The 230,686-nt window shown below is 56.4% G+C and carries 202 protein-coding genes, 5 tRNA genes, 6 rRNA genes, 5 pseudogenes and 2 riboswitches (2 of these 220 cut by a window edge); of the genes and pseudogenes, 118 read left to right on the top strand and 100 right to left on the bottom strand.

Features of this window, described 5'->3' with window-relative positions:
- The 3 genes from rbsB to rbsR all read left to right on the top strand — a co-directional run.
- Positions 1 to 746 carry the 3' portion of a ribose ABC transporter substrate-binding protein RbsB gene (gene rbsB / locus ACX3P5_RS18665; protein ID WP_233988242.1) on the top strand. Its footprint begins 130 nt before the window's first position, so the window shows 746 of its 876 coding nt (coding positions 131-876); the start codon falls outside the window, past its left edge; the stop codon is at positions 744 to 746.
- Positions 747 to 808: 62 nt separating this feature from the next.
- Positions 809 to 1,738, top strand: a complete 930-nt coding sequence (gene rbsK, locus ACX3P5_RS18660) for a ribokinase (protein ID WP_233985807.1) — start codon at positions 809 to 811, stop codon at positions 1,736 to 1,738.
- Positions 1,739 to 1,751: 13 nt separating this feature from the next.
- Positions 1,752 to 2,735, top strand: a complete 984-nt coding sequence (rbsR, locus tag ACX3P5_RS18655) for a ribose operon transcriptional repressor RbsR (RefSeq protein WP_233988243.1) — start codon at positions 1,752 to 1,754, stop codon at positions 2,733 to 2,735.
- On the opposite strand, the gene mdtD is transcribed toward rbsR, so the two are convergent.
- On the bottom strand, positions 2,732 to 4,141 hold the full coding sequence (mdtD, locus tag ACX3P5_RS18650) for a multidrug transporter subunit MdtD (protein ID WP_233985808.1): 1,410 nt from the start codon (positions 4,139 to 4,141) through the stop codon (positions 2,732 to 2,734). The two genes, rbsR and mdtD, sit on opposite strands and share 4 nt — an antisense overlap.
- A gap of 534 nt (positions 4,142 to 4,675) precedes the next feature.
- On the opposite strand from mdtD, the gene ACX3P5_RS18645 reads away from it, so the two are divergent.
- The 5 genes from ACX3P5_RS18645 to rrf (ACX3P5_RS18625) all read left to right on the top strand — a co-directional run bounded on the left by ACX3P5_RS18645 (position 4,676) and on the right by rrf (ACX3P5_RS18625) (position 10,021).
- A 16S ribosomal RNA gene (locus ACX3P5_RS18645) occupies positions 4,676 to 6,217 on the top strand.
- Between the two features lie 74 nt (positions 6,218 to 6,291).
- Positions 6,292 to 6,368: transfer RNA gene (locus ACX3P5_RS18640), tRNA-Ile, on the top strand.
- Positions 6,369 to 6,510: 142 nt separating this feature from the next.
- A tRNA-Ala gene (locus tag ACX3P5_RS18635) sits at positions 6,511 to 6,586 on the top strand.
- Positions 6,587 to 6,798: 212 nt separating this feature from the next.
- Positions 6,799 to 9,705: ribosomal RNA gene (locus ACX3P5_RS18630) — 23S ribosomal RNA — on the top strand.
- Positions 9,706 to 9,905: 200 nt separating this feature from the next.
- Positions 9,906 to 10,021 (top strand): 5S ribosomal RNA (gene rrf, locus ACX3P5_RS18625).
- The 16S, 23S and 5S rRNA genes sit together here with 2 tRNA genes alongside, the layout of an rRNA operon.
- 83 nt (positions 10,022 to 10,104) lie before the next feature.
- Here the strand turns inward: rrf (ACX3P5_RS18625) and mobB are convergent.
- Both mobB and mobA read right to left on the bottom strand, forming a co-directional pair.
- Positions 10,105 to 10,611, bottom strand: a complete 507-nt coding sequence (mobB, locus tag ACX3P5_RS18620; protein ID WP_458969200.1) for a molybdopterin-guanine dinucleotide biosynthesis protein MobB — start codon at positions 10,609 to 10,611, stop codon at positions 10,105 to 10,107.
- Between the two features lies 1 nt (position 10,612).
- A complete protein-coding gene (gene mobA, locus ACX3P5_RS18615) occupies positions 10,613 to 11,179 on the bottom strand; it encodes a molybdenum cofactor guanylyltransferase MobA (protein ID WP_233985809.1) in 567 nt (188 codons plus the stop codon).
- A 46-nt stretch (positions 11,180 to 11,225) separates the two neighbouring features.
- Between mobA and ACX3P5_RS18610 the strand changes: the two genes are divergently transcribed.
- The 5 genes from ACX3P5_RS18610 (at position 11,226) to ACX3P5_RS18590 (ending at position 16,683) form a co-directional block, all read left to right on the top strand.
- Positions 11,226 to 11,501, top strand: a complete 276-nt coding sequence (locus ACX3P5_RS18610; RefSeq protein ID WP_233985810.1) for a YihD family protein — start codon at positions 11,226 to 11,228, stop codon at positions 11,499 to 11,501.
- A gap of 45 nt (positions 11,502 to 11,546) precedes the next feature.
- On the top strand, positions 11,547 to 12,533 hold the full coding sequence (locus tag ACX3P5_RS18605) for a serine/threonine protein kinase (protein WP_233988109.1): 987 nt from the start codon (positions 11,547 to 11,549) through the stop codon (positions 12,531 to 12,533).
- Positions 12,534 to 12,559: 26 nt separating this feature from the next.
- Positions 12,560 to 13,189: a thiol:disulfide interchange protein DsbA gene (gene dsbA, locus ACX3P5_RS18600; protein ID WP_233985811.1), complete on the top strand. Its 630-nt coding sequence runs from the start codon at positions 12,560 to 12,562 to the stop codon at positions 13,187 to 13,189.
- Positions 13,190 to 13,563: 374 nt separating this feature from the next.
- Positions 13,564 to 16,350 carry a DNA polymerase I gene (polA, locus tag ACX3P5_RS18595; protein ID WP_458969089.1) on the top strand — a complete coding sequence of 929 codons (2,787 nt, stop codon included), beginning with the start codon at positions 13,564 to 13,566 and terminating at the stop codon, positions 16,348 to 16,350.
- Between the two features lie 285 nt (positions 16,351 to 16,635).
- Positions 16,636 to 16,683 carry a spot 42 RNA, inhibition of DNA synthesis gene (locus ACX3P5_RS18590; protein WP_071892919.1) on the top strand — a complete coding sequence of 16 codons (48 nt, stop codon included), beginning with the start codon at positions 16,636 to 16,638 and terminating at the stop codon, positions 16,681 to 16,683.
- A gap of 84 nt (positions 16,684 to 16,767) precedes the next feature.
- Here ACX3P5_RS18590 and yihA read toward each other — a convergent pair whose 3' ends face one another.
- Positions 16,768 to 17,403, bottom strand: a complete 636-nt coding sequence (gene yihA / locus ACX3P5_RS18585; protein WP_458969088.1) for a ribosome biogenesis GTP-binding protein YihA/YsxC — start codon at positions 17,401 to 17,403, stop codon at positions 16,768 to 16,770.
- Between the two features lie 552 nt (positions 17,404 to 17,955).
- On the opposite strand from yihA, the gene yihI reads away from it, so the two are divergent.
- Both yihI and hemN read left to right on the top strand, forming a co-directional pair.
- Positions 17,956 to 18,480, top strand: a complete 525-nt coding sequence (gene yihI / locus ACX3P5_RS18580) for a Der GTPase-activating protein YihI (RefSeq protein WP_458969087.1) — start codon at positions 17,956 to 17,958, stop codon at positions 18,478 to 18,480.
- 236 nt (positions 18,481 to 18,716) lie between these two features.
- A complete protein-coding gene (hemN, locus tag ACX3P5_RS18575) occupies positions 18,717 to 20,090 on the top strand; it encodes an oxygen-independent coproporphyrinogen III oxidase (protein WP_233985815.1) in 1,374 nt (457 codons plus the stop codon).
- Between the two features lie 38 nt (positions 20,091 to 20,128).
- On the opposite strand, the gene glnG is transcribed toward hemN, so the two are convergent.
- The 3 genes from glnG to glnA all read right to left on the bottom strand — a co-directional run bounded on the left by glnG (position 20,129) and on the right by glnA (position 24,143).
- Positions 20,129 to 21,538 carry a nitrogen regulation protein NR(I) gene (gene glnG / locus ACX3P5_RS18570; RefSeq protein WP_031377264.1) on the bottom strand — a complete coding sequence of 470 codons (1,410 nt, stop codon included), beginning with the start codon at positions 21,536 to 21,538 and terminating at the stop codon, positions 20,129 to 20,131.
- 7 nt (positions 21,539 to 21,545) lie between these two features.
- Positions 21,546 to 22,595: a nitrogen regulation protein NR(II) gene (gene glnL, locus ACX3P5_RS18565; protein WP_233985816.1), complete on the bottom strand. Its 1,050-nt coding sequence runs from the start codon at positions 22,593 to 22,595 to the stop codon at positions 21,546 to 21,548.
- A gap of 138 nt (positions 22,596 to 22,733) precedes the next feature.
- Positions 22,734 to 24,143: a glutamate--ammonia ligase gene (gene glnA / locus ACX3P5_RS18560; protein WP_031377263.1), complete on the bottom strand. Its 1,410-nt coding sequence runs from the start codon at positions 24,141 to 24,143 to the stop codon at positions 22,734 to 22,736.
- A gap of 436 nt (positions 24,144 to 24,579) precedes the next feature.
- Here glnA and typA point away from each other — a divergent pair, with 436 nt between their 5' ends.
- From typA to fabY, 5 genes are all read left to right on the top strand, one after another.
- Positions 24,580 to 26,403 (top strand): ribosome-dependent GTPase TypA, encoded by a 1,824-nt coding sequence (gene typA / locus ACX3P5_RS18555; RefSeq protein WP_046289508.1) that lies wholly within the window; start codon positions 24,580 to 24,582, stop codon positions 26,401 to 26,403.
- A 211-nt stretch (positions 26,404 to 26,614) separates the two neighbouring features.
- On the top strand, positions 26,615 to 27,211 hold the full coding sequence (yihX, locus tag ACX3P5_RS18550; protein ID WP_233985817.1) for a glucose-1-phosphatase: 597 nt from the start codon (positions 26,615 to 26,617) through the stop codon (positions 27,209 to 27,211).
- Between the two features lie 3 nt (positions 27,212 to 27,214).
- Complete coding sequence (locus ACX3P5_RS18545) at positions 27,215 to 28,084, top strand: virulence factor BrkB family protein (protein WP_233985818.1); 870 nt, start codon at positions 27,215 to 27,217, stop codon at positions 28,082 to 28,084.
- The gene (gene dtd, locus ACX3P5_RS18540; RefSeq protein ID WP_336757213.1) at positions 28,081 to 28,518 is read left to right on the top strand and encodes a D-aminoacyl-tRNA deacylase; all 438 of its coding nucleotides are present in this window, start codon (positions 28,081 to 28,083) and stop codon (positions 28,516 to 28,518) included. Before ACX3P5_RS18545 ends, dtd begins: the two co-directional genes overlap by 4 nt.
- A 59-nt stretch (positions 28,519 to 28,577) precedes the next feature.
- Entirely contained in the window at positions 28,578 to 29,525 is a 948-nt protein-coding gene (gene fabY, locus ACX3P5_RS18535) for a fatty acid biosynthesis protein FabY (protein ID WP_046289509.1), read from the top strand.
- 32 nt (positions 29,526 to 29,557) lie between these two features.
- Here the strand turns inward: fabY and ACX3P5_RS18530 are convergent, their stop codons facing one another.
- The 7 genes from ACX3P5_RS18530 to gmk all read right to left on the bottom strand — a co-directional run bounded on the left by ACX3P5_RS18530 (position 29,558) and on the right by gmk (position 38,678).
- On the bottom strand, positions 29,558 to 31,237 hold the full coding sequence (locus ACX3P5_RS18530) for an AsmA family protein (protein WP_233985820.1): 1,680 nt from the start codon (positions 31,235 to 31,237) through the stop codon (positions 29,558 to 29,560).
- Between the two features lie 118 nt (positions 31,238 to 31,355).
- On the bottom strand, positions 31,356 to 32,729 hold the full coding sequence (locus ACX3P5_RS18525; RefSeq protein ID WP_458969086.1) for a nucleobase:cation symporter-2 family protein: 1,374 nt from the start codon (positions 32,727 to 32,729) through the stop codon (positions 31,356 to 31,358).
- 89 nt (positions 32,730 to 32,818) lie between these two features.
- Complete coding sequence (gene recG / locus ACX3P5_RS18520; protein ID WP_233985822.1) at positions 32,819 to 34,897, bottom strand: ATP-dependent DNA helicase RecG; 2,079 nt, start codon at positions 34,895 to 34,897, stop codon at positions 32,819 to 32,821.
- Positions 34,894 to 35,595 (bottom strand): tRNA (guanosine(18)-2'-O)-methyltransferase TrmH, encoded by a 702-nt coding sequence (gene trmH, locus ACX3P5_RS18515; protein WP_094121051.1) that lies wholly within the window; start codon positions 35,593 to 35,595, stop codon positions 34,894 to 34,896. The genes recG and trmH overlap by 4 nt, the downstream gene beginning before the upstream one ends.
- Positions 35,596 to 35,598: 3 nt before the next feature.
- The gene (gene spoT / locus ACX3P5_RS18510) at positions 35,599 to 37,704 is read right to left on the bottom strand and encodes a bifunctional GTP diphosphokinase/guanosine-3',5'-bis pyrophosphate 3'-pyrophosphohydrolase (protein WP_233985823.1); all 2,106 of its coding nucleotides are present in this window, start codon (positions 37,702 to 37,704) and stop codon (positions 35,599 to 35,601) included.
- A gap of 20 nt (positions 37,705 to 37,724) precedes the next feature.
- Entirely contained in the window at positions 37,725 to 38,000 is a 276-nt protein-coding gene (rpoZ, locus tag ACX3P5_RS18505) for a DNA-directed RNA polymerase subunit omega (protein ID WP_003851346.1), read from the bottom strand.
- Between the two features lie 54 nt (positions 38,001 to 38,054).
- Positions 38,055 to 38,678: a guanylate kinase gene (gmk, locus tag ACX3P5_RS18500; RefSeq protein WP_233985824.1), complete on the bottom strand. Its 624-nt coding sequence runs from the start codon at positions 38,676 to 38,678 to the stop codon at positions 38,055 to 38,057.
- A gap of 240 nt (positions 38,679 to 38,918) precedes the next feature.
- Between gmk and ligB the strand changes: the two genes are divergently transcribed.
- Positions 38,919 to 40,661 carry an NAD-dependent DNA ligase LigB gene (gene ligB / locus ACX3P5_RS18495; protein WP_458969085.1) on the top strand — a complete coding sequence of 581 codons (1,743 nt, stop codon included), beginning with the start codon at positions 38,919 to 38,921 and terminating at the stop codon, positions 40,659 to 40,661.
- Here ligB and ACX3P5_RS18490 read toward each other — a convergent pair.
- The 7 genes from ACX3P5_RS18490 to ACX3P5_RS18460 form a co-directional block, all read right to left on the bottom strand.
- Positions 40,599 to 41,216 (bottom strand): trimeric intracellular cation channel family protein, encoded by a 618-nt coding sequence (locus ACX3P5_RS18490; RefSeq protein WP_233985826.1) that lies wholly within the window; start codon positions 41,214 to 41,216, stop codon positions 40,599 to 40,601. The genes ligB and ACX3P5_RS18490 overlap by 63 nt on opposite strands.
- A 573-nt stretch (positions 41,217 to 41,789) precedes the next feature.
- Entirely contained in the window at positions 41,790 to 42,434 is a 645-nt protein-coding gene (locus ACX3P5_RS18485; RefSeq protein WP_233985827.1) for an oligosaccharide flippase family protein, read from the bottom strand.
- Positions 42,435 to 42,527: 93 nt separating this feature from the next.
- Positions 42,528 to 42,794 (bottom strand): hypothetical protein, encoded by a 267-nt coding sequence (locus ACX3P5_RS18480; protein ID WP_031375158.1) that lies wholly within the window; start codon positions 42,792 to 42,794, stop codon positions 42,528 to 42,530.
- A gap of 434 nt (positions 42,795 to 43,228) precedes the next feature.
- Positions 43,229 to 43,624 carry a polyketide cyclase gene (locus ACX3P5_RS18475; RefSeq protein ID WP_233985828.1) on the bottom strand — a complete coding sequence of 132 codons (396 nt, stop codon included), beginning with the start codon at positions 43,622 to 43,624 and terminating at the stop codon, positions 43,229 to 43,231.
- Between the two features lie 137 nt (positions 43,625 to 43,761).
- Positions 43,762 to 44,904, bottom strand: a complete 1,143-nt coding sequence (locus tag ACX3P5_RS18470; RefSeq protein WP_336757222.1) for an alanine racemase — start codon at positions 44,902 to 44,904, stop codon at positions 43,762 to 43,764.
- Positions 44,905 to 45,088: 184 nt separating this feature from the next.
- A complete protein-coding gene (gene lpxP, locus ACX3P5_RS18465) occupies positions 45,089 to 46,012 on the bottom strand; it encodes a kdo(2)-lipid IV(A) palmitoleoyltransferase (protein ID WP_094121043.1) in 924 nt (307 codons plus the stop codon).
- Between the two features lie 421 nt (positions 46,013 to 46,433).
- Positions 46,434 to 47,297 (bottom strand): YicC/YloC family endoribonuclease, encoded by an 864-nt coding sequence (locus ACX3P5_RS18460; protein WP_233985861.1) that lies wholly within the window; start codon positions 47,295 to 47,297, stop codon positions 46,434 to 46,436.
- A gap of 157 nt (positions 47,298 to 47,454) precedes the next feature.
- Here ACX3P5_RS18460 and ACX3P5_RS18455 point away from each other — a divergent pair, with 157 nt between their 5' ends.
- Positions 47,455 to 47,880, top strand: coding sequence for a DUF3574 domain-containing protein (locus tag ACX3P5_RS18455; RefSeq protein WP_233985863.1), 426 nt, complete (start codon positions 47,455 to 47,457; stop codon positions 47,878 to 47,880).
- A gap of 35 nt (positions 47,881 to 47,915) precedes the next feature.
- Here the strand turns inward: ACX3P5_RS18455 and ACX3P5_RS18450 are convergent, their stop codons facing one another.
- Positions 47,916 to 49,100, bottom strand: coding sequence for a NupC/NupG family nucleoside CNT transporter (locus tag ACX3P5_RS18450; RefSeq protein ID WP_233985865.1), 1,185 nt, complete (start codon positions 49,098 to 49,100; stop codon positions 47,916 to 47,918).
- 148 nt (positions 49,101 to 49,248) lie between these two features.
- Between ACX3P5_RS18450 and rph the strand changes: the two genes are divergently transcribed.
- Complete coding sequence (gene rph, locus ACX3P5_RS18445) at positions 49,249 to 49,965, top strand: ribonuclease PH (protein ID WP_031375152.1); 717 nt, start codon at positions 49,249 to 49,251, stop codon at positions 49,963 to 49,965.
- A 49-nt stretch (positions 49,966 to 50,014) separates the two neighbouring features.
- Positions 50,015 to 50,656 (top strand): orotate phosphoribosyltransferase, encoded by a 642-nt coding sequence (gene pyrE, locus ACX3P5_RS18440; protein ID WP_458969084.1) that lies wholly within the window; start codon positions 50,015 to 50,017, stop codon positions 50,654 to 50,656.
- Between the two features lie 32 nt (positions 50,657 to 50,688).
- On the opposite strand, the gene slmA is transcribed toward pyrE, so the two are convergent.
- The 3 genes from slmA to coaBC all read right to left on the bottom strand — a co-directional run bounded on the left by slmA (position 50,689) and on the right by coaBC (position 53,060).
- Positions 50,689 to 51,285 (bottom strand): nucleoid occlusion factor SlmA, encoded by a 597-nt coding sequence (gene slmA, locus ACX3P5_RS18435; protein ID WP_233985869.1) that lies wholly within the window; start codon positions 51,283 to 51,285, stop codon positions 50,689 to 50,691.
- A 118-nt stretch (positions 51,286 to 51,403) separates the two neighbouring features.
- Positions 51,404 to 51,862 (bottom strand): dUTP diphosphatase, encoded by a 459-nt coding sequence (gene dut / locus ACX3P5_RS18430; protein ID WP_031375149.1) that lies wholly within the window; start codon positions 51,860 to 51,862, stop codon positions 51,404 to 51,406.
- Entirely contained in the window at positions 51,840 to 53,060 is a 1,221-nt protein-coding gene (gene coaBC / locus ACX3P5_RS18425) for a bifunctional phosphopantothenoylcysteine decarboxylase/phosphopantothenate--cysteine ligase CoaBC (protein ID WP_233985871.1), read from the bottom strand. Before coaBC ends, dut begins: the two co-directional genes overlap by 23 nt.
- Positions 53,061 to 53,240: 180 nt before the next feature.
- Between coaBC and radC the strand changes: the two genes are divergently transcribed.
- The 4 genes from radC (at position 53,241) to mutM (ending at position 55,441) form a co-directional block, all read left to right on the top strand.
- Positions 53,241 to 53,897: a RadC family protein gene (radC, locus tag ACX3P5_RS18420; protein WP_458969083.1), complete on the top strand. Its 657-nt coding sequence runs from the start codon at positions 53,241 to 53,243 to the stop codon at positions 53,895 to 53,897.
- Between the two features lie 240 nt (positions 53,898 to 54,137).
- The gene (gene rpmB, locus ACX3P5_RS18415; protein WP_006121249.1) at positions 54,138 to 54,374 is read left to right on the top strand and encodes a 50S ribosomal protein L28; all 237 of its coding nucleotides are present in this window, start codon (positions 54,138 to 54,140) and stop codon (positions 54,372 to 54,374) included.
- Between the two features lie 20 nt (positions 54,375 to 54,394).
- Positions 54,395 to 54,562 (top strand): 50S ribosomal protein L33, encoded by a 168-nt coding sequence (gene rpmG / locus ACX3P5_RS18410; protein ID WP_001051798.1) that lies wholly within the window; start codon positions 54,395 to 54,397, stop codon positions 54,560 to 54,562.
- A 69-nt stretch (positions 54,563 to 54,631) separates the two neighbouring features.
- Positions 54,632 to 55,441, top strand: a complete 810-nt coding sequence (gene mutM, locus ACX3P5_RS18405) for a bifunctional DNA-formamidopyrimidine glycosylase/DNA-(apurinic or apyrimidinic site) lyase (protein WP_233985875.1) — start codon at positions 54,632 to 54,634, stop codon at positions 55,439 to 55,441.
- A 6-nt stretch (positions 55,442 to 55,447) separates the two neighbouring features.
- Here the strand turns inward: mutM and coaD are convergent, their stop codons facing one another.
- From coaD to rfaD, 11 genes are all read right to left on the bottom strand, one after another.
- On the bottom strand, positions 55,448 to 55,927 hold the full coding sequence (gene coaD / locus ACX3P5_RS18400) for a pantetheine-phosphate adenylyltransferase (protein ID WP_233985878.1): 480 nt from the start codon (positions 55,925 to 55,927) through the stop codon (positions 55,448 to 55,450).
- On the bottom strand, positions 55,924 to 56,700 hold the full coding sequence (locus tag ACX3P5_RS18395) for a glycosyltransferase family 2 protein (protein ID WP_458969082.1): 777 nt from the start codon (positions 56,698 to 56,700) through the stop codon (positions 55,924 to 55,926). Before ACX3P5_RS18395 ends, coaD begins: the two co-directional genes overlap by 4 nt.
- Positions 56,700 to 57,974: a lipid IV(A) 3-deoxy-D-manno-octulosonic acid transferase gene (gene waaA, locus ACX3P5_RS18390; RefSeq protein ID WP_094119903.1), complete on the bottom strand. Its 1,275-nt coding sequence runs from the start codon at positions 57,972 to 57,974 to the stop codon at positions 56,700 to 56,702. The genes ACX3P5_RS18395 and waaA overlap by 1 nt, the downstream gene beginning before the upstream one ends.
- A gap of 92 nt (positions 57,975 to 58,066) precedes the next feature.
- Positions 58,067 to 59,200 carry a glycosyltransferase family 4 protein gene (locus ACX3P5_RS18385; RefSeq protein WP_336757232.1) on the bottom strand — a complete coding sequence of 378 codons (1,134 nt, stop codon included), beginning with the start codon at positions 59,198 to 59,200 and terminating at the stop codon, positions 58,067 to 58,069.
- On the bottom strand, positions 59,193 to 60,269 hold the full coding sequence (rfaQ, locus tag ACX3P5_RS18380) for a putative lipopolysaccharide heptosyltransferase III (protein ID WP_458969081.1): 1,077 nt from the start codon (positions 60,267 to 60,269) through the stop codon (positions 59,193 to 59,195). The genes ACX3P5_RS18385 and rfaQ overlap by 8 nt, the downstream gene beginning before the upstream one ends.
- A 73-nt stretch (positions 60,270 to 60,342) precedes the next feature.
- Complete coding sequence (locus ACX3P5_RS18375) at positions 60,343 to 61,392, bottom strand: glycosyltransferase (RefSeq protein WP_458969199.1); 1,050 nt, start codon at positions 61,390 to 61,392, stop codon at positions 60,343 to 60,345.
- A 192-nt stretch (positions 61,393 to 61,584) separates the two neighbouring features.
- Complete coding sequence (locus tag ACX3P5_RS18370; protein ID WP_233985900.1) at positions 61,585 to 62,577, bottom strand: glycosyltransferase family 8 protein; 993 nt, start codon at positions 62,575 to 62,577, stop codon at positions 61,585 to 61,587.
- Positions 62,578 to 62,586: 9 nt separating this feature from the next.
- A complete protein-coding gene (locus ACX3P5_RS18365) occupies positions 62,587 to 63,663 on the bottom strand; it encodes a glycosyltransferase family 9 protein (RefSeq protein WP_233985909.1) in 1,077 nt (358 codons plus the stop codon).
- On the bottom strand, positions 63,660 to 64,637 hold the full coding sequence (gene rfaC, locus ACX3P5_RS18360) for a lipopolysaccharide heptosyltransferase RfaC (RefSeq protein WP_233985918.1): 978 nt from the start codon (positions 64,635 to 64,637) through the stop codon (positions 63,660 to 63,662). Before rfaC ends, ACX3P5_RS18365 begins: the two co-directional genes overlap by 4 nt.
- Positions 64,625 to 65,683, bottom strand: a complete 1,059-nt coding sequence (gene rfaF, locus ACX3P5_RS18355; RefSeq protein WP_233985920.1) for an ADP-heptose--LPS heptosyltransferase RfaF — start codon at positions 65,681 to 65,683, stop codon at positions 64,625 to 64,627. Before rfaF ends, rfaC begins: the two co-directional genes overlap by 13 nt.
- 17 nt (positions 65,684 to 65,700) lie before the next feature.
- The gene (gene rfaD, locus ACX3P5_RS18350; RefSeq protein ID WP_233985922.1) at positions 65,701 to 66,633 is read right to left on the bottom strand and encodes an ADP-glyceromanno-heptose 6-epimerase; all 933 of its coding nucleotides are present in this window, start codon (positions 66,631 to 66,633) and stop codon (positions 65,701 to 65,703) included.
- A 230-nt stretch (positions 66,634 to 66,863) separates the two neighbouring features.
- On the opposite strand from rfaD, the gene ACX3P5_RS18345 reads away from it, so the two are divergent.
- Both ACX3P5_RS18345 and tdh read left to right on the top strand, forming a co-directional pair.
- On the top strand, positions 66,864 to 68,060 hold the full coding sequence (locus tag ACX3P5_RS18345) for a glycine C-acetyltransferase (RefSeq protein WP_262287840.1): 1,197 nt from the start codon (positions 66,864 to 66,866) through the stop codon (positions 68,058 to 68,060).
- Positions 68,061 to 68,070: 10 nt separating this feature from the next.
- Positions 68,071 to 69,099 carry an L-threonine 3-dehydrogenase gene (gene tdh, locus ACX3P5_RS18340; RefSeq protein ID WP_233985926.1) on the top strand — a complete coding sequence of 343 codons (1,029 nt, stop codon included), beginning with the start codon at positions 68,071 to 68,073 and terminating at the stop codon, positions 69,097 to 69,099.
- A gap of 30 nt (positions 69,100 to 69,129) precedes the next feature.
- Here tdh and ACX3P5_RS18335 read toward each other — a convergent pair whose 3' ends face one another.
- The 4 genes from ACX3P5_RS18335 to envC all read right to left on the bottom strand — a co-directional run bounded on the left by ACX3P5_RS18335 (position 69,130) and on the right by envC (position 73,574).
- Positions 69,130 to 70,041, bottom strand: coding sequence for a glycosyltransferase family protein (locus ACX3P5_RS18335; protein WP_336757240.1), 912 nt, complete (start codon positions 70,039 to 70,041; stop codon positions 69,130 to 69,132).
- Positions 70,034 to 71,263: a glycosyltransferase gene (locus ACX3P5_RS18330; protein WP_233985930.1), complete on the bottom strand. Its 1,230-nt coding sequence runs from the start codon at positions 71,261 to 71,263 to the stop codon at positions 70,034 to 70,036. Before ACX3P5_RS18330 ends, ACX3P5_RS18335 begins: the two co-directional genes overlap by 8 nt.
- Before the next feature lie 103 nt (positions 71,264 to 71,366).
- Positions 71,367 to 72,269: a divergent polysaccharide deacetylase family protein gene (locus ACX3P5_RS18325; protein WP_233985931.1), complete on the bottom strand. Its 903-nt coding sequence runs from the start codon at positions 72,267 to 72,269 to the stop codon at positions 71,367 to 71,369.
- 3 nt (positions 72,270 to 72,272) lie between these two features.
- Entirely contained in the window at positions 72,273 to 73,574 is a 1,302-nt protein-coding gene (gene envC / locus ACX3P5_RS18320) for a murein hydrolase activator EnvC (RefSeq protein WP_233985939.1), read from the bottom strand.
- 253 nt (positions 73,575 to 73,827) lie between these two features.
- On the opposite strand from envC, the gene ACX3P5_RS18315 reads away from it, so the two are divergent.
- The 5 genes from ACX3P5_RS18315 (at position 73,828) to cysE (ending at position 76,948) form a co-directional block, all read left to right on the top strand.
- Positions 73,828 to 74,259 (top strand): rhodanese-like domain-containing protein, encoded by a 432-nt coding sequence (locus ACX3P5_RS18315; RefSeq protein ID WP_233985949.1) that lies wholly within the window; start codon positions 73,828 to 73,830, stop codon positions 74,257 to 74,259.
- A gap of 19 nt (positions 74,260 to 74,278) precedes the next feature.
- Entirely contained in the window at positions 74,279 to 74,533 is a 255-nt protein-coding gene (gene grxC, locus ACX3P5_RS18310; protein WP_008926942.1) for a glutaredoxin 3, read from the top strand.
- Positions 74,534 to 74,571: 38 nt separating this feature from the next.
- A complete protein-coding gene (gene secB / locus ACX3P5_RS18305) occupies positions 74,572 to 75,042 on the top strand; it encodes a protein-export chaperone SecB (RefSeq protein ID WP_031375597.1) in 471 nt (156 codons plus the stop codon).
- Positions 75,042 to 76,058 carry an NAD(P)H-dependent glycerol-3-phosphate dehydrogenase gene (gene gpsA, locus ACX3P5_RS18300; RefSeq protein ID WP_336757243.1) on the top strand — a complete coding sequence of 339 codons (1,017 nt, stop codon included), beginning with the start codon at positions 75,042 to 75,044 and terminating at the stop codon, positions 76,056 to 76,058. The genes secB and gpsA overlap by 1 nt, the downstream gene beginning before the upstream one ends.
- A 68-nt stretch (positions 76,059 to 76,126) precedes the next feature.
- Positions 76,127 to 76,948 (top strand): serine O-acetyltransferase, encoded by an 822-nt coding sequence (gene cysE, locus ACX3P5_RS18295; RefSeq protein WP_094119920.1) that lies wholly within the window; start codon positions 76,127 to 76,129, stop codon positions 76,946 to 76,948.
- Here the strand turns inward: cysE and trmL are convergent.
- Genes trmL through cpxR form a run of 3 tightly spaced genes read right to left on the bottom strand, consistent with a single transcriptional unit; the run spans position 76,945 to position 79,528 of the window.
- Positions 76,945 to 77,418 carry a tRNA (uridine(34)/cytosine(34)/5-carboxymethylaminomethyluridine(34)-2'-O)-methyltransferase TrmL gene (gene trmL, locus ACX3P5_RS18290; RefSeq protein WP_293001284.1) on the bottom strand — a complete coding sequence of 158 codons (474 nt, stop codon included), beginning with the start codon at positions 77,416 to 77,418 and terminating at the stop codon, positions 76,945 to 76,947. The two genes, cysE and trmL, sit on opposite strands and share 4 nt — an antisense overlap.
- 35 nt (positions 77,419 to 77,453) lie before the next feature.
- Positions 77,454 to 78,833 (bottom strand): envelope stress sensor histidine kinase CpxA, encoded by a 1,380-nt coding sequence (cpxA, locus tag ACX3P5_RS18285; protein WP_233985955.1) that lies wholly within the window; start codon positions 78,831 to 78,833, stop codon positions 77,454 to 77,456.
- Entirely contained in the window at positions 78,830 to 79,528 is a 699-nt protein-coding gene (cpxR, locus tag ACX3P5_RS18280) for an envelope stress response regulator transcription factor CpxR (protein WP_009088062.1), read from the bottom strand. Before cpxR ends, cpxA begins: the two co-directional genes overlap by 4 nt.
- A 148-nt stretch (positions 79,529 to 79,676) precedes the next feature.
- Here cpxR and cpxP point away from each other — a divergent pair, with 148 nt between their 5' ends.
- The 6 genes from cpxP to ACX3P5_RS18250 all read left to right on the top strand — a co-directional run bounded on the left by cpxP (position 79,677) and on the right by ACX3P5_RS18250 (position 85,154).
- On the top strand, positions 79,677 to 80,186 hold the full coding sequence (gene cpxP, locus ACX3P5_RS18275) for a cell-envelope stress modulator CpxP (RefSeq protein ID WP_233985962.1): 510 nt from the start codon (positions 79,677 to 79,679) through the stop codon (positions 80,184 to 80,186).
- Positions 80,187 to 80,638: 452 nt separating this feature from the next.
- Positions 80,639 to 80,794, top strand: a complete 156-nt coding sequence (locus ACX3P5_RS18270) for a con-10 family general stress protein (protein WP_031375603.1) — start codon at positions 80,639 to 80,641, stop codon at positions 80,792 to 80,794.
- 234 nt (positions 80,795 to 81,028) lie between these two features.
- Positions 81,029 to 81,931 (top strand): CDF family cation-efflux transporter FieF, encoded by a 903-nt coding sequence (gene fieF, locus ACX3P5_RS18265; protein ID WP_233985964.1) that lies wholly within the window; start codon positions 81,029 to 81,031, stop codon positions 81,929 to 81,931.
- A gap of 208 nt (positions 81,932 to 82,139) precedes the next feature.
- On the top strand, positions 82,140 to 83,102 hold the full coding sequence (gene pfkA, locus ACX3P5_RS18260) for a 6-phosphofructokinase (RefSeq protein WP_046289520.1): 963 nt from the start codon (positions 82,140 to 82,142) through the stop codon (positions 83,100 to 83,102).
- A 143-nt stretch (positions 83,103 to 83,245) separates the two neighbouring features.
- On the top strand, positions 83,246 to 84,235 hold the full coding sequence (locus ACX3P5_RS18255) for a sulfate ABC transporter substrate-binding protein (protein ID WP_233985967.1): 990 nt from the start codon (positions 83,246 to 83,248) through the stop codon (positions 84,233 to 84,235).
- A gap of 145 nt (positions 84,236 to 84,380) precedes the next feature.
- A complete protein-coding gene (locus ACX3P5_RS18250) occupies positions 84,381 to 85,154 on the top strand; it encodes a CDP-diacylglycerol diphosphatase (protein WP_233985969.1) in 774 nt (257 codons plus the stop codon).
- A gap of 31 nt (positions 85,155 to 85,185) precedes the next feature.
- On the opposite strand, the gene tpiA is transcribed toward ACX3P5_RS18250, so the two are convergent.
- Positions 85,186 to 85,953 (bottom strand): triose-phosphate isomerase, encoded by a 768-nt coding sequence (gene tpiA, locus ACX3P5_RS18245; protein ID WP_233985977.1) that lies wholly within the window; start codon positions 85,951 to 85,953, stop codon positions 85,186 to 85,188.
- A 120-nt stretch (positions 85,954 to 86,073) separates the two neighbouring features.
- Positions 86,074 to 86,664 (bottom strand): DUF1454 family protein, encoded by a 591-nt coding sequence (locus tag ACX3P5_RS18240; protein ID WP_233985980.1) that lies wholly within the window; start codon positions 86,662 to 86,664, stop codon positions 86,074 to 86,076.
- 99 nt (positions 86,665 to 86,763) lie between these two features.
- Between ACX3P5_RS18240 and ACX3P5_RS18235 the strand changes: the two genes are divergently transcribed.
- Positions 86,764 to 87,198, top strand: a complete 435-nt coding sequence (locus ACX3P5_RS18235; protein WP_458969080.1) for a DUF805 domain-containing protein — start codon at positions 86,764 to 86,766, stop codon at positions 87,196 to 87,198.
- Here ACX3P5_RS18235 and fpr read toward each other — a convergent pair.
- Complete coding sequence (gene fpr / locus ACX3P5_RS18230; protein WP_094119930.1) at positions 87,189 to 87,935, bottom strand: ferredoxin--NADP(+) reductase; 747 nt, start codon at positions 87,933 to 87,935, stop codon at positions 87,189 to 87,191. The two genes, ACX3P5_RS18235 and fpr, sit on opposite strands and share 10 nt — an antisense overlap.
- Positions 87,936 to 88,208: 273 nt before the next feature.
- Here fpr and emrD point away from each other — a divergent pair, with 273 nt between their 5' ends.
- Positions 88,209 to 89,402 (top strand): multidrug efflux MFS transporter EmrD, encoded by a 1,194-nt coding sequence (gene emrD, locus ACX3P5_RS18225; protein WP_233985992.1) that lies wholly within the window; start codon positions 88,209 to 88,211, stop codon positions 89,400 to 89,402.
- Here the strand turns inward: emrD and glpX are convergent.
- The 3 genes from glpX to ACX3P5_RS18210 all read right to left on the bottom strand — a co-directional run bounded on the left by glpX (position 89,392) and on the right by ACX3P5_RS18210 (position 92,895).
- Complete coding sequence (gene glpX, locus ACX3P5_RS18220) at positions 89,392 to 90,402, bottom strand: class II fructose-bisphosphatase (protein ID WP_233985995.1); 1,011 nt, start codon at positions 90,400 to 90,402, stop codon at positions 89,392 to 89,394. The genes emrD and glpX overlap by 11 nt on opposite strands.
- 96 nt (positions 90,403 to 90,498) lie before the next feature.
- Positions 90,499 to 92,010, bottom strand: coding sequence for a glycerol kinase GlpK (gene glpK, locus ACX3P5_RS18215; protein ID WP_233985997.1), 1,512 nt, complete (start codon positions 92,008 to 92,010; stop codon positions 90,499 to 90,501).
- Positions 92,011 to 92,040: 30 nt separating this feature from the next.
- Complete coding sequence (locus ACX3P5_RS18210) at positions 92,041 to 92,895, bottom strand: MIP/aquaporin family protein (protein ID WP_094119932.1); 855 nt, start codon at positions 92,893 to 92,895, stop codon at positions 92,041 to 92,043.
- A gap of 404 nt (positions 92,896 to 93,299) precedes the next feature.
- Here ACX3P5_RS18210 and zapB point away from each other — a divergent pair, with 404 nt between their 5' ends.
- Positions 93,300 to 93,539 (top strand): cell division protein ZapB, encoded by a 240-nt coding sequence (gene zapB, locus ACX3P5_RS18205; RefSeq protein WP_458969079.1) that lies wholly within the window; start codon positions 93,300 to 93,302, stop codon positions 93,537 to 93,539.
- A 55-nt stretch (positions 93,540 to 93,594) separates the two neighbouring features.
- Here zapB and rraA read toward each other — a convergent pair whose 3' ends face one another.
- The 6 genes from rraA to priA form a co-directional block, all read right to left on the bottom strand.
- Positions 93,595 to 94,080 (bottom strand): ribonuclease E activity regulator RraA, encoded by a 486-nt coding sequence (gene rraA, locus ACX3P5_RS18200; RefSeq protein WP_009088032.1) that lies wholly within the window; start codon positions 94,078 to 94,080, stop codon positions 93,595 to 93,597.
- 156 nt (positions 94,081 to 94,236) lie between these two features.
- Complete coding sequence (hslU, locus tag ACX3P5_RS18195; protein ID WP_233985999.1) at positions 94,237 to 95,574, bottom strand: HslU--HslV peptidase ATPase subunit; 1,338 nt, start codon at positions 95,572 to 95,574, stop codon at positions 94,237 to 94,239.
- A 10-nt stretch (positions 95,575 to 95,584) separates the two neighbouring features.
- A complete protein-coding gene (gene hslV / locus ACX3P5_RS18190; protein ID WP_031377651.1) occupies positions 95,585 to 96,115 on the bottom strand; it encodes an ATP-dependent protease subunit HslV in 531 nt (176 codons plus the stop codon).
- Positions 96,116 to 96,204: 89 nt separating this feature from the next.
- Positions 96,205 to 97,167: a cell division protein FtsN gene (gene ftsN, locus ACX3P5_RS18185; RefSeq protein WP_458969078.1), complete on the bottom strand. Its 963-nt coding sequence runs from the start codon at positions 97,165 to 97,167 to the stop codon at positions 96,205 to 96,207.
- A 153-nt stretch (positions 97,168 to 97,320) separates the two neighbouring features.
- The gene (cytR, locus tag ACX3P5_RS18180; protein WP_233986004.1) at positions 97,321 to 98,358 is read right to left on the bottom strand and encodes a DNA-binding transcriptional regulator CytR; all 1,038 of its coding nucleotides are present in this window, start codon (positions 98,356 to 98,358) and stop codon (positions 97,321 to 97,323) included.
- A gap of 162 nt (positions 98,359 to 98,520) precedes the next feature.
- On the bottom strand, positions 98,521 to 100,716 hold the full coding sequence (gene priA / locus ACX3P5_RS18175; protein ID WP_336757259.1) for a primosomal protein N': 2,196 nt from the start codon (positions 100,714 to 100,716) through the stop codon (positions 98,521 to 98,523).
- Positions 100,717 to 100,941: 225 nt separating this feature from the next.
- Here priA and rpmE point away from each other — a divergent pair, with 225 nt between their 5' ends.
- Positions 100,942 to 101,157, top strand: coding sequence for a 50S ribosomal protein L31 (gene rpmE / locus ACX3P5_RS18170; protein ID WP_003851227.1), 216 nt, complete (start codon positions 100,942 to 100,944; stop codon positions 101,155 to 101,157).
- 86 nt (positions 101,158 to 101,243) lie between these two features.
- On the opposite strand, the gene ACX3P5_RS18165 is transcribed toward rpmE, so the two are convergent.
- The 4 genes and pseudogenes from ACX3P5_RS18165 to metJ form a co-directional block, all read right to left on the bottom strand.
- A complete protein-coding gene (locus tag ACX3P5_RS18165; protein ID WP_458969077.1) occupies positions 101,244 to 102,848 on the bottom strand; it encodes a filamentous hemagglutinin N-terminal domain-containing protein in 1,605 nt (534 codons plus the stop codon).
- Between the two features lie 72 nt (positions 102,849 to 102,920).
- Positions 102,921 to 104,153 (bottom strand): ShlB/FhaC/HecB family hemolysin secretion/activation protein, encoded by a 1,233-nt coding sequence (locus ACX3P5_RS18160; RefSeq protein ID WP_458969198.1) that lies wholly within the window; start codon positions 104,151 to 104,153, stop codon positions 102,921 to 102,923.
- Between the two features lie 15 nt (positions 104,154 to 104,168).
- Positions 104,169 to 104,639, bottom strand: a pseudogene (locus ACX3P5_RS18155) (POTRA domain-containing protein); the annotation flags it as partial.
- Between the two features lie 302 nt (positions 104,640 to 104,941).
- Complete coding sequence (metJ, locus tag ACX3P5_RS18150) at positions 104,942 to 105,259, bottom strand: met regulon transcriptional regulator MetJ (protein ID WP_003851225.1); 318 nt, start codon at positions 105,257 to 105,259, stop codon at positions 104,942 to 104,944.
- A 270-nt stretch (positions 105,260 to 105,529) separates the two neighbouring features.
- On the opposite strand from metJ, the gene metB reads away from it, so the two are divergent.
- From metB to metF, 3 genes are all read left to right on the top strand, one after another.
- Positions 105,530 to 106,690 carry a cystathionine gamma-synthase gene (metB, locus tag ACX3P5_RS18145; protein WP_233986020.1) on the top strand — a complete coding sequence of 387 codons (1,161 nt, stop codon included), beginning with the start codon at positions 105,530 to 105,532 and terminating at the stop codon, positions 106,688 to 106,690.
- 2 nt (positions 106,691 to 106,692) lie between these two features.
- Complete coding sequence (locus ACX3P5_RS18140) at positions 106,693 to 109,128, top strand: bifunctional aspartate kinase/homoserine dehydrogenase II (RefSeq protein WP_233986022.1); 2,436 nt, start codon at positions 106,693 to 106,695, stop codon at positions 109,126 to 109,128.
- 220 nt (positions 109,129 to 109,348) lie between these two features.
- Positions 109,349 to 110,248: a methylenetetrahydrofolate reductase gene (gene metF, locus ACX3P5_RS18135; protein WP_233986219.1), complete on the top strand. Its 900-nt coding sequence runs from the start codon at positions 109,349 to 109,351 to the stop codon at positions 110,246 to 110,248.
- A gap of 88 nt (positions 110,249 to 110,336) precedes the next feature.
- Here metF and ppc read toward each other — a convergent pair whose 3' ends face one another.
- Together ppc and argE are read right to left on the bottom strand one after the other, a co-directional pair.
- Positions 110,337 to 112,988 (bottom strand): phosphoenolpyruvate carboxylase, encoded by a 2,652-nt coding sequence (ppc, locus tag ACX3P5_RS18130; protein WP_458969076.1) that lies wholly within the window; start codon positions 112,986 to 112,988, stop codon positions 110,337 to 110,339.
- 355 nt (positions 112,989 to 113,343) lie between these two features.
- Positions 113,344 to 114,492 (bottom strand): acetylornithine deacetylase, encoded by a 1,149-nt coding sequence (gene argE, locus ACX3P5_RS18125; RefSeq protein WP_233986237.1) that lies wholly within the window; start codon positions 114,490 to 114,492, stop codon positions 113,344 to 113,346.
- Between the two features lie 167 nt (positions 114,493 to 114,659).
- On the opposite strand from argE, the gene argC reads away from it, so the two are divergent.
- The 6 genes from argC to ACX3P5_RS18095 all read left to right on the top strand — a co-directional run bounded on the left by argC (position 114,660) and on the right by ACX3P5_RS18095 (position 120,192).
- Entirely contained in the window at positions 114,660 to 115,664 is a 1,005-nt protein-coding gene (gene argC / locus ACX3P5_RS18120; protein WP_458969075.1) for an N-acetyl-gamma-glutamyl-phosphate reductase, read from the top strand.
- A gap of 14 nt (positions 115,665 to 115,678) precedes the next feature.
- The gene (argB, locus tag ACX3P5_RS18115; RefSeq protein ID WP_031377641.1) at positions 115,679 to 116,455 is read left to right on the top strand and encodes an acetylglutamate kinase; all 777 of its coding nucleotides are present in this window, start codon (positions 115,679 to 115,681) and stop codon (positions 116,453 to 116,455) included.
- 24 nt (positions 116,456 to 116,479) lie between these two features.
- The gene (locus tag ACX3P5_RS18110) at positions 116,480 to 117,697 is read left to right on the top strand and encodes an argininosuccinate synthase (protein WP_031377640.1); all 1,218 of its coding nucleotides are present in this window, start codon (positions 116,480 to 116,482) and stop codon (positions 117,695 to 117,697) included.
- Between the two features lie 89 nt (positions 117,698 to 117,786).
- Positions 117,787 to 119,160 carry an argininosuccinate lyase gene (argH, locus tag ACX3P5_RS18105; RefSeq protein WP_233986266.1) on the top strand — a complete coding sequence of 458 codons (1,374 nt, stop codon included), beginning with the start codon at positions 117,787 to 117,789 and terminating at the stop codon, positions 119,158 to 119,160.
- A gap of 312 nt (positions 119,161 to 119,472) precedes the next feature.
- Positions 119,473 to 119,802 (top strand): colicin V synthesis protein, encoded by a 330-nt coding sequence (locus ACX3P5_RS18100; RefSeq protein ID WP_233986268.1) that lies wholly within the window; start codon positions 119,473 to 119,475, stop codon positions 119,800 to 119,802.
- A gap of 60 nt (positions 119,803 to 119,862) precedes the next feature.
- Positions 119,863 to 120,192, top strand: coding sequence for a hypothetical protein (locus ACX3P5_RS18095; RefSeq protein WP_233986277.1), 330 nt, complete (start codon positions 119,863 to 119,865; stop codon positions 120,190 to 120,192).
- Positions 120,193 to 120,311: 119 nt separating this feature from the next.
- Here the strand turns inward: ACX3P5_RS18095 and ACX3P5_RS18090 are convergent.
- A pseudogene (locus tag ACX3P5_RS18090) lies at positions 120,312 to 120,413 on the bottom strand (argininosuccinate synthase domain-containing protein); the annotation flags it as partial.
- Between the two features lie 24 nt (positions 120,414 to 120,437).
- Positions 120,438 to 120,749: pseudogene (locus ACX3P5_RS18085) on the bottom strand (amino acid kinase family protein); the annotation flags it as partial.
- Between the two features lie 33 nt (positions 120,750 to 120,782).
- On the opposite strand from ACX3P5_RS18085, the pseudogene ACX3P5_RS18080 reads away from it, so the two are divergent.
- Positions 120,783 to 121,118 (top strand): annotated as a pseudogene (locus ACX3P5_RS18080) (argininosuccinate lyase); the annotation flags it as partial.
- 204 nt (positions 121,119 to 121,322) lie between these two features.
- Here ACX3P5_RS18080 and ACX3P5_RS18075 read toward each other — a convergent pair.
- The 3 genes from ACX3P5_RS18075 to ACX3P5_RS18065 all read right to left on the bottom strand — a co-directional run bounded on the left by ACX3P5_RS18075 (position 121,323) and on the right by ACX3P5_RS18065 (position 123,400).
- On the bottom strand, positions 121,323 to 121,625 hold the full coding sequence (locus ACX3P5_RS18075; RefSeq protein ID WP_458969074.1) for a DUF5862 family protein: 303 nt from the start codon (positions 121,623 to 121,625) through the stop codon (positions 121,323 to 121,325).
- Positions 121,626 to 121,730: 105 nt separating this feature from the next.
- A complete protein-coding gene (locus ACX3P5_RS18070) occupies positions 121,731 to 122,018 on the bottom strand; it encodes a DUF5862 family protein (protein WP_336757271.1) in 288 nt (95 codons plus the stop codon).
- 647 nt (positions 122,019 to 122,665) lie between these two features.
- Positions 122,666 to 123,400, bottom strand: coding sequence for a glutathione peroxidase (locus tag ACX3P5_RS18065; protein WP_336757272.1), 735 nt, complete (start codon positions 123,398 to 123,400; stop codon positions 122,666 to 122,668).
- A 125-nt stretch (positions 123,401 to 123,525) separates the two neighbouring features.
- Between ACX3P5_RS18065 and oxyR the strand changes: the two genes are divergently transcribed.
- Positions 123,526 to 124,443, top strand: a complete 918-nt coding sequence (gene oxyR, locus ACX3P5_RS18060; RefSeq protein ID WP_031377635.1) for a DNA-binding transcriptional regulator OxyR — start codon at positions 123,526 to 123,528, stop codon at positions 124,441 to 124,443.
- On the opposite strand, the gene sthA is transcribed toward oxyR, so the two are convergent.
- On the bottom strand, positions 124,426 to 125,826 hold the full coding sequence (gene sthA, locus ACX3P5_RS18055; RefSeq protein WP_233986297.1) for a Si-specific NAD(P)(+) transhydrogenase: 1,401 nt from the start codon (positions 125,824 to 125,826) through the stop codon (positions 124,426 to 124,428). The two genes, oxyR and sthA, sit on opposite strands and share 18 nt — an antisense overlap.
- Positions 125,827 to 126,018: 192 nt before the next feature.
- Here sthA and fabR point away from each other — a divergent pair, with 192 nt between their 5' ends.
- Positions 126,019 to 126,669, top strand: a complete 651-nt coding sequence (gene fabR, locus ACX3P5_RS18050; protein WP_094119953.1) for an HTH-type transcriptional repressor FabR — start codon at positions 126,019 to 126,021, stop codon at positions 126,667 to 126,669.
- A gap of 10 nt (positions 126,670 to 126,679) precedes the next feature.
- Positions 126,680 to 127,033 carry a YijD family membrane protein gene (locus ACX3P5_RS18045; RefSeq protein WP_031377633.1) on the top strand — a complete coding sequence of 118 codons (354 nt, stop codon included), beginning with the start codon at positions 126,680 to 126,682 and terminating at the stop codon, positions 127,031 to 127,033.
- Positions 127,034 to 127,076: 43 nt separating this feature from the next.
- Here ACX3P5_RS18045 and trmA read toward each other — a convergent pair whose 3' ends face one another.
- Complete coding sequence (trmA, locus tag ACX3P5_RS18040) at positions 127,077 to 128,180, bottom strand: tRNA (uridine(54)-C5)-methyltransferase TrmA (protein ID WP_458969073.1); 1,104 nt, start codon at positions 128,178 to 128,180, stop codon at positions 127,077 to 127,079.
- A gap of 111 nt (positions 128,181 to 128,291) precedes the next feature.
- Positions 128,292 to 128,473: riboswitch (cobalamin riboswitch) on the top strand.
- A 70-nt stretch (positions 128,474 to 128,543) separates the two neighbouring features.
- On the opposite strand from trmA, the gene btuB reads away from it, so the two are divergent.
- The 8 genes from btuB to ACX3P5_RS18000 all read left to right on the top strand — a co-directional run bounded on the left by btuB (position 128,544) and on the right by ACX3P5_RS18000 (position 137,044).
- Positions 128,544 to 130,424 carry a TonB-dependent vitamin B12 receptor BtuB gene (gene btuB, locus ACX3P5_RS18035; protein WP_458969072.1) on the top strand — a complete coding sequence of 627 codons (1,881 nt, stop codon included), beginning with the start codon at positions 128,544 to 128,546 and terminating at the stop codon, positions 130,422 to 130,424.
- Complete coding sequence (gene murI, locus ACX3P5_RS18030; protein WP_336757275.1) at positions 130,369 to 131,220, top strand: glutamate racemase; 852 nt, start codon at positions 130,369 to 130,371, stop codon at positions 131,218 to 131,220. Before btuB ends, murI begins: the two co-directional genes overlap by 56 nt.
- 395 nt (positions 131,221 to 131,615) lie before the next feature.
- Positions 131,616 to 133,157 (top strand): 16S ribosomal RNA (locus tag ACX3P5_RS18025).
- Positions 133,158 to 133,246: 89 nt separating this feature from the next.
- Positions 133,247 to 133,321: transfer RNA gene (locus tag ACX3P5_RS18020), tRNA-Glu, on the top strand.
- Between the two features lie 230 nt (positions 133,322 to 133,551).
- A 23S ribosomal RNA gene (locus ACX3P5_RS18015) occupies positions 133,552 to 136,458 on the top strand.
- A gap of 210 nt (positions 136,459 to 136,668) precedes the next feature.
- A 5S ribosomal RNA gene (gene rrf / locus ACX3P5_RS18010) occupies positions 136,669 to 136,784 on the top strand.
- Between the two features lie 99 nt (positions 136,785 to 136,883).
- Positions 136,884 to 136,960, top strand: a tRNA-Asp gene (locus ACX3P5_RS18005).
- Positions 136,961 to 136,968: 8 nt separating this feature from the next.
- Positions 136,969 to 137,044, top strand: a tRNA-Trp gene (locus ACX3P5_RS18000).
- A gap of 129 nt (positions 137,045 to 137,173) precedes the next feature.
- Here ACX3P5_RS18000 and hdfR read toward each other — a convergent pair.
- A complete protein-coding gene (gene hdfR, locus ACX3P5_RS17995; RefSeq protein ID WP_031377324.1) occupies positions 137,174 to 138,007 on the bottom strand; it encodes an HTH-type transcriptional regulator HdfR in 834 nt (277 codons plus the stop codon).
- Positions 138,008 to 138,127: 120 nt separating this feature from the next.
- On the opposite strand from hdfR, the gene ACX3P5_RS17990 reads away from it, so the two are divergent.
- On the top strand, positions 138,128 to 138,466 hold the full coding sequence (locus tag ACX3P5_RS17990) for a MaoP family protein (protein WP_094121630.1): 339 nt from the start codon (positions 138,128 to 138,130) through the stop codon (positions 138,464 to 138,466).
- A gap of 25 nt (positions 138,467 to 138,491) precedes the next feature.
- Here the strand turns inward: ACX3P5_RS17990 and ACX3P5_RS17985 are convergent, their stop codons facing one another.
- Positions 138,492 to 140,012 carry a YifB family Mg chelatase-like AAA ATPase gene (locus tag ACX3P5_RS17985; protein ID WP_458969071.1) on the bottom strand — a complete coding sequence of 507 codons (1,521 nt, stop codon included), beginning with the start codon at positions 140,010 to 140,012 and terminating at the stop codon, positions 138,492 to 138,494.
- 330 nt (positions 140,013 to 140,342) lie between these two features.
- On the opposite strand from ACX3P5_RS17985, the gene ilvL reads away from it, so the two are divergent.
- From ilvL to ilvA, 6 genes are all read left to right on the top strand, one after another.
- Positions 140,343 to 140,441, top strand: coding sequence for an ilv operon leader peptide (gene ilvL, locus ACX3P5_RS17980; protein ID WP_082097622.1), 99 nt, complete (start codon positions 140,343 to 140,345; stop codon positions 140,439 to 140,441).
- A 150-nt stretch (positions 140,442 to 140,591) separates the two neighbouring features.
- Positions 140,592 to 142,238: an acetolactate synthase 2 catalytic subunit gene (ilvG, locus tag ACX3P5_RS17975; RefSeq protein ID WP_233986343.1), complete on the top strand. Its 1,647-nt coding sequence runs from the start codon at positions 140,592 to 140,594 to the stop codon at positions 142,236 to 142,238.
- Entirely contained in the window at positions 142,235 to 142,492 is a 258-nt protein-coding gene (gene ilvM / locus ACX3P5_RS17970; RefSeq protein WP_008926359.1) for an acetolactate synthase 2 small subunit, read from the top strand. The genes ilvG and ilvM overlap by 4 nt, the downstream gene beginning before the upstream one ends.
- A gap of 18 nt (positions 142,493 to 142,510) precedes the next feature.
- Positions 142,511 to 143,440 carry a branched-chain amino acid transaminase gene (locus tag ACX3P5_RS17965; RefSeq protein WP_094121627.1) on the top strand — a complete coding sequence of 310 codons (930 nt, stop codon included), beginning with the start codon at positions 142,511 to 142,513 and terminating at the stop codon, positions 143,438 to 143,440.
- A 61-nt stretch (positions 143,441 to 143,501) separates the two neighbouring features.
- Positions 143,502 to 145,352 carry a dihydroxy-acid dehydratase gene (gene ilvD, locus ACX3P5_RS17960; RefSeq protein ID WP_233986351.1) on the top strand — a complete coding sequence of 617 codons (1,851 nt, stop codon included), beginning with the start codon at positions 143,502 to 143,504 and terminating at the stop codon, positions 145,350 to 145,352.
- 1 nt (position 145,353) lies between these two features.
- On the top strand, positions 145,354 to 146,901 hold the full coding sequence (gene ilvA / locus ACX3P5_RS17955; protein WP_233986358.1) for a threonine ammonia-lyase, biosynthetic: 1,548 nt from the start codon (positions 145,354 to 145,356) through the stop codon (positions 146,899 to 146,901).
- Here ilvA and ilvY read toward each other — a convergent pair whose 3' ends face one another.
- Complete coding sequence (ilvY, locus tag ACX3P5_RS17950; RefSeq protein ID WP_233986366.1) at positions 146,902 to 147,783, bottom strand: HTH-type transcriptional activator IlvY; 882 nt, start codon at positions 147,781 to 147,783, stop codon at positions 146,902 to 146,904.
- Between the two features lie 162 nt (positions 147,784 to 147,945).
- On the opposite strand from ilvY, the gene ilvC reads away from it, so the two are divergent.
- Complete coding sequence (gene ilvC, locus ACX3P5_RS17945) at positions 147,946 to 149,421, top strand: ketol-acid reductoisomerase (protein WP_336756871.1); 1,476 nt, start codon at positions 147,946 to 147,948, stop codon at positions 149,419 to 149,421.
- A gap of 572 nt (positions 149,422 to 149,993) precedes the next feature.
- Here the strand turns inward: ilvC and ACX3P5_RS17940 are convergent.
- From ACX3P5_RS17940 to ACX3P5_RS17930, 3 genes are all read right to left on the bottom strand, one after another.
- Positions 149,994 to 151,325, bottom strand: coding sequence for an MFS transporter (locus ACX3P5_RS17940; RefSeq protein ID WP_233986377.1), 1,332 nt, complete (start codon positions 151,323 to 151,325; stop codon positions 149,994 to 149,996).
- A gap of 277 nt (positions 151,326 to 151,602) precedes the next feature.
- The gene (gene yhjD, locus ACX3P5_RS17935; RefSeq protein ID WP_233986384.1) at positions 151,603 to 152,616 is read right to left on the bottom strand and encodes an inner membrane protein YhjD; all 1,014 of its coding nucleotides are present in this window, start codon (positions 152,614 to 152,616) and stop codon (positions 151,603 to 151,605) included.
- Positions 152,617 to 152,661: 45 nt separating this feature from the next.
- The gene (locus tag ACX3P5_RS17930; RefSeq protein ID WP_094121622.1) at positions 152,662 to 153,561 is read right to left on the bottom strand and encodes a LysR family transcriptional regulator; all 900 of its coding nucleotides are present in this window, start codon (positions 153,559 to 153,561) and stop codon (positions 152,662 to 152,664) included.
- A 115-nt stretch (positions 153,562 to 153,676) separates the two neighbouring features.
- On the opposite strand from ACX3P5_RS17930, the gene ACX3P5_RS17925 reads away from it, so the two are divergent.
- The gene (locus ACX3P5_RS17925) at positions 153,677 to 154,435 is read left to right on the top strand and encodes an SDR family NAD(P)-dependent oxidoreductase (RefSeq protein ID WP_458969070.1); all 759 of its coding nucleotides are present in this window, start codon (positions 153,677 to 153,679) and stop codon (positions 154,433 to 154,435) included.
- Between the two features lie 39 nt (positions 154,436 to 154,474).
- Here ACX3P5_RS17925 and ACX3P5_RS17920 read toward each other — a convergent pair whose 3' ends face one another.
- Positions 154,475 to 155,323 carry a PhzF family phenazine biosynthesis protein gene (locus tag ACX3P5_RS17920; protein WP_233986388.1) on the bottom strand — a complete coding sequence of 283 codons (849 nt, stop codon included), beginning with the start codon at positions 155,321 to 155,323 and terminating at the stop codon, positions 154,475 to 154,477.
- Positions 155,324 to 155,431: 108 nt separating this feature from the next.
- Here ACX3P5_RS17920 and ACX3P5_RS17915 point away from each other — a divergent pair, with 108 nt between their 5' ends.
- Positions 155,432 to 156,055, top strand: a complete 624-nt coding sequence (locus ACX3P5_RS17915) for a glutathione S-transferase family protein (protein WP_233986390.1) — start codon at positions 155,432 to 155,434, stop codon at positions 156,053 to 156,055.
- Here the strand turns inward: ACX3P5_RS17915 and ACX3P5_RS17910 are convergent.
- Entirely contained in the window at positions 156,022 to 157,509 is a 1,488-nt protein-coding gene (locus ACX3P5_RS17910) for an aminotransferase-like domain-containing protein (protein ID WP_233986405.1), read from the bottom strand. The genes ACX3P5_RS17915 and ACX3P5_RS17910 overlap by 34 nt on opposite strands.
- A 134-nt stretch (positions 157,510 to 157,643) precedes the next feature.
- Here ACX3P5_RS17910 and ACX3P5_RS17905 point away from each other — a divergent pair, with 134 nt between their 5' ends.
- A complete protein-coding gene (locus ACX3P5_RS17905; RefSeq protein ID WP_233986407.1) occupies positions 157,644 to 158,231 on the top strand; it encodes a LysE family translocator in 588 nt (195 codons plus the stop codon).
- Here the strand turns inward: ACX3P5_RS17905 and ACX3P5_RS17900 are convergent.
- Positions 158,228 to 160,612, bottom strand: coding sequence for a phosphoketolase family protein (locus ACX3P5_RS17900; RefSeq protein WP_458969069.1), 2,385 nt, complete (start codon positions 160,610 to 160,612; stop codon positions 158,228 to 158,230). The two genes, ACX3P5_RS17905 and ACX3P5_RS17900, sit on opposite strands and share 4 nt — an antisense overlap.
- 475 nt (positions 160,613 to 161,087) lie before the next feature.
- Entirely contained in the window at positions 161,088 to 161,381 is a 294-nt protein-coding gene (locus ACX3P5_RS17895; protein ID WP_458969068.1) for a hypothetical protein, read from the bottom strand.
- Positions 161,382 to 161,666: 285 nt separating this feature from the next.
- Between ACX3P5_RS17895 and ACX3P5_RS17890 the strand changes: the two are divergent.
- Positions 161,667 to 161,738 (top strand): annotated as a pseudogene (locus ACX3P5_RS17890) (hypothetical protein); the annotation flags it as partial.
- Between the two features lie 62 nt (positions 161,739 to 161,800).
- Here ACX3P5_RS17890 and mqo read toward each other — a convergent pair.
- Positions 161,801 to 163,414, bottom strand: coding sequence for a malate dehydrogenase (quinone) (gene mqo, locus ACX3P5_RS17885; RefSeq protein WP_458969067.1), 1,614 nt, complete (start codon positions 163,412 to 163,414; stop codon positions 161,801 to 161,803).
- A gap of 576 nt (positions 163,415 to 163,990) precedes the next feature.
- On the bottom strand, positions 163,991 to 164,233 hold the full coding sequence (locus tag ACX3P5_RS17880; RefSeq protein WP_233986425.1) for a DUF1158 domain-containing protein: 243 nt from the start codon (positions 164,231 to 164,233) through the stop codon (positions 163,991 to 163,993).
- 317 nt (positions 164,234 to 164,550) lie between these two features.
- Here ACX3P5_RS17880 and mntP point away from each other — a divergent pair, with 317 nt between their 5' ends.
- The 11 genes from mntP (at position 164,551) to ACX3P5_RS17825 (ending at position 175,731) form a co-directional block, all read left to right on the top strand.
- Positions 164,551 to 165,126: a manganese efflux pump MntP gene (gene mntP / locus ACX3P5_RS17875; protein WP_233986434.1), complete on the top strand. Its 576-nt coding sequence runs from the start codon at positions 164,551 to 164,553 to the stop codon at positions 165,124 to 165,126.
- Positions 165,127 to 165,245: 119 nt separating this feature from the next.
- Positions 165,246 to 165,323, top strand: a complete 78-nt coding sequence (gene azuC / locus ACX3P5_RS17870; protein ID WP_122983632.1) for a stress response protein AzuC — start codon at positions 165,246 to 165,248, stop codon at positions 165,321 to 165,323.
- A gap of 252 nt (positions 165,324 to 165,575) precedes the next feature.
- Positions 165,576 to 166,583 (top strand): N-acetyltransferase DgcN, encoded by a 1,008-nt coding sequence (dgcN, locus tag ACX3P5_RS17865; RefSeq protein WP_336756860.1) that lies wholly within the window; start codon positions 165,576 to 165,578, stop codon positions 166,581 to 166,583.
- A 1-nt stretch (position 166,584) separates the two neighbouring features.
- On the top strand, positions 166,585 to 167,550 hold the full coding sequence (gene dgcA / locus ACX3P5_RS17860) for an N-acetyl-D-Glu racemase DgcA (protein ID WP_233986443.1): 966 nt from the start codon (positions 166,585 to 166,587) through the stop codon (positions 167,548 to 167,550).
- Between the two features lie 16 nt (positions 167,551 to 167,566).
- A complete protein-coding gene (locus ACX3P5_RS17855) occupies positions 167,567 to 169,429 on the top strand; it encodes an ABC transporter ATP-binding protein (protein WP_233986453.1) in 1,863 nt (620 codons plus the stop codon).
- Positions 169,430 to 169,452: 23 nt separating this feature from the next.
- Positions 169,453 to 170,994 (top strand): glutathione ABC transporter substrate-binding protein, encoded by a 1,542-nt coding sequence (locus tag ACX3P5_RS17850; protein ID WP_458969066.1) that lies wholly within the window; start codon positions 169,453 to 169,455, stop codon positions 170,992 to 170,994.
- A gap of 92 nt (positions 170,995 to 171,086) precedes the next feature.
- Entirely contained in the window at positions 171,087 to 172,007 is a 921-nt protein-coding gene (locus ACX3P5_RS17845; protein WP_233986465.1) for an ABC transporter permease, read from the top strand.
- A gap of 9 nt (positions 172,008 to 172,016) precedes the next feature.
- Entirely contained in the window at positions 172,017 to 172,898 is an 882-nt protein-coding gene (locus tag ACX3P5_RS17840; RefSeq protein WP_336756852.1) for an ABC transporter permease subunit, read from the top strand.
- Between the two features lie 2 nt (positions 172,899 to 172,900).
- Positions 172,901 to 173,962 carry a DmpA family aminopeptidase gene (locus tag ACX3P5_RS17835; protein ID WP_458969197.1) on the top strand — a complete coding sequence of 354 codons (1,062 nt, stop codon included), beginning with the start codon at positions 172,901 to 172,903 and terminating at the stop codon, positions 173,960 to 173,962.
- The gene (locus tag ACX3P5_RS17830) at positions 173,959 to 174,780 is read left to right on the top strand and encodes a M55 family metallopeptidase (protein ID WP_458969065.1); all 822 of its coding nucleotides are present in this window, start codon (positions 173,959 to 173,961) and stop codon (positions 174,778 to 174,780) included. Before ACX3P5_RS17835 ends, ACX3P5_RS17830 begins: the two co-directional genes overlap by 4 nt.
- A gap of 114 nt (positions 174,781 to 174,894) precedes the next feature.
- On the top strand, positions 174,895 to 175,731 hold the full coding sequence (locus ACX3P5_RS17825) for a fumarylacetoacetate hydrolase family protein (RefSeq protein WP_336756848.1): 837 nt from the start codon (positions 174,895 to 174,897) through the stop codon (positions 175,729 to 175,731).
- A gap of 20 nt (positions 175,732 to 175,751) precedes the next feature.
- On the opposite strand, the gene ACX3P5_RS17820 is transcribed toward ACX3P5_RS17825, so the two are convergent.
- From ACX3P5_RS17820 to ACX3P5_RS17795, 6 genes are read right to left on the bottom strand one after another with little or no spacing between them, the layout of a single operon-like run.
- Complete coding sequence (locus ACX3P5_RS17820; protein ID WP_233986481.1) at positions 175,752 to 177,275, bottom strand: serine hydrolase domain-containing protein; 1,524 nt, start codon at positions 177,273 to 177,275, stop codon at positions 175,752 to 175,754.
- Entirely contained in the window at positions 177,272 to 178,012 is a 741-nt protein-coding gene (locus ACX3P5_RS17815) for an ABC transporter ATP-binding protein (RefSeq protein ID WP_233986489.1), read from the bottom strand. The genes ACX3P5_RS17820 and ACX3P5_RS17815 overlap by 4 nt, the downstream gene beginning before the upstream one ends.
- On the bottom strand, positions 178,012 to 178,848 hold the full coding sequence (locus ACX3P5_RS17810) for an ABC transporter ATP-binding protein (RefSeq protein WP_458969064.1): 837 nt from the start codon (positions 178,846 to 178,848) through the stop codon (positions 178,012 to 178,014). The genes ACX3P5_RS17815 and ACX3P5_RS17810 overlap by 1 nt, the downstream gene beginning before the upstream one ends.
- Positions 178,849 to 179,748: an ABC transporter permease gene (locus ACX3P5_RS17805; protein WP_458969063.1), complete on the bottom strand. Its 900-nt coding sequence runs from the start codon at positions 179,746 to 179,748 to the stop codon at positions 178,849 to 178,851.
- Complete coding sequence (locus tag ACX3P5_RS17800; protein ID WP_458969062.1) at positions 179,745 to 180,755, bottom strand: ABC transporter permease; 1,011 nt, start codon at positions 180,753 to 180,755, stop codon at positions 179,745 to 179,747. The genes ACX3P5_RS17805 and ACX3P5_RS17800 overlap by 4 nt, the downstream gene beginning before the upstream one ends.
- Complete coding sequence (locus ACX3P5_RS17795) at positions 180,755 to 182,350, bottom strand: ABC transporter substrate-binding protein (RefSeq protein WP_458969061.1); 1,596 nt, start codon at positions 182,348 to 182,350, stop codon at positions 180,755 to 180,757. The genes ACX3P5_RS17800 and ACX3P5_RS17795 overlap by 1 nt, the downstream gene beginning before the upstream one ends.
- 191 nt (positions 182,351 to 182,541) lie before the next feature.
- Here ACX3P5_RS17795 and ACX3P5_RS17790 point away from each other — a divergent pair, with 191 nt between their 5' ends.
- The 4 genes from ACX3P5_RS17790 to ACX3P5_RS17775 are packed head-to-tail and all read left to right on the top strand — an operon-like array spanning position 182,542 to position 186,878.
- Positions 182,542 to 183,603 carry a dipeptidase gene (locus tag ACX3P5_RS17790; RefSeq protein ID WP_409520472.1) on the top strand — a complete coding sequence of 354 codons (1,062 nt, stop codon included), beginning with the start codon at positions 182,542 to 182,544 and terminating at the stop codon, positions 183,601 to 183,603.
- Positions 183,604 to 183,605: 2 nt separating this feature from the next.
- Positions 183,606 to 184,523 (top strand): LysR family transcriptional regulator, encoded by a 918-nt coding sequence (locus ACX3P5_RS17785; protein WP_233986539.1) that lies wholly within the window; start codon positions 183,606 to 183,608, stop codon positions 184,521 to 184,523.
- Positions 184,524 to 184,582: 59 nt separating this feature from the next.
- A complete protein-coding gene (locus ACX3P5_RS17780; protein WP_233986543.1) occupies positions 184,583 to 185,494 on the top strand; it encodes an alpha/beta fold hydrolase in 912 nt (303 codons plus the stop codon).
- Entirely contained in the window at positions 185,487 to 186,878 is a 1,392-nt protein-coding gene (locus ACX3P5_RS17775; protein ID WP_458969060.1) for a hypothetical protein, read from the top strand. The genes ACX3P5_RS17780 and ACX3P5_RS17775 overlap by 8 nt, the downstream gene beginning before the upstream one ends.
- A 21-nt stretch (positions 186,879 to 186,899) precedes the next feature.
- Here ACX3P5_RS17775 and ACX3P5_RS17770 read toward each other — a convergent pair whose 3' ends face one another.
- Positions 186,900 to 188,252 (bottom strand): MFS transporter, encoded by a 1,353-nt coding sequence (locus ACX3P5_RS17770; protein ID WP_233986553.1) that lies wholly within the window; start codon positions 188,250 to 188,252, stop codon positions 186,900 to 186,902.
- Positions 188,253 to 188,421: 169 nt separating this feature from the next.
- Positions 188,422 to 189,324, bottom strand: a complete 903-nt coding sequence (locus ACX3P5_RS17765; RefSeq protein ID WP_458969059.1) for a GntR family transcriptional regulator — start codon at positions 189,322 to 189,324, stop codon at positions 188,422 to 188,424.
- A gap of 138 nt (positions 189,325 to 189,462) precedes the next feature.
- Between ACX3P5_RS17765 and ACX3P5_RS17760 the strand changes: the two genes are divergently transcribed.
- A complete protein-coding gene (locus tag ACX3P5_RS17760) occupies positions 189,463 to 190,491 on the top strand; it encodes a zinc-binding alcohol dehydrogenase family protein (protein ID WP_233986568.1) in 1,029 nt (342 codons plus the stop codon).
- 6 nt (positions 190,492 to 190,497) lie between these two features.
- On the opposite strand, the gene ACX3P5_RS17755 is transcribed toward ACX3P5_RS17760, so the two are convergent.
- A complete protein-coding gene (locus tag ACX3P5_RS17755) occupies positions 190,498 to 191,418 on the bottom strand; it encodes a nucleoside hydrolase (RefSeq protein WP_458969058.1) in 921 nt (306 codons plus the stop codon).
- A 126-nt stretch (positions 191,419 to 191,544) separates the two neighbouring features.
- Positions 191,545 to 191,620: riboswitch (Fluoride riboswitch) on the top strand.
- 92 nt (positions 191,621 to 191,712) lie between these two features.
- Between ACX3P5_RS17755 and crcB the strand changes: the two genes are divergently transcribed.
- Positions 191,713 to 192,090, top strand: coding sequence for a fluoride efflux transporter CrcB (gene crcB, locus ACX3P5_RS17750; protein WP_233986593.1), 378 nt, complete (start codon positions 191,713 to 191,715; stop codon positions 192,088 to 192,090).
- Between the two features lie 138 nt (positions 192,091 to 192,228).
- On the top strand, positions 192,229 to 193,044 hold the full coding sequence (locus tag ACX3P5_RS17745) for a sugar phosphate isomerase/epimerase family protein (RefSeq protein ID WP_458969057.1): 816 nt from the start codon (positions 192,229 to 192,231) through the stop codon (positions 193,042 to 193,044).
- Between the two features lie 3 nt (positions 193,045 to 193,047).
- On the opposite strand, the gene ACX3P5_RS17740 is transcribed toward ACX3P5_RS17745, so the two are convergent.
- Positions 193,048 to 193,653: an alpha/beta hydrolase gene (locus ACX3P5_RS17740; RefSeq protein ID WP_458969056.1), complete on the bottom strand. Its 606-nt coding sequence runs from the start codon at positions 193,651 to 193,653 to the stop codon at positions 193,048 to 193,050.
- Between the two features lie 254 nt (positions 193,654 to 193,907).
- Here ACX3P5_RS17740 and ACX3P5_RS17735 point away from each other — a divergent pair, with 254 nt between their 5' ends.
- On the top strand, positions 193,908 to 195,032 hold the full coding sequence (locus tag ACX3P5_RS17735; protein WP_458969055.1) for a GNAT family N-acetyltransferase: 1,125 nt from the start codon (positions 193,908 to 193,910) through the stop codon (positions 195,030 to 195,032).
- On the opposite strand, the gene ACX3P5_RS17730 is transcribed toward ACX3P5_RS17735, so the two are convergent.
- Positions 195,029 to 196,861 (bottom strand): ABC transporter ATP-binding protein, encoded by a 1,833-nt coding sequence (locus ACX3P5_RS17730; RefSeq protein WP_336756834.1) that lies wholly within the window; start codon positions 196,859 to 196,861, stop codon positions 195,029 to 195,031. The genes ACX3P5_RS17735 and ACX3P5_RS17730 overlap by 4 nt on opposite strands.
- Positions 196,862 to 196,933: 72 nt before the next feature.
- On the opposite strand from ACX3P5_RS17730, the gene ACX3P5_RS17725 reads away from it, so the two are divergent.
- From ACX3P5_RS17725 to ACX3P5_RS17680, 10 genes are all read left to right on the top strand, one after another.
- Positions 196,934 to 197,434: a GNAT family N-acetyltransferase gene (locus ACX3P5_RS17725; RefSeq protein ID WP_233986628.1), complete on the top strand. Its 501-nt coding sequence runs from the start codon at positions 196,934 to 196,936 to the stop codon at positions 197,432 to 197,434.
- 870 nt (positions 197,435 to 198,304) lie between these two features.
- Positions 198,305 to 199,696, top strand: coding sequence for an MFS transporter (locus tag ACX3P5_RS17720; RefSeq protein ID WP_233986630.1), 1,392 nt, complete (start codon positions 198,305 to 198,307; stop codon positions 199,694 to 199,696).
- Entirely contained in the window at positions 199,677 to 200,633 is a 957-nt protein-coding gene (locus tag ACX3P5_RS17715; protein ID WP_336756831.1) for a 2-hydroxyacid dehydrogenase, read from the top strand. Before ACX3P5_RS17720 ends, ACX3P5_RS17715 begins: the two co-directional genes overlap by 20 nt.
- Before the next feature lie 180 nt (positions 200,634 to 200,813).
- Positions 200,814 to 201,980, top strand: a complete 1,167-nt coding sequence (locus tag ACX3P5_RS17710) for an HD-GYP domain-containing protein (RefSeq protein ID WP_458969054.1) — start codon at positions 200,814 to 200,816, stop codon at positions 201,978 to 201,980.
- A 108-nt stretch (positions 201,981 to 202,088) separates the two neighbouring features.
- On the top strand, positions 202,089 to 202,178 hold the full coding sequence (kdpF, locus tag ACX3P5_RS17705; protein ID WP_010253443.1) for a K(+)-transporting ATPase subunit F: 90 nt from the start codon (positions 202,089 to 202,091) through the stop codon (positions 202,176 to 202,178).
- Complete coding sequence (kdpA, locus tag ACX3P5_RS17700; protein ID WP_233986642.1) at positions 202,178 to 203,866, top strand: potassium-transporting ATPase subunit KdpA; 1,689 nt, start codon at positions 202,178 to 202,180, stop codon at positions 203,864 to 203,866. Before kdpF ends, kdpA begins: the two co-directional genes overlap by 1 nt.
- Positions 203,863 to 205,911: a potassium-transporting ATPase subunit KdpB gene (gene kdpB, locus ACX3P5_RS17695; RefSeq protein ID WP_233986650.1), complete on the top strand. Its 2,049-nt coding sequence runs from the start codon at positions 203,863 to 203,865 to the stop codon at positions 205,909 to 205,911. Before kdpA ends, kdpB begins: the two co-directional genes overlap by 4 nt.
- A 10-nt stretch (positions 205,912 to 205,921) precedes the next feature.
- Complete coding sequence (gene kdpC, locus ACX3P5_RS17690) at positions 205,922 to 206,488, top strand: potassium-transporting ATPase subunit KdpC (protein WP_336756824.1); 567 nt, start codon at positions 205,922 to 205,924, stop codon at positions 206,486 to 206,488.
- Positions 206,489 to 206,504: 16 nt separating this feature from the next.
- Complete coding sequence (gene kdpD / locus ACX3P5_RS17685) at positions 206,505 to 209,180, top strand: two-component system sensor histidine kinase KdpD (protein WP_233986669.1); 2,676 nt, start codon at positions 206,505 to 206,507, stop codon at positions 209,178 to 209,180.
- Between the two features lie 54 nt (positions 209,181 to 209,234).
- Entirely contained in the window at positions 209,235 to 209,738 is a 504-nt protein-coding gene (locus tag ACX3P5_RS17680; RefSeq protein ID WP_031377731.1) for a TIGR00645 family protein, read from the top strand.
- Between the two features lie 49 nt (positions 209,739 to 209,787).
- Here ACX3P5_RS17680 and ACX3P5_RS17675 read toward each other — a convergent pair whose 3' ends face one another.
- A complete protein-coding gene (locus ACX3P5_RS17675) occupies positions 209,788 to 210,747 on the bottom strand; it encodes a LysR family transcriptional regulator (RefSeq protein WP_233986671.1) in 960 nt (319 codons plus the stop codon).
- 93 nt (positions 210,748 to 210,840) lie between these two features.
- On the opposite strand from ACX3P5_RS17675, the gene ACX3P5_RS17670 reads away from it, so the two are divergent.
- The 4 genes from ACX3P5_RS17670 (at position 210,841) to ACX3P5_RS17655 (ending at position 214,880) form a co-directional block, all read left to right on the top strand.
- The gene (locus ACX3P5_RS17670; protein WP_233986673.1) at positions 210,841 to 212,046 is read left to right on the top strand and encodes an MFS transporter; all 1,206 of its coding nucleotides are present in this window, start codon (positions 210,841 to 210,843) and stop codon (positions 212,044 to 212,046) included.
- Between the two features lie 62 nt (positions 212,047 to 212,108).
- Positions 212,109 to 213,455 (top strand): cation:proton antiporter, encoded by a 1,347-nt coding sequence (locus tag ACX3P5_RS17665; protein WP_233986681.1) that lies wholly within the window; start codon positions 212,109 to 212,111, stop codon positions 213,453 to 213,455.
- A gap of 22 nt (positions 213,456 to 213,477) precedes the next feature.
- Positions 213,478 to 213,816, top strand: coding sequence for a hypothetical protein (locus tag ACX3P5_RS17660; RefSeq protein WP_233986683.1), 339 nt, complete (start codon positions 213,478 to 213,480; stop codon positions 213,814 to 213,816).
- 167 nt (positions 213,817 to 213,983) lie between these two features.
- Positions 213,984 to 214,880 carry an alpha/beta hydrolase gene (locus ACX3P5_RS17655; protein ID WP_233986685.1) on the top strand — a complete coding sequence of 299 codons (897 nt, stop codon included), beginning with the start codon at positions 213,984 to 213,986 and terminating at the stop codon, positions 214,878 to 214,880.
- 96 nt (positions 214,881 to 214,976) lie between these two features.
- On the opposite strand, the gene gorA is transcribed toward ACX3P5_RS17655, so the two are convergent.
- Positions 214,977 to 216,329 carry a glutathione-disulfide reductase gene (gene gorA, locus ACX3P5_RS17650; RefSeq protein ID WP_233986695.1) on the bottom strand — a complete coding sequence of 451 codons (1,353 nt, stop codon included), beginning with the start codon at positions 216,327 to 216,329 and terminating at the stop codon, positions 214,977 to 214,979.
- Positions 216,330 to 216,456: 127 nt separating this feature from the next.
- Between gorA and rnz the strand changes: the two genes are divergently transcribed.
- A complete protein-coding gene (rnz, locus tag ACX3P5_RS17645) occupies positions 216,457 to 217,368 on the top strand; it encodes a ribonuclease Z (protein ID WP_458969053.1) in 912 nt (303 codons plus the stop codon).
- On the opposite strand, the gene ACX3P5_RS17640 is transcribed toward rnz, so the two are convergent.
- Both ACX3P5_RS17640 and ACX3P5_RS17635 read right to left on the bottom strand, forming a co-directional pair.
- Entirely contained in the window at positions 217,365 to 218,183 is an 819-nt protein-coding gene (locus ACX3P5_RS17640; protein WP_233986699.1) for a CPBP family intramembrane glutamic endopeptidase, read from the bottom strand. The genes rnz and ACX3P5_RS17640 overlap by 4 nt on opposite strands.
- A gap of 59 nt (positions 218,184 to 218,242) precedes the next feature.
- Entirely contained in the window at positions 218,243 to 219,085 is an 843-nt protein-coding gene (locus ACX3P5_RS17635) for a 23S rRNA (adenine(2030)-N(6))-methyltransferase RlmJ (RefSeq protein ID WP_233986700.1), read from the bottom strand.
- Between the two features lie 465 nt (positions 219,086 to 219,550).
- Between ACX3P5_RS17635 and prlC the strand changes: the two genes are divergently transcribed.
- Positions 219,551 to 221,593 carry an oligopeptidase A gene (gene prlC / locus ACX3P5_RS17630; protein WP_233986702.1) on the top strand — a complete coding sequence of 681 codons (2,043 nt, stop codon included), beginning with the start codon at positions 219,551 to 219,553 and terminating at the stop codon, positions 221,591 to 221,593.
- 8 nt (positions 221,594 to 221,601) lie between these two features.
- A complete protein-coding gene (gene rsmJ / locus ACX3P5_RS17625) occupies positions 221,602 to 222,354 on the top strand; it encodes a 16S rRNA (guanine(1516)-N(2))-methyltransferase RsmJ (RefSeq protein ID WP_233986704.1) in 753 nt (250 codons plus the stop codon).
- A gap of 169 nt (positions 222,355 to 222,523) precedes the next feature.
- Here rsmJ and ACX3P5_RS17620 read toward each other — a convergent pair whose 3' ends face one another.
- Together ACX3P5_RS17620 and uspA are read right to left on the bottom strand one after the other, a co-directional pair.
- Positions 222,524 to 222,766, bottom strand: coding sequence for a hypothetical protein (locus tag ACX3P5_RS17620; protein ID WP_233986706.1), 243 nt, complete (start codon positions 222,764 to 222,766; stop codon positions 222,524 to 222,526).
- Between the two features lie 438 nt (positions 222,767 to 223,204).
- On the bottom strand, positions 223,205 to 223,642 hold the full coding sequence (gene uspA / locus ACX3P5_RS17615) for a universal stress protein UspA (protein WP_094121542.1): 438 nt from the start codon (positions 223,640 to 223,642) through the stop codon (positions 223,205 to 223,207).
- A gap of 417 nt (positions 223,643 to 224,059) precedes the next feature.
- Between uspA and uspB the strand changes: the two genes are divergently transcribed.
- Positions 224,060 to 224,395 carry a universal stress protein UspB gene (gene uspB, locus ACX3P5_RS17610; protein ID WP_031374844.1) on the top strand — a complete coding sequence of 112 codons (336 nt, stop codon included), beginning with the start codon at positions 224,060 to 224,062 and terminating at the stop codon, positions 224,393 to 224,395.
- A gap of 44 nt (positions 224,396 to 224,439) precedes the next feature.
- On the opposite strand, the gene pitA is transcribed toward uspB, so the two are convergent.
- Complete coding sequence (gene pitA, locus ACX3P5_RS17605; protein WP_233988113.1) at positions 224,440 to 225,942, bottom strand: inorganic phosphate transporter PitA; 1,503 nt, start codon at positions 225,940 to 225,942, stop codon at positions 224,440 to 224,442.
- Positions 225,943 to 226,185: 243 nt separating this feature from the next.
- On the opposite strand from pitA, the gene ACX3P5_RS17600 reads away from it, so the two are divergent.
- Positions 226,186 to 227,370 carry a BaiN/RdsA family NAD(P)/FAD-dependent oxidoreductase gene (locus ACX3P5_RS17600; protein WP_233986708.1) on the top strand — a complete coding sequence of 395 codons (1,185 nt, stop codon included), beginning with the start codon at positions 226,186 to 226,188 and terminating at the stop codon, positions 227,368 to 227,370.
- A 7-nt stretch (positions 227,371 to 227,377) separates the two neighbouring features.
- On the opposite strand, the gene ACX3P5_RS17595 is transcribed toward ACX3P5_RS17600, so the two are convergent.
- The gene (locus ACX3P5_RS17595) at positions 227,378 to 228,364 is read right to left on the bottom strand and encodes an aldo/keto reductase (RefSeq protein ID WP_458969052.1); all 987 of its coding nucleotides are present in this window, start codon (positions 228,362 to 228,364) and stop codon (positions 227,378 to 227,380) included.
- A 294-nt stretch (positions 228,365 to 228,658) separates the two neighbouring features.
- Here ACX3P5_RS17595 and ACX3P5_RS17590 point away from each other — a divergent pair, with 294 nt between their 5' ends.
- Both ACX3P5_RS17590 and ACX3P5_RS17585 read left to right on the top strand, forming a co-directional pair.
- A complete protein-coding gene (locus ACX3P5_RS17590) occupies positions 228,659 to 228,856 on the top strand; it encodes a hypothetical protein (RefSeq protein WP_233986713.1) in 198 nt (65 codons plus the stop codon).
- Between the two features lies 1 nt (position 228,857).
- Positions 228,858 to 229,685 (top strand): hypothetical protein, encoded by an 828-nt coding sequence (locus ACX3P5_RS17585; protein WP_233986715.1) that lies wholly within the window; start codon positions 228,858 to 228,860, stop codon positions 229,683 to 229,685.
- 35 nt (positions 229,686 to 229,720) lie between these two features.
- Here the strand turns inward: ACX3P5_RS17585 and ACX3P5_RS17580 are convergent, their stop codons facing one another.
- On the bottom strand, positions 229,721 to 230,686 hold the 3' portion of the coding sequence (locus ACX3P5_RS17580) for a type I restriction endonuclease (protein ID WP_233986724.1). The gene runs 120 nt beyond the window's last position; the window shows 966 of its 1,086 coding nt (coding positions 121-1,086); its start codon lies beyond the right edge, outside the window — the gene reads right to left on this strand; it ends in the stop codon at positions 229,721 to 229,723.

Raw genomic sequence — 230,686 nt, 5'->3', positions numbered from 1 at the left:
CACAAAAAGAAGCCGATAAACTGGGTTACAACCTGGTGGTGCTGGATTCGCAAAATAACCCGGCGAAAGAGCTGGCAAACGTGCAGGATCTGACGGTACGCGGCACCAAACTGCTGCTGATCAACCCAACCGATTCTGATGCGGTCGGCAACGCAGTGAAGATGGCCAATCAGGCAAATATCCCGGTTATCACCCTGGACCGTATGGCAGCGCAGGGTACCGTGGTCAGCCACGTCGCTTCTGATAACCGTTTCGGCGGTAAAATGGCCGGTGACTACATCGCGAAGAAAGTGGGCGAAAGCGCCAAAATTATTGAGCTGCAAGGCATTGCCGGAACCTCGGCCGCGCGTGAGCGTGGCGAAGGCTTCAAACAGGCTGCGGATGCGCACAAGTTCCAGATCCTCGCCAGCCAGCCGGCTGACTTTGACCGTACTAAAGGCCTGAACGTGATGCAGAACCTGCTGCAGGCGCATCCGGATGTGCAGGCGGTGTTTGCTCAGAACGATGAAATGGCGCTGGGTGCACTGCGTGCACTGCAGACTGCCGGTAAAACCGATGTGATCGTGGTGGGGTTTGACGGTACCGCTGATGGCGTGAAAGCGGTAGAAGGTGGCAAACTGTCTGCGACCGTGGCACAGATGCCAGACAAAATTGGCATGATTGGCGTTGATACCGCTGATAAAGTGCTGAAGGGTGAAAAAGTGAAGGCGATCAACCCGGTCGACCTGAAGCTGGTCACTCAATAAAACAAAGAAAAGCAGGGCACTGCGCCACCCTCCCGGTGGCGCACTTATTCCGGACTCCCCTAATGAGCAAAAACGCAAAACTGGCCGTTCTTGGCAGCATTAACGCTGACCACATCCTTAATCTGGCACACTTTCCTCGTCCCGGTGAAACGGTGATCGGGCAGAACTATCAGATTGCGTTTGGTGGTAAAGGTGCCAATCAGGCCGTGGCCGCCGGTCGCGCTGGTGCCGATATCGCATTTATCGCCTGTGTGGGTGCTGATGACATTGGCGAACGTATTCGCCAGCAGCTGGCACAGGACAATATAGATACCTCGCCGGTAGAAGTGGTGGCGGGCGAGTCGACCGGGGTGGCGATGATTTTCGTCAACGGTGACGGTGAGAACAACATCGGCATCTATTCCGGCGCAAACGCCGCACTGACACCAGACTGTGTGGCGCGCCATCAACAGGTGATTGCCGATGCCGACGCACTGCTGATGCAACTGGAGTCACCGCTGGAAAGCGTGCTGGCGGCAGCGCGTTTCGCCAGAGAGCAGCAGACCCAGGTGATTCTTAATCCGGCACCGGCGACCCGGCTTTCCGATGAGTTGCTGGCGCTGATCGATATCATTACCCCGAATGAAACTGAAGCGGAGATCCTGACCGGCATCGCCGTTCACAACGATCAGGATGCGGCCCGGGCGGCGGCGGCGCTGCATGACAAAGGCATTGGTACCGTACTGATTACGCTGGGCCGGCGCGGCGTCTGGCTGAGTGAACAGGGCCAGGGTCAGCGTATTCCGGGCTTTAGCGTCAACGCTATCGATACCATCGCGGCGGGCGATACGTTTAACGGCGCCTTTATTACCGCGCGACTGGAACAGAAAGCGATGCAGGAGGCGGTACGCTTTGCCCATGCCGCTGCGGCTATTGCCGTAACCCGATCCGGCGCACAGCCCTCCGTGCCGTGGCGTGCCGAGATCGACGACTTTTTGCAGCAGCAGGGTTAAGCGCTTGGCCACCATGAAAGATGTCGCCCGCCTGGCGGGCGTCTCCACCTCAACTGTCTCGCACGTTATCAACAATAACCGGTTTGTCAGCGAGAGCGTGCGGGCAAAAGTGGATCAGGCTATTCAGAGTCTGAACTATGCGCCCTCGGCGCTGGCGCGCAGCCTGAAGATCAACCAGACCCATACCATCGGGATGCTGCTGACCACCAGTAGCAACCCCTTTTATGCCGAAGTCGTCCGGGGCGTGGAGGATAGCTGTTACCAGCGCGGCTACAGTCTGATCCTGTGTAATACCGCCGGTGATGAGGAGCGGATGAACCGCAGCCTGGAGACGCTGATGCAAAAGCGCGTCGATGGACTGTTAATGATGTGTACTGAAAGTCATCTGCCGTCGGCGGATATTCTGAACCGTTATCCTTCTATACCGACCGTGATGATGGACTGGGCACCGTTTGAAGGCGGTGGCGACATCATTCAGGACAATGCGCTGCTGGGCGGAGAGCTGGCAACCCAGCATCTGATCGACAGCGGCTATACCCGCATCGCCTGTATCGCCGGCCCGCAGGACAAAACCACCGCGCGGATGCGCCTCGAAGGGTTTCACAACGCGATGGAGAAAAGCGGTCTTGACGTATTGCCGGGTTACGTGGTGCATGGCGATTTTGAGTTTCAGGGCGGATACAACGGGATGATTGAGCTGCTGGCACTGGAAACGCCACCGCAGGCGGTATTCACCAGTAATGATGCGATGGCGGTCGGGGTTTATCATGCGCTGTATCAGGCGGGTTTACAGATTCCGCAGGACGTTGCTGTGATGGGCTATGACGATATCGAGCTGGCACGCTATCTGTCGCCGCCGCTGAGTACCATCCATCAACCGAAAGATGAACTGGGCGAGCTGGCGATTGATACCTTAATCCATCGCCTGAGCGATCCCGACGCCAGCCAGCAAACGCTGGTGCTGACGCCGGAACTGGTGGCGCGAGGCTCAACTTAAGCCGCCTTCTTCTTTTTCTTCTTATCGCGATTAGTAATCAGATTGCGGCCATCGCCGTTTTTTAACAGCATAAAGGTCAGGGCTGACAGTACCGTCACCACGCCCATGGTCAGGAAGGTCGCGTGGAACTGCGCAACGGTGCCGGTTTCAAACTCCTGATAAAAGCGCAGGACGGCGGCACTGACCGCGACGCCAAAACTGATCGCTAACTGCTGGGTCACGGCCAGCACGCTGTTACCGCCGCTGGCGTTATCATCATTCAAATCAGCCAGCGTAATGGTATTCATGGCGGTGAACTGGGTTGACATCGCCATGCCCAGAATAAACAGCGGAAGCAGTAAGATGATCATGCTCTCAGCAGGTGACTGCAGAGAGAAGCTGGCGATCAGAATGCCGATGATTACCGTGATGCCTACCAGCAGGCGGCGATAGCCTAACCAGCGCAACAGCTGGGTTACCGTCGACTTCGCCAGTATCGATCCCACCGCCGTCGGTGCCATCATGCAACCGGCGATAATCGCCGAATAGCCAAAGCCCACCTGCAACATCAACGGCATCAGGAAGGGCACGCAGCCGGTGCCGAGACGCGACGCGATGTTACCGATGATGCCTACCGAAAAAGTGCGCGTTTTAAACATCGGCAGATTAATCAGCGGAGAAGGGTGACGACGCGCGTGTGCAATATAAAGAAGCAGCAGAACGATTCCGCCGAGCAACACCGCACCCGCCAGCCAGGCTGAAACAATACGCTCACCGAACAGTTCAATCCCGATTGAGATCATCACCAGGCCCAGGCCGAACAGCAGAAAGCCTAAGAAATCGAAGCGGCGCTTCGGTGTGGTGAAGTCCGGCATATATTTTCGCGCATAGAAAATGCCGAGAATGCCGATGGGAATATTAATCAGGAAGATCCAGTGCCAGGTGGCGTAGGTCACCATCACCCCGCCAAGCAGCGGTCCCAGTATCGGTCCGACTAATCCCGGCATGGTGACAAAGTTGAGCACCGGCAGCAGTTCACTGCGCGGATAAGCGCGTAACAGTGCCAGGCGCGCGACCGGCATCATCATGGCACCGCCGACGCCCTGTATGACGCGCGAAGTGACCAGTACAGAGAGCGTAGGTGACAGCGCGCACGCCAGCGAACCGAGCGTGAAGAGCGATACCGCAGCGATAAACACTTTGCGGGTGCCATAGCGATCGGCGAGCCAGCCGCTGACCGGGATCAGCATTGCGACGGTCAGGGTATAACTGATAACAGCGGATTGCATGGCCAGAGGAGAACGGTCAAGGCTGGTGGCGATAGCGGGCAGGGCGGTGTTAAGAATGGTGGCATCCAGTGCCTGCATGAAAAATGCCATGGCAGCAATCCATGGCAAACCGGCCATGCTGCGCGCGGATTTTATCATTGAGCGTCCTTCTTAGGGTTATCCAGCGAGAAGAATGAAAAAGAATAGCACCGTCAGCGCAGCGCGGCAGGCCTCTTTTTAACGTCTCAAGGGGATTTCTGTGCGTTATTCGGCCATGAAATGGCTGTTTTTAACCCGTTCGTTTAAAAAAAACGCGCTCGGTAAATTTATTTAAAGAAACACTTGTCAGCTTCTGAGAACTCCCTATAATGCGCCTCCACTGACACGGAACAACGGCTTACTGGCCGCCGGGTTGAGAGGCACAGGAGACTGCGCCGCCGGAGAAAACTTCTGAAAAAGAAGTTGACTCTGAAGGAGGAAAGCGTAATATACGCCACCTCGCGACAGGAAGCTAACGCACTGTTCGCACTGCTCTTTAACAATTTATCAGACAATCTGTGTGGGCACTCGCAGGATTGATATCAGCGTCTCCGGACGTAAAAAATATCAAGTCTCACGAGTGAACACATAATGAAATTCATTATGACGTTTTACAGATGAGCACCGCTTAACTTGTTTAAGCAAATCAAACTTAAATTGAAGAGTTTGATCATGGCTCAGATTGAACGCTGGCGGCAGGCCTAACACATGCAAGTCGGACGGTAGCACAGAGGAGCTTGCTCCTTGGGTGACGAGTGGCGGACGGGTGAGTAATGTCTGGGGATCTGCCCGATAGAGGGGGATAACCACTGGAAACGGTGGCTAATACCGCATAACGTCGCAAGACCAAAGAGGGGGACCTTCGGGCCTCTCACTATCGGATGAACCCAGATGGGATTAGCTAGTAGGCGGGGTAATGGCCCACCTAGGCGACGATCCCTAGCTGGTCTGAGAGGATGACCAGCCACACTGGAACTGAGACACGGTCCAGACTCCTACGGGAGGCAGCAGTGGGGAATATTGCACAATGGGCGCAAGCCTGATGCAGCCATGCCGCGTGTATGAAGAAGGCCTTCGGGTTGTAAAGTACTTTCAGCGGGGAGGAAGGCGATGTGGTTAATAACCGCGTCGATTGACGTTACCCGCAGAAGAAGCACCGGCTAACTCCGTGCCAGCAGCCGCGGTAATACGGAGGGTGCAAGCGTTAATCGGAATTACTGGGCGTAAAGCGCACGCAGGCGGTCTGTTAAGTCAGATGTGAAATCCCCGGGCTTAACCTGGGAACTGCATTTGAAACTGGCAGGCTTGAGTCTTGTAGAGGGGGGTAGAATTCCAGGTGTAGCGGTGAAATGCGTAGAGATCTGGAGGAATACCGGTGGCGAAGGCGGCCCCCTGGACAAAGACTGACGCTCAGGTGCGAAAGCGTGGGGAGCAAACAGGATTAGATACCCTGGTAGTCCACGCCGTAAACGATGTCGACTTGGAGGTTGTTCCCTTGAGGAGTGGCTTCCGGAGCTAACGCGTTAAGTCGACCGCCTGGGGAGTACGGCCGCAAGGTTAAAACTCAAATGAATTGACGGGGGCCCGCACAAGCGGTGGAGCATGTGGTTTAATTCGATGCAACGCGAAGAACCTTACCTACTCTTGACATCCAGCGAACTTTCCAGAGATGGATTGGTGCCTTCGGGAACGCTGAGACAGGTGCTGCATGGCTGTCGTCAGCTCGTGTTGTGAAATGTTGGGTTAAGTCCCGCAACGAGCGCAACCCTTATCCTTTGTTGCCAGCGATTCGGTCGGGAACTCAAAGGAGACTGCCGGTGATAAACCGGAGGAAGGTGGGGATGACGTCAAGTCATCATGGCCCTTACGAGTAGGGCTACACACGTGCTACAATGGCGCATACAAAGAGAAGCGACCTCGCGAGAGCAAGCGGACCTCACAAAGTGCGTCGTAGTCCGGATCGGAGTCTGCAACTCGACTCCGTGAAGTCGGAATCGCTAGTAATCGTGGATCAGAATGCCACGGTGAATACGTTCCCGGGCCTTGTACACACCGCCCGTCACACCATGGGAGTGGGTTGCAAAAGAAGTAGGTAGCTTAACCTTCGGGAGGGCGCTTACCACTTTGTGATTCATGACTGGGGTGAAGTCGTAACAAGGTAACCGTAGGGGAACCTGCGGTTGGATCACCTCCTTACCTGAAGATACCTTCCCGCGAAGTGCTCACACAGATTGTCTGATAGAAAAGTAACGAGCAGAAAAAACCTCTACAGGCTTGTAGCTCAGGTGGTTAGAGCGCACCCCTGATAAGGGTGAGGTCGGTGGTTCAAGTCCACTCAGGCCTACCAAATTCGCACTCACGCTGCGTTATGTCTCCGGCTCGCATAGTTCACTATGCTTCGCGGAAACATGCCTTGCCTGAGCACGAATTGCATTTCTTACGGAATGTACTCGGTTGAGTGGTAGTAGTGGTCTCTGCAGTAACTGTATGGGGCTATAGCTCAGCTGGGAGAGCGCCTGCCTTGCACGCAGGAGGTCAGCGGTTCGATCCCGCTTAGCTCCACCATACCGTCTTACTGTTTTTTCTGAAAAAAATACTTCAGAGCGTACCGGCAACGGTGTGCTGCGAAGTATTATGCTCTTTAACAATCCGGAACAAGCTGAAAATTGAAACGACATGTCGTTTTCATTCTCCGTAATAAGAATGAAAAACACGATATGTTCGAGTCTCTCAAATGCTTGCAGTCTGCAGCGTTGAAAAACGCCTGTGGGTTGTGAGGTTAAGCGACTAAGCGTACACGGTGGATGCCCTGGCAGTCAGAGGCGATGAAGGACGTGCTAATCTGCGTAAAGCGACGGTAAGGTGATATGAACCGCTACAGCCGTCGATGTCCGAATGGGGAAACCCGGTGCACTCAGTGCATCATTGCAGCATGAATACATAGTGCTGCAAGGCGAACCGGGGGAACTGAAACATCTAAGTACCCCGAGGAAAAGAAATCAACCGAGATTCCCCCAGTAGCGGCGAGCGAACGGGGAGCAGCCCAGAGCCTGAATCAGCTTGTGTGTTAGTGGAAGCGTCTGGAAAGTCGCAGGGTACAGGGTGATACTCCCGTACACAAAAACACACATGCTGTGAGCTCGATGAGTAAGGCGGGACACGTGGTATCCTGTCTGAATATGGGGGGACCATCCTCCAAGGCTAAATACTCCTGACTGACCGATAGTGAACCAGTACCGTGAGGGAAAGGCGAAAAGAACCCCGGCGAGGGGAGTGAAACAGAACCTGAAACCGTGTACGTACAAGCAGTGGGAGCCTTCTTTATGGGGGTGACTGCGTACCTTTTGTATAATGGGTCAGCGACTTATATTCTGTAGCAAGGTTAACCGTATAGGGGAGCCGCAGGGAAACCGAGTCTTAACTGGGCGTTAAGTTGCAGGGTATAGACCCGAAACCCGGTGATCTAGCCATGGGCAGGTTGAAGGTTGGGTAACACTAACTGGAGGACCGAACCGACTAATGTTGAAAAATTAGCGGATGACCTGTGGCTGGGGGTGAAAGGCCAATCAAACCGGGAGATAGCTGGTTCTCCCCGAAAGCTATTTAGGTAGCGCCTCGTGAACTCATCTTCGGGGGTAGAGCACTGTTTCGGCTAGGGGGCCATCCCGGCTTACCAACCCGATGCAAACTGCGAATACCGAAGAATGTTATCACGGGAGACACACGGCGGGTGCTAACGTCCGTCGTGAAGAGGGAAACAACCCAGACCGCCAGCTAAGGTCCCAAAGTCATGGTTAAGTGGGAAACGATGTGGGAAGGCACAGACAGCCAGGATGTTGGCTTAGAAGCAGCCATCATTTAAAGAAAGCGTAATAGCTCACTGGTCGAGTCGGCCTGCGCGGAAGATGTAACGGGGCTAAACCATGCACCGAAGCTGCGGCAGCGACGCTTAGGCGTTGTTGGGTAGGGGAGCGTTCTGTAAGCCGTCGAAGGTGTGCTGTGAGGCATGCTGGAGGTATCAGAAGTGCGAATGCTGACATAAGTAACGATAAAGCGGGTGAAAAGCCCGCTCGCCGGAAGACCAAGGGTTCCTGTTCAACGTTAATCGGAGCAGGGTGAGTCGACCCCTAAGGCGAGGCCGAAAGGCGTAGTCGATGGGAAACAGGTTAATATTCCTGTACTTGGTGTTACTGCGAAGGGGGGACGGAGAAGGCTATATCAGCCGGGCGACGGTTGTCCCGGTTTAAGCGTGTAGGTGTGTGTTCCAGGCAAATCCGGTTCACTTTACACTGAGGCGTGACGACGAGGCACTACGGTGCTGAAGTGATAAATGCCCTGCTTCCAGGAAAAGCCTCTAAGCATCAGGTAACACAAAATCGTACCCCAAACCGACACAGGTGGTCAGGTAGAGAATACCAAGGCGCTTGAGAGAACTCGGGTGAAGGAACTAGGCAAAATGGTGCCGTAACTTCGGGAGAAGGCACGCTGGCGCGTAGGTGGAGGGACTTGCTCCCCGAGCCGAAGCCAGTCGAAGATACCAGCTGGCTGCAACTGTTTATTAAAAACACAGCACTGTGCAAACACGAAAGTGGACGTATACGGTGTGACGCCTGCCCGGTGCCGGAAGGTTAATTGATGGGGTTATCCGCAAGGAGAAGCTCTTGATCGAAGCCCCGGTAAACGGCGGCCGTAACTATAACGGTCCTAAGGTAGCGAAATTCCTTGTCGGGTAAGTTCCGACCTGCACGAATGGCGTAATGATGGCCAGGCTGTCTCCACCCGAGACTCAGTGAAATTGAACTCGCTGTGAAGATGCAGTGTACCCGCGGCAAGACGGAAAGACCCCGTGAACCTTTACTACAGCTTGACACTGAACATTGAGCCTTGATGTGTAGGATAGGTGGGAGGCTTTGAAGCGCAGACGCCAGTCTGCGTGGAGCCAACCTTGAAATACCACCCTTTAATGTTTGATGTTCTAACGTGGCCCCGTGATCCGGGGTGCGGACAGTGTCTGGTGGGTAGTTTGACTGGGGCGGTCTCCTCCTAAAGCGTAACGGAGGAGCACGAAGGTCAGCTAATCACGGTCGGACATCGTGAGGTTAGTGCAATGGCATAAGCTGGCTTGACTGCGAGAGTGACGGCTCGAGCAGGTGCGAAAGCAGGTCATAGTGATCCGGTGGTTCTGAATGGAAGGGCCATCGCTCAACGGATAAAAGGTACTCCGGGGATAACAGGCTGATACCGCCCAAGAGTTCATATCGACGGCGGTGTTTGGCACCTCGATGTCGGCTCATCACATCCTGGGGCTGAAGTAGGTCCCAAGGGTACGGCTGTTCGCCGTTTAAAGTGGTACGCGAGCTGGGTTTAGAACGTCGTGAGACAGTTCGGTCCCTATCTGCCGTGGGCGCTGGAGAATTGAGGGGGGTTGCTCCTAGTACGAGAGGACCGGAGTGAACGCACCACTGGTGTTCGGGTTGTCATGCCAATGGCATTGCCCGGTAGCTAAGTGCGGAAAAGATAAGTGCTGAAAGCATCTAAGCACGAAACTTGCCCCGAGATGAGTTCTCCCTGACTCCTTGAGAGTCCTGAAGGGACGTTGAAGACGACGACGTTGATAGGCCGGGTGTGTAAGCGCAGCGATGCGTTGAGCTAACCGGTACTAATGACCCGTGAGGCTTAACCTTACAACGCCAGAGGCGTTTTTAAGAGACAGATTTTCAGCTTGTTTTCCGGATAATTATTTGCGGAAACGAAAGATTTTGCGGCGTGACAGGGCGCAGAGCGATGACGTCAGCGGGAGCATACGGAAGTATGTGACCGGTGCGGCTGAGCGATGGCAGCGCGGTCAGGGCGGAAAAGGTTCGTTTCATGCACAAAGAATTTGCCTGGCGGCTGTAGCGCGGTGGTCCCACCTGACCCCATGCCGAACTCAGAAGTGAAACGCCGTAGCGCCGATGGTAGTGTGGGGTCTCCCCATGCGAGAGTAGGGAACTGCCAGGCATTATATCAGTGAAGAAGCCCCGCACAGTAGTGCGGGGCTTTTTTACGTCTGAAGATCGCTGAAATCCTGTCAAAACATGGCATCAGCGGGCTTTCAGCCAGTCTGCAATGAACGTTGCAATCGCCACTGGCTGGTTTAAATCCAGCACCGGCACCGATAATCTAAGCGCCCGATCGCTGGCGACCGCAATGACCTGCTCATCCAGCAGATCCTCTACGCCCCCTTTGATACCGGCGCGCCACAACACAATTTTTGGTACTGCCTCGTTTTTGAATCCTTCCACCAATACCAGATCCAGTAATGAGTGATCCATTCTGCTCACCAGATAGGAAAGGTCGATGGGCTCTTCATCGAGTGTTTCACACATCAGTGCCCAACGCTGAGAACTGGCCACGATGACCTGATTGGCTCCCGCTTTTCTGAGCAGATAACTGTCCTTGCCAGGCGTATCTACATCCATCTGATGATGCGTATGTTTGATCAATCCACTGCGAATCCCATGACTGCTGAGAATCGGTATAACTTTCTGTAGAAGCGTGGTTTTTCCGGTACCGCTCCAGCCGACCACACCAAGTAACGGTAGCGACATATTAAAATCTCTCATCCAGATCATCCGGAGTATTAATGTTGTGAAAGGCGGATTCGTCATCCGCTAACAGCACCCCATGCCCGCCCTGATCGCGCAGAAACTGCATCAGACGCCGCTCACCCGCCTGCAGGTATTGATAGAGTGGTGCAGCAACGTCGCGGTGGATCAGCGCCAGCGTCGGATGATCGCGCTCCTGTGAGCGTACCCATACGGCGGATGCATCGTCCCGTTGTTGCACCAGCTGCTCAACAAAGTTAAGCGGGATAGCGGGCGTGTCACAGGAACTGAACACCGCCCACTCTCCTTCAATCGCGCGTAACGCACTGTAGATCCCCGCCAGCGGACCAGGAAAATCGTCATGTTCATCCTGCACAACCCGACATCCGCTTAACTGATAACGATCAATATTACGATTCGCGTTAATTATGACAATGTCGACTTGTGGCCGTAGCCGTTCGAGGACATGCTGATACAACGGCTTGCCATTCAGTGGCACTAATCCTTTGTCCTGACCACCCATACGGCGGCCCTGACCTCCGGCCAGAATGACGCCGGTTAACTTTGTCATGGCATTGTCCTCGCTAATGACGTACTGAAAAACAGGAGTAAGTGATATGAAATGCCATCGTCTGAATGAGTTGATTGAATTGCTGCAACCCGCCTGGCAAAAAGAACCCGATCTTAACCTCATTGCATTTTTACAGAAACTGGCAGAGGAAGCGGGTTTCCGTGGCCCATTAAGTGAATTAACCGACGATGTATTGATTTACCATCTCAAAATGCGTGATGCGGCCAGCCACGACGAAATACCTGGCCTGAAAAAAGATCACGAGATCGATTTCAAAACGGCGTTGCTGCGCGCACGGGGTGTCATTAAAGATGACGAGTAGTGTTATCCTTATCCGCTAAATACACGGGTAACTACAGGTAACATGATGAGCGACGCTGCGTTTAACTTTCAGACCCTGAATCCCGATGTGCTGCTGGATGCGCTTTGGGAAACAGGAATACGCGTCGAATCAGGCCTGACCGCACTGAATAGCTATGAGAACCGGGTCTATCAATTCAGTGATGATGACAAACGCCGTTACGTCGCTAAATTTTACCGTCCGCAACGCTGGCATGCAGAACAGATTGTTGAAGAGCATCAGTACGCGCTTGATCTGCTGGCTGACGAAGTGCCTATCGCCGCACCGCTGGTTTTACAGGGCAACACATTGCAGAGCCATGCCGGCTTCTATTTTGCGGTGTTTCCCAGCCTCGGCGGGCGCCAGTATGAAACGGATAACGAAGATCAGATGGAGTGGGTTGGACGCTTTCTCGGGCGGATCCATCAGACCGGCCGTAAAGCGCTGTTCAGCCAGCGTCCCACTATCGGGCTGGATGAATACCTCCATCAGCCGCGTGAGGTGCTGGAGCAGTGTCTGTTAGTCCCTGCATCATTGAAAGGAGCACTGCTTCAGGCTGTCGATAAGCTGGGTAACACTTTACAGCAGCGCTGGCATACTGCGTGGCAGCCGCTACGATTACACGGAGATTGTCATCCGGGTAATATTCTGTGGCGCGACGGACCTCTGTTTGTTGATCTGGATGATGCCCGCAATGGCCCGGCAGTGCAGGATCTCTGGATGCTGATCAGCGGTGATCGGCAGGAGCAGCGCATTCAGTGGGATATCCTGCTGGAGGCGTACGGTGAATTTAGTGATTTTGATATTAATGAATTGTCACTGATTGAACCTTTACGCGCGATGCGCATGGTTTATTATCTGGCCTGGGTGGTCCGGCGCTGGCAGGATCCCGCTTTTCCGCGCGCCTTCCCCTGGATGACAGATGAAGATTTCTGGCGCCGGCAGATTTCGCTTTTTACCGAGCAGGAGAAGCTGTTGCAGGAACCTCCTTTGCAGCTGACCCCGCAATTTTAATGAAGTAGTCAGGAGAGTTTTTCACGATGAAAAAGATTTGGTTTGCACTGATCGGTTTAGTGCTGGCGTTCAGCGCGTCTGCTGCACAATTCACCGAGGGGAAACAATTTGTCAGCCTGCAGAAGCCGGTTGCAGGCGAACCTCAGGTGTTGGAGTTTTTCTCCTTCTTCTGCCCGCACTGCTATCAGTTCGAACGTATTTATCACGTCAATGATGCGGTGAAAAAGAACCTGCCTGCTGAGACTAAGATGGTGAAATACCACGTTGATTTCCTTGGTGGTGACTTAGGTCCGGTCGTCACTCAGGCATGGGCAGTTGCCATGGCGTTAGGTGTGGAAGATAAAGTCACCGCACCACTCTTTGACGGGATTCAGAAAACCCAGACCATTACCGATCCTGCCAGTCTGAAACAGACCTTTATCACCGCGGCTGGCATCTCAGCAGCGGATTACGATGCAGCCTGGAACAGCTTTGCCGTGAAAGCACTGGTCGCTCAGCAGCAGAAAGCGGCGGCTGATGTCGATCTGCGTGGCGTGCCAGCGATTTTCGTTAATGGTAAATACATGATCAATAACGGCGGTCTGGATACCAGCTCTATGGATAATTTCGTTGCCGATTACGCCAACGTCGTGAAATTCCTGGTCAGCCAGAAGTAACCCGCGGCCTGACCCCTCAACGCCAGCGCTGCTGGCGTTTTTTTGCTCCTCGATCGGCGACAGCATTTTTATCCATCGCCTGGGCATAAATTTAATATCCACACAAGGGATCGCGCTATTAAAAATAGCGATCGGGTCACAGAAATTAGCTAACCTTATGAAAAACAATGGATTAAATCAGGTTTGATTTAGTTAAACGCCTAAAAAACAGCGCCTTATAATTTTTACGCACAAAGTTATCCACAGAACGATCGTTGCGATCTTCTGCTCAAAAGCGTTAAAAACTCCGGACGCAGCTCGCCTTATTTCACCATTCTTGCCAGGTTGTGGCATCCTTATAGACCAATCCATGGCAACGAAGAATAGACAGACTTATGGCGCAAATAGCAGAAAATCCCCTGATTCTGGTTGATGGCTCATCCTATCTTTACCGCGCGTATCACGCGTTCCCGCCGCTGACCAATAGTGCAGGTGAACCCACAGGCGCCATGTATGGCGTGCTTAATATGCTGAAAAGCCTGCTGGTGCAATATAGCCCAAGTCACGTTGCTGTGGTGTTTGATGCCAAAGGCAAAACGTTCAGGGACGAGCTGTTTGAGCATTACAAATCGCATCGGCCGCCAATGCCAGACGACCTGCGCGCGCAAATCGAACCGCTACATGAAATGGTACGCGCCATGGGATTACCGCTGCTGGCTGTCAGCGGCGTTGAGGCGGATGATGTTATTGGTACGCTGGCGCTTGAGGCCGAGAAAAAAGGCCGCGCAGTGCTGATCAGCACCGGTGATAAAGATATGGCGCAGCTGGTGACGCCGGGCATCACCCTGATTAATACCATGACCAACACCATTCTGGGACCGGAAGAGGTTGAGCAGAAATATGGTGTACCACCCGCTTTGATTATCGATTTCCTCGCCATGATGGGTGACAGCTCGGATAACATCCCTGGCGTTCCCGGCGTCGGGGAAAAAACGGCGCAGGCACTGTTACAGGGGCTGGGCGGGATGCGCTCTATTTACGACAATCTGGACAAAGTCGCCGAACTGTCGTTCCGCGGTGCCAAAACCATGGCAGCCAAACTTGAACAGAACCGTGATGTCGCGTTTCTCTCGTATCAGCTGGCGACCATTAAAACCGACGTTGAACTGGAATTACCCTGTGAAGAACTGACGGTCACTGAACCGGATGTTGCGGCATTACAGACGCTGTTCAGCCGTTATGAGTTCAAACGCTGGCTGAATGATCTGCAGGATGGCAAATGGCTTCAGGGCAAAAAGAGCAGCCCTCAGGCGCAAAAAGGGCTGTCTGATGAGCCGGTGGCTGTGGTTGAGGCCAGCAGTGTGCTCTCGGCCGATGGCTATGTCACTATCCTGGATCAGGCGACCTTTGATAGCTGGCTGGAGAAACTGAAGCACAGCGAGGTGTTCGCTTTTGATCTGGAAACCGATTCGCTGGATACCCTGAGTGCCAGTATTGTCGGTATCGGCTTTGCGGTGGCGCCAGGTGAAGCTGCCTATCTGCCGGTAGCACATGATTATCTCGATGCGCCAGAGCAACTCGATCGCACCGCCGTGCTGGCACAGCTCAAACCGCTGCTGGAAGATGCCAGCGCCTGGAAGGTTGGCCAGAACCTCAAATACGATCGCGGCGTACTGAAGAACTACGACATTGAACTGGCAGGTATCAAATTCGACACCATGCTGGAGTCCTACATTCTTAACAGCGTCGTGGGCAAACATGATATGGATAGCCTGTCGGCGCGCTGGCTGAACCATAAAACCGTCACTTTCCAGGAAATCGCCGGCAAAGGCAAAAACCAGCTCACCTTCAATCAAATCTCCCTGGAACAGGCGGCGCATTATGCGGCTGAAGACGCCGACGTGACCTTACAGCTGCATCTGAAGATGTGGCCGGAGCTGGAGAAAGAAGCGGGCCCGAAAAAAGTCTTTGAGCAAATTGAGATGCCGCTACTGACGGTGATTTCGCGTATTGAGCGTAATGGCGTATTGATTGATCAGTCTATTCTGGCGCAGCATTCGAAAGAACTCACCGCCCGTCTGGCTGAACTGGAGCTGAAAGCGCATGAACTGGCGGGCGAGCCGTTCAACCTCTCTTCGACCAAGCAGTTACAGGTTATTCTGTTTGAAAAGCAGGGCATCAAACCGACCAAAAAAACCCCTGGTGGGGCACCGTCAACCAGTGAAGAGGTGTTAGCTGAGCTGGCACTGGACTATCCGTTGCCTAAAGTGATTCTGGAACATCGCGGATTGTCCAAACTGAAGTCGACCTATACCGATAAATTACCGCTGATGATTAATCCGGTAAGTGGCCGGGTCCATACCTCTTATCATCAGGCGGTTACCGCGACCGGACGCTTATCCTCGACCGATCCTAACCTGCAGAACATTCCGGTACGCAACGACGAAGGTCGCCGTATCCGCCAGGCTTTCATCGCAGCCAAAGGTCATCGCATCGTCGCGGCTGACTATTCACAAATCGAACTGCGCATCATGGCGCATCTCTCGCAGGATAAAGGATTGCTGGATGCGTTCGCTCAGGGTGAAGATATCCACCGGGCAACCGCAGCTGAAGTCTTTGGCGTCGCGCTGGATAAGGTTAGTGGAGAACAGCGCCGCAGCGCCAAAGCGATCAACTTTGGTCTGATCTATGGGATGAGCGCATTTGGTCTGTCACGGCAGTTAAACATCGGTGCCGGCGAAGCGAAAAAGTATATGGATCTCTACTTTGAACGTTATCCTGGCGTACTGAGCTACATGGAAAATACCCGTCAGCTGGCAGCCAACAAAGGCTATGTCGAAACGCTGGAAGGACGTCGGCTGTGGTTGCCGGATATCAAATCCAGCAACGCAATACGGCGTAAAGCGGCGGAACGTGCGGCGATCAATGCGCCAATGCAGGGAACGGCGGCTGACATTATTAAGCGTGCCATGATTGCGGTCGATGGCTGGTTAGAGCAGGAAAAAGAGAGCGGCGTCCGGATGATTATGCAGGTTCATGATGAACTGGTATTTGAGGTCAGATCGGATGCGGTTGAGTCTGCCAGTAAAAAAATCCAGGCATTAATGGAAGGCAGCGTTCAGCTTGACGTACCGTTGCTGGTTGAAATCGGCGTCGGCGATAACTGGGATGAAGCCCACTAACCGGCCAATACCGGCTGGCACGGCGGCGTGGGTGCCAGCCTGAACTGAGGCATAAGTAAATCGTTTACTTAATCGCTTCAGCTGGCGCTCTGGCCGTCTGAGCCGTACGGCGAAGAGTAACTACTTATCGGCTAAGCACTTTTTACGTCATTAAACTACATCACAACGCTATTTTTGTGACGCGCACGGTAAAAAAAGGCCGGGTTGATGTAAGTAAGCAACAAAAAAGCCTTTGTGGCTCAGAAAAAATCAGGTAAAGTTCGAGGCGTAGGGTACAGAGGTAAGATGTTCTATCTTTCAGACCTTTTACTTCACGTAATCGGATTTGGCTGAATTTAGCCGCCCCAGTCATTCTGTGACTGGGGCGTTTTTTATTGGGCTTTTGCTGAACCTAACGGGCGGGCTGATGCGAGGGGCTTACTCTTCCTCATCCTGATCGTCGCGTGCAGGCTCCAGGTTACTAAACCAGCCATCCAGCTTCTGACGGACTTTATCCACGCCAATCTTCTTCAGCGACGAAAAGAGCTCGACCTGCACATCCCCCATAAAGGCCAGTGAGGCTTCACGTACCATCGTCAGTTGCGCTTTACGGGCACCCGATGCGAGCTTGTCTGCTTTGGTCAGCAGCAGCAGTACCGGGATGCTGCTTTCCACAGCCCATTGAATCATCTGCTGATCCAGGTCTTTAAGCGGATGGCGAATATCCATCAACACCACCAGACCCTTCAGCGCCTGCCGTTTTTGCAGATACTCACCTAATGCACGTTGCCATTTCAGCTTCATCTCTTCCGGGACTTCGGCATAGCCGTAACCGGGCAGGTCGACCAGGCGCTTACCTTCAGTCACTTCAAACAGGTTAATCAACTGGGTGCGGCCAGGCGTTTTACTGGTACGCGCCAGGCTTTTCTGGTTGGTTAAGGTATTCAGTGCGCTGGATTTACCGGCGTTAGAGCGGCCAGCAAAGGCGACTTCGATACCGGTATCGGCAGGAAGATGGCGGATATCCGGCGCGCTCAGGACAAAATGGGTTACGTGATAATTCAATTCAGACAAAGTGACACTCCAGAAAACGCATTAAGGCAATGGCGCCGATTATACGCGTTATGGCGCGAAAGTGCTCAACCGCTTGGCGATGGCGGCTTTTGTAAGAGATTTGCCATAGAGGTTGCCCGTTATGTCGTTTTTTACTTTAATTACTAAAAATAAAAAACAATATTATTCATTAGGTTATAAATAAGTGGTCTTTTTTTGCAGCAACTAATCTTGCCGCTGACTTGAGGCTTTTACCAGTTGGTCTACATTAGTGTGCAGTGCATGGCAGCACCCATCAGGATGATGCGCTCAGGGATGTCAGGAAGGCAAAGAGCGAGGGAGTGGAAATGGTCAGGGATATGGACCAGACAGGGATAAGGAAAAGCTCAGGGGAGATGAGCAGGCGCAGGATTGACCGGGATGTTGTGAGCCGAAAAGGATTTAAAACATGATTCCTTCTTATGAAGGTATGAAATAAGGCGACAGCTTGAGCTGTCGCCTTTTTTCTTTGGCTACTTTCTGCTAGATTTCGCCGCAATTCTATACTGAATAAAAAAGCCGGGACTGAACACTATGAAGCAACCTGCACGAGCTGCGCACGGCAAACCTGCCGTCAAAGCCAAACGTAAATCGCGTGACGATATTAATAACGAAGCACGCGATCGCAAACGTGATAAAAAGCACCGCGGCCATGCGTCAGGCAGCCGTGCAAATCCGGCCGCAACGGACAACAACGGCGGACGCCAGGCCAGCCAGGCTAAAGATCCCCGCATCGGCAGCAAAAAACCGGTCGCGCTGATTGCGGATGGGAAAACTACGGCCGCCCCAGTGAAGAAAAGCGTGGCGAAACCGGCAGCAGAGAAAAAACTACGTCTGACGCCGGAAGAAGAGCTGGCGAAGCTGGAAAATGACGAACGCCTGGACGCGCTGCTGGATCGGCTGGAAAATGGCGAAACCCTTTCGGCGGAAGATCAGGGCTGGCTGGACGCCGCACTCGATCGTATCGACGAACTGATGGAGCAGTTAGGCATCGCCATGGATGACGGCGATGACGAGCAGGCGGAAGAAGATATGTACCGTCTGCTGAAAGGCAACTAAGCCAATTTGATCGGCATGCGTTTTTCGCATGCCGCGCTTCTCAGGTAAACAACAATGTTTTGGCCTGGATCAATTTTCGCGCTGCTGGCGACATGTTATCTGCTGTGGTTATTGTTTAAACTACGTCGCCTGTCGCGCCTGAAGCAACGTTTACGTCGGGTTTCTTCTGCCCGCTCACCTTTCATCCCTTCTTCATCGCGACCTTCTCTTAGACGACGTCACCGGAAGGAGTGAGCATGCCATCGCTGCAGATTGATTGGGACCAGGCGCTGATTGAAAAATACAATTATGCCGGCCCGCGTTATACCTCCTATCCCACTGCGCTGGAGTTTAGCGAGCAATATGGTGAGGCCGATTTCCAGCGTGCGGTAGCGCGCTATCCGGAGCGCCCACTCTCGCTTTATGTTCATATCCCGTTCTGTCATCGTCTTTGTTACTTCTGTGGCTGCAATAAAATAGTGACGCGTCAGCGCCATAAAGCCGATCGCTATCTGGATGTACTGGAGCAGGAGATCATTCAGCGCGCGCCGCTGTTCCGCCAGCGTCAGGTGAGCCAGCTGCACTGGGGCGGCGGCACACCGACCTTTCTCGATAAGTCACAGATTAGCCGGCTGGTGGCACTGCTGAAGCAGCATTTTACGGTGGCAGACGATGCCGAAATGTCGATCGAGGTTGATCCACGTGAAATTGAGCTGGATGTGATCGATCATCTGCGCGCGCTGGGGTTTAATCGCCTGAGCATGGGCGTGCAGGACTTTAACAAAGCGGTACAGCAGCGGGTCAATCGGGTACAGGATGAAGCGGTCATCTTTGGTCTGATGGCGCGGGCGCGTGAACAGGGTTTCAGCTCAACCAGCATCGATCTGATCTACGGTTTGCCGCTACAAACGCCGGAAAGCTTTGCCTATACGCTGCAGCGGGTGCTGGCGCTTAATCCCGACCGGCTGAGCGTGTTCAATTATGCCCATCTGCCCGCACTGTTCGCCGCCCAGCGAAAAATCAAAGATGATGAACTGCCGTCGGCGCAGCAAAAGCTCGATATCCTGCAGCAGACCATCGCTACCCTGACGCAGCAGGGCTACCAGTTTATCGGGATGGATCATTTTGCGAAGCCACAGGATGAGCTGGCCATTGCGCAGCGTGAAGGGCAACTGCATCGTAACTTCCAGGGCTACACCACGCAGGGCGACAGCGATTTACTCGGCCTTGGCGTCTCCGCCATTAGCATGATTGGGGACAGCTACGCGCAGAACCAGAAAGTGCTCAATACGTGGTACAGCAGCGTGGAGCAGCAGGGCAATGGCCTGTGGCGCGGTGTGGCGTTAACTGACGATGATTGCCTGCGTCGTGAGGTTATTAAGAGCCTGATCTGCAACTTCTCGCTCGATTTTGCGGCGATTGAAAATCAGTGGGGCATTCGCTTTGGCGACTACTTTGCCGAAGATCTGGCGCTGCTGAAACCGTTAATCGCGGATGGGCTGGTGGAGCAAACGACGACGGGCTTGCAGGTGACGGGGGTGGGGCGCTTGCTGATCCGCAATATCTGTATGTGTTTTGATCGCTACCTGCGTCAGAAAGCGCGTCAGCAGCAATTCTCCCGGGTGATCTGAACAGACGGGCTGAGTCTCCCCAGCCCGTCTCAGCAACCTTATTCCATGCCCAGCTCTTTCAGCTTGCGCGTCAGCGTGTTGCGTCCCCAACCCAGTAACCGGGCGGCTTCCTGTTTATGCCCCTGCGTATGGCGCAGGGCGGTAGTCAGCAAGGTGCGCTCCATCTCTGGCTGTGCTTCTGACAACAGATTCTGATGACCGGAACGCAGCGCGCGATCGGCCCACTGCGCCAGCAGCGTGGCCCAGCTGTCCGGCAGCGACTGCACCGGATTTTCCGGCGTACTGGATTCAAACAGTTCGGCCGGCAGATCCTGAATCAAGACTTCCTGACCGGCCGCCATCACCGTCAGCCAGCGACAGGTATTCTCCAGCTGACGCACGTTACCAGACCAGTGCAGACGGGTAAGCGCCGCTTCGGTTTCCGGATGCAGAATTTTCGCCTCTACGCCCAGCTCACGGGCGGCTACCTGCAGGAAGTAACGCGCCAGCCGTGGAATATCCTCACGGCGCTCACGCAGCGGTGGCAGATGCACACGAATGACATTCAGGCGGTGAAACAGATCCTCACGGAACTTGCCTTCCTGCACCCGCAGTTCCAGATTCTGGTGGGTTGCAGCGATGATACGCACGTCGACTTTGACCGGCGCATAACCGCCGACACGATAAAACTGACCATCGGCCAGCACGCGTAACAGACGGGTCTGCACGTCGAGCGGCATATCGCCAATCTCATCTAAAAACAGTGTGCCGCCGTCAGCCTGCTCAAAACGGCCCTGACGAATCTGGTTAGCGCCGGTAAATGCCCCTTTTTCATGGCCGAACAGCTCAGACTCAATCAAATCTTTCGGGATAGCCGCCATGTTCAGCGCGATAAAGGGAGCTTTAGTACGGGGGCTGTGGCGGTGCAGCGCATGAGCCACCAGCTCTTTACCGGTACCGGATTCGCCGTTGATCAGCACGCTGATTGAGGATCGCGACAGGCGGCCAATGATGCGGAACACATCCTGCATCGCTGGCGCTTCACCAATGATATCAGTGGTGGGTCCGCTGACCGGCTGATTACGTGGCTGCTGCTGCTCCTGGTAGTGACTGATGGCGCGCTCAACCAGCGCAACCGCTTCGTCAATATCGAAGGGCTTAGGCAGGTAATCAAAGGCTCCTTGCTGGTAGGCGCTGACCGCCGCATCCAGATCGGAGTGGGCCGTCATTATGATGACCGGGAGCATCGGGTGGCGCTGTTTAATCTGCTTCAGCAGCGCCAGGCCATCCATGCCGGGCATGCGAATATCTGATAATAAAACGTCCGGGGTTTTGGTCGAGAGTGCGTCCAGCACCTCTTTAGCGCTGTCAAAGGTGGCGCAGCTTAAACCGGCTCCAGTGAGCGCGCGTTCAAGCACCCAGCGGATGGAGCTATCGTCATCGACGATCCAGACTATCCCTCGTTGCATAGAAACCTCACTGGCGAATGGGCAGGTAAACCGAGAATTCGGTGTGTCCCGGCCAACTGTTAAATTCTATTTTTCCTGAATGCTGATCAATCAGGCTACGGGCGATGGAGAGGCCTAAACCGGTTCCGCCTTCACGGCCGCTGACCATCGGATAAAACAGCGTATCCTGCAGCTGGGCGGGAATGCCGGGGCCATCATCTTCAATATCAATCCGCGCCACCAGACGGTAACGGGTGCCGTGCAGCGTTAACTGGAACGCGGTACGGGTTCGAATCACAATGGTGCCGCCGTCGTCGCCCAACGCCTGCAGCGCGTTGCGTACCACGTTAAGCAGCACCTGTTCAATTTGATCGGGGTCGTGCGGCAGTTCCGGCAGGCTGGGATCGTAATCACGTACCAGAGAGACATTGTCCGGCAGCTCCATCGACACCAGATTCACCACACGCTCTGCCACCTGATGAATGCTCTGGGTGATGTGCATGCCAGGCTGCTGCGGCCCTAACAGACGATCGACCAGGTTTCTCAGCCGGTCGGCCTGTTCAATAATCACTTTGGTATATTCGTTCAGCGACGGATCGGGCAGGGCGCGCGACAACAGCTGGGCAGCTCCGCGTAATCCCCCCAGCGGATTTTTAATTTCGTGTGCCAGGCCACGAACCAAATCGCGAGCGGCCACCTGCTGGGCGTGCTGTAACTGTTCCTGACTGAGGCGACGCTGATTATCCATCGGCGCCATTTCCAGCAGAATTAAGCCATCGGGCAAACGCTGGGCGGTCAGCGACATGATGTGCGCGCGACCATCTACCACCAGCGTGACTTCACTGTCTGTAAATCCCTGGCCAGCCTCAAGACTCTCGCGCATCACCTCAATATTCAGCGAAAAGTAGCCGGTCAGTTCCGGTAACGGCGTGCCGAACAATTTACGTGAGCTTTGCGCCAGTAATTGCTGCGCCGCCGGATTGGCGTAGTGAATAACCAGGTCGTTATCCACCAACAAAATACTGTTGATTAACGCGTTGAGAATCTGCCCTGCGTCGGGCAGAGAGCCAGTTGCCATACAGCGTTCCTCTGCACTAAGTTAGTGCATTTTAGTCTTTAAGCCGGAATGAAGGCGAATGAACGGTGAATTCGCGGAGAAAAAAGCCCATCCGAAGATGGGCTGAAAGTTTCCACGGCAACAAAAACGTCTGACCAATTAAACGCTGTAGTAAAGCTCGAACTCTACCGGGTGTGGCGTCATGCGAACGCGGTCCAGTTCTGCTTTACGCAGTTCGATGTAAGCATCGATGGTTTCGTCGGTGAACACGCCGCCACGGGTCAGGAACTCGCGGTCTTCGTTCAGGGCGTTCAGCGCTTCTTCCAGCGAGCCAGCCACTTTTGGAATCTCAGCTTCTTCTTCCGGTGGCAGGTCATACAGGTTTTTATCCATCGCATCGCCAGGATGGATTTTGTTGATGATGCCGTCGAGGCCAGCCATCAGCAGCGCGGTGAACGCCAGGTATGGGTTAGCCGCTGGGTCCGGGAAGCGCGCTTCAATACGACGGGCTTTCGGGCTGGCAACCACCGGGATACGGATAGAGGCGGAACGGTTACGGGCAGAGTATGCCAGCATGACCGGTGCTTCATAACCTGGGACCAGACGCTTGTAAGAGTTGGTGGTCGGGTTCGCCAGGGCGTTGATCGCTTTGGCGTGCTTGATAATGCCGCCGATGTAGAACAGCGCCATTTCAGACAGGCCGCCGTATTTGTCACCGGAGAACAGGTTCTGGCCACCTTTAGAAAGTGACATATGGCAGTGCATACCTGAACCGTTGTCGCCAAACATTGGCTTCGGCATAAAGGTCGCAGTTTTGCCGTAGGCGTGCGCCACGTTGTGCACGACATATTTGTAGATCTGAATTTCGTCAGCTTTTTTGGTCATGGTGTTGAAGCGGGTTGCCACTTCGTTCTGACCAGCGGTTGCGACTTCGTGGTGATGGGCTTCAACCACCAGACCCATCTGCTCCATAGTCAGACACATGGCAGAACGGATGTCCTGTGATGAGTCAACCGGTGGCACCGGGAAGTAGCCGCCTTTCAGACCTGGACGGTGACCTTTGTTACCGCCTTCGTATTCTTTGCCGGTGTTCCAGGCCGCTTCGATATCATCGATAGCCACGTGTGAACCGGAGGTCGATGAACCGAAACGGATATCATCGAACAGGAAGAATTCTGGTTCCGGGCCAAACAGCACGGTATCAGCGATGCCGGAAGAGCGCAGGAAATCTTCAGCGCGCTTGGCAATCGAGCGTGGGTCACGATCGTAGCCCTGCATGGTGCCAGGCTCGAGAATGTCACAACGGATGATCAGCGTGGAATCTTCAAAGAAAGGGTCCATGACCGCCGTGGTCGCGTCAGGCATCAGCACCATGTCTGATTCGTTAATGCCTTTCCAGCCACCGATGGAGGAGCCATCGAACATTTTGCCTTCTTCGAAGAAGTCAGCGTTAACCTGGTGAGCAGGGATAGTAACGTGCTGTTCTTTACCTTTGGTATCGGTAAAACGCAGGTCAACAAACTTAACTTCATGCTCGTTCATCATCGAGAGAACGTGTTCAGCGGACATACTCAACTCTCCTGGAAATGGTCATTGTCTACATGGTGAGGGAACGTCGTTGCCGGGAATGCGTTTCTGACTACTGCCATCCCTGACCTGGCTATTCCGGCACGCTCTTCACCCGTCGTCTGACTGGCGTTTGCGCTTAAAAGAGATAAAGCGAATTCTGTGCCAACTTTCGCGTAGTCAGTTAAATCGCCTTGTGGTGCATCTTTTTGTCCGGATTCACCTGCACCACGATGGTCGCCATGCACCATTATGGTGCTTATGGGTGATGATTGAGCACCAAATAGGTGCATCAGCCCAACTTAGTGCATTTTCTGCACCGGTAACAGGGCAAATTTACGCCCATGCAATAAACTTTCAGTGAAAAGTGTGATCGTGTTCAGTCTTCCGCTTAATCAGTGTACAATAACGCGCTATTTCTAATGCCTGAGGCAAAGCTGTGATCGAAAATTTGCGTAACATCGCCATCATCGCGCACGTTGACCATGGAAAGACCACCCTGGTTGACAAACTGCTGCAACAATCCGGTACTTTTGATGCCCGTACCGAAGCAACCGAGCGCGTGATGGACTCCAATGATTTGGAGAAAGAGCGTGGGATTACCATCCTCGCAAAAAACACCGCCATTAAGTGGAACGACTACCGTATCAACATCGTTGATACCCCAGGACACGCCGACTTCGGTGGTGAAGTTGAGCGCGTCATGTCCATGGTGGACTCGGTGCTGCTGGTTGTAGATGCGATGGATGGCCCTATGCCGCAAACCCGCTTCGTGACCAAAAAAGCGTTCGCGCATGGTCTGAAGCCGATTGTGGTTATCAACAAAGTAGACCGCCCGGGTGCGCGTCCGGATTGGGTTGTGGATCAGGTATTTGACCTGTTCGTCAACCTCGACGCGACTGACGAGCAGCTCGACTTCCCTATCATTTTCGCTTCGGCGCTGAATGGTATTGCTGGTCTGGAACACACTGATATGGCTGACGATATGACGCCACTGTATCAGGCGATCGTTGACCACGTTTCTCCACCACAGGTTGAAGCTGAAGCGCCACTGCAGATGCAAATCTCGCAGCTGGACTACAACAACTACCTGGGTGTTATCGGCATCGGCCGCATCAAACGCGGTAAAGTGAAGCCTAACCAGCAAGTCACTATCATCGATAGCGAAGGCAAAACCCGTAACGGTAAAGTCGGCAAAGTTCTGACTCACCTGGGTCTGGAGCGTATCGACAGCGATCTGGCAGAAGCGGGCGATATCATTGCTATCACCGGTCTGGGCGAACTGAACATCTCTGACACCATCTGTGATCCACAGAACGTGCAGGCGTTGCCAGCACTGAGCGTCGATGAGCCAACAGTAACCATGTTCTTTAACGTCAACACCTCACCGTTCTGTGGTAAAGAAGGTAAGTACGTGACTTCACGTCAGATCCTTGAGCGTCTGAACAAAGAACTGGTTCACAACGTGGCGCTGCGTGTTGAAGAAACCGAAGATGCTGACGCGTTCCGCGTATCAGGTCGTGGTGAGCTGCACCTCTCTGTTCTGATCGAAAACATGCGTCGTGAAGGTTTCGAACTGGCGGTATCCCGTCCGAAAGTTATCTTCCGTGAAATCGATGGCCGCAAACAAGAGCCATTCGAGAACGTGACGCTGGATATCGAAGAGAACAACCAGGGTTCAGTCATGCAAGCCATGGGTGAGCGTAAGGGCGATCTGAAAAACATGGATCCGGATGGCAAAGGCCGCGTACGTCTCGACTACGTGATCCCAAGCCGTGGCCTGATTGGCTTCCGTAACGAATTCATGACCATGACGTCTGGTACCGGTCTGCTCTACTCCACCTTCAGCCACTACGACGATATTCGTCCAGGCGAAGTGGGCCAGCGTCAGAACGGCGTACTGATCTCTAACGGTCAGGGTAAAGCGGTTGCGTTTGCCCTGTTCGGCCTGCAGGACCGCGGTAAGCTGTTCCTGGGTCACGGTGCGGAAGTGTATGAAGGCCAGATCATCGGTATTCACAGCCGCTCTAACGACCTGACAGTTAACTGTCTGACCGGTAAGAAACTGACCAACATGCGTGCTTCCGGTACGGATGAAGCGACTACCCTGGTACCGCCAATCAAGATGACGCTGGAGCAGGCGATCGAGTTCATCGATGATGACGAACTGGTTGAAGTCACGCCTCAGTCAGTGCGTATTCGTAAACGTCACCTGACTGAAAACGACCGTAAACGTGCTTCACGTGGTCCTAAAGACGCGTAATTCGCGCCTTTAATCGATAAAAAGCCCCGTTATCGGGGCTTTTTTTTGCCTGCAATTCCGATCCTGCACCACCAGGCCAGCGATGAGTAGGGTCTCAGCGCGCGCGTCTCAAGCGGTCATTGCCGTTTCCGCTTTTCTCTCCGCGGTTATCTGTTCAGCCCGCCCTTTTGCCGCTAGAGTGAATACTCCAGGGAACAGAAGGAGGCGCACCATGTTGTACATTTTTGATTTGGGCAATGTGATCATTGATATCGATTTTAACCGCGTGTTAGGTGTCTGGAGTGACCTTAGCCGCGTGCCGCTGGCGTCATTGCAAAGCCATTTTGTGATGGATGAAGCGTTTGAACAGCACGAGCGGGGCGAGATCAGCGATGAAGATTTCGCGTTAGCGCTGTGTGAAAAGCTGGAGATCGCCCTGAGTTACGAGCAGTTCACCGCAGGCTGGCAGGCGGTGTTTGTTGACGTGCGGCCTGAAACTCTGGCGCTGATGAACCGGCTGCGGCTGGAAGGACATCGGGTCGTGATCCTCTCCAATACCAACAAGCTGCACTGCGCCTTCTGGCCGACCCAGTACCCGGATGTGCAGCAGGCGGCGGATGCGCTCTACCTGTCGCAGGAACTCGGGATGCGCAAGCCGGAAGCGCGCATCTATCAGCACGTGCTGGAGGCGGAAGGCGTCAGTGCCGATCAGGCGGTCTTCTTCGACGATAACCCGCAGAATATTGACGCGGCGCGCGCGCTGGGCATTGAAAGCGTGCTGGTCACTGACAGCAAAACGGTGCCCGACTGGTTCGCAGGTCAGCATTAAACCATGACGTCACGTAAATTTCGTCCCGGGCTACATGCGTTCTGGCTGTGGCTCAAACTGTTATGGAAGCGGGTTGATGAAGATGGCATGACGACTCAGGCCGGCAATCTGGCTTTCGTCTCATTGCTGGCGCTGGTGCCGCTTATCGCGGTGGTGTTTGCGCTGTTTGCGGCTTTCCCGGTCTTCTCCGACATCAGTGTGCAGTTAAAGCAGTTCATCTTTACTAACCTGATGCCGGCTGCGGGTAACACACTGCAACGCTATTTAGAGCAGTTTGTTGCCAACGTTAACCGCATGACCGCCGTCGGCGCGGTTGGTCTGATCGTCACGGCGCTACTGCTGATGCATTCGGTCGATACCGCACTGAATACCATCTGGCGCAGCAACAAGAAGCGGCCGATGGTCTATTCGTTTGCGGTTTACTGGATGATCCTGACGCTGGGTCCGCTGCTGGCCGGTGCCAGCCTGGCCATCAGCTCGTATCTGCTGTCGCTGCGCTGGATCAACGCCACCGGCGTGACCAGCCTGGTCGATCAGATGCTGCGCATCTTCCCGCTGCTGCTCTCCTGGTTCGCCTTCTGGCTGCTCTACAGCATTGTTCCCACCCAGCGGGTGCCACCGCGCGATGCGCTGATTGGCGCGCTGGTGGCGGGTGCGCTGTTTGAGCTGGGTAAAAAGGGCTTCGCGCTCTATGTTACGATGTTTCCCTCTTATCAGCTGATCTACGGCGTACTGGCCGTGATCCCGATTCTGTTCCTCTGGGTCTACTGGACCTGGTGTATTGTGTTGTTAGGCGCTGAAATTACTGTCGCATTAGCGGACTATCGCCAGTTAAAACAGCAGCACAGAGAAAAAGAACGTGAGGAAACATGATTGCATTGATTCAACGCGTGCAGCGCGCCAGCGTTAGCGTCGATCAGGTCGTGACAGGTGAAATCGGTAGCGGATTACTGGTGTTACTGGGCGTGGAAAAAGGTGATGACGCACAGCGTGCGGAGCGTCTCGCAGAACGGGTGCTGGGTTATCGCATCTTCGGTGATGAACAGGGCAAAATGAACCTGAGCGTCAAACAGGCTGGCGGCAGCGTGCTGGTGGTGTCGCAGTTTACCCTGGCGGCGGATACTAAAAAGGGCATGCGGCCCTCCTTTTCCGGCGGCGCGGAACCGGCGGAAGCTGAACGCCTGTATGAATATTTCAGCGACTGCTGTCGTCGGCAGGGCATCACCACTGAGAATGGCCGCTTTGCGGCAGATATGCAGGTCGCGCTGGTGAATGATGGTCCTGTAACCTTCTGGTTGCAGGTGTGAGATCGTCAGCCGAGCGGCAAGGGATAAGCCACGCAAGCTCCGAACGAGAGAAACATTTTATGTATCATCTTCGCGTGCCACAGACGGCGGAAGAGCTGGATATCTATTATCAGTTCCGCTGGGAAATGCTACGAAAACCGCTGCGTCAGCCGCAGGGTTCTGAACGTGACGCCTGGGATGCCTTAGCGCATCATCAGATGGTGGTGGATGAACAGGGACAGCCGGTCGCGGTAGGACGTCTGTACATCAATGCCGACAACGAAGCGGCGATTCGCTTTATGGCGGTCCATCCTTCGGTGCAGGGCAAAGGCCTGGGGACGCTGGTGGCGATGACGCTGGAATCGGTGGCGCGTCAGGAGGGGGCCAAACGCGTCACCTGTAGCGCGCGCGAAGATGCCGTCGCCTTCTTTGCCAAACTGGGTTACGTCAACCAGGGAGAGATTACCGCGCCGCAAACCACGCCGGTACGTCACTTTCTGATGATCAAGCCAGTGGTCACGCTTGACGATATCCTGCACCGCGCCGACTGGTGCGGTCAGCTACAGCAGGCCTGGTACGCGCATATCCCGCTCAGTGAAAAGATGGGCGTACGCATCCTGCAGTATACCGGCCAGAAATTTATCACCACCATGCCGGAGGCGGGCAATCAGAACCCGCATCAGACGTTATTTGCGGGCAGCCTGTTCTCGCTGGCGACGCTGACCGGCTGGGGATTAATCTGGCTGTTGCTGCGTGAGCGTCATCTTGGCGGCACCATTATTCTGGCCGATGCGCATATTCGTTACAGTCAGCCTATCAGTGGTCGGCCAGGCGCCATCGCCGATCTGGGCTCGTTAAGCGGCGATCTCGATCGTCTGGCGCGTGGCCGTAAGGCGCGCGTGCAGCTTGAAGTTGAACTGTTCGGCGATGAAGAGCGTGGCGCGGTATTTGAAGGGGTCTATATCGTGCTGCCTGCCGATCCTGACGGACCGCTGGAAGAGGGCGGCTCGGGCGCGCGCATTAACTGATCATCAGGGCCGGTAAAACCGGCCCTGATGCGTTATCGAACCTCACCAGCCTGCAGGGTCTGCTGCAACTGCTGGCTGTCGGTGGTGACTGACAAACTGCCATTGGCGGTTGGACGCAGTGGCTGACCGGCTTTTAACGCGGCATTCAGCTGCAGTTGCAGGTTGCTGTCACCGGTTAGCGGCAGCGCCGGCCATCCCCAGTTCTGCAACACATTCACCGGCACGGCACGGCCAGTCAGCTGCAACGTCAGTGGACGCTCGGGCTGCTGGCCGACCGTCGCACGTCCTTCCAGCAAGCCCTTACCACTGAACGCGCTCAGCTCGGTCACCTGAATCTGCTGCGGGTCGGCACTCAGTGCAATCGAAGGATGGCGCAAATCGGTGCGGTTAAAGGTCGACTCCGCCGCATTCAGGCTCAGCTTACCGGACCAGATCCCCCACTGTTGCTGACGAACCAGCAACAGATTCTCACCGGTGCCATCCAGCGACGTTAGCTGGAAAGGAAACGCCGGATTAATATCGATAATCAGATTACGGTTTGAGGTGAAACGCGTCACCACCACGCTATCAAGCCAGTCAGGTAACGTGGACTGCCAGCGATCGCGCCAGTCCTGCGGCAGGGTATATTCCAGCCCGGCGACCGCCAGGTTTTTCAGCGTCAGGCGTTTATCGGCGCGCGACCAGTCGCCTTCTGCCCGGATCACGCCGTTGGCCCAGCGTGAACTGAACTGCGTCAGGGCGATGCCTTGCGGAGAGAAGTCCAGATTGACGATTGGATCGTTCAGCTCCAGCCCGCCGTTGATAAAGTTACTGGCGTTCATGGCCAGCGAACCGTCGTTGCTCTGCCAGTCATCGCCCTGCCAGTTAAGGTTACGCAGGGTCAGATCAAGGTCGGTCACCGCCCAGTCAGGCCCCTGCAGGCGCGCATCGGTCACATCCAGCCGGGTAATGGCAATCGATGGCACCGCCTGCACATTACGCAGAAAATCTTTCAGGCTGCTGGCGGTCTGCAGACGAATATCATTCAGCCGCAGCTGGTTAATCTTCCAGTTGCCCTGCGCATCGCGCTCACCGTTGCCGGTCATCGAGCCGCGAGCCAGATCGGCACCGACATTATTGAAAACCATCCGTCCCTGCGAGACGCTTCCCTGAATCAGCACATTTTCGCCGGGCACCTTATTCAGCGTCATGCTGCCGGCACTCATCTGGAAACGGGCATCCTGGCCCAGCATATTGCTGGCGACCGGTTTCCACGGCAGAATGCCGCCGTTCACCTGCTGAGCGAACAGCGGCAGCGCGCTGTTGGGGCTTTCGATATGCATGTTGTTGAGCTGCAGACGCTGGGCCTGAATCGGCAGCGCGCTTGATGGTGTCAGGTTGGCCAGGTTGACTTCGCCGTCACGCAGTTCGATGCTGCTGAAGTGCAGCGGATCGCTGAACTGCACCAGCGCCAGGCCGAGATCGACGCGCTTTGCCACCAGCACCGCTGGCTGACCATCGTGACCGAAGCTGAAGTCATCCAGAATGACATGCGAGGGAGAAGAGAAGTTGTGCTCAATTTTACTCAGGGAGAGATGCCACTCCGTTTTGTCGCTCACCCATCGGCTAAACCAGCCTGCACCCCATTGCGTCTGCAGCAGCACATAGATCACCACCAGGGTGAAGAGCAGCAGCAAAAGTAAGGTGAGGAAAAACTTTCCAAGAAATTTCATAGCATCCTTCCCGAGTTAAATCCGGTGAGAGGTTGTTATGCCTGAATTACCGTTACAGCTCAACAGCCTGGATGTAAATCCGACTAAATAGCAGACGGGCCGCAGCCCGTCGCTCGCCTTACTTCTCCTGCGGGAAAATCAGGTTCAGCACGATAGCGGTAATTCCACCCGCCGCAATGCCGGAAGAGAGCAGGGTTTTCAGCCACTCAGGCGCAAATTGCAGAATCAGCGGCTGCTGCGAGACACCCAGCCCCACCGCCAGCGACAGCGCGATGATCATGATGGCGCGGCGGTTCAGCGGCTCACGTGACACGATGCGAACGCCGGAGGCGGCAATCGTCCCGAACATCACAATGGTCGCGCCGCCCAGCACCGGCTCAGGAATATGCTGCACCAGGCCGCTGACCGCCGGAAACAGCCCCAGCACAATCAGCATCAGCGCCACGACAAAGCCAACGTAGCGGCTGGCGACGCCGGTGAGCTGAATCACGCCGTTATTCTGCCCGAAGCAGGAGTTAGGGAAAGTGTTGAACAGCGCGGAGACAAACGAATTGAGGCCGTTAGCCAGCACGCCGCCCTTCAGGCGTTGCATATAGAGCGGACCGCTCACCGGCTGCTCTGAGACATCAGAGGTTGCTGTGATGTCGCCAATGGTTTCCAGCGAGGTCACCATAAATACCAGCATCAGCGGAACCAGCAGGTTCCAGTCGAAGCCCAGCCCGTAATAGAGCGGCGTCGGTACCGCAATCAGCGGTTGATCGGCTGGCGCGCTGGTGGTGGGTAACATATCCAGTGCCCAGGCCAGCAGATAGCCGACCGCCATGGCGATCACCAGTGAAGCGACGCGCAGATAGGGATTTTTCTGGCGGTTCAGCAGCACGATCACCAGCAGCACCGCGCCAGCCAGCAGCAGATTTTTTGGTGCGCCAAAACTGTGGTCGGCGATGGCGGCAAAGCCGCCGCCGATCGACGTCAGCCCGACCTGAATCAGCGACAGGCCGATAATCATCACCACGATACCTGAGACCAGTGGCGTAATGATGCGGCGCGCCAGATGCAGCACGCGCGACAGCACCATCTCAGTACAGGAAGCGACCATCAGGGTGCCAAACAGCGCTGCCATCATGGTGGGCACGTCAGCACCGCCATTTTTCAGCGCCATCCCGCCCATAATCAGCGGCGTGACGAAGTTAAAGCTGGTGCCCTGAATCGACAGCAGGCCGGAACCGACCGGACCCCAGGTTTTGATCTGCAGAATCGATGCCACGCCCGACGCGAACAGCGACATGCTGATAATGTGCTGGGTATCCTGGGCGGGCAGGCCCAGCGCCTGGCAAATCAGCAGCGCGGGGGTAATCACCGCCACAAACATGGCTAACAGATGCTGGCCGGCGGCAAACAGCGTTTGCGGCAGCGGTGGGCGATCTTCAAGGCGATAAATCAGTTCACTGTGGCGAGTGGCGGGTTGTTCTGGCTGCGGATTGGTGGACATCTTCTACTGTTCCCGAAAAATGGTGTGGCGATTGTAATCATCCGCCGGCTAAAAGCAATCGTTTGCCCGGCAGGGAGTAAAAAGGCCGGTCAGACGTTGGTATAACGGGTGTTCTCCGGCAGCCAGCGTTCAATCAGGGCGCTGGCCTGCTCGGGATAGTGCTGGTGGATATGTCGCGCCACGCGCTGCACTTCCGGCACCATCGCCTGATCGCGCAATAAATCTGCCACTTTGAACTCGGCGTTACCGGTCTGGCGCGTACCCAGCAGCTCGCCTGGTCCGCGGATCTCCAGGTCAAACTGCGCAATCACGAAGCCGTCATTGCTGTCGCGCAACACCTGCAATCGCTTCTGGGCGGTTTTACTGAGCGGCGCTTTGTAGAGCAGCACACAGTGTGAGGCGACCGCGCCACGGCCTACCCGTCCGCGTAGCTGATGCAGCTGCGCCAGTCCTAAGCGTTCCGGGTTTTCAATAATCATCAGGCTGGCATTAGGCACGTCGACGCCCACTTCAATCACCGTGGTTGCCACCAGCAACTGCAGCTGGTTGGTTTTAAACGCCTGCATCACCGCCTGTTTTTCAGCCGGCTTCATCCGGCCGTGTACCAGGCCGATGTTGAGATCGGGCAGCGCCGTTTTCAGTGCTTCCCAGCTGGCTTCCGCCGCCTGCGCTTCCAGCAGGTCAGACTCTTCAATCAGCGTACAGACCCAGTACGCCTGACGCCCTTCGCGACAGGCATGTTCAACCCGCGCAATGATCTCATCGCGTCGGGTATCGGGAATGGCGACCGTCGTGACCGGCGTGCGGCCCGGTGGCAGTTCGTCAATGGTCGAGGTATCGAGATCGGCATAAGCGGTCATCGCCAGGGTGCGGGGGATCGGCGTTGCCGTCATGATCAACTGATGCGGATGGAAACCCTGTTCCTCGCCCTTTTCCCACAGCGCCAGCCGCTGATGGACGCCAAAACGGTGCTGCTCATCGATAATCACCAGCGCCAGGCCGTTGAACTGCACCTGCTCCTGGAACAGCGCATGGGTGCCGACCACCATCGCAACCTGACCGCTGGCAATGGCTTCCTGCTGTGCCTGGCGCGCCTTTCCTTTCTGTTTTCCAGCCAGCCAGCCGACTTCAATCCCCAGCGGCGCAAACCACTGACGGAAGTTGCTGGCGTGCTGTTCAGCCAGCAGTTCAGTCGGGGCCATCAGGGCAACCTGTTTACCGTGCGCAATCACATTCAGCGCCGATAACGCCGCCACCAGCGTTTTACCGGAACCCACATCGCCCTGCACCAGCCGCATCATCGGGAAGTCATTCGCCAGGTCATGCTCTATCTCCGCCACAACCCGCTTCTGCGCACCGGTAGGCGAGAAGGGCAGTGCCGCCAGCAGTTGATCGCTCAGGTTATGACGAGGCGGCATCGGTAACGCGTAATAACGCTGCGCACCGGCGCGTACCGCCAGCATGCTGAGATTATGCGCCAGCAGCTCTTCCAGAATCAGACGACGCTGCGCCGGATGACGGCCGCTCTCCAGCTCGCTCAGTTTGAGATCGGGTGGCGGACGATGCAGAGTACGTAACGCATCGGGCAGGCTGATTAAACCGCCGCTTAGCTCCTGCGGTAATAGCTCGGCAATCGGACAGCTTTCCAGCAGCGTCAGCGCCTGATCGGTGAGATTACGCAACGTAGCCTGACGGATGCCTTCGGTGGTGGGATAGACCGGCGTCAGCGTCTCTTCAAGCGCCACGTTGCTGTGTTCGCCCTGGATACGGTACTCAGGATGAATGATCTCAGCGCCGCGCTGACCACGTTTGATTTCACCGTAGGCGGTAACGCGACGACCTGGCGCCAGGCTGTTTTTCATGCCGGCGTTGAAGTTGAAGAAGCGCATTGTCAGCACGCCGCTGCCATCGCTGATCTGACACACCATCATCCGGCGGCGGCCAAAAGTGATCTCGGAATGCAGCACTTCACCTTCTACGGTGGCCCAGATACCGGGCAGCAGATCATCAATGGCGTAAAGTTGGGTACGATCTTCGTAACGCAGCGGGAGATGGAGCAGCAGATCCTGAATGGTGTGCAGGCCAATTTTGGCCAGCTTTGCCGCCTGGCTGGCACCGACGCCGGTCAGGGTACTGAGCGGAATGGCATCCAGCAGGCGGCCTTTCATCTTTTACTTTTACCGGTTGACTGCATGGTGGCCCACCAGCTGGCGTCAGCCTCGACCTCGCCCAGGGCGTTGATGCGCGGATAGGGCAGGCCTTTCTGCCGCGCGACGCGCGCCAGCACCGGGAAACCCCCTTCGAACAGCAGACGTTGCTGTTCATCCTCATCCAGCAGGCTGTAATCACGCTGGTAAAGGCCGGCATTCTGCCGTTGTCGCTGGGCTTCATACAGGATCAGGGCGGAGGCAACCGAGACGTTCAGCGACTGCACCATACCGACCATCGGAATGATAATCTCCTGATCGGCCAGCGCCAGGGCTTCATCGGTAATGCCGGTTTTTTCCTGTCCCATCAGGATGCAGGTCGGGCGGGTATAATCAATCTCGCGGAAATCGACGGCTTCCGCTGACAGATGGGTGGCTAACACCTGCATCTTCTGCTGTTTAAGCTGTGTCACGGCGTCGCCGATAGTGCGATGCGTCACCACCTTGACCCAGCTGTTGCTGCCGGCCGAGGCGGACGCCTGGGTGCGCATCCGCTGGCTCGGCCAGACGGCGTGAACTTCGTGGATACCCACCGCATCGGCGGTGCGAATGACCGCAGAGACGTTGTGCGGTTTATGCACTTGTTCCATGCAGACCGTGAGATCGTGCTGACGCAGCGCCAGCATGGTCTGAATTCGGGCAAAACGTTGATCGTTCATGCACTAATTACGGTTACGGTGAACTTTGATCACATCCGGCATCACGCGGATTTTACGCATGATATTGGCCAGATGGACGCGATCGCGGGCGGTGAGGCGAATAAAGGCGCTATATACCCGGCCATCGCGCTCTTCCGTGTTCAGGCTCTGAATGTTAGAACCGGCAGTGTTAATCGCCGCCGTCAGGTTGGCTAACGCGCCCTGATGGTTAAACATATCGACCTTAATTTCCGCCACAAACTCCTGCTCAGTCACTTTGTCCCATTCAACCGGCATGAACTTCTCTGGCTCTTTCTGGTAACCGCGAATGTTTCGACAGGATTCGTGATGCACCACCAGGCCCTTACCGGGACTGACGTGCGCAACAATCGGATCGCCGGGAATCGGTCGACAGCATTTGGCGAAGGTAATCAGTACGCCGTCGGCACCTTTGATGGGCAGCTTGCCGCGTTTGCTGTTGCTGATCGCTTTGCTGTCAGCCTGCAGCAGGTTTTTCGCCACCACCACGCTCATTGCATTGCCAAGACCAATTTCCGCCAGCAGATCGTCCAGCGAAGTCAGCTTCATGCGATCCAGCTCCTGCCTGATATTCTCCGGCGGGATCTCAGCCAGTTTACGGCTGCCGCCCAGCGCATGGCTCAGCAGGCGACGGCCCAGATTGACCGAGTCTTCGCGTTTGAGATTCTTCAGTAGTTGACGGATTTTGGCGCGGGCTTTGGAACTGACGACAAAGTTAAGCCAGGCGGCGTTAGGACGCGCGCCCGGCGCGGTGATGATCTCAATCGTCTGGCCGCTGGTCAGGGATTGCGACAGCGGATAAGGCTGGCGATCGACACGCGCGCCGACGCAGGCATGACCAATGTCAGTGTGCACGGCATAGGCGAAATCCACCGGTGTGGCGCCTGTCGGCAACTCTACGATACGGCCTTCCGGCGTGAAGACGTAGATCTCATCCGGGAAGAGATCGGACTTCACGCTTTCGATAAATTCAAATGAACTGCCGGCGCTTTGTTGCAGCTCCAGCAGGCTTTGCAGCCAGCGCTGGGCACGAATCTGCGCCGTGGTGCCACTTTCGCCCGCCTGTTTGTAAGCCCAGTGCGCAGCGACCCCCATTTCCGCCATCTGATCCATATCTTCAGTGCGAATCTGCACTTCAACCGGCACGCCGTGCGGGCCGATCATCGAAGTATGGAGAGATTGATAGCCGTTGGCTTTGGGGATGGCGATGTAATCTTTGACCCGGCCCGGACGCGGCTTATATAAGCTGTGCATCTGGCCCAGGACGCGATAGCAGGTATCGAGATCTTTCACGATGACGCGAAAGGCATAGATATCCATGATCGAGTGAAAACGCTGCTCTTTCAGCGTCATTTTGCGGTAGATCGAGTAAAGATGCTTTTCACGACCGCTGACGCGGCAGGGAATGCCCGCTTCCTGCAGACGGCCATCGATCTCAGAAAGAATCTTCTGGATCATCTCTTTACGGTTACCGCGTGCCGCCTTCACCACCTCTTTGATAACCCGATAACGGTTCGGATAAAGGGCTTCGAAACCGAGCTCTTCGAGTTCTGTTTTAAGGTGATGAATACCCAGACGATGCGCTAGTGGGCTGTAAATTTCCAGCGTTTCCAGCGCGATGCGACGACGTTTATCCGGGCGTAATGCGCCGAGGGTGCGCATGTTGTGCGTGCGGTCAGCCAGCTTGATGAGAATAACGCGGATATCCTGCACCATCGCCATAATCATCTTGCGGAAGTTCTCTGCCTGCGCCTCTTTCTTGTCGCGGAACTTCAGCTTATCCAGCTTAGAAACGCCTTCGACCAGCTCCGCCACGCTCTTACCGAACAGCTGTTCCATATCCTGGTAAGTGGCGGGCGTATCTTCGATCACGTCATGCAGCAGCGCGGCCATGAGCGTTTCATGGTCGAGCTTCATTTCCGCCAGAATACAGGCTACGGCAACCGGATGGGTGATATAAGGCTCACCACTGGAGCGTGTCTGTCCCTCGTGGGCATCACGTGCGACAAGGTAAGCCTGCTGGAGGCGCTTGATGTGCTCCTCTGGCAGGTATTTTTCAATCAGTTGATTGAGGCTTTCAAACAGATACAAGGGTGACCTGCAGGTGGCTGTTAACGACGACCTTCAGCGATAGCGGTAACGGCCTGTAACTCAGCGGCTTCCTGCTCTTGCTGTTCCTGACGATCACGCACATCTAAAATCTGATTGGTGACCAACCCTTCTTCGATTTCGCGCAGGGCGATAACGGTAGGTTTATCGTTCTCTTCCGGAACCAGCGGATCTTTGCCGCCTACCTGCATCTGACGTGCACGACGTGCAGCGACCAACACCAGGTCAAAACGATTACCAACTTTTTCTACTGCGTCCTGAACGGTTACGCGTGCCATAGGTGTGCTACTCCACAGATGAAGAAATGACTGGGCATCATACTGAAACTCAATTCAGACTGCCAACAGTTTGCTGATTAAAGCATCATGGCGCGCCTTCTGGCGCGCCATGCGCAGACGTTCTGCGCGAATAATGGTTTTCAGATCGGACAGCGCCAGATCGAAATCATCATTCACAATTAAATAATCATATTCGGCATAGTGACTCATTTCCGCCACGGCTTGTGCCATGCGACGGGTGATCACCTCTTCGCTATCCTGCCCGCGACCGCGCAGACGGCGATCGAGCTCTTCTTTCGACGGCGGCAGAACAAAGATACTCCGTGCGCCGGGCATTCGGGTGCGGATCTGCTGCGCGCCCTGCCAGTCGATGTCGAGAAAGACGTCAACGCCGGTCGAAAGCACCTGCTCAATGGCATGGCGCGAGGTACCGTAGTAGTTGTCGAAAACTTTGGCGTGTTCGAGAAAAGCGTCTTCCGCAATCATCTTCTCAAACTCATCTTTTCCGACAAAAAAGTAGTGTTCGCCATGGGTTTCACCCGGTCGCATGCCGCGGGTGGTGTGCGAAACAGACACCTGCGTATCGTACAACGGCTGGGTCTTTAACAGCGCCTGAATCAGGCTGGATTTACCTGCACCGCTGGGAGCAGAAACAATATAGAGCGTGCCTTGAGCCATGGTTTTCTTGAATTGATTAAAAGCGGAGTCGATTTCCTGCACAGTATACACAGCTTCCCGCTGCCACGCAGCGTTTGCGCAGCGGCTGCGGGTAAACTTTTGCGTGTTGCTGCGCAAATTGATGTTGCCTGAGCGTAAAAGGTGACGGATTTTGCTGTGATCTGTTCCGGATCGGATGACGGCCTCTGGCTGATGCTAGCGTCTCTGTGTTGAATGGCGCAAAACGTCAGGAGAGAGATCATGAAAGGATTTGGCTGGCCTCTGATTGCTGTTTTGCTTGCAGCCGCGCCTGTTTACAGTGCGATTTGCCCCGCCTGGACTCCGGCACGGGCGGCGAATGAAATTGCCCATCTGCAGCAGCAGCTTCAGCACTGGGATCAGGCCTATTATCAACAGGGACTTAGCCCGGTAACCGATGCAGATTATGATAGCCTGCAATCCCGCCTTAACCACTGGCTGCACTGCTTCAGCTCGCCGCAGGCAAATTACTCAGCACAACTGCCTGAGCAGGGTGAACATCTGCATCCTGTTGCCCATACCGGGGTAAAAAAGCTGCGCGATAAACTGGCGCTGGCTTACTGGATGCAGGATCGCCGCGATCTGTGGGTTCAGCCTAAAGTGGATGGCATTGCGGTTTCACTGGTTTATCGTGCGGGCAGGCTGGTGTCGTTATTAAGCCGTGGTGATGGATTACGCGGGGAGGAGTGGCTGACTAAAGCGGCCTTTATCCCGGCGATACCGCAGCAGATAAACAGCGATCGCGACGAGGTGGTTTTGCAGGGCGAACTCTACCTGCCGATGACCGATCATCATCAGGCGCGGGATGGCGGTAAAAATGCCCGTTCAAAAGTGGCCGGCGCCATGATGAGTAAACAGCCTGGTCCGCTACTTTCGCAACTCAATATTTTTATCTGGGCTTGGCCGGACGGGCCGGCAAAAATGCGTGACCGGCTGGCGCAACTGAGCCAGTGGGGATTGGGCATTGCCGCGCAGTGGAGCCAGCCAGTAAAAGATGAAGAGGAGGTCGCGGTATGGCGTGATCGCTGGTTTCATGGCGGGCTGCCGTTTGTCACCGACGGCGTGGTGGTTCATCAGGCATCACGGCCTGCCGGCAAAAACTGGCGGCCCGGTGAGGGCGAATGGGCCGTAGCCTGGAAATATCAGCCGCCAGAGGTCAGCAGTGAAGTGCTGTCGGTTGATTTTCCGATTGGCCGCACCGGAAAAGTGGCGGTGGTGCTTAATCTGCAGCCGGTGCAGCTGGATGACAAAACGGTCAGGCGGGTAAACATTGGCTCACTGCGTCGCTGGCGGCATAGGGACATCATCGCGGGAGACCAGGTGACCCTGAGTCTGGCCGGACAGGGCATCCCACGGTTAGATCGGGTGATCTGGCGAGTGGCGCAACGTGATTACCCGCAGCCGCCCGACGAAACACGCTATAACCCGCTGAGCTGTTATCGCTTCAGTGCCGACTGCCAGAAGCAGATGCTGGCGAAATTGCGCTGGCTGAGTCAAAAGTCGGTGCTGAATATTCCGGGAGTAGCGCGCAACACCTGGCTGAAGCTACTGGAAGCGGGCAGCATGCCGCATCTTTTCGCCTGGCTCACCTTAACACCTGAGCAAATCGCCACAGCTGCCGACATCTCTTCTGCGCGTGCCGGACAGCTCTGGCATCGTTTCAATCTGACGCGCCAGCAACCGCTGCGACGCTGGATCAGCGCGCTGGGTGTTTCGCTACCGCGTAAAGCCGCAGAGGCGCTGCCCGATCAACACTGGGATGACCTGATACAACGGGATGCGGCAGCATGGCAAACCTTGCCAGGCGTGGGTGCCGCGCTGGCCCAACGCCTTGTCGACCAGTTTCACCATCCTGAACTGCAATCACTGATCGCCTTTTTACAGCAGCAGGGCATTCCCGCCTCAGTGTTCCGGGTGGGGATAGTTGAAAATCGGCAAGCCGAGGCGAAAACGCAGCGCCAGTAGACGGGCAAAAAAGCCGAACAGCAGCGTAATGATGATCACCGCTTCGTGCGCCAGCGACGTTTTCAGCAGCAGGATATAGATCCAGCCTGAAGCGAAAGCGATCCCCGCATACAGCTCTTTCTGGAATACCAGTGGGATGCGATTACAGAACATGTCACGCAGCACGCCGCCAAATACGCCCGTGATGACGGCGCTGATGGCAGCAATGATCATCGCATGGCCGGAATCCAGCGCCACCTGAGCGCCAATAATGGAGAAAACCACCAGGCCGAGCGCATCCAGCACCAGAAAAACTTTGCGCAGATGCGTCATCAGTGGCGCCGCAAAGGTGGTGATCACCGCCGCCGCCGCGACAATCATGATGTATTCAGGGTGTTTGACCCAGCCGAGCGGATAATGGCCGAGCAGGATATCGCGAACGGAACCGCCACCAATTGCGGTCACTGAGGCGATGATAATGACGCCGAAAAGATCCATTTTACGGCGACCCGCAGCCAGCGCGCCGGTCATGGCCTCGGCGGTAATGCCGATGATGTAGAGAACGGTCAGTAACATAGCAGACTCCAGTTAGACGGCGGCAAGGCTAAGGTATAGCGTAATAAACGGCGACTGAGATTTTCTGACGCCACGCTATTGGGATTAGCTCAGTTTATGGATGTGTGCTGCAAACGTCGTGGTATCAGTACGCCGGGTCGTGAACGTCTCGTGCAATGCATAAGAAAAAATTCGCCCGACAGGCTAACCGGCCGCTACTTCCTCTCTCTGTTTTGCTGTGCCACCGCCAGCAGGCGCATTACGCCATAACATGACCTCTGACACCATGCTGACGTGCCGGATAAATGGATGACCGGGCTGTTCTGTCAGGTCATCGCCGGGCAATGCCGCAGCGTCAGAGCGAAGGAGGCTGTCTTCTGGGCAAATCGCAGTCAACGCGATCAGCAACGTTAAGGGATAATAACAGGCAGAGGCAGTGAGGCAGAGTTGCGGAAGGGTAACGGGAACAGCGGAGACAGAGAATAACCGGGAATATTAATCGTCATTACGGATGAAAAAGAAAAAGCGTGCTGGTTCACAGCACGCCAACGCATCGTTTCGGATGCTCAGAGCCCACCATACAGACTTATTTTATTATTTGTTTCTTGCACGAATCTGAGAAAATGCTTTCAGGCTGAAACGGTATTCTGGCTGGAACCATGAACGACCGTAGTAGCAATAAATCAGCATACGAATGGACGCCATCGCCAGATAACCCCAGATTGCACAAAGCACTGACGGAGTTAGCCAGACGGTAAATAAGGTTACGCTCAGTCCGGCTAATACCGAAGAGGTTTCAGCAAAGGCGATACGGGTATATTGTTTTTCACGCTGTAATATTGCCCGGTAATGCTGTCCCTGTGGAATAATAATAAAGACCACTGAGACCATCTCCAGCATTAAGGCCAGTTCAGGCTGGTCAAACATCCGATTAAGCAGATGGCTGCCAATAAATAACAGACCAAATGTCGCGGCGCCCATCACAATGTTGCCCCAGTAAAGGATCGAGAGATCGTTAATTGAGAGCATGCATCGGCGGATCAGCATATTCGAGAAGCCCCGATCGGCCAGGGTATCGATAGCCAGCAAAGCCACAACGGCAATGGCCAGCAGGTTGAGCTCATTTGCCTGCAGAATTTGCGCCAGTAACGAAAGCTGCAACACGCCAATGCCAATAATTTTGATCGAGGAGAGGAGAGACCATTTTGCGCTATTCAGACTGCTTTCACGTATCGCCATGATATGCTCGTTAGAGTACATGTACTCTGTGCGAAATAAATATTCGTGTAACGGCAATGGGGTTGCTGTGACACCGTTAGTTAGTGCAATGAGTCAGTGCAATTTTTCCGGCCGAAGTCCTGAAATACCTTGCCAGGCTTGCCATGTTATTATGGATTCAATCAAATGATGCTCGGATAAAAAATAGATATCCCTGGAATATTCACGGTTTCGTGTCATGGCGGAATCTCCCGCTGTTAATAAGAAGTCCGCCAGATCACGAATAAATCCTGTTGTTGTTTTATATTCTCCAGCCAGCATCCTGCCGGCAATCTCAACAAATTCTTTTTCAGATAACAAAGGATAAGTTGAGCGGTCCATGTCTTTTTTCCTGCTTTATCATTATGGGTATTGCTGTGTGTGGAATGATTTATACATTGTTTTATTTAATTTAACACCATAAGAAAAGTCTGATAACGCAACCGCAGTAATTAATGGTTTCACTCTGTGCATGATAAATATTAAATCACTTACAGCGCTGTAATAAATATTAGTTAAGGATTAATGTTTATAACAACCAGTGAACATCGCTGGCTCAACGGAAATCAGTGCAAAATCAGGCCTGGCGGGCTGCAAACAGGCAGCATTGCCAGGAGTTTTCCTGGCGATAATGCTTAAGCAGAACTGGTGATAGGCGGGATAATGACGTCAGTAATCAGATAAGTGCTTTATGCTTTTTTGCCCAATGTTTTTGTATTTTTTTTCATTAACGACCAGCGTTAACTACAGCATAAAAAATGCGCTAACTCGTTGATTTATTGAGTAAGCAGTTGATTGAGCTTTTCAAGATCTTTGCTAACCCATTCAATATCCTGCTTAAATTTATCTTCTGAGGTTAAAGGCTGGCGATAGACCGTCACCATCACCTCCGCACCCTGCTCGTTGGCGATTACCCGCATTGGCATATAAATCTCCTTACCAAAACCGGTATCAACCCAGTGATCCATTACGCCGAACGGATTATGGGGCGTGAAACGAATCTTCACCGTGCCCTCGGGGCCTTTGGCGCGCCAGCGGTTGCCTTCCGGTTCCAGCGTGCTGTTGGTTAACCCGGAGGCCCATTTGGGAAAGAACTCTGGTTTCCAGATGGTTTCATACAGATCTAACCAGTGGCGTGGAATGGTCAGGCTCAGGGTACGAGAGGAGAGCATACTACCTCCGGCAAAGTGGCGGAAAAGGGCATTAAAGCATGGGGCTATGCCAGGTAAAATGCTGTAGCAACAGAAGTGTGGAGTAGAAAGGGTTTCGAACAGATTGCAGGCAACATCGGGTGTTGCCTGCGGTTTGATCAGATAAACCTGCCGCGTGCCGATACCAGGTGTTTCACCGCATCACCCTGCTCATCGCGCAGAATAAAGTCATCTGACTGCGCCATGACTGCACAACTGTGATTCGGGAAGATGCGCAGCAGGCTGCCAACTTCAGGACGGTGATTTTCACACAGCAAAAATCCGTGCTCTTCGGATAATTTGCTGATCTCATAGGTCTGGCCTGCCGCATCAGCCGCGATGCCGAACCCGCTGGCGTTCGTGCCGTGCGGTCCTTTATCAGAACTCAGCATTTTCGATCCGGCATCGATAATCGCGAAATGCGCGTTAACGGCCACCACACGGGTAATCACACTCAGCGCGAGCTGATCGACGCGGCTTAAACCGAGACGGCAGGCAGTGAGATCAAGCAATGCATAATTGCCGGGACGGATTTCATCAATACAGGGGTCGATTTCGGCCGCCAGCGCGGTGGGTGTGGCCCCGACAGAGAGTGGGCAGGCGGTGAAGCCCGCCGCATGAAGCTTCGCCTGTAACTCCTGCATCATTACGGCTTCCTGACGGGCGATGTCCGCTATCGCAGCGGGATTTCCGGCACCATAGGCGTGTCCGGCGTGAGAGACCAGCCCGGCAAAGCGTAATCCTTTTTCCCGCAGAGCCTGCGCTATAACCACCGCCCGATCGGTATGCGGATCAACGCCAATACGATGTAACCCGACATCCACTTTGATCGCCACGGCCAGGTCGCAATCGGGCTGCTGCTGCCAGGCGTCAGCGATAGCCTCCACACCATGCAGCGCATCGGCAATCAGGGTAATTTTCGCCTGATGCCGCACCGCCAGACGCAGCAGTTCTGCCACACTCTGCGCCTGCACCACCGGATAGGCTAACAACAGATCGCGGATGCCACCCTGAATAAAGCTGATCCCTTCACTCGGTTTTGAAACCGTCACGCCGCGGGCACCTGACGCCAGCTGACGTTGCGCAATCCAGACGCTCTTGTGGGTTTTGATATGAGGACGGAGGGCGACGCCGGCGGCATCGGCCTTGCGCTGCATCTGTTGCAGATTTTGCTCCAGACGTTGCGCATCCACTTCAATGTAAGGTGTCAGACGATCATCAATCAGTGGGCGTTGCCACTGCTCAGCGGTATGGATATCCATAAGACGTTTCAACTCTGGCTTGCGGGAGAGTGCTCATCATTCCTCAATTGCGGGTCTGATGCCAGTGTGTCATTGACCAGGTAGAAGAGATGGTGACATGCGCGTTTGCGCGTAAAGCCGGGAGGAGCGGGTCGGGAGCCGAGGCCATAAAACAATAAAGCAGGCGCGTGGCCTGCTTTATCCGTTAAACGTAAAGTGACGCTTCACCCGGTGGACGGGTTTTAAAGCGGCGATGCAGCCAGAGATACTGTTCAGGAGCACGCAGAATCTGGTTTTCGATCACCTTATTCATATAGGCCGCCGCTGCTGCCTCATCGGTATGAGGATAATTTTCCAGCATCGGTTCGATGATCAAATGATAACCATCATTGCCCGCATTACGGATCAGCATAATCGGCACCATCGCAGGCTTCGCCAGACGGGACAGCACAAAGGTACCGTTAGTGGTTGCCGCTTTTTCCACTGCAAACAGCGGCGCGAAGGTGCTGCCTTTCGGACCGTAGTCCTGATCGGGCGCAAACCAGACGGATTCACCTTGTTTCAGCGCATGTACCATACCGCGCAGGTCACGGCGATCGATCATCGCTTTATTGGAACGCATCCGGCCTTTGGTCTGAACATATTCCATCGCCAGATTGTTGTGCGGGCGGTACATCGCCATCATTGGCTGACACAGACCACTGATGCGGCCACCCAGCTCCAGCGACATAAAGTGTACGCCAATAAGCATCACGCCACGCTTTTCATTCTGAGCGGCGTGCAGATTTGCCAGACCGGAGACGGTAAACAGGCGCTTAACGGCGCGATCGGACCAGAACCAGGCGATGCCGGTTTCGGCCAGCGCCATACCCAGCGAAGCAAAATTACCGGCGATCATCCGCTCGGTTTTTTCTTCACTGATGCCAGGAAAACAGAGCTCAATATTGCGACGGGTAATGCGCTCGCGGCGCTGCAGGAAATGGCGGGAAATTTTGCCGGCACCGGCACCAAGACGCATAAGAACAGGATAGGGAAGCTGGACCAGCAGCCAGAGCACACCCAGGCCAAACCAGGTAAACCAATAACGCGGATGCAGCAGCGAACTGCTAAATTTTCCGGTGTTTTTCATTAACAACCTTCATGAGATAAATGGATGTATCGCATAAAGAGCACTTCCATAAGTCTCCAGGCGCTACAGCTGTACTGATTTCGACCAACACTTTATCAAAAAGTGCCTTGAAAGATAGGCAATCTCCGGAATCTACAGGATTGACCTGTTTCATGGAGCGATGCCGGAACGCGCTGAAAAAAGAAGGATTAAGGGTTAAATGACGTAAATACAGGGAGTTAAGCGAAGCGTTTCGTCCAGTGTAAATGTGAATGGCGGCCGTTACAGAAGAGTCTGGAAATTATTATTTATCTATCTTTACGCAATTCTGACACCCTCAGCGCTGAAAAAGTCACCAAAGTGAAGTGCTACCTGAACAGGCTGTAATGATCGGGCAGAGAGACAACTAAGCGCCAGTTAAGGCGCTTAGTGAAGGGGAGCATTACTCGATATTCTGAATCTGCTCTCGCATCTGCTCAATCAGCACCTTGAGTTCAATCGCGGAGGTGGTGATTTCTGCATTGATTGACTTCGATGCCAGCGTATTCGACTCGCGGTTAAATTCCTGCATCATGAAGTCCAGACGGCGACCGACCGCCTCTTTCTTCTTCAGGATGTTGTAGGTCTCTTTCACGTGAGCATCCAGTCGATCCAGCTCTTCAGAGACGTCAACACGCTGCGCCATCATCACCAGTTCCTGCTCCAGGCGATTATTTTCCAGCTGCACTTCGGCGTCTTCCAGTTTGGCGACCAGCCGCTCACGCTGCCATTTGATCACTTCAGGCATCTGCGCGCGGACTTTGCTGACTTCCTGTGAAACGCCTTCCAGACGCTGCTCAATCATCCCTTTCAGTGCGGTACCTTCGCTTTCGCGTGCCGCAATGAAATCATCCAGCGCGCCATCCAGCGCCTGCAGTAACTGCTGATTGATCACATCCAGGTCCTGCTCCTGAGCAGACATCACGCCCGGCCAGCGCAGAATATCCAGCGGATTAATCGCGCCTTCATCACTTTGCATCTTCACCCAGTTAGCCGCCTGCACAAGCTGCTTCGCCAGTGCTTCGTTCAGCATCAGTTCGCCCTGGGCGCTGGGATCGGCATCATAACGCAGGTTGCACTCAATCTTGCCGCGCGTCAGACGCTGGCGAATGCGCTCGCGGATCACCGGCTCCAGCCCGCGGAACTGCTCCGGCAGACGGATGTAGGTTTCCAGATAACGTTGGTTCACGGAACGCAGCTCCCAGGCGGCGCTGCCCCATTCGCCTTTGGCTTCGCGGCGGGCATAAGCGGTCATACTGCGGATCATAAGCGATACTCATTTTCGGAAAGATGGGGTGAAGTATAGCGAGGGCAGCCACGGCATAACAGGCATAAGCGTCTGTCAGCGGAATAACGAATCATTTCCGCTTTGTCCGACAGGCACTTATGATGGCGGCTGGCCCATTTTCTGAGGAGGCGGATCGATGTCTCGCGTTATTGCTTTTCCTGTTGCGCTGGTGCTGTTGCTGGCGGGTTGCCAGACACCGCCAGCCCCGCCAACCAAACCCCAACCCATTTGTGCCGGGGGCGACGTTATGATGCAGACCACGCTGTGGTTTGGTCTGAGTAAGCCACAAGGCGGGACAGTGAGCTCACTTGAGTGGATGAATTTCGTCGATAACGAGGTCACACCGCGCTTCAGGGACGGGCTGTCAGTCTATGACGCTAAAGGTCAGTGGCTGGGCGAAAATGGGCAGCTGGCACGGGAAAACAGCAAAGCGCTGATGCTGATCCACCGTTTTGATCCGGCCGTGAATACCCATATCGAAGCGTTACGTACGCTGTATAAAAAGCGCTTTGGTCAGGAGTCGGTGATGCGGGTCGATGCGCCGGTTTGCGTGGGGTTCTGAGGCGGGAAACGGCGGCAGATTGCCGCCGTTGACGATCAGATAAACAGACCGGCAAAAGCGGCCGATAGCAGGCTCACCAGCGTCGAGCCGTAGACCAGCTTCCAGCCAAAACGTGACACCACGTTGCCCTGCTGCTCGTTCAGTCCCTTAATGGCACCCGCCACAATGCCGATAGAGGCGAAGTTAGCGAAAGAGACCAGGAACACCGACAGAATACCCAGTCCGCGCGCGCTCATGCCTGAGGCCACTTTCTGCAGCTCAATCATCGCCACAAACTCATTGGCCACCAGTTTGGTCGCCATGATGCTGGCTGCCTGCAGCGCGTCAGCCTTAGGAATGCCAATCAGCCAGGCAAACGGATAGAACAGATAGCCAAGCAGTTGCTGGAAGCTGTAACCAAACAGGGCGGCAAACAGCGCATTCACGGCCGCGATCAGTGCAATAAAACCGATCAGCATCGCCAGAATGATCATCGCAACTTTGAATCCTGCCAGAATGTACTCACCCAGCATCTCAAAGAAGCTCTGCTCTTCATGCAGTTTATCCAGCGCGATAGGCTGCTCATCCTGGCTTTTCATCGGGTTGATGATCGACAGGATAATAAAGGTGCTGAACATGTTGAGCAGCAGCGCTGCAACCACATACTTTGGTTCAATCATCGACATATAAGCACCGACAATCGACAGCGAAACGGTGGACATCGCGGTCGCCGCCATGGTGTAGAGCCGGCGCGGCGGGATATCACCCAGAATCCCTTTATAGGCGATGAAGTTTTCCGACTGACCGAGAATCAGCGTACTGACGGCGTTAAACGACTCGAGCTTGCCCATGCCGTTAATTTTCGACAGCAGGGTACCGACCAGTCGAATCAGCAGCGGCAGAATGCGCCAGTGCTGCAATATGCCGATTAAGGCGGAGATAAAGACAATCGGGCAGAGAACGCCAAGGAAAATAAACGCCAGTCCCTGTTTGCTCATTCCGCCAAACACGAACTCTGTACCCTGGGCGGCAAAGCCGAGCAGCGTCTCAAAGAAACCCGCCACCGAACCCACCAGTGCCAGACCACTGGCGGAATGAAGAAAGAACCAACCGAGCGCGGCTTCCACCACAATCAGCTGAACGATAAAGCGCAGGCGAATCTGTTTACGGTCATGACTGACCAGCAGCGCAAGGGCGAAAATCACCCCCAGCGCCAGCAGGAAATGAAGAATGGCGGCCATAGTTTTTTTAATCAGAAGAACAGGAACGCGCATTTAGCCACAGTCAGCGGTGAATTTCATCTGATGATGCGGCGGGCAGGCGTAAGAGACAGCAGGCAAGGAAGTCCGTATAATGCGCAGCCAATCATTAGCAAGCCGGAGAATACCCATGCGTCCAGCAGGCCGTAGCGCACAACAGGTGCGTCCAGTCACATTGACCCGCAATTACACCAAACACGCAGAGGGTTCCGTTCTGGTGGAATTCGGCGAAACCAAAGTGCTCTGCACTGCCTCCGTAGACGAAGGGGTTCCGCGTTTTCTTAAAGGCCAGGGCCAGGGCTGGATTACTGCCGAGTATGGCATGCTGCCGCGCTCGACCCACAGCCGCATGGCGCGTGAAGCCGCAAAAGGCAAACAGGGCGGCCGTACGCTGGAAATTCAGCGCCTGATCGCCCGTTCGCTGCGTGCCGCGGTGGATTTAAAAGCGCTGGGTGAGTTTACCATTACGCTCGACTGTGACGTCATCCAGGCTGATGGCGGCACCCGCACCGCCTCTATTACCGGTGCCTGCGTGGCGCTGGCCGATGCGCTGAACAAGCTGGTTGCCAGCGGCAAGCTGAAAGCAAACCCGATGAAAGGCATGGTGGCAGCCATTTCAGTCGGCATCGTCAAGGGCGAAGCGCTGTGCGATCTGGAATACGTTGAAGACTCCGCGGCAGAGACCGACATGAACGTGGTGATGATGGAAGATGGCCGCATGATCGAGGTGCAGGGCACCGCAGAGGGCGAGCCGTTCAGCCACGAAGAGCTGCTGACGCTACTGGCGCTGGCACGCGGCGGAATTGAAGAGTTAATTCAGGCGCAGAAAGCGGCACTGGAAAATTGATGTAACAGGCGACCACAGAGTCGCCTTTTCTTTATTTGAGGAGTGAGAAATGAAAGCCTGGCAGCGTCAGTTTATTGAATTTGCCCTGAACAAGCAGGTGCTGAAGTTCGGTGAGTTCACTTTAAAGTCAGGGCGTCAAAGCCCCTATTTCTTTAACGCCGGTCTGTTTAACAGCGGACGGGATTTAGCGCTGCTGGGACGCTTCTACGCGCAGGCGCTGGTGGATGGCGGCGTCGATTTCGATCTGCTGTTCGGTCCGGCCTACAAAGGGATTCCGATTGCCACCACCACGGCGGTGGCGCTGGCCGATCATCACGACCGCGACGTGCCTTACTGCTTTAACCGTAAAGAGGCCAAAGATCACGGTGAAGGCGGATTACTGGTGGGCAGTTCGCTGCAGGGCAAAGTGATGCTGGTGGATGATGTGATCACCGCCGGGACGGCGATTCGTGAGTCGATGGATATCATCAATGCGCACAAGGCGACGCTGGCTGGCGTGCTGGTTTCGCTTGATCGCCAGGAACGTGGACGCGGAGAGATGTCAGCGATTCAGGAAGTGGAGCGCGACTATCACTGTACCGTGACGGCGATCATTACCCTGACTGACCTGATTACGTGGCTGGAAGAGAAGCCGGAGATGGCTGACCACCTGGCTCAGGTTCGGGCCTATCAAAAAAGCTACGGTATCTGACCCATAAGGCGGGCGCGATGCCCGCCTTATGGTTACACCAGCTGAGCGGCAATCAGCGGCCAGCGAGCCTCGAAGTCAGCGGTCGGACTAAAGCGGAACTCCGAACGGACATAGCGCGACAGCAAGCCTTCGCAAAATGCCAGCAGCTGACTTGCCAGCAGCGTTTCGTCAGCCTGAAAGCCTTCACCTTCACGCATTTTGCGCTCGCGCATCACCTGACGCAGCTGCACTTCAATCCGCTCAAACAGCTGATTGATGCGGCCCTGCAGGCGATCCTGCTCAAACATCAGCGCATGACCGGTCAGTATCCGCGTCAGCCCCGGATTACGCTCACCAAATCCCAGAATCAGTTGCACGATCAGACGCAGGCGCGTCATGGTCTCTTTCTCATCTTTCAGGATCAGATTGATGCGGGTAATCAGACTGTCTTCGATAAACTCAATCAGGCTGTCGAACATCCGTGTTTTACTGGGGAAGTGACGATAGAGCGCCGCTTCTGACACGCCGACCGTGGCTGCCAGTTTGGCCGTGGTAATGCGTTGACTGCCATCACCCGACTCCAGCATTTGCGCCAGCGCCTGCAAAATCTCTTCGCGACGATTTCGCTTCGCGACTTTTTTTTCTGCCATGACCTTAAAGACCCCTGAAATTCACCCTAAACAGGCAACACCTACGCATCTGCCACAAGCACGAGTCTTATGGCGATGAGAAAAAATAATTGGCGTAAGTGAAAGTCGGTAGCGTTGGTTATTGACGGCCTGAGTGACCGAAGCCGCCTTCGCCGCGCAAGCTGGCGTCGAAGTCTTCAACCAGATTAAATTCGGCCTGCACTACCGGTACAAAGACCAGTTGTGCCATGCGATCGCCCGGCTGCAGCGAGAAGCTTTCCTGACCGCGATTCCAGACCGAGACCATCAGCTGTCCCTGATAATCGGAGTCAATCAGTCCCACCAGGTTACCCAGTACAATGCCGTGCTTATGACCAAGGCCCGAGCGAGGCAGAATCACCGCAGCCAGGTCGGGATCGGCAATATGAATGGCCAGGCCAGTTGGAACCAGCGTGGTGGTGCCTGGCGCGATGTCGAGAACATCGTCGATACAGGCGCGTAAATCTAACCCAGCGGAACCCGAGGTGGCGTAGGTCGGCAGTGGAAATTCTTTGCCGACGCGCGCATCAAGGATTTTAACGTCTATTTTTTTCATCATAACGGCTGACAATCTCGTCTAATAATTGTTGGCCAAGGAGAGTCTTATCGCTGAGCGGTAAGCGCTTTTCTCCATCCTGCCAAAAAAGGTGAAGAGCATTGGTGTCGCTATTGAACCCTTGTCCGGCTTTAGCAACGTCGTTAGCGCAGATCAGATCCAGATTCTTGCGCACCCGTTTTTGCCGGGCGTATTCTTCCACATTCTGGGTTTCAGCGGCAAATCCAACCACGAAGGGCCGGTGCTCCTGTAACGCGGCGACGCCGGCAACAATATCGGGATTCTTTATCAGTTGCAGCGTGACGTTATCATCGCCGCCCTGTTTCTTGATTTTTTCGGCCGCAATATCGGCTGCCCGGTAGTCTGCCACGGCTGCGCTTGCAATGAAAATATGTTGTTTGTCTATCTCGCCCATCACCGCCGCCTGCATCTCCAGCGCGCTGGTGACATCAACCCGTTTTACGCCAGCCGGCGCTGGCAGCGCCACCGGTCCGCTGACCAGCGTGACCGTCGCGCCGCGTCGCGCCGCCGCTGCCGCAATAGCAAAGCCCATCTTACCGGAGCTGTGATTGGAGATATAACGCACCGGGTCCAGCGCCTCACGGGTCGGTCCGGCGGTAATCATAATGTTGAGATGTTGCAGATCGTTGACGGGAGCGGCCCACTGTACCGCATGGTCCACAATCTCCAGCGGATCGAGCATCCGGCCTGGCCCGACATCGCCACAGGCCTGGCTGCCGCTGTCCGGTCCCCAAATCAATACGCCACGCTGCTGAAGCACCTGCAGATTGTGCTGGGTGACGGCTGCGCGATACATCTGTTGATTCATGGCCGGCACCACCGCAACCGGTGCTGCAGTCGCTAACACGGCGGTGGTCACCAGATCGTTGGCCATGCCGGCGGTGATTCGGGCAATCAGGTCGGCGGTGGCCGGAGCCAGCACGATTAAATCTGCCCATTTCGCCAGCTCAATATGTCCCATTGCCGCTTCTGCTGCCGGGTCGAGCAGATCGTTAAATACCGGATAGCCGGACACGGCCTGCAGGCTGAGCGGCGTAATAAAGGCTTTCGCCCCGTCGGTCATCATCACGCGGACATCGGCACCGCGATCGCGCAGGCGACGCACCAGCTCAGGTGCTTTATAGGCAGCAATACCGCCACTCACGCCAAGAAGAATTTTTTTACCGGCTAATCCCATCATGATGCTGGCCTCACTAAGCTGTCTGCCGCCCGCGGCGGCGAATGCACGGACTTTATCACAAAACCGGTGACGCGCCTTTTCACTGCCTGCGTTTGCGAGCCATCTCGTAAAAAGTCACGCTGCCGATGGTGGCGTGCTGCCGGATACGTCAATCTAAGGTTCGCTTCAGGGAGAATGCAGATGAACAATATGGCACCGCGGGAGAAGCTGCAGCAGCAGGGCGCACAAGCGCTGAGTGACGTCGAACTGCTGGCCTTATTTTTGCGCACCGGTACGCCGGGGCAGAATGTAATGGCGCTGGCGCAACAGATACTGCACGAGTTTGGTTCGCTCTATCAGATCATGACCGCCAGCAAAGAGGCTTTCCGCGGCATTAAGGGTGTCGGTGAAGCCAAGCTGGCACAGCTGCACGCTATCGCAGAACTGGCGAAGCGCTTTTTTGCCAGCCAGCTGGCGTGTGAAAGCACCATGGAGAATCCTCAGATCACGCGGCAATATCTGCAGAGTCTGTTGGCGCATCAGGAACGTGAGATCTTTATGGTGCTGTTTCTTGATAATCAGCACCGTGTGCTGGAGGCGCAAAAAATGTTCTCGGGCTCGATTAACAGTGTCGAGGTCCATCCGCGCGAGATTGTGCGTGAGGCGCTCAAGGCGAATGCCGCCGCCCTGATTCTGGCGCACAATCACCCTTCCGGTATGGCAGAACCGAGCCGGGCTGACCGCGATGTCACCCGAAAAGTGAGTGAAGCCTGCCAGTTGCTCGACATTCGTCTGCTCGATCATCTGGTGATAGGTCACGGCCAATATGTCTCCTTCGCTGAGCGAGGCTGGCTTTAACTCAGGAAAAAATCGCGCCAGGTGGCGGCTTTTTGCCCGATCATTCGGGATCTTTATCTGTTCGGGACTTGAGCACTTGGGCTGAGCGGCGTATACTACGCCACCTTTGAGAATCTCGGGTTTGGCGGTTAGGCCAGCTTAGCGGGTTCCATGGAACTCGCCTGGCGGGCTGCAAGCCTGACGAGGCGGCCAAAACCTAATTTTTAAAGCTCGAGCTGATTTGATTTTTGGAGAATAGACATGTCACGAGTCTGCCAGGTAACTGGAAAGCGTCCGGTGACCGGTAACAACCGTTCCCACGCAATGAACGCGACGAAACGCCGTTTCCTTCCGAACCTGCACTCACACCGTTTTTGGGTTGAGAGCGAGAAGCGCTTCGTTACTCTGCGTGTATCTGTAAAAGGTATGCGTATTATTGATAAAAAGGGCATTGATACGGTGTTAGCCGACATGCGTGCCCGTGGTGAGAAGTACTAATCGTACTAAGGAACTGAATCATGGCTAAAGGTATTCGTGAGAAGATCAAGCTGGTTTCCTCTGCTGGTACAGGTCACTTCTATACCACCACGAAGAACAAACGTACTAAACCAGAGAAGCTGGAACTGAAAAAGTTCGATCCGGTTGTACGTCAGCATGTGATCTACAAAGAAGCTAAAATTAAGTAATTTTAGTGTTCTGCTAAAAACCCGGCTCCGGCCGGGTTTTTTGTTTGTGCAATACGCTGAGGAGAGGTTATGCCCGAGTTACCAGAGGTTGAAACCAGCCGTCGCGGCATCGAGCCGCATTTGGTCGGTGAAACCATTCTTCACGCCGTGGTGCGTAATCCACGTCTGCGCTGGCCGGTATCGCAGGAGATCCTGTCGCTGAGCGATCAGCCGGTGCTCAGCGTGCAGCGCCGGGCAAAATACCTGCTGCTGGAGTTGCCACATGGCTGGATCATCATCCATCTCGGCATGTCCGGGAGTTTACGCGTGCTGCCCGAAGAGCTGCCTGCCGCCACGCATGATCACGTTGATCTGGTGATGAGTAATGGCAAGGTGTTGCGCTATACCGATCCGCGCCGCTTCGGTGCCTGGCTGTGGAGCAGCGATCTGGCCGGCAGCAACGTACTGGCACATCTTGGGCCGGAGCCGCTCAGTGACCAGTTTGATGGAACCTGGCTGTTCGAAAAGTCGCGTGGCAAACGCACGCTGATCAAGCAATGGCTGATGGATAACAAAGTAGTGGTCGGCGTCGGCAATATTTACGCCAGCGAGTCACTGTTTACCGCCGGGATCCTGCCCGATCGACCGGCCGGAAGTCTGTCGCAGTCAGAGGCTGAGCTGCTGGCAAATACCATCAAAGCGGTGTTGTTGCGTTCTATCGAACAGGGCGGAACCACTTTACGCGATTTCTTACAAAGCGACGGTAAACCCGGCTATTTTGCGCAGCAGTTGCAGGTGTATGGACGGGCCGGGGAGCCGTGCCGGGCATGTGGCACGCCGATAGTCAGCGGCAGACACGGGCAACGCAGCACTTACTGGTGCCCGAACTGTCAGCACTAATCAGCTCTAAGCTAATTTTGCCAGCAACGCCTGATGGACTGGCGCGGGCAGGAAGGCGGTCACATCCCCGCCGTGACGCGCCACCTCTTTGACCAGCGAAGAGGAGACAAAAGAGAAGCCTTCCGACGGCATCAGGAATACGCTCTCCAGCGTCGGCAGCAGGTGACGATTCATGTGCGCCAGCTGCATTTCATATTCAAAATCTGACACCGCACGCAGTCCACGAACCAGCACATTAGCCTGCTGTTCGCGGGCGAAATTTGCCATTAAATCACTGAATCCGACCACCTCAACCCCAGGCAGATGCGCCACAACCTGGCTCGCCAGCGCCACGCGCTCGTCCAGGCTGAACATCGGTTTTTTGCTGGGGCTGGCGGCAATCGCCAGAACGACCCGATCAAACATCTGTGCGGCCCGGGTGACAATATCGAGATGTCCCAGCGTAATAGGATCAAAGGTGCCGGGATAGATGGCTTTAGTGGTCATACTCGCCCTTCTGCCGAAGCGTGATTCAGCGCCCAGAGCGCCGAATATTTGTTAAACGTATATTGTGCGTTAACCACCGCCAGGATCCAGCCCTGTTTGCCATCCAGAAAACCGGCGCGCAGCAGCAGGGTTTTCACAAATGCTCCCAGCGTATGGCTGAAGATAGAAAACAGGCCGCAGCGTTTGCCGCGCTGATGACGCTCAGTTGCCCAGGCTTCCGCATAGGCCAGCTGCTTACGCTGAAAGGCGACCAGGTCGCGACAGGTCAGGTGTTGTAAATCCCCCTTCAGTGCCACCACCGGCGCGCCTTCGGCATTGAGCGATTCATGCACCAGGTTATCGTTGTACTGCAGCGCTGGCGGATAGAGCCGCATGACACGGTCAGGATACCAGCCGCTGTGGCGCATAAAACGGCCGAGGAAGAGGTTGCTGCGGCCCAGACTGTAAACTGTGCGGCTGGGTGGGGCGATCAATACCTGCTCAATGGCCGCACGCAGTTCAGGCGTGACGCGCTCATCAGCATCGATCATCAATACCATGTCGCCGCTGGCGTACTGCTGGGCTCGCTGGCGCTGTATGCCATAACCCTGCCAGTCATCGCTGCGGAACACCTTAGCGCCAGCCTGAGTGGCAATCGCCACGCTGTTATCCTCGCTGCCGGAATCCAGTACGATAATTTCATCGGCCCAGCTGACCGACGCCAGACAGTCCGGCAACAGTTCCGCTTCATTTTTGGCAATCATCACGACCGAAAGTCGTTGGCGAGCTGGCATCAGTGGGACCGTGGCGGCAGATGAGGTTCGAGTAACTGTAGCAGCCGTTGCAGTGCGCCCTGGTTCTGGTGCAGCACGTCCACCGCGTGACGCCCGTAGTAGCGGCGATAGTCATCATCCTGCAGCAGGTTGGTGACCTCTTTTTCCAGCGAAATCACGTCGGTGACGGTAATCAGCCCCTGGCCTTCCTGCAGTTTGCTGCAAATATCTTTGAAGTTCCAGGTGTGCGGTCCCATCAGCACCGGAATCGCGTGGGCGGCCGGCTCCAGAGGATTATGGCCGCCTCGTTCAACCAGGCTACCGCCGACAAATGCCAGGTCGGCAATGCCATACAGCAGCATCAGTTCGCCCATTGAGTCGCCAATCACCACCTGGGTTGAGCCTGACGGAATTTCGCCGCTGCTGCGCAGGATAAAGCTGAAGTTGCGCTGCTGTGTCAGTTCACGGGCATCATTGAAGCGCTCGGGATGACGGGGAACCAGAATCAGTAGCAGGTCCGGGAACGACTGCAGCAACCGGCGGTGCGCATCCAGCACGATCGCCTCTTCGCCTTCATGGGTGCTGGTGGCAATCCATACCGGGCGGCGCGGCGCCCATTGACGGCGCAGGGTGACGGCTCTGGCCGCCAGTTCTGGCGTCACCGAGATATCAAATTTCAGGCTGCCGGTAATCGCCAGATGGGAGCGCTTGAGGCCCAGTTCGAGGAACCGGTCACCATCTTCGCTATTTTGCGCCGCAATCAGCGTGATGCTTTGCAACAGCCTGCGCATGAATTTGCCCAGCTTACGGTAGCCTTTGGCGGAACGGGCCGAAAGACGGGCATTGGCGATCACCAGCGGAATGTTGCGCTGGTGCAGAATGCGGATGATATTGGGCCACAGCTCGGTTTCCATGATGATCACCAGTCGTGGGTTGACCGTATCAAGGAAACGATTAATCGAGCCCGGCAGATCATAGGGCAGGTAAACATGATGCACATCTTTGCCAAATGCCGACTGCGCCCGTTCTGAACCGGTTGGCGTCATGGTCGTCACGGTGATGGGCAGAGTCGGATAACGATGACGCAACGCACGCACTAACGGGATCGCCGCCAGCGTTTCGCCGACCGAGACCGAGTGCAACACAATGCCGTCTGGCTTTACTTTGCCGACACAATAGCCGTAACGCTCCGCCCAGCGTTTGCGGTAGGCGGGCGCTTTGCGACCGCGCAGCCACAGGCGCAGCCAAATCAGCGGCTGAATAAGATAGAGCAGTGCGGTGTAAATGGTCGTCATAGTTACCGTTACGACACGTTCGCGTCTAAAAACAGATTAAAATCAGATGGCGGCATGTTATCAGAAACCCTTCATCCACTCATCCCACATTGTCAGTTGCTTCGCAGTACGTGCTGATAGAGCGACGTCAGCGACTCTGCCAGTCGCTGCGGCCCGTAAGGTTCAATTCTGCGCCGCGCGGCTTCACCCATGCGTGAGTCGCCAGAAAGCGCCGGTATTGACTGAATCGCCTGACGCAGTCCATTGATATCCAGCGCATCACAGACGAAGCCTTCCTGACCGGCGGTAATAAATTCCGCGCCGCCGCAACCGGTACTGGTGATCACCGGCAAGCCACAGGCCATCGCTTCCAGCACCACATTCGGGAAAGGATCATAGAGCGTAGGCAGCAGTAACCCATCGGCCGCATGGTAAAATGGCTGCACATCCTGCTGCACGCCGACAAACCGCAGGCGATCCAGACAGTTGTGCTGATTCGCCAGCTGCTGATAACGCTGCAGCTGTTTATCCTGACCGACCACGATCAGATAACGATCGCTGCCGGCCAGCGCTTCAATCGCCGCTTTCAGCCCTTTACGCTCAAACCCGGAACCCACATAGATCAGTACGGTCGCGCTATCGGGCAGCGATAGCTGCTGACGAGTCGCGTGGCGTGTGGCCTCCGTCGCGGGTTGAAAACGGCTGGCATCGATGGCGTTATGAATGACGTGGATTTTTTCGGCGCCGAGCGAGAAGCAACGCAGAATGTCGCGTTTCACCATCTCTGAATTGCAGATTACCGCTTTCAGCGCCGGTGAATGAAACATCTCTGCTTCCGCCTGCAGCACATAGCGGTGGTACGGACTGAGGCTGGCGCTGAGGCGCTGCAAAGGTGAAACAATGCGTGCCCGCTGTTCCAGCCAGACCCGATGAACGCCATCGCCAGCGCGAAAGATGTCACAGCCGGCGATACGCTCATGGCTTTGCACGATATCGAACTTTTCCCGCTCCCAGCAGGCGCGGGCCGCACGGGCAAAACCGCGCTCGCGAGAGACGCGGCCCAGCTTTGATGGGTTACAGATATGCAGATGCCAGTCCGGATTCGGCGTGCCCTGCCAGCTACGGGTGATGATGTTGAGATCGAGCTGCTCGCTACCCAACGCCTCCAGCGCGCGGGAGATAAAGCGCTCCGCTCCGCCATCCGGCCGGTATTTTTGCCGGACAATCGCCAGTCGTAACTTACTCATTCAGATAGCTCCTTGCTGCCGCGACCACATCCTTAACCGGGATAGCCGAGAGATAACGCTGGTCAGTTTTGGTATCAATCGAATCCGGTGAAGGCAATGGACCATAATCGCCCGCCCAGATGACACGATTATTGTCGCCCCAGGGACGCCAGTGCTGCAGTTTAGTCGGACCAAACAGCGCGATGCACGGTGTATCCAGTGCGGCCGCCATATGCATCGGGGCGGAGTCGACACCAATAAACAGCCGGGCATGGTCAATCAGCGCCGCCAGCTGCGGCAGGGTGAACTGGCCGGCCAGCGACACCACATGCGGCGAGGTACAGAGCGCCTGAATGCGCGCGATCATCGCCAGTTCGTGTTTATCCGGCCCGGCGGTCAGGATGACCGGGCGCTGTGGCTGCGCCAGTTGGTCGATGGTGGCGGCAACGCTCTCTTCTTCCCAGCATTTGAACCCCCAGCGTGATGTTGGCTGCACCACGATAAACGGTGAAGCGATCTGCTTCTCCGCCAGCCTGGCGAGCACGCTCTGTTGATCGGCAGCGCTGTAGTGCATTGACACCCGCGCGCCCTCACCGCTGATGCCTAGCGGTGCCAGCGCAGACATATTCTGTTCCACGGTGTGCAGCTTGCTGTGATTGTGTGTGGGGACCAGCTGGTTATGGCACAGCCGCCACAGCAGGTTGTCGCGCTTTTTAAAGGCGAAACCGATGCGCAGCGGCGCGGCAGAGAGAAGGGTAATCAGAGCGGCGCGCCATTGATCGGCCAGATTAATCACCAGATCGTAATGACAACCCCGCACCGCCCGAATCAGGGCAACTTCATGGCCCAGCTTGCGCCAGCCGCCCTGCTGCTTCCATTTACGGTCGATGACGTGCAGATGGCGGATATCGGGATGCGCTTCCAGCATCGGGCGCGTTTCCTGATAGAGCAACACGTCGATACTGGCTTGCGGATAACGCTGACGAAGCGCGTTAATCGCCGGCGTCGTCAGCAGCATGTCGCCATGATGGCGCAGCTTAATAAGCAATATGTTTTGCGGAGAGACGTTTGCTGGAGTCGGACTGGCCATAAACAATTGTTCTCAAATTTTAGTGAACCGATTGTAGGGCAAACCCTTTTTAGGATAAAGCCAGCCTCACGGGTTATTTGTTACGCCAGCGATAGAGGCGACTCAGCCATAACAGCAGCTGATACCACTGCTTAATCCCGCGGGCATTACGCAACATCCGCCGATGCGTCTGGCTGGCGAACAGATCGGTGATGATCGCCTGGCGTGCCTCATTGTCCGGCTCACGTCGTACGCTATGACAGACGCTGAGTGCTTCGTGCGTCACCTGATAATGGAATGAGGGATAGATTTTTACCTTGCCACGATAGCGCTGATTCAGTTCCTCCAGCAAACGGGCAATCTTCAGATAGTGGCGCTGATATTCGACGTTACGTTGCCCGGTGCGCTTGCGGTTGCTGATTGAGGCGTCATGCATGTAGTAGCGATAGAGTACCGCGTCGGTGTAACGCACCCGCTTTGCCAGCAGCATAAATTCGGTGGTCCACGGAATATCCTGATGATGCAGACCAGGTTCAAACAGCAGCTGATGCTGTTCAATCAGCGCGCGACGGTAAATCCCCAGCCAGACCACATGCATGTAGCGATGCGTTTTCAGCGCGGTGTTCAGCCAGTCGGGACCGCTCAGTACGCCGGTACTGCGCAAACGGTCCAGCGGAATCAGCGGCTTCACCCGCTGACTCTGTTTGAAATACCATTCGGCATTGCACTGGGCAGCATCCAGATCGTCAGTTTCCGCCAGTGTCACCAGCGTCTGATACATCTCCGGGTTCATGGTGTCATCGGCATCCGGAAAGGTGACATATTTCCCCTGTGCCACGGCCAGACCGGCATTACGGGCGCGCGATACGCCCCCGTTTTCCTGATGAATGACGCGAACCTGCGCGTGATGTTGAGCATACCAGTCGGCACGCTCACCGGATCCATCGGTTGAGCCATCATCAACAATGATGATCTCCAGCGACGTCAACGTTTGCGCCAGCAGCGACTGCATAAACTGATCAAACATGCTGCCCGCGTTATACATCGGGGTAATGATACTCAACAGGGGAAGGGCACTCATGACAGCGTTTGCACCCGCACAGAGTGAAAAGCGAAAGGGGTTTGCCTCATCATCATAAACCAGGTCCAGGCCAGCAAAATTAAATTGGGTGATTGACGATTATAAAACTGTCTGTCGCCCATGCTGAAGTAAATCACCGGAATTGTTAACAATAACGCACGCAGAGTCTATTTTTTCCATGAGCGACAGGCGGGTCAGGACCGAAGAGCAGCCGGTGCCGGAAAACCGCGGGATCAGAAAACGCCTGGCGCAGCGTTAACTAAAAAACTTGTGCCTGACATAGTTCATCATCCAGCTGAAGCTTTCGGCATACTGTTTCTGATACCACTTAATCCGGGCGAAACGCTTCATCTCTTTGTAATGCTTCGGCAAATCAAGGGATTGCGACGCCCACGGCGAGCGCTGGTAATAGTCGTAATAGAGCAAGGAGAGATCGCTGCCGGCCCAGGCGTGCCAGGGTTTGCATTTGCCGGTGTAGTGAATCATCACGGTATCGTCTGGTACCTGGAAGCGGTGCCACACCTTGTTCGCAATGATGTCATAAATATAGTTGTAACGCGCCGGCAGGATCATCACCTCCTCTTCCAGCACCAGGTTTAATGCATCCTGATCGGGAAAACCAAACTCCGCACCGCGGGTCACCAGCATCCCGGTAATGCGTGCCGTGGTCTGATGGGCCATCCAGCGTGGAATATTGATCAGCATGAAACCCGAGTTGAAGTAGTTATTTCCTTTCAGGCCGAGCCTTGGACATTGATTCTGACGCGCGCGCGGCGTGTCGTTGCAGGCGCAGAGCGTGTAATCAGTGATATCCAGAGTGAATAACGGCGAATAGTCACCCACCACCAGCGTATCAGCGTCGATGTAGATGACCCGGTCGCTGTAGCGCGCCACGGTTTCGGGGATCAGAAAACGATAATGAATACTTTTGGGATAGCGTCCCACTGCCGGCAACTGATCGACCCAGGCGCTGTTAAAAATATGCAGCGTGATCGCCAGTCGGTGACCGGTGGCCAGCGAGCGCAGCTTTTCAACGTCCTGCTCGATCAGCGAATCTGAAAAAATATGGGCGTGGAAAGCGGTATCGGGATGATGGCTGAGTAGTGAAAATAGCGTAATGCCCAGGCCCCGCGCATAGGCGCGGTTAATACCAAAGGCAACGTGCACGGGTGATTCATCCGTGTCAGAGAGCGTGTTGACCAGGAGCTTACTTTGCTGAACAGCATCAGCAACAGAGGTAATTGCCATTACGCTTCACTATTCCAGGTTATGAGTAATAAATGCTTGTATTCTAGTCAGTTTATCGTGATCCAGCCCAAATAATTTTTCAGCAGGCTGATCAAAGCGAAAACGCGTGGCAAAAACGAATGTCGACGCAGCAATATTATCGGGTCCGATAAACAGCACATTGTTGACCGGACGCTGTTCCCTGACTTCACAAGGGCCGTACAACATGATTACCGGTACCAGCTGCGCATCAGCAATATAGGCATTGCCAGAGTCCGAGGAGATGTAGAAATCCATCTGCGCGATAGCCCACGGCACCTCTTCGAGTTTTAGCTCACCAATCAGGCTCAGAATATTTTCTTTCGGTCCGGTTAAGCGCAGTAATTCATCCAGCCAGGGTTGCTCAGCGGGTGGACCGAACACATAAAAGGTGCAGGGCAGGTGGTCCAGCGCCTCCATCAACTGCTGCCAGACAGTGGCGGGAATGGTTTTCGCCCGGTTACCGGCAGAAATACTGATCCCGATTTTAATGCCCTCACGCGGTGCCAGCAGTGCAGCGGGCGGCGATGGCGGCTGCCACAACGGTGAGGTGGCATGCTTAGGGAAATCGGTATAACGGTACTCGCGGTTGATCAGTTTCAGGTAGCTATCGAGAGTTAAATCGGTCTTAGCGTGATCCACAATGCCGCTGGCGCGGCGATAGAACACCGCGTGGTAAGACTTGCGCACATAGGTACGCAGGAACTCTCTGCTGGGTGCATTGCACAACGCCGCAAAAAACAGGTTCACGCTGTTGGGCTGAACCAGGTAGACGTTGTCGTAGCGGTTCATCAGGGTGAAAGCCAGCTTTAGCTTGGCGAGGAAGCTGCGTTTCGCCTCTTCGATCAGGAAATAGCGGCTGACGGTATCATCGTGGCGTACCAGCGGCTCGACCGCTTTGCTGATCAGCAGGTCAGACTGACCGAGCGCGCGCAGCATCGGCGTGATATTGATGAAATCACCAATCTTCGCCGTCTGGATGATTAAATTGCGCCCGGTCGGCCGGTAAAACAGCCGCATCAGAGTGCGAAACGGTACCAGCAGCAGGTAGATCAACACATAGTTCATGGCCTGTTTTCCGTGATAATGGCCTGCAGTTTCTCTGCCACTGCGTCGGCAGTGAGCTCCGCCAGATTATGATTCGGAGCGCTCAGCGCCTGTTGGTTCTGGCCGTAACCGCCAATTAAACCCGGATCGGTCGGACCATACAGCGTCAGGTTAGGACGATCCAGCGCCGCGGTCAGGTGGCTGAGTCCGGTATCGACGGAGACCACCGCACGCGCGCCAGCCAGCTGCTGAGCAATCGCTTCCAGCGTCAGTTTCGGCAGCACATCGACATGCTCAAACCCTTCTGCCAGACGCTGCGCACGCTGATGCTCATGCTCCGCGCCCCACGGCAACCTGACCCGCAATCCGCTTGGCTGCACCCATTCAATCAGCTGCCGCCAGTGCGATTCCGGCCAGTGCTTATTGTCACGCGTCGTGGCGTGCAGAAACACCAGATAGTGCTGCGCATCGGCCGGCAGATGATGCAGGAAATGCCCGGCAATCGCGTAATCGCCCTGGGCAGAGGGTTTTTCATAGCCCAGGCTTTTGGCAAACAGTTCGCGCGTTCGCTCGACGGCGTGCTGTTGCTTGCTGACCTCATGGCGGACGTCATACCACCAGCTGGCAAACGGTTCACGCGCACTGCGGCTATCCTGGCCATGCTTGATGCCCTTTGACAACCGGGTCACCAGCGCCGCGCTTTTAATCAGCCCCTGCGCATCAATCACGATATCGTACTCACGTGACTGTAACGCGCGCTTAAACAGCACGCGCTCTTCGCGCTGCTGGCTGCCAAACCAGTGTTTGCGCCAGCGGCGAATCGCGACCGGCAGCACCTTATCCACGGCGGGATGCCAGCCGGGGATCTGGGCAAAATTCTCTTCCACCACCCAGTCAAAGCGGATGCCGGGAATGGCGTGCATCGCATCGGTCAGCGCCGGCAGCGAATGCAGCACGTCGCCCATTGAGGAGGTTTTAACGATCAGGACGTGCATGGCACCTCCTGCGGCGCGTTGAGCAATTCGGTAAGCGTCTGATGAACGCGATCGGGCTGGATGTCGATCAGGCTCTGATGATAGCCCTGTTCGGCATCGCCTTTGCGCACTTTGTGATAGCCGCTAATCAGGCGGATCACCCGCGCCTGACGAGCTAATGGCGGAGTAAAGTCGGGGCTGCTGGGGCCGTAGAGCGCCACCAGCGGGCGATCCAGTGCTGCGGCGATATGCATCAGGCCGGAGTCGTTACTGACTACCGCCCGGCAATTCGCCAGCAGAATCACCGCCTGTTCCAGCTGGGTTTCCCCGGCCAGATTCCGGCAATGGGCGCGGGCCTCTTCCGGCAGTGCCGCGATAATCTCCTCACCGGTTGGCCGATCTTTGGCCGAACCAAACAGCACGATCTGGAAGCCTTCAGCAATCAGCTGCTGCGCCAGCGCCGCGTAGTGATAGTGCGGCCAGCGTTTTGCCGGACCAAATTCGGCACCGGGACAAAAACCGATGATCGGACGCGTCGCCGACAGCTGAAACTGCGCGGCGGTTTCAATCTTTTCCTGCTCCTCTACCTGCAGCTTCGGCCACAGCAGCGGTTGCGGCAGCTGCTGCGCTGACGTGACTGGCGTGTCATAGCCCAGCGCCACGTAGCGTTCAACCATCAGTGGAAAGGCGGCTTTATCCAGCACCCGAAGGTCATTGAGCAGGCCATAGCGCATTTCGCCGCGCCAGCCGACGCGACGTTTGATTCCGGCGAAGAACGGCACCAGCGCCGACTTGAAGGAGTTTGGCAGAACATAGGCGCGATCGTAGTGGCTGGCGCGCAGCGTTTTGCCTAACCGGCGACGCTCGCCAATCTCCAGCGCACCATGCCCAAGCGGCATCGCCAGCGCCTGATTCACTTCCGGCATACGTGACAGCAGAGGACGGCACCAGGCCGGTGCCATCACATCAATCACCGCATCGGGATGCTCGGCCTTGAGCGTGCGATAGAGACTTTGCGACATCATCATATCGCCGACCCACGACGGGCCGATTACCAGAATTTTCATCGCCGGAGCAGCTTCCTTTATGCGTTACGGTTGAGCCAGACCATATATTCAGCGACGCCCTGCGCCACCGTTTTAAACGGTTTGTCATAGCCGGCGGCACGCAGCTTAGTGAGATCGGCCTGAGTATAGGCCTGGTACCGTCCTTTGAGTTTTTCCGGGAACGGAATGTACTCAATCTGGCCTTTCTGATGGAACTTCAGCACCGCATCCGCCACTTCCTGGAAGGACTCAGCGCGGCCGGTACCGCAGTTATAGATGCCGGAAATGTTGTTCTCCCAGCACCACAGGTTGACTGCCGCCACATCATCCACATGGATGAAATCACGTTTGAAACCGTCGCTGCCTTCAAACAGTTTCGGATTTTCATCGTTACTGATCTGCGTATTGAGATGGAAAGCGACGCTTGCCATGCTGCCTTTGTGGCCTTCACGCGGTCCGTAGACGTTGAAATAGCGGAAGCCGCACACCGGCGAGTTCGCTTCCGGGAGCATCTGACGGACATAGTGATCAAACAGCATTTTCGAGTAGCCGTAGACGTTAAGCGGCTGCTCGTACTGACGTTCTTCGATGAAATTTTCGTTGCGGCCGCCGTAGGTGGCTGCCGAAGAGGCATAGAGGAACGGGATTTCGCGCTCCAGGCAGAAATGCAGCAGCTCTTTAGAGTACTGATAGTTGTTATCCATCATGTACTTGCCATCCCACTCGGTGGTGGCAGAGCAGGCGCCCTGATGAAATACCGCTTCGATAGGACCGAGGTCGTCGCCCGCCATCACGCTGATGAGGAACTCTTCTTTATCCATATAATCGACGATATCGAGGTCGACTAAATTGGCAAACTTGGTGCCATCCTTCAGATTATCCACCACCAGAATGTCGGTGTGACCGCGATCGTTCAGCGCTTTGACGATGTTGCTGCCAATCATTCCTGCGCCGCCAGTTACGATAATCATGTTGTTACCTTCAACGTTGTGGGGTGAAACAGGAGGTTTCACACACGAATACTTCACATCATAACATTTCATCAGGGTGCAGACAGCCAGATGACTCTGTAACGATTTGTGCGGTATTCGCCAGGGCGTGAACTATGCTGCAAAAATGACATTCTGTTGGGCGATTTATCGTGGAGAGGCGGTCTGTTCAGTAAGATGTGCCAAATTTTTGCCATCTGAGGAGAGCAATAATGCCCGCGCAATTTTATCAACAACTTCGTCAGCAACTCGATACTGCACGTCAGGAAGGCCTGTTTAAACAGGAGCGGATTATCACCTCTGCCCAGCAGACGGAAATCGCGGTCGGCAGCGACCCGGCGGTGATTAACTTCTGCGCCAACAACTATCTGGGGTTAGCCAACCATCCCGCACTGATTCAGGCGGCGAAAGAGGGCATGGACTCGCACGGATTTGGCATGGCGTCAGTGCGCTTCATCTGCGGTACTCAGGATAGCCACAAGCTGCTGGAAAAGCGGCTGGCAGAATTTCTCGGGATGGAAGATGCCATCCTCTACTCCTCCTGCTTCGATGCCAATGGCGGCTTATTTGAAACCCTGCTGGATGCCCAGGACGCCATTATTTCTGATGCCCTGAACCACGCCTCGATCATTGACGGCGTCCGGCTCTGCAAAGCGCAGCGCTATCGCTACGCCAATAACGATATGACGCAGCTGCGTGCACGTCTGCAGGAGGCGCGTGCTAACGGTGCCCGCCATATTCTGATCGCGACCGATGGCGTGTTCTCAATGGATGGCGTGATTGCTAACCTGCGGGCAATCTGCGATCTGGCCGATGAATTTTCTGCGCTGGTAATGGTGGATGATTCACATGCGGTGGGCTTTGTCGGCAATGCCGGCCGCGGAACGCACGAATATTGCGAGGTGATGGGCCGTGTTGACATCATCACCGGCACGCTGGGCAAAGCGCTGGGCGGCGCATCCGGTGGCTACACCGCGGCGAAAGCGGAAGTGGTGGAGTGGCTGCGTCAGCGGTCGCGTCCTTATCTGTTTTCCAACTCGCTGGCACCGGCAATCGTTGCTGCGTCACTGCGGGTACTTGATCTGTTGAGTGAAGGCGACGGGCTGCGTCAGCGTCTGTGGGACAACGCCCGCTTCTTCCGTGAGCAGATGACCGCAGCCGGCTTTACGCTGGCCGGTGCCGACCACGCCATTATCCCGGTAATGCTGGGTGAAGCCAGCGTGGCGCAGGAGTTTGCCCGTCTGCTGCAACAGGAAGGCATCTACGTCACCGGCTTCTTCTATCCGGTGGTACCCAAAGGTCAGGCGCGCATCCGCACCCAGATTTCTGCGGCGCACAGCCAGCAGCAGCTGGAACGCGCAGTGGCGGCGTTTACCCGAATCGGCAAACAACTGGGCGTCATCGCCTGAGGAATCGACCATGAAAGCACTCGCCAAACTCAAACCAGAAGCGGGCATCTGGATGGTGACCGACGCGCCAGTTCCTGAGCCGGGCCATAACGACCTGCTGATAAAGATCCGCAAAACGGCTATCTGCGGCACCGACGTGCATATCTACAACTGGGATGACTGGTCGCGTAAAACCATTCCGGTGCCGATGATTGTGGGCCATGAGTATGTTGGTGAAGTGGTCGCGATCGGGCAGGAAGTTAAAGGCTTTACGGTGGGCGATCGGGTGTCAGGCGAAGGCCACATCACCTGTGGTCACTGCCGCAACTGCCGCGCCGGACGGACTCATCTGTGCCGCAATACCGTTGGCGTAGGCGTCAACCGTCAGGGCTGTTTTGCTGAATATCTGGTCATCCCGGCCTTCAACGCGTTCAAAATCCCTGGCAACATTTCCGATGAGCTGGCGGCGATTTTTGATCCGTTCGGCAATGCGGTGCATACCGCGCTGTCGTTTGATCTGGTGGGTGAAGATGTGCTGATCTCCGGTGCCGGCCCGATCGGCATTATGGCGGCGGCAGTCTGTCGTCACGTTGGCGCGCGCAATGTGGTGATTACCGACATCAATGAATACCGGCTGTCGCTGGCGCAAAAAATGGGCGTCACCCGGGCGGTCAACGTGGCGAAAGAGGATCTGCGTGAGGTGATGCAGTCGCTGGGGATGACCGAAGGATTTGATGTCGGGCTGGAGATGTCAGGCGCACCGCCTGCTTTCCGTACGCTGCTGGAGGTGATGAACCACGGCGGACGCATTGCGCTGCTGGGTATCCCGCCGGGCGAAATGGCCATCGACTGGAATCTGGTGATTTTTAAAGGGCTGTTTATTAAGGGGATCTACGGCCGTGAGATGTTTGAGACCTGGTATAAAATGGCGGCGCTGATTCAGTCCGGCCTCGATTTAACGCCGATTATCACCCATCGCTATGCGATTGATGATTTTCAGCAGGGCTTTGATGAGATGCGTTCCGGCCGTTCAGGAAAAGTGATCCTGAACTGGGATTAACAAAACGGCCGCCGTGGGGCGGCCGCGTTGCTATGCCTGCTTTTTCTCTTCATCGGTCAGGTAGCGCACCTTACGGGTGTAATCCTGACCTTTGAAGGTCAGCGGCTGGCGGGGATCGTCAAGATATTTCTGCCATTCCGACAGCGGAAAACCACCGTGCGCGCCGACCACTTCCGGCGGGATCACGGCTGACTGACCGCCCATCTTCTTCGAAACCGGCCAGTTGGCCCATTCACCCAGATTCACGGTGTTGAGATCCAGCATATCCAGCAACACCGCCAGCGGCAGCTGGTCAGTGGGCGGCTGGCTGTCATTCATTAAGTTCCAGGTGTCATTGAACAGGGTCAGCCACAGCGGTGAAATCCGTTGCCATACCGCGCGGGTTGCCGCCAGATAAGCGCCATTGACGTGGTCAACCAGGTAAGGACGGATGCTGGGCAGGTAGTAGGCCGGAATCGCTTCTTCAGGCGCACCTTCCAGTTTGGCAATCATTTTCCCCTGGCGGAAGCTGGAGTAGAGATGGCCTGGCTTCATGCGGATGTCAGGCATTTTCAGCAGGTTGAGGTCAGAATCGATCATCAGAATACCGTCGCCTCTGGCCTGCAGCGGCGCCTGCATTTTGATTAACCGGCTGCGATAGATCTGCTTATAGCGATAGCTTTCTTCGCGATGCGGGACATCCAGCGTGGCAATCCGGGTTTTCGCTGGCAGCTCGCCAAAGGCGGCGGCGGGCTGATCGCTGACGATCACAATCTCTTCCAGCTGGGTCGCAAAGCGCGCAGCAAACGTGGCGCTAAGTTTTGCTTCTTCGATGTAATCCGCGCCGGTGCAGGGAATCACCACTGAGGTGACCGTGACATCGCCCTGAACGCCCGCCTGATCGTAGGGCAGATTATGGCGCGCCCGGATATGGCGATAGCGAGGATTTAAAAAATTAAACATGGGGTTTTTCTCTGACGACGCTCTGGAGAATAGTCTCGACGCCGCTGACATAGGTTTCAATAGCGTATTGTTCACGCACGCGCTTGCCTGCCGCATTGATCAGTCGCTGACGTAAATCCGCATCCTGCCACAGGGCAGTGAGATGCTGGGTCAGTTGCACCACATTGCCGTAATCAAACAGCAACCCGGTTTCATCATGACTGATCAATTCGGCAGTGCCGACCACGCGCGAGCCGATCACGGCGGTGTTCACCAGCATCGCTTCCAGCACCACGCGGGGCAGGCCTTCGCTGCGCGACGCCAGGATAAAAGTATCGAAGGCGGTGAGATAATCCAGCGCGTTATTCTGGAACCCGGTAAACACCACATGATGCTGAATATTTTCCGCCGTCGCCAGCTGCAGCAGATGCTGGAGTTCGGGACCGGCGCCAACAAGGATCATTTTCCAGTCAGCGTCCGGATGGGCGCGTTTGAAACGTCCCAGCGCCTGCAGAATATGATGATTAGATTTACGTAATATCAGCGATCCAATCGAGCCAAACACAAAGGTGTTGGGAGACAGTTTAAAGCGCTGACGCACGTCAAGGCGGTCGGGCAGCGGCTGATGAATATCGATGGCGTTGCTGACGGTAAAACAGCGAGCCGCATTGACGCCGTGCTTGCGTAACGTAGCGTTCACGCCCTCCGAGACCGCAATCACCGCCTGACAATCCTGATTTACCATGCTGACCAGGCGCGGCTCCAGCAGCGGATCGATACGGCAGTGCTGCACCACGGCAACATTCAGACCCCGTGCCGCCAGATAGCCTTCAACGTTGGTGCTGGGCTGGTTGTTCATGTAGAGAATGTCGTAATTACCCAGCTGTAGCAGCGAATTGATTTTGCTGGCGTTGGGGATGACGCGCCAGCGCTCATCAACCAGGTCGATAGCGCGCTTCTTGAGTTTTTTATTAAAAAACAGCAGGGCACGCATCACTTCTTTGACGACTTTGGCCCAGCGCGGTTGTTTGATCTGTGGAATGAAAAAGACCGGGATATCCAGAGCCAGCAACGCGGACTCAATGGTTTCGTCGTTGCCACGACTGTAGTTGTGGTAGAAGCAGCAGGTGATATCGAATTTCTGACGATCAATACGCTTCAGCAGCTCAAGCATGCTGTTGGTACCGCCGCCCCATTCTCTGCCGTTATCCAGCAGCAGAATTTTTTGTTTATTAATCGTCATCCGTCTCAATATTCCACACAGCAGCTCATGGCCCGACCCGGGATTATAGTAATTTCTGCATAGAATTGAACGCTAAGCTGCAGACTTAGCATTCATCGCAAATTCAGAACAGACTTTTTATCCGCGTAAACAGCGGGCTTTGGGCCACGCTTTCGCTCACTACGTTCAGTGCCCGGGTCGCCGGAACCGGCGTCAGCGGCTGCGTTGGCTTACAGAGTCCTGGCGGCTGGAAGCGCGGTGTGGCCGGCTTTTGCGGCGTAACTGGCGTACGGGACCCGCGATGCAACGGCTCGTTCAGCAACTGACTGGGCCGGACTAACGTAATCTCCGCTGGCAGCGTCGGTAACATCTGTTGCAGCACGCGTACCGTATTGGGATGCGGATGACCAATCGCGATGGCGTAGCCATCACGCTGCGCCAGTTTCACCGCGCGGCTGAACTGCTGGCGAATGGCGTTGATATCCTGGCTGTCATCCAGAAAAACTCTGCGTTTCAGCACTTTGACCTGTGTTCCCTGCGCGGCTGGCACAGCCTGACTGTTGGCAATCGTCATGCTATCGAGGAAGTAGAGATTGTAGTGATTAAGCGCCTGCATCACTTTCTGCATCCCAGGCAGGCTGGAGGTCATTCTGCTGCCCATGTGGTTATTGAGGCCCACCGCATAAGGCACGTTGTTGACCGCATTGCGCATGATGCGCGCCACCTCTTCGCTGCTCATCTCCGGCGTTAAGGTATCTTTCTCCAGCGGTTGCTTGCTGAGCGGTGCCATCGGCAGATGAATCAGCACTTCGTGCCCCATCTGATGCGCTTTGCTGGCCATCTCATGCGCGTGCGGCGCATTGGGCAGCACGGCAACTGAAATCGCCTGCGGCATCTGCAGAACCTTATTTTCTTCGGCAGGACGATAGCCGACATCATCAATCACAATGGCGAGTTTGCCCGCGTGGGCAGCGTAGCTGAGCAGCAGGCCGCTCAGCAGTACGGAGATTTTTCGAAGTTGCAGCAAAACTTATTTTCCTAACCACGGCAGTGGGTTGACGGCCTGGCCCTGACGTCGGATTTCAAAATAGAGCGATGGGGTGCCACGGCCACCGCTGGTACCGACCAGCGCGATCGGCTGACCGGCTTTCACCTGCGCGCCTACCGTGACCAGCGCACTCTGGTTATAGCCATACAGGCTCATATCGCCTTTACCGTGCTCCAGTACTACCACCAGGCCATAGCCCTGCAGCCAGTCGGCCATCAGCACGCGACCGTCGGCAATGGCTTTCACCTCGGTGCCTTCCTGCGCATCAATCACCAGCCCTTTCCAGCGCAGTTCACCCTGTAACTGTTCACCAAAGCGATGTTCGATACGCCCGCGTACCGGCCACAAGGCCTGACCGCCGGCGCGACCTAAGCCGCCTGTCCGGGCTACCAGTTCACGTTCACTTTGGGTCGGCTGATAACGCGAGCCTTTGGCTTTCGCCTGCGCCTGACGCTGACGGACTTTTTCCGCCTCACGCGCTTCGCGGGCGGCACGTTCACGCGCCTCGCGTTCTGCCCGGGCGATTTTGTCCTGCAGGCGGGTTTCGTTCTGGCGCATCTCCACCAGATCGGCCTGATCTTTTTCCAGTGCGCTTTCCAGAGAGGTCAGGGTTTTCTTACGTGCTGCGCTCGCCTGTTGCAGTTTCTGCTGCTGGCTTTGCTGTTGGGCCAGCAGGCTCTTCTGCTGCTGCTGTTTCTGTTCCAGCGAGGCGCGCTGCTGATTCAAATTCTGCCGCGTCTGCTGTAGTGCCTCAATGCTTTGCTGGCGCGCGGCATTCAGGTAACCAAAATAGGCCAGAATGCGCTCGCTGCGCTGGCTCTCTTCGCCACCCAGCAGCAGTTGCAGGCCATTATGCTGACCCTGGCGAAACGCAGCATCGAGCTGCTGCGAAAGCAGCTTTTCCTGCTGTGTCTGCTGTTTTTCAAGCCGGGCAATCGAGGCGGCGAGCTGGGTGATTTCATTATTCAGGGCCGTCAGGCTATTGCGGGTTTCACGCAGCTGACGACTGGCCTGAGCGATAATTTTTTCCTGGCTCTGCAACTGATCCAGCAGCTTGCTGCGCTGCAGCTTTTGCGCTTTGACGCTTTTTTCTTTTTCGGCGATGTTTTGCTGAATAGACTGCAGCTGAGATTTGCTGTCATCTGCACTCTGCGCAGCGGCTGGCAATAACAGTGCGCCCGCACAAAGCAGGCTAAGGGAGAGGCTGGACAGATGTGTGGACAACGGCAGGTTATGGCCGTTGCGACGGGTCCTTGTGTGCGAAACGGTTGTTTTTCCCTTCATAGGCCAATGATTATTCCACGATGAACCGCCGCTTACCAGCAAACCGCACCGGCATTTGCTTTTCCAGTTATGTCCGGTTTCCTCAGGACATCGCCTAAGCGTTACGCCATTTTTGCGCTTTCGCCAGATTTTTTTGGAAAATGACACTCAAATTGCCACTCTCGCCGCTTAGCATCTGTACATGAGAGGTGGCGCAGGTATACTCAGAACCCTTGTTTTAGCTTATTAGCCCGGTCTGGAGTCGTTACCCCTCATGCAAGAAATTATGCAGTTTGCAAGCAATCACCCCATCCTCAGTCTGGCGTGGGTCGCTTTACTCGTTCTGGTGATTGTGACTACCGTTAAAGGAATGTTCTCTAAGGTAAAAACCATCAGCCGCGGTGAAGCAACCCGCCTGATTAACAAAGAGGACGCGGTAGTTGTAGACGTGCGTTCGCGCGACGATTTTCGCAGAGGGCATATCTCTGGTGCGCTGAATGTGGCAGCCGCAGAGATTAAAAAAGGCAACTTAGGCGAACTGGAAAAACATAAAGCGCAGCCCATTATTGTGGTGTGTGCAACCGGACAAAGCGCAGCCGATCCTGCTGCCCATCTGAGTGCAGCTGGCTTCACTCAGGTTTCGGTGCTGAAAGACGGCATCAGCGGCTGGAGCGGTGAAAATCTGCCGTTAATTCGCGGTAAATAATCTTACTGAGGTGCTAATCATGGCAAATGTTGAGATGTACACCAAAGCAACCTGTCCTTACTGCCACCGGGCGAAGGCGCTGTTGACGCAAAAAGGCGTTTCGTTCCAGGAGATCCCCATCGATGGAGACATGGCGAAACGTGAAGAGATGATCAAGCGCAGCGGCCGCACGACCGTGCCTCAGATTTTCATTGATGCGCAGCACATTGGCGGCTGCGACGACTTATTCGCACTCGATAATCGCGAAGGTTTAGATCCCTTACTGCAGGCGTAAGTTTACGCCGGATATTCTCACTTATAGGACCTGGTCACATGTCAGAACACAACACTAACGAAATGCAATTCCAGATTCAGCGCGTCTACACCAAAGATATCTCGTTTGAAGCGCCTAACGCGCCGCAGGTTTTCCAGAAAGAGTGGGAGCCGGACGTAAAACTGGATCTGGATACTGCATCTTCTCAACTGGCTGACGAAGTCTATGAAGTCGTGCTGCGTGTGACTGTAACCGCGACCGTGGGTGAAGAGACGGCTTTCCTGTGTGAAGTTCAGCAGGCCGGTATTTTCACCATCAGCGGTATCGAAGGCACGCAGATGGCACATTGCCTGGGCGCTTACTGCCCGAACATTCTGTTCCCGTATGCACGCGAATGCATTACCAGCCTGGTTTCTCGTGGTACTTTCCCGCAGCTGAACCTGGCGCCGGTTAACTTTGATGCGCTGTTCATGAACTACCTGCAGCAGCAGCAAGGTGAAGAAGGCGCTGAACCACATCAGGATGCCTGATGACTACTCACGCTTCGATTAGCGTCATCGGTGCCGGCTCGTACGGCACCGCTTTGGCGATTACCCTGGCCCGCAACGGCCATCCGGTGCTGCTGTGGGGGCATAACCCGGCCCATCTGGCGCAACTTCAGTCTGACCGTTGTAACACCGCTTTCCTGCCCGACGTGCCGTTCCCCGACAATCTCTCCCTTGAACCTGACCTGGCAAAAGCCATTGCGGCCAGCCGCGATCTGTTGATTGTGGTGCCGAGTCACGTCTTTGGTGATGTGCTGCAACAGATTAAGCCGGAATTACGTGCAGACTCGCGCATTGTCTGGGCCACCAAAGGGCTGGAAAAAGAGACCGGACGCCTGCTGCAGGATGTGGCACGAGAGATCGTTGGCGAGTCGATTCCGCTGGCGGTGATCTCCGGCCCGACCTTCGCGAAAGAGCTGGCGGCAGGTTTGCCTACCGCGATTGCACTGGCGGCTACCGATGCGCAGTTTGCTGACGATCTGCAGCAGAAGCTGCACTGTGGCAAAAGTTTCCGCGTCTACAATAACCCTGACTTTATCGGCGTACAGCTGGGTGGAGCAGTGAAAAACGTCATTGCCATCGGGGCCGGTATTTCGGATGGCATCGGATTTGGCGCCAATGCGCGTACCGCATTAATCACCCGCGGACTGGCGGAGATGAGTCGCTTAGGCGCTGCGCTGGGTGCCGATCCCACCACCTTTATGGGCATGGCGGGTCTGGGCGATCTGGTGCTGACCTGTACCGATAATCAGTCACGTAACCGTCGTTTTGGCATGATGCTGGGACAAGGCGAGGATGTAGATAGCGCACAACGCATTATCGGACAAGTTGTAGAAGGCTACCGAAACACTAAAGAAGTCAAAGCATTAGCTGCGCGGATTGGCGTGGAAATGCCCATTACCGAGCAGATTTATCAGGTGCTGTATTGCGAAAAACCGGCGCGGGATGCAGCATTAAGCCTGCTGGGGCGGACAAGGAAGGACGAAAACAGCAATAGCTAAAGCAGGAAGCGTAGCGTCATCACCTGTAGCGCCCATTCAGGCGCTTTTTTTATCGGGAGAAAACAGCAATGTCGTCTGATGAGTTAGAACTGGTCTGGAATAATATTAAAGCTGAAGCGCGAGCCCTAGCTGATTGTGAGCCGATGCTGGCCAGCTTTTACCACGCGACATTGCTTAAGCATGAGAATCTCGGTAGTGCGTTGAGTTATATGCTGGCTAACAAGCTGGCTAACCCGATTATGCCGGCTATCGCCATCCGGGAAATTATTGAAGAGGCCTATCGTCAGGACCCTTCAATGATCCTCTCCGCGGCCTGTGATATTCAGGCGGTACGTCAGCGCGATCCGGCGGTAGATAAATATTCAACGCCGCTGCTCTATCTCAAAGGCTTCCATGCCCTGCAGGCGTACCGTATCGGTCACTGGTTGTGGAACGAGGGACGTCGGGCGCTGGCGGTCTATCTGCAGAATGAAATTTCTGTCTCGTTTGCGGTCGATATTCATCCCGCGGCGAACATCGGTCACGGCATTATGCTCGACCATGCGACCGGTATCGTCATTGGTGAAACGGCCGTGGTAGAGAATGATGTCTCGATCCTGCAGTCGGTAACGCTCGGCGGGACCGGCAAAACCAGCGGCGATCGCCACCCAAAAATCCGCGAAGGGGTGATGATTGGTGCCGGCGCTAAAATTCTCGGCAACATTGAAGTCGGACGCGGCGCGAAAATCGGCGCCGGTTCGGTGGTATTGCAGCCTGTGCCACCGCACACCACTGCCGCCGGCGTGCCTGCGCGTATCGTTGGCAAGCCAGGCAGTGATAAGCCATCTATGGACATGGATCAGCACTTTAATGGCAGCCTGGCGGGCTTTCAGTTTGGCGACGGCATCTAATCTTTAAGCAGTGCGCCAGCGTAATCCAGCTGGCGCCACGCCTCATACACCACCACCGAGACCGCATTCGACAGGTTCATGCTGCGGCTTTCGGCCTGCATCGGTATACGAATCTTCTGCTGCGCCGGCAAGGCCTGCAAAATCTCAGCCGGTAGCCCGCGGCTTTCCGGACCAAACAGTAAATAATCCCCGGCCTGATACTGCACTGCGCTGTGCGCAGGCGTGCCTTTGGTGGTCAGCGCAAACAGACGTGCAGGCGACTCTGCCGTCAGAAATGCCTGATAGTCAGCATGAAATTTGATCGCGGTAAATTCGTGGTAATCCAGACCCGCGCGACGTAAGCGCTTATCATCCCAGGCAAACCCGAGCGGCTCAATCAGGTGTAGCTGAAAGCCGGTATTGGCACACAGACGAATGATATTGCCGGTATTCGGCGGGATTTCAGGTTCAAACAACACAATGTTAAGCATAAGGCCCCCGATAACGAGGGCCGAAGCATAGCAAATTATTGTCGCCCGGAGGAGTAGAGCGGTAGCCAGATCGTCAGCCGCAGACCGCCAAGCGGGCTGTCGTCGGCTTTGACCCAGCCGCGGTGTTGTTGCACGGCGGTTTCGACAATCGCCAGCCCCAGGCCGGTGCCGCCAGACTCACGATCGCGCGCTTCATCGGTACGGTAGAACGGCCGGAAAATCTGCTCGCGATCTTCCGGGCTGACGCCAGGACCATCGTCATCGACATGCACCGTAATGCCGGAGATATCGACGGAGAAGCTGACGCTGATGTGGCTGTGCGAATAGCGCAGCGCGTTGCGTACGATATTCTCCAGCGCGCTCTCCAGTGCGTGCGGGTTGCCATACAGCGGCCACGGACCGGGTGGATAAGGGATGTCCATCTTCTTGCCCATCTGCTCGGCTTCGAAGCGGGCATCTTCCAGTACCCCGTTCCACAGTTGATTCGCCTTCATCGCCTCACTGACCAGCGCATTCTTATGCTGGGTGCGTGACAGCACCAGCAGATCGTTGATCATGCCATCCAGGCGCTGGGCTTCCATCTCGATGCGCTCCAGCTCTTTGCCTTCACCCTGACGACGACGCAGCAGCGCTGTCGCCAGCTGCAGGCGGGTGAGCGGGGTTCGCAGCTCATGGCTGATGTCTGACAGCAGGCGTTGCTGACCGGTCATCATCCGCTCCAGCGCACTCACCATCTGGTTAAAGCTGGAACCGGCTGCCAGAAACTCTTGCGGGCCCGATTCCAGTTCCGGATGCTGACGCAGGTTACCGCTGGCCACTTCATCGGCGGCGTACTTCAGCTTACGTGCCGGACGCGCCAGGCTCCACGCCAGCCACAGCAGCAGCGGTGAGCTGATCAGCATCGTCACGATAAGCAGTAATAAGGGACGGTCAAACAGCAGGTTGACGAAATCGAGCTGGGAACTGTTGGCGGGACGGATCATATAGAGCTGATAATTATCTTCGCCATCCCGGACGGCAAACGGCCCGACCAGTTCAACCCGACCATATTTCTTCTTCTGCGGATGATCCGCATTATCGGACTGGCCGATAAAGTTGCGGATAACCTGCATTTCATTATGTTGTGCGCCGATCACCCGGCCTTCACTGGTGACTAACAACAGCCGCTGACCCGGCGGTGCCCACTTTTCGACGGCACGAAATAAGCGGCGCCACCACATCAGATCGTTAGGGGGATCCTGTGACAGCTCTGCTTCAACGTGCTGCTCGATCATCGTACCCTGCCGCTGTTCACTTTCCAGCAGCGAGGTCATCTGTCGTGAATCGAGTTTGGGCACCATCAACACCAGCATCAGCACCAGCGCCAGGGTTAACCAGAAGATGGCAAAAATGCGGGTGGTCAGACTGCCAATCATGATGCCGAGACCATCAGGTAACCCCGTCCACGTAAGGTTTTGAACCACGGATGACCATCACGACGTTCAGGCAGTTTACGGCGCAGGTTAGAGATGTGCATATCAATTGCCCGGTCAAATGGCGTCAGGCGTTTACCGAGCACTTCCTGACTCAGATGTTCACGCGACACCACCTGACCCAGATGCTGCGCCAGCAGATAGAGCAGAGTAAATTCGGTGCCGGTGAGATCCAGCGTCACATCATCGAAGCTGGCTTCCTGGCGACCCGGATTAAGGCGCAGGCAATCGACCTCCAGCGTGGGTGAACTGTTGTCATGCTGTTGCTGCTGCTCACTCCAGTTAGAGCGGCGCAGAATGGCACGGATACGGGCTACCAGTTCGCGATCGTTAAACGGCTTAGGCAGATAGTCATCGGCACCGAGTTCGAGGCCCAGCACGCGATCCAGCTCGCTGCCGCGTGCAGTCAGCATGATGACCGGTGTCTGATGTTGCTGTCGCAGCTCTTTCAGGGTGTCGATACCGTTTTTCTTCGGCATCATGACATCCAGTAAAAGCAGGTCAATTGAGTTATCGAGCAGGTTCAGCGCTTGTTCACCGTCGCTGGCTACCACCACTTCAAACCCTTCCATTTCTAACAGTTCTTTTAAAAGCGAAGTTAATTCGCGGTCATCATCTACCAACAGGATTTTATTCATTTTTGTAGCCCTCCGCAGGCAAAATAGCGTGTTCCAGGCGCACCCATCCATCGCTTTACGTAGTTTTACACCCCCTGACGGATGTTTGCAGCTATCGCCGTACACTGGCTCTCGTTGAATCGCAAAACGGAACGAACTGGAGTAAACGATGCGCACATTAACCGCCGTCGTCCTTGCCTCAGCGATGGCTCTCAGTCTCGCCAGCGCAGGTGCAAAAGATACGACGACGATTGACGAGATGCATCACGGCGGATTGCCGACAGGCAGTATGACGCAAAATCCGCAAAGCCACATGTTCGAGGGCATCGAGTTGACCGAACAGCAGCGTCAACAGATGCGTGACCTGATGCAACAGGCCCGACACGAACGTCCGGCGGTCCGTCTTGATGATATCGCCGCTCTGCATGAGTTAGTGACTGCAGACACCTTTAACGAAACGGCCATCCGCGAGAAGGCGGAAAGCATCGCCAGAGTTCAGGTTGAACAACAGGTCGAGATGGCACGTATACAGAATCAAATGTTTCATCTGCTCACGCCAGCCCAGCAGGCGACGTTGCAGAAGAATTACCAGCAGCGACTCAATGAGTTGCGACACTTATCGAATTTGCAGTCAGCATCATCGCTGCAAGCAGTGAGTAGTACCAGCAGTAACCAGTAACATAGTATCCCTGTTTTCCTTGCCATAGACACCATCCCTGTCTTCCCCCGCATGATGCGGGGGTTTTTTTTATCTTTTTTTTGGTTTTTTTGTTTTGACAGTAATCATCACTCCGCAATAAAACCGTCATTTCGTTAACGCTTATTATTCCTTTATCTCCCACCATCACCGTTTCTGCGCTTTTAAGCGTGGCGACTGCGGTTAAGCGCAGCGACAGGGGAAATCGTAACGTCAGACAGGATAAGAGATTGAAAATTAAATGAATATCGAATCATCCTGCCTGATTCATTCCGCTTTTCAACAGGATACGTTTCCCGCGTTGCGCTTGTCGGATCAGGACCAACTCCTACACTTAGTTCTGTCACAACAGGGATGTTAAGTGTCTTCGCGAAGTCTCAGGGAGCAACAACCACATTATGTCGTCCTGAATGAATCAATCAATGGAGTAAGTTATGGCAGAGCATCGTGGTGGTTCAGGTAATTTCGCAGAAAATCCGCAAAAAGCGTCTGAAGCTGGTAAGAAAGGCGGTCAGAACAGCGGCGGCGGAAATTTCAAAAACGATCGTGAAAAAGCATCAGAAGCTGGGAAAAAAGGCGGCAAAAAGTAATTGCCGGTTTTTTCTGTGACGTGGCCAGGCGTGGATGTTGAGCTGGTCCTGATGTGTTAAGCACTTTGCCCCGTCCTCCTGCTGAGGCCGGGGCTTGTTTTTATCTTCGTGTTCTCCCCGACCGCCATTCCTCTCTTTGATCACAATTAAGCGGTCTTCTGACAGCAGTGTTAAACTTTAGCCATTCTTTGATTTGGGTGCGCATCACTCCTGATGCTGCATACGGAACCTGGCATGCAACCCTCTTATGGCCGACTGGTAAAACGTGCTGCTCTGGCTGCCACTATTCTTGCGTCTGTCCTGTTAATCGTGAAGATTTTCGCCTGGTGGTATACCGGTTCAGTGAGTTTACTGGCTGCACTGGTCGACTCACTGGTTGATATCGCTGCTTCGCTGACCAACCTGCTGGTGGTGCGATATGCGCTTCAGCCGGCGGATGAGGACCACACTTTTGGTCACGGCAAAGCGGAGTCGCTGGCGGCGCTGGCGCAAAGCATGTTTATCTCCGGCTCAGCGCTGTTTCTGTTTCTCACCGGCCTGCAACATCTTGCTTCGCCCAACGTCTTGCGCGCGCCGGGCGTGGGGATTGTGGTTACCGTGGTGGCGCTGGCTTCGACCCTGATACTGGTCGCATTTCAACGCTGGGTGGTGCGCAAAACCCGCAGTCAGGCGATACGGGCAGATATGCTGCACTATCAGTCCGATGTCATCATGAACGGGGCTATCCTGGTGGCGCTGGTACTGAGCGGGTATGGTTTTGCCCGCGCAGATGCGCTGTTTGCGCTGGGCATCGGAGTCTTCATTCTGTATAGCGCGCTGCGTATGGGGTATGAGGCGGTGCAGGCGCTGCTGGATCGCGCGCTACCGGAAGCGGAACAGCAGCAGATTCTGACGCTCGCGACGCAGTGGCCGCAGGTGCAGGGCGTACACGATTTGCGCACCCGCCAGTCCGGACCCACCAAATTTATCCAGCTGCATCTTGAGCTGGAGGATCAGCTGCCGCTGGTACAGGCGCATCGCATCGCCGACCAGGTTGAGAAAGCGCTACGCAAAGAATTTCCCGGTTCGGACGTAATTATCCATCAGGATCCCTGTTCTGTGGTACCGTTCGAGAGAGAAGATTCTTTAGGTTTTTAACCTAAATGAATCAAACTGATACGAAAGGCATGACGTAACGCTAACATTGCTGCAAAAAATAGTGAAAAGTTGTCTGACCTGAATCAATTCAGCAGCAAGCCTTTGATATACTATCTGCCATCACGTGTCGCGCTAATCGCAGGAATGGTGTTCAGCAGCGATCGACAGGCAGGATTAACCCTTAGTTTTGAACAATCCAGAGGTTGTCATGATCAAAAAAATTGGTGTATTGACCAGCGGCGGTGACGCCCCAGGCATGAACGCAGCTATTCGCGGAGTGGTACGTTCCGCGCTGAGTGAAGGACTGGAAGTTTTTGGGATCTATGACGGTTACCTGGGTTTGTATGAAGATCGCATGATCAACCTCGATCGCTATAGTGTCTCCGACATGATCAATCGCGGCGGCACTTTCCTGGGTTCTGCACGCTTCCCTGAATTTCGTAATGAAGACGTTCGCCAGGTCGCGATTGAAAACATGAAAAAGCGCGGCATCGATGCGCTGGTGGTGATTGGCGGTGATGGTTCTTACATGGGTGCCAAACGCCTGACCGAGATGGGCTTCCCGTGCATCGGTTTACCTGGCACCATTGATAACGACGTCGCCGGTACCGATTACACCATCGGCTATTTCACTGCGCTGGAAACGGTGGTTGAGGCGATTGACCGCCTGCGTGACACTTCGTCATCGCATCAGCGTATTTCGATTGTTGAAGTGATGGGTCGCTATTGCGGTGACCTGACGCTGGCGGCGGCGATTGCGGGCGGTTGCGAATTTATCGTGCTGCCGGAAATTCCTTACACCCGCGAAGAGCTGGTGGCGGAAATTAAAGCCGGCATCGCCAAAGGCAAAAAGCACGCCATCGTGGCAATTACTGAACATATCTGTGATATCGACGATCTGGCGCGTTTTATTGAAACCGAAACCAAACGCGAAACCCGCTCAACCGTGCTGGGCCACATTCAGCGTGGTGGCGCGCCTTGTGCCTATGACCGCATCCTGGCGTCACGCATGGGCGCCTACTCAATTGAGCTGCTGATGCAGGGTTACGGCGGCCGTTGCGTCGGCATCCAGAATGAGAAGATGGTGCATCACGACATCATCGATGCGATTGAAAATATGAAGCGTCCATTCAAACGCGACTGGCTCGATACCGCTAAACAGCTTTACTGATCCCGATTCCGGGCGTGCTATCTGGCACGCCCGCTCTGCCTGCCTCTATATTCCGCACGGTTATAACAGCTTATTTTTAATTCTTTTAGCTCTGTAATGGTTTATGTCACGCTTAGCCCATAACGACATTGGGAGAGTGCGTAATGAACAAGTGGAGTATCGGAATCACCCTGTTGCTGGCCTCAACCAGCGTACTGGCGAAAGACATTCAGTTATTAAACGTTTCCTACGATCCGACACGTGAGTTGTATGAGCAATACAACAAAGCGTTCAGTGCGCACTATAAGCAGGAAACCGGCGATAACGTCGTGATCCGTCAGTCTCATGGCGGTTCCGGTAAGCAGGCAACCTCTGTCATCAACGGCATTCGTGCTGATGTGGTTACGCTGGCGTTGCAGTCCGATGTGGATGCGATTGCCGAGCGCGGCCGTATCGACAAAAACTGGCTTCAGCGCCTGCCCGAGAACTCCGCACCTTACACCTCGACCATCGTCTTCCTGGTACGCAAAGGCAATCCTAAAGGAATCCATGACTGGAGCGATCTGGTCAAGCCTGGCGTATCGGTAATTACGCCGAACCCGAAAACCTCCGGTGGCGCACGCTGGAACTATCTGGCAGCCTGGGGCTGGGCGCTGGATCACAATAACGGCGATCAGGCTAAAGCACTGGCCTACGTTCGGGCGCTGTTTAAAAACGTAGAAGTACAGGATTCCGGCGCACGTGGTGCCACCAATACCTTTGTTGAGCGCGGCATCGGTGATGTGCTGATCGCCTGGGAAAACGAAGCGTATCTGGCGGTCAATAAGCTGGGTAAAGACAAGTTCGAGATTGTGACCCCAAGCGAATCCATTCTGGCTGAGCCAACCGTGTCGGTGGTCGACAAAGTGGTGGATGAGAAGGGGACGCGTAAGGTGGCGGATGCCTACCTGAAATATCTCTACTCGCCAGAAGGCCAGACCATCGCCGCGCAGAACTACTATCGTCCACGTGACGCTGAAGTGGCGAAAAAATTCGCCAGCACCTTTGCGCCAGTGAAGCTGTTTACCATTCAGGATAAATTTGGCGGCTGGACGCAGGCGCAAAAAGCGCACTTTGCCGACGGCGGCAGCTACGACCAGGTAATGAAACCCTGATCTCTTCGGCCAGCGCCTCCCGCGCTGGCCGTTTCTCTCATCTCCCGCTCATCTTCATGACATACCTCACTCCGACAATTCTCCGTGACATTCGCTTATCGCCAGGCGAGGATGCAGGCTGCTGAACCACACAGAGATTGTTGTTATGCAGTCAGGACATCGTGCAGTCGGTCTGATTACGTTTCTGCTGGTACTGGTGATTGGAGGTATGCTGATTGCCGCTCTTCATTTCAAAAAGAACGCTGATGCGCTGTGGCAAATTGTCAGCGAGAAATGCCTTCCCAATCAGCAGAGTCGTGGTGAACCGGCGCCCTGCCAGCGGGTCGATCTGCAGCATCGCTACGCCACGCTGAAAGATATTCACGGTCCGCTGCAATATCTGCTGATCCCGATCGATAAAATCAGCGGCATGGAAAGCCCACAGTTAATTAATGCCGCCACGCCCAACTATTTCGCCTTCGCCTGGCATGAGCGCCAGCTACTGGCGCAACGACGCGGCTCGCCGATTGACGATCGGGTGCTGTCACTGGCGATCAACGCGCAGTATGGTCGCACTCAGAACCAGCTCCATATTCACCTCTCCTGTTTACGGCCGGATGTGCGCCAGCAGCTTGATCAGCTGACACCACGACTGAATGCTGAGTGGCAGGCGGCGACGCTGCGGAACCATCGTTACTGGTTGCGTGCGCTGACGCCAGCAGAGCTGACACAGCAAAGTGTTTTTATCCGGCTGGCGGATGAGGTGCCACAGGCGCGAACGGCGATGGGGAAATATGGTCTGGCGATGGCGAGTTTGCCCGATGGGCGGCTGGTGCTGATGGCGATTGAGCGTAACTGGCTATTGCTGAACCGCGGTTCGGCGGAAGAGGTACAGGATCACGACTGCCAGTTAATCCCGCCAATAAAAAAGGCGGCTTAATCAGCCGCCCTCAGGATGGATGCGTTAACGCTTAGGCATTTTTTGCCGCAGCGGCTGCTTTAACAATCACGGCAAACGCATCGGCTTTCAGTGACGCACCGCCAACCAGCGCGCCATCAATGTCGGGCTGGGTGAACAGCTCAGCGGCATTTTTGTCGTTAACCGAACCGCCGTACTGAATGATGACCTGTTCAGCGATCGCTGCATCTTTCTTCGCGATGTGATCACGAATAAATTTGTGCACTGCCTGCGCCTGCGCAGGCGTCGCTGATTTGCCGGTACCGATAGCCCAGACAGGCTCATACGCGATAACCGCATCTTTAAACGCTTCGGCGCCCTGCGTTTCCAGCACGGCATCCAGCTGACGTGCGCAAACTTCTTCGGTTTGACCCGCTTCGTTTTCCGCTTCGGTTTCGCCAATGCACAGCACCGGTACCAGACCCACAGACTTCAGCACTGCGTATTTCTTCGCAATAAATTCGTCGCTTTCTTTGTGGTAGGTGCGGCGTTCGGAGTGACCGATGATGATGTATTTCGCACCGATATCTTTCAGCATCTCCGCAGAAACTTCACCGGTAAAGGCGCCAGACAGGTTAACGTCTACGTTCTGCGCACCCAGTGCGATGTGGCTACCAGAGATGGCATGTTTCGCCTGCTCGAGATAGAGGGCTGGCGGTGCAATGGCGACGCCACACCCATCAACGCCGGAGAGTGCTTTGCGCAGACCGTCGATCAGTTCGGCTGTCATCTGCTTGCTGCCATTCAACTTCCAGTTACCCATAACCAGTGGATGTCGCATTCTATCCTCCGCATAACGCGATACATGAAAAATCGCTGCCAGCCGGCAGCGTTGTCTGCCAGACAGTATAGAGATCAAATGTGGCGATGGCTTTGCTTTTCGTCATTTTTGCCCACATCATCAGGGGGTCGCGAGCGCCAGTTTGACCGGCTCAATGGCAAAGGTTAAGCCCTTATCGCCGTTGTCAGCCACCACAAAACGCAATGCGCCTTCGACGTGTGCATAGTAGGGCGTTCCCTTACCCTCTTTCAGCAATCCATCCAGCTTTTTACGTCCCTCTTCAGCGCCTAATCCCGGCACGAAGAAACGCAGCGAGGCGGTCATATAAGCCAGCGCTTTCTCCTGTGATGCGCTCTGATCCGGACCCGGCAACGGCAGCCAGGTAATCTGCAACGTTTTGATTTTGCCGGTTCCCGGCTCCAGCGCCGTAGAGGCATACAGGGTTTCATTAATTTTGCTGGCGGCGCGCGTCAGATTGCTTTTATCACCCCGATTATCGATGGCGCGATACTCCTGCAGCGGCAGCGCCGGGTTAGCCAGATTATACTTTTCGCGAAACTGGCCGATAGTCATATCAAAGGTAGGCGCGCCCGCCAGCAGATAGGGTGCCGCGGGCAGTGCATCGGCACGATCCTGCGGTTGCGGATCGGCGGCAAATGCCGGAACCGTCAGCGCAAGCGATAACAGCAATGCGCCAGGCAAATTCTTCATTTTGTCGACCCTAACCAGTAAACTCAGGCCCAAATTAGAACGGTTTTTATCCGCGAGGTCAAAAGCGCGGCGGCTTTAATTTCTCCGGGATGATAATGCATGACGTTACAACAATGGTGTTTTTCTTATCGGGGCCGGCTGGGGCGACGTGATTTCTGGATCTGGCAGGCTGTGTGGCTGCTGGCCACCACCTTATTATTCGTTCTGGCAGGTAACGACTGGCTCGATACGCAGATGGCTGCGTTTGGCGTGGTTTGCCTGCTGTGGCCTGCCAGCGCGGCGCTGGTGAAGCGCCTGCACGATCGTAACCGTCGCGGCTACTGGGGATTTTTACTCATCGCCGCCTGGCTGCTGGTGGCGGGAAACTGGAGCATGTTAGAGGGCATCCTGCCGTGGCTGGTGGGACGCGCCATTCCGTTTGTGATACTGGCGGGATTACTGCTCGATCTCGGCGTGTTTCGCGGCACCCCCGGCGATAACCGGTTTGGTGCCGCGGCGCTGCCCGTGCGTTACTGGCAGGCGGCTCACCAGTAATGTTCGCTGGTGATATGGCCCGGCTTACGCTTCAGGTGTTTACGCATCTCGCGCGTCTCTTTGAGTAGTTGCTGGGTATCGCGTACCATCTGCGGGTTGCCGCACAGCATCACATGGCTGCTGTCGGCATCCAGCGATAATCCCACTGCGCGTTCCAGCTCGCCGTTTTCAATCAGCGCAGGCACCCGACCGGTGAGCGAACCGGCGATCTGTTCGCGGCTGACCACCGTCTGAATATGCAGCTTGTCGTGATAAGTCTGTTGTAACTGCTGCATCAGCGGTAAAAAACTCAGGTCGGCCGCGTAACGTGCCGCATGAACCAGCACGATATTTTCAAACCTGTCCAGCCCTTCGCCCTGCTGTAGCATTGACAGATAGGGACCGATAGCGGTGCCGGTCGCCAGCATCCACAAGGTCTGGCAGTCCGGTACTTCATCCAGCACAAAGAACCCCGCCGCCTCTTTGGTGACCATCACCTGATCGCCCGGCCGCAGCGCGTGCAGATGTGGGCTGAGCTTGCCTTCCGGTACCGTGACCAGATAGAACTCCAGCAGGTCATCTTTTGGCGCATTAACGTAGGAGTAAGCGCGCTGCACACGTTCGCCGTCGATTTCTAACGCCAGCTTGGCAAACTGCCCGGCGATAAAGGGATCAACGGGCGCCTGAACCCGAAGGCTGAACAGCGCATCCGTCCAGTTTTTCACTTCCTTCACTTCAGCATTGACCCACTCGGCCATAATCACTCCCTGGTTGTTGATTATTCAGGCAGATGGCTATTTTCGCGACTGCGCCGCGAGATTGCTACCCTGCCTCCGGACAAAGGCTCTAATCGACAAACTGTTGCGTTACCTTTACAAGCTGGCGCATAAACTTGACGGGCGCAAGTCCGGCCCTTTTCGGCATCCTCTCGCTTTGTCATTTAATCCTGATATTTTTCCCGCCATAACGAAGTATCCAGCCGGTTAACGGCTGTTTTAACCCCTTTTCTCAGACCGAAATGTTACTCAATCATGAAGAATAAACTGGAAAACCGCCCTTTGCTGGTGATGTTGATTGTGCTGGTGGCGGTGGGACAGATGGCGCAGACCATCTATGTCCCGGCGATGGCCGCGATGGCTGACGCACTTCACGTACGTGATGGTGCGCTGCAGCGAGTGATGGCAGCCTATTTAATGACCTATGGCGGATCGCAGCTGATCTACGGTCCGCTGTCAGACAGCGTCGGACGCCGGCCGGTGATCCTGGCGGGCATGATGATCTTTATGATCGGCGCGATCACCGCGTTGATGGCGACGTCGCTTGATATGCTGGTGCTCGGCAGCGCGGTGCAGGGACTGGGAACCGGCGTTGCGGGCGTGATGGCCCGTACTATGCCGCGCGATCTCTACGAGGGACACGCGCTGCGCCGCGCCAACAGCCTGCTCAATATGGGGATTCTGGTCAGCCCGCTGCTGGCTCCGGTGATTGGCGCACTGCTGACTCAGCTGTTTGGCTGGCATGCCTGCTTCGCCTTCCTGCTGCTGCTCTGTCTGGCCGTAACCGGCTCGATGGCACGCTGGCTGCCGGAAACCCGACCCTACAGTGCCGAAGTGACGCCGTTCTTTAAACGCTATGTTCGCTTGCTCAGTGACGTCAATTTTGTCCGCTACATTGTGTTGCTGATTGGCGCGCTGGCGGGCATTGCGGTGTTTGAATCGAGCTGTGGCGTGTTGCTGGGCGGCGTGCTCGGCCTGAACAGCCTGACCGTCAGCATTCTGTTTATCCTGCCCATTCCGGCGGCGTTTTTTGGCGCCTGGTTTGCTGGCCGCGAGCAGGGCTCCTGGCATAGCCTGATGTGGTGGGGCGTGAATAGCTGCCTGCTGGCAGGCGTGCTGATGTGGATCCCGGCCTGGTTCGGCGTAATGAATATCTGGACGCTGCTGGTGCCGGCTGCGCTGTTCTTCTTTGGCGCGGGGATGCTGTTTCCACTGGCGACGTCGGGCGCAATGGAACCCTACGCCTGGCTGGCGGGTAGCGCGGGCGCGCTGATTGGCGGGATGCAGAACCTGGGATCGGGCCTGGTGGCGTGGCTGTCAGCCATGATGCCGCAGCGCGATCAGTTCAGCCTCGGCATGCTGATGTTCTTCACGGCGCTGGTGATGCTGCTGTGCTGGTTGCCGCTCTCACGTCAGCCGGAGCGCGGCAACCAGCCGGTTACAGGATAAACGGATGCAGCGCCGGATCTTTACGGTCGAGGTAGTGAATCGACTGGATACGGCGAATGGTGCGCGACTTACCGCGAATCAGCAGGGTTTCACTGGTGGCGATATTGCCCTGACGGGTGATGCCCTTTAGCAGGTCGCCACTGGTAATGCCGGTGGCGGCAAACACCACATTGTCATTGCGCGCCATCTCATCCAGCGCCAGCACTTTACCCGCTTCAATGCCCATCTCCGCGCAGCGCTGCAGCTCCTGCTCGCCGAGCCGCCGGTTCTCTGCGCTGTCGCCTTTAACCTGATGGCGCGGCAGTAAGCGGCCCTGCATATCGCCGTCCAGCGCGCGGATCACCGCCGCTGACACCACGCCTTCCGGTGCGCCGCCGATGCCGTACATCACATCCACTTCGCTGTCCGGCATACAGGTCAGAATAGAGGCCGCCACGTCGCCATCAGGGAAGGTAAAGACCCGTACGCCAAGCTGCTGCAGCCCGGCGATCACGGCGTCATGGCGCGGCTTCGCCAGAATCGACACGGTTAACTGCGCCAGCGGTTTGTTCATCGCGACGGCGATATTGCGCAGGTTGGTTTCCAGCGGCAGGTCGAGATCGATCTTTCCGCGCGCTGCCGGACCGACAATCAGCTTTTCCATGTACATGTCGGGCGCATGGAGAAAGCTGCCTTTGTCGCCGACGGCCATCACCGCCAGGGCGTTCGCCTGACCGAGGGCCGTCATGCGGGTGCCTTCAATCGGATCGACCGCGATATCGACCGCATCGCCGCGCCCGGTGCCGACTTTCTCACCGATATAGAGCATCGGCGCTTCATCGATTTCGCCTTCACCGATCACAATCTGACCGTCAATTTCAATCGAGTTGAGTACGTGTCGCATGGCATGGACAGCGGCACCGTCGGCCGCATTTTTGTCGCCGCGTCCTAACCAGTGATAGCCTGCCAGGGCGGCAGCTTCGGTTACGCGGGAAAATTCAATCGCAAGTTCTCGTTTCATGGCATCTACCTGACAAAAAACAGGCAGGCAGTGTAACACAGCGGGGCAGCAGGGCGGGGAAAAGGCCCGCGACAGCAACGGTCGCGGGCTTTGATCTTACTCTTGATCTTCCCACGCCTGGGCGCGGGCAACGGCTTTCTTCCAGCCAGCATAACGGAAGTTACGCTCGGTGGTTTCCAGGCTTGGGCGGAACTCACGCTCGATAACCGCTTTCGAGCGGACTTCATCCAGATCCTGCCAGAAGCCGACCGCCAGACCCGCCAGATAAGCAGAACCCAGCGCGGTGACTTCACGCACTTCCGGACGCTCAACACGGGTGCCGAGGATGTCAGACTGGAACTGCATCAGGAAGTTGTTGGAAACCGCGCCACCATCGACACGCAGCGCCTGCAGGCGGGTGTTGGCATCATTCTGCATCGCTTCCAGCACGTCACGGGTCTGATAAGCGATAGACTCCAGCGTCGCACGGATGATGTGGTTAGCGTTGGCACCACGGGTCAGGCCGAAAATCGCACCACGGGCATACGGGTCCCAGTAAGGTGCGCCCAGGCCGGTGAAAGCAGGCACCATGTAAACGCCGTTGGTGTCTTTCACTTTCATCGCGAAGTATTCAGAGTCAGCAGCTTCACTGATCAGCTTCATCTCATCGCGCAGCCACTGAATAGAGGCACCACCGATAAACACAGCCCCTTCCAGTGCATAGTTCACTTCACCGCGCGGGCCACAGGCAATAGTGGTCAGCAGGCCGTGCGTTGAGGTCACCGCTTCAGTACCGGTGTTCATCAGCATAAAGCAGCCGGTGCCGTAGGTATTTTTCGCCATGCCAGGCTGTACACAGAGCTGGCCATACAGCGCAGCCTGCTGGTCACCGGCAATCCCGGCGATAGGAATACGTGTACCGCCTTTACCGCCGATGTTGGTCTGACCATAGACTTCAGAAGAGGACTTCACTTCTGGCAGCATTTCACGCGGGATATCCAGGATATCCAGCATACGCTGATCCCACTCCAGCTTATGAATGTTAAACATCATAGTACGGGAGGCGTTGGTGTAGTCGGTGATATGCACCCGGCCCTGGGTCATTTTCCAGACCAGCCAGGTATCGACGGTACCGAACAGCAGCTCGCCACGTTTCGCACGCTCACGCGAGCCTTCAACGTGATCCAGAATCCACTTCACTTTGGTTCCGGAGAAATAAGGGTTAATCACCAGACCGGTAGTGTGCTGGATATACTCTTCCAGACCCTCTTTCTTCAGTTTGTGGCAGTAATCAGCGGTACGCGGGTCCTGCCAGACGATGGCGTTGTAAATTGGCTTACCGGTCTCTTTTTCCCAGACGATAGCGGTTTCGCGCTGGTTGGTGATACCGATTGCCGCGATCTCATCAGAGCGGATGTCGGCATGTGCCAGCACTTCAACCAGCGTTGAGCTTTGTGAAGCCCAGATATCCATTGGATCATGTTCAACCCAGCCCGCTTTCGGGTAGATCTGGGTAAATTCGCGCTGCGATACCGCGACGATATTGGAGTCGTGGTCAAGAACGACGGCGCGTGAGCTGGTTGTGCCCTGATCGAGCGCGACAATATATTTTTTATCGGTGGTAGTCATAAATTCAGTCCTGATGATAAAAGGTGAAACTTACGCTTTACGCTGCTGAGCGCGCGCAACCGGTTTTTCTGCTGGAACGCTGGCCGGTTCCTGAGCGGTACCTGGCAGGTAACGGGCAATCAGTACGCGATAACCGACTGCACCCAGGCAGGCGCCAACCAGCGGGCCAAAAATCGGCACGAGGAAGTAAGGAATGTCACGACCGCCGGTAAAGGCAACGTTACCCCAGCCTGCCAGCCATGCGAAGATCTTTGGTCCGAAATCACGTGCCGGGTTCAGGGCGAAGCCGGTCAGTGGACCCATCGCGCCACCGATAATCGCCACCAGCAGGCCGATCAGCAGCGGTGCCAGCGGACCGCGTGGAATGCCGTTGCCGTCATCCGTCAGGCCCATGATGACCGCCATTAATACCGCGGTGATCACCATCTCAACCAGGAAAGCCTGGCCCACGCCGATGTGCGGGTTAGGGTAGGTAGAGAAGATGCCTGCCAGGTCGAGGCTTTCAACCGTACCGCGCACCATCTGATGGCTCTGCTCGTAGTCGATAAACAGGCTGTAGTAGAGACCGTACACCAGCGCCGCAGCACAGAAAGCGCCAGCCACCTGTGACACGATATAAGGTACGACCTTACGTCCTTCAAAATTGGCAAACAGGCACAGCGCAACGGTGATTGCCGGATTCAGATGCGCACCTGAAATGCCGGCGGTAAGGTAGGCAGCCATGGAAACACCCAGGCCCCAGATAATACAGATTTCCCACTGACCGAAGGCGGCACCGGCGAGTTTCAGTGCAGCCACACAGCCTGCACCAAAGAAAATGATCAAGCCGGTCCCCAGAAATTCGGCAATACACTGACCTTTGAGCGTGTTAGTTGTCTGACTCATAATATTGTTCCTGAAGCGAGGTTAAATTTTATCAGTTTTTGTTCTCAGTCCATGAGTCACCCAGCTTTATTGTAGGGCTGTTGTGAATTTATCGTTAACGAACATAAACGAGAAATAGCGAAATCGTTTTTTGTGTACTGTGTCATAAAAATGCGCGTTTTCGCGTGTTTCGGTTTTCTTTAATCATCATTCGACCCGGATTGCGGCAGCGGACACGGGCAGCAAAAGCGCAGCCGCAATAAGCGCAGCGGAATCTTAGGGATTGGCTGAAAAGTGTTACAGACTGCGCCCGGCGCGCCCGCGTTGCTGGACTTGCGGGGTGAGGCTACATACAATCGGGACAACGTTGCTGGCTTACGCTGGCATCATCAACGCCTTGCAGGAATTTAGGAGAGGTCAGAAAGATGTCATTTGAAGTGTTTGAGAAACTGGAAGCGAAAGTACAGCAGGCGATTGATACCATCACCCTGTTGCAGATGGAAATCGAAGAGCTGAAAGAGCAGAACAACTCACTGCGTAACGATGCGCAACAATTCGCGGGCAACCACGACGCGCTGATGCGTGAAAATCAGCACCTGAAAGAAGAGCAACACGTATGGCAGGAACGTCTGCGTGCATTGCTGGGAAAAATGGAAGAGGTTTGAAGCCTCAGCTGACGTGAAAAACGGGTGCTAAGGCACCCGTTTTTCATTGCTGGCGTTATTCGAGGTCCAGCGCGTCTTCTGACAGGATGATGCCGGTGTTATCGGCATAGAGATGGTCGCCGGAAAAGAAGGTGACGCCGCCAAAATTGACGCGCACATCGCTCTCACCAATCCCTTCACCGGCTGCGCCCGCCGGAATCGCCGCGATAGCCTGAATGCCGATCTCCAGCTCTTCCAGCTCATCAACCTGACGGACCGAACCGTAGATCACCAGGCCTTCCCACTCGTTAGTGGCTGCCAGGCGCGCCAGCTGGGCATCGACCAGTGCGCGACGGACCGAGCCGCCGCCATCAATCACCAGCACCCGACCACGGCCGTTTTCTTCCAGCAGGTCGTAAAGTAAGCCGTTGTCTTCAAAGCATTTCACTGTGGTAATCTGACCACCGAATGAAGTGCGCCCACCAAAATTTGAAAAAAGCGGTTCAACAACGTTCACTTCTTCATGGTAGATGTCGCAGAGTTCAGATGTATCGTATTTCATAAGGGTTTCGTCTGTTTGCCACAGGAGCGGTAAGTATATCGCTTTATGCTGATTGTTGGCAAAATCATCAGTGGAAAAAAGCAGCGTTGCATCAAGAGCATGCATAAAAAAGCCCAACCGGATGGCTGGGCTTTAGAAAAATGCTGATCGGCTCGATTACAGGATGAAGCGGCTCAGGTCTTCATCCGCCACCAGTTCATCCAGATGCTTACCGACATACTCAGCATCAATGGTGACCGATTCGCCGTGGCGATCGCTGGCGTCATAGGAGATATCCTCCATCAGACGCTCCAGCACCGTATGCAGACGACGCGCACCGATGTTTTCGGTGGTTTCGTTGACCTGCCAGGCCGCTTCAGCGATACGACGGATACCGTCATCGGTGAAGTCGATATTCACGCCTTCGGTGTTCATCAGCGCTTTATACTGCACGGTGACCGACGCGTTCGGTTCAGTCAGGATGCGCTCGAAATCATTTACCGTCAGTGCCTGCAGTTCGACACGGATTGGCAGACGACCCTGCAGTTCCGGGATCAGATCGGATGGGCTGGCCACCTGGAAAGCGCCTGAAGCGATAAACAGGATGTGGTCAGTTTTCACCATGCCGTGTTTGGTCGAAACCGTACAGCCTTCAACCAGCGGCAGCAGGTCGCGCTGAACCCCTTCGCGTGAGACATCCGGGCCGCCGGCGTTCTGGCCGCCGCGCTTACAGATTTTGTCGATCTCATCGATAAACACGATTCCGTGCTGCTCGACCGCCTCAATCGCTTCCTGCTTCAGCTCTTCCGGGTTCACCAGTTTGGCCGCTTCTTCTTCCACCAGCAGCTTCATCGCTTCTTTGATCTTCAGCTTGCGTGGTTTCTGTTTCTGACCGCCGAGGTTCTGGAACATCGACTGCAGCTGGCTGGTCATCTCTTCCATGCCTGGAGGGGCCATGATCTCAACGCCCGGACCGCTGGCGGCCAGGTCGATCTCAATCTCTTTATCATCCAGCTGGCCTTCACGCAGCTTTTTGCGGAAAGACTGGCGGGCGGCTGACGGCTCAGGTGCCTGCTCTGGCTGGCCCCAGTTATTTTTTGCCGGTGGGATCAGCACATCAAGAATGCGCTCTTCCGCCATCTCTTCAGCACGGTATTTGTTCTTTTCAATCGCCTGACTGCGCACCATTTTGATCGCGGAGTCGGTCAGATCGCGGATGATTGAGTCCACTTCTTTACCGACATAGCCCACTTCGGTGAACTTCGTCGCTTCAACTTTGATAAACGGCGCGTTGGCCAGTTTAGCCAGTCGACGAGCGATCTCGGTTTTACCGACACCGGTCGGGCCGATCATCAGGATGTTTTTAGGTGTCACTTCATGGCGCAGCTCTTCGTCAAGCTGCATGCGGCGCCAGCGGTTGCGCAGCGCAATAGCCACGGCGCGCTTAGCGCTGTCCTGGCCGATGATAAAACGGTTCAGCTCGCTGACGATTTCGCGTGGAGTCATCTCAGACATGTTTTAATCCTTACGCCTTGGACGGTAATTCTTCGAAATTAACGTTATGGTTAGTGTAGATGCAGATATCACCCGCGATGTTCAGCGATTTCTCGACGATGTCGCGTGCACCCATTTCGGTATTTTCCAGCAGCGCACGGGCTGCTGCCTGGGCGAAAGGACCACCGGAACCGATGGCGATCAGATCATTTTCAGGCTGGATGACATCACCGTTGCCGCTGATGATCAGCGACGCTGACTCATCGGCGACCGCCAGTAATGCTTCAAGGCGGCGCAGCATGCGGTCAGTACGCCAGTCTTTGGCCAGCTCAACCGCCGCTTTCACCAGGTGACCCTGATGCATTTCCAGTTTACGTTCGAAGAGTTCGAATAGGGTGAAGGCATCTGCAGTGCCGCCAGCGAAGCCAGCGATCACTTTATCGTTGTATAAACGACGCACTTTTTTAACGTTGCCTTTCATTACGGTATTGCCCAGCGTAGCCTGGCCATCACCGCCAATCACTACCTGGCCGTTGCGTCGTACACTTACTATTGTTGTCACGGGCAGACCCCTTGTTGCATTCGGAAAAAGGCTCCGCGCACCGGGCGCGGAGGATCATGCAAACAGATATGGGGCGGGTTTGACGGGTTTCAACCCCCGACGGCGAGCGGAATACAGCTGGAGTGGCCGGAACTGCGCAGGCGTTTCAGGGTGCTGTCAGCGGTGGCGCGATCTTTATAGGGACCAATCACCACGCGATTCCAGCCACCGCCGGTAGTAATCCGGCTTTCAAAACCTTCAAAGGCTAAGCCGGCACGGACTGATTCGGCCTGGTCTGTGCCTTTAAAGGAGCCACACTGCACCATCCAGCGCTGAGAAGAGGCTTTCTCTGCCGGTTTGGCTTTCGCCGTTTCCTGCGGTTTCGGTGGTGATACCGGTTCACGCGTAATCGGTGCAGGCTGCGCCTGGCGTTGTACGTTTTGCTGCTGCTGCTGCTGCTGACGTTGTTGTTGCTGCAACTGCTGTTGCTGACGTTGCTGCTGCTGTTGTAACTGCAACTGACGTTGCTGCGCCTGCAGCTGCTGGCGTTGTTGCTGCTGCTGGTCCTGCTGCTGCTGACGTTGCAGCTGTTGCAACTGCTGCTGGTGCTGTAGCGTCTGCTGACGCTGAGCCGGCGTCTGTTCGTTCCACGGCACTTCGTTCAGTTGCGTGGGCTGCTGACGCATGTCGGCCTGCATCTGCTCTAACAACTGGCGCTGCTCGTCCGTCAGCTGAGTCTGAGACTTCACTTCACCGCCCGAAGAGGGTTCGATAGGCGTCGGCACCGTAACCTGACGATTTTCCAGCTCTTTGATGTACTTCCAGCGCTCTTCCGGCTTAGGCGGTAAGCCATTACCGTTGGCTTTATGATCCGTAATGACCGGCACGTCCTCTTTTTTGTGATGCGCCAGGAACCATAAACCACCGGCAAAGGTCACCAACACCGCAACCGCCAGTACAATCATCAATTTTGATGTTCCCGAACCGCCTTTACTCTTCTTGCCACGGCTGGGGCTTTTTTTGCGACGCGTCCCTGTTGAACGCCCGCGGCCTACATAATCTTTTTGTGCCACTCTCGTTCTGATACCCTTCAAAAAATAGTGCCAAATGGGCGAATCGATCGTTTTCACGCGCCCGGCAAGGAGTCCGCCATGTTACTCAAGGGTCGGAACTTTGACCAGCGGTGTTCGCCTTAAGAATCTACTGAAAAAAGCACAGGATTACGCTTATTTTTCACGCTTTTTTGCTGGCGCGGTGCTGCCACGAATCGTCAGCCCGGCATCCAGCAGCCGTGATCCACTGCTGACGCGTTTACCCTGCAACTCATCCAGCAGCAGCAGCATCGCTTCACGACCAATCTGATAGCGCGGCTGTGTTACCGTGGTCAGCGGCGGCTCGCAGTAACGCGACAGCTCAATATCATCAAACCCGACTACCGACAGGTCTTCCGGTATCCGCAGTCCGCTGCGCCTGGCCTGATTCATCGCGCCGAGCGCCATAATATCGCTGTGGCAGAACAGGGCTCGCGGCGGCTGTGGCAATGACAGCAGCTGCTTCATCGCCGCCACGCCCGCGTCAAAGGTAAAATCGCCGCGCACAATATAGGTAGGATCGACCGTCAGGCTGCTGCGGCGCAACGCCTGAACATACCCCTGCAGACGATACTGACAGAGCGGCATCTCTTCTGGCCCGGCGATACAGGCAATTTGCCGGTGCCCCAGCTGAAGCAGATGATTGACCGCTTCAAACGCGGCGGTCAGGTTATCAATGTGAACAGTGGGCAGCGACATTTCCGGGGCAAACTCATTCGCCATCACCATTGGCGGCAAATTACGCTGCTCATCGACGCTGGCATCAAAGGGCAGCTGTGAACCAAGCAGCACCATGCCATCAATCTGTCGCGTGACCATCAGATTGAGAAAGGTTCTTTCCTGTTGATTCTGGTGCGCGCAGTCGCCAATCAGCACCAGATAGCCCTCTTCGGCCGCCGTAACTTCGACGCCGCGAATGATTTCGCTGAAGAAGGGATCGCAGATGTCGGGAACAATCACCAGAATGGTCTGGGTATCGTTACGGCGGGCATTACGCGTCAGCCCGTGCGGCGCATATCCCACTGCCGCTACCGCCTGCTCAACCTTTTGACGGGTTGCGGCTGAAACTTTCTCCGGGTTCATCAGCGCACGCGAAACGGTGGCGGTTGAGACGCCCGCTTTTTCCGCAACGTCTTTCATAGTGGCGGCGGGCGGTTGTTGATTCTGCTCCAACACATGCTCCTGACGCGTTATGGCGCGTTCGATTCTGTTTTGCCTGTCCAAAAAGCAAGCCGGGCAACATTGTTAACGATTGCCCGGCTGGTTGTTACTTAATTTGCATAAAAATTGTGACTTATGCGACTTTTTTCGATCTGGCTCGCAGAGTCATCCGCTTCAGCTCTCGGTGGGATCGATATCCAGCGTCCATTTTACTTTGCGCGCGGCGGGCAGGGTCGAAACCAGCGGCAGGGAACTGCTGAGTAACTGTTGCAGACGCTGACGCGAAGGATGCTGGAGCAGTAACTGCCAGCGCCAGCGGCCACTGCGTTTGGGTTGCAAAGCGGGCAGCGGGCCCATAAACCACATCGAGCTGTCATTCAGCGGGCTCGACTCCAGCAGATTTCGCAGCTGCTGCAGAAATTCTGCAGCCTGCTGATTATCCATATCTTCCGCCCGGAACAGGGCATGGCGACTCCACGGCGGCAGGAACACCGCCTGGCGCTCCAGCAGCGCCTGCTGGGCGAAGGCAAAATAGCCTTTATGCAGCAGAGTCTGCAGCAGCGGATGTTCCGGATGATGGGTCTGCAACAGCACTTCGCCCTGTTTACCGGCACGACCGGCGCGACCGGCAACCTGGGTGTAGAGCTGGGCAAACCGCTCAGCAGCGCGAAAATCAGCCGAGAATAGCGCGCCATCGACATCCAGCAGCGAGACCAGCGTGACATCAGGGAAATGGTGACCTTTCGCCAGCATCTGGGTACCGACCAGGATGCGGGCGCCACCGCGATGGACATCGGCCAGATGCTGCTCCAGCGCGCCTTTGCGGCTGGTGGTATCGCGATCGATGCGTGACACCGGAATGCCGGGAAACAGCGTCCCGAGTTGCTGCTCCAGCTGCTCGGTGCCGACGCCAACCGGTAATAAATGTGTCGAGCCGCACTGCGGACACTGATTCGGCAGCGGACGCTGGCTGTCGCAATGGTGGCAGCGTAGCTGGCGATGGTGTTGGTGCAGCGTGTAGTAGCGATCGCAACGCGTACATTCGGCAATCCAGCCGCAATCGTGACACAACAGCGCCGGCGAAAAGCCGCGCCGGTTGAGAAACAGCAGCACCTGATTGTCAGCCTGTAAATGCTGACGCATTTTGCCGATCAGCGCCGGTGCCAGCCCGCCCGTCAGCTGCACGCCTTTCAGGTCGATCAGCTGTTGTAGCGCCGGTCTGGCATTCCCGGCCCGTTTCGTCAGGTCGAGCTGGCGATATTTACCGCTGCGAACATTGTGCAGCGTCTCCAGTGCCGGGGTTGCCGACCCCATCACTATCGGGATGTTCTCTTCATGGGCGCGAAACACCGCCAGATCGCGCGCCTGATAGCGCCAGCCTTCCTGCTGTTTATAGGAGCTGTCGTGCTCTTCATCAATAATGATCACCCCAGGACGGGCCAGCGGGGTAAACAATGCCGAGCGGGTGCCGATCACGATGGCGGTTTCGCCCCGTCGCGCGCGCAGCCAGACCGCCAGCCGCTCACTGTCATTTAAGGCGGAGTGGAGTACATCGATTGGCGCATCAAAGCGCTCACGGAAACGGGCGATGGTTTGCGGGGTTAAGCCAATCTCCGGCACCAGCACCAGCGCCTGCCTGCCGCGCGCCAGCACATTTTCCAGCACGCTGAGATAAACTTCTGTTTTACCGGAACCGGTGATACCTGCCAGCAGCCAGGCGGCGTACTGTTCATCTTCGGCCCGAATTGCGCCCACCGCCATCGCCTGATCGGTATTCAGCCGCAGGCGCTCGCCTTTGACCGCGAAGGTGGTGCGCCAGTCATGCATCTGTGGCTGATGCTCATGCAGATCGCATAAGCCTTTTGCCCGTAGCGCCTGCATCGCCGCATCTGTCAGATCATGTTCACTCACCTGATGACGGTAGAGCGGTCGCTGACGCAGCGCGGCCAGCGCCTGTTGCTGTTTTGGGGCGCGCTTCAGCGTTTCAGGCGCGGTGGCGCGACCCTGTTCGGTGATGACCCATTGCCATAACGGATTGTCCTGCGCCGGTTTACCCTGACGCAGCAACACCGGGATCGCATGGCTCAGCACTTCCCCGAGCGGTGAATGGTAGTAGCTGGCGGCCCAGTTGAGGATGCGCCACAACGACGCCGGATAGAGCGTCTCACTGTCCAGCACCTCCGCCACGCGCTTTAGCTGCGCTTCCGGCAGATCGCTACTGTCGCGCAGTGCAACCACGATGCCGATCATCCTGCGGTTGCCGAACGGCACGCTCACGCGACCGCCAATCACCGGCTGCGCGCCCAGCGGCGGCAGATAGTCAAACAGGCGGGGCAACGGGACGGGCAGGGCAACCTGAACAACGGGCATAGCGATCTCTTTCCGGCTCAATCAATCGGGGAAGCTAGTGTACACGCTGACCCCGGTGGCGGGTATCTCAGCATAAATTTGCAGCAGGCGAAAGTTAGCTGTATAATGTTGCGCCTTCGGTGAGAAAGATCTTGCCGGAGTACACCCTTTACTGTTCACCGCGTGTGGTGCTGTGCAGGTTCTGACCTGGCACGGAGAGCGACACGGCCTTATATGAGGTTTCCCATGAAACAAGGTATTCACCCGAAATACGAAGCAGTTACTATCAAATGTACCTGCGGCAACGAGATTCACACCCGTTCAACACTGACTCACGAACTGAACCTGGACGTTTGTGGCAAATGCCACCCGTTCTATACCGGTAAGCAGCGTGAAGTGGCAACTGGTGGCCGTGTTGACCGCTTTAACAAGCGTTTCAGCGTGCCAGGCGCTAAAAAATAAGATTAAAAGGCACCTGAACCTGCGGGTTCGGCGGCAAGAAAAAACCCAGCTTCGGCTGGGTTTTTTTATTTCTGTCTTACCACCGGCTACAGGCTGGAGGCCGGTTCTGAAGAAGTAGCAGGCTTATTCAGCTCAAGTGTCTGCGTGGAATAGTGACCATCCAGATCGCTGAGACTCGCGATTTTGGGTGCGGTGATGGTGATCTTATCCGCCTCCATGGTGCCTTTGGTGCACAATACCCACAATATGCAGGACGAATTGCTGATTTTCTCATCCGTTGTCAGCGCCAGCGTGCCCGCTTTTAAGGTGCCGGTATTCAGGATGTCGTTTTTACCATAGACGCTTAACGTTCCGGTGGTCTGCATGAGGCCGCTATTCTGCACTTCATTAGCCACAATCGAGGTGTTCTGGCCGGTCAGGGTCGCAGCATTCGAAACTTTTGACGCTGAAAGATAAGCTGTGCCTGGTGTGGTGACCTCTCCACCCGATGACAGATTAATCTCTTTAACCGCATTCAGACTGATATTACCTGCCTGAAGCGAGCCAGAGTTGAGCAGACGGGTGTTAGCGATGGCGGTCATCGTTCCGTCAACTGAACCATAGCCGGTCTGCATCACCAGAGTTTTTCCGGCACTGATTTTACCGGTATTCTCAATATCACCGGCGATAGAAACGACGTTGATATTACCTGCTGCCGTAATTTGCGCGTTTTCACTGTTGGAAAATTTTCCTGCACTGACGACATTAATATAATCAGTGGCCTCAATGGTACCGCTGTTATTAAATGTGCCGGACGACTGCAGCGCTGTCTGAGCTGAAGAAAGATGCCCTTTATTGGTGATCCCGTTGATGGCTGACGCACTGATGACGCCACTTTGCAGGGTACCGCTGTTAGTCAGCGCGCCATTAGAGGCGATATAAAGGCCGCTGGCGTTGAGGATGCCACTGTTGTTGACTCCCGCTCCCGCCTCAGTGGTCTGCAATTGAATAATACCTGCCGTTGCACCACCCAGTTCGCTCACATCTATACTGTTACTGAACAGCCGTGTGTTGCCATTCGCAGTCACCTGAGCAGAGGCGATATCGTAATCATAGGTTCCCGCAATCGCGTTCAACTGGCTGGTTTCAATCATGCCCTGAATATTAATCTTTTTCGCCAGCAGGTCGGTGTAATCGGCCCCTTTCAGACCTTTACCGTTAACAGCTATCGTGCCTTTAGCGACTTTGAAGCCGGTTAATGTACCATCGCTGAAGGTTGGGGTCCCCGTTGTTAACGTCGCGCGTCCGGTATTGATAAAGCTACAGCCAGAACAGCTAATTCCGTTCGGGTTGGCAATGATCACATCCGCTTTCTGACCAGCAACTTCAATAAATCCGTTGAGTGCAGATGGGCTTTTGGAAATGACTTCATTAAGAATGAGACTGGCAGAGCGATCCAGATTGCTATTACGCGCAATATTGCCGCTTTCACGCACCAAATCTGTGGTGCTGTTGTTAATGATGGTTCCCTTATTTGTCACATTGAAATTTTGGTACATATTATGCGACAGACCATTGGCATCCGCTTGATTGATATTAATGACAGTCGATCCGTTGGCATGAGTGTAACTATTCAATGCAGCAAAAGCGGACGAACTGCAAAGCGTGGCTAATGTGGCCAGAAATAACAGGCTGATTTTATGCTTTTTCATGTTTACCCTTTAATGAATTAATGTTTTTAAATGTTTGTAATCTGCGATGAAATTAAGATCATCCTCCTTTTTTTAATATTTCCATTGTAATGAGAAACCCAGCGTAAGTGGGTCAGTATGAAATGACTGTGGTTTTTTAAGTGGTGTGCCAGCAAAAATATCAATGTACGTTTGCTGGTATTGGCCCCGTAAGCCGATCACGCTGCCGATGACGGTTTTACCGGTGTAATATTGCTGGCTGTAATGACCATAAACCTGGCCTGCATCAAGGCCGATATAAGGTTGCACCGGCTTGCCGGGGAATAGCCAGCTGATGTCGTTACGCCAGTACCATCCCTTATTGTCCTGAAGGGTGTTTTCGCCATCGAAACCGCGCACGGTCCAGCGATTTGCCAGCGAAAAGCGATCAAGAGAAGAAAGTTTATCGGGCGAATATTGCAGGCTGAGATGAGGAGAATAGTTGAGCCAGTTGTCGTACAGGCGAAAGTTAACTGAGCCTTCCAGATCGAAGGTGACAATCCTGCCTTCTTTATCGATGAGCCGGTATTGCTGCTCAGCCGTGTGGCTGCTATTAAACCATGGCATCATCTTTTGATAACTCAGGCTGGCGGCCAGACCGGCATTATCGTAGCGGATCTGATGTTGCAGCACCGCTTTCCAGCCCGCATTTCTTTTATGCATGCTGACGAGATCGACCTCATTGAGAGAATAGCGCGCTTCGGTATTAAAGATTTGCAGGCCCGCCGTGGTGGTCTGATGCACGGTGCGTGAGAGCAAACGATTAAGCTGAGCGCTGTAATAACGATTTTTATTATTTAATCGCCAGCTGGCCCAGTTACCGGTGATGTATTGCTGATACTGACTCTGGCTGGCGTAAAGATCGAGCCACCAGTAACCCCACGGGATGGAATAACCCACAGACTGATTACTGTTGCCTTTAACCGTATGCCCTGGGGCAATGTCATGGCCATATGACAGGTAGAAAGTATCACTCATCGAGGTGATGTTATTGAAATAGAGCGCACCGCCTGCCTGGTAACGGCCGGTTGCGACCGAGCCTGCATCATTGATCCACGCTCCCACCTGCCAGTATTTATCCTGTTCGCGCCGGATATGAATATCACTCTCGCCTTTTTCACGACCCGGCAACACATTGATCCTGACCTGCGAACCCGGTACGCGCTGCAGATTCAGGCTGCCCTGTTCAAGATCGCCAAGTTCGAGTATATCGCCCTCTTTTAGCGGTAACGTATTACCGAGGTTGATATAATCGCCGCTTGCTTTATTGACGACGATATTGCCCACCTTACCCGCATTAATTTCAAAATTTAATGTATGAGCTGAAAGGTTCTGATCGGGTAGGTTAACTCGCGTGGTAATATATCCCAGCCTGATTATTTCGTTTTGCAGAGTTTTTGCCAGCAGTCTGATGCCCGCAATGCCGAGACATTTTCCTTCGGCCTGAGCAGTAAAATAGCTTAATTTTTCAAGGTGAAGTTTTTCGCTATCCGGCTTTAAATTAACTTTATCGATCCTGTAGCAGATCGCTTCATTCGGGAAGCGAATTTCCTCATGCCCGGCAGTCTGTTTTTCAGAGGGTGTTTGCTGCGGTTTAGGAATTAACTGCTCTTTGCGTATCCGATCCTGTAAAAGTGCATGAGTTGCACTGTTTTTTTCTTCCAGTACCGGCGCAGCTTGTGTCCGGTCAGAAAAAATGAAGATTATAATGGTAAATATAATAATAACGGGCGAAAGGTTTTTATGTTTTTTTGTCAGATAAATTGATGCCATCGTATTCCTGTAAAATATTCGCTTTTTTTGGAAAATTTTACGGAGTCAGGTAATTATGAACAATAGTAATTCCTCCATTACCGGATTGAATGCGATCCCATATTGGAACAAAAATATTGCGATAATGTAAAACTTTGATGGCTATTATTTTCTCTGCGACATTCAGACAGGAAAAATCAAAATGAGAGGGAAGGTGACGATTAAGGAGGAGTCAGCGGCGTGATAGGCCAGATGAGCAGCATCCCGGTGCGGGCTCTGCTCATCTGAAACACAGCGACGTTAAGCGAAACAGGCCTGGCGGATTAATACTCCCAGGTATCAGGATCGATACCCATGTCGCGCATGATCTTTTTCGCTTCTTCCGGAATCTCATCGCTGCGCTCTTTACGCAAATCGACATCATCTGGCAGTGGCTGACCGGTAAAAGCATGCAAAAACGCTTCGCACAGCAGCTCACTGTTCGTCGCGTGACGCAGGTTATTCACCTGACGACGAGTACGCTCATCCGTTAAAATCTTCAGCACGCTCAAGGGGATAGAAACCGTAATCTTCTTGACCTGCTCGCTCTTCTTACCGTGCTCGGCGTACGGGCTGATATATTCGCCGTTCCATTCAGCCATGGGATACCTTAATTAATAAACGTTAAATGTGAGGAAATCAGCGGATTATGCCTGATTTTTTCCTGCCTGACCCCTGATATGGCGGGTTTTCTTCGCTCACAGCGGCTTAACGACCGGGTGAGCGCCAGGCGATGACGCATAATTTTAGCGGTTATTGCCTTTCTGCTCAATCTATACGCAAAGACATTTAGATGTCCAGATGTATTGACGTCTAATTAAGGGGTGATATCCTGTGCCTCAACATTTCACATTTCAGGAACAATAAGTCCCATGACGCGCAAACAGGCAACCATCGCAGTACGCAGCGGTTTGAATGATGACGAGCAATATGGCTGTGTTGTCCCACCGATTCACCTCTCCAGCACCTATAACTTTCTCGATTTCAACGAGCCCCGCGCCCATGACTATTCGCGCCGTGGGAATCCGACCCGCGACGTGGTGCAGCGGACGCTGGCTGAACTGGAAGGCGGTGCCGGTGCGGTATTAACCAATACCGGGATGTCGGCTATTCACCTGGTGACGACGGTGTTCCTGAAGCCTGGCGACCTGCTGGTGGCGCCACACGATTGTTATGGCGGCAGCTACCGGCTGTTTGACAGCCTGAGCAAGCGCGGCGCTTATCGGGTGAAATTTGTCGATCAGGGCGATCTGAATGCGCTGCAGGCCGCGCTGGATGAGAAACCGAAGCTGGTGCTGATCGAAAGCCCCAGCAATCCGCTGTTACGGGTGGTTGATATCAGCGCGATTTGTGCGGCGGCTCGCGATGCCGGTGCCATTAGCGTGGTGGATAACACCTTTATGAGTCCGGCGTTACAGAATCCACTGGCGCTGGGAGCCGATCTGGTGATTCACTCCTGCACCAAATACCTCAATGGTCACTCCGATGTGGTGGCCGGCGCGGTGATCGCCAAAGATCCTCAGCTGGCGACCGATCTGGCGTGGTGGGCCAACAATATTGGCGTCACCGGTTCGGCCTTTGACAGTTATCTGCTGCTGCGCGGCATCCGTACCTTAGCGCCACGCATGGCCGCGGCGCAACGCAACGCATTAGCGATTGTTGATTACCTGAAGCAACAGAAACAGGTCAAAAAGTTGTATCATCCTTCGCTGCCGGAAAACGCCGGACACGAACATGCAGCGCGACAGCAACGCGGCTTTGGCGCGATGCTGAGCTTCGAAGTCGATGGTGACGAAGCCCTGCTGCGCCGCTTCCTGAAAGCGTTGCGGCTATTTACGCTGGCGGAATCGCTGGGCGGCGTGGAGAGTCTGATCTCCCACACCGCGACCATGACGCATGCGGGAATGTCGGCAGAAGCGCGTGCTGCAGCGGGCATCTCCGACACGCTGTTGCGTGTTTCTGTCGGCATCGAAGATCACGAAGATTTAATTGCCGATCTGGATAATGCATTCCGGATCGCAGCCGAGGGTTAAGCATGACGATTTCAGCAGGTGCGGGCACGCCGGATATCAGGCAGTTGCATAAATTTGGCGGCAGTAGCCTGGCGGATGCGCGCTGCTATCAGCGCGTGGCCAGCATCATGGCGGATTACAGCCAGCCGGGTGACATGATGGTGGTGTCGGCGGCGGGCTCGACCACCAACCAGCTGATTAACTGGCTGAAGCTCAGCCAGAGCGATCGGCTCTCCGCGCACCAGGTGCAACAGGCTTTACGGCGTTATCAAAGCGAGCTGATTAGCGCGCTGCTGCCTGCTGAGGTCGCAGAACCTTTAGTGACCGCTTTTATCCGCGATCTGGAAAAGCTGGCCGCCCTGCTGGATGGCACGCTGACTGACGCGGTCTATGCGGAAGTGGTAGGGCACGGTGAAGTCTGGTCGGCCCGTCTGATGTCAGCGGTGCTGAACCAGCGCGATATGCAGGCCTGCTGGCTCGATGCACGCGACTTTCTGCGGGCTGAACGCGCCGCGCAACCGCAGGTGGATGAAGGCAAGTCATGGCCGCTGTTGCAAACCCTGCTGGCGCAGCATCCTCACAAGCGCATCGTGGTGACCGGCTTTATCAGCCGGAACGATGCCGGTGAAACGGTGCTGCTCGGACGTAACGGTTCCGACTATTCTGCAACGCAGATTGGCGCGCTGGCCGGTGTTGGCCGCGTCACCATCTGGAGTGATGTGGCGGGCGTCTACAGTGCCGATCCGCGTAAAGTTTCGGATGCCTGTTTGCTGCCGCTGTTAAGGCTGGATGAAGCCAGTGAACTGGCGCGTCTGGCTGCGCCGGTGCTGCACACCCGCACTCTGCAGCCGGTTTCAGGCAGCGACATCGATCTGCAACTGCGCTGTAGCTACCAGCCGGAACAGGGATCGACCCGTATTGAGCGGGTGCTGGCGTCTGGTACCGGCGCCCGTATTGTGACCAGTCACGATGACGTGTGCCTGATTGAGATCCAGCTGCCGGAGCAGCACGATTTTGCCATTCTGCATAAAGAGATCGATCTGCTACTGAAGCGCGCCCAGCTGCGCCCGCTGGCCGTTGGCGTCCATCCCGATCGTCAGTTATTGCAGCTCTGCTACACCTCAGAAGTGGTTAACAGCGCCTTTACGCTGCTGCAGGATGCCGGTTTTCCGGGCCATCTGCAGCTCCGCGACGGGCTGGCGCTGGTGGCGCTGGTGGGCGCGGGCGTCACCCGTAACCCGCTGCATACCCATCGTTTCTGGCAGCAGTTAAAAGATCAGCCGGTGGAGTTTATCTGGCAGTCAGAGCAGCACATCAGCGTAGTGGCGGTGCTGCGCGTCGGTCCGACTCAGCATCTGATTCAGGGATTGCATCAGTCGCTGTTCCGGGCTGAAAAGCGCATCGGGCTGATGCTGTTTGGTAAAGGCAACATCGGTTCACGCTGGCTGGAACTGTTCGCGCGCGATCAGGAAACGCTGTCGGCGCGTACCGGATTTGAATTTGTGCTGGCCGGTGTGGCGGATAGCTGCCGCAGCCTGCTGAGCTATGAGGGACTGGACGCCAGTCGGGCGCTGGCCTTTTTTGATGACGAAGCCGTTGAGCGTGATGAAGAGTCGCTGTTCCTGTGGATGCGGGCGCACCCGTTTGACGACCTGGTGGTGCTGGACGTAACCGCCAGCACGCCGCTGGCGCAGCAGTATCTCGATTTCGCCAGCCACGGTTTTCACGTCATCAGCGCCAATAAGGTAGCTGGTGCCTCTGACAGCCAGACGTGGCGGCAAATTCGTGATGCCTTTACCAAAACCGGTCGCCACTGGTTATACAACGCGACGGTCGGCGCGGGTCTGCCGATTAACTACACGGTGCGCGATCTGCGTGACAGTGGTGATACCATCCTGTCGATTAGCGGTATCTTCTCCGGCACGCTGTCGTGGCTGTTCCTGCAGTTTGACGGCACCGTGCCGTTCACTGAGCTGGTGGATCAGGCGTGGCAGCAGGGCTTAACCGAGCCCGATCCGCGTGTCGATCTCTCCGGACAGGACGTGATGCGCAAGCTGGTGATTCTGGCACGCGAAGCGGGTTATGACATCGAACCGGATCAGGTGCGCGTTGAATCGCTGGTGCCGGATAACTGTCAGCAGGGCTCTATCGACCATTTCTTTGAAAACGGGGAAGAGCTGAATGAACAGATGCTGCAACGGCTGGAAGCCGCGCAGGAATTAGGGCTGGTGCTGCGCTACGTTGCCCGCTTTGATGGCAACGGTAAAGCCCGTGTCGGTGTTGAAGCCGTCCGCCCGGAGCATCCGCTCTCTGCGTTGCTGCCGTGCGATAACGTGTTTGCCATTGAAAGCCGCTGGTACCGTGATAATCCGCTGGTGATTCGTGGCCCGGGCGCGGGACGCGATGTGACCGCGGGCGCCATTCAGTCAGATATCAATCGCCTGGCACAACTGCTGTAATCCTTTCTTTCTCTCTTCTTTCAGGCGCTTCGGCGCCTGTTTGATTCTCTCTCTGTGCTCATCGTGAATTTCCCTCATCCTGAATGAATATTTATCCGCGCCGTTGATCATTTTTTAGTTGACGCTGACGCAGGATTGCGTCATTTTGAACATCTGGACGTCTAAACGTATGGATGTTTGCAGGCCGTTAGTTAACCGATGTGATCGATGAGGGTGCAGGATGAGTTTCTTTCATGCCAATCAGCGCGAAGCGCTAAACCAGAGCCTGGCAGAGCTGAACGGGCAAATTAATGTCTCATTTGAATTTTTCCCGCCTCGCACCAGCGAAATGGAAGAGACGCTGTGGTCCTCAATCGATCGCCTGAGCAGCCTGAAACCCAAATTTGTTTCTGTCACCTACGGTGCAAATTCCGGCGAGCGCGATCGCACCCACAGCATTATCAAAGGGATTAAAGATCGCACCGGTCTGGAAGCGGCGCCGCATCTGACCTGTGTCGATGCCACACGCGAAGAGCTGCGCAGCATCGCGCAGGATTACTGGAATAACGGTATTCGTCATATCGTGGCGCTGCGCGGTGACCTGCCTCCGGGCGGCGGTAAACCCGATATGTATGGCTGCGATCTGGTTTCGCTGCTGAAAGAGGTCGGTGATTTTGATATTTCGGTGGCGGCTTATCCGGAAGTCCATCCCGAAGCCAAAAGCGCGCAGGCGGATTTAATCAACCTGAAGCGGAAGATCGATGCCGGTGCCAGCCGGGCAATCACCCAGTTCTTTTTCGACGTCGAAAGCTATTTACGCTTCCGCGATCGCTGCGTTTCAACCGGCATCGACGTGGAAATTGTGCCGGGCATTTTGCCGGTCTCGAACTTTAAACAGCTGCAACGCTTTGCCACGCTGACTAACGTACGCGTACCGGGCTGGATGAATGCGATGTTTGCCGGTCTGGATGATGATGCCGAGACGCGCAAAATGGTGGGTGCCAATATCGCGATGGATATGGTGAAGATTCTGTCGCGCGAAGGAGTGAAAGATTTCCATTTCTATACCCTGAACCGCGCCGAAATGAGTTATGCCATCTGCCATACGCTGGGTGTGCGTCCCGCCGTCGCGGCAGCGTAATGACGCCCTTTCAGCCAGTAAAAAAGTCGGGATAATCCCGACTTTTTTTATTATCAGTACCGGGCGCGGATGTCACGCCCGTATCGGCTTAACCAGTGTTGCGCATACCTGCCGCCACACCGGCGATGGTGACCATTAATGCCTGCTCAACGCGTGCGTCCGGTTCATCTCCGCGGGCTTCCTGCGCACGTGAACGGTGCAGCAGTTCCGCCTGCAGCACGTTAAGGGGGTCGGTATAGACGTTACGCAGTGCAATCGACTCGGCAATCCACGGCTCATCGGCCATCAGGTGAGAGTCGTTGGCAATGGTTAACACCGCTTTGATATCCGCATCCAGCTGATCGCGCAGCTGTTTGCCCAGCGGCCAGAGGGATTTCTCTACCAGACGCTGATCGTAATATTCCGCCAGCCATAGATCAGCTTTCGAGAACACCATCTCCAGCATACCAAGACGGGTTGAGAAGAATGGCCAGTCGCGGCACATCGCTTCCAGCTGATCCTGATGGCCCGCTACCATCGCCTGTTGCAGCGCGGCACCGGCACCCAGCCAGGCGGGCAGCATCAGACGGTTTTGCGTCCAGGCGAAAATCCACGGAATCGCACGCAGCGACTCTACGCCACCGGTCGGACGGCGTTTGGCCGGACGTGAGCCCAGCGGCAGTTTACCCAGTTCCTGCTCCGGCGTTGCCGAACGGAAGTAGGGCACAAAATCCGCATTCTCACGCACATAGCCGCGATACATCGTACAGGAGTCGGCGGAGAGCTGATCCATAATGTCGCGCCATTCACGTTTCGGTTCCGGCGGCGGCATCAGGTTTGCTTCAAGAATCGCGCCGGTGTAGAGCGACAGGCTGGCGATAGTGACTTCCGGTAAGCCATATTTGAAGCGGATCATCTCGCCCTGTTCAGTGACGCGCAGACCGCCACGCAGGCTGCCCGGCGGCTGTGACAGCAGAGCCGCATGGGCCGGTGCGCCGCCACGGCCAATGGTGCCGCCGCGTCCGTGGAACAGCGTCAGCGAAATCCCGGCTTTTTCACAGGTTTTGATCAGCGCATCCTGCGCCTGATATTGCGCCCAGCTGGCCGCCATTACGCCGGCATCTTTCGCAGAGTCAGAATAGCCAATCATCACCATCTGTTTGCCCTGAATAAAGCCGCGATACCAGTCAATGCTCAGCAGCTGGCTCATCACATCATTGGCATTGTTCAGGTCATCGAGCGTTTCAAACAAGGGCGCTACCGGCATGGCGTAGGTGATGCCCGCCTCTTTCAGCAGCAGATGAACCGCCAGTACGTCAGACGGCGTTTTCGCCATCGAGATAACGTACGCTGCGATAGAGCCCTGCGGTGCTTCAGCCGCAACGCGGCAGGTTTCCAGCACTTCGCGCGTCTCATCGCTGGGTTCCCAGCTGCGTGGCAGCAGCGGACGTTTTGAGTTCAGTTCGCGGATCAGGAAGGCCTGTTTGTCAGCTTCCGACCAGCTTTCATAATCGCCAAGGCCAAGATAGCGGGTCACTTCCGCAATCGCTTCGGTATGACGGGTGCTCTCCTGGCGCAGGTCGATACGCACCAGCGGTACGCCAAAGCACTTCACGCGGCGCAGCGTATCAAGCAGCTGGCCGTTGGCGATGATGCTCATACCGCACTGTTGCAGCGACTGATAAATGGCATACAGCGGGTCCCACAACTGGTCGTTCGAGACCAGCAGGTCCGCCGGACGTGGCAGACGTTCGCCTTTCAGCCGACGCTCAAGGAACGCCTGGGTAGTCAGCAGCTGGCTGCGCAGACGTTTCAGGATCACCCGATAAGGTTCGAGCGCTTCCGGATCGCCGCTCAGTTCGCGCACTTCATCGCTGCACTCGGACATCGACAGCTCGGAAATCAGCACGCCAATATCGCGCAGGAACAGATCGGCGGCTTTCCAGCGGCTCAGCTGCATCGCGTGGCGGGTAATCGCCGCCGTGACGTTGGGGTTGCCATCGCGATCGCCGCCCATCCAGGAGGTGAACTGCACCGGCACGAAATCAACCGGTAATTTCATCCCGAACGCCTCTTCCACCTGCTCGTTCAGCTCGCGCAGAAAGGCGGGTACGCCTTCCCATAAGCTGTTCTCGACCACCGCAAAGCCCCATTTGGCTTCATCGATCGGCGTCGGGCGATATTTGCGGATCTCGTCGGTGTGCCAGGCCTGCGCCACCAGCTGGCGCAGACGGCGCATAATCTGGTTACGCTCGTAGTCGGAAATGTCGCTGTGATCGAGCTGTTTCAGACAGCTGTTCACTTCTACCAGTTTGTGAATCAGCGTGCGGCGGGTGATTTCGGTCGGGTGCGCGGTCAGCACCAGCTCCAGCGACAGCGACTCAATCGCCTCGCGGATAGCGCTTTCGCTGATGTCACTCTGCTGCTTCAGGGTCTCAAAGGTCTTTTTCAGCAGTTCGGGATGATTGGCGCCTTCACCGCTGTGCGAAATGGTCTGGTACTGCTCAGCCACGTTGGTGAGGTTAAGGAACTGGCTAAACGCGCGGGCTACCGGCAATAACTCATCATTGGAGAGGTTTTGCAGCGTATTAAGCAGTTCCTTACGATGAGTGTCATTACCTGCACGGGATGACTTGGAGAGCTTACGGATGGTTTCCACCCGGTCGAGAATGTTCTCACCCAGCGCATCCTTAATCGTATCCCCGAGCAGTTTGCCGAGCATACTGACATTACTTCGCATTGCGGAATATTGTTCGTTCATTGGACCCTGACACCCTTATCGTCTTGAAAAACTTCTACACCCGACCCTTTTCAGGCAGCAGAAAAAGCAGCAACTTTATCTTCCCGGTCATCTACGGGGAATGTGCTCAGTTGCCGCCTGTCTGCAATCTGAAAATATCTGGATAGTCACCCGGTGGGCATAACATCGTCTTTTATCTAGCCACGTAATGCTGCGTACGTCAAATGAGTTAAAGTGGGGCGAACGTGTGGCTAACTGTCCGAAATTCATGGAATTTATCAGGAGCGGAGCGGGATAAGTTATTCTTATTGTTAAATGCCGCAGAATGACAGGGCATTTTACCGTTATCGCAGTGAAATGCCCCATTTATTGTTAATCAGTGACAAAAATGCTGCACAACCTGACTGATAAGCGCCCGTGTCGGCTTAATAAATGCGGTATCAATAAATTCGTCTGGCTGATGCGCCTGATTAATGGAGCCTGGCCCCAGTACCAGCGTCGGGCAGAGCTGCTGAATAAACGGTGCTTCGGTGCAGTAGTTCACCACTTCGGTTGGCGTGCCCAGCAGTTTTTCCACCACGCTGACCAGTTCATGGTTCGCCGGACATTCATAACCCGGAATAGGCGGATGCAGCTCGGCGACCGTTACACGACCAGGCCAGCGCGCGCTGACCGGCGCCAGTGCCTCGTTCAGCAGCCCATCCAGATCGCTGAGTGATAAGCCCGGCAAAGGTCGGATATCCATATGCAGTTCACAGCAGGCGCAGATACGGTTAGCCGCATCGCCGCCGTGGATATGCCCGAAGTTCATGGTGGGATAGGGAATCGCGAAGCCGTCGTGGTGGTAACGCTCCTGCAGCGTATGGCGCAGCTGCATCAGATGGGTGATCGATTCATGCATCAGTTCAATGGCGTTAACGCCGCGCGCCGGATCGCTGGAGTGGCCCGACTTGCCTTCAATGCGGATCACGTTCGACAGGTGCCCTTTGTGCGCCCGAACCGGCTTTAGGGAGGTCGGCTCGCCAATGATGGCGCAGTCCGGACGCAGCTGGGTCGATTCAGAAAAATATTTCGCGCCGGCCATGGTGGTCTCTTCATCGGCGGTGGCAAGGATATAGAGCGGTTTGCTCAGCGTCGTCACATCCACATCGCGCAGCGTGTCGAGAATAAAGGCGAAGAAGCCTTTCATGTCTGCTGTGCCCAGCCCGTAGAGCTTGTTGTCGTGTTCGGTCAGGGTGAATGGATCGCGGGTCCAGCGACCATCGTCGAACGGAACGGTATCCGTATGACCGGCTAACAGCAGGCCGCCTGCGCCGCTGCCGGTTCGGGCCAGCATATTAAATTTATTGCGGGTACCGGGAACCGGCTGCACTTCAACGCTGAAGCCGAGGTCACGAAACCAGCCAGCCAGCAAATTGATTAAAGTTTCATTACTCTGGTCCAGTGCGGCATCGGTTGCGCTGATCGACGGTGTGGCGATCAACTGGCGGTAGAGTTCGATAAAAGGCGGTAATTTTGTCTTCACTGTTGACGGTCCTTGAGTTAGGATGTATCAATATTCATGCATTAATAGTGAATAAAAATACATTAACGTCGTCTGCATGTGAACCAGAAATCGCTGCAAACGGCATTGTGGGCAACGGGGCAAGGCCGCGACCCGGAACGTGTGACTGTAAAAAGGGTTACAGCCTGATGTTGAATACGCTGATCGTGGGTGCCAGTGGTTACGCTGGCGTAGAGCTCGCCACCTTCCTGAATCGCCATCCAGATATCAACATAACCGCTTTAGCGGTTTCGGCGCAAAGTCCTGATGCGGGTAAGCGCTTGTCCGATCTGCATCCTCAGCTGAAAGGCGTGGTGGATCTGCCGCTGCAGCCGCTGAGCCATGCGTCGGAATGGGCAGATAAAGTGGATGTGGTATTCCTGGCTACGGCCCATGAAGTCAGCCACGATCTGGCTCCGGAATTTCTCAAGGCCGGTTGTGTGGTCTTTGACCTGTCCGGCGCCTTCCGCGTCAATGATCCTGCGTTTTATACCCGCTTCTACGGCTTCACCCATCAGCATGGCGACTGGCTGGATAAAGCGGTGTATGGCCTGGCGGAATATCAGCATCAGCAGATCAAACAGGCGCAGCTGGTGGCGGTACCGGGTTGTTACCCGACCGCGGCTCAGCTGGCACTGAAACCGCTGGTGGATGCCGGGCTGCTAAACGAGGCACAGTGGCCGGTGATCAACGCCACCAGCGGCGTGAGTGGCGCAGGGCGTAAAGCCAGCGTCGGCACCAGCTTCTGCGAAGTCAGCCTGCAGCCTTACGGCTTGTTCAATCATCGTCATCACCCGGAAATCGTCGCCCATCTCGGCACGCCGGTAATTTTCACGCCTCATCTGGGCAACTTCTCGCGCGGCATTCTGGCGACCATTACCTGCCGGTTAAATCCGGGCGTGAGCCGCGAGGATGTGGCGGCAGTATTCCAGCGCGCCTACCACGATAAGCCTCTGGTCCGGCTCTACGAGCAGGGTGTGCCGGCACTGAAAGCGGTGGTCGGTCTGCCATATTGCGATATCGGTTTTGAGCTACAGGGCGAGCACCTGATCGTGGTGGCAGCCGAAGATAACCTGCTGAAAGGCGCCGCATCGCAGGCCGTACAGTGTCTGAATATTCGCTTCGGCTTTCCGGAAACCACGTCACTGACTTAACGGACGAGTAAACCATGACCAATCCATTGATTATCAAGCTGGGCGGTGTGCTGTTAGACAGCGAAGAAGCGCTGGCCCGTCTGTTTGATGCGCTGCTGACCTACCGCAGCGCCCATCAGCGCCCGCTGATTATTGTCCACGGTGGCGGTTGCCTGGTGGATGAACTGATGAAAAAGCTGGCGTTGCCGGTGAAGAAAAAGAATGGCCTGCGCGTCACACCGGCCGATCAGATCGACATTATTACCGGTGCGCTGGCGGGAACCGCCAATAAAACGCTGCTGGCGTGGGCGAAAAAAACCGGCATCAACGCGGTGGGGCTCTGTCTGGGCGATGCCGGCATGGTCAACGTTACCCCGTTTGATGAAGAACTGGGCCACGTAGGTCACGCCATGCCGGGTAATCCGGCGCTGATGAACACGCTGCTGGCGGCGGGCTATATGCCGGTGGTCAGTTCTATCGGTATCACCGATGATGGCGAACTGATGAACGTCAACGCTGACCAGGCGGCGACGGCGCTGGCCTCCACTCTTGGCGCGGATTTAGTCCTGCTCTCCGACGTCAGCGGTATCCTCGACGGCAAAGGCCAGCGTATCGAAGAGATGACCGCCGACAAAGCGGAACAACTGATTACCCAGGGCATCATTACCGACGGCATGATTGTGAAGGTTCACGCTGCGCTCGATGCGGCGCGTACGCTGGGCCGACCGGTGGATATCGCCAGCTGGCGTCATGCCGAGCGGCTGCCTGACCTGTTTAACGGCGTGCCGATTGGCACCCGGATTCTCGCTTAACGACTCTGATTCAAGGATTACGAAATGCAAACGCAAGGCATCAAAAAAATCGTTCTGGCTTACTCCGGTGGTCTTGATACGTCGGCCATCATTCCGTGGCTGAAAGAGAACTACGGCGGCTGTGAGGTGGTGGCGTTTGTGGCCGATATCGGTCAGGAGCGCAGCGATCTGGAAGGCGTAGAGAAGAAAGCGCTGCAGTCTGGTGCTTCTGAGTGCCACGTGGTTGATCTGCGTGAAGAGTTCATCAGCGATTACGTTTATCCGGTCCTGCAGACCGGCGCATTATACGAAGGCACCTACCTGCTGGGCACCTCAATGGCGCGTCCTATCATCGCCAAAGCGCAGGTTGAACTGGCGCTGAAAGTGGGCGCGGATGCACTGTGTCATGGCGCAACCGGTAAAGGTAACGACCAGGTGCGTTTCGAAACCACCTATACCGCGCTGGCTCCGCAGCTGAAAGTGGTCGCGCCGTGGCGTGAATGGAACCTGCGTTCGCGTGAAGCGCTGCTGGACTACCTGAAAGAGCGCAACATCCCGACCACCGCGTCGCTGGAAAAAATCTACAGCCGTGATGAAAACGCCTGGCACATCTCCACCGAAGGCGGCGTGCTGGAAAGTCCGGCCAATGCTCCGAATAAAGATTGCTGGGTCTGGACCGTCGATCCTTTAGAGGCGCCGGATCAGCCAGAAGAAGTGACGGTGACCGTTGAGAAAGGTCGGGTCGTGGCCGTGAACGGCGAAAAACTGAGCCCGTTCCAGTGTCTGGAAAAACTCAATGTAATCGGCGCGAAGCATGGTGTGGGTCGGATCGATATCGTCGAAAACCGTCTGGTCGGCATCAAATCCCGTGGCTGTTATGAAACCCCAGGCGGCACCATCATGGTTAACGCGCTGCGTGCGGTTGAGCAGCTGGTACTGGATCGCGATAGCTTTAAATGGCGTGAACAGCTGGGTCAGGAGATGTCTTACGTGGTCTACGACGGTCGCTGGTTCGCACCGCTGCGTAAGTCAATTCAGGCGGCGGCAGAATCACTGGCCGAAGAGGTGAATGGCGAAGTGGTCCTGCAGCTCTACAAGGGTCAGGCAACGGCGACGCAGAAGCGTTCACCTAACAGCCTCTACTCTGAAGAGTTCGCGACCTTTGGCGAAGACGAAGTCTACGACCACCGTCACGCTGGCGGCTTTATCCGTCTGTTCTCACTCTCTTCGCGCATCCGCGCCCTGAACGAGCAGAAGAAGTAATCTTCAGGCGAGGTGCGCCTCGCCTCACCGTTTGAGCTCAGGGGCGGCATTTATGCCGCCCTTTGTTTAATGATTTAAAGGAGTTTCCCATGGCACTTTGGGGTGGACGGTTTACCCAGGCAGCAGATCAACGTTTCAAACAGTTCAACGATTCGCTGCGCTTCGATTACCGCCTGGCGGAGCAGGACATCATTGGCTCGGTCGCCTGGTCCAAAGCGCTGGTGACGGTCAATGTCCTGACACAGGATGAACAGCAGCAGCTGGAAGCGGCACTGAATGACTTGCTGGCCTCGGTGCGCGCCAATCCTGAGCAGATTTTGCAGAGCGACGCCGAAGATATCCATAGCTGGGTTGAAGGTCAGCTGATCGACAAAGTGGGATCGCTGGGAAAAAAACTGCATACCGGACGTAGCCGTAACGATCAGGTCGCCACCGATCTGAAGCTGTGGTGCAAAATGCAGGTCGAGGCGCTGCTGGGCGCCACGCGTGAGCTACAGCAGGCGCTGGTAGTGACCGCTGAAGCTAACCAGGATGCGGTGATGCCGGGCTACACGCACTTGCAGCGGGCGCAGCCGGTGACATTTGCGCACTGGTGCCTGGCCTATGTGGAAATGCTGGCGCGGGATGAAAGTCGCCTGCAGGATACCCTGAAACGGCTGGACGTCAGCCCGCTGGGCTGTGGCGCGCTGGCCGGTACGGCGTATGAAATTGATCGTCAGCAACTGGCGGGCTGGCTGGGCTTTGCTTCCGCCACGCGCAACAGTCTGGATACCGTATCAGACCGCGACCATGTGCTGGAACTGCTCTCTGACGCTGCGATCGGCATGGTCCATCTGTCGCGCTTCGCCGAAGATATGATCTTCTTCAACACCGGTGAAGCGGGCTTTATCGAACTGTCCGATAAGGTGACCTCCGGTTCATCGCTGATGCCACAGAAGAAAAATCCGGATGCGCTGGAGCTGATCCGCGGCAAGTGCGGCCGGGTACAGGGCGCACTGACCGGCATGATGATGACGTTGAAAGGCCTGCCGCTGGCTTACAACAAGGATATGCAGGAAGACAAAGAGGGATTATTCGACGCGCTCGATACCTGGCTCGACTGCCTGCATATGTCGGTGCTGGTGCTGGATGGCCTGCAGGTGAAGCGTCCGCGTTGTCAGGAAGCCGCCGAGCAGGGTTACGCCAACTCTACTGAACTGGCAGATTATCTGGTCGCTAAAGGGGTGCCGTTCCGTGAAGCGCATCACATTGTCGGCGAAGTGGTGGTCGAGGCCATCAGGCAGGGCGTGGCACTGGAAGCCCTGTCGCTGGCGCAGTTACAGCCGTTCAGCGCGGTGATTGAAGAGGATGTCTATCCGATTCTGGCGCTGCAATCCTGCCTGGATAAGCGTAATGCGCAGGGCGGCGTATCGCCTCAGCAGGTTGCATTTGCTATTGCGGAAGCGAAGCAGCGTCTGTTCTAAAAAAAGGGCTGGCAAAGCCTGCGCTTTGCCAGCCTCTGTCGCCCTGAACTCCCTTCCTTCCCGGCCTGGTCTGAGCCTTTATCCCTTAACTTCCGGCTGTGGATTATAATTATTCTCAGTGCAGGATTTCAGACAGTGAATTAGCAGAAAATCCATATTCTTTTATTTGCCTGCCACATCTCCATTTTATTTGTCAATGCAATAGTTTGTGCATTTATGGCCTTTTTACTATTTCTTAAGAAAATAAATGGCGTTATTTTACAACCACACCGACAGGTGTTTTTTTAAGATCTTTTTGAGCCAGGAGGGCTTATGCGTGAATTAACAATTAACGAGACTTTATCTGTTTCTGGTGCTGCAACAGCTAATGACGTTGCATTTTTTATCGGCGATCATCTGGCTAGCTCAATTATTGGTGGCGTTGCCGCTACAGTCGCCGGTGCTTCCATTGGCTATCTGCACGGTGGGGACGCCATGGGCTGGCTGGGGCTGGGTGTCATTGGTCAACTGGTTGGTGCGGTGAGTGGTGCGATAATTGGCGGAGTCGGCGGCGTGATTGGCGGCGCACTGGTTTCTCTGTCGTATAGTCTGCCATTAGCGAACCAATTGGCGCAGACGATTATTGCGGGTGACATCGTATAATCATCAGTATTCAAAAAAGCAAAACGTTATTTTTATGAACTAATAAGCAGGCAATATATTATGCGTCAATTAAAAGATTCTGAACTGAAATCCGTTTCCGGTGCTTATAGCGATAACATCCTGGCTAATATTGCAGAAGGTACCGTGTGTGCAATTGGTGGCGCTGTACTTGGGGCGTGGACAATGGCAATTTTAGGTGGTCGTGGTGCAAGTTCCAAAGATGTTATCGGCATCGGCGGCGGTATTACCGCCGTAATCGGCATGTTTGGTGGAGCGTTAACCGGTGCTGTGGCAGGTGCTTTTTATGGCCCTTATATTGGTTACGACGCTGGTCTGGTTATGGCGGAAGGTTTGCTGCTGGACATCATGAAAGGTCTGCCGGGAGCCTAACTCTCTGACATTCGCTGCCGCTCAGGTTTAACCGGCAGGCAAAAAAAGCGGGCATGTTCCATGCCCGCTAAATTTCTCTCTCCGTACTTCTGCTCCTCTGCCTCTTCCAGACGCCACCCTTCACAGCCGCCGTAGTTCTCTTTCAGCCACGGAATGATGGCCGACGTATCAAGACCACCGGAGTAAGCCAGAACGATTTTTTTGATGCCTTGCGTTTGCATTTCGTAATCCTTGAATCAGAGTCGTTAAGCGAGAATCCGGGTGCCAATCGGCACGCCGTTAAACAGGTCAGGCAGCCGCTCGGCATGACGCCAGCTGGCGATATCCACCGGTCGGCCCAGCGTACGCGCCGCATCCAGCGCAGCGTGGACCTTCACAATCATGCCATCGGTAATGATGCCCTGGGTAATCAGTTGTTCCGCATTGTCGGCGGTCATCTCTTCGATACGCTGGCCTTTGCCGTCGAGGATACCGCTGACGTCGGAGAGCAGGACTAAATCCGCTCCAGGAGTGGAGGCCAGCGCCGTCGCCGCCTGGTCAGCGTTGACGTTCATCAGCGTGATACCTCGCCCGACCGCCTGCCTGAGCCGGTGCTGGATAGTCTGCAGATGATACGTCCACGTTGTCATGAGGCCGTCGGACAGGGTTACGCCAATCCTGCCAGGCTGGCTGATGATCGGGTCGCTAAAGAGGAGCCGTTCCGCGAAGTGCAGCACATTGTCGGAAAAGTGGCGGGAGAAGCCTTCAGGCAGGGCGTGGTACTGGAAGCCTTGTCTCTGGCGCAGTTACAGCCGTTCAGCGCGGCGATTGAAGAGGATCTCTATCCGATTCGGGCGCTGTAATCCTGTCTGGATAAGTGTAATGCGCAGGGCGGCGTATCGCCTCAGCAGGTGGCGATTGCGGAAGCGAAGCAAAAACTAGGCTAAGCGAATAATAGACAGACGGATTTGCTGGCAAAGCGAACGCTTTGCCAGCTTTATTTCTTTGTTCGAAAAGCGTGTGAGGGCTTAAGCATAAGGCGTGACGCTTGGGGGGGACTGTCAGGGATAGCGCCTCACACTGGTCGGGCTTATTATTTTGACAGCAAGCTTTCGGTTCGCCCTGCGAATGCGTATTGGCGATGGGGAGTTTTATTCAACGCCAAAACTTTTTCGATAGTCGTTGAGTAATACGCCCGTCTGTTCATAACCAATTATTAATGAAGATGCCAGGCCCAATGCACCACCCATTACCGGACCGACCATTATTCCTACTAACTGGGAGAGGGCACCGAATATAAAACCGCCGCCGCCACCTAATTTACCGCCCAGGGACATGCCGGTAGACATGCCATCCAGTACATTACTCAATACCTGATCCATTGTGGTCAGGGTATCTGTCGTAATCGCGGCGCCGCTGACAAACTGCAGTTCAGTCGTCGATAAATCTCGCATGCTTTTTCCTTCATTAGAGATAAGAAAAGGGCGTGATAATCTAATGTTAAAAGAGTATCCCGCCCTGAATTATTTATTTAAACTGATTAACCAAAAAAGCTGATATTAATTGGTGTTACCTGGGCCGAAGGTGGTGCGGTAATCTGCAATTACTTCACGCACAGTATCAACATCTGTTGCTGCGCCAAGGACCAGACCTACTACGCCACCCATGATTGGCGGAACGATAATGCCGACCAGCTGTGAAATTGCACCAACAATCCAGCCACCGCCAGTTCCCCATTTTCCGCCAATGGCCATGCCGGTTGCGGCACCGTCCATCATGCCGAACAGCGCACCAGCCAGGTCGCCACCGCTTACAGAGTTCAATTCCTCATGAGATAATGTACGCATAATTATTTCCTTTATATATGTTGAGTTTATTTGCTGTGTATTAAAATCGCGCCTTGGCAGCACGATTAATGTAATGCGGGGTAACAATAATCAATAACGGAGCCACGGTATATAGATGATTTACTATATTCACGTAATTGGCCGATTATTTCGGTCTCATTTTGAAATATGCCAGAAAATATGATTTTTCCAGGTGATGTTAATTGGGGGGTGATTCGTCATTTACAATTATTATTGATACGCAATTTTTTGTAACAAAGTCAATTAAAAGCAGGATAATAGTTAAGCCATGTTTACCACTTATAGGGGGTTATACCTGTGATGATATTTCCGGATGGCAGTCTGTGGGCGAGACATAGGGTATTGAAAAAACAGCATTAAAGGCCATGTGAATGGAAAATAACCGGGAAAAAATCAAGGGTAAAAAAAATCATCAGGCGACTCATAGAGCGGAGCTTAATCCTTTCAGCGCTACGGCGGCGTTAAGGGAATAATGGAAGGTGTCTTGCAGAAAATATCGGGTCCGAATAACAGGCAAAAAAAAGCGGGCATCATAAATGCCCGCCAACCTCTAGCTTCAGAATTACTACTTTTTTTATAGGCACATCATCAAAGGGCCAGCACTCCCGGCTGACACAGTGATAGGTTTACGCTGACAACAGGAACTGCTCCAGGTCATCGCTGCCGCCAATATGACGGCCACCGATAAACACCTGTGGCACCGTCGCCCGGCCAGAAACGGCACGCAGGCTAACGGTCGTCGCATCCTGTCCCAGCACGATCTCTTCGAACTGAATACCGTGGTCCAACAGCAGCTGTTTTGCTTTAGTGCAGAACGGGCAGCCCGGTTTGGTAAACACCGAGACGGATTCCTGCACTTTATATTCCGGGGCCAGGTACCGCAGCATCGTATCGGCATCTGACACTTCAAACGGGTCGCCTGGCTGGTCAGGCTCGACAAACATTTTCTCCACTACGCCGTTACGGACCAGCATCGAGTAACGCCACGAGCGCGCGCCAAAGCCAAGATCGGCTTTCTCAACCAGCATCTCCATGCCGCGGGTAAATTCGCCGTTGCCATCAGGAATAAAGGTAATATTCTCCGCCCGCTGTTCCGCTTTCCACGCGTTCATCACAAAGGTGTCATTAACGGAGACACACAGAATGCTGTCCACGCCGTGCTGTGCAAAGACACCTGACAGCTCGTTGTAACGCGGCAGATGGCTGGATGAACAGGTCGGTGTAAAAGCACCCGGCAGAGAGAAAACGATTACCGTTTTATCTTTAAACAGTTCATCGGTGGTGATATCGACCCAGCGATCGCCATGGCGGGTGTGAAAAGTGACCTGCGGAACGGCTTTACCTTCCTGACTTGCAAACATTTTTTCTCCTTAATGGCGAACCGCTTATTTTGATGCGTGCATTATTCCCGCCCACCCTTGATAGGGCTAATCGTTCATTGCTATTCTATCTATCGCCACGGACTATCGTGGTCTGGAGGGTAATAATGAATATTCGTGATCTTGAATATCTGGTTTCGCTTGCTGAACACCGGCATTTTCGCCGCGCTGCGGATGCATGTCATGTCAGTCAGCCTACGTTAAGCGGGCAGATCCGTAAGCTGGAAGATGAGCTGGGTGTCATGCTGCTGGAGCGCACCAGCCGTAAAGTGCTGTTCACTCAGGCGGGATTACTGCTGGTGGATCAGGCGCGAACGGTGCTGCGCGAAGTGAAAGTGCTGAAAGAGATGGCCAGTCAGCAAGGGGAAGCGATGTCAGGCCCGCTGCATATCGGCCTCATTCCGACCACTGGCCCCTATCTGCTGCCGCAAATTATTCCGATGCTGCATCAGACATTCCCGAAACTGGAAATGTATCTGCATGAAGCGCAGACCCAGCAGTTACTGGCCCAGCTCGATAGCGGCAAGCTGGACTGTGCCATTCTGGCGCTGGTCAAAGAGAGTGAAGCCTTTATTGAGGTGCCGCTGTTTGATGAGCCTATGAAGCTGGCGGTCTATGCCGATCATCCGTGGCGCGATCGCGATCGTGTGCCGATGTCCGATCTGGCTGGCGAAAAACTGCTGATGCTGGAAGATGGTCACTGTCTGCGCGATCAGGCGATGGGCTTCTGTTTTGAGGCGGGCGCGGATGAAGATACCCACTTCCGGGCTACCAGTCTTGAAACGCTGCGCAATATGGTGGCGGCAGGCAGTGGGATTACGCTGCTTCCGGCGCTGGCGGTACCGCCAGAACGTATTCGGGATGGTGTCTGCTATCTTCCTTGCTACAAGCCGGTCCCTCAGCGCACTATCGCGCTGGTCTACCGTCCGGGTTCACCTCTGCGCAGCCGTTATGAACAGCTGGCAGAGGCAATTAAAACCCACATGCAACATCATTTCGACACGGCGTTAAAACAGGCGGTTTAAGCCATTTAATGCCGCCACGCGATAGGCTTCGGCCATGGTAGGGTAGTTAAAGGTGGTATTCACGAAGTACTCAATCGTGTTGCCACCGTTTTTCTGCTCCATGATCGCCTGACCGATGTGGATAATTTCGGCCGCTCGTTCGCCAAAGCAGTGAATTCCCAGGATCTCTTTGGTTTCGCGGTGGAACAGGATCTTCAGGCTGCCGACGTTCATACCGACAATCTGCGCCCGCGCCAGATGTTTAAACTGCGCACGTCCCACTTCGTAAGGCACCTTCATCGCCGTCAGCTGCTGCTCGGTTTTACCGACGGAGCTGATTTCCGGAATGGTATAGATCCCGGTTGGGATATCTTCAATCAGATGCGCCGAGGCTTCGCCTTTGATGATCGCCTGTGCGGCAATCCGGCCCTGATCGTACGCCGCTGAGGCCAGGCTCGGATAACCAATTACGTCACCGACCGCATAGATGTGTGGCTGCGCGGTCTGGTACATGCTGTTCACTTTCAGCAGGCCACGGCCATCCGCTTCCAGTCCGACATTCTCCAGCGACAGCGAGTCGGTGTTGCCGGTACGCCCGTTGGCGTACAGCAGACAGTCCGCTTTCACTTTCTTGCCCGATTTCAGATGGATAATCACGCCATCTTCCACCCCTTCGATCTTCTCAAACTCTTCGTTGTGACGAATCACCACGCCGCTGTTCCAGAAGTGATAAGAGAGCGAGTCGGACATCTCCTGATCCAGGAACGCCAGCAGACGATCGCGGGTATTAATCAGGTCAACTTTGACGTTCAGACCACGGAAAATCGACGCATATTCACAGCCAATCACGCCCGCGCCATAAATAATAACGTGGCCAGGTTCGTGATGCAGATTGAGAATGGAGTCGGAGTCATAGACGCGCGGATGGGTAAAATCGACATCATCAGGATGGTAAGGACGTGACCCACAGGCGATGACGAATTTCTCAGCGGTCAGGCGCTCACGCGTGCCATCAGGTTGTTCAATCTCAATGGTGTTGGCATCAACAAAGCGGGCATCGCCCTGATAAAGCTCACAGCGGTTACGCTCATAGAATCCCTGACGCATTGCCGTTTGCTGGCTGATCACGTTTTCAGTGTGATTAAGAATGTCAGCGAAGGAGGAGCGGAGCAGTCGGGTGTGATCGCTGTAGAGCGGGTTTTGGTTAAATTCGATGATGCGACTGACGGCGTGGCGAAGTGCTTTAGAAGGAATGGTGCCCCAGTGCGTACAACCGCCGCCGATGTTGTGGTAGCGTTCGATCACTGCGATGCGCGCTCCCTGCTTCACCAGTCCCATCGCCGCACCTTCACCGCCGGGTCCTGAGCCAATCACAATGGCATCGTAATCGTAAGACTTTTGCATACCGATACGTCCTATTATTTATACATTTTTACAACGAGATTCTAACATCTCGCCGCGCACTTCTGAATTCTATCAGCGATTTTCATCACAGTTTGGCAAAGAGTGAGGTTCACAGGCGGTGACAAAGTTTGCCACTCTGTACGCTGAAAATTTTGTTATAGTGCCCGCTTAATACCGCAAAAGGCAGAGAGAATGGGCGTCAGAGCGCAACAAAAAGAACGTACACGACGTACACTGATTGAAGCAGCTTTCAGTCAGCTCAGCGCCGAACGCAGTTTTGCCAGTCTGAGTTTGCGAGAGGTTGCCCGTGAAGCGGGCATCGCCCCAACCTCGTTTTATCGACATTTTAAGGATGTTGATGAGCTGGGGCTGACCATGGTCGATGAAAGTGGACTGATGTTGCGACAACTGATGCGCCAGGCACGCCAGCGTATTGCCAAGGGCGGCAGCATTATCAAAACCTCGGTTGCCACCTTTATGGAGTTCATCGGCAACAATCCCAACGCATTCCGCCTGTTACTGCGTGAACGTTCCGGCACCTCTGCCGCTTTCCGCGCTGCGGTCGCGCGTGAAATTCAGCATTTTATCGCTGAACTGGCCGATTATCTTGAGGTCGAAAATCGCATGCCGCGCAGTTTTACCGAAGCGCAGGCCGAAGCGATGGTGACCATCGTCTTCAGCGCCGGCGCAGAGGCGCTGGATGTCGATGCCGAACAGCGCCGTAAGCTGGAAGATCGTCTGGTGCTGCAATTACGCATGATCGCCAAAGGCGCCTATTACTGGTACCGCCGGGAACAAGAACGACTGGCGGTGACCCTGGAAAAACCCGAGAGCAATGAATAAGGATCAGGCCATGACCCACCCGAGTTCCCGCGATAAAGGCACATTGTTACTGGCTTTTATTACCGGTTTAGCCATTAACGGCTCGTTTTCCGTGCTGTTCAGCGCTTTTGTTCCGTTTTCGATTTTTCCGCTGATCGCGCTTGGCCTGGCGGCCTGGTGCCTGCATCAGCGTTATCTCAACACCAACATGCCTGACGGTATGCCGGGACTGGCAGCGGCGTTTTTCCTGCTGGGGATTCTGGTTTACAGCGCGCTGGTGCGGGCGGAATATCCCGATATTGGCTCGAACTTCATCCCGACCATTCTGATGGTGGCGCTGGTGTTCTGGATTGCGACGCGCTTTAAGCGCAAACGCAATCAGTAAAGGCGAGAGAGTAAAAAACGGGAACCCTGAGGTTCCCATTTTTTTATGCTTTGCGCGTCAGCAGGACGCCGCATTCCATATGGTGGGTGTAGGGGAACTGATCGAACAGCGCCAGCCGCGTCACGTCGTGCGTTTCCGTCAGGGTCTGCAGATTGTCGCTCAGCGTTTGCGGATTGCAGGAGATATAAAGGATGCGCGGATAGGCCTGCACCATCTTCACCGTCTCTTCATCCAGTCCACTGCGCGGCGGATCGACAAAAATCGTCTCGCATTGGTAGCTGGTCAGATCAATCCCTTCCAGACGATTAAAGCTGCGCACGCCATTCATTGCCTGAGTAAACTCTTCGGCGGCCATACGGATGATCTGTACATTATCAATCTGGTTAGCAGCGATGTTGTACTGTGCTGATGCCACTGACGGTTTGGCGATTTCGGTGGCCAGCACCCGGCGGAAATTACGCGCCAGCGCCAGTGAGAAGTTGCCGTTGCCGCAATAGAGTTCCAGCAGATCGCCCTGCGAACCCTGGGTGACATCCAGCGCCCATTCCAGCATCTGAATATTCATCGCTGCGTTTGGCTGAGTGAAGCTGTTCTCAACCTGGCGATAAATCAACTCGCGTCCCGCCACCGGCAGACGCTCATCCACATAATCCCGATCGAGGCAGATTTTGGTTTTGGTCGCGCGGCCAATCAGCTGTACATCAAGACCTTCTGCACGTAGCCGATCCCGCAGTTCGCTGGCGGCCAGCTGCCAGGCGTCATCCAGCTTACGGTGATAGAGCAGCGAGATAACAATCTGATTGCTCAGGGTCGACAGGTAATCGATCTGAAACAGTTTATGGCGCAGCGTACGATTATCGCGGATCGCCGCGATCATCTTCGGCATTAGCTGGTTGATCAACTTACTGGCGGCCGGGAACTGATCGACACGGATCCGCTCGCGGGTCTGCTGATCAAAGATAATGTGGTAGATGTCGTCGCCATCGTGCCACAGCCGGAACTCGGCACGCATACGATAGTGGCTGACCGGTGAACGGAACACCTCCACCTCGGGCGCAGCAAATGGCGTCATCATCGTCACTAAACGACTGACTTTTTCCGCCAGTTGCGCGTCATATTGTTCAATAGGGAGATGTTCGGGAGTCATGATCCGTCCTGATTAATAGCTTACCAGCGGGCGATTGTAGGGATTCACTTGCTGATGTCCAGCCCTGCGGCGATAAGAAGTTTAGAAGTCTGGACTTCCGAACCACCACTCCGTAGACTGCGTTCGCCGGCCTCAAGCCCGAGATAATAGGGAATCCAGTGTAAATCTGGAGCTGACGCGCAGCGGTAAGGAATGTCGTGGTGAGTGCAATTGCAGACACTGTCCTGCGGGATGGGAAGTCATCACCACTTATGGTTCCCAGCCCGAAGACCTGCCGGTGTGACGTCGCTACTCGTACGATCATCGCGTTCTATTGATTGTATGCCTGCGGCATCCTGCTTTGTCTTTTGGATGCAATTAAAAATGACGAAAACTACCGCATCGCTGTTCGCCTTTAGTGCAACGGCGGTTTCTCTCTGGGCGCAAAACGGTTTTGCTCAGGGGATTGATGATACGCAAATAGTCACTGCCAATCGTTTTGCTCAGCCGGTGTCGAGCGTGCTGGCACCCACTACCGTGGTCACGCGTGACGAGATCGATCGCTGGCAAGCCAAAAGCCTGACCGATGTGATGCGTCGTCTGCCCGGCGTCGACATTACTCAAAGCGGCGGCATGGGACAGCAGAGTTCGCTGTTTATCCGCGGCACCGAGTCCCGGCACGTTCTGATTCTGATTGATGGTATTCGCCTCAACCAGGCCGGTATTTCCGGCTCCTCCGATCTCAGCCAGATTCCTCTTTCGCTGGTGCAGCGGATTGAATATATCCGCGGCGCGCGTTCAGCAGTCTACGGTTCGGATGCGATTGGCGGCGTGGTCAATATCATTACCGGCCGGGCGCAACCGGGCACCACGCTGACGGCGGGCGTCGGGTCCAACGGTTACCAGTCTTACGATGGTGCCACGCAGCAGATGCTGGGCGACGCAACCAGGCTGACCCTGGCGGGTAACTATACCTATACCAAAGGGTATGACGTGGTGGCGGGGTATCCCAACGATTATGGCCCGGCGCAACACGACCGTGACGGCTTCATGAGCAAAACGCTGTATGGCAATCTTGAGCATCAGTTCAGTGATGAACTCAGCGGTTTTGTGCGCGGCTACGGTTTTGATAATCGCACCGCCTACGACGGCTCAGAGAGCTACGATGCCAGTTACACCAACATCATCGGCCTGGCCGATACCCGTCAGCTTTACAGCCAGACCTGGGATACCGGCTTACGCTTTAACCGAGACTTCTATTCAACGCAGCTGATCGCCAGCTATGGCCACACCAAAGATATTAACTACGATCCGCGCAATGGACGTTATGGCGCCGCATCTACCTTCGATGATGTCACCCAGTACAATCTGCAATGGGGTAACACCGTGCAGGTGGGGCAGGGCGCTATCAGCGCCGGTGTTGACTGGCAAAAGGAGACGACCGAACCGGGCACCAACACTCTGTCAGAGGGCTATGAGCAGCGCAACGCGGGACTCTATCTGACCGGCCAGCAGCAGTTTGGCAGTGTAACGCTGGAAGGGGCAGTACGCGGTGACGATAACAACCAGTTTGGCTGGCACAACACCTGGCAGACTGCCGTTGGCTGGGAGTTTATATCCGGTTACCGTGCTTTTGCTTCTTACGGGACAGCTTTTAAGGCGCCGAACCTCTCTCAGGTCTACAGCCCCTTTTATGGTAATCGCGATCTCGACCCGGAAAAGAGTAAGCAATGGGAAGGCGGGTTTGAAGGCCTGAGCGGACCGGTTAACTGGCGCGTATCAGGGTATCGCAACGATATCGATAACCTGATTGATAGCGATCCGGCGACCTATCGCTACTACAACATTAAGCAGGCACGTATTAAAGGTGTTGAGGCGACCGCTTCCTTTGATACCGGGCCGCTGGCGCATCAGCTCTCCTATGATTATGTCGATGCCCGCGACGGCACTACCGACCAGCCGCTGATTCGTCGTGCTAAACAGCAGGTGAAGTATCAACTTGACTGGACGCTGTATGATTTTGACTGGTCAGTGACTTATCACTATCTGGGCGACCGTTATGATACCGACTTCAACAGTTCGCCCAGTCGTCGGGTGAAGCTGGGCGGGGTTAGCCTGTGGGATCTCGCCGTCTCATATCCGGTCACTTCACAACTCACGGTTCGTGGTAGAATTGCCAACCTGTTCGATAAAGATTACGAGACAGTGTATGGCTATCAAACCCCAGGACGAGAGTATTACCTCAGCGGCAGCTACAGCTTCTGATTTGCGCCCCACCGTGCTGGTATTCGACTCCGGCGTCGGTGGGCTTTCGGTCTATGATGAGGTTCGTCAACTGCTGCCGGATCTTCACTATCTTTACGCCTTCGATAACGCCGGCTTTCCCTATGGCGAGAAAAGCGAAACCTTTATCGTGGAACGCGTGGTGGCGATGGTTGATGCCATTACCCAGCGCTATCCGCTCTCTCTGGTCATCATCGCCTGTAATACGGCCAGTACCGTCTCGCTGCCCGCCTTACGTGAGCGCTTTGCTTTTCCGGTAGTGGGGGTCGTGCCGGCAATTAAACCGGCGGCACGTCTGACACGTAATGGTGTGGTGGGCTTGCTGGCAACGCGTGCCACGGTGCGTCGTCCTTATACTCATGAGCTGGTGGCTCAGTTTGCCGGCGCATGCAACATCGAAATGCTGGGATCGGCGGAGCTGGTGGAGCTGGCCGAAGCCAAACTGCATGGTGAGGAAGTGGCACTGGAAGAGGTACGTCGTATTGTTCAGCCGTGGCTGCGCATGGCTGAACCGCCAGATACGGTAGTATTGGGCTGCACTCACTTTCCTTTACTGCGTGATGAGCTACAACAGGTTTTGCCGGAAGGGACCCGACTCATCGATTCCGGTGCAGCGATAGCACGACGTACGGCATGGCTGCTGGAACATGAGGCGCCCGAAGTCCGTTCTTCGCAACATAACGTAGCATTCTGCACTGAACTGGATAGTGAAGCTGTACAATTAACCCCCGTTTTAAGGCGTTATGGCTTCCCATTGCTGGAAAAACTGGCGGTTTAACGGCTTTTAGTCGAAAAAATCAGCACTCAGAATTTTATTTGAAATTAACACTTGTCAGCTTCCGGGAACTCCCTATAATGCGCCTCCACTGACACGGCACAACGGCTTACGAAGCGCCGGGTTAAGTAGGTTCGAAATCATACGAACCAGTGAGTTAAGCAGAAATAAACGCTTGACTGACAATGCGGAAAGCGTAATATACGCAACCCGCGCCGCAGGAATATGTGGCACCGCTCTTTAACAATTTATCAGACAATCTGTGTGGGCACTCGCAGGATTGATATCAGCGTCTCCGGACGTAAAAAATATCAAGCCTCACGAGTGAACACATAATGAAATTCATTATGACGTTTTACAGATGAGCACCGCTTAACTTGTTTAAGCAAATCAAACTTAAATTGAAGAGTTTGATCATGGCTCAGATTGAACGCTGGCGGCAGGCCTAACACATGCAAGTCGGACGGTAGCACAGAGGAGCTTGCTCCTTGGGTGACGAGTGGCGGACGGGTGAGTAATGTCTGGGGATCTGCCCGATAGAGGGGGATAACCACTGGAAACGGTGGCTAATACCGCATAACGTCGCAAGACCAAAGAGGGGGACCTTCGGGCCTCTCACTATCGGATGAACCCAGATGGGATTAGCTAGTAGGCGGGGTAATGGCCCACCTAGGCGACGATCCCTAGCTGGTCTGAGAGGATGACCAGCCACACTGGAACTGAGACACGGTCCAGACTCCTACGGGAGGCAGCAGTGGGGAATATTGCACAATGGGCGCAAGCCTGATGCAGCCATGCCGCGTGTATGAAGAAGGCCTTCGGGTTGTAAAGTACTTTCAGCGGGGAGGAAGGCGATGTGGTTAATAACCGCGTCGATTGACGTTACCCGCAGAAGAAGCACCGGCTAACTCCGTGCCAGCAGCCGCGGTAATACGGAGGGTGCAAGCGTTAATCGGAATTACTGGGCGTAAAGCGCACGCAGGCGGTCTGTTAAGTCAGATGTGAAATCCCCGGGCTTAACCTGGGAACTGCATTTGAAACTGGCAGGCTTGAGTCTTGTAGAGGGGGGTAGAATTCCAGGTGTAGCGGTGAAATGCGTAGAGATCTGGAGGAATACCGGTGGCGAAGGCGGCCCCCTGGACAAAGACTGACGCTCAGGTGCGAAAGCGTGGGGAGCAAACAGGATTAGATACCCTGGTAGTCCACGCCGTAAACGATGTCGACTTGGAGGTTGTTCCCTTGAGGAGTGGCTTCCGGAGCTAACGCGTTAAGTCGACCGCCTGGGGAGTACGGCCGCAAGGTTAAAACTCAAATGAATTGACGGGGGCCCGCACAAGCGGTGGAGCATGTGGTTTAATTCGATGCAACGCGAAGAACCTTACCTACTCTTGACATCCAGCGAACTTTCCAGAGATGGATTGGTGCCTTCGGGAACGCTGAGACAGGTGCTGCATGGCTGTCGTCAGCTCGTGTTGTGAAATGTTGGGTTAAGTCCCGCAACGAGCGCAACCCTTATCCTTTGTTGCCAGCGATTCGGTCGGGAACTCAAAGGAGACTGCCGGTGATAAACCGGAGGAAGGTGGGGATGACGTCAAGTCATCATGGCCCTTACGAGTAGGGCTACACACGTGCTACAATGGCGCATACAAAGAGAAGCGACCTCGCGAGAGCAAGCGGACCTCACAAAGTGCGTCGTAGTCCGGATCGGAGTCTGCAACTCGACTCCGTGAAGTCGGAATCGCTAGTAATCGTGGATCAGAATGCCACGGTGAATACGTTCCCGGGCCTTGTACACACCGCCCGTCACACCATGGGAGTGGGTTGCAAAAGAAGTAGGTAGCTTAACCTTCGGGAGGGCGCTTACCACTTTGTGATTCATGACTGGGGTGAAGTCGTAACAAGGTAACCGTAGGGGAACCTGCGGTTGGATCACCTCCTTACCTGAAGATACCTTCCCGCGTAGTGCTCACACAGATTGTCTGATAGAAAAGTAATGAGCAAGACGGCTGCGAAGTCGCGACACTATCGTGTCCCCTTCGTCTAGCGGTTAGGACTCCGCCCTTTCACGGCGGCAACAGGGGTTCGAATCCCCTAGGGGACGCCACTTGCTTGGTGACAGGTGAAAGGTGTCTCCACGAAGTATCTCAAAACCGATTCGGCTGCGTAAGCAGCGGAGCCGCGTTTGAGATATTTGCTCTTTAACAATCCGGAACAAGCTGAAAATTGAAACGACATGTCGTTTTCATTCTCCGTAATAAGAATGAAAAACACGATATGTTCGAGTCTCTCAAATGCTTGCAGCACGCAGCGTTGAAAAACGCCTGTGGGTTGTGAGGTTAAGCGACTAAGCGTACACGGTGGATGCCCTGGCAGTCAGAGGCGATGAAGGACGTGCTAATCTGCGTAAAGCGACGGTAAGGTGATATGAACCGCTACAGCCGTCGATGTCCGAATGGGGAAACCCGGTGCACTCAGTGCATCATTGCAGCATGAATACATAGTGCTGCAAGGCGAACCGGGGGAACTGAAACATCTAAGTACCCCGAGGAAAAGAAATCAACCGAGATTCCCCCAGTAGCGGCGAGCGAACGGGGAGCAGCCCAGAGCCTGAATCAGCTTGTGTGTTAGTGGAAGCGTCTGGAAAGTCGCAGGGTACAGGGTGATACTCCCGTACACAAAAGCACACATGCTGTGAGCTCGATGAGTAAGGCGGGACACGTGGTATCCTGTCTGAATATGGGGGGACCATCCTCCAAGGCTAAATACTCCTGACTGACCGATAGTGAACCAGTACCGTGAGGGAAAGGCGAAAAGAACCCCGGCGAGGGGAGTGAAACAGAACCTGAAACCGTGTACGTACAAGCAGTGGGAGCCTTCTTTATGGGGGTGACTGCGTACCTTTTGTATAATGGGTCAGCGACTTATATTCTGTAGCAAGGTTAACCGTATAGGGGAGCCGCAGGGAAACCGAGTCTTAACTGGGCGTTAAGTTGCAGGGTATAGACCCGAAACCCGGTGATCTAGCCATGGGCAGGTTGAAGGTTGGGTAACACTAACTGGAGGACCGAACCGACTAATGTTGAAAAATTAGCGGATGACCTGTGGCTGGGGGTGAAAGGCCAATCAAACCGGGAGATAGCTGGTTCTCCCCGAAAGCTATTTAGGTAGCGCCTCGTGAACTCATCTTCGGGGGTAGAGCACTGTTTCGGCTAGGGGGCCATCCCGGCTTACCAACCCGATGCAAACTGCGAATACCGAAGAATGTTATCACGGGAGACACACGGCGGGTGCTAACGTCCGTCGTGAAGAGGGAAACAACCCAGACCGCCAGCTAAGGTCCCAAAGTCATGGTTAAGTGGGAAACGATGTGGGAAGGCACAGACAGCCAGGATGTTGGCTTAGAAGCAGCCATCATTTAAAGAAAGCGTAATAGCTCACTGGTCGAGTCGGCCTGCGCGGAAGATGTAACGGGGCTAAACCATGCACCGAAGCTGCGGCAGCGACGCTTAGGCGTTGTTGGGTAGGGGAGCGTTCTGTAAGCCGTCGAAGGTGTGCTGTGAGGCATGCTGGAGGTATCAGAAGTGCGAATGCTGACATAAGTAACGATAAAGCGGGTGAAAAGCCCGCTCGCCGGAAGACCAAGGGTTCCTGTTCAACGTTAATCGGAGCAGGGTGAGTCGACCCCTAAGGCGAGGCCGAAAGGCGTAGTCGATGGGAAACAGGTTAATATTCCTGTACTTGGTGTTACTGCGAAGGGGGGACGGAGAAGGCTATATCAGCCGGGCGACGGTTGTCCCGGTTTAAGCGTGTAGGTGTGTGTTCCAGGCAAATCCGGTTCACTTTACACTGAGGCGTGACGACGAGGCACTACGGTGCTGAAGTGATAAATGCCCTGCTTCCAGGAAAAGCCTCTAAGCATCAGGTAACACAAAATCGTACCCCAAACCGACACAGGTGGTCAGGTAGAGAATACCAAGGCGCTTGAGAGAACTCGGGTGAAGGAACTAGGCAAAATGGTGCCGTAACTTCGGGAGAAGGCACGCTGGCGCGTAGGTGGAGGGACTCGCTCCCCGAGCCGAAGCCAGTCGAAGATACCAGCTGGCTGCAACTGTTTATTAAAAACACAGCACTGTGCAAACACGAAAGTGGACGTATACGGTGTGACGCCTGCCCGGTGCCGGAAGGTTAATTGATGGGGTTATCCGCAAGGAGAAGCTCTTGATCGAAGCCCCGGTAAACGGCGGCCGTAACTATAACGGTCCTAAGGTAGCGAAATTCCTTGTCGGGTAAGTTCCGACCTGCACGAATGGCGTAATGATGGCCAGGCTGTCTCCACCCGAGACTCAGTGAAATTGAACTCGCTGTGAAGATGCAGTGTACCCGCGGCAAGACGGAAAGACCCCGTGAACCTTTACTACAGCTTGACACTGAACATTGAGCCTTGATGTGTAGGATAGGTGGGAGGCTTTGAAGCGCAGACGCCAGTCTGCGTGGAGCCAACCTTGAAATACCACCCTTTAATGTTTGATGTTCTAACGTGGCCCCGTGATCCGGGGTGCGGACAGTGTCTGGTGGGTAGTTTGACTGGGGCGGTCTCCTCCTAAAGCGTAACGGAGGAGCACGAAGGTCAGCTAATCACGGTCGGACATCGTGAGGTTAGTGCAATGGCATAAGCTGGCTTGACTGCGAGAGTGACGGCTCGAGCAGGTGCGAAAGCAGGTCATAGTGATCCGGTGGTTCTGAATGGAAGGGCCATCGCTCAACGGATAAAAGGTACTCCGGGGATAACAGGCTGATACCGCCCAAGAGTTCATATCGACGGCGGTGTTTGGCACCTCGATGTCGGCTCATCACATCCTGGGGCTGAAGTAGGTCCCAAGGGTACGGCTGTTCGCCGTTTAAAGTGGTACGCGAGCTGGGTTTAGAACGTCGTGAGACAGTTCGGTCCCTATCTGCCGTGGGCGCTGGAGAATTGAGGGGGGTTGCTCCTAGTACGAGAGGACCGGAGTGAACGCACCACTGGTGTTCGGGTTGTCATGCCAATGGCATTGCCCGGTAGCTAAGTGCGGAAAAGATAAGTGCTGAAAGCATCTAAGCACGAAACTTGCCCCGAGATGAGTTCTCCCTGACTCCTTGAGAGTCCTGAAGGGACGTTGAAGACGACGACGTTGATAGGCCGGGTGTGTAAGCGCAGCGATGCGTTGAGCTAACCGGTACTAATGACCCGTGAGGCTTAACCTTACAACGCCAGAGGCGTTTTTAAGAGACAGATTTTCAGCTTGTTACCGGATACGTTTGTGTCCTGCGGGCCCGGGTCCGGAGGATTTTGCGCTGAGGCAGGGCGGCAACCGAGCGATACGAAGGAGCATACTGAAGTATGTGACGGAGTAGCGCGAGGGCGGCCAACGCAGCATCAGCACAAAAGACACAGGACAGAGCACAAAGAATTTGCCTGGCGGCTGTAGCGCGGTGGTCCCACCTGACCCCATGCCGAACTCAGAAGTGAAACGCCGTAGCGCCGATGGTAGTGTGGGGTCTCCCCATGCGAGAGTAGGGAACTGCCAGGCATCAAATTAAGACCAGCACGCTGGTCGTGACCACTCCGGTGACGCGGAGCGGGCGAAACACCTGAGGTCAGCGAGAGCGGGCCGCAGTACAGAATCGGTGGAGCGGTAGTTCAGTTGGTTAGAATACCTGCCTGTCACGCAGGGGGTCGCGGGTTCGAGCCCCGTCCGTTCCGCCACCCTATTTAGGGGCGTAGTTCAATTGGTAGAGCACCGGTCTCCAAAACCGGGTGTTGGGGGTTCGAGTCCCTCCGCCCCTGCCAGAAAACGATCCTTTGCTTCGGCAAAGGATTTTTTTTTGCCTGTAGCCCAATGCTGAACAAAAAACCAGCTAACATCTGCTGGCTCTTCATCCTTTTCCTCGTCTTTCTCCCACTTTTCGCGTTCGAAAATCAGCTGTTTTGCCTGACCAGAACCGGAAACTTCAGCAACTGACGTATATGCGCTTGCTGATCGCTGTTCTGCAACCAGACCGCATAAAGCGGGCGCACCGCAACCGGCGTATCCGGAATCACCATCAGTTCACTGTAGAGGCTATGCCAGAAGTCAGGCAGAAAGGCGCAGGCACCTGTTGTATGTAACAGCTCACGCGTGACATGAGCCGATGTTGTCGTCAGAACCGGCACATCATCACCGCCGGAGAGATAGCTCTCATGCTGGTGAAAATCTGCACCCCATTCGAGCTTAATATAATCATACTTCTCGCGCTTCTCACTCTGCCGTGCACAAAATAATGCCAGTGAGATATGACCAATCTGCTGGCTGGTCAGCTCATCCATTTTCGGTGCTTCAGTGGTGATCAGCAGATCCAGCTGCCGCTCATGCAACTGCTTAACCAGCAGATGACGCTGTGCCACCCGCGCTTCTAAATGCAGGCTCTCCCGGTTCTCATAGAGCGTTTGCAGCCACGGCGTGAGATAGGCTTCCCAGAGCGAGGCGCTGGCCCCGATAGAGAGCTCATGATGTTGCTGAGTATGGGAGACCTCCTTCTTAGCCATCAGCCAGGTGCTCATCAGACTTTCAGCGTAGGGTAATAGCCGTTCGCCCGCGGCCGTCAGCCGTATGTTGTTGCGATGTCGGGTAAAAAGATTGACACCAAGCTGATTTTCCAGCTGACGGATGCGAAAACTGACAGCAGATTGCGTGAGGTAAAGTGCTTCCGCAGCACGCCCGAAATGGCGCGTTCGACTCACTTCCAGGAAAGTCTTCAGTAATTCCGTATCCACAGCGTTCTCCCAAAATTTATTTGTCGTATAGATTTAAATGTTTTGTTTTACACTCTGTCAAGCCTATCTAATACTCCGCGCCATAAATAGTAAGGCATAAGAGAATCAGGAGCGTGTAACATGGCGGAAAGCTTCTTAACCGAAAATCGTTTCTTTGATAACAAACATTACCCGCGTGGTTTCTCACGCCACGGTGATTTTACGATTAAAGAAGCCCAGCTTCTTGAACGCCACGGTTTCGCCTTTAATGAGCTTGATTTATCAAAGCGTGAACCTGCAACAGAAGAAGAACGGTTATTCATAGAAGTGTGTCGTGGTCAGCGTGAGCCGCAAACAGAAGCTGAGCGTGTATGGACCAAATACATCACACGCATTAAGCGTCCGAAGCGTTTTCACACCCTGTCTGGCGGGAAGCCGCAGATGGACACCGTTGAAGACTTCAGCGACAGCGACGACTAATAAGAAGGGGCTTACGCCCCTTCTTTTATTGCAGGCTGTTATGCAGGTGGATCATTAAGCGGTCAATACAGCGATAGCTCACCGCCTCCTGCAAATGCGCCCGGTTTATCTTCTCATCCCCCGCCAGATCGGCCAGCGTGCGAGACACTTTTAAAATTCTCTGCCAGGCCCGTACCGACAAACCCAGCTTTTCCAGCACCGACTCCAGCCATTCAGCATCTTCTTTGCCAATCTGACACCAGCGCAGAATTTCTGCATTGTTCATATGCGCGTTAATTTTGCCTGACCGCGCCAGCTGAATAGCGCGTGCAGCGACGACCCGCTGACGTACCGTCACTGAACTCTCCGCCGTGTGGCGTTGTCTGCTCAGCATCCCGCCCGGCAGCAGCGGAACTTCAAGCGACAGATCAAAGCGATCGAGAAAAGGACCGGATAATTTGCTGAGATAACGCAGCACCTGCTGTGGCGAGCAGCGATTATGCTGACCCTGATAATGTCCGGTAGGGCTGGGGTTCATCGCGGCGATGAGCTGAAACCGTGCAGGATAGGTCACTTTTGCTCTGGCGCGGGAAATAGCAATCAGTCCCGATTCTATCGGTTCACGCAGAGAGTCGAGCACTTTGCGATCAAATTCTGGCAACTCATCTAAAAACAGTACGCCATTATGTGCCAGCGAGATCTCGCCGGGCCGCGGCAGTGAGCCGCCTCCGATCAGGGCATACAGAGAGGCGCTGTGATGAGGGGACCTGAATGGCCTTGTGCGCCACTGCCGGTGTGATGGGTTGCCATTAACCAGGCTGGCAATAGCTGCGCACTCCAGCGCTTCCTGATCGCTCAGGGGCGGCATGATGCCCGGTAGTCGGGTCGCCAGCATGGTTTTGCCCGTGCCGGGCGGCCCGATCAGCAACAGGTTATGTCCACCCGCTGCGGTAACTTCTAATGCTCTGCGCCCCTGCTGCTGGCCAATAATATCGGCGAGATCGTCGCCCGACGATTCACACTGATCGTCAGGATAGCTGGCAATCGGTAAAGTGAGCTGATTATGCAAAAAAGCACAGACCTCACTGAGGTGTGAAGCAATCAGCGATGAACCCTGACGAATTAATCCGACATCCGTCTGGTTTTCGCGAGAGAGCACCAGCTGCCGCCCGGCCTGGATAGCCACCATGGCCGCGGGAATCGCGCCCTGTACACCGCAGAGCGCGCCGTCAAGGGCGAGCTCGCCCAGAAACTCATAGTGAGTCAGCTTATCCGCAGGCAGCTGCTCAGAGGCCACCAGAATGGCGATCGCCATCGGCAAATCATAACGCCCGCCCTCCTTGGGGAGATCCGCCGGTGCCAGGTTAATGGTGACCCGTTTGGCCGGAAACACAAACCCGCTATTGATAATGGCGCTGCGTACCCGTTCTCGCGCCTCTTTTACCGTGGTCTCTGGCAGGCCGACCAGCGTCAGCGCGGGCAGACCATTGCTGATATGCGCCTCGATAGTGACCAGTGGCGCCTCTACCCCCAACGCAGCCCGGGTCAGGACTTTTGATAATGACATAATCGCTCCTTAATGCTGCCAGTCTGCGGTCAGCAAAAGAGAAAAGCGAAGAGAGTGTCACCGGTATGCGAGGCGGAACACAGCGGATCGATAGTCGTTACAGAGCGGGACAAAAGCGAGCGAGGCTGTACGCAAATTCAGCAAAATATTATTACGTCACGAAAGTGATGAATATTTATCATCCGGAAATTATTCTTTTTATTACAAATTGATAGGCCAATACTTAATGCCGGACGTGGAAAAAAACAGACGAAAAATGTTGTGCTATCCCCCCTGACTATGTTAACTCTGTAGGCATTACTTCGAACACGTAAAAGAATTGAACAACACATGAAAGCCCTTCTACAAGTGATTAGCCTAGTTGTGATTAGCGTGGTGGTGATTATCAACCTACCGTGCGGGGCTACGCTTGGAGAAAGAAAGGCTTAAAAATCAAGCCTCGAATCCGAAAAAACCCCCGCACCGAAAGGTCCGGGGGTTTTTTTTCGACCAGGCGAAATATCAGTAAATCTACAAGGAACAAACAATGAACAGTAGCATAAAATTCTGTTGTTCCGGTCAGGACACAGGAGAATAGCGATGACAGGTGCACAGTGGGTAGTTCAGGCTTTACGCGCGCAGGGTGTGGATACCGTATTCGGTTACCCGGGCGGCGCCATCATGCCGGTATACGACGCGCTCTACGATGGCGGCGTGGAACACCTACTGTGTCGTCATGAGCAAGGCGCGGTAATGGCTGCGATTGGTTATGCACGCTCAACCGGCAAAACCGGCGTCTGCATTGCTACCTCGGGACCGGGTGCCACGAACCTGATCACCGGACTGGCCGATGCGATGATGGATTCGGTACCGGTGGTGGCGGTAACCGGCCAGGTTTCTTCCGCGTTTATTGGTACCGATGCCTTTCAGGAAATCGACGTACTGGGCTTATCCCTGGCCTGCACCAAACACAGTTTCCTGGTCGAGTCGTTAGACGAGTTGCCTGCCATCATGGCTGAAGCATTCGCTCTGGCGCAATCGGGCCGCCCAGGCCCGGTGCTGGTTGATATCCCTAAAGATATCCAGATTGCGCAGGGCGAACCCACGCCGCATCTGGTGCCGGTAGAAGAGGGGATGGATCTGCCGCATCAGGCGATTATCGACGCCCGCGCGCTGCTGGCGCAGGCAAAGAAACCGATGCTCTATGTCGGTGGTGGCGTAGGTATGGCGCAGGCCGTTCCCGCACTGCGTGCGCTGGCTGAAGAGACGGGCATCCCTGCGGTAGCCACGCTGAAAGGTCTGGGCAGCGTGGATGCAGACAGCGAGCTCTATCTCGGCATGCTGGGGATGCACGGCACCAAAGCGGCCAACCTGGCGGTTCAGCGTTGTGACTTACTGATTGCGGTTGGCGCGCGCTTTGACGATCGGGTGACCGGCAAGCTGGATACCTTTGCCCCGCACGCCAGCGTTATTCATCTCGATATCGATCCGGCGGAACTGAACAAATTACGCCGCGCCCATGTTTCATTGCAGGGCGATCTTAACCATCTGCTGCCCGCGCTGAGTCAGCCCCTGAATATCGATGCCTGGCGTGATGAGGTGAAAGCGCTTAAAGCCAGTCACAGCTGGCGCTATGACCATCCGGGTGACGCCATTTATGCGCCGCTGTTGCTGAAGCAACTGTCCGATCGCAAACCCGTCAATGCGGTAGTGACCACCGATGTGGGTCAGCATCAGATGTGGGCAGCGCAGCATATGGCGTTTAGCGCGCCAGAGAATTTCATCACCTCCAGCGGCTTAGGCACCATGGGTTTTGGCTTACCGGCCGCGATTGGAGCGCAGGTCGCCCGCCCGCAGGACACCGTCATCTGTGTCTCTGGCGACGGCTCAATCATGATGAACATTCAGGAGCTGGGCACCATCAAACGCGGCAAGCTGCCGGTTAAAATCGTGCTGCTGGATAACCAGCGCCTCGGTATGGTTCGTCAGTGGCAGCAGCTGTTTTTTGATGGCCGCTACAGCGAAACCAATCTGTCTGACAACCCCGATTTCCTGACGCTGGCCAGCGCCTTTGATATCCCCGGCCAGCGCATTACCCGTAAAGAACAGGTCGACGCCGCACTTGATGCTCTGCTGAACAGCGAAGGTCCTTACTTCCTGCATGTTGCAATTGATGAGCATGAAAACGTCTGGCCACTGGTACCGCCGGGTGCCAGCAATGCACAAATGATGGAGAAAACCGTATGAATCAGCATCAATTGTCTATCGAAGCCCGCTTTCGCCCTGAAATATTGGAGCGCATCTTACGCGTAGTGCGTCACCGCGGCTTTCAGGTTTGCTCAATGAACATGGCCTCCGTGGCCAACGCTGAAAACATTAATATCGAAATGACCGTTGCCAGCCAGCGCTCGGTCGATTTACTGTCTTCGCAGTTAAGCAAACTGATCGATGTCGCCTGCGTTCAGATTCAACAACAGACAACACAACAAATCCGCGCCTAGCCGCGAGAGGGAAGAAAAATGAGCACGAAGAAAGCAGACTTTATTTGGTTCAATGGCGAGATGGTTAAGTGGGAAGAGGCGAAAGTTAGCGTCATGTCCCACGCGTTGCACTACGGTACGTCGGTATTTGAAGGCGTGCGTTGCTACGACTCTCACAAAGGACCGGTTGTGTTCCGCCATCGCGAACACATGCAACGTCTGCACGACTCCGCCAAAATCTACCGTTTCCCGATTAAAAGCAGCGTTGATGAGCTGATGGAAGCGTGCCGCGAAGTCATCCGCGTCAATAAACTGAAAAGTGCCTATATCCGTCCACTGGCGTTTGTCGGTGATGTCGGCCTCGGCGTGAACCCGCCAGACGGTTTCAGCACCGATGTGATCATTGCCGCCTTCCCATGGGGTGCTTACCTGGGTGCCGAAGCGCTGGAAAATGGTATCGATGCCATGGTTTCCTCGTGGAACCGTGTAGCACCGAACACCCTGCCGACAGCGGCCAAAGCCGGCGGCAACTACCTCTCTTCACTGCTGGTGGGTAGCGAAGCCCGTCGTCACGGCTATCAGGAAGGTATCGCGCTGGATACCAACGGCTACATCTCTGAAGGCGCGGGTGAGAACCTGTTTGAAGTCAAAGATGGCATTCTGTTCACACCACCATTCACCTCTTCCGCTCTGCCAGGCATCACTCGCGACGCCATCATCAAACTGGCGATCGATATGGGAATTGAAGTGCGTGAACAAACGCTGTCACGTGAATCACTCTATCTGGCGGATGAGATCTTCATGTCCGGCACCGCAGCGGAAATCACGCCGGTGCGCAGCGTTGATCGTATCCAGGTCGGCGAAGGCAAACGCGGCCCGATTACTGCCCGCATCCAGCAGGCCTTCTTTGGTCTGTTCACTGGCGAAACCGAAGACAAATGGGGCTGGTTAGATCCGGTTAACGCATAAGCAGACACTGCGCGGGCGTTATCTGACGCCCGCGAGACATTATTACTGGAGTAAATAGAGCATGCCTAAGTACCGTTCTGCCACTACCACCCACGGCCGCAACATGGCGGGTGCCCGTGCCTTATGGCGCGCGACAGGAATGACCGACGACGATTTCGGTAAACCGATTATCGCGGTGGTCAACTCATTCACCCAATTTGTCCCTGGCCACGTTCACCTGCGCGATCTGGGTAAACTGGTTGCCGAGCAGATCGAAGCGGCAGGCGGTGTGGCTAAAGAGTTCAACACCATCGCGGTGGATGATGGTATTGCCATGGGTCATGGCGGCATGCTGTATTCACTGCCCTCGCGTGAGCTGATTGCTGATTCCGTCGAGTACATGGTCAATGCGCACTGCGCCGACGCCATGGTCTGCATCTCCAACTGCGACAAAATCACCCCAGGAATGCTGATGGCGTCACTGCGCCTGAATATTCCGGTGATCTTCGTCTCCGGCGGGCCGATGGAAGCGGGTAAAACCAAACTTTCCGATCAGATCATCAAGCTGGACCTGGTTGATGCGATGATTCAGGGGGCTAACCCGAACGTCAGCGATGCCGACAGCGAGCAGATTGAGCGTTCAGCCTGCCCGACCTGCGGCTCCTGCTCCGGCATGTTCACCGCCAACTCGATGAACTGCCTGACCGAAGCGCTTGGCCTGTCGCAGCCCGGCAACGGTTCACTGCTGGCAACCCATGCCGATCGCAAAGAGCTGTTCATCAATGCCGGTAAGCGCATCGTCAGCCTGACCAAACGTTATTACGAGCAGGATGATGTCAACATGCTGCCGCGTAACATCGCCAACAAGGCCGCTTTCGAGAACGCCATGATGCTGGATATTGCCATGGGCGGTTCCACCAATACCGTGCTGCACCTGCTGGCTGCCGCACAGGAAGGCGAGATCGACTTTAATATCTCCGACATCGATCGCCTGTCACGCAAAGTGCCTCAGCTGTGTAAAGTCGCGCCAAGTACGCCGAAATACCACATGGAAGATGTGCATCGCGCCGGTGGCGTCTTCGCCATTCTCGGCGAGCTGGATCGTGCAGGCCTGTTCGACAGCAGCGCGCGTAATATCCTGCAGCAGACGATGCGTGAAACCCTGGATCAGTACGACATCATGCTGACCAAAGATCAGGCCGTAAAAGATATGTTCCGCGCCGGTCCGGCGGGTATTCGTACCACCCAGGCGTTCTCGCAGAACTGCCGCTGGGACACGCTGGATGATGACCGTGCCGAAGGCTGTATCCGCACCCGCGAAAACGCTTACTCGCAGGATGGCGGCCTGGCCGTACTCTACGGCAACATCGCAGAAGATGGCTGTATCGTTAAAACCGCGGGCGTAGATAAAGAGATCCTCACCTTCACCGGTCCGGCCAAAGTTTACGAAAGCCAGGATGACGCAGTTGAAGCGATTCTGGGCGGCAAGGTCGTTGCGGGCGATGTCGTCGTCATTCGCTACGAAGGGCCAAAAGGCGGGCCGGGCATGCAGGAGATGCTCTATCCGACCACTTATCTGAAATCAATGGGCCTGGGCAAAAGCTGCGCGCTGATCACCGATGGTCGTTTCTCAGGCGGTACGTCGGGCCTCTCTATCGGCCACGCTTCACCTGAAGCGGCCAACGGCGGCACCATTGCGCTGGTCAAAGATGGCGACACCATCGAAATCGATATCCCTAACCGCGGTATCAAACTCGCCGTGCCGGATAACGAACTGCACGCCCGCCGTGAAGAGCAGGAAGCGCGCGGTGATGCGGCCTATACGCCGGTCAATCGTCAGCGTGAAGTCTCTTTTGCGCTGCGTGCTTACGCATTACTCGCGACCAGTGCCGACAAAGGCGCCGTCCGCGATAAGAGCAAGCTGGGAGGCTAAAATGGCCGAGTCTCAACCGCTACCCGAGGCGCCGTGTGGCGCCGAGTATTTGCGCGCAGTGTTGCGTTCACCGGTGTATGAAGTGGCACAGGTGACGCCGCTGCAGGTTATGGAAAAAATCTCATCGCGGCTCGGCAACACCATTCTGGTGAAGCGGGAAGATCGTCAGCCGGTGCACAGTTTCAAACTGCGCGGCGCCTACGCGATGATTGCCGGGCTGAACGAAGAGCAAAAAGCGCGCGGCGTGGTCACGGCATCAGCCGGCAACCATGCGCAGGGCGTGGCGCTCTCCGCCAGCAAGCTGGGCATCAAATCTCTGATTGTGATGCCGGTGGCGACAGCGGATATCAAGGTTGATGCGGTGCGCGCATTTGGCGGTGAGGCTTATCTGTTTGGCGCTAACTTCGACGAGGCGAAAGCCAAAGCGATTGAGCTGTCGGAACAGCGTGGCTACACCTTCGTACCACCGTTTGACCATCCGGCGGTGATTGCCGGGCAGGGCACGCTGGCGATGGAACTGCTGCAGCAGGATGCGCATCTCGATCGGGTCTTTGTCCCGGTTGGCGGTGGTGGTCTGGCAGCGGGCGTCGCGGTACTGATCAAGCAGCTGATGCCACAGATTAAAGTGATTGCGGTGGAGTCTGAAGATTCAGCCTGCCTGAAGGCGGCGCTGGAGGCGGGCCATCCGGTCGATCTGCCGCGCGTCGGGCTGTTCGCCGAAGGGGTCGCGGTCAAACGTATCGGCAGCGAAACGTTCCGGCTCTGTCAGGCCTACATCGACGACATCATCACCGTCGACAGCGATGCGATCTGCGCCGCGATGAAAGATCTGTTCGAAGATGTGCGCGCGGTGGCGGAACCTTCGGGTGCGCTGGCGCTGGCGGGAATGAAGAAGTATATCCAGCAGCACGACATCAAAGGCGAGCGGCTGGCGCATGTATTATCCGGGGCCAACGTCAATTTCCACGGACTGCGTTACGTCTCTGAGCGCTGCGAGCTGGGCGAACAGCGAGAAGCGCTGCTGGCGGTCACCATCCCGGAACAGCAGGGCAGCTTCCTGCGGTTCTGCCAGACGCTGGGCGGCCGGTCGATCACCGAGTTCAACTACCGCTACGCCGATGCGGACAAAGCCTGCATCTTTGTTGGCGTGCGGCTGACCCGCGGTCTGGAAGAGCGCAGCGAGATCATCAGCGAGCTCACCGGCAGTGGTTATCAGGTGGTCGATCTCTCCGATGATGAGATGGCGAAGCTGCATGTTCGTTACATGGTCGGCGGACGTCCCTCTAAGCCGCTGCGTGAACGCCTGTTCAGCTTCGAATTTCCGGAAGCGCCGGGCGCGTTGCTGAAATTCCTGCAAACGCTCGGGACTCACTGGAATATCTCGCTCTTCCACTACCGCAGCCATGGCACCGACTACGGACGTGTACTGGCCGCCTTTGAGCTGGGCAGCGATGAGCCGCGCTTTGAAGAGCATCTCACCGATCTGGGTTACGACTTTCATGACGAAAGCCAGAACCCGGCGTTCCGTTTCTTCCTGTCAGGCAACTGATTACAGCTGGCTCCAGAAAGCACTGATCAGCGGCTCACCGAGCCGCTTTTTCTGCACGCAGACGCCGAGTTCAAACGGTGCCACCGACTCAACATTCTCCAGCATCAGCACGCGGTTGCGCACCGGTTCCGGGCTGTTCTCCAGCACCACATCTGGCAGCAGAGCGATACCGCAGCCCAGCGCCACCATGGACACAATCGCCTCATGGCCCGATACCGTGGCATATATCACCGGATTCGGGATGCGCTGGCGGCGGAACCAGAGATCGATACGCCGCCGTGCCGGTCCCTGCACCGGCAGGATAAACGGAATTTTTGACCAGTCGGGCTGCGGCTGTGTTGCCTGAGTGCGAACGGCACAGGGCAGTGCAGGCGCGATCAGCACCAGCGGGATCAGCCCCAGCGGCATAAAATCGATGCTGGCAGGCAGCGTTTCAGGACGGCCGGCAATCGCCAGATCGGCATCGCCGGAGTGCACTTTTTCCACCGCATCGGCGGCATCGCCGGTATCCAGTTTGATTTCGACCTGCGGATGTTCAGCACGAAAGCGATCGAGAATGGGCGGCAGATGGCTGTACGCCGCGGTCACCGAGCAGAACAGGCGCAGCTCGCCGCTGAGCGACGGGCCGTTGAGATCCATCACATGGCGCAGTTGCTGATATTGCAACAGCGTCTGCTGAGCAAACTGGCGCAGGCGTTCACCCGCTTCCGTCAGCGTGACGGTGCGGTTATCACGCAGAAACAGCGCGTGACCGACATCTTCTTCAAGCCGCTGAATCTGCCGCGAGAGCGTAGAAGGGCTGACGTGCATCGCACGTGCTGTGCGGCCAAAGTGGCAACTTTCGGCCAGATGAAGAAACAGTTTCAGATCTCGTAAATCCATATGCGCGTCGCCTTAACGTGATGTTGCATTTATTGCAATGTGACGTTGTTAATATATCAATTTAAGCAACAGAATTCCTGTCATATGATGGGGTCATTCGCGGCGCTGCACCACACGCCGTTCCTGAACAAAAAAAGCAAACACAACCTTACTGGAGTACCCATGGCTAACTATTTCAACACATTGAACTTGCGCAACCAGTTAGCGCAATTAGGTAAATGCCGTTTCATGGCGCGCGATGAATTTGCCGATGGCGCCAGCTTTCTGAAAGGTAAAAAAGTCGTTATCGTTGGCTGTGGCGCGCAGGGCCTGAATCAGGGTCTGAACATGCGTGATTCCGGTCTGGATGTCGCCTATGCACTGCGTGCCGAAGCGATTGCGGAAAAACGCCCTTCATGGCGCAAAGCGACCGATAACGGTTTCAAAGTGGGCACCTACGAAGAGCTGATCCCGCAGGCGGATCTGGTGGTAAACCTGACGCCGGACAAGCAGCACTCCGCTGTGGTACAGGCGGTTCAGCCACTGATGAAAGAGGGTGCTGCGCTGGGCTATTCGCACGGTTTCAACATCGTGGAAGTGGGCGAAACCATCCGTAAAGACATCACGGTAGTGATGGTGGCACCGAAGTGCCCGGGTACCGAAGTGCGTGAAGAGTACAAACGTGGTTTCGGCGTGCCAACGCTGATTGCCGTTCACCCGGAAAACGATCCAAAAGGCGAAGGCATGGCGATTGCCAAAGCCTGGGCTGCAGCAACCGGCGGCGATCGTGCTGGCGTACTGGAATCGTCTTTCGTGGCAGAAGTGAAATCTGACCTGATGGGCGAGCAGACCATCCTGTGCGGCATGCTGCAGGCCGGTTCACTGCTCTGCTTCGACAAGCTGGTGGCGGAAGGTACCGATCCCGCTTACGCTGAAAAACTGATCCAGTTCGGCTGGGAAACCATCACCGAATCACTGAAGTTCGGCGGCATCACCCTGATGATGGATCGCCTCTCTAACCCGGCGAAACTGCGTGCTTATGCGCTGTCAGAGCAGCTGAAAACCATCATGGCTCCGCTGTTCCAGAAGCACATGGATGACATCATCTCCGGCGAATTTTCTTCCGGCATGATGGCGGACTGGGCTAACGACGACAAAAACCTGCTGACCTGGCGTGAAGAGACCGGCCAGACCGCGTTCGAAACCGCCTCTCAGTATGAAGGCAAAATCGAAGAGCAGGAGTACTACGACAAAGGTGTGGTAATGGTGGCGATGGTTAAAGCGGGCGTTGAGCTGGCGTTTGAAACCATGGTCGATGCCGGCATCATTGAAGAGTCAGCTTACTATGAATCACTGCATGAGCTGCCGCTGATCGCCAACACCATCGCCCGTAAGCGTCTGTATGAAATGAACGTGGTGATCTCTGATACCGCCGAATATGGTAACTACCTGTTCTCCTTCGCCGCGGTGCCGCTGCTGAAAGAGTTCATGACCACGCTGCAGCCGGGCGATCTGGGTAAAGCGGTTGAAGGCACGCAGGTTGATAACGCGCAGCTGCGTGACGTCAACGAAGCGGTTCGCCAGCACCCGATTGAAACCGTTGGCCGCAAGCTGCGTGGCTACATGACCGACATGAAGCGTATCGCTGTCGCGGGCTAATTACCGGCAACACAATTTTCAGCAAAACCAACCCCGGCTTGCCGGGGTTTTTTTTGTGAAAAAACGCTGGGCGGTTCTCTGTAGAACTCTGCCTTCACTGCTATCTGACCGTGCATGCCCAGGGAGCACGGTCAGATCGGAAAGACGCAAAACCCGCCATCCATGGCATGCTCGGCCCGCGCCGTCCATGGCGCGGGACGCTTTCCTCTTCTGACCGTGTTCCCTGTGCCCTTAAGCTTCTTCATTGCTGCCAATATCACTACGCCTTTAAACGCCATTGAGCATTTTCGAACAGACAACTAATCCACTTAAAGCGATGGGAGCATACGCCTGTAGCAAAGCGTTGGCCCGTTTACGGGCGCACCTCAGGGATGAGGTGCGTAATGGCACGCGCTGAGCCCGCGATGGATCGCGTCTTTTGCCTCTTTGCGAAAGGCGTATGCTCCCTGAGCCTGTCGCCTGACCATAAGGCGATGCTTTTTTTAGCCTTTGAGAGCCGTTGTACTCTGGGAGCCTGCCCCATAAAAAAACCCGGCGGCTGCCGGGTTTTCACTAACCTTCATCCAACCGGATTACACCTCATACAGCGTCTGGTTACGCGTCTCTTTACAGGCGATCAACGCAATCAGCGTCAATACCGCCATCGAGGCCAGATAGAAGCCTACCGCCTGCAAACCGTAGTTGGCATTCAGCCAGGTGGCGATATAAGGCGCGACAGAGGCACCGAGAATTGACGACAGGTTATAGGAAAACGACGCGCCGGTATAACGCACTTCGGTCGGAAACAGCTCCGGCAGCAGCGCGCCCATCGGGCCAAAGGTCAGGCCCATAATACTCAGACCCAACAGCAGAAATGCCATCACCAGTGCCTGCGATCCGGAACCGAGCATCGCCGGGAACAGGAACGAAAACGCGATAATCATCAGCGTAATGGTAATCATCGTTTTACGACGACCAAACCGGTCAGCCAGCAGACCGGCAATCGGCACCATCACACCAAAGCCAATCACCGCTAACATCAGCATCCACAGCATACTGTTACGCGGAATGCCCAGCCCGGCGGGCGCAGGCGTGGTGCCATAACTCATCGAGTAGACGGTCATGATATAGAACAGGGTGTAGGTCGCCAGCATGATAAAGGTGCCGAGAATGGTGGCGGTCAGGTGCTTGCTCAGCAGCGCCGCAATCGGTACCCGAACCTGCTTTTTCTCTTTCTGCACTTTGGCAAACACCGGGCTTTCATGCAGCGACACACGCACATAGAGGCCAATCAGCACCAGCACCGCAGAGAGAATAAACGGCACACGCCAGCCCCACTGCATGAACTGCTCATCGGTCAGCAGCCATGACAGCAGCAGAAAAGTCCCGTTAGCGAAGAAGAAACCAATCGGAGCGCCAAGCTGGGGGAACGACCCATAGAGCGCACGTTTCTTCGCCGGGGCATTTTCGGTCGCCAGCAGCGCCGCGCCGCCCCATTCCCCACCGAGTCCCAGACCCTGACCAAAACGGGCCAGCGCCAGCAGCAACGGGGCCAGCACGCCGATGGTTTCATAACCCGGCAGCAGGCCAATCACCACGGTAGAGATCCCCATGGTCAGCAGCGAGGCGACCAGCGTTGCTTTGCGGCCAATACGATCGCCAAAGTGACCAAACACCGCCGAACCAATCGGACGCGCAATAAACGCGATGGCAAAGGTCGCCAGTGACTGTAGCGTGGCGACGGTGGCGTCACCCTGCGGAAAAAAGATATGCGGGAAAACGATCACCGCGGCAGTGGCATAGATATAAAAATCGAAGAACTCGATGGCCGTGCCGACCAGCGAGGCAATCACCACTTTGCTGCGTGAATTAACCGGCGTGGGGTCCTGTTGCTTGTCGAGTGTTTCTGAGATGGAGGCTTGCATAACTGTTTCTTATTTGTAAATACAGATAAAGAATCTTACGCACCTGCCAGGCGTCATTCAATGCTGAAACCCGCGTCGTTACTGGCTTCGGCGGGCAAAAAGAGGATAATTTCTGAGGTCCGGCGAATGTCGGCGGATGGCAGGGTAAACCGGGCGAAAACTGGCGGGATACTCTAAGAAAGGGCTAAATAAAAGTGACCCCTCAGCTATTCATCCTGTTATATGGATAAAAAATAGCCTCGGGGTGATATTTTCCGCTGTTATTAACCGCGAGTCATTATTGCGGATGGGAAGGGCGACCCGCTTGCGGCATCTGCGGATCGTCTTTGTATTTAGCGGTAGCGATCCAGGCGGCGCAGAACAGCGTCAGGCGGGCGAAGAAATAGAAGAACGCCATCAGGCCCAGCACGGAACCAAACGCCGCGCCAGACGGAGAGGTTGCCAGCTTGGGCAGCGTCAGCGTCATAACAAACTTAATCACTTCGAAACCCACCGCCGCCAGCAGCGTGCCGCGGAACAGCGCTTTCTTGCGCGGTTTGTGACGCGGCAGGATCCAGAAAATCCACAGGAACAGCAGATAGTTAGCCAGCACTGAAATAGAAGTGGCGATAATGGTCATCGCCGGACGCAGCCAGTCGATACCATCCAGCCCCAGCGCGCTGACAATCATCGCCTGTGCCGAACCGGCTACCGAGGTCAGCGACAGCGTGATAACCAGCGCCAGCATCAGGCCGGTCAGCGACAGGAAATCGCGGATATAGCGTTTCCAGATTTTCTCTTTATCGTCGGGCTTGCGTTCCCACACGTCGCGCGACTGGGCCCGAATCGCTTCCCGCAGGTTACCCATCCAGTTAAGACCGGAATAGAGCGCCAGCAATAACCCGGTGATCCCCACGGTGGCGCGCTGCTGAATCGCCGTATTAACGGTATTTTTCAGGGTAGTCGCCAGCGTTGGATCGCTGATGCTGCTGACGATTTTGTTGATGATATCGGTCAGCAGATCCTGATTCGATGCCAGCACAAAACCCACGGCGGCAAACGAAACCATCAGGATCGGGATCAGCGATAAAAAGGAGAAATAGGTAATCGCGGCACCAAACTGGCTGCCGAGCCGATCGTTAAAACGGTCGAGCGCGCGGATAAAATGTGCCACCGCCGGTATCGCCTGAAACCACGCGGCAAAGCGCGAAACCTTCACAATCGATTGGTCAACAGAATGGTTGCCGGTTTTAATATCGATCAGCGGCTTTGGCGGCTGCGTATCCTGTGGATTTTCCTGCTTGTCTGTCATAGACCTTCACTGTCCTGTTTATCATTAAAATCAAAGTATAGCCGGTCAGGTGACGTACTCCTGGAGTACCTGACTCAGCCACTCCATAAATACCCGCACCCGTCGGGCGACATTGCGCCGGTGCGGATAGAGCAGATGGATTGGCATCGGCCGGGCGGGAAAGTGGTGCAGCACTTCCACCAGTTCACCGCTTTCCAGTAGTTTCTGGATACCGATCGCCGGTACCTGAATAATGCCTAACCCGGCCAGACAGGCGGCGCGATAGGTCTCAGTGCTGTTCACCGTCACCACGCCGCCGGTATGCACATAGTGGCACTGTCTGCCGTCAAAATATTCAAAGCCCGGCGACGGCTGGCCCAGCTGCTGGCTGTAGTGCACCATCGCGTGCTGTGACAACTCCTCCAGCCGGATCGGTCTGCCGAAGCGCGAAAGGTAGCCAGGACTGGCGCAGTTAATCAAGGAGTAGGTGCCAATTTTTCGTGCGATTAACCCTGAATCTTTGAGCTCACCGACCCGAATCACGCAGTCAAATCCCTCACGGATCACATCGACCTGACGATCGCTGCTGCTCAGCTCAATCTCTACGCCCGGATAGTGCTGCAGGAACTCCGGCAGCCGCGGCAGGATAAAGCCGGTGGCCATCGCTACCGACATATCGACCCGCAGTTTACCGCTGAGCGTGGCGGGATCGTGCTGAAACAGGCTATCCATATCGTCAATCATCGACAGCAAATCGAGACAGCGGTCGTAATAGACCAGCCCATCCTGCGTCAGCTGGACCCGGCGGGTGGTGCGATGCAGCAGCCGGGTCGCCATCTGATTTTCCAGCGCCTGAATCTGCCGGGACACGCTGCCCTTCGGCAAGCCTAAACTCTCTGCGGCGCGGGTGAAACTGCCCATTTCGGCAACCCGAACAAACACCTGCATTGCGTGAATTTTATCCATGTTGTGCACCGATTGTTGTTGTTATTGAAACAGTGATCTCTGTTTCGATCTGTTTATAGATCAATTATTCAGGAATATCTTTAAACCCTGTTCAATTTTCCAACAGGTGTGCAACATGAGTCATAAAATTGCGTTAATTACCGGAGCTAACCGCGGTTTAGGCCGCAATGGCGCGCTGAAACTGGCCGCCAGAGGCACAGATATCATTCTGACCTATCGCAGTCACGCTGACGAGGCGCAGTCGGTGGTGAAAGAAATTGAGGCGCTGGGATCGCGCGCGGTCGCGCTGGCGCTGGATGTCGGTGTAACGGGTCAGTTTGACGGCTTTGTCGCGCAGGTTCGTCAGGTACTGGAGCAGCACTGGCAGCGTGAGCGTTTTGACTATTTAGTGAACAACGCCGGGCATGGTCATTACAAACCCTTCACCGACACCACGGAACAGGAGTTTGACGCGCTGGTTAACGTCCATTTCAAAGGGCCCTATTTCCTGACGCAGAAGCTGTTACCGCTGATCAATGATGGCGGGCGCATCCTGAATATCTCCAGCGGTCTGACGCGGCTGGTCTATCCAGGCTCCAGCACCTATGCAGCAATGAAAGGGGCGATGGAGGTTCTGACGCGCTATCAGGCGAAAGAGCTGGGCGCACGGCGTATTCGCGTCAACATCCTGGCGCCGGGTGCGATAGAAACCGACTTCGGCGGTGGCCGGGTGCGCGACACCAAAGAGATTAACGATCAGATTGCTGGCCTGACCGCGCTGGGTCGGGTCGGATTGCCGGATGACATCGGTGATGCCATCAGCGCGATTCTGAGTGAGGAAACCGGCTGGATTACCGCCCAGCGTATCGAAGCGTCAGGCGGCCAGGCAATTTAAACGCAGACAGCGTCAGCGGGCAGAGCGCCCGCTGACGGATTACAGCGAAAGGGTGCCGTCAATCACCGTTACGGTGGTGCCGCCAATCCAGATCTCACCTTCGGCGAAGGTCACCTGAACCCGACCCGCGCGTTGCAGCACGGTGCCCTGACGCACCCGGTAATCGGTGGTCTGGCCGGCTGCCGCGAAGTAACGGGCCAGACAGGCGTTGGCGCTGCCGGTGATCGGATCTTCGGTCAGGCTGCCATATTCAACCAGCAAGCCGCGCACTTCATACTGCTCCGTTTCGCCCTGCGGCAGTCGGCCAAACGGCATCACACCCGTCACTCCAGCATGTTTGAGCAGCCGCTGCAGATCGCTGACGTTGGGCTGAAGTGCCAGCACTGCCTCGGCGCTGACCATCGGCACCAGCAGCCAGCGAATCCCCATATCTACCACCGTCGGGCTTTGGGTGAGATCGAAGGCGTCGCTGTTTAACGCGTTGCTCATTAGCGCATCCTGCCACGGCGTGATGGTGGCCGCCGGGGCCGCAAACGCCAGCGAGCCGTCTGCACCTATCTTCACCCGGACATGACCGACGCCACACTCCTGCACAATTTCCCCCGGCGTACGCGTGGGCCAGCCCGCTTCCAGCAGCGCATGGGCGGTACCCAGCGTCGGATGACCGGCAAACGGCAGTTCGCCCTCAACGGTAAAAATACGCACCCGATAATCGGCCTGCGCATCCTGAGGCGGCAGCACGAAAGTGGTTTCCGACAGGTTAGTCCAGCGGGCAATGGCCGCCAGCTGACTGTCGCTTAACCCCTGTGCATCCATAATCACCGCCAGCGGATTGCCGTTAAAGGCGGAGGAGGTAAACACATCGACTTGCTTAAACGCGACCTTCATTGTCACTCCTTGCTTATTGTGGTCTGCATGGCCTTTTCTCTGCCGGATGATTGCTTATAGCAGGTAACAGGGCTATGAATAAGTTAAAGATTTCACTGGAGACTGTGAATGTTAACCATCCTCGGACGTACCTCTTCTATCAACGTGCGCAAAGTGCTGTGGCTCTGCGATGAGCTGGATCTCGATTACCTGCGGGAAGAGTGGGGCGATGGCTTCCAGTCGACCCACTCACCTGAATTTATGGCGCTTAACCCGAATGCGATGGTGCCGGTGCTGAAAGATGACGAGCTGGTGATCTGGGAATCCAACGCCATCCTGCGCTATCTGGCTAACGCCTATGGCGGGGAATGGCTCTACCCGCTCCATCCGCAGTCGCGGGCACCGATCGATCAGTGGATGGACTGGCAGTCCACCGAACTCAACACCTCATGGCGCTACGCGTTTATGTCACTGGTGCGTCACTCGCCAGCCCATCAGGACCCGCGTCTGCTGGCGGCGGCCTGCAAAGGCTGGTCGCATACCATGAGCATCCTCAATCAGCAGCTGGAAAAGACCGGTCGCTATGTCGCCGGGCGCAACTTCACCCTGGCGGACATTCCGATTGGCCTGGCGGTCAACCGCTGGTTTGAAACGCCGCTGGATCATCCCGATTATCCGGCGGTGCGCCACTATTACGAGCGCCTGACCGAGCGCCACGGCTACACCGTCTGGGGCCGCAACGGTACGCCCTGATCCTCGCCAGACGATAATCCGGCTAACTCGCAGGCTATCTCGCCGGCGCGCCGGATTGCCCAGCTGTAGCGATCGTCAAACGGATAGCAGCAGGAGAGGCGCAGCGCATGATTGTAGCGTTCGCTGAGCGAGTAAAGGGCGCCTGGCGTCACGCAAATCTGCTCCTGCAACAGCCGGTCAAACATCTCGGTGGTATTGACGCCGCCGGGTAACTCCACCCAGAAGACAAAGCCGCCGCGTGGCAGCGTGGCGCGGGTGCCCTGCGGGAAGTGGCGGGCGATTAAGCCGCGCGCCTGATCCAGGTTGGCGGCATAGCGACGGCGCAGGGTGCGCAGATGGTGATCGTAGCCGCCGTTGGCCAGAAATTCCGCCAGCGTCTCCGACAGCAGCGCCGACTCCGCCATCGACGACACCGCTTTTAGCCGGGCGATGGCGTCGTGGAAGCGTCCGGCCGCGGTCCAGCCGATACGAAAATCGGGTGCCACGGTTTTGGTAAAGCTGGTGCAGTAGATCACCCAGCCGTCGCGATCAAAGGCTTTAACCGCCGGAGAGAGCGGCCAGTCGAACTGCAGTTCGTCATACAGACCATCCTCAATCAGCGGAACGTGGTAAGTATTCACTAACTTCGCCAGCCGCTTCTTGTTTGCCAGCGACATACAGTAACCCAGCGGATTCTGGGCGCTCGGCATGGCGATCAGCGCCTTGATACGCTGCTCCTGTAACAACATCTCCAGCGCATCCAGCGACAGGCCATGCTGTGGATCGGTCGGGATTTCCAGCGCCTTCAGCCCCAGCGACGCCAGCAGTGGGAACAGGAAGAAGTAGGTCGGTGACTCCAGTCCGACGCAGTCTCCGGGTTGCGTCACCGCCCGCAGCGCCAGCTGCAACGCCTCCATGCAGCCGTGGGTCAGGGTGATCTCATCGGCGGTCAGCGTTTGTCCGGCATGCAAGGCCCGCCGCGCGATCTCCTCCCGTAAGCGCTCACTACCGGGCGGAAGCGCATAGCGCCCGATCATGTTGGGATGACGACGCAGCAGCGCGGCGGTTATCCGGCCAATGCGTGCGGCGGGAAACAGTTCGCTGTCCTGCGGGCAGGCCAGCGAAATATTGATGTAGTCGGGATGGTTTTGTGCCGCGAAGACTTTGTCGATCAGGTCGAGCTTTTCACTGCTGGGATCGCGCACCCTGGCTTTATGCGGATCGTGCCGGGTGACTGCCGGCAATACGCCGCGCACGTAGTAGCCCGACTGTGGACGTGCCTCAATCAGGCCGCGATCTTCCAGCAACTGCCAGGCGTTCAGCACGGTATTGACGCTGACCTGGTGCGATTGTGCCACGCGCCGGATGGCGGGCAGACGTTTGCCGGGCTTCAGCGTGCCCTGATGAATCGCCTCAGCGAAGTGGTCTGCCAGCTGCTGATAGAGCCGCTGATCGGGAGAAGGAACAAGGGACACAGTCGCCTCCGGATGCGATGGGTACAATCTCTGTTAATCGGAACTGTAACCATCACAATAGTGATTTTGTGTCACTGTTACCATTCCTTTTCTCGCCGTAGCATGAAGCTCTGTTGATTATCAGGAGTGCCATCATGCTCGATCCCTCTTTTTTCAGTTACGTGACCGTTATGTCCATTACGCCCGGCCCGAATAACCTGTTATTGGCCACCTCCGGGGTGAATTTCGGCATGCGCCGCACCTTACCAATGGTGTTTGGCATTCTGGTGGGCTGCGCACTGCAAACGGTGATCGCCGGGGTCGCGCTGGAGGTGTTACTGCACTGGATGGCGGCGATTCGCCTGCCGCTGACGCTGGCAGGCTGTGCCTATCTGTTGTGGCTGTCGTGGAAGATTTTCCGCGCGGCCGCTCCGGAAGAACGCAGCAAACCGCAACCCATGACGCTGCTGGGTGGCGCCTGTTTCCAGGCGATTAACCCCAAAGCCTGGCTGATGGCCACCAATGTCGCCCTGTTGTACAGCGCCAGCAGCGGCGTGCTGGCGGTGATGATCGGCTTTATGCTGCTGAACCTGCCCTGCATTCTGATCTGGGCTGCGCTCGGCGATCGCCTGCGCAGCCATCTGCAAATTGCCTGGAAGCGTCAGCTGTTCAACAGCCTGATGGCGTTGTCGCTGGTGGCGACCACCGTCTGGATGCTGACTGACGCCCTGCTGGCCGCTTAATCCGGCGCGCCTGGCGCGGTGGCTGAGGGCCATTTCCAGTTCTGCACCTCCGGCACATCTTCACCGTGCACCCGCACGTAGCGATGGTGTTCCGCGATGCGCTCCTGCAGATCGTCCAGCAGCTCAGGATGCGCATCCGCCAGCCCCGGCACGCGCAGGATCGCCTCCTGCGCCAGATGATAACGGTCAAGCTCATTCAGTACCGTCATATCAAACGGCGTGGTGGTGGTGCCTTCCTCAATAAAGCCGCGTACATGGAAGTTACGGTGATTATTGCGCTGATAGGTCAGGCGATGCACCAGCGTCGGATAGCCGTGGAAAGCAAAAATCACCGGCTTATCCTCGGTAAACAGCGCATCAAATTCATCGTCCGACTTGCCATGCGGATGCTGATCCTGAGTTTGCAGCGCCATTAAATCGACCACGTTGACCACCCGAATGCGCAGGTCAGGCAGATAGCCGCGCAGCAGATCGACCGCCGCCAGGGTCTCCATGGTCGGCACATCCCCGGCACAGGCCATCACCACATCCGGTTCTTCATTATCTGGTGTGGTACCCGCCCAGCGCCACTCTCCCATGCCCGCTTCGCAATGACGAATAGCGCTGGCCATATCCAGCCACTGCGGTGCCGGCTGCTTACCGGCCACAATCACGTTAATGCGGTCCCAGGTACGCAGGCAGTGATCGCCCACCCATAACAGCGTATTGGCATCGGGCGGCAGGTAGATGCGCACGATATCGGCTTTTTTGTTGGCAACGTGATCGATAAAGCCTGGGTCCTGATGGCTGTAGCCATTGTGGTCCTGACGCCAGACGTGGGAAGAGAGCAGATAGTTGAGCGAAGAGACCGGTTTACGCCAGCCCAGCTTGCGCGTCACCTTGAGCCACTTGGCGTGCTGGTTAAACATCGAATCGACGATATGAATAAAGGCTTCATAGCAGTTGAACAGGCCGTGACGGCCGGTGAGCAGATAGCCTTCCAGCCAGCCCTGACACTGATGTTCACTGAGGATCTCCATCACCCGGCCATCGCGTGCCAGCTGCTCATCGTAAGGTTCTATCGTTTCCAGCCAGGTGCGGCTGGTGGCGTCAAACACCGGCGTCAGGCGGTTGGAGGCAGTTTCATCCGGGCCGAACAGGCGGAAGTTATCCTGATTACGCTCGAACAGCACCCGCAGGTAGCGACCCAGCTGCTCGGTGGCCTGCGCCATCTGTGATCCGGGCTCGCCGGTGTCGAAGGCAAATTCAGCGATATCCGGCGTATCCAGTTCACGGCGCAGCAGGCCGCCATTGGCATACGGAGAGGCACCCATGCGCTTATCGCCCTGCGGAGCCAGCGCCTGCAGCTCCGGTTTCAGCCGTCCCTGCTCGTCAAACAGATCGTCAGGCTGGTAGCTGCGCATCCAGGCTTCGAGAATCTGGCGATGCCCTTCATCCTCCCGGCAGGCGGCCACCGGGACCTGATGCGCTCGCCAGAAACCTTCCACTTTTTTGCCATCAACGGTTTTCGGGCCGGTCCAGCCTTTGGGGCTACGCAGAATAATCATCGGCCAGCGCGGTATGCCGCTGCTGACCTTGCCCGCGCGCGCCTCACGCTGAAACGCCGCAATTTTACTGAAGGCGTTATCCAGCGCGTCTGCCATCAGCGGATGCATCTTTTCAGGCTGATCGCCGCTGACGAACAGTGGCTCATAGCCGTAGCCGCTGAACAGCTGGCGCAGATCCTCATCGCTGCTGCGGCCGAGCAGCGTCGGATTGGCGATCTTGTAGCCGTTGAGATGCAGAATCGGCAGCACCGCGCCGTCACGCGCCGGATTGAGGAATTTAATCCCGTGCCAGCTGGAGGCCAGCGGGCCGGTTTCCGCTTCACCGTCGCCAATCACGCACGGCACGATCAGGTCGGGATGGTCAAACGCCGCGCCAAACGCATGTGACAGCGAATAGCCCAGTTCGCCGCCTTCATTAATCGAACCGGGGGTTTCGGGTGCTGCGTGGCTGGGAATGCCGCCTGGAAAGGAGAACTGCTTAAACAGCCGTTGCATGCCGGCGGCATCCTGGCTGATATGGGGATAAATTTCGCTGTAGCTGCCTTCCAGCCAGGTATTCGCCACCATGCCGGGACCGCCGTGGCCCGGTCCACAGACGTAGATCAGATTCAGGTCGCGCTGGCGGATAATCCGGTTGAGATGCGCATAAATAAAATTCAGCCCTGGTGTGGTACCCCAGTGGCCGAGCAGACGGGGTTTGATGTGCTCCGGCTGCAGCGGTTCACGCAGCAGCGGGTTATCCATCAGGTAAATTTGTCCGACGGAGAGGTAGTTTGCTGCCCGCCAGTAGCGGTCAAGCAGTTCGAATTCCGGTGAAACAGGGGAGTAAGACATGCAGTTTCCTCCTGATCGTTCAGCTAAAAGATGCCTTAACCCTAATAGAGAATGCCCGGATCGACCAGGTAGCCGGCCAATAAAAAATGCCCCACAACCGGATTGCCCCCCAAAGCTGTGCACCCAGCAGAGTCATCTTTAAACCTATCCATTTATAAACGCGAACCGACAAGCCTGAAAATGAAAGACCTGACTCCGGTTGAATACCGAACCCAGGCCCTGAAAGCTCCTTAATATAAACTGTCCAGCTTTATAGCATCGGTCCATTAAGTAAGCATTTTTTTATAAAGATAATTTTACAACCGGCAATTTTATTTAACATATAGCTTATAATTTATCAGGCCTATCAATACTCCGGTTATCACTATTTTTACTGAGTTTTTTATCGTTGGTAAACCATCAATGAAATAGTCAATGAAAAATAACGCTAAAATTATTAGCAGCGTATTCAAAAAAACTCTCTGTACCGGTTTCATTACCACCAGCAGGTTAATCCGTAAGTGAAAGCTGCGCCTGCCGCACCCGTAGCTGCTCCGGCAATCCATCCTGGCACCAGTCCGATTCCAGGAACGATTACGGCACCGCTCATCGAGCCCAGCACTCCGGAGGCTATTGCAGATTGAAACATATCTGTAGTTAAATCTTTTACATTACATTGATTAAACTTCGCAGTCATAATCTGAGCAATCTCCAGATTAACAGCTAATCTGTAAGATTCTGCCCCGGCACCAGAAACATATTTCACTTCTAAATTATTTAATCCTTTCATGGAAAATCCTTTTTTAAATAATGAGCCTGGAGAAAATAACAAAAGGACATATTCTTTAATGTGAAGTAGAACTCATATTTTTATCGTAATTTTACGATAAACAGACAGGCAAAGTTAAAAAAATGGAGTGATGAAAAGTATTTCTCGGATATGAGACTGCACGGAAATTATTATTCAGGGACACAGCATCTGCACGCTGGATTCGGCGTGTTTATACCGTAATCAGTTTAACTGCATTGATGAGGTGAAGCGGGCGATCTGCGAATAGGTTCATGATGAAATAACGAGCGGATAAGCCTGAAACTGAAAGGCCTGAGTCCGGCTCATTACCGGGCTCAGGCCCTGAAAGCGGCTTAATATAAACTGCCCGGATTGCCAGGGCAGTTCAGATGCTAAGCCTTCTGTTCATCAGTGGCAAATTACTTGCCGACGACGAACGCGGTTTCACGCCCTTCGTCGTTGGCCGCCATTGGCGTCACCGGCGTGTAATCGAGCTGCAGAATGCGGCTGGTTTCGGCTAACACTTTCTCGGTCAGCGCCACGTCGCCGTTCAGCTTACGTCCCCAGGATGGGATCACCGCACGGATTTTGTTCTGCCATTCCGGCGAAGCCATCTGCTCAGGACAGATTTTATGCAGCAGCTCCAGCATGATCGGGGCAGCCGTTGAAGCACCTGGCGAAGCACCCAGCAGCGCTGAGATCGAACCATCCTGCGAGGCGACCACTTCGGTACCCAGCCGCAGTACCGCGCCCTCTTTCTCATCTTTTTTGATGATCTGCACGCGCTGACCAGCAGTGACTAAACGCCAGTCTTCCTGCTTCGCCTGCGGCACATAGGCGCGTAGCGCATCCATCCGATCGCGATCGCTTTGCAGCACCTGATCCATCAGGTATTTCACCAGATCAAAACTTTTCAGCCCCACTTTCACCATCGGCAGCATGTTGCTGCTGTTGAGCGAGGTGAACATATCCAGCAGTGAACCCTGCTTGAGGAATTTGGTGGAGAAGGTAGCAAACGGCCCGAACAGCAGCACCTGTTTGCCATCCAGCACGCGGGTGTCAACGTGCGGTACCGACATCGGCGGTGCGCCGACGCTGGCTTTACCGTAGACCTTGGCCATGTGCTGCGCCACCACCTGCGGATTTTCCGTCACCAGGAATGAGCCGCCGACCGGGAAACCGGCATAACCATTAGCTTCCGGCACGCCCGCTTTCTGCAACAGCGGCAGCGCCGCGCCGCCTGCACCGATAAAGATATTTCGGGCGGTCAGCGTCCGGCGGGAACCGCTCGCCAGACACTGCAGGGTAACCTGCCAGCGGCCATCGCTCAGGCGCGTCAGCTCACGCACTTCCTGACGCAGACGCAGACGGAAATTGGCTTTCTTCTCTAAGGAGGCGATCAGCTGGCGTGTGACTTCACCGAAGTTGACGTCGGTCCCCATTTCGGTCCAGGTTGCCGCCACTTTCTGGCTGCGATCGCGGCCATTCATCACCAGCGGGATCCACTTCGCAATCTGCTGCGGATCTTCGGAGTAGGCCATGCCACGGAACAGCGTGCTTTTCTGCAGCGCCTGGAAGCGTTTGCGCAGGAAGCTGACATTGTCGTCGCCCCAGACAAAGCTCATGTGCGGCGTGCTGTGAATGAAACTTTTGGGATTGCGCAGATTGCCCTTCTGCACCTGAGAGGCCCAGAACTGACGGGAAATCATAAAGGATTCGTTGATCGTCACCGCTTTGGAGATGTCGATGCTGCCATCGGCCTGCTGTGGCGTATAGTTCAGCTCAGCCAGCGCGGCATGGCCGGTGCCAGCATTGTTCCAGCCGTTGGATGATTCTGCTGCCACGCTGTCCAGCCGCTCTACCATTTCGATAGACCAGTCCGGCTCTAATTCCTGCAGCCATGCGCCGAGGGTGGCGCTCATCACGCCTGCGCCAATCAGCAGCACGTCAACGTCTTTGCGCTCCTGCGCGGTAGTGGTGTCCTTTGCCATGGCACTCATCGCGAGCGCAAGGTTTATAGCTGAATTGCACATGAGGCGACATCTCCTCTTCTGTTGACCTGAAGCTCAACAGTTTTGCAGGCGAAATAGTCACGCTTCTTTCGAGCGCGTTGCGCTATTTCTCAAAGGTTAAGAGTCAGGTATAGGTTAAAGCGGTGATAACGGGTTAACTGCACGTTATGCTTTGTCATCCGAATATAACATTCTCGCATCTGAATTAAACATTTGTTTATTTTTTAAATGCAGAAATGATTCAGCATAAGAATTAATCATAGCGGCACGAAGGGTATAAGTGATTTTTTATCGATAACTCAGTGAGTTAACTGAATAGATTGTTGCAGGAAAGCGCCATTATGGTGCAGCGTCCAAAGAAGGGGTAACGAGGAGGAATTATTTAATTCACTGAATTTAAGGCAGTTATTGTTGGGTAAGGAATAGTCTAAAAGTTCATCAGTCGCGGTTTCGGGCGCTCAGTGTAAAAATAATGTTACATTTTTGTGAGGATGAAATGCTCGGCAACCCTGTGCGTGGTCGTTAACGGCAAGCGGCAAAACCGCCAGGTCTGCAATAGACCATCGCCGTTCAGCCAGCTTACCCTGAGGGTCTGTCTCAGCTCCTGAACCAGCGACGCCAGACAAAGCGAATCACAAAAAACTCCACCGTACCCAGCAGTAAAAACCAGATGCAGAACACCACCGTGTAGAGCTGGCTCAGATCCTGTAAATGGAATGTCTGCAACAGATGTTGCGCCACCGCCAGGCTGAAGGCTGGCGCAGGCAGCAGCAGGGCAGAGAGAAACCCCAGCAATAAAATGCCGCCAGGCACGATCAAAGATTCAAACGGGTTATTCATAACGGGCATCCGGTAATAATAAGCCCGGCATTTTCCGGCAATCCGCGCCTGGGTTCAATCAGGGAATGCGGCGGGTCAGGCGAAACCTGCCCGCTATCACGCAGGAAAAGTGTCAGAAAATGCTTTGCCACCATCGACTTAGCGCGAAACATAGCGAATGATAAAAGTTATAGCCTTTGCTATACTTAAATCCATGATTTTACTGTCTTTTTATCTTTGCGGTTGCATGGTAGACTGCGCGCACTTTTTCATTACTGAACACTTTGTGTGGTGAATACAGCGTGAATTGCCGCTTTTTCGCCCCAGGTGAATAAATCATGACCTTTATTGCCACCTTAATTCTTGCACTGGGTATGTCGATGGACGCGTTTGCTGCTGCACTGGGCAAAGGTGCGACATTGCATCGTCCTGGTTTTAAAGAAGCGCTGCGCACCGGTCTGATTTTTGGCTCAATTGAAGCCTTAACGCCGCTGATTGGCTGGGCGCTGGGTCTGGCCGCCAGTCGGTACATCATGGCGTGGGACCACTGGGTTGCCTTTATTCTGCTGGCATTTTTAGGTGGCCGAATGATGATGGAAGGCTTCCGTCAGACTGCGGTAACCGAACCCTGTGAAGCGCCGCAGAGCCATGGCTTTATGGTGCTGGCCACCACCGCCGTCGCGACCAGCCTGGATGCGCTGGCGGTCGGCGTCGGCCTGGCATTTTTGCAGGTCAACATTATTACCACCGCTCTGACCATTGGCGCTGCCACCACCGTGATGGCGACGACCGGCGTGCTGGTGGGCCGCTTTATCGGTCCGGTATTGGGGAAATGGGCGGAAGTGCTGGGCGGTCTGGTATTGATTGCCGTCGGTTCCACCATTTTGCTGCAACACCTCGGCTACAGCGCCTGACGGGTTTTTGCGCATAAAAAGCGCAATTTTGTGATCTGGTTCAAAATTTATTGCTGATAAAACGCGCTGAAGTTATACTTTTACGGTATTTCTTCAACTAAATTTGAACCAGGTGACACATGAAACGCATTTTTAACTACGTGTTCCGCGCTTACGTCGAGACCTTCAAACACGTACCGCCGGGTGCCATGTACTAAACCGCACCCCGCAAGCAACCCTCGATAATCGCGGTCAGGGATCGACCGATGATTATCACTTTTTCTTCTGTAACGCCTCTCTCCCATCGCCCGATTGGCCCGTTCTGACAGGCTCAGCACCGGCTGCCATAAGCCATCCGTCTGACTATACCCTCAGGTTATACCCCGGCACCAAACAAGCATTCGTCACGCTGTCATCTGCATGAAATATTCAGCTCAGGCCCTATCACCTGTCTGAAAAAGAGAAACATCATGCTGATCCCTCAACCCTATTTACTCTTTCTTGGTGACGTCACCGATCCGCTGGCGGCGAAAACGGCGCGCGGCATTCAGGTCTGGCGACCGGAACAGTGCGTTGGTGAAATGTCACTGCCGGGCTGTACCGTCAGCCTCGGGCTGGAGACGCTGGATATCGCCAGTGCCAAAGCGCGCGGCGCGAAAACGCTGGTGCTGGGTACCGCCAATGCTGGCGGCTATTTGCCGTCACACTGGCTGGAAACCGTGACCGGCGCGATCAAAGCGGGTCTGAATGTGGCCAGTGGCCTGCATCACCGTCTGGTCGATGAACCGGAACTGGTGGCGCTGGCGGCAGAACATGGCGTGTCGCTGTTCGACATCCGCCATATGCGGCCCGCGTTGACGGTCGGCAGCGGTAAAAAACGCAGCGGTAAACGGGTCCTGACGGTGGGAACTGACTGCTCCGTGGGGAAAATGTACACCTCACTGGCGCTGGAAGCGGCGATGCGCGATCGCGGCATGAAGGCGGATTTCCGCGCCACCGGCCAGACCGGGATTCTGGTAGCCGGTGAGGGCATTGCCATCGATGCGGTGATTGCTGACTTTATCGCCGGTGCCGCCGAAGCGCTCTCCCCGGCGAATGAAGAGGATCACTGGGATATCGTTGAAGGTCAGGGATCGCTGTTTCATCCCTCTTATGCTGGCGTCAGCATGGGGCTGATCCACGGGGCGCAACCGCACTGGCTGGTGATGTGTCATGAGATGGGGCGTCCGCATATGCGCCACCTGCCGCATCAGCCGATGGTCAGCCTGGCGGAGTGCGTAGAGGCCAATCTGCGGGCGGCCAGCGTCACCAGTGACGCGGTGAAGCTGGCCGGATTCGCCATCAATACTTCCGGTTACAGTGAACAGCAGGCGCGCGACTATTGCGCTGAGGTCAGCGCAGAATTTGGCGTGCCGGCCACCGATCCGGTGCGGTTTGGTATCGATGCTATCGCCGCGCGATTGCAGGAGCATGGCTGAGATGCGGCGTATGCAGATCGCGGTGGCTGAACTGCCGCTGGCGAAACCCTTCGCGATTTCACGCGGTACCCGCACGGCCGTCACGGTCATTCGCGTGACGCTGGAGCAGGACGGTTTTATCGGTCTTGGCGAGTGTACGCCGACGCCGCGCTACGGCGAAAGTATCGCCAGCGTCAGCGCGCAGCTGGCGGCGCTGCAGAACGAAATCGAAGCCGGACTGAGTCGTCCGGCTTTACAGACCCGACTGGCAGCGGGCGCGGCACGTAATGCGCTGGATTGTGCGCTGTGGCGGCTCGATGCGGCCCGCAACCGGGAAACGCTCTGGCAGCAAACCGGCAGCGAAAAGCCCGCTTCGGTGGTGACCGCAGAAACCCTGAGTCTGGACAGCCTTGACCGGATGGCGAGTGCCGCGGCGGAGGCCGTATCACGCGGTGCGCTGCTGCTGAAGATCAAACTCGACGCGCATCTGATTGTGGAAAAAGTCGCGGCCATTCGCGCGGCGGCTCCGCAGACAACGCTGATTATCGACGCCAACGAGGCCTGGCACGGCCTCGACCTGCCCGCGCTGTTCAGCGCTTTGCAGGCTTATGAGATCGCGATGATTGAGCAGCCGTTACCGGCGGGTCAGGATAGCGACTTACGGCATTTTCCCCATCCGATTCCCCTGTGCGCCGATGAAAGCTGCCATAGCGTGGCGGACATTGCCGCGCTGCGCGATCGCTACCAGATGATCAACATCAAACTCGATAAGTGCGGCGGGCTGACCGAAGCGCTGGCGATGGTCGCCGCTGCACGGCAGCAGCAAATGCGGCTGATGGTTGGCTGTATGCTCGGCTCGTCGCTGGCGATGGAGGCGGCGCTGCCGGTGGCGATCAGCGCCGAATATGTCGATCTCGACGGCCCAATCTGGCTGGCGGCAGACAGCTCGCCTTTTCTCTCCTATTCGCAAGGCCGTATCTGGCTTTAACGCACCCGGAGCAACGATGACGGACACTTCTTCTCTTCGCCCGACCGCCCCGACCGCCACGGCACCGGTGCTCGCCATTCAGGATCTTTGCGTCAGTTTCCGCGGACGCAGCGGCGTGCATCGGGCGCTGAATGGCGTGTCGTTTGAGATTCATCCCGGCGAAATCGTCGCGGTGGTGGGCGAAAGCGGGTCGGGAAAATCCGTCACCTCGCTGGCGATTATGGGGCTGTTAGCCGCCTCAGCACGCACCGAACGTGGAGCCATCCTGTTTCGCGATCGTCGCGGAAAACAGCACGATCTCAGCACCCTCAGCGAAGAACAGCGGCGAACGTTGCGTGGCCGCGAAATGGCGATGATTTTTCAGGAGCCGATGACCTCGCTGAATCCGGTATTGCGGGTCGGCGATCAGCTGACCGAAGCGCTGCGTGACCATCAGCTGTGTGATAAAGCGCAGGCGACGGCGCGAGCGCGAACCTTGCTGCAGCAGGTACGGATAGCCGATGTGGATCGGGTGATGAAAAGTTACCCGCACGCGTTGTCGGGCGGCATGCGGCAACGGGTGATGATCGCCCAGGCGCTGGCCTGCGATCCACAACTGCTGATTGCCGATGAGCCGACCACCGCGCTGGATGTCACCGTTCAGGCGCGCATCCTGCACATTCTGCGTGAGTTGCAGCAGCAGAAGCAGATGGCGGTGCTGTTTATCACCCATGATATGGGCGTAGTGGCCGAAGTCGCCGATCGGGTGGTGGTGATGTATCGGGGTAACGTGGTCGAACAGGGCGCGGTGGCGGATATTTTCAGCGCGCCACAGCATGACTACACCAAAGCCTTATTGGCTGCGGTGCCAAAGCTGGGGGATATGCGCGAACAGGCCTGGCCGCAGCGCTTCCCGCTGCTGGGCGCGGCCACCCCGGCTGCCGCCAGCCAGCAAACGGCGCGTTACGAGGATAAACCGCTGCTCGACGTGCGCGGCCTGACAGTCTGTTTCCCGGTCCGCAGCGGCATTTTTTCCGCCTTAACCCATCAGGTGCACGCGGTGGAGCAGATTGACTTCAGGCTGTGGCCGGGCGAAACGCTGGCGATTGTCGGGGAAAGCGGCTGCGGTAAATCGACCACCGGGCGGGCGCTGATGCGTCTGCTGGCCAGCGAGGCGGAAAGTATCTATTTTCAGGGCAATGAAATTACCACCCTGAAAGAGGCGCAGTTTCAGCCGCTGCGCCGTGAAATACAGATGGTGTTTCAGGACCCGTATGCCTCACTCAATCCCCGCCTGACCGTTGGATTTACCATCGCTGAACCGCTGCTGCTGCACGGTCTGGTCTCGTCGCTGCGCGAAGCCACGCCGCAGGTTGAGGCACTGCTGAAAAGTGTCGGCCTGGCCCCGGAACACGCACAGCGTTATCCCCATGAGTTTTCCGGCGGACAGCGTCAGCGTATCGCCATAGCCCGTGCCCTGGCGCTGCGGCCCAAAGTGATTATCGCCGATGAAGCCGTGTCAGCGCTGGATGTGTCGATACAGGCACAGGTGGTGAACCTGATGATGGATCTGCAACAGCAAACCGGCGTGGCGTGGATTTTCATCTCGCACGACATGGCCGTGGTGGAACGCATCGCCAACCGTGTGGCGGTGATGTACCTCGGACAGATCGTTGAGATTGGCCCGCGCCAGTCGCTGTTTAACCAGCCGCAACACCCTTATACCCAACGGCTGCTGGCCTCTGTGCCGGTTGCCGATCCGCTCAATCGTCCGGTCCGTCAGTTTGATGACGGTGAAATTCCCTCGCCGCTGCGCAGGGTGGGAGAGACGGTAGAGAAAAACCGTTACCGCCAGGTCGCGCCCGATCACTGGGTGGCCGAAACCCCTTTTGTGCGTTGATGCATCAATACCAGGAGACAACCATGAAGCCATTATTACGTCGTACGGCGCTTGCCACCGGATTACTACTCGCTCTGACCGCCGCCGCGCAGGCAGAAGATTTACGCATTTCGATGTATGCCGATATTACCGGACTGGACCCGCACGACACCTCCGACAACATCAGCTATTCGGTGCAGAGTGGCATTTTCGAACGCCTGTTCCAGTTTGATGCTCAGATGAAGCTGACGCCCTGGCTGGCGACCGGCTATACCAGCAATGAGGATGCCACGCAGTTTACGCTGACGCTGCGGCAGGGCGTGACCTTCCAGGATGGCACACCCTTTAATGCGGAGGCGGTGAAAGCGAACCTGGATCGGCTGGCCGATCAGAGCAAGGGGCTGAAGCGCAATAGCCTCTATCGCATGATTAAGACCGTCACCGTACTGACAGCGGATAAAGTGCAGATCGACCTTAACCAGTCATTTGGTGCCTTCATCAACACGCTGGCGCACCCGTCGGCGGTGATGTGGAGCCCGGCGATCCTCAGCCAGTATCCGCAGGAGGCGCAACTGCGGCTGCATCCGGTCGGTACCGGCCCGTTCCGGTTTGTGGCGTGGCAGCCGGGCAAAACCGTCACCCTGGCGAAATATGACAAATACTGGAAAACCGGCTGGCCGAAAGTCGACAAGGTGATTTTCTCACCGAGCCCGGAAGATGCGACCCGGGTGGCGGCGCTGAAGTCGGGGCAGGTGGATGCGATCTATCCGCTGCCGTCTGATCTGATTGGGACGGTGCAGAGCGACGCGAAACTGGCGATCCAGCGCGATCCCAGCATTTACCTCTATTACATGGCGATCAATACCCAACACAAAGCGCTGGCTGACGTGCGGGTGCGCCAGGCGATTAACTACGCCATCGACCGCGCGCTGTGGCTGAAGGTCGGTTTCGCCGGAATGGGCACGCCCGCCCGTTCCGCCATGCCGGCCGGAGTGCAGTTCTATCAGGCGCAGAGTGAGCCGAACTACCGCTACGCGCCGGATGAAGCCAAAAAGCTGCTGCAGGCGGCAGGCTACGGGCAGGGGCTGGATCTCAAATTGTGGTGCACCAACGCCACGGCCAGCATCCGTGCCGCGCAGTTCCTCAAGGCGCAGCTGGCGACGGTCGGGATTCGCGTCACCGTTACGCCGATGGATTCCGGCACCCGCAACGCGAAGTTATGGGGCGTGAAAGATCCGAAACAGGCGGAGTTTGACCTCTATTACGGTGGCTGGTCGACCTCAACCGGCGATGCGGACTGGGCGTTGCGTCCGCTGTACGCCACCGAATCCTGGGTGCCGACCTCCTACAACGTCTCCTATTACAGCAACCCGGCGGTAGATAAAGCGATTGCCGGCGGGCTGGCCACGGCCGATCCGGCAAAACGCGCCGCCGCCTACGCAGAGGCGCAAAGGCTACTGTGGAAAGATGCGCCTGTCGCCTTCCTCGGCACGCCCGATAACGTCGTCGGCAAGCGCAAAGGGCTGAACGGCGTGTCGATGCTGCCGGACGGTAACCTGTTGTTTACGCAGGCCGCGTTTGAATAAGTGAGTGCGCAGCCGCCCGCCGGTGATGGGGTGCGTGTCGCCGGGCGGGCAACCGTGCCTGACTGCTCTCTGAGCCAATCGAAAGGATCGCCATGTTCGCCTATATCCTCCGACGACTGCTGGAAATGATCCCGGTTCTGCTGGTGGTTTCATTACTGGTTTTTGGTTTTATTAAACTGCTGCCTGGCGACCCGGCCCGCATCTATGCCGGGCCGGATGCCCCGATCGAAGCGGTAGAGGCCGCCCGTCAGCATCTGGGCCTTAACGATCCGCTGCCGCAGCAGTACCTTCACTGGATCGCTGGCCTGTTGCGTGGCGACCTGGGAGTCACCTATCGCACCCAACAGCCGGTGACGGAGGTGATCCGGCAGGGCTTTATGCCTACGCTGTGGCTGGCGCTGGCGGGCTTCACCTGGTCCGTGCTGCTGGGCCTGATGCTCGGCGTTATCGCGGCGTTACGGCGTGGAAAGTGGCTTGACTGGGCGCTGATGAGTCTGGCGGTCGGCGGGATCTCGATGCCCGCCTTCTGGCTCGGGCTGCTGCTGATCCAGTTCGTCGCCATGCCGTTTGGCCTGTTTGCCGTCAGCGGCTTCAGTCAGCCATCCGATTTGATCCTGCCCGCCATTACGCTTGGCTCGTCGGTCGCCGCAGTGATGGCGCGTTTCACCCGGTCGGCGTTTCTTGAGGTCGCGCAGGAGGACTATGTCCGCACCGCCAGGGCAAAAGGGTTACGTCAGCGTCTGGTGACCTGGAAACATGTAATGCGGAATGCATTGATCCCGGTGATCACCATGCTTGGCCTGCAGTTTGGATTTTTGCTGGGCGGATCGATCGTGGTGGAGAGCGTCTTTAACTGGCCCGGTCTGGGCTGGTTGTTGATCGAGTCGATCAAGTCTCAGGATCAGCCGGTGATCCAGGCGCTGGTGATGCTGTTCGTGTTCGAATTTATCGCCATTAATCTGCTGGTTGATCTGCTCTATGCAGTGGTCAATCCCGCGATTCGTCTGAAATAGGAGTCGCTGATGAGCGAAACCCTCTCTGTTGCGGTGCCGGAAGCGATTCGTTCGCCGTGGCGCGATTTTCTGCACGCGCTGGTGCGTAACCCGCTGGCGCTGGTCTCTGGCGGATGTGTTCTGCTGCTGCTGCTGGTGGCGCTGTTTGCGCCCTGGCTGGCCCCGTGGGACCCGATGGCGCCGGACTGGATGGCTCTGTCTTCGCCGCCTTCCGCTGCGCACTGGATGGGCACTGACGATCTGGGACGTGACGTGATGAGCCGGATTATCTACGGTGCGCGCATCTCGCTCTATGTCGGGGTGGTCTCGGTCACGCTCGGGATGCTGGTGGGGATCGTACTGGGTCTGCTGGCTGGCTACTATGGCCGCTGGGTCGATATGCTGATTATGCGCGGCTCCGATGTGCTGTTCGCCTTTCCCGGAATGCTGCTGGCGATTGCGGTGGTGGCGATTCTCGGGCCTGGCCTGAACAACGTCATTATTGCCGTCGCGGTGTTCAGCGTGCCGGTGTTTGCCCGCATCGTGCGTGCCTCGACGCTGTCGCTGAAGCAGGCCGCCTACGTTGAAGCGGTGCGCTGCGCCGGTGCGCCGGATCGGGTGATTCTGCTGCGCCACATTTTGCCCGGCACGCTGCCCAACGTTATTGTCTATTTCACCCTGCGCATCGGTACCAGCATTCTGACCGCCGCCGGGCTGAGTTTTATCGGCCTCGGACCGGAACCGGATGTGCCGGAGTGGGGCAACATTCTCGCCATGAGCCGCAGCATGATGATGGCGGGGGCCTGGCACGTCAGCGTCTTTCCTGGGCTGGCAATCTTTATCACCGTACTGGCGTTCAACCTGCTGGGCGATGCCCTGCGTGACACGCTGGACCCGAAACTCAAGAGCTGATGATGGATTTTCAACAGACGCAGCGTGATCTGCTGCTACAACGCTGGCGCAGCGAGCGTCAGCTCGGTCTGCCGCGCAGCACGCCGGGCGAACACAACCGGATCAGCGATGTGCCAGGCGTGCGCGTCGGTCATTTCACGCTGGATCAGGGCGAGCAACAGAGCGGGGTCACCGCCATCATGCCGCCGGGCGAGAATCTGTTTAGCCAGCCGTTACCCTGCGGTGCCGCGGTATTCAACGGTTTTGCCAAGCCGGTCGGGCTGGTGCAGCTGGAGGAGTTAGGCGTGCTGCAAACGCCGATTCTGCTCAGCAACACGCTGGCGGTCGGTACGCTGTTCACTGCGCTGGTGCGAGAAGCTATCGGGCGCAATCCTGAACTGGGCCGCAGTTTACCCACCGTCAATCCGCTGGCGCTGGAGTGTAACGACGGCTGGCTCAACGACATTCAGGCGCTGGCGATCACGGAAGCGATGGCGCAGCAGGCGATGGCGAGTGCCAGCGTGGCGTTTGCCCGTGGCAGCGTCGGTGCCGGTCGTGGCATGAGCTGTTTCAGCCTCAAAGGCGGAATCGGCACGGCTTCACGCCGCATTGAACCGCTTAACGCCACGCTCGGCGTGCTGGTGCTGGCTAACTTTGGCGCGCTGACGGCGCTGACGCTGGACGGCGTTCGCCTCGGCGAGATGATTGCGCCGCTGCTGCCCGAACTGGCGCCTCAGCGGGATGCCGGCTCAATCATTATCATCATGGCAACGGATGCGGCGCTGGATGCGCGTCAGCTGAAACGGGTGGCGCGTCGGGCCGGGGCTGGTTTAGGCCGTCTCGGCAGCTACTGGGGGCACGGCTCGGGCGATATTGCTGTCGCCTTCTCAACCCAGCCATCACCCCAGCCGCCTGACGATGCGCGGCTGGAGCCGCTGCTGGCGGCGGCGGCGGATGCCACCGAACAGGCAGTGCTGGATGCCTTACTGAGCGCCACCGCGGTGACCGGCTTTCGCGGTCATCATCGTCCGGCGCTGTCTGAGGTGCTGGATCAGCTGGTTTCACACGGAGAACCGAAGCGATGAGAGTTTTTATTTCTGCCGATATTGAGGGAATTGCCGGCGTGATGCGCCCGGAGCAGTGCGCGCCAGGCCACGCCGAGCATCAGCTGGCACGTAGCCTGATGGAGCAGGAGGTGAATGCCGCTATCGACGGTGCCTTTGCCGCTGGCGCGACAGAGGTAGTGGTAGCGGACAGCCACGCGCAGATGACGAATCTGCGGGCAGAGCAGATCGACAGCCGCGCCCGGCTGGTACAAGGTAAACCGCGTGGCCTGTCGATGGTGGAAGGTCTGCAACAGCAGCGCTTTGACGGCATGATGTTTATTGGTTTTCACAGCGCGGCCGGGGAATCTGGCGTGCTGGCACACACCATCAACGGGCGGGCATTCTGGCGTATCGAGGTCAACGATCGGGTGATGGGCGAGAGCGATCTCTATGCCGCCGTTGGCGCAGAGTTCGGGACGCCGTTGTGGCTGGTGAGCGGCGATGATTGTCTGCAACGCTGGATCGGCGAGCACTATCCTGTGGTTGACTATGTGGCGGTAAAACGGGCGATTTCGCACACCAGCGCCGAATCACTCAGCCCGCAGGCGGCGCAGCAGGCAATCCGTACGGCGGCTGAACAGGCGGTGCGTCGCGCCCACCGCCAGCCGGTCTCGTTACTGAGCGCGCCTTATCAGCTGCGGCTGCAGGCCAGTAAACCGGTGCTGGCCGATCTCTTCAGCCTGATCCCCGGCGTGACGCGACTCGACGCGGTCACGGTAGGGTACCAGGCGGACGCGATGGCCACGCTGATTTCCCTGCTCAGTGCTTTTTCCTACCTTGCCAGCACGCAGAATTAAGCTGCGGAGATCCGATGAGCAGAACTCTGTACGATTTTCCGCGCGACATTTGTTACCCTGCGCGCCTCTTTGCTCAGTAAATTCTGAAAAAAACGCCATTACAACGAGGCAGCAATGCAGCTTTGCAGTTTTTCTCTTCCAGACCAGGATAAAAAAAGTTTCGGTATCGTGCTGGAGCACGGCGTGATCGATCTGGGGATGCGGTTCGGTGCCACCTGCCCCGATCTCAAAACCTTTCTGACCCGTTCATCGCTGGCCGATCTTGCGGCGTTCCGCACCATGCCGGTCGATTATCCGTTCAGCGCGATCCGTTTTCTGCCGGTGATTGAGAATCCGGGCAAGGTGTTTTGCGTCGGGATGAACTACGCCGATAAACGGAAGGAGTTCGCCGAAACCCTGGATGCGCCAACGCTGTTTGTGCGCTTCGCCGACTCGCTCACCGGACACGATCGGCCGCTGCAAAAACCGGTTACCACGCAGGAGTTCGACTTTGAAGGCGAGCTGGCGGTGATCATCGGCAAGGCGGCACATCAGGTCAGCGCCGCCGATGCGCTGGCGGTGGTGGCGGGTTACAGCTGCTTTATGGATGCAACCGTGCGCGACATGCAGTTTACCTGGTTTACGGCCGGCAAAAACTGGCCGCAGACCGGCGGATTCGGCCCCTGGATGACCACCGCAGATGCGATCCCCGATCCGCAGCAGCTGGCGATCAAAACCTGGCTAAACGGGCGGGAAGTGCAGAACGATACCACCGGCAGCATGGTGCATCCGGTGGCAAAAATTATTGAATATATCTCGGCCTTCAGCCCGCTGTCGCCGGGCGATGTGATCATCACCGGTTCGCCGGGCGGCGTCGGTAAGAAACGTACGCCGCCGCTGTTTATGTTCTCCGGCGACGTGGTCGAAGTAGAAATTGAGCAGATCGGCCGCCTGCGTAATACCATCGCCTGACGGCGACAGCGGCCGCCGGTTTACACCGGTGAGCGCTGAAACGTCACCACCCGGCTCCGGCTTAGCTGGAGCCGGATGCGGTCACCGTCTCGCTGAATCACAAAGCGTTTCTGCCACGGCCCCTCTTTGCCGCTGGCGAGTACCCGATCCTCTCCCAGCGACTGCAGCGTGGCCGTCTGGGCTGCCGGGCCAATGCCCATTGTCAGACGATCGCCGGTCACCTGCAGTTCTGCCTGCTGGGCTGGCGCATACCAGCGGCCCTGCAGCGCGGTGATGTCAGCCTCATCCGGCTGCACCGGCAGAAAGTGACGGGCGACGTGGCCCACCTCACCGACAATCGCCGCGCCCTGCTGGCGCAACCGCAGCGGAAAGGTGCTGGAGAGTGAAACCGCCTCGCCGTGCAGCGCGTCGCGTCGCAGGGTATCGCTCGCGCCGAGCCAGGTTGCGGTGCCGCCAGCAATCTCCAGCCAGTCCGCGTGCGGGGCCGCCGCTACATAGAGACCCGGCAGCAGATCGTGCCCCTTTGGCGGTAAATCACGATCGAGCAGAGCGGCCATCACCTGCAGGGCACTTTCTGAGGTCACCGCATCTTCGCGATTGGCCACCAGCGCCACCCCGAGCCGCCGCTCAGGGTGCAGCAGAAAATAGCTTTTATAGCCGGCGTGGGAACCGCCGTGACCAAACAGCGTCTGGCTGCCGATCCGGCTGCTGGTCAGCCCCAGGCCATAGCCGCTGATGCGCCCATCACTCAGCGGGCGGGGCGCGCTGAGACGTTGCAGCACGCCTGCGCCTGGTCCGCTGTCGGCCAGCAGGGATTGCAGCCAGCGCGTCAGATGACGCAGGCTGCCCGCTACGCTGCCGGAAGCGGAAAGATGCAGCCCGGCACTGGCCAGCAGCCAGCGCTGACCATCATGCCAGTAGCCCGGTACCAGCCCCGGCACCACGTCAAACCAGCTGTCGGCGGCGGTCAGCTCAATGCCGAGCGGATCGCAGATATATTGCTGCAACAGCGCATCAAAACTGACGCCTCTGGCATTCAGCGCCGCCTCCACCAGCCGGTAACCGGTATTGGTGTAAGAGATCTCACTGCCGGGCGGATAGTTCAGCGCGCCCTCGCTGGCAATGTAGCGCAGCAGCGCGTCAGGCTGGGTCGCGTTATAGAGTGACAAGCCCAGCAGCGACAGACTCTCACGGGTATCGGGCAGGCCGCTGCTCATATCCAGCGCCTGACCGACGGTAACCTGACCGTTGGCGCCCTGTAACTGTGGCAGGTGATCGACCAGCTTATCCTCAAGCGACAGATAATGGCGGCCCGGTCCGGTCACCAGCGCACAGAACAGATGCTTGGTGACCGAGGCGATGCGCACCACGCTATCCAGAGTGAAGGGGGTTTGCTGGGCCAGATCGGCCAGTCCGGCGCAGTGCGCGCTCTGTATCTGCTGAGCATCAAACAGCACGATGGCACCGCCAGGCGCGCCGGGCTGCTGCCAGCTTTGGCTAATCTGTTGGGCAACATCTGCTGCGCGTTGCCAGTGGGCTGTCATGCCGGCTCCTCAAGCGTCATGCTGAGATCAAAAAGCTGGGCAGTGTGCGGATGCTGAATACGCCGGGCGCGCAGGTCATCGGCGCTTAACTGCTCGACCATTTTGCCGTGCTGCATCACGCCAATGCGCTGACACAGATGCGCCACCACCGCCAGATTGTGTGTCACCATAATGTAGGTCAGTTTGCGTTCAGTTCGCAAGTCACTGAGCAAATTAAGAATTTCCGCCTGCACCGACACATCCAGCGCGGAGGTCGGCTCATCCAGCAGCAGCACTTCCGGCTCGGCAATCAGCGCCCGGGCGATGGCGACGCGCTGGCGCTGTCCGCCTGACAGCTGATGCGGATAACGAAAACGCAGCGCGGCGGGCAATCCCACCTCATTCAGCGCCTGACTGATACGCTGCTCAGCGCGATCGATACGGTGCACCAGCAGCGGCTCATGCAGGATGCGGTCAATGGTCTGACGCGGATGCAGCGATCCGTAAGGGTCCTGAAACACCATCTGCACCTGACGATAAAAGTTCCGGCCACGGCGCGCATCCAGCGCCAGTCCGCCGAAGGTCATGCGGCCGCGCCAGGCGTGATTCAGTCCGGCCAGCGCGCGCAGAATGGTTGATTTCCCCGAGCCGCTTTCGCCCACCAGCCCGAAACTTTCACCGTTAGCCACCTGAAAAGTGACGCCTTTCACGACATCCTGCCCGGCAAAGGCGATGCGTAAATCAGCGATCTCTATCATTACGTCTCCTCACCGCGCCAGGCGGCATCACGCTGTAAAACCGGTAAACGCGCACGCGGATGGCGCAGGGAAGGCAGGCAGGCCAGCAGGCCCTGGGTGTAGGGATGGCGCGCCTGGTGCAGCTCGCCGGCATTCAGCAGTTCGACAATCCGGCCGGCATACATCACCGCCACCCGGTCGCAGAAATGCGATACCAGCGGCAGGTCGTGACTGATCAGAATCAGCCCCATACCGCGGGCGGAGACCAGTTCATCAATCAGTTTGAGGATCTCCGCCTGCACCGTGGCATCGAGCGCGCTGGTGGGTTCATCGGCAATCAGTAACTCGGGATCGGGTGCCAGCATCATCGCAATCATCACCCGCTGGCCCATGCCGCCGGAGACTTCATGCGGATAGCGTTTTGCGACGGCCGCCGCATCATGAATCTTCACCTGTTCAAGCAGGCCGATGGCCGCCAGCATGGCGGCTTTACGGCTGCCGCCCTTGTGTTCCCGCCAGGCTTCAGCGATCTGCTGACCAATGGTCATCACCGGATTAAGGGAATATTTGGGGTCCTGCAGAATAAATCCGACGCGCTTACCGCGAAGGGTGCGCATCACGCTTTCACTGGCGCCGCGCAGGTCAATGCCGTCAAAGCGCAGCACATCCGCGCTCACCTCAGCCTGGCCCGGTAACAGCTGCATCAGGCTGCGTGCCGTGAGTGATTTACCCGAACCGCTTTCGCCGACGATGGCAAACTTCTCTTTGCCGACGCAGAAGCTGACGCCGCGCACCGCCTCCACGGTTTCGCTGCGGCTACGAAAGGCTACGCGCAGATTTTCAATTTCGACCAGCATTTACCGCTCCTTCGGGTCAAGGACGTCGCGCAGACCGTCACCAAGAAAATTAAACGCCAGTGAGGTCAGAAAGATAGCGAGGCAGGGCATCAGCGGCACCCACCATTCACTGAACAGAAAGCGGCGCGCGGTGGCGATCATCGTGCCCCATTCCGGCGAAGGCGGCTGGGCGCCCATGCCGAGAAAGCCCAGGCTGGCTGCGGTGATGATAATGGAGCTCATATCCAGCGTGACGCGCACAATCAGGCTGGGCACGCACAGCGGCATAATGTGACGCAGAATAATCCGCAGCGGCGACGCGCCGGTGATCCGGCTGGCGGCGATGAAATCGCTGTGGCGAAACTGCAACGTTTCGGCGCGGGCCAGCCGGGCATAGGGCGGCCAGGCGGTCAGGGCGATCGCCAGAATGGCGCTTTCGACGCCTGGCTTCAGCGCCGCGACAAACGCCAGCGCCAGAATCAGACGCGGAAACGCCAGAAAGATGTCGGTGACGCGCATCAGCGCTTTGTCGATCACGCCGCCGCAGTAACCGGCAATGCAGCCAATCAGCAGACCCAGCGGGGCGGTCAGCAGCACCACCGCAATCACCATTCCCAGCGTGGTGCGTCCGCCATAAATAATGCGGGTCCAGACATCACGCCCCAGTTCATCGGTACCCAGCCAGTGCAGTGCTGACGGGGCAGCCAGACGGTTTTCCAGATGCTGCGTACCCGGTTCAAAGCCGCTCAGCAACGGCGCGAACAGCGCCAGCATCAGCATCAGCAGGATCACCACCAGGCCAGCGACGGCCAGCGGATTGCTGCGCAGGGTAAGCCACAGGCGATAGCGGCGGCCCCAGACCGCCTGACGACGGTTAGCGGGGCTATCAGCCAGCAGCCAGCTACGGGAGAAAAAAGTCATTTTACGCGAGGGTCCCAAAGTCGATAGAGCAGGTCAGCCAGTTGATTCAGCAGCACGTAGACCGCGCCGACCAGCAGCGTGGCGCCGACCACCGGATTCATGTCGGCATTCATCAGTGAGGTGGTGAGATACTGGCCCAGGCCTGGCCATGAGAAGACATTTTCAGTGACAACCGCACCTTCCAGCAGCCCGGCGTAGGTCAGCGCCAGCACCGTCACCAGCTGCACCGCCACCGTGGGAAAGGCGTGCCGCCAGATCACGCGTCGGGAAGATAATCCCTTGGCGCGAGCGGTAATGACAAATTCACCGCTCAGCGCATTGAGCATGAAGGTGCGGGTCATCCGGGTGATGTACGCCATGCTGAAGTAAGCGAGGATCAGCACCGGCTGGGCCATGTGCGCCAGCGCATCCCAAAAGGCGTCATACTCGCCCGCCAGCAGAGAGTCGACAGTGAGAAAGCCGGTGACCTGCGGTACCATATCCTGCCAGATAATGTCCTGCCGTCCCGGTCCCGGCGCGATGCCCAGCACCGCATAAAACAGCAGCAGGCTCAGCAGCGCGAGCACGAACACCGGTAAGGAGTGACCGGCAAGGCAGATCACGCGGATAGTCTGATCAATCCAGCTGTGCTGGCGGACGGCGGCCCAGACCCCGAGGGGAATACCGATCAGCGCCGCAATAATAATGGCGGCGGTAGCCAGCTCCATGGTGGCCGGAAAAAAGCGCGCAATGTCGCTAAGCACCGGATTGGAGGTGAGTATCGAGCGCCCTAAATCGCCGTGCAGCAGCTGATTGAGGTAGTGACCAAACTGAACGTAGAGCGGCTGATCCAGCCCCATTTCCGTCCGGACCCGTTCCACCACCGCCTGCGGCGCATTATCACCGACCGCGGCCAGCACCGGATCGGTGGGCATCACCCGGCCAATAAAAAAGGTCAGCACTGACAGACCAAACAGCGTCAGTATCAGGCTGCCCAGCGCACTGACGCTCTGTTTTAATACCGGCATCAGGCTTTTTTCACCTGCTGATAAGGCCACTGCTCCAGCACGCTAAGATGCACATCCGAGACGTTTTGCGTGCAGGCCACGGTCTGAACCTGCTGCATCATAAAAATAAACGGACTTTTTTCCCGGCCGAGCTGCTGGATCTGCTGATAGAGCGCAATCCGCTTCGCGGCATCGCTTTCATGCAGCGCCTGTTGCGTCAGCTGGTTAAACTGATCGTCAGACCAGCCGCAGCGCCAGGCCAGCGTGCGGTTACGCGCAGTGGTGCTGTTGTCGGTGTTGACGCAGAACGCTTCGGTATTGGAGTTGGGATCGAAGTAGTCCGCGCCCCATGAGGTCATCGCCAGCTGATGCTGACGGGCGCGCATTTTGGTCAGCACCTGCCGATTTTCAGAGGCGATCAGCGACACCTTAATGCCAATCGCGGCCAGCTGGGTCTGCACCGCCTGGGCAATATCCGGGTAAGGCTGCATCGAGTAGTGATCGAGCGTGATCTCAAAGCCCTGCGGATAACCCGCTTCCGCCAGCAACGCTTTGGCTTTGCTGACATCCTGATGAAACGGCGTGTCGTCGAGCGCGGCAGGGAATCCCTGCGGCAAAAAGCTCTGATGCACTGAGTAAGTCAGCGCCAGAATATTCTTCTGGATACTCTCATAGTCCAGCGCCCACTTGATCGCCTGCCAGACCTGCGGTTTCGCCAGTTCGGGATGCGTGGTGTTGCAGGAGATCAGCATAATCGCCGACAGCGGCTGCCTGACCAGCGCCACGCTGGCATCCTGGGTCAGCGGTTTAAGCTGTTCGGTGGTGAGATCGTAAGCCACATCGACATCGCCTTTTTTCAGCATCAGCGCCTGCGCCGCCGGGTCGGCAATATGTTTCAGGATCACCCGCTTAATGGTGCTCTGGCTGGCATCGTGGGGATTGCGTTCGAGGATGACGCTTTCGCTGGCTTTCCAGCCGCGCAGGGTAAAAGCCCCTGAACCGGCGCTGTGCTGTTTCAGCCAGCCGTTACCGAGGTCGTCTTGCTGCTGATTCGCCAGACAGGCTTTTTTCGACACAATGCTGCCGACGGTGGCAGAGAGGCAATAGAGCAGAAAAGTCTCTGAGGCTGGCGTCTCCAGCGTCATCTCCAGCGTATGCGCATCTTTGGCAATCACCCGCTGATCGACATTCTCTTTGGTAAAACCGAACTGATTGATAATAAACGCCGGACTCTTATCCAGTTTAACGATGCGTTGCAGCGAAAACGCCGCATCTTCAGCGGTCAGGGCTGAGCCATCGGCAAAGGTCGCGGCCGGGTCAAGGAAGAAGGTGAAGACGCGGCTGTCGCTGCTGACCTGCCAGCTTTTCGCCAGCTGGCCGATCACTTTATCAGCCTGTTTCGGGTCAGCCATCACCAGCCGTTGATAGAGGTTGCCGCAGATCTGCCCGCCGGTCGCTTCGAAACTCTCATGCGGGTCGAGGCTGGTGATATTGTCCAGCTGCATCGCCATCACCAGCATACCCGCGGGCGCGGCGGCGAAAGCAGCATTCTGGCTCAGCCAGCACACTACGGGAACGGCACTGCATCCTGCAAGAAAACGTCTTCTGGTGACCATGCTATCTCCAAGTTATTGATTATAAATGTAAATTATGAAATTCCCGCTGCGTTATTGTCTTGACATCCCGCCGCGAGCAGAGGATTAATAGAGGACTCTCGCGGTTTCAGCGGCGCTGAAATTGCCTCTTTATGGTGCGGTCGCCCTGCCGGCTGGCAGCACTTGCGTCATCTCTGTCATTAACGGAATGGATGAATATGTCTGAGACACACTCTGCTGCAATCCCGGTATTTGATGGTCATAACGACGTGTTAAGCCGCTTATGGCAGCACCATCAGGCGGACCCGATCGGCGCCTTTTTTCAGGGAACCGCCAGCGGCCAGCTCGATTTTCCGCGTATCCGCCGCGGAAAAATGGCGGGCGGCATCTTTGCCGTCTGGGTGCCTTCCCATCCGGTTGTTGCAAGAAGTGAGCCAGATGCGATTCATTTTCCTCAGGAAATGATTCAGGCTGCCCGTGACGCCACCTTTTCGATGCTGGCCTTACTGTTACGCATTGAAGCCGCGTCTGGCGGTCAGGTGAAAATCTGCCGGTCGGCCGCCGAAATTCGTCACTGCATGGCGCACAACGTGCTGGCGGTGGTGATGCACATTGAAGGCGCGGAAGCGCTGGACACCCAGGGAGAGCTGCTGGATATCCTCTACGCCAGCGGTCTGCGCTCGCTGGGCCCGCTGTGGAGCCGGAACAATCAGTTCGGCTATGGCGTTCCGTTCCGCTTTCCCTCTTCACCGGACCTTGGTGACGGTCTGACGGCCGCCGGTGAACAGCTGGTGCGTGACTGCAATCGCCGCCGCATCCTGGTCGATCTGTCGCACATGGATGAGAAAGGCTTCTGGCAGGCCGCCGCCCTCAGCGATGCGCCGCTGGTGGCCAGCCACTCCAACGCCCATGCGCTCAGCGCACAGTCGCGTAACCTCACCGATCGTCAGCTGGCAGCGATTGCGGAGAGCGGCGGCTTTGTCGGCGTGAACTTTGCCGTCCCTTTTCTGCGTGAAGATGGCGATCGTGATGCGCCAACCGGCGTTGACCAGATAGTGCGGCATGTGGAATACCTGCTGGAGAAAGTGGGCGAGGATGGCGTGGGGTTTGGCTCCGATCTTGATGGGGCCACCATGCCGGGCGATTTACAGGATGTGGCCGGTTTTCCGCATCTGGTCAGCGCGCTGGCACAGCGAGGCTATTCAGAGGCGCTGCTGAATAAAATCTGTTACGGCAACTGGTTACGCGTCCTCGACGCCACCTGGGGCGGCTGACAATGCGGCTGCGCCACATTGAAGTGTTCCAGGCAATTGTCCAGACCGGCACCATCAGTGGCGCGGCGCGGCTGCTTAACGTCTCGCAGCCCAATGTCAGCCGGGTGCTGAATCACGCCGAGCAGCAACTCGGGTTTGCGCTGTTTGAGCGGCGCGCGCAGGGAATGGTGATGACCGAAGAGGGCCGTCGCCTGCTGCCGGAAGTCGATGAGCTGTACCAGCGGCTGCAGGCGATCACCCAACTGGCGGAACAGCTGCGGCGCGGTGAAGGACAACGGGTGAGAGTTGGCGCAGCCCACGCCTTTGGTCAGAGCGTGCTGGCACCGGCGCTGGTGGCGTTTCGTCAGCAGGCCGCTTTCGTCAACGTCGAACTGGTCACCGAACACTTCAGCACGCTGTGTGGCGCGCTGCTTGATAACCAGCTCGATTTCGCGCTGGTGTTTGGTCAGCAGGTCGATGCCGATCTGCTGGCTGAGCCGCTGTTTCAGTCCTCGATGGTGGCGCTGCTGCCGCGCAACACCACACAGCGCGGGCCGGTCACGCTGGAGTGGCTGTGCCACAATAATCTGCTGATGATGCAGCAGCAGGACCCGCTGGGCCGGGTGCTGCACCGGGCGCTGCGCGATCGCCAGCTGCATTCGGCCCACTCGCTGTCGATCAAAACCTACTCCGTGATTGCCGATATGGTGCTGGCGGGCGGTGGCGTGGGCGTGGTCGATCTCTTCACCGCCTGCCGCTATGCCGATCAGCTGACGCTGCTGCCGGTGGCCCAGCCGCTGCCGTTTGAGGTGATGCTGATCAGCCGCCGTGACCAGCCACAATCGCAATCCACGCTGCATCTCAAGCAGGTGATCCGCACCCAGCTGTGGGCGATTGCCCGTCAGTGCGAAGCGCAATTTGTCACGCCGTTAACCGGATAACCCGCCTGCTGCCTGATCCCGTCCTACACTGAGTTATCCCCCCGAAACAGGAGCAGCGGATGATCCAGAAACATCGACGAAAACAGGCGGCTATCGTGGCAGGCGTTGGGTTAGGTGTGGCGGCCACACTGTGGGGCATGAAACGCTGGCAGCAGCTGAAACAGACGCCGCCGGTCTCGCCGCGCAGCCATCACGCCGGGCTGGCCGGTTATTATCAGCAGATTGGCGACTGGCGGATGTTTACCCGCGTGACGCCAAATGAAACTCAGGGGCTGCCGGTGGTGCTGATTCACGGCCTGGTGCTGTCCGGCCGGGCAATGGAGCCGCTGGCGCTGGCATTAAGCCGCGATTATCACGTACTGGTGCCGGACCTGCCGGGTTTCGGTGCCAGTGCGCTGCCCGCCTCAGCACCGGTGATGTCGGTGGATCAACTGGCGGACGCGCTGTGGCTGTGGCTGCAGCACAACGGTTTCCAGCGCGCCATCTGGGTGGGCAACTCGTTTGGCTGTCAGATTCTGGCTGCGCTGGCGGTGAAATATCCGCAGGCGGTAGCGGGGCTGGTGCTACAGGGCCCGACGGTCGATCGCCACGCCCGTAGCCTGCCACGTCAGCTGTGGCGCGACTGGCGCAATGGCCGACTGGAGGCCCGTCGTCCGCCGGGTCCGCTGGCGCGCATCGATTACGCCAAAGCGGGTCTGCGGCGCGCCTTTGGCACCCTGCGCGCCATGATGCGTGACCATATTGAGCATCGTCTGACCTACATCAGCGCGCCAACTCTGCTGCTGCGCGGCTCGCGCGACCCGGTCTGTCCGGCGCGCTGGCTGGATGAACTCGCCGCCCTGATGCCGCACAGCGAAACCCTTACGCTGCGTGACGGTACGCACACCCTGCACTACGTCTATCCGTGGAGTTTCTGTCACGCCATTCGCCCGTTCCTGGCGCGTATCCAGCAGGAGGATCAGCATGAGTAAACCACCGAAAGGGATTGCCCGCTTCGACTCGTCCGCCGCGATGCTGCTGGCGCTGGCTAACGCGCTGCACGATCGGCCTTTCGCCAGCCCCAGCCAGTCACCGACGCTGGATCGCCTGCTGCCGTCGCTTAACCGGCTACCCACCGGGCTGCGCGAATGGGGTTATGCGCTGGGCGGCATGGCAGAAGGCATCACGCTGCGTCAGGCCGGCGAGCTGGATGTGGAAGGGATCGCCGAATGGATGGTCAGTGAATACCCGCAGCAGGATTATCCGGCGGCCTTTATCGGTTCATCGAACGGGGCGCTGATTCACCTGGCGGCGGCGATGGGCGCGCCCTGGCTGCCCCAGACCTTCCTCTGCCCGGTGCGGGCCGCCAATAACGATCCCGATGATGCGCAGACCAGCTTCGAGCAGGGCAAGGAGATTGCCGCCGCGCTGCTGGCCGCCTGGCCGCGGCTGGCGGTGCACCACATGCAGGACCCGAATCAGGATCGGCTGATGCTCGATCAGATGCGCTACTTCCGGCTGAAACTGCGCGAACTGCCGCTGGCGTTCAACGAGTTTCTGATGGGCAGCCTGCCGGCCGGGTCAACGCTGTTTATTAATCACTGCACCCGACAATGGCCGGTAACACGCACCAGCGATCGCTCGTTTTTCCAGTTTGGTGCGCTCGGCGGCGCGACCGAAAAAGAGTACTTACAGGGTGGCCCGCGGGTGGCGGAATATCTGGCGCGCTACGGCATCGATCGCGAGCGCTGGACGCCGCCCGCCATCACTGACCACGTACCGGAAGCGGAATGGGGATTAGATGGTTATCTGATTTCGCCGCTGAAAAAACTGGCGGAGGCTCAGGGCCTGAAGCTGATGGAGATTCGTTACGAAGATCCGGAGGCGATGAGCTATGTGGTGGCGGAGATCTACCGCGACTGGTATCTGGCCGCCGGTATTTTACCGACCCGCCTGACGGTGGACAGCTTCCTGCTGATGGACCCCTGGTGCAGTATGCAGCAGCACGCGATTCCGTTCTGGCTGGTGTTCTGCACCGAGCCCTCCGCCGCGGCGCTGCAGCGTTTCCTCGAAAAACAGCCGCCGTTCCGCAACATCGACATGATGCTGTTTTCCCACGGCACCGACAGCATCGGGCTGGCAGAGATCACGCGCTGGCAGTCGCTGCTGGCCTATGCGCGGGAGGAGGGAGCGTTGATTGGGGTGGATGAGGAGCGCTTCCCGCGCGATTTCGCCACTTTCGCCCGCTTTGACTCGGCATTACGGCAACGGGCGCCGCTGTTACCGCCGCCGCCGCCGCTGAGTGTGGAGAAGGTGATTTCCGGTATCCAGCGCTATGGCGCGAAACATGGCGTGACCCTGACGGCGCTGACCTGATGTCTGCGCCGTCAGGCGGGATTACTCGCCGTCGGTGATCGGTTTGCGCACCAGCAGCAGGTAAGCCAGTGCGCCAACCAGCGTCACGCAGGCACAAATCATCAGCGCCATGCTGAACGATTTGGTGGTGTCGAGCACCCAGCCGGTGATGACCGGTGCAAAGGAGGCGAAGATAAAGCTGGCGAAGTTCTGGATACTGCCGACCGATGCGGTCATGCGGGCCGTCACATTGGCGTGAATCAGGCCCCAGCATGAGGTCCCGGCGAAGTGAATGCAGAACAGCGCCATGCCAATCAGCGTCACGGCACTGGTGGTATCGGTGGCGCGGGTCACCACGGCGGTAAAGCCGGCCGAGAGCAGCATCCCGCTGACGATGCAGACCTTGCGGGTTTTCACCGCGTTAAAGCCCCGGCGGACCAGCGAATCGACCACATAGCCGTTCAGCAACATCCCCGCGGCACCAAACAGGAACGGAATCGCCGCCAGCAGGCCGGTGCTTTTCAGATCCAGATGATAGGTCGACTGCAGATAACCCGGCAGCCAGGCGATATAGAGCCATGCGGTATAGTTGATGCCGCTGAAGCCAATCATCATGCCCCACATGGTGCGCTGCTTAAACAGACCGCGCCACTCTTTGAAGCTGATCGGCTCTTTACGCGACGCCACACTGCCCGCCTGCAGATAGTGGATCTCTTCTGCGCTCAGGGTGTTGTTATCGCGATCGCGGTAAACCATATACCAGCCGATAGCGAGGAACATCCCGAGGATACCGATGGTGACGAACATGCCGCGCCAGCCCATCACCAGCATCATCGCCGCCAGAATCGGCGGTGCCACCGACAGGCCGATCATTGAGGCGGCATTAAACATCCCCATCGGCATACCGCGATCTTTGATATTGAACCAGTCGTTAATCACTTTGACGCCGCACGGGTTCATCGGCGCTTCACCAATGCCCAGGCCGATACGCACCAGGATGAACTGGGTGAAGTTATGCACCAGCCCGGACGCCGCCTGAAACAGCGACCAGATAAACATGCCGATGCCCAGCATAATGCGCGGCCCTTTACGATCCAGCAGCGCGCCGCACGGCAACTGCGCCAGGCCGTAGGCCAGCGAGAAGGCCGAGAGCAGGAAGCCGATCTCGGTGGCGCTCAGCCCCATCTCCTCACGAATGGTCATGTTGGCGACCGACAGCGAGCTGCGGTCAAGGTAGTTGATAATGGCGGCGAACAGCAGCAACAGCATCGCTGTTACCTGAATTTTGCGGATGCGCGGTGAGCGAACGATATCGCCGCGCATCGGAACGTAATCCTGGCCTGGCGCCGCACTGCCGGACACGTTGTCGTGGCCGGTCACTGATGTCTTTTCCATTGCACTCTCCCGAAGCTGGGTACTTATCGTTATGGTGAAGAGGGGGGTCGCGCGGCGGCAAATGGCCGCCATGACGTTGCTGTCGAGACTAAGAGCAAAGGGTGAAGGATGTTGCAAAGATGTTTCTGAATCGTGCGGGAGCTAATGCTTTGTGGTTTTTAATCGGTTTTTAATTGTACTGCCCGATCGAGCGCACCATTGAGGTTTTGGCGGTCGCCAGATGGTTATGTAATGCACAGAGCGCGTCAATATCCTGACGGCCGATCAGCGCGGTCAGAATCGCCATATGCTCCTCCAGCGCCACGATATTGCGCTGTTTCAGATCGCTCTCATCCCACTGATAATGCGAATGAAATATCACTGAGATAATCTCCAGCGACTGATTAAAAAAAGGATTGTTGGCGGCCGATAAAATCAGCGAATGCATCTGCCGATCCAGCGCGGCAAAGTGGCGGTAGTTGCTGGCGATGGTGTCGCGCATCGATCGGTGGCGATCCAGCTGATCCCGCGCCTGTACCCAGCGCTCATCGCTGGCGGGCAGATTCAGAAAGCGGCTCAGCGCATGGGTTTCCAGCATCTCCCGCAGTTCAAACAGCTTCTCTGCGTAATCCTGGGTGAATTTCTTCATCCGCCACTGACCCCGTTTGACCGGCTCCAGCAGATCGTAGCGCATAAAGCGCAGCAGAAATTCCCGTACCACCACCGGGCTGACTTTCACCTGCTGGGCCAGTTGCAGTTCGCTGAAGGTATCGCCCGGCACCAGCTGGCGCTGATTAATCATATTAAAAAAGACCTGCTCGAAGTGGCTGGCCTGCTGCTCAATCGGCGGCGTTAACGCGCTGAACCCATCTTCTTCCTGCGGATCGCGGACGATCAGGTAAGTCTGATCCACTTTTTCCAGCACGCCACGCTGATGCAGATAGTGCAGGGTATGACGCACCGTGGTACGGCTGATATTGAACATCTCGGCCAGCGCCGCCTGGGGAGGCAACGGCGAAAGAATGTGGCGCTGGGCGATGCTTTCCAGCATCTGATTGATCACGTTATGACGTAAATTCTGACTGCGGCTCATGTCGCCCTCCGGTTTTTAATGCATTAAAAACCATTCAAAGCCCAAAAAAATCGTCGTGCTTCACACTTCCCGCAAGCCAACGCCGCGCGGCGGTCAGGATTCGCCATAACTGCGTGCAGGACAAACCGGAGAATCACCATGACAACAATGAAAGCACTGGTCATCGCCGAGCCACGCAAGATGGTATGGGCCACGCGCGAGCAACCGACGCCCGCCGCCGGTGAAGCACTGATTAAAATTCTTACTGCCGGTATCTGCGGCACCGATATTCACGCCTGGTCCGGTAATCAGCCGTTCTTCAGCTATCCGCGGGTGCTGGGCCATGAACTCTGTGCCGAAGTGGTGGCGCTGGGCAGCGGTGCCAGCGGCTTTGAACCGGGTCAGCGGGTGGCGCTGATGCCTTATATCTCCTGCCTGCGCTGCGATGCCTGTCAGAGTGGCAAGACCAACTGCTGCGAGCAGATCTCGGTGATTGGCGTGCATCAGGATGGCGGTTTCTGCGACTACCTGAGCGTGCCGGTCAGCACGCTGCTGGCGGTCAATCAGGTGGCACCGGAAGCGGCCGCGCTGATTGAACCCTTTGCCATCAGCGCTCATGCGGTAAGACGCGCGGCGATCGTGGCTGGCGAGCAGGTGTTAGTGGTCGGGGCGGGGCCGATTGGCCTGGGCGTGGCGGCGATTGCCGCCGCCAGCGGCGCTGAGGTGGTGGTCGCCGATACCAGCGCCTTCCGTCGTCAGCACGTCGCTGATCAGCTTGGCCTGGCGGCGCTGAATCCGGCGGAAGAGGACTTTTACACTGCGCTACGCGAGCAGTTTGGCGGGCGTCTGGCGCTCAAAGTGATCGACGCCACCGGCAGTCCGGCGGCGATGAACAATGCGGTGAATCTGATGCGCCACGGCGGCACCATCGTCTATGTCGGGCTGCATAAAGGCGATCTGGTGATCCCGGACAGTGAGTTCCATAAAAAAGAGACCACCCTGATGGGCAGCCGCAACGCCACCCGTGAAGATTTTGATCGGGTAGTGGCGCTGATGGCCAGCGGCGCGCTGCGCGCAGAGATGATGCTCAATCATCACCTCGATTTTTCATCTCTGGCAGAAACGTTTGAGCCGCAGGTGATCAACAACCGCGAGCTGATCAAAGGCGTGATTCATTTCGATCGCTGAGGTCACTCAGGGTGCGGTCAGGGCCTGAAAGAAGTGTGACCGCACCGCGTCAGCATCCACCGCCAGCGCAATACGTTGTGCTGGCAGCCCCTCTAACGGATCATGACGCGAGGCCAGCGCGCTGAGTTTGCGCACCGTCTGGCCGCAGGCAATGCCCTCGGTGATCACCCGCAGCGGGCTTTCCGTTAAGGTGAACGCCTCAGGCAGGCTGAGCCAGGCCAGCGCCAGGGTGTCGTGCAGCGCCATGCCGTTAAAGCCCTCTTTCGCCAGGCTGTAAGCCAGATAGGGACGGCAGATAGCGCTCAGAACCGGCTGGTTGAGCCGCTCAACCTCATCGCCGGTGATCAGCACCTGATGAGTGACATCCAGCGGAATCACCACCACTTTCAGCGCCGACGTCAGCACCTGATCTGCGGCGTGCGGATCTTTCCAGATGTTAAATTCGCTGAACGGCGTCACGTTGCCGCTATGACCGCCGGTGCCGAATGCGCCACCCATAATCACCAGTTCCTTAATCAGCGGAACGATCTCCGGTGCCTGATTAATCGCGCTGGCAATGTTGGTCAGCGGGCCAATCGCCACCAGGGTGATCTGCTGCGGATGGGCGCGTACGCTGTCGATAATGAACTGCACCGCACCCGGTGCCGCGTCGCTGAACGGGTTGTCAAACGCATCCCCCAGTCCATCTTCGCCGTGCAGCGTGGCGGGCGCACTCGGACGCTGCGCCAGCGGCCGGGAACAGCCACGATACACCTCTGCCTTAATCGCCATTTTCTCGCAGAACAGCCGGGCATTTTTCACCGCCTGGCCCACCGCCACGTTACCGAACACGGTGGTGATGCCCAGCAGATGCTGGGTGCGCGCCGCATAGGCCAGCGCAAACGCGTCGTCAACGCCAATGTCAGTATCAATAATCAGGGTACGCATAGCCTCTCCAGGTCTCCGCCTTAATCCTCAGCATTACCCTGACCGCCGCGCCGTCGTCAAGGTTTTCAGCGCCAGCGGCGGCGGTGGCCGCTCAGTTGCCAGCCGGATAGCCACATCGTATTATCCTTCGCTCAAGGTGATGGCGTGCCACCTTTCCCAACCGCCGGCGGGCTTAACCCCGGCTGATGACGCCTGACACTCTGTTTATCCTTTCGCGGGAGCTGCGGTGTCAGGCGCGGTTTATCTCTGCCTCCTCCCTCAGCCCGGCGTGACATCTGCAATCAGGAGCAAGACATGTTGAAACCGTTGTTCGCCGTCATGATTGGCGGCTCTGCTGGCTGTGTGCTGCGGTGGCTATTCGCGGTGCGTTTCAATGCTTTATTTCCCAATCTGCCGCCCGGTACGCTGCTGGTCAATCTGATCGGCGGGCTGGTGATCGGTGGCGCACTGGCGTGGTTTGTCCGTCATCCGGAGGTCGACCCGGCGTGGAAGCTGCTGATCGTCACCGGACTGTGCGGCGGGCTGACCACCTTCTCCTCGTTTACGGCGGAATTAATGGGGTTGCTACAATCAGGTAAGTATCTCTGGGCGATGGCCAGCGCGCTGGTGCATGTGATTGGCTCACTGCTGATGGCGTTTGCCGGTTTCGCGCTGGTCACGCTGCTGGGCTGAGGCGCGGTAATCGCGACTTGCCATAACGCTTTAGAGGTAGATACTGTTTCAGCTGCGATGCTCTGGCAGGCCGCAAGGCGTGCGGCGTTGCAGCTGATGATTTTCACCGATTATTCCGGACGATTAAGGAGCAGAGAGATGAGTCGTAATCCAACATTCCTTAACCTGGTGTTGTTAAACGGTGAGCCCGGGCAGAAGTTGCAGGCGGCGCGTGACGCCGGTTTCGACCAGGTTGAAATCTGGCGCGAAGATGTTGATGCCTGTGACGGCGGTGCGGTGGCGCTGGCCCGGATGGCCGCGCAGCAGGGGCCTGGCTTTACCAACCTGCAGGTTCTGCGTGATTTTAGCGGCGCGCCCAGCGCGCTGCGCGGACAGAAGCGCGACGAGCTGCGTCAGTTTATTCAGATCGCTCAGGCGCTGGGGTGCGACACCCTTCAGGCACCCGCCACTACCCGCGAAGATTGCTGCGCCGATCAGATCGACGATGACCTGCGCTGGATGGCGTCGGAAGCGGCACGTTACAACATGCGCATCATGTATGAGCCGATGGCGTGGTGCAGCGTCGATAACACCCTGCCGCTGGCATGGCAGCGCTTGCAGCGTCTCGATCAGCCCAACATCGGACTGGTGGTCGATCTGTTTCACATCTGCGCGCTGGGCGGCGATGCGTCCCAGCTCGATGGCATTCCTGCCGAGCGGATTTACGAGGTGCAGCTGTGTGATATGGCGGCCGTTCCGCCGCAGGATAAGCAGAGCCTGATCGACATCGCGCGTCATCAGCGCCTGCTGCCCGGCGACGGCATTATCGATATCGGACGCTTTGTGGATAAGCTGAAAAGTGCCGGTTATCAGGGCCCGGTTGGCATTGAAGTGTTCAATGATACGCTGAAACGCCTGCCGCCTGAGGTCGCTGCACAGCAGGCGTGGCAGGCCCTGAATCGCTACTGGCCGTAGCCGTTAATCCTGCAGACACTGCGCAATAAACGCGGCGGCGTGCATCGCGCCCTGCGCTGAAATGGTGTGGCCGGTGGCGGGTTCAAACCGCGTCTCAACCGGCACCGCTGCCTGTTTCAGCCGGGCAGCGGCCGATTCGCTCTCCTGCCACGGGATCACCTCATCGGCCTGGCCGTGGATCAGCATCGCTGGCAGATAGGGCTGTGGCGTCAGCGCGCCGTCAAACGCCAGACGACCGGAAAAGGCTACCACGCCCGCCAGCGGATAACGGCCCGAGGCCAGCGCATCCAGCGCCATAATCGATCCCTGGGAAAAGCCGACCAGCACCACCTCCTGCCAGCGTCCGGCGAAGCCGTGCAGGGTCATGATGTCGCTGAGCGTGGCGTCAAACGCCGCCCGCGCCGCCTGCACCCGTGCCGGACGGTTCTCAGGCGTGACGCCGTTCAGGCTGAACCACTGATAGCCAAAACCGGCATCAAACCTGTCGGGCGCATCAGGTGACGCAAAGGCCACATCCGGCAATAAAGTTGCCCAGTGATCGCCGATTGGGGCCAGATCGTCGCCGTTGCTGCCGACGCCATGCAGAAATATCACCAGTGCTTTTGCCATTATTGTTCCTCTGAAAAAGCCGTTATCACCCGTATTCACTCCGTTACCCCGATCGGTACCTTTGCGTTCAGCTGCAGCGCACACTGTTAAGCCTTTCATCGCTACCGGAGAGCGACAGCATGCTTTTCCGATAGCGATTGAGCAAGAGATAATCGCGCATCCGATGCGACCTTCACATTGCGTGCCTTTACCCTTTCGCTGGCGCAGAAAACCTGCTTGACTGAACGTTCGCCCGTTGCTGTCTGGAGTTTTTCATGTCGCTGTTTCACCTGACTTCGCTGGCGGAGATCCCCGCCGCCGAGTGGGATGCGCTGTTGCCTGACGATCAGCCTTTTTTACGCCACGCCTTTCTGCTTACCCTGGAACAGAGCGGCAGCGTACGGCCCGAGTCGGGCTGGCAGCCGGATCATCTGGTCTGGCGCGAAGGCGGCGTGACCCGCGCCGCGCTGCCGGGCTACCGCAAACGCAATTCCTGGGGCGAGTATGTGTTCGATCACGCCTGGGCAGACGCCAGCCAGCGCGCCGGCATCCGCTATTACCCCAAATGGCTGGGCGCGATCCCCTTCAGCCCGGTCAGCGGAGCGCGCCTGCTGGGTGACAGCGCGGCCGCGGCGCAGTTGCTGGCGGCGTTACCGGAGCGATTGCTGCAGCAGGGATTAAGCGGGGCGCACATTAACTTTACCGATGCGCAGGCCAACCAGCTGCTGGCTGACCAGCCCGACTGGCTGGCGCGACTCGGTTGCCAGTACCACTGGCACAACCGCGGCTACCGCGATTTTCAGGATTTCCTCGATACGCTGATGTCGCGCAAGCGCAAACAGCTGCGTAAAGAGCGCGAGCAGGTGATGCAAAGCGGTTTCGTGTTCGAGCGCTATCGCGGTGACCAGCTCAGCGAAGATCAGTGGGATTTTGTTTATACCTGTTACGCCAATACCTATGCGGTGCGCGGTCAGCAACCCTACCTGACGCGGGATTTCTTCAGCCTGCTGGCGGAACGGATGCCGGACAGCATCATGGTGGTCATTGCACGGCTACAGCAGCAACCGGCGGCGATGGCGTTCTACCTGCGGGATGAGAAAGCGTTATATGGTCGCTACTGGGGCTGTCTGGCGGAGTTCGATCGGCTGCACTTCGAAACCTGCTTTTATCAGGGGATGGATTTCGCGATTGAGCTGGGGCTGACGCGCTTCGATGCTGGCGCGCAGGGCGAGCATAAGCTGGTGCGCGGTTTCGAGCCGCAGATTACCCACTCGTGGCACTATCTGCTGCATCCCGGCTTACGCAGCGCAGTCGCTGATTTCCTGCAGCAGGAGCGGGAAGGCGTGCGCGGCTGGGCCGAAGAAGCACGCGACGCCTTGCCTTACCGACGCGGCGATTAATCGACGCCGACAAAACCGCCGGTCTGATGCTGCCACAGGCGCGCATACAAGCCGTTGCGCGCCAGCAGCTCCGCGTGGCTGCCGGTCTCGACAATCCCGCCTTTATCCAGCACCACCAGCCGGTCCATCTTCGCGATGGTCGACAGGCGGTGCGCGATAGCGATAACGGTTTTGCCCTGCATCAGTGACTCCAGGCTCTCCTGAATTGCCGCTTCCACTTCGGAGTCCAGCGCCGACGTCGCCTCATCCATGATCAGGATCGGCGCATCCTTCAGCAGCACGCGGGCAATCGCCACCCGCTGACGCTGACCGCCCGACAGCTTCACGCCGCGTTCCCCGACGTGGGCATCAAGCCCGGTGCGGCCCTGCGGATCGGAGAGCAGCGGAATGAACTCGTCCGCGCGGGCGCGGCGAATCGCCATCTGTAACTCCGCTTCACTGGCGTCGGGACGCCCGTAGAGCAGGTTTTCACGTATCGAACGGTGCAGCAGCGAGGTGTCCTGAGTGATCATGCCGATCTGACTGCGCAGACTCTCCTGAGTCACCGTGGCGATATCCTGATCGTCAATCACAATCCGGCCACCGTTCAGGTCATACAGCCGCAGCAGCAGATTGACCAGCGTCGATTTACCGGCACCGGACGGGCCAATCAGGCCAATCTTCTCGCCGGGTTTAATGTCGAGGTTGAGCTGGTTAATCACCTGACGGCCGCCGCCGTAGTCAAAACGCACATCTTCATAGCGGATCTGACCGCGCGTCACCTTCAGCTGTTTCGCCCCCGGCGCATCCTGCACGCTGAGCGGCTGAGAAATGGTGTTCAGGCCATCCTGCACCATGCCGATGTTTTCGAAAATGCCGTTCACCACCCACATGATCCAGCCCGACATATTCACCAGACGGATCACCAGGCCCGTCGCCAGCGCAATCGCCCCGACGCTAATCAGCGACTGGCTCCAGAGCCACAGCGCCAGTCCGGAGGTTGAGACAATCAGCATCCCGTTCAGCGCCGACAGCGTCAGATCCATGCTGGTGACCATGCGGCTGGCGTGCTGGGTTTTGTCGGTCTGCTCCTGAATCGCTTCGCGCGCGTACCGCCGCTCCAGATCGCTGTGGGCGAACAGTTTGATGGTGGTGATATTGGTGTAGCCATCGACGATGGTGCCCATCAGCTTAGAGCGCGCTTCCGATGAGACCACCGAGCGCGCCTTGACGCGTGGCACAAAGAAACGCAGCGAGGCGCTGTAGGCAAGAATCCACAGCACCAGCGGGATCATCAGCCGCCAGTCCGCTTCGGCGAACAGCACCAGCGAGGTGACTGAGTAGATCAGCACATGCCAGATGGCGTCGACCAACTGCACCGAAGAATCGCGCAGCGAACTGCCGGTCTGCATAATCCGCTGCGCGATACGGCCGGCGAAATCGTTCTGAAAGAAGTTCAGGCTCTGACGCAGCACGTAGTTGTGATGCTGCCAGCGGATCATGCTGGTCATGCTCGGGCTGATGCTCTGATGCACCAGCATATCGTGCAGGGCGATAAAAATCGGCCGCAGGATCAGCGCCACCGCGCCCATCCACAGCAGCAGCGGCCAGTTATCGCTGAACAGGGTGGCGGGCGTTGAGTGATTCACCAGGTCGATAATGCGGCTCAGGTAGCTGAACAGCGCCACTTCGATCAGTGCGGACGCCAGCCCGACCAGCAGCAGCGCGGCAAAACTCGGCCAGACCTGGCGCAGGTAGTAAGCATAAAAGGACCAGACCGTAGTGGGTGGCGAATCGCTGGGAGCATCATGAAAAATATTGATAAAGCGTTCAAAACGGCGATACAACATAGCAGTACTCTTTCCGTCCGATGAAGAGCTACAGCTTAGTGCAATAAACCCGCCCGGCTAACAGGAGAAAATATGGAAATTACCATTCGGGGACGCGAACCTCACGATGCCGCCGCCTATCAGCGGCTCTACAGTCACCCTGATGTCTACCCCTGGACGCTACAGTTGCCGTTTCCCAGCGTCGCGACCTGGGAGAAAAAGTTCCTGAAAATGGATGCCGAAGGGTTTATCGCCTTTGTGGCGGAAATCGACGGGGAGATGGCCGGAGAGCTGACCTTGTTTGTCGATAATAAACCGCGCACCCGGCACAGCATCAGTTTCGGGCTGGGCGTCGATCCCGCCTTTAGCGGCCGCGGCGTGGGCGAACGGCTGATCCGCACCGCGCTCGACTATTCGCGCAACTGGCTCGGCATCAGCCGTATGCAGCTGGAAGTGTTTCACGACAATCAACGGGCGCTTCGGCTCTATCAGCGTCTGGGGTTTGAGCGGGAAGGGGTTCTTCGTCAGGCGGCACTGCGTGACGGTAAACTGCATGACGTGGTGGTGATGGCGAAACTGCTGCACGAGGCCTGACAGACGGTGGTCAGGCTGTTCTGATCAAGCCAGGCCATTGAGACTCATGCTCGTCATTTAAGGTTAAATTTGCAAAGGCTGTCACGGTCAGACGTGGCAGCTTTTTTTGGGCAGGCGTGCCGGCGTGCGGGCCTGAGCACCTCTGCTGCTGCCGGGCCGTCCTCGCGCCGCTGCGCGGTACCTTCGGCTTTGACGTCGTGCCGACGAACCGTTCGCGGATCGGCCCTCCCTGGCCGGCCCCGAACTCTCCACGCTTCCCGGCGTGGCGTTCTGGCCCAACGTCACGCCTCAGCGCTGCGGATAGCCCTTTCAGCAGCAGAGGCGCTCAGGCCTCCACTCTTGTGCCCTTTTTAACAATACACACTGAAGTTTCAGAGCAGGCGGGGGCCGATCAGGGGCAGGCAATCCGCAGCGCTAAACAGAATGAGTCTGCCAGGAGAGCCCGCAGGACGCGGGCGAAAGGCGGGGCGGCACAGGATGTGCCATCCCCGGCGGTCCGTCAGGCAGAGGAATGACGTGAAGGAACCGCGCAGCGGCGCGAGGACCGCCAGCCCCGGAGCGGCACCAGACTGCGTTATCACCGGTCGCTTAACTGACGAGCATTAAGCCATAGCTGTCGGCTGGCGCTAATTCCTCGATCTGGCGCACATTCTCCGGCACAACGCAGCGGCTTTTTCTGCTTTTGTGCAGCGCCGCACTGGCGGTTGTGGCGGTTGCCAGAATTAAGCCAAATCAGCGTCGACGATCTCAACATTCGCACAATGACCAATGATTAGCCTCCTATCTATATTTGCTCAACAGGGGAATCTCAGCGGTATTCCTGAAAAAAACCTCGCGACGTAACCCGCCGCTTTTTAAGGAATTCACCTCATGGTTAAAGACAAAACGACCACCCGCACCACCCATGTTCGCATCTGGATCCTGTGTCTGATCCTGTTTCTGTCGGTGGTGGCGTATGCCGACCGTTCGATCCTGTCGATCTCCGGATCGGCGATTAAAGAGGAGTTCGGCCTGTCAGCGATCCAGCTCGGGCTGATCCTCTCCGCCTTCAGCTGGGCTTATGTCATTGGGCAGATCCCCGGCGGGCTGTTTCTCGATCGCTTTGGTGCCAAAAAGGTCTATGGCGTGACGCTGGCGCTCTGGTCGGTCTCGACGCTGGCGATGGGCTTCGTCGGTGAGTTCTCCACCGGCCTGAGCGGCGCACTGATGCTGATGTTCGGCCTGCGTTTTCTGCTGGGACTGATTGAAGCCCCCAGCTTTCCCGCCAATGCGCGGGTGGTGATTATGTGGTTCCCTGGCGCAGAGCGCGGTCGCGCCTCGTCGCTGTTCAGCTCGGCACAATATTTCGCTGTCGCCATCTTCTCGCCGCTGTCGGGCTGGCTGGTATCGCGCTTCGGCTGGGAATGGCCGTTCTTCGTGCTGGGCGGTATCGGCGTGCTGGCGGTGTTTGTCTGGGCCGCCTATATGCGCGAGCCGCGCAACCATCCCGGCGTATCAGAAAGCGAACTGCAGCACATTATTAAAGGCGGCGGCCTGGTGGATATCGACGCCGCACAGACCCTTAAAGCGCGTCCGCCGGTCAGTAAAGCGATGTTCAGAAAGCTACTGACTAACCGCATGTTGTGGTGCGCCTATCTCGGCCAGTACTGCATTATCGCGCTGAGCTACTTCTTCATTACCTGGTTTCCAATCTATCTGGTGCAGGCGCGCGGGATGGACATCATGGAAGCGGGCTTTGCCACCATTGCACCGGCGCTGTTCGGCTTCCTCGGCGGCATCAGCGGCGGCTATATCTCTGACAAACTGATTGCCAGAGGCTGGAGCGTCTCCTGGGCGCGCAAAACGCCCTATATCGTCGGGATGCTGATGGCGGCCAGCCTGGTGCTGGCGGCGGTCATCCCCAGCAACGTCGGCATTATCGCCATTATGTCATTTGCATTTTATGGCAAAGGAGTGGCGGCGGGTGCCGGAACCTGGACGGTGATCAGCGACACCGCGCCGAAAGAAGCGGTCGGCCTGGCAGGATCAATTTTTAATGGCATCGGCAATATCGCCGGTTTCACCACGCCGCTGCTGTTCGGCATCATCGTCGGCCTGACCGGCAGCTACGGCATCGGGCTGGCCTTCGTTGCTGCGCACTGTGTGGTGGCGGCACTGCTGTTCCTGCTGGTGATGGGACCGATTGAACGGGTCGGCGAACAGAATCAACGGCCGGTATCCTACGAAAAACAGGGGAAAGAAGATGGCATTAAAGCAATGTAACGTGCTGATTAAGGGAAAATTTCTGCCACCACAGCTGATAGCGAATATCGAAACGTCTTTTACCGCCTATCGGCTGTGGGAAGCGGACGACGAAGCGGCTTTTCTGGCGGAAATGGGTGCAAAAATCGACATGCTGGTCACCAGCGGCAATGCGGTAATGGGCGCACCGGCGGCGCTGATTGCGGCGCTGCCCAATCTCAGGGCGATCTGCAGCAACGGCGTCGGTTACGACAGCATCGACATGGCGGCGGCCCGGGCGCGCAACATTGTGGTGACCAATACGCCCGAGGTACTGAATGAGTGCGTCGCGGACCTCGGCATGGCGCTGCTGCTGGACGTGGCGCGACGCATCAGCGAAGCGGACCGCTTTACCCGCGCCGGCCACTGGCAGCAGGGACGTTTTCCGCTGAGCCGCAAAGTGGGTGGCAAGGTGTGCGGCATCGTCGGGCTGGGCAATATCGGTCAGGCGGTGGCAAAGCGGGCGCAGGCGTTTGATATGACGATTCACTACTACAACCCGCGCTCACGCCCGGATGTGCCTTATATCCGTCACGACAGCCTTGTCTCACTGGCGCAGCAGGCAGATTTCCTGGTGCTGACGCTGCCCGGCGGGGCGGCCACACGGCAGATCATCAACGCCGAAGTCCTGCAGGCGCTGGGTCCGCAGGGTTATCTGATTAATATTGCGCGCGGCAGCGTGGTCGATCAGCAAGCGCTGATTGCGGCGCTGGAAAGCGGGCAGATCGCCGGGGCCGGGCTGGATGTGTTTGAGCAGGAACCGCAGGTGCCTGCGGCGCTGCGTCAGTGTGACAACGTGGTGATCACCCCGCACATCGCCAGCAATACCACAGAAACCATGGCGGCGATGGCCGATCTGGTGTTCGAAAATATGCTGGCGTTCGCCAGCGGTAAAGCGGTGCTGACCCCGGTAGCGTAACGTACCGGCGATGCCGTGGCGGGCATCGCCGTAGTGCCAGCGAAAACCTGTGAACAGGATGCTTTTCCCCGCGATTTATCCTGCCTCCTCCGACCACACACTCCGCACAAAACGGCCTGAAGAAATTTTGTCCAGCTGCCGATATCACCTTACCCCCCGCTGATATTAAGGAGTGATATCGTGATAAAGCTGATTACCGTTGACGAATTACGTCCAGGCATGTTTATCCACAAACTGGAGGTCTGGTGGATAAAAGACAAACGTATTCGCAACCAGATGCTAATCACCGATCCACGACAAATCGCTATGCTACGCAACGAAGGGATCCAGCAACTCTGGATCGACCTCGATCGATCGGTGCAGGCGCCGATCGCGCCGGTTGTGACAAAAAGGTCGATCGCCCGGACGCCGTTTTTCCAGGAGCTGGATCAGGCGCAGCAGATCTTTCAGCAGGGCAAATCGAAAGTGCTGGCAATGTTTAACGAGGCGCGTCTCGGGACCAGCCTTAACCTCGATTATATGATGGATCTGGTGGATGAAATCTCCGGATCGATCCGGCGTGAGCCTTCTGCGCTACTGAGCGTGGCGCGGCTGAAAAATCACGATGATTATACCTATCTGCATTCGATGGCGGTCTGCGGGCTGATGATTTCGCTGGGTAAAAGGCTCGGGCTGAATGAGATCCAGCTGCGGCGCGTCGGGATGGGCGGCTTGCTGCATGATGTGGGCAAAGCGGCGGTGCCGCTGGCGATCCTGAACAAAGCGGGCAAGCTGACCGACGACGAATTTACTATCATGCGGCAGCACCCCATCGTCGGCGCGCAGATGCTGATGGAGGCCAATGCCGACGCCGATCTGCTGGATATTGCGCTGCACCATCATGAAAAGTATGACGGCAGCGGCTATCCGCACGGCCTGAAAGGCGAGGAGATTTCGCTCTATGCCCGCATGGCGACGGTGTGCGATGTCTATGACGCCATCACCTCGACGCGCGCCTACCGCACCGGCTGGACGCCCGCCGAGGCGATGCATCAGATGCTGAGCTGGCGCGGCCACTTCGATAACGGCCTGCTGCACGCCTTTGTCCGCACCATCGGCATTTATCCGGTCGGTTCACTGGTGCGGCTGGCCTCAGGTCGGGTGGCACTGGTGGTGAAAGCGGGTGAAAAATCGCTGATGAAGCCCTGTGTCCACGTTTTCTGGTCGCTGCACGCCCAGCGCGAAGTGAAACCGGAAGAGCTCGACCTTGGCGACAGCTTCTGTACCGACAGCATCGTCGGGGCGGAAGACAGCACGCGGTGGGGCAATGTCGACCTCAACCGCATCTGGGCGCTGGAAGTCGCCTGATTTTTCGCCATTTTTACACTATTTTTACGCCCGCCCGCTGCATTTTAACCCCTTCTTTATACGCCGCCGCGCAAGCTAATCAGCAAATCCAAACCTCTGGAGGTTCCTGTGAGCGTGGGCGTAATAACCGGCATTGTGCTGGTGGTGTTGTTACTGGGCTATCTGATCTATGCCCTGTTAAATGCGGAGGCCTTCTGATGGCGGCTAATGCTTTTTTACTCGTCGGATGTTACCTGCTGCTGTTAATGGTGCTGGCGCAGCCGCTTGGCCGCGGGCTGGCGGCATTGATTGCCGATAAGCCGGTGTTCGCCCGGGCCGAAGCGCCGCTGTGGCGACTGCTGGGCGCAGAGCAAAGCGAGATGCGCTGGCCGCACTACCTGCTGGCGATCCTGCTGTTTAATGCGCTCGGCTTTGCGCTGCTGCTGGCGATTTTACTGCTGCAGGGCACGCTGCCGCTTAACCCGCAGGGACTGCCGGGCCTGAGCTGGCATCTGGCGCTCAATACCGCGGTCAGCTTCGTCACCAACACCAACTGGCAGTCCTACAGCGGTGAAAGCACCCTGAGCTATTTCAGTCAGATGGTGGGCCTGACGGTGCAGAACTTCCTGTCGGCGGCGACCGGTATTGCGGTGGCGTTTGCGCTGATTCGCGGCTTCGCCCAGCGCGGCATCGGGACGCTCGGCAACGCCTGGCGTGACCTGACGCGCATCACGCTCTATGTGCTGCTGCCAATCAGCCTGCTGATGGCGCTGGTGTTTGTCAGCCAGGGCAGCATTCAGACGCTGTCGCCTTATCACACGCTTACCACGCTGGAAGGCACGCAGCAAACGCTGGCGATGGGCCCGGTCGCCTCGCAGGAAGCGATCAAAATGCTCGGCACCAACGGCGGCGGCTTCTTTAACGCCAACTCCTCTCATCCGTTTGAAAATCCGAATCTGCTGACCAACCTGATCCAGATGCTGAGCATTTTCCTGATCCCGGCGGCGCTCTGCTTTGCCTTTGGTGAAAGCGTGCGCGATCGCCGTCAGGGCAACATGCTGCTGTGGGCGATGACGCTGATGTTTGTGGTGGCGGTGGCAGTCGTCATGTGGGCCGAACTGCGCGGCAACCCGCACTTCCTCCAGCTGGGGGCCGACAGCGCCATCAACATGGAGGGCAAAGAGACCCGCTTTGGCATTCTTAACAGCAGCCTGTTTGCGGTGATCACCACGGCGGCTTCCTGCGGTGCGGTCAACGCCATGCACGACTCCTTCACCGCGCTGGGCGGCATGGTGCCGATGTGGCTGATGCAGCTGGGTGAAGTGGTGTTCGGCGGCGTCGGTGCCGGACTCTACGGGATGCTGCTGTTTGTGCTGCTGGCGGTATTTATCGCCGGGCTGATGATCGGCCGTACCCCGGAATTTCTCGGTAAAAAGATCGACGTATGGGAGATGAAAATGACCGCGCTGGCGATTCTGGTGACGCCGGCACTGGTGTTAATCGGCACCGCGCTGGCGATGATGACGGACGCCGGTCGCTCAGCGATGGCTAACCCCGGCATTCACGGCTTCAGTGAAGTGCTCTACGCGGTCTCGTCGGCGGCCAATAACAACGGCAGCGCCTTTGCCGGGCTGAGCGCCAACACGCCGTTCTGGAACCTGCTGCTGGCCGCCTGCATGCTGCTGGGTCGCTTCGGCATCATCATTCCGGTGCTGGCGATTGCCGGTGCCATGGCGGTGAAAAAAGTGCAGCCGGTGGGCAACGGCACACTGCCGACTCACGGCCCGCTGTTTATTGCGCTGCTGGTCGGTACCGTGCTGCTGGTGGGGGCGCTGACCTTTATTCCTGCTCTGGCGCTGGGCCCGGTGGCTGAGCATCTGCAACTTGTTCAGGGACAATCCTCATGAGTCGTCAACAACAGGCGTTATTTGACGCGGCGCTGCTGCGTACTTCAGCCTGGGATGCGCTGAAAAAGCTCGATCCACGGGTGCAGTTCCGTAATCCGGTGATGTTTGTGGTCTACCTTGGCAGCATTCTCACCTCATTGCTGGCGCTGGCGATGCTGGCTGGCAAACTGAACGGCAGCGCCAGTTTTACCGGCGCAATTGCGGTCTGGCTGTGGTTCACCGTGCTGTTTGCCAATCTGGCCGAGGCGCTGGCGGAAGGGCGCAGTAAAGCCCAGGCCAGCAGCCTGAAAGGGGTGAAAAAGACCAGCTTTGCCAAAAAACTCACGGCGGCGCGCTATGGCGCAGAGTGGCAGCAGGTGAGCGCCGATCAGCTGCGTAAAGGCGACGCGGTGCTGGTGGAAGCGGGCGACATCATTCCGTGCGACGGCGAAGTGATAGAAGGCGGAGCTTCGGTGGATGAGAGCGCGATTACCGGCGAATCCGCGCCGGTCATCCGTGAATCGGGCGGTGATTTCGCGTCGGTAACCGGCGGGACCCGCATTCTCTCGGACTGGCTGGTGATCACCTGTAGCGCCAATCCGGGCGAAACCTTCCTTGACCGGATGATCGCCATGGTGGAAGGGGCCAAACGGCGTAAAACCCCGAATGAGATCGCCCTGACCATTCTGCTGGTGTCGCTCACCATCGTGTTTCTGCTGGCGACCGTCACCCTCTGGCCGTTCTCGGCGTGGGGCGGGACGCCGGTCAGCGTCACGGTGCTGGTGGCGCTGCTGGTCTGTCTGATCCCGACCACCATCGGCGGCTTACTGTCGGCGATTGGCGTGGCGGGGATGAGCCGGATGCTGGGTGCTAACGTTATCGCTACCAGCGGCCGCGCGGTGGAAGCGGCGGGTGATGTGGATGTGCTGATGCTGGATAAAACCGGCACCATCACCCTGGGCAACCGTCAGGCGACGCAGTTTCTGCCGGCACCGGGCGTCAGCGAAGAGCAACTGGCGGATGCCGCTCAGCTCGCCTCGCTGGCCGATGAAACACCGGAAGGTCGCAGCATCGTGGTGCTGGCGAAACAGCGATTTAATCTGCGTGAGCGCGATCTCAGCAGCATGGGCGCCAGCTTTATTCCGTTCTCGGCGCAGACCCGGATGAGCGGCGTCAACGTGCAGGACCGGCTGATCCGTAAAGGCGCGGTCGATGCGGTACGTCGCCATATTGAAGCCAGCCACGGCGCGTTTCCGGCCGAGGTGAATGCCCGGGTTGAAGAGGTGGCGCGCACCGGTGGTACGCCGCTGGTGGTGGCAGAAGGGGCGAAAGTGCTGGGTGTGGTGGCGCTGAAAGATATCGTCAAAGGCGGCATTAAAGAGCGCTTTGCCGAGCTGCGCAAGATGGGCATCAAAACCGTGATGATCACCGGCGATAACCCACTGACCGCCGCGGCGATTGCCGCCGAAGCGGGCGTGGATGATTTTCTTTCCGAGGCGACGCCGGAAGCCAAACTGGCGCTGATCCGCCAGTATCAGGCAGAAGGACGGCTGGTGGCGATGACCGGTGACGGCACCAACGATGCGCCGGCGCTGGCCCAGGCCGACGTGGCGGTGGCGATGAACTCCGGTACCCAGGCGGCGAAAGAGGCGGGCAACATGGTCGATCTCGATTCGAACCCGACCAAACTGCTGGAAGTGGTACACATCGGTAAACAGATGCTGATGACGCGCGGTTCACTGACCACCTTTAGCATCGCCAACGACGTGGCGAAATATTTCGCCATTATTCCGGCGGCGTTTGCGGCCACCTATCCGCAACTCAACATGCTCAACGTGATGCATCTGCACTCACCGGCCAGCGCGATTCTGTCGGCGGTAATCTTTAACGCGCTGGTGATTGTGTTTCTGATTCCGCTGGCGCTGAAGGGGGTCAGCTATCGCCCGCTGAGCGCCGCGGCCCTGCTGCGCCGCAACCTGCTGATCTACGGGCTGGGTGGCCTGCTGGTGCCGTTTGTCGGCATCAAAGCGATCGATTTGCTGTTAGTGCTGTCAGGCATGGCCTGAGGAGAAGAAAATGAGTCAGTTACGTCCGGCGATTTTACTGTTGTTGCTGCTTACCGTTATCAGCGGCGTGGTTTATCCTTTGCTCACCACCGGCCTGGCGCAGGCGCTGTTTCCGGCGCAGGCCAACGGATCGTTACTGGAGAAACAGGGCGTGGCGCGCGGGTCGGCGCTGATTGGGCAGAACTTTACCCAGCCCGGTTATTTCTGGGGTCGCCCTTCTGCCAGCAGCGATCGGCCCTATAATCCGCTGGCCTCGGGCGGCAGCAATCTGGCCGCCAGCAATCCGGCGCTGGATAAAGCGGTCGCTGAACGGGTTGCCGCGCTGCGCGCTGCCAATCCGCAGGCGCCGACCGCGGTGCCGGTTGAGCTGGTCACCGCCTCGGCCAGCGGACTGGACCCCGATATTTCACCTGACGCAGCCCGCTGGCAGGCACCGCGTATCGCCGCCAGCCGTCAGATACCCTTAGCCCAGGTAGAGGCGCTGATCGATCAGCAGACTCACCGGCCGCTGATGCCGTTCCTCGGCGATCCGACGGTCAATGTGCTGCAGCTCAACCTGGCGCTCAGCGATCTGTAATGCCGACAAGGACCCTATGAACCACGAACCGACGCGCCCCGATCCCGATGCTCTGTTGCAGGCTAACCGCGACAGCCATCGCGGGCGGCTGAAAATCTACTTTGGCGCCTGCGCAGGCGTTGGCAAAACCTACGCCATGCTGCAGGAGGCGCAACGGCTGCGGGCGCAGGGGCTGGATGTGCTGATCGGCGTGGTCGAGACCCACGACAGGCCGGAAACGGCGCAGCTGCTGACCGGCTTAACTCTGCTGCCGCGCCGCGCCACTGGTCGCTCACGCCACGCCGAGTTTGATCTCGATGCGGCGCTGGCGCGCCATCCGGCGGTGATCCTGATGGACGAACTGGCGCACACCAACGTTCAGGGTTCGCGCCATCCCAAACGCTGGCAGGACATTGAGGAGCTGCTGGAGGCGGGCATTGACGTGCTGACCACCGTCAACGTGCAGCATCTGGAGAGCCTCAACGATGTGGTGGGCGGCGTCACCGGTATTCAGGTGCGCGAAACCGTGCCCGATCCCTTTTTCGACAGCGCCGACGAGGTAGTGCTGGTCGATCTGCCGCCTGACGATCTGCGGCAGCGGCTGAAAGAGGGCAAGGTCTATATCGGTGACCGCGCCGAACGCGCCATTGAGAATTTTTTCCGCAAGGGCAACCTGTTTGCCCTGCGCGAACTGGCGCTGCGTCGTACCGCCGACCGGGTTGATGACCAGATGCGCGCCTGGCGCGATCAGCAGGGACGGGATCGGGTCTGGCACACCCGCGATGCGATTCTGCTGTGCATCGGCGATGATAGCGGCAGTGAAAAACTGGTGCGTACCGCCGCACGGCTGGCGGCGCGGCTCGGCAGTGAATGGCATGCGGTCTATGTCGAGACGCCGCGGCTGAACCGGCTACCGGAAGCGCGGCGGCGGGCGATTCTGCGTACGTTGCAGCTGGCGCAGGAGCTGGGCGCGGAAACCGCCACGCTCTCCGATCCTGATGAAGCGGAAGCGGTGCTGCGATACGCCCGCGAGCACAATCTCGGCAAAATCGTCACCGGCCGACGCCCGCTGCGGCGCTGGCGGCGTGACAGTTTTGCCGAGCGGCTGGGCCAGCTCGGCCCCGATCTCGATCTGCTGGTGGTGGCGCTGGATGAGCCGCTGCACGACGCGCCGCATCCGCTGGCGGACGGGCGGGTCACCAGCGACAAGTGGCGTATCCAGCTGCGCGGCGTAATGATGGCGCTGGTGCTGTGCATCCTGGTGACCGTCGCCGGTCAGTCGCTGCTGATCGGTTTCGATCCCGCTAACTGCGTGATGATCTACCTGCTGGCGGTGGTGATCGTGGCGCTGCGCTATGGACGCTGGCCATCGGTGATCGCCACGGTGATGAATATTCTCGCCTTCGATCTCTTCTTTGTGGCACCCACCGGCACAGTGGCGGTCTCTGACCTGCAATATCTGGTGACTTTCGGCGTAATGCTGGCGGTCGGGGTGATTGTCGGCAACCTGACCGCCGGAGTGCGTTATCAGGCGCGGGTGGCGCGCTACCGCGAGCAGCGGGCGCGCCAGCTCTATGAGATGGCGAAATCCCTCGGCAGCGCCTTAACGCCGCAGGATATTGCCGCCACCAGTCAGCGGGTGCTGGATGCGACGTTACAGGCGCGCTGTCTGCTGCTGCTGCCGGATGAGCAGGACGAACTGCATCCGGTGGGCGATGCGCTGCCCGCCAGTGAACCGGATCGCGCCATCGCTAAGTGGAGCTACAGCAAAGGCCAGCCGGCCGGTGCCGGAACCGACACCTTACCGGCGGTGCCGTACCAGATTCTGCCGCTGAAAAGTGGCGCGCACTGCCGCGGCCTGCTGGTGGTGGAGCCGCAAAATCTGCGGCAGCTGATGATCCCCGAGCAGCAGCGGCTGGTGGAAACCTTTACGGTGCTGATCGCCAACGCGCTGGAGCGGATGGCGCTGTCGCACAGCGAGGCGGCGTCGCGGCTGTCGGCAGAGCGGGAGCAGCTGCGCAATGCGCTGCTCTCTGCCCTGTCACACGACCTGCGTACTCCGCTGACCGTGCTGTTTGGTCAGGCGGAGATGCTGATGCTCGACCTCGCCAGCGACAACTCAAAATATGTGCCGCAGGCCAGCCAGATCCGTGAGCAGACGCTGAGCACCATCCGGCTGGTGAGCAACATGCTGGATATGGCGCGCATTCAGTCGGGCGGGCTGAACCTGCGTGAAGAGTGGCTGGCGCTGGAAGAGGTGATCGGCGGGGCGCTGAGCAGCATGGCACCGTCGCTGAAAGGGCATGAGGTCCAGCTCGATCTGCCGGACGATATCGTGCTGATTAAAGGCGACAGCACCCTGCTGGAGCGGGTCTTCACCAACCTGATTGAGAACAGCCTCAAGTATGCCGGTAACTGCGCGCCGCGCGGGATTCGTGCCTGGCGTGCCGGGACGCGGCTGGAGATTGCCGTCTGGGATGGCGGGCCCGGCATTGCAGACGCCGATTTAAGCCGGATTTTCGATAAGTTCTCGCGTGGCGATAAAGAGTCGGCGGTTCCCGGCGTCGGGCTGGGGCTGGCGATCTGTAAAACCATTGTTGAGAGTCACGGCGGGCAGATCTGGGCGGAGAACCGGCCTGAAGGCGGCGCCGCATTTCGTCTCTCGCTGCCGCTGCCGCCGGTTCCGGAAATTTCTGACGAAGGGCTGAAATAACTTCACAGTTGATCAGTTATACTGCCCGACCTGTCTGATTATTATTGGGAATGTATGGAACGTTTTACCGAAAACCTGATGTATGCATCGCGCTGGTTGCTGGCTCCGGTTTACATTGGACTTTCACTCGGCCTGCTGGCGCTGACCATCAAATTTTTCCAGGAAATTTTCCACCTGCTGCCCAACATTTTCAGCATCGCGGAAAACGATCTGATCCTGCTGCTGCTGTCGCTGGTCGACATGACGCTGGTTGGCGGACTGCTGGTGATGGTGATGCTGTCGGGCTACGAGAACTTTGTTTCTAAACTCGATATCGACGAAAGCAAAGAGAAGCTGAGCTGGCTCGGCAAGATGGATTCCGGCTCGCTGAAGAATAAAGTGGCGGCGTCGATTGTCGCTATCTCCTCGATTCACCTGCTGCGGGTCTTCATGGAGGCGCGCAACGTCGCCAATGACAAACTGATGTGGTACGTGATTATCCACCTGACGTTTGTGCTCTCTGCCTTTGTGATGGGCTGGCTGGATAATATGTCGCGTGGCGACAAGAAAGGCCACTGAGTGAGGCGGGTGCCAGAGCACCCGCTTTTTGCCCCGCCCGCCATCGCCTTTATTGCCCCGATTTCGCCTGACGACGCGCTGCGGTGGCGGGCTGAGTTCCTGCCAGCTGCGGCATCACCGCTTTGATCATGGTAAAAAAATGCTGCAGCCGGGCCGGATAGTAGCTGGCCCACGGATAGGTCAGCCAGATCGGCAGCGGCGGTGCCTGCCACTGCGGCGTCAGCTGAATCAGCCGTCCGTCCGCTAAATCCTCCTGCACCACCCACGACGACACGATCGCCGCGCCCATCCCCGCCAGCGCCGCTTTACGGACCGCATATAAACTGTCACTGCTCAGTCGCGGCGTGATAGCCAGATTGATCGGCTGGCCGTCGTCAATCTTCTGTAGTGCCACTTCGTTACGATAAAAACTGGTCAGCGCCAGCCACGGCAGATCGCGCAACTGTTCAACCTGCTCAATCGGCGGATGACGGTCCAGCAGCTCGGGCGACGCGACCACAATGCGCGGCACTTCCGCCAGCAGAATCGCCACCACGGAGGGATCGGTCGGCGCGCCGACCTGAATGGCACAGTCGACATTTTCCGCCATAAAATCGGGCGTGCGGTCATTGAGCATCCACTCAATATTGAGTCGCGGATAGCGGCGAAGGTAGTCGACCAGCGGGGCGATCAGCTGATCCTGACCAAACGCGTGCGGCGCACGGACCCGCAGCGTACCGACCGGCTCGTCGCTGGCACCGGTCAGCTCATCTTCCAGCGCATGCCAGGTCGCCAGTAATTGCCGCGCCTGAGCGTAACAGCGCTCGCCATCGTCAGTGAGTTTCAGTGCATGGGTGGTACGCAGGATTAACTTCAGGCCCAGCCGCTGCTCCAGGGCTTGCAGACGCCGGCTGATGGTCGGCTGGGTGGTGCCGAGCTGAGCGGCAGCGGCAGAGAGGCTGCCACTTTCCACGATACGAATAAAAGTCTGCATCAGGTCGATACGATCGCCGGTCGCTGGATTGCTCATACGCACCACGCATAACAGTTTTGTCTGACAGTAGTCTACCGCGTATGGCCGCGATATGCGCTAATAGCCTTACGCACTTATGAGGATCACACCATGTCAGCCATACGCAGCATCGCCACTCCGAACGAAACGCTTCCCGCTCCGCTGGTTTTTACCCTGGCGGCAGGCGCCGGACTGAGCGTGGCATCGATTTACTACAGCCAGCCGATGCTGGATATCATCAGCAAACAGTTTAACGTCGGCATCGGCGCGGTCGGCATGGTGCCGATGCTGACCCAGGCGGGCTATGCCCTGGGCATTTTATTGCTGGCGCCGCTTGGCGATCGCCATGACCGCCGTACTATTATTTTTATCAAAGGATTGTTGCTGGTGGCGGCGTTGCTGCTGTGTGGTTTCTCTGGCGGGCTGAGCGCCTTGCTGATCGCCAGCTTCGTAACCGGCCTGACCGCGACGGTGGCGCAGGATATTGTACCGGCTTCGGCGGCGCTGGCCCCGGAACGCAGCCGCGGTAAAACGGTCGGCACGGTGATGACCGGCCTACTGGTCGGCATTCTGCTGTCGCGGGTGATCAGTGGCGTGGTGGCCGAATATTTCGGCTGGCGCACCATGTATATGGTAGCGGCGCTGGCGGTGCTGCTGATCAGCCTGACGCTGTGGCGGGTGCTGCCGCGCTTTACGCCCGGTACGTCGGTCAGCTATCCGCGTCTGCTGCTGTCGCTGGCGCATCTGTGGCGTCATCATCAGACGCTGCGCCGTGCCGCACTGGCGCAGGGACTGCTGTCGGTCGGTTTTAGCGCCTTCTGGTCGACGCTGGCGTTAATGCTGAGCGATCGGTTTCATCTCGACAGCGCGGTGGCCGGTGCCTTTGGTTTAGCCGGTGCCGCCGGTGCGATGGCTGCGCCGCTGGCCGGCAGCTTTGCTGACCGTATCGGTCCGGCCAGGGTAACCCAGGCGGGCGCCGCACTGGTTACCGTCTCGTTCGCCCTGATGTTTCTGCTGCCGCTTCTGCCGCTGCCGGCCCAGCTGGCGTTGATTGTGGTCAGCACCATCGGTTTCGACTTAGGGGTGCAGGCGACGCTGGTGGCGCATCAGACGCTGGTCTATGGCCTGGCGCCGGAAGCGCGCAGCCGTCTGAACGCGTTGCTGTTTACCGTGGTGTTTATCGGTATGGCAAGCGGCGCGGCGCTGGGTAGCCTGGCGCTGGCGCATTGGGGCTGGAACGGCGTGGTGGCGCTTTCAACCCTGGCCGGTGCCGCCAGCCTGGCGGTGCGCTTTGCCAGCCGTCATCTGAAGAACTGATTTCAGCGGCCGTCAAAAAATGTGCCAGGCTTATTCATAAACCCGAAATAATCTGGAGTGTTATGAGCTTTTTAGCCTGGACAGGTGCAGCGGGTGCCCTGCTGCTGCTGATGTCACTGGCTTCCGGTTGGATTCACCGGGGGCCGGTGACCTCGTTTGGCCTGTTTCTTATCGCTGGTATGTTGTGCGGGCCGTGGGCGTTTGATGTGCTGCACATTGATATCGTCACCCATTCCGAAGCGGTGGCCCACATTACCGAAATCACCATGGCCGCGTCGCTGTTTATCACCGGCCTGAAGCTGCGTTTACCGTTACAGAATAACTGCTGGCATACCGGTCTGCGGCTGGCTTTTCCCGCCATGCTGCTTACGGTGGGCGCAATGACGCTGCTGGCGCACTATCTGGTGGGGCTGGACTGGCCTATCGCGCTGGCGTTTGGGGCGATTGTCGCCCCGACCGACCCGGTGCTGGCGAGCTTAATCTCGGTCAACGATGCGCAGGATGACGATTCGCTGCGCGTCGCCATTTCCAGCGAAGCCGGGATGAACGATGGCTCCGCGCTGCCGCTGCTGGTGCTGGCCCTGCTGCTATTTAATGGCGAAAGCCTGAACGGCGCGATGCTGGCGCACTGGGGCGCGAAAGAGGTGATATGGGCGATCGGTGGCGGCCTGGTCATCGGTTTCAGCCTGGGCCGTTTGATCGGCATCCTGGCGACCAGACTGCGTAACGCCAATGGCGACGTTGCGCCCAACGACTTTCTGGCGCTGGCGCTGATTGCACTCAGTTATTCGCTGGTGCAGTGGCTGGGTGCTTCCGGCTTCCTGGCGGCCTTTGCCGCGGGTCTGGGCCTGCGCCGCGCCGAGCTGGGCGTGTTCCGTCGCCATCAGCCCGAGGATCTCTCCGAAGATGAACGGGTGCTGCCGTCTGAAGCGCTGGTCAACCCGAATAAGCGACTGGCGCACCAGGGCGATAGCAGCATGGTGAAGTCGATAGGCTTTGTGGTCGGCGATGCGCTGTCGTTTGGTGACACCATTGAACGGTTACTGGCGGCGGGCATGATGGTGGTGCTGGGCGTCACGCTGGCGCAGCACTGGAATCTCTATGGTGTGCTGCTGGGGCTGGTGCTGTTTGTGGTGGTGCGCCCGCTGGCGGTCTGGCTGGTCACGCTGCGCGCCGGTCTGCCGCTGGGGCAGCGGCTGCTGATTGGCTGGCTTGGCATTCGCGGCATCGGCAGTCTGAACTACATCGCCTACGCCTGGACGCACGGCATGGAAGGGCCGCAGATGGAGATCATGACCAATATGGCGTTAACCCTGGTGGTCTGTAGCGTGGTAATACACGGCACAACCGTGTCACCCCTGCTAAACTGGCGTCAAAGGCGTCTGGAAGCCCTTCAGCGCAAGGTTTAACCCCGAAAAACAGGAGTAGAGAATGAGAGTGACCCACATACTGCTGCTGAGCGTACTGGCCTCTGGCAGCGCCCTGGCGGCGGACGACAGTGAACAGAATGTCTATGCCAGCCAGCTGTGTCACATTGTCAGCAGCGAAAAATCGGTCGCCAGTGCGGACCAATATGTTGAGCAGATGAAATCGTACGTGGCGCGCAGCCAGTCGCCCACGGCGATGAACCAGCCCGGTTTTGATGAAGATACCGCGCGTGAAGTGGCCAGCGCCTGGCTGCAACTGGGCGACGATGAGCGCGCTAAACTGCGGGTCAATGAACAACAGTGTGAGCAGGCCGTGATGGCACAGTTCCAGCAGGAAGATTAATTCGTCTGGTCAAGGTAAAAACGCGCCGTCCGGGCGCGTTTTTTTATGGATTTTGGCACTGGATTGCGTACATAATCGCCAGCCATGGCACCGGACTTGCATCACACTTTATTCAGTAGCCCGCCGCAACGGCTGGCTGAGCGTTTTGATATCACTTAACAGGCATCATGATTACGCGTCGACGCTTTATTCTCGGCACGGGAGCGCTTGGGCTCTCCATGACCGCTGGCAAATTATTTGCCCGCGATGACATTATTCCCCTCTGGCCGGACGATCCGCCCGGCGGCGGCGGCCCATCCGGCGAACTCCATATTAATTCCAGCGGTTCATGGTCAAATATCGTCAGCCCGGCGATCCAGCGTTTTAAGCCGGAAAATCCGAACGGTGAAGCGGTACTGATTGCCGCTGGCGGCGGCTATCGCTGGATTGGCATGGGACGCGAAGCCTGGCCGGTCGCGCGCTGGCTGAACGCCAACGGCTACACCGCCTATGTGCTCAGCTATCGTTTACCGCATGAGAAGTGGCAGGCGGGCCGGCTGGCTCCGCTGCAGGATGCACAGCGGGCGATTCGGCTGGTGCGATCCTTTGAGCGTAAGGTGCATGTGCTGGGCTTCTCGGCCGGTGGTCATCTGTTAGGCATGGCGGCGGCGCGGCCCACGTTTGAGTCCTATCCGGCCATCGATCCGCTGGATGAGGTGGTGCCAAAAGTGGATAGCGTTGGCCTGATCTACCCGGTGATTACGCTGGAAGCGCCTTATCAGCACACCAATACGCACCTGATGATGGTCGGCAAAAATGCCACGCCGCAGGATGAGGCTAACTGGTCGGTACAGAACTATGTCACCCGACAGTATCCGCCGACCTTTCTGGCGCAGGCTGAAGACGACCACACCTCCAATCCGTTTAACACCGAACTGATGCACGACACCTGTCGCCGTAATCGGGTGCCGGTCGAGCTGATTCAGATCAGTAAAGGCGGTCACGGCTTTGGGCTCGGCAAAGCGGGAACGCCCGCCGCGTTATGGGATCAGGCATATGTGCGCTGGCTGGATCGCGTGAGCTGAGTTGCCCTGCGGTGGTGCAGTCCTGCACTCTCCTTATCGCAGGCAAAAAAAACAGGCGACCGGAGTCGCCTGTCTGAAGCACTCTGCCGTGGCGGCTTAGCGCATGGTTACGAACTCTTCCGCTGCGGTCGGGTGAATCGCCACGGTATTGTCGAAGTCTTTTTTGGTGGCACCCATTTTCAGCGCCACCGCGAAGCCCTGCAGCATCTCATCCATACCAAATCCGATACCGTGAATACCGACGATCTTCTCCTCGGCACCGACGCAGACCAGCTTCATGCGGCACGGCTGGCGATGCTGGGTCACGGCGGTGTACATGGCGGTAAATGCCGATTTGTACACTTTCACCTGATCGTCGCCATACTGCTCACGCGCCTGCGGTTCAGTCAGCCCGATGGTGCCAATCGGCGGATGGCTGAAGACCACGGTCGGGATGTTGCTGTAGTCGAGATGCTCGTCCGGCTTGTTGTTGAACAGGCGCTCAGAGAGGCGACGACCCGCCGCCACGGCGACCGGCGTCAGTTCTACCGCGCCGGTATTGTCACCGACCGCATAAACGCCAGATACGTTGGTGTTCTGAAACTTATCGACTTTGATATAGCCTTTTTCGTCCAGCGCCACGCCCGCAGCCGCGATATTCAGGTTGTCGTTAGCCGGTTCACGACCAATCGCCCACACCAGGCAATCCACGGTAAAGTCGCTGCCGTTTTCCAGCTGCAGCGTCAGGCTGCCATCGTCGTTTTTAATCACTGCTTTCGGAATTGATTCGGTATGCAGCGTCGGGCCTTCGCTGTTCATCACTTCCACCAGCGTCTCGGTGATCAGCGGATCGAAGTCGCGCAGCGGACCATGTTTACGCACAAACAGATGGGTTTCCGATCCCAGTGCATTCACCACGCCCGCCAGTTCAACGGCGATATAACCCGCGCCCACTACCGCAGTCCGCTTAGGCAGCGCATCCAGTTCAAAGAAGCCGTCGGAATCAATGCCGTATTCCGCACCCGGAATCGATGGCTGGCTGGGACGCCCGCCGGTGGCAATCAGGATATGGTTAGCCGTGATGATCTCGCCGTTGACTTCGACGCTGTGCGCATCAACAAAACGGGCGAAACCTTTGATCACTTCAACGTTGTTTTTACCCAGCACGTTATCGTAAGAGGTGTGGATACGATCGATATAGGCCGTGCGGTTTTTTACCAGCGTGGCCCAGTCGAAGCGGTTAACCGTGGTGTCGAAGCCGTAGTCTGGCCCGTAGAGATGGATAGCTTCGGCGATTTGCGCAGCATGCCACATAATTTTCTTTGGTACGCATCCCACGTTAACGCAGGTGCCACCCAGTTCTTTAGCTTCAATCAGGGCGCATTTCTGGCCATACATGGCTGCACGGTTGATCGAGGCGATGCCGCCGCTGCCGCCGCCGATGGCGAGATAGTCGAAATGTCGGGTCATTGAAGTATCCATCCGGTTGCATGAAAAATTGGCATAGAGTGTAACGCTGCGGGTCGAATTGACGCAAAGTTTGCGCCTATGATTGTAATAGGGTTCTGTTTTTCATTCACTGACAGGGAAGCATACCATGCACCTTACTTTTCTCGGTACCGGCGGCGGCGCGCCCAGCCTGCAGCGTAACGTCACCGCTATCGCTTTTACCCGGACGCAAAGTGGTGAAACCTGGCTGTTTGATTGCGGGGAAGGGACGCAGTTGCAGTTTATGCGTTCCGATCTGAAACCGGGCAAGCTGGATACCATCTTTATTACCCATCTGCATGGCGATCATATCTTTGGCCTGCCGGGATTGCTGACCAGCCGCTCAATGGCCGGGTTGACCAGCCCAATGACCGTTTATGGCCCGAAAGGCCTGAAGACCTTTGTCGAAACGGCCTTGTCGATCAGCGGTTCTTATACCGATTATCCGCTAAATATTGTTGAGATTGAGCCGGGCTGGACGCGGGATGACGGTGAGTTCCGCATCAGTGCCTGGCCGCTGAACCATACGCTGCCCTGTCTGGGCTATCGGATTGAGCAGCATGATAAGCCGGGATTTCTCGATGCGCCGCGCCTGAAGGCCGAAGGCGTGCCGCGCGGCCCGTGGTATCAGCAGCTAAAGCTGGGCGAAACCGTCACGCTGGAGGATGGCCGGGTGATCAATGGCGCGGACTATCTGGGTCCGGCGACCAAAGGCAAAACGCTGGCGATTTTTGGCGATACCGCGCCGACCGAGGTGGCGTTGCAGATGGCGGCTAACGTGGACCTGATGGTGCATGAAACCACGCTGGAGGCGGCGATGACGGAGAAGGCCAACGGGCGGGGCCACTCTACCACCCTACAGGCGGCGGAGGTGGCGAAGCGCGCCGGGGCAAAACGGCTGATCGCCACCCACTTCAGCTCACGCTATCTGGCGAAAGATATGCGCCGCCTGCTGGCTGAATGCCAGACCATCTTCCCCTGTACCGAGATGGCCTGGGATCTGGCGGTCTTTCCCCTTTAGTGATGCAGTGCGGGATAGGTGAAAAACAGCAAATGGGTCATGTTGAGGGCAAAGTGCAGGGCGGTCGACAGCCATAACCGGCCGCTCCAGTGCCACGCCAGGCCATACAGTAACCCGGCGAGGGTGGCGAAGATCACCAGCAACAGACCGCCGCTCAGGTGCGCCAGACCAAACAGCAGTGAGCTCAGTAACAGCGCAGGTATACCGCCCAGCGCCAGCGCTAATTTTTGCTGCAGATAGCCACGAAACAGCGCCTCTTCCGCCAGCGAGACAAAGAACAGATTGGCGAGCATAAATGCGCCCAGCCAGTCCGGGAAGTGACGTTCAACGGCTAATCCGCCCAGCAATACGGCACTGTATAACAGCAGCGGAACGGCGGCGATCAGCGCCAGCGCGGCGGGCAGTTTATAACGCGGCGGACTGGCCGGAGCGCGAAACAGCGTCGGCAGACAAGCCAGCAGCACAAAGGGGACCAGCGCTTTATCAAAGTTAAACGAGAAGCCGAACGCCACGCTGCGCGCACCGACCTGCACATCATCAATTTTGCGTGGATTAGCAAAACCCGGGAACAGATGGAGGAATAGCCCGATGGCGATCAGCACCAGCACCGCTTCAGTCAGCAATTGCCGCCGGGGATGGTCTCGGTCATAAATACGGAATGCCACCACCGCGGCAGTGCCCGCGAACAGCAGCAGCGCGGGCCACGCTAATACGTCCTGATAAAAACCCAGCAGCGTGGCGAGCGCCAGTAACAGTAATGCCAGCCGCCGGGCCGGTTGCAGCGCGGCCAGCGCGCCAGCCAGTATGATCCACATGGTAAAGACCTGATACAACGCCGCAGCACCGGCAGTGTGCGGCTTAAAAGGAGAAAAAGTTATTCGGGTACGATCTGGTTGACCACAAAGTGGCCGGTGCCAGCCGGAACCAGTTTCTTATGCAGCCACGGCAGCAGTTCGTTCATCTGGGCAGCCAGCTTCCACGGCGGATTAATCACAATCATGCCGGAGGCGGTCATACCGCGCTGATCGCTGTCGGGACGGGCCGCCAGCTCAATCTGCAGAATATTGCGAATGCCGGTCGCTTCGAGATCGCGCAGCATATGTTTGATCTGCTGACGCAGCACCACCGGATACCAGAGCGCGAAGACGCCGGTGCCGAATCGCTTATGACCTTCATGAATCCCTTTCACCACCGCCTGATAATCACTTTTCATCTCATAAGGGGGATCGATCAGAATCAGGCCGCGACGTGACGGTGGCGGCAGTTTAGATTTCAGCTGCTGGTAACCATCAGCCCGCTCTACCCGCGCACGGCTATCTTTGCTGAATTCGTTGCGCAGCAGCGGATAGTCGCTGGAGTGCAGTTCGGTCATTTGCAGGCGGTCATCTTCGCGCAGCAGATGGCGGGCAATCAGCGGCGAACCCGGATAATAACGCAGCGTCCCGCTACGGTTCAGCGCCCGGATGGCGTCGAAGTAGGGTTGCAGCAGTTCAGGCGCGTCCGGCTGCTGCCAGATGCGGGCGATGCCTTCCAGATACTCGCCGGTACGCTCAGCGTGCTCACCGCTCAGTTGATAGCGACCCGCGCCCGCATGGGTATCGAGATAAAAGAACGGTTTCTCTTTCTCTTTCAGCGCGGTGATGATCAGGCTCAGTACGGTGTGCTTCAGCACGTCAGCGTGGTTGCCAGCATGGAAGCTATGGCGATAACTCAGCATTGTTTATCCTGTTGAATGTATAAGGTTTTAACTGATGGAAAATCAATTTATACCAATTATTACCTCACGTATTACCCACAGAACGACGCACAGCAACCGACGCAGGAACAGCATGAGAATCCGCGATTATATCAGGGATGCCTCGCTGATGGGTCGAAAGCGTGATAACTAATCCAGCCGCTGCCGCGCGTGACGCAGGTGAAAATCTCACAGCCAGAGTAAAAGCGTCATTACGCCCTGACCGAAGCGGCACTGCCTTGACGTAACGCAAATTTTTTTCGCCCGGCAGCCCATGAAATGCGCCGCGATAAGCACCGTTTAGTTTTTGCCGCGCCATGGTCATATTGCGCTCGTTTCTTCCGCAGCGAAGTTAGGCCCCATTGATTTTCGCTACACTTAGCCGCATGTTACTTAGATTGCGTTGCGCGACCCATCGCGCCCCACACATCAATAAAGGACTGCGCTATGACCAATCCGCTACTGACATCTTTTACGCTTCCCCCTTTTTCTGCCATCCAGCCTGAACATGTGGTTCCTGCCGTCACGGAGGTACTGAACGACTGCCGCGCGATGGTCGAAAAAGTGGTGGCGCAAGGCGCACCTTACAGCTGGGATAACCTGGTACAGCCGCTGGCAGAGAGTGATGACCGCCTGAGCCGCATTTTCTCGCCGGTCAGCCATCTGAACTCGGTTAAAAACAGCCCGGAACTGCGCGAAGCCTACGAGCAGACGCTGCCGCTGCTCTCTGAATACAGCACCTGGGTCGGCCAGCATGAAGGTCTGTATCAGGCCTATCGCAACCTGAAAGAGGGCGACCAGTACGCCGCGCTGGATCTGGCGCAGAAGAAAGCGGTCGATAACGCGCTGCGTGATTTCGAACTCTCCGGTATCGGCCTGGCAAAAGATAAACAGCAACGCTATGGCGAAATTGCGGCCCGCCTCTCTGAGCTGGGATCGGCCTACAGCAATAACGTGCTGGATGCCACCATGGGCTGGAGCAAGCTGATCACTGACGAAAACGATCTGGCCGGTATGCCGGAAAGCGCGATGGCTGCCGCCAGAGCGCAGGCGGAAGCCAAAGGTCAGGAAGGCTGGCTGCTGACGCTGGATATCCCCAGCTATCTGCCGGTGATGACCTATTGCGACAACGCCGCGCTGCGTGAAGAGATGTATCGCGCCTATGCGACCCGCGCGTCCGATCAGGGTCCTAACGCCGGTAAATGGGATAACGGTCCCATCATGGCGGAAGAGCTGGCGCTGCGTCATGAACTGGCGCAACTGCTGGGCTTCGACTCCTACGCCGACAAATCGCTGGCGACCAAGATGGCGCAAAGCCCGTCTCAGGTGATCGACTTCCTCAACGATCTGGCGGAACGCGCCCGTCCGCAGGGTGAAAAAGAGCTGGAGCAGCTGCGCGCTTTTGCTCAGAAAGAGCATGGCGTCACCGAGCTGAACCCGTGGGATCTCACCTATTACGGTGAAAAACAGAAGCAGCACCTCTACACCATCAGCGACGAACAGCTGCGTCCTTACTTCCCGGAATCGCGCGCGGTAGCGGGCCTGTTCGAAGTGGTTAAACGCATCTACGGCATCACCGCTAAACAGCGTACCGATGTGGATGTCTATCATCCTGACGTGAAGTTCTTCGATCTGTTTGATGAGACCGGTGAGCTGCGCGGCAGCTTCTATCTCGATCTCTATGCCCGTGAACACAAACGCGGCGGCGCCTGGATGGATGACTGCGTCGGTCAGATGCGTAAAGCCGATGGCAGCCTGCAGAAGCCGGTCGCCTATCTGACCTGTAACTTTAACCGTCCGGTGCAGGGCAAACCGGCACTCTTCACCCATGACGAAGTGATCACCCTGTTCCACGAATTTGGTCACGGTCTGCACCACATGCTGACCCGCGTAGAAGTTCCAGGCGTCTCCGGCATCAGTGGAGTACCGTGGGATGCGGTCGAGCTGCCAAGCCAGTTTATGGAAAACTGGTGCTGGGAGCCGGATGCGCTGGCGTTTATCTCCGGCCATTACGAGACCGGTGAACCGCTGCCGAAAGAGCTGCTGGATAAAATGCTGGCGGCGAAGAACTATCAGGCGGCGCTGTTTATCCTGCGTCAGCTGGAGTTCGGCCTGTTCGATTTCCGTCTGCACACCGAATTTGACCCGACCAAAGGGGCACAGATTCTGGAGACGCTGCGTGAAGTGAAAAGCCGCGTTGCAGTGGTCCCGAGCCCGGAATGGGGCCGTTTCCCGCACGCCTTCAGCCACATCTTCGCCGGCGGTTATGCAGCCGGTTACTACAGCTATCTGTGGGCGGATGTGCTGGCTGCGGATGCCTATTCACGCTTTGAAGAGGAGGGGATTTTCAACCGCGAAACCGGTCAGTCCTTCCTTGACAACATCCTGACGCGCGGCGGTTCGGAAGAGCCGATGGAGCTGTTCAAACGCTTCCGCGGCCGTGAGCCGCAGCTCGACGCGATGCTGGAACATTACGGCATTCAGGGATAAGTCGTTACGTGAAAATCTGTTTGGTCGATGAATCAGGCGCCGGAGACGGCGCCTTATCACTTTTGGCGCAGCGCTGGCAGCTGGAGCACGACGAGAACGCGCTGCTGGCGCTGGTACAGACGCCGACCCATCTTGAGCTGCGTAAGCGCGATGAACCGAAGCTGGGCGGCATCTTTGTCGATTTCGTTTCCGGTGCGATGGCGCATCGTCGCCGTTTTGGCGGCGGACGTGGCGAAGCCGTGGCGAAAGCGGTCGGCATTAAAGGTGACTATCTGCCCGATGTGGTGGATGCCACCGCTGGCCTCGGACGCGATGCCTTTGTTCTGGCGGCGCTGGGCTGTCGGGTGCGGATGCTGGAGCGCCATCCGGTGGTCGCGGCGCTGCTGGATGATGGCTTACAGCGTGGCTATCAGGATGCGGAGATCGGCGGCTGGTTGCGTCAGCGTCTGACGCTGATTCACGCCGCCAGCGCCCAGGCGCTGAGCGATATCACGCCAGCACCGGACGTGGTCTATCTCGATCCGATGTATCCGCATCGTCAGAAAAGCGCCATGGTGAAGAAAGAGATGCGGGTGTTTCAGTCGCTGGTCGGTGCCGATGAGGATGCTGACGCGCTGCTGGAACCGGCCCGCCGTCTGGCAAAGAAACGTATCGTGGTGAAGCGGCCCGACTATGCGCCGCCGCTGGCAGGGGTCGTCACTCAGGCGGCGGTGGTCACCAAAAGTCATCGCTTCGATATCTATCCCCCGCTGGTCAGCTGACCGTAACGGATCTGCGCGTCTGGCAAACCGGAGACCAGCCCTTCCTGTTTAATGCCGGCCGCCGCGCCAACCAGAAAAAGCCTGCCTGATATCATCAGGCAGGCTTTTTATTAGCGTATTTAGCGGGCGATCAACCTGCCGCAGTAAATACGCAACCGCTTATATTCAATCAGGCGGCTAATTTAGTCAGAAAACCTGAGAAAGCGCTTAAAAAACTTTTCGCTACGCTCAGGCCAAAGGCTTTATAAGACAGACCAATTTCTTCCTGAATAACGGTTGTTTCATTCAGAGATTTAATTGTGGTGTCGAACAGATCAGAAACCTGAGTTAATGCATCATTAACGTTGCCGATAAATTCAGTCAGGCCCGCGCCGCTAACGGCAGCAATTTCAGTCTGGTTGATTTCTCTCATAATTAATATCCTTATCTTGTTGTTAAATTACATTATTGTGCTTCATCAGTCGCCCGGCGACTGAGAGAGCAGAACGAATATAATGAACCCGGCGAACCTTGCCTATAGTAAAATATTGATAAATGAAATTGCGGCGTAAAGCGTGAGAGGAACCTTTGCTTGTTAATGTATTGCTAATATAAAGATTATTTTTATAGAGGCTAAATGCGCAATTTTATCGTGAAAGTGCGAATTATCTGATGTCTGGTAATATCGGTCACGGCGGTGTCAGATGAACAGGCCCTTTTCCATTGTGGCGAATCGTGCTGACAGGGGAACATCAGGAAAGCGCAATGCTGGCGACAGGCGAAGCGGGCTGGCGATATTCACTCACGGGCCGTGCCGGACCCGACGTAACGGGAAAAAGCCGGTGAGTGTCGCCGGCTTTATGATCGGCGGTTATTCGTCGTCTTCATCGCGCAGCGGCACAATCAGCATGTCGATGTGCACGGTGTTGATCAACTGACGCGCCGAGGACATCAGCTTGCTCCAGAAGTCCTGGTGATGACCACATACCACCAGATCGACGTCATACTTTTTAATCGCATCGACCAGTACCTGGCCGAGATCGCCACTGCCGCTCAGCGTCTCACTGATCGGGTAGCCGGCGGAATCAGACAGACCTTTCAGCGCCGAATGGGTCTCTTCGGAAATACGCTTCTGCATATCGCCAAGGTTGACATCAATCAGGCCGGTATAGAGGTCGGAATAGTTCACATCAACGTGGATCAGGGAAATTTTAGCGTCATAAGGGCGGGCCAGCGAAACGGCTTTATCCACCAGTAACTGACTTTCGGGAGAAAGGTCTACTGCAATCAGGATATGTTTATAAGCCATGATAAAACTCCTTTCACGAGATTAAGGATGGCATCCGGTGTTCCTGCCGCGTCACAGCGTAGCGAAATCCTTTGCGCGAACGGGCGATGAGCGCCACCAAAGTGTGTACCTGCGCTGCAGGTGACGATGTTGTTATGTCTCTGAGTATAGCCTTCTCTGGTGGCAAATGCTGCTGTTGCCGCCTGGCTTGTGAATAAGATCAACGATGCGGCAATTTTACTCGCCCCGAACGAAAAACATCGCTGGAAAAAATTTAAACATTTCTCCTACACTGAAAAAAGGCGGTCTGGTTTGTTTCCGCCCAGGCGTTCATAACACTATCGCAGTCCGGTAATTCAGTGGTTGGCTATTTCTGTGGGCGTGCTCAGCGTTTTCCCGCTGCGTCTGTTCCTGCGGCTCCAGCCAGGAGGGGAGAATATGATCAGCACTATCGCGCTTTTTTGGGCTCTTTGTGTGGTGTGTATTGTGAATATGGCGCGCTATTTTTCGTCACTGCGCGCCCTGCTGGCGGTGTTACGTGGGTGCGATCCGCTGTTGTATCAGTACGTCGACGGTGCGGGATTCTTCACCTCACACGGTCAGCCCAGCAAACAGGTGCGGCTGGTGACCTATATCTGGGCGAAACGCTATCTTGATCATCATGATGACGAATTTATTCGGCGCTGCGAGCGGGTGCGTGGACAGTTTATGCTGACCAGCGCGCTGTGCGGACTGGTAGTGATCAGTCTGGTGGCGATGGCCATCTGGCATTAAAAAGGGCGACTTGCGTCGCCCTCGGGTATCACTGGCTTCTGGTGTTACACCAGTTTTAACGCAATCCAGTAGAGCGAGCCTGACAGCACAATACAAACCGGCAGCGTGAAGATCCACGCCATGGCGATGTTCTTGATGGTCCGACTCTGCAATCCGCCACCGTCAACCAGCATAGTACCGGCAACCGATGAGGAGAGGATGTGGGTGGTGGAAACCGGCATTCCGGTGTAGCTGGCGACGCCGATAGAGAGCGCTGCCGTTACCTGCGCCGACATCCCTTGCGCATAGGTCATGCCTTTCTTACCGATCTTCTCACCGATGGTGGTGGCAACACGACGCCAGCCAATCATGGTACCGGTGCCCAGCGCTAACGCGACGGCGACGATAATCCAGACCGGCGCATACTCAATAGTGCCCAGCAGATCGCTTTTCAGCTTATTGAGGAAGCGCTGATCCTCCGGGGTGGTTTCCGGCAGTTTGGCCGCTTTGTCGGCGGTATCAGAGATACACAGCAGCAGACGACGCATCTGACCGCGTTGATCAACCGTCAGCTGATCGTAGCTTTGCAGATTATTCAGCAGCCCCTGCGCGCGCTGAACCGCCTGTAACGCGCGAGCGCTGTCACAGTGGAACTCTTTCGGGCTGGATGACGGCACTTCTTCCGGCGTCGGCAGCTTAGGCGGAGCCATCTGGATAATATGGGTCAGCGAGGCGTTGTGCTGCTGATAATATTGCTCCAGATGATTGACCGCATCGCGGGTCCGGGTGATGTCATAGCCAGAGGCATTCATGTTCACCACGAAGCCAGCCGGCGCGACGCCAATCAACACCAGCATAATCAGGCCGATGCCTTTCTGGCCGTCATTCGCGCCATGCGAATAGCTGACGCCAATCGCCGAAACAATCAGCGCAATACGGGTCCAGAACGGCGGCTTTTTCTTGCCGTCGATCTTCTCGCGGTCGGCGGGCGTCATATGGATGCGGGCACGCTTTTTGGTGCTGCTCCAGTAGCGACGCAGAATAAAGATTAAGCCGCCCGCAATCACCAGGCCGACAATCGGCGACAGGATCAGCGACAGGAAGATGTTCAGGACTTTCGGGATGTTGAGCGCATCAACCACCGAGGTACCGGTCATCAGGGCGTTGGTCAGACCGATACCAATAATGGCGCCGATCAGGGTATGGGAGCTGGAGGCCGGCAGACCCAGATACCAGGTGCCGAGATTCCAGATGATCGCCGCCAGCAGCATAGAAAACACCATGGCGAGACCGTGAGCCGATCCAACATTCAACAACAGATCGGTGGGAAGCATATGAACAATGGCATAGGCGACACTCAATCCACCGAGTAGCACGCCAAAGAAGTTAAATACACCCGCCATTACCACAGCAAGCTGGGCACGCATGGCACGCGTATAGATGACCGTCGCAACTGCGTTGGCCGTGTCGTGGAAACCGTTGATTGCTTCGTAAAACAATACAAACAGCAGGGCAAGAACCAATAACAGGCCAGTACTGAGGTCGAGACCAGCAAACAGATGTAGCATAAACGTTACGCCATTTTTGGAGGACATGAACGCGGCGCATTATCCGCGACAACGTGCTGTATGGGAAAGGAAAATATAGTCTTAATTTGACCTTTAGCAGTAACGCACCTGACTTAAAGGGTTAAAAAGCTCCAGATATTAGCTAGTTACATTATGACACATTTACGGCAAATTTTTGACGCTGGCGTCTCAGTGAGCAGATCACTACAATCTGCGCCTTTCCGATTAAGTGAGTGAACCGCCGTGGAACAGTTTGACGTTATCATCATTGGAGCCGGTGCCGCAGGGCTGTTCTGTGCCGCCCAGGCCGGACAGCGCGGGCGTCGCGTCTTGCTGCTGGATAACGGCAAAAAGCCGGGACGTAAGATTCTGATGTCGGGCGGAGGACGCTGCAACTTCACCAATCTCTATACTGAACCGGCGGCCTATCTGTCGCACAATCCTCATTTCTGTAAATCGGCGCTGGCGCGCTATACCCAGTGGGATTTTATCGATCTGGTCAATCGTCACGGCATTGCCTGGCATGAGAAAACCCTCGGCCAGCTGTTTTGCGATGAGTCCGCGCAGCAGATTGTCGATCTGCTGATGGCCGAGTGCGAAAAGGGCAACGTGACGCTGCGGCTGCGCAGTGAAGTGCTGAACGTGGCGCGTGACGACAGCGGTTATACCCTGCAGCTGAACGGCAGCACGGTACAGGCGGAAAAGCTGGTGATTGCCAGCGGCGGCCTGTCGATGCCCGGCCTGGGCGCAACGCCGTTCGGCTATAAAATCGCGGAACAGTTTGGCCTCAACGTCTTCCCGACACGCGCGGCGCTGGTGCCCTTTACCCTGCATAAACCGCTGCTGGAACAGCTGCAGACCCTGTCTGGCGTGGCGCTGGAGACCACCATTGACGCGCAGGATGGCACCCGCTTTAAAGAGGCGATGCTGTTTACCCATCGCGGCCTCTCTGGCCCGGCGGTATTGCAAATCTCCAGCTACTGGCTGCCAGGTGAGTTCGTCACCATCGATCTGTCACCCGCGACGCCGCTGGATGCCTTCCTGACCGTCCAGCGTGAGGCGCATCCTAACCTCAGCCTGAAGAACAGCCTGGCGAAAATTCTGCCGAAGCGGCTGGTGGAAGTGTTGCAGACGCTGAAAGTGGTGCCGGATATCACGCTGAAGCAGCTCAACAGCCGGCAGCAGGCGGAGCTGGTCGGGACGCTGCACGCCTGGCGTATTCAGCCCAACGGCACCGAAGGCTATCGCACCGCCGAGGTAACACTGGGCGGCGTCGATACCACCCAACTCTCCTCGAAAACCATGGAAGCGCGGGCCGTACCGGGGCTCTATTTTATTGGGGAGGTTGCGGATGTGACCGGCTGGCTGGGTGGCTATAATTTCCAGTGGGCGTGGAGTTCCGCCTGGGCGTGCGCCCAGGCGTTGTAACGCGCGTTTACCAGCGCTGATGGACGTGAGGCGCGATCTTCTCCTGATAGATCTGCTTCAGCGCCGTCATGGTATCCGCAGAGAGCGCATCGACGTCGCTGGCGCGGGCATTGGCTTCCGCCTGTTGGCGATTTTTTGCGCCAGGAATCACTACGCTGACATCCTCGTTCATCAGGATCCAGCGCAGCGCCAGCATCGCCATGGTGGTGTCGCCAGTGACATAGCGGCGAATCTCCTCGACCGCCTCCAGCGCTACCTCATACGGCACGCCGGAAAAGGTTTCGCCCTTATCAAACGCTTCGCCATTGCGGTTAAAGGCGCGATGGTCGTCGGCAGCAAACTGGCTGTCTGGCCCCATTTTGCCGGTCAGCAAGCCTGACGCCAGCGGCACACGGGCGATAATCCCGACATCACGCCGCTTCGCTTCACGCAGCAGTAGCTCCGCTGGTCGCTGGCGGAAAAGGTTGTAAATCAGCTGAATGGATGAGACGTTCGGAAACTCCAGCGCCTTCAATCCTTCCTCTACCTTTTCCACCGACACGCCGTAGTGACGGATTTTGCCGGCAGCCACCATCTCATCCATTACCGCAAACACCTCCGGGTTGTAATAGACCTCGGTGGGTGGGCAGTGCAGCTGCACTAAATCCAGCGTGTCGGTTTGCAGGTTCTCGCGCGAACGGTCAATAAAGGCGTTGAGGTTGCTGGCGTTATAGCCCTCGGCAACGTGCGGCGAAAGCCGGCGGCCCAGCTTGGTGGCGACAAACGGCCGTTCACCGCCACGCTGATTCAGCACTCCGGCAATAATCTTTTCAGAGCGGCCGTCGCCATAGACATCGGCGGTATCAATAAAGGTGATACCGGCATCAAGAGCAGCATGCAGCGCCGCCTCGGCATCCTGCTGGCTGACTTCTCCCCAGGTCCCGCCAATCGCCCATGCGCCAAAGCCAATTTCGGAGACGCGCTGACCGGTACGACCTAACGTGCGTTGTTTCATCTGAATCTTCCTCAATATGTTGCAGACAGGGTGACCGTCACCGGACAAAGAGTGAGCTTAGCGCTAACCGGCGAGAAAGGGGTGAAGCACGCTCACAGACCGTACAGCCGGAAAGGGAGAGTTGTCGCTGCCAATCTACTGGTTATATTAGCTATTTCAGCCAATCACGCCGTGTAATGATCGCCAGCCGCTTCGCTAATTAATTGATTTTAAGAAATTTCACCTGAAATTAACCAGGCGAGAGTGTCGTTTCAGTCACATACTTCCTCTTTTAGGCCAGATAAGTGGATCGCCATGTTCAAATTTGTAAAATCGCTGTTTGCCAGCCCCGATAAATTTCTGCAAATCATGACCCGCCAGGATATCAACGACTCTATCGCCGAAGGCGAGCGCATCATTATTGACGAGAACGGCAATATTTCGGTCAACACGCTCAGTGAAGAAGTACACGAAGATTTTGCCCGCCATGTGAATACGTTAAAGGGAGTCTGAGGTGGGTACCGCAATATTCATGGTGTTAATGGTCAGTGGTTACTGGTACACCAGCCGCGATTTAAATAGCCGTTTTAAAATTCGCCGTTCATCGGGCTGGGATGTTTATTTTCTGGTTGCGCTTTATGGCTGTATTTTCGTTCTGCAGGGCGTGTTTGCGACCGGCATCGTCTGGTTACTGCTGCTCGCCGTCTCTGCTATTGCCAATGCGGTACAGATGATCCCCGGCGTCCATCTCAAATGGCAGATGGAGTTTATGAACTGGAGCTTCCTTGGCATCCAGGCACCGATTGTCATCATGCTGGCCTTTGCTATTCTGCTCTGTCTGTATCGCTCGAACTGGGCGGGCAGCGCACGACTCAACGTTTCGGGCCGTAAAGATCTCTATCAGCAACTGTCGCGCTCGAACGGTGTGGAGCAGCTGCTGTTTCAGTGCATGGAAGAGGGCGAGCTGGCGTGGATTACCCTCAAGTCACGCCGCATCTATATCGGCATGGTACACGCCTCGACGTTTGAGTATGAGAGCACCAAAAATATCGTGCTGATCCCGATGCTCAGTGGCTACCGCGACAGTAAAACGCTGAAGCTGGCGGTGGAGCATAATTATAGTAAGTGGTACGCCGAACACGACATCACGCTGGACTCGACGCCCAAAGATGCCATGTCGTTCCGCAAGGTGATCATGGTGGATCAGATTGAAAGCCTGTCGCTGTTCGACCCGGCCAGCGCGACGGCGCTCTCTATGGGCCATCCGCAGGAAGTCGAGAAAAGCCAGGGCAGCGAAGACGGTCAGAGCCCGGATGATCAGAGCCGGGAGCCGCCGCAATAATAATAAGGCCAGGTCAATACCCTGGCCTGTCGCGATTAGCTATATTGCTTCGCCGTTTCTCTCAGCAGATCGGTAAAGTTATAGATATCGTTGAGGGATATTATCGGATGGCGAGTCTCTTTCTTCTCGCCATCAAACATCCCAATATACAACTGGCTGCGGTTAAAATGCAGACGGCAAATAGGTTTCCGATTGTTATCATCGATCAGTATGCCCAGATAGCTTTGCGTATCCCTAAAGGTAATTCGCTGAGGTTCAATAACCTTTCTTATTATTGATTTTACGATGTGGAACCCTTCTATCTCCATTTCGGTGGTAACGATTAAATGCTCTTCTGCTTCGTTTTTCTCACTATGATTTTTTACTACATCGTCACTACTGATTTGAGCGGGGGATGTTGTAACACCCCCACTTATTGCTGACTTAAGCCTTTCATTAATTTGATCATTTAACCACTGCGTAGCGGCCTTTTTAGTCAATACAGCAAACTGTTCTCTGACCTTTTGCGTCAATATTCCATCATAGACACGTGAAGCAAAAAGCTTAACGAAGTCTTCATCGGGTTCACTGAACTGGCGGGAAATCATCTTTTTTAACTGACTGATGTACTTAAGTTCACCTGCTGCGCTAACAATCGATTCGACATCAAAGGCGCTTTTAGTGAGTTTGAGCAGTTCAGGAACCACATGCTCATCAATATCCAGCAGATCCAGTTCTAAAAATGGCTTTTCATCCATTTTATTGGGTGCATCAAGGTCAGTGAAGAATTTATAAATCTGACCATTTGTCAGGATAGAAATGCGTGCGTTAGTAACGTGAAAGTAACGGAAAAGTTGAGAGGCATGTTTAATATTTAACGATTCGCCAATCTTTTTACATTCAATCAGAATCTGAATTTCACCGTTTTTCAATATAGCGTAATCAATCTTTTCACCCTTTTTCGTTCCGACATCACAAATGAATTCAGGAATGACTTCAGTCGGATCAAAGACATCGTAGCC

The organism is Pantoea sp. S-LA4, from assembly GCF_054482835.1.
This window is presented reverse-complemented; position numbering and strand designations above follow the sequence as displayed.

Coding starts and splice junctions, on each gene's coding strand:
- rbsK (WP_233985807.1), top strand. CDS start 809: ATGAGCAAAAACGCAAAACTGGCCGTTCTTGGCAGCATTAACGCTGAC.
- rbsR (WP_233988243.1), top strand. CDS start 1,752: ATGAAAGATGTCGCCCGCCTGGCGGGCGTCTCCACCTCAACTGTCTCG.
- mdtD (WP_233985808.1), bottom strand. CDS start 4,141: ATGATAAAATCCGCGCGCAGCATGGCCGGTTTGCCATGGATTGCTGCC.
- mobB (WP_458969200.1), bottom strand. CDS start 10,611: ATGTCGCTACCGTTACTTGGTGTGGTCGGCTGGAGCGGTACCGGAAAA.
- mobA (WP_233985809.1), bottom strand. CDS start 11,179: ATGACAAAGTTAACCGGCGTCATTCTGGCCGGAGGTCAGGGCCGCCGT.
- ACX3P5_RS18610 (WP_233985810.1), top strand. CDS start 11,226: ATGAAATGCCATCGTCTGAATGAGTTGATTGAATTGCTGCAACCCGCC.
- ACX3P5_RS18605 (WP_233988109.1), top strand. CDS start 11,547: ATGAGCGACGCTGCGTTTAACTTTCAGACCCTGAATCCCGATGTGCTG.
- dsbA (WP_233985811.1), top strand. CDS start 12,560: ATGAAAAAGATTTGGTTTGCACTGATCGGTTTAGTGCTGGCGTTCAGC.
- polA (WP_458969089.1), top strand. CDS start 13,564: ATGGCGCAAATAGCAGAAAATCCCCTGATTCTGGTTGATGGCTCATCC.
- yihI (WP_458969087.1), top strand. CDS start 17,956: ATGAAGCAACCTGCACGAGCTGCGCACGGCAAACCTGCCGTCAAAGCC.
- hemN (WP_233985815.1), top strand. CDS start 18,717: ATGCCATCGCTGCAGATTGATTGGGACCAGGCGCTGATTGAAAAATAC.
- glnG (WP_031377264.1), bottom strand. CDS start 21,538: ATGCAACGAGGGATAGTCTGGATCGTCGATGACGATAGCTCCATCCGC.
- glnL (WP_233985816.1), bottom strand. CDS start 22,595: ATGGCAACTGGCTCTCTGCCCGACGCAGGGCAGATTCTCAACGCGTTA.
- glnA (WP_031377263.1), bottom strand. CDS start 24,143: ATGTCCGCTGAACACGTTCTCTCGATGATGAACGAGCATGAAGTTAAG.
- yihX (WP_233985817.1), top strand. CDS start 26,615: ATGTTGTACATTTTTGATTTGGGCAATGTGATCATTGATATCGATTTT.
- ACX3P5_RS18545 (WP_233985818.1), top strand. CDS start 27,215: ATGACGTCACGTAAATTTCGTCCCGGGCTACATGCGTTCTGGCTGTGG.
- dtd (WP_336757213.1), top strand. CDS start 28,081: ATGATTGCATTGATTCAACGCGTGCAGCGCGCCAGCGTTAGCGTCGAT.
- fabY (WP_046289509.1), top strand. CDS start 28,578: ATGTATCATCTTCGCGTGCCACAGACGGCGGAAGAGCTGGATATCTAT.
- ACX3P5_RS18530 (WP_233985820.1), bottom strand. CDS start 31,237: ATGAAATTTCTTGGAAAGTTTTTCCTCACCTTACTTTTGCTGCTGCTC.
- ACX3P5_RS18525 (WP_458969086.1), bottom strand. CDS start 32,729: ATGTCCACCAATCCGCAGCCAGAACAACCCGCCACTCGCCACAGTGAA.
- recG (WP_233985822.1), bottom strand. CDS start 34,897: ATGAAAGGCCGCCTGCTGGATGCCATTCCGCTCAGTACCCTGACCGGC.
- trmH (WP_094121051.1), bottom strand. CDS start 35,595: ATGAACGATCAACGTTTTGCCCGAATTCAGACCATGCTGGCGCTGCGT.
- rpoZ (WP_003851346.1), bottom strand. CDS start 38,000: ATGGCACGCGTAACCGTTCAGGACGCAGTAGAAAAAGTTGGTAATCGT.
- gmk (WP_233985824.1), bottom strand. CDS start 38,678: ATGGCTCAAGGCACGCTCTATATTGTTTCTGCTCCCAGCGGTGCAGGT.
- ligB (WP_458969085.1), top strand. CDS start 38,919: ATGAAAGGATTTGGCTGGCCTCTGATTGCTGTTTTGCTTGCAGCCGCG.
- ACX3P5_RS18490 (WP_233985826.1), bottom strand. CDS start 41,216: ATGTTACTGACCGTTCTCTACATCATCGGCATTACCGCCGAGGCCATG.
- ACX3P5_RS18485 (WP_233985827.1), bottom strand. CDS start 42,434: ATGGCGATACGTGAAAGCAGTCTGAATAGCGCAAAATGGTCTCTCCTC.
- ACX3P5_RS18480 (WP_031375158.1), bottom strand. CDS start 42,794: ATGGACCGCTCAACTTATCCTTTGTTATCTGAAAAAGAATTTGTTGAG.
- ACX3P5_RS18475 (WP_233985828.1), bottom strand. CDS start 43,624: ATGCTCTCCTCTCGTACCCTGAGCCTGACCATTCCACGCCACTGGTTA.
- ACX3P5_RS18470 (WP_336757222.1), bottom strand. CDS start 44,904: ATGGATATCCATACCGCTGAGCAGTGGCAACGCCCACTGATTGATGAT.
- lpxP (WP_094121043.1), bottom strand. CDS start 46,012: ATGAAAAACACCGGAAAATTTAGCAGTTCGCTGCTGCATCCGCGTTAT.
- ACX3P5_RS18460 (WP_233985861.1), bottom strand. CDS start 47,297: ATGATCCGCAGTATGACCGCTTATGCCCGCCGCGAAGCCAAAGGCGAA.
- ACX3P5_RS18455 (WP_233985863.1), top strand. CDS start 47,455: ATGTCTCGCGTTATTGCTTTTCCTGTTGCGCTGGTGCTGTTGCTGGCG.
- ACX3P5_RS18450 (WP_233985865.1), bottom strand. CDS start 49,100: ATGGCCGCCATTCTTCATTTCCTGCTGGCGCTGGGGGTGATTTTCGCC.
- rph (WP_031375152.1), top strand. CDS start 49,249: ATGCGTCCAGCAGGCCGTAGCGCACAACAGGTGCGTCCAGTCACATTG.
- pyrE (WP_458969084.1), top strand. CDS start 50,015: ATGAAAGCCTGGCAGCGTCAGTTTATTGAATTTGCCCTGAACAAGCAG.
- slmA (WP_233985869.1), bottom strand. CDS start 51,285: ATGGCAGAAAAAAAAGTCGCGAAGCGAAATCGTCGCGAAGAGATTTTG.
- dut (WP_031375149.1), bottom strand. CDS start 51,862: ATGATGAAAAAAATAGACGTTAAAATCCTTGATGCGCGCGTCGGCAAA.
- coaBC (WP_233985871.1), bottom strand. CDS start 53,060: ATGATGGGATTAGCCGGTAAAAAAATTCTTCTTGGCGTGAGTGGCGGT.
- radC (WP_458969083.1), top strand. CDS start 53,241: ATGAACAATATGGCACCGCGGGAGAAGCTGCAGCAGCAGGGCGCACAA.
- rpmB (WP_006121249.1), top strand. CDS start 54,138: ATGTCACGAGTCTGCCAGGTAACTGGAAAGCGTCCGGTGACCGGTAAC.
- rpmG (WP_001051798.1), top strand. CDS start 54,395: ATGGCTAAAGGTATTCGTGAGAAGATCAAGCTGGTTTCCTCTGCTGGT.
- mutM (WP_233985875.1), top strand. CDS start 54,632: ATGCCCGAGTTACCAGAGGTTGAAACCAGCCGTCGCGGCATCGAGCCG.
- coaD (WP_233985878.1), bottom strand. CDS start 55,927: ATGACCACTAAAGCCATCTATCCCGGCACCTTTGATCCTATTACGCTG.
- ACX3P5_RS18395 (WP_458969082.1), bottom strand. CDS start 56,700: ATGCCAGCTCGCCAACGACTTTCGGTCGTGATGATTGCCAAAAATGAA.
- waaA (WP_094119903.1), bottom strand. CDS start 57,974: ATGACGACCATTTACACCGCACTGCTCTATCTTATTCAGCCGCTGATT.
- ACX3P5_RS18385 (WP_336757232.1), bottom strand. CDS start 59,200: ATGAGTAAGTTACGACTGGCGATTGTCCGGCAAAAATACCGGCCGGAT.
- rfaQ (WP_458969081.1), bottom strand. CDS start 60,269: ATGGCCAGTCCGACTCCAGCAAACGTCTCTCCGCAAAACATATTGCTT.
- ACX3P5_RS18370 (WP_233985900.1), bottom strand. CDS start 62,577: ATGGCAATTACCTCTGTTGCTGATGCTGTTCAGCAAAGTAAGCTCCTG.
- ACX3P5_RS18365 (WP_233985909.1), bottom strand. CDS start 63,663: ATGAACTATGTGTTGATCTACCTGCTGCTGGTACCGTTTCGCACTCTG.
- rfaC (WP_233985918.1), bottom strand. CDS start 64,637: ATGCACGTCCTGATCGTTAAAACCTCCTCAATGGGCGACGTGCTGCAT.
- rfaF (WP_233985920.1), bottom strand. CDS start 65,683: ATGAAAATTCTGGTAATCGGCCCGTCGTGGGTCGGCGATATGATGATG.
- rfaD (WP_233985922.1), bottom strand. CDS start 66,633: ATGATTATCGTAACTGGCGGCGCAGGAATGATTGGCAGCAACATCGTC.
- ACX3P5_RS18345 (WP_262287840.1), top strand. CDS start 66,864: ATGCCCGCGCAATTTTATCAACAACTTCGTCAGCAACTCGATACTGCA.
- tdh (WP_233985926.1), top strand. CDS start 68,071: ATGAAAGCACTCGCCAAACTCAAACCAGAAGCGGGCATCTGGATGGTG.
- ACX3P5_RS18335 (WP_336757240.1), bottom strand. CDS start 70,041: ATGTTTAATTTTTTAAATCCTCGCTATCGCCATATCCGGGCGCGCCAT.
- ACX3P5_RS18330 (WP_233985930.1), bottom strand. CDS start 71,263: ATGACGATTAATAAACAAAAAATTCTGCTGCTGGATAACGGCAGAGAA.
- envC (WP_233985939.1), bottom strand. CDS start 73,574: ATGAAGGGAAAAACAACCGTTTCGCACACAAGGACCCGTCGCAACGGC.
- ACX3P5_RS18315 (WP_233985949.1), top strand. CDS start 73,828: ATGCAAGAAATTATGCAGTTTGCAAGCAATCACCCCATCCTCAGTCTG.
- grxC (WP_008926942.1), top strand. CDS start 74,279: ATGGCAAATGTTGAGATGTACACCAAAGCAACCTGTCCTTACTGCCAC.
- secB (WP_031375597.1), top strand. CDS start 74,572: ATGTCAGAACACAACACTAACGAAATGCAATTCCAGATTCAGCGCGTC.
- gpsA (WP_336757243.1), top strand. CDS start 75,042: ATGACTACTCACGCTTCGATTAGCGTCATCGGTGCCGGCTCGTACGGC.
- cysE (WP_094119920.1), top strand. CDS start 76,127: ATGTCGTCTGATGAGTTAGAACTGGTCTGGAATAATATTAAAGCTGAA.
- trmL (WP_293001284.1), bottom strand. CDS start 77,418: ATGCTTAACATTGTGTTGTTTGAACCTGAAATCCCGCCGAATACCGGC.
- cpxA (WP_233985955.1), bottom strand. CDS start 78,833: ATGATTGGCAGTCTGACCACCCGCATTTTTGCCATCTTCTGGTTAACC.
- cpxR (WP_009088062.1), bottom strand. CDS start 79,528: ATGAATAAAATCCTGTTGGTAGATGATGACCGCGAATTAACTTCGCTT.
- cpxP (WP_233985962.1), top strand. CDS start 79,677: ATGCGCACATTAACCGCCGTCGTCCTTGCCTCAGCGATGGCTCTCAGT.
- ACX3P5_RS18270 (WP_031375603.1), top strand. CDS start 80,639: ATGGCAGAGCATCGTGGTGGTTCAGGTAATTTCGCAGAAAATCCGCAA.
- fieF (WP_233985964.1), top strand. CDS start 81,029: ATGCAACCCTCTTATGGCCGACTGGTAAAACGTGCTGCTCTGGCTGCC.
- pfkA (WP_046289520.1), top strand. CDS start 82,140: ATGATCAAAAAAATTGGTGTATTGACCAGCGGCGGTGACGCCCCAGGC.
- ACX3P5_RS18255 (WP_233985967.1), top strand. CDS start 83,246: ATGAACAAGTGGAGTATCGGAATCACCCTGTTGCTGGCCTCAACCAGC.
- ACX3P5_RS18250 (WP_233985969.1), top strand. CDS start 84,381: ATGCAGTCAGGACATCGTGCAGTCGGTCTGATTACGTTTCTGCTGGTA.
- tpiA (WP_233985977.1), bottom strand. CDS start 85,953: ATGCGACATCCACTGGTTATGGGTAACTGGAAGTTGAATGGCAGCAAG.
- ACX3P5_RS18240 (WP_233985980.1), bottom strand. CDS start 86,664: ATGAAGAATTTGCCTGGCGCATTGCTGTTATCGCTTGCGCTGACGGTT.
- ACX3P5_RS18235 (WP_458969080.1), top strand. CDS start 86,764: ATGACGTTACAACAATGGTGTTTTTCTTATCGGGGCCGGCTGGGGCGA.
- fpr (WP_094119930.1), bottom strand. CDS start 87,935: ATGGCCGAGTGGGTCAATGCTGAAGTGAAGGAAGTGAAAAACTGGACG.
- emrD (WP_233985992.1), top strand. CDS start 88,209: ATGAAGAATAAACTGGAAAACCGCCCTTTGCTGGTGATGTTGATTGTG.
- glpX (WP_233985995.1), bottom strand. CDS start 90,402: ATGAAACGAGAACTTGCGATTGAATTTTCCCGCGTAACCGAAGCTGCC.
- glpK (WP_233985997.1), bottom strand. CDS start 92,010: ATGACTACCACCGATAAAAAATATATTGTCGCGCTCGATCAGGGCACA.
- ACX3P5_RS18210 (WP_094119932.1), bottom strand. CDS start 92,895: ATGAGTCAGACAACTAACACGCTCAAAGGTCAGTGTATTGCCGAATTT.
- zapB (WP_458969079.1), top strand. CDS start 93,300: ATGTCATTTGAAGTGTTTGAGAAACTGGAAGCGAAAGTACAGCAGGCG.
- rraA (WP_009088032.1), bottom strand. CDS start 94,080: ATGAAATACGATACATCTGAACTCTGCGACATCTACCATGAAGAAGTG.
- hslU (WP_233985999.1), bottom strand. CDS start 95,574: ATGTCTGAGATGACTCCACGCGAAATCGTCAGCGAGCTGAACCGTTTT.
- priA (WP_336757259.1), bottom strand. CDS start 100,716: ATGCCCGTTGTTCAGGTTGCCCTGCCCGTCCCGTTGCCCCGCCTGTTT.
- rpmE (WP_003851227.1), top strand. CDS start 100,942: ATGAAACAAGGTATTCACCCGAAATACGAAGCAGTTACTATCAAATGT.
- ACX3P5_RS18165 (WP_458969077.1), bottom strand. CDS start 102,848: ATGAAAAAGCATAAAATCAGCCTGTTATTTCTGGCCACATTAGCCACG.
- metJ (WP_003851225.1), bottom strand. CDS start 105,259: ATGGCTGAATGGAACGGCGAATATATCAGCCCGTACGCCGAGCACGGT.
- metB (WP_233986020.1), top strand. CDS start 105,530: ATGACGCGCAAACAGGCAACCATCGCAGTACGCAGCGGTTTGAATGAT.
- ACX3P5_RS18140 (WP_233986022.1), top strand. CDS start 106,693: ATGACGATTTCAGCAGGTGCGGGCACGCCGGATATCAGGCAGTTGCAT.
- metF (WP_233986219.1), top strand. CDS start 109,349: ATGAGTTTCTTTCATGCCAATCAGCGCGAAGCGCTAAACCAGAGCCTG.
- ppc (WP_458969076.1), bottom strand. CDS start 112,988: ATGAACGAACAATATTCCGCAATGCGAAGTAATGTCAGTATGCTCGGC.
- argC (WP_458969075.1), top strand. CDS start 114,660: ATGTTGAATACGCTGATCGTGGGTGCCAGTGGTTACGCTGGCGTAGAG.
- argB (WP_031377641.1), top strand. CDS start 115,679: ATGACCAATCCATTGATTATCAAGCTGGGCGGTGTGCTGTTAGACAGC.
- ACX3P5_RS18110 (WP_031377640.1), top strand. CDS start 116,480: ATGCAAACGCAAGGCATCAAAAAAATCGTTCTGGCTTACTCCGGTGGT.
- argH (WP_233986266.1), top strand. CDS start 117,787: ATGGCACTTTGGGGTGGACGGTTTACCCAGGCAGCAGATCAACGTTTC.
- ACX3P5_RS18100 (WP_233986268.1), top strand. CDS start 119,473: ATGCGTGAATTAACAATTAACGAGACTTTATCTGTTTCTGGTGCTGCA.
- ACX3P5_RS18095 (WP_233986277.1), top strand. CDS start 119,863: ATGCGTCAATTAAAAGATTCTGAACTGAAATCCGTTTCCGGTGCTTAT.
- ACX3P5_RS18075 (WP_458969074.1), bottom strand. CDS start 121,625: ATGCGAGATTTATCGACGACTGAACTGCAGTTTGTCAGCGGCGCCGCG.
- ACX3P5_RS18070 (WP_336757271.1), bottom strand. CDS start 122,018: ATGCGTACATTATCTCATGAGGAATTGAACTCTGTAAGCGGTGGCGAC.
- ACX3P5_RS18065 (WP_336757272.1), bottom strand. CDS start 123,400: ATGTTTGCAAGTCAGGAAGGTAAAGCCGTTCCGCAGGTCACTTTTCAC.
- oxyR (WP_031377635.1), top strand. CDS start 123,526: ATGAATATTCGTGATCTTGAATATCTGGTTTCGCTTGCTGAACACCGG.
- sthA (WP_233986297.1), bottom strand. CDS start 125,826: ATGCAAAAGTCTTACGATTACGATGCCATTGTGATTGGCTCAGGACCC.
- fabR (WP_094119953.1), top strand. CDS start 126,019: ATGGGCGTCAGAGCGCAACAAAAAGAACGTACACGACGTACACTGATT.
- ACX3P5_RS18045 (WP_031377633.1), top strand. CDS start 126,680: ATGACCCACCCGAGTTCCCGCGATAAAGGCACATTGTTACTGGCTTTT.
- trmA (WP_458969073.1), bottom strand. CDS start 128,180: ATGACTCCCGAACATCTCCCTATTGAACAATATGACGCGCAACTGGCG.
- btuB (WP_458969072.1), top strand. CDS start 128,544: ATGACGAAAACTACCGCATCGCTGTTCGCCTTTAGTGCAACGGCGGTT.
- murI (WP_336757275.1), top strand. CDS start 130,369: ATGGCTATCAAACCCCAGGACGAGAGTATTACCTCAGCGGCAGCTACA.
- ACX3P5_RS17990 (WP_094121630.1), top strand. CDS start 138,128: ATGGCGGAAAGCTTCTTAACCGAAAATCGTTTCTTTGATAACAAACAT.
- ACX3P5_RS17985 (WP_458969071.1), bottom strand. CDS start 140,012: ATGTCATTATCAAAAGTCCTGACCCGGGCTGCGTTGGGGGTAGAGGCG.
- ilvL (WP_082097622.1), top strand. CDS start 140,343: ATGAAAGCCCTTCTACAAGTGATTAGCCTAGTTGTGATTAGCGTGGTG.
- ilvG (WP_233986343.1), top strand. CDS start 140,592: ATGACAGGTGCACAGTGGGTAGTTCAGGCTTTACGCGCGCAGGGTGTG.
- ilvM (WP_008926359.1), top strand. CDS start 142,235: ATGAATCAGCATCAATTGTCTATCGAAGCCCGCTTTCGCCCTGAAATA.
- ACX3P5_RS17965 (WP_094121627.1), top strand. CDS start 142,511: ATGAGCACGAAGAAAGCAGACTTTATTTGGTTCAATGGCGAGATGGTT.
- ilvD (WP_233986351.1), top strand. CDS start 143,502: ATGCCTAAGTACCGTTCTGCCACTACCACCCACGGCCGCAACATGGCG.
- ilvA (WP_233986358.1), top strand. CDS start 145,354: ATGGCCGAGTCTCAACCGCTACCCGAGGCGCCGTGTGGCGCCGAGTAT.
- ilvY (WP_233986366.1), bottom strand. CDS start 147,783: ATGGATTTACGAGATCTGAAACTGTTTCTTCATCTGGCCGAAAGTTGC.
- ilvC (WP_336756871.1), top strand. CDS start 147,946: ATGGCTAACTATTTCAACACATTGAACTTGCGCAACCAGTTAGCGCAA.
- ACX3P5_RS17940 (WP_233986377.1), bottom strand. CDS start 151,325: ATGCAAGCCTCCATCTCAGAAACACTCGACAAGCAACAGGACCCCACG.
- yhjD (WP_233986384.1), bottom strand. CDS start 152,616: ATGACAGACAAGCAGGAAAATCCACAGGATACGCAGCCGCCAAAGCCG.
- ACX3P5_RS17930 (WP_094121622.1), bottom strand. CDS start 153,561: ATGGATAAAATTCACGCAATGCAGGTGTTTGTTCGGGTTGCCGAAATG.
- ACX3P5_RS17925 (WP_458969070.1), top strand. CDS start 153,677: ATGAGTCATAAAATTGCGTTAATTACCGGAGCTAACCGCGGTTTAGGC.
- ACX3P5_RS17920 (WP_233986388.1), bottom strand. CDS start 155,323: ATGAAGGTCGCGTTTAAGCAAGTCGATGTGTTTACCTCCTCCGCCTTT.
- ACX3P5_RS17915 (WP_233986390.1), top strand. CDS start 155,432: ATGTTAACCATCCTCGGACGTACCTCTTCTATCAACGTGCGCAAAGTG.
- ACX3P5_RS17905 (WP_233986407.1), top strand. CDS start 157,644: ATGCTCGATCCCTCTTTTTTCAGTTACGTGACCGTTATGTCCATTACG.
- ACX3P5_RS17900 (WP_458969069.1), bottom strand. CDS start 160,612: ATGTCTTACTCCCCTGTTTCACCGGAATTCGAACTGCTTGACCGCTAC.
- ACX3P5_RS17895 (WP_458969068.1), bottom strand. CDS start 161,381: ATGAAAGGATTAAATAATTTAGAAGTGAAATATGTTTCTGGTGCCGGG.
- mqo (WP_458969067.1), bottom strand. CDS start 163,414: ATGTGCAATTCAGCTATAAACCTTGCGCTCGCGATGAGTGCCATGGCA.
- ACX3P5_RS17880 (WP_233986425.1), bottom strand. CDS start 164,233: ATGAATAACCCGTTTGAATCTTTGATCGTGCCTGGCGGCATTTTATTG.
- mntP (WP_233986434.1), top strand. CDS start 164,551: ATGACCTTTATTGCCACCTTAATTCTTGCACTGGGTATGTCGATGGAC.
- azuC (WP_122983632.1), top strand. CDS start 165,246: ATGAAACGCATTTTTAACTACGTGTTCCGCGCTTACGTCGAGACCTTC.
- dgcN (WP_336756860.1), top strand. CDS start 165,576: ATGCTGATCCCTCAACCCTATTTACTCTTTCTTGGTGACGTCACCGAT.
- dgcA (WP_233986443.1), top strand. CDS start 166,585: ATGCGGCGTATGCAGATCGCGGTGGCTGAACTGCCGCTGGCGAAACCC.
- ACX3P5_RS17855 (WP_233986453.1), top strand. CDS start 167,567: ATGACGGACACTTCTTCTCTTCGCCCGACCGCCCCGACCGCCACGGCA.
- ACX3P5_RS17850 (WP_458969066.1), top strand. CDS start 169,453: ATGAAGCCATTATTACGTCGTACGGCGCTTGCCACCGGATTACTACTC.
- ACX3P5_RS17845 (WP_233986465.1), top strand. CDS start 171,087: ATGTTCGCCTATATCCTCCGACGACTGCTGGAAATGATCCCGGTTCTG.
- ACX3P5_RS17840 (WP_336756852.1), top strand. CDS start 172,017: ATGAGCGAAACCCTCTCTGTTGCGGTGCCGGAAGCGATTCGTTCGCCG.
- ACX3P5_RS17835 (WP_458969197.1), top strand. CDS start 172,901: ATGGATTTTCAACAGACGCAGCGTGATCTGCTGCTACAACGCTGGCGC.
- ACX3P5_RS17830 (WP_458969065.1), top strand. CDS start 173,959: ATGAGAGTTTTTATTTCTGCCGATATTGAGGGAATTGCCGGCGTGATG.
- ACX3P5_RS17825 (WP_336756848.1), top strand. CDS start 174,895: ATGCAGCTTTGCAGTTTTTCTCTTCCAGACCAGGATAAAAAAAGTTTC.
- ACX3P5_RS17820 (WP_233986481.1), bottom strand. CDS start 177,275: ATGACAGCCCACTGGCAACGCGCAGCAGATGTTGCCCAACAGATTAGC.
- ACX3P5_RS17815 (WP_233986489.1), bottom strand. CDS start 178,012: ATGATAGAGATCGCTGATTTACGCATCGCCTTTGCCGGGCAGGATGTC.
- ACX3P5_RS17810 (WP_458969064.1), bottom strand. CDS start 178,848: ATGCTGGTCGAAATTGAAAATCTGCGCGTAGCCTTTCGTAGCCGCAGC.
- ACX3P5_RS17805 (WP_458969063.1), bottom strand. CDS start 179,748: ATGACTTTTTTCTCCCGTAGCTGGCTGCTGGCTGATAGCCCCGCTAAC.
- ACX3P5_RS17800 (WP_458969062.1), bottom strand. CDS start 180,755: ATGCCGGTATTAAAACAGAGCGTCAGTGCGCTGGGCAGCCTGATACTG.
- ACX3P5_RS17795 (WP_458969061.1), bottom strand. CDS start 182,350: ATGGTCACCAGAAGACGTTTTCTTGCAGGATGCAGTGCCGTTCCCGTA.
- ACX3P5_RS17790 (WP_409520472.1), top strand. CDS start 182,542: ATGAATATGTCTGAGACACACTCTGCTGCAATCCCGGTATTTGATGGT.
- ACX3P5_RS17785 (WP_233986539.1), top strand. CDS start 183,606: ATGCGGCTGCGCCACATTGAAGTGTTCCAGGCAATTGTCCAGACCGGC.
- ACX3P5_RS17780 (WP_233986543.1), top strand. CDS start 184,583: ATGATCCAGAAACATCGACGAAAACAGGCGGCTATCGTGGCAGGCGTT.
- ACX3P5_RS17775 (WP_458969060.1), top strand. CDS start 185,487: ATGAGTAAACCACCGAAAGGGATTGCCCGCTTCGACTCGTCCGCCGCG.
- ACX3P5_RS17770 (WP_233986553.1), bottom strand. CDS start 188,252: ATGGAAAAGACATCAGTGACCGGCCACGACAACGTGTCCGGCAGTGCG.
- ACX3P5_RS17765 (WP_458969059.1), bottom strand. CDS start 189,324: ATGAGCCGCAGTCAGAATTTACGTCATAACGTGATCAATCAGATGCTG.
- ACX3P5_RS17760 (WP_233986568.1), top strand. CDS start 189,463: ATGACAACAATGAAAGCACTGGTCATCGCCGAGCCACGCAAGATGGTA.
- ACX3P5_RS17755 (WP_458969058.1), bottom strand. CDS start 191,418: ATGCGTACCCTGATTATTGATACTGACATTGGCGTTGACGACGCGTTT.
- crcB (WP_233986593.1), top strand. CDS start 191,713: ATGTTGAAACCGTTGTTCGCCGTCATGATTGGCGGCTCTGCTGGCTGT.
- ACX3P5_RS17745 (WP_458969057.1), top strand. CDS start 192,229: ATGAGTCGTAATCCAACATTCCTTAACCTGGTGTTGTTAAACGGTGAG.
- ACX3P5_RS17740 (WP_458969056.1), bottom strand. CDS start 193,653: ATGGCAAAAGCACTGGTGATATTTCTGCATGGCGTCGGCAGCAACGGC.
- ACX3P5_RS17735 (WP_458969055.1), top strand. CDS start 193,908: ATGTCGCTGTTTCACCTGACTTCGCTGGCGGAGATCCCCGCCGCCGAG.
- ACX3P5_RS17730 (WP_336756834.1), bottom strand. CDS start 196,861: ATGTTGTATCGCCGTTTTGAACGCTTTATCAATATTTTTCATGATGCT.
- ACX3P5_RS17725 (WP_233986628.1), top strand. CDS start 196,934: ATGGAAATTACCATTCGGGGACGCGAACCTCACGATGCCGCCGCCTAT.
- ACX3P5_RS17720 (WP_233986630.1), top strand. CDS start 198,305: ATGGTTAAAGACAAAACGACCACCCGCACCACCCATGTTCGCATCTGG.
- ACX3P5_RS17715 (WP_336756831.1), top strand. CDS start 199,677: ATGGCATTAAAGCAATGTAACGTGCTGATTAAGGGAAAATTTCTGCCA.
- kdpA (WP_233986642.1), top strand. CDS start 202,178: ATGGCGGCTAATGCTTTTTTACTCGTCGGATGTTACCTGCTGCTGTTA.
- kdpB (WP_233986650.1), top strand. CDS start 203,863: ATGAGTCGTCAACAACAGGCGTTATTTGACGCGGCGCTGCTGCGTACT.
- kdpC (WP_336756824.1), top strand. CDS start 205,922: ATGAGTCAGTTACGTCCGGCGATTTTACTGTTGTTGCTGCTTACCGTT.
- kdpD (WP_233986669.1), top strand. CDS start 206,505: ATGAACCACGAACCGACGCGCCCCGATCCCGATGCTCTGTTGCAGGCT.
- ACX3P5_RS17680 (WP_031377731.1), top strand. CDS start 209,235: ATGGAACGTTTTACCGAAAACCTGATGTATGCATCGCGCTGGTTGCTG.
- ACX3P5_RS17675 (WP_233986671.1), bottom strand. CDS start 210,747: ATGAGCAATCCAGCGACCGGCGATCGTATCGACCTGATGCAGACTTTT.
- ACX3P5_RS17670 (WP_233986673.1), top strand. CDS start 210,841: ATGTCAGCCATACGCAGCATCGCCACTCCGAACGAAACGCTTCCCGCT.
- ACX3P5_RS17665 (WP_233986681.1), top strand. CDS start 212,109: ATGAGCTTTTTAGCCTGGACAGGTGCAGCGGGTGCCCTGCTGCTGCTG.
- ACX3P5_RS17660 (WP_233986683.1), top strand. CDS start 213,478: ATGAGAGTGACCCACATACTGCTGCTGAGCGTACTGGCCTCTGGCAGC.
- ACX3P5_RS17655 (WP_233986685.1), top strand. CDS start 213,984: ATGATTACGCGTCGACGCTTTATTCTCGGCACGGGAGCGCTTGGGCTC.
- gorA (WP_233986695.1), bottom strand. CDS start 216,329: ATGACCCGACATTTCGACTATCTCGCCATCGGCGGCGGCAGCGGCGGC.
- rnz (WP_458969053.1), top strand. CDS start 216,457: ATGCACCTTACTTTTCTCGGTACCGGCGGCGGCGCGCCCAGCCTGCAG.
- ACX3P5_RS17640 (WP_233986699.1), bottom strand. CDS start 218,183: ATGTGGATCATACTGGCTGGCGCGCTGGCCGCGCTGCAACCGGCCCGG.
- ACX3P5_RS17635 (WP_233986700.1), bottom strand. CDS start 219,085: ATGCTGAGTTATCGCCATAGCTTCCATGCTGGCAACCACGCTGACGTG.
- prlC (WP_233986702.1), top strand. CDS start 219,551: ATGACCAATCCGCTACTGACATCTTTTACGCTTCCCCCTTTTTCTGCC.
- ACX3P5_RS17620 (WP_233986706.1), bottom strand. CDS start 222,766: ATGAGAGAAATCAACCAGACTGAAATTGCTGCCGTTAGCGGCGCGGGC.
- uspA (WP_094121542.1), bottom strand. CDS start 223,642: ATGGCTTATAAACATATCCTGATTGCAGTAGACCTTTCTCCCGAAAGT.
- uspB (WP_031374844.1), top strand. CDS start 224,060: ATGATCAGCACTATCGCGCTTTTTTGGGCTCTTTGTGTGGTGTGTATT.
- pitA (WP_233988113.1), bottom strand. CDS start 225,942: ATGCTACATCTGTTTGCTGGTCTCGACCTCAGTACTGGCCTGTTATTG.
- ACX3P5_RS17595 (WP_458969052.1), bottom strand. CDS start 228,364: ATGAAACAACGCACGTTAGGTCGTACCGGTCAGCGCGTCTCCGAAATT.
- ACX3P5_RS17590 (WP_233986713.1), top strand. CDS start 228,659: ATGTTCAAATTTGTAAAATCGCTGTTTGCCAGCCCCGATAAATTTCTG.